The organism is Denitratisoma sp. DHT3 (assembly GCF_007833355.1).
GTDB lineage: Bacteria > Pseudomonadota > Gammaproteobacteria > Burkholderiales > Rhodocyclaceae > Denitratisoma.
In genome coordinates this window covers 911647-1142332 of sequence record NZ_CP020914.1, presented here as the reverse complement: position 1 = coordinate 1142332, position 230686 = coordinate 911647, and the positions used below count along the sequence as shown (strand labels likewise).

The following is a 230686-nucleotide window of genomic DNA, read 5'->3' as shown; positions in this document are numbered from 1 at the left end:
GCTCAGTCTTCAGCAGTCGATACAGATAGCCATCGTCGACCTCGTCGTTGGTGCTGAAGACGGTATACATAGGACTGACCAAACCGAAGTCGTACAGGTTCTGGTAACCGATGGACCCTTCCTCGATATGGTTGGTCGCATAAACGAAGCTTTCGCACGGTACGACCTTGTAGGTCGACAAGTCTTCGCTGAAGACACGCTTCTTGAAATACTGAAGGGAGTCGACGAGTCCTCCGTGTTTCGTGCAAGAAAGGACTGGATAGTCTGCGCCTGAGCTATGTTTGCCGCTGACTTCCTTGGCTACTGTGCCTATGCGGGGATATGACCAGTCGGCAGGGATTGGGCCATGAGGCGTGTTCTTCCAATCGGCACTGGTCTTGAATTTGCCGAGACGCTTGATACCTCGCAGGACCTGTTGGGCAAGAGTCTGCTTCTGCTTGCGGCTGTTGGCGAGCAGCTTTTCGGTTGCGGCGATGGCTTCGTCCCACGTCTGCATGACCTCAGCAATTCGTGTTTGAGTCCCTTGGTCGGGAACGATTACGCTCTGCTGGTCAATGTCGGACTTCTTGACGTGGACTAAGGTCGCTTTGAATCCGTGCGCGTTTGCCTCGATTCGATCCGTTACATGCCTCAGCGCCCAATAGAGCCATGCATTGTCTATACCTTCTTTGGCATGGACCCTGAAAATGTGCTGGTTCAGCACACCACGCGTTCCCCGCCAGATTGTCGGGCCAAAGGACACGCCTTTGCTACCAGCCCAGGCGAAGAGTAGTTGCCCCGGTTCAACTATCCATCGAGGTTCTGTCGGACCAGCGTAGAAGTCGAAGTTCTGGCCGCCGTTGAGGTTCTGAATCCGAATGATTGGGAGTCCTTCTGTACCCCAGTCGTCAGGACCGAATCCATGTCCATTCTGCATTTCGCAAATATCGGCGACTGTTTGTCGCTTCCAGCCTTCAGGCAGCATCCTTGCCCCCTTCCGGCTCACTGCCTGCTTGCCGCTCCAGTCCCTTGGTGTCCTCCGCATCCGCCAGCCGTGCCTCCTCGCTTTGAACTTGTAAGTAGGTCTTACAGCTTGCCTCGGCACTCATTGCTTGCGGTCTTTCTTGTCTTCAATTTGTTCGATCCGGCGCTCCAGTTGTTTGATGCTGGTTTCCGGCGTGGGCAGGTCTTCGGGCATGGTGCCGCCGAGTTCGGCGATGGTCTGCCGAACTTTCTTGCCGACTTCGAGGTGGGTGCGGTTGGCGGCGGCCTTGCCCTTGATGCCTTCGCGGCGGAGCTTGTCTTCGGCCTGGGTGGCGCGGAACAGGTTGGCCGCCAGCTCGGTGCTGCCCATGTGGTCGAGAATCTTCTGACTCTTCTTCAACTGCTTTCGGCCGTGGATGTCCTTGGCGCCCAGGCCGCCGTACAGGCCTTTGTAGCCGTGGTCCTGGAATACGGCGTAATCGAGCGGGGTGTCGACGCCCGCCTGTTTTGCCGCGGCGGCCAGGTCTTTGTTGTGCTGGGCCAGTTCGTCGCGCAGCAGCAGGCGTCGCTGGTCTTCCAGTTCCTGCAGCCGGGTTTGCGTGGCAAAGTAGGTTTGTCCCGCGGCGATGACGGGTTTGGCGGGGTCGCCGTTCTGGACGATCAGGTAGCAGGCGTATCGGGAGAGCCGGAAGTCGTTGATCGGTCGCATGGCACCGGAGCCGATTTCGACCATTTCGAGGACTTCCTCGAAATGGTCTCCGATGGCTTGCCCGCTGTTCTGGCAAGCCTCTCGCGCACGCTCGACGACGGGGAGGAAATGCCGGTATTCGGAGTAGTCGAGCACCTTCGCCAATTGGCGTGCGGACCAGAATTCGTTGCCCTCTGCATCGATCTGGCGCATGCCTTCAAAGGTGCGGTGGCTGCTGTTGGCCACGGCTTTGCTCTTGTCATTCATAGCCCAACTCCTTCAGATAACCGGACATCTTTTCTTCCAACGCGGCCAGCTCGGCCTTGAGCTTTTCGCGCTCGGCGCGCACCGCCATGAGGTCGATTTCCTCTTCTTCCTCGAAGGTGTCCACGTAGCGGGGGATGTTGAGGTTGTAGTCGTTCTCGGCGATTTCCGCGCGGCTGGCGAGGTGGGCGTATTTCTCCACGTCGGCGCGGGCGGCGCAGGTGGCGAGGATTTTTTCGATGTCCTGCTCGCGCAGCAGGTTCTGGTTTTTGCCGTCCTGGTATTCGCGGCTGGCGTCGATGAACAGCACCTTGTCGTCGGCCTTCTTCTTGCGGAAGACGAGGACGGCGGCGGGGATGCCGGTGCCGTAGAAGAGCTTTTCCGGCAAGCCGATGACGACGTCGAGCAGGTTTTCGTCGATGAGCTTCTGGCGGATCTTGCCTTCCGCCGCGCCGCGGAACAGCACGCCGTGGGGCACGACGACGGCCATGCGGCCGCTGCCGGGCTTCATGACTTCGATCATGTGTAGGATGAAGGCGTAGTCGCCCTTGGTGCGCGGCGGGATGCCGCGGCGGAAGCGCTTGTGCTTGTCGGCCTCGGCGCCTTCCTGGCCCCATTTTTCGAGGGAGAAGGGCGGATTGGCGACGACGATATCGAAGTGCTTGAGCAGGCCGGACTTATCGAGCAGCTTGGGGTTTCTCAGGGTGTCGCCCCATTCGATGATGTGGTTGTCCTCGCCGTGGAGGAACATGTTCATCTTGGCCAGGGCCCAGGTGCTGCCGATGGCCTCCTGGCCGTAGAGGGCGTACTTGCGGCCGCCGCCCTGGGCGCGGATGAGCTGGCCGCATTTCATGAGCAGGGAGCCGGAGCCGCAGGTGGGGTCGCAGATTTCGTCGCCTTCCTGGGGCGCCATCAGCCGGGCCATGAGGCGCGAGACTTCGGGCGGGGTGTAGAACTCGCCGGCCTTCTTGCCGCTGGTGGAGGCAAAGTTCTTGATGAGGAATTCGTAGGCGTTGCCGATGACGTCGAGGGCGCCGATGCGGCTGGGGCGCAGATCCAGCTCGGGCTTGGCGAAGTCTTCCAGTAGGTGGCGCAGGATGTCGTTCTTCTGGGCTTCGTCGCCGAGCTTGCTGGCGTTGAAGCTGATGTCCTGAAACACATCGCGCAGCTTGGCGATGTTGGCTTCCTCTATGGCGTGCAGGGCCTTGTCGATGCGTTCGCCGTTGCCGGGCTGGTGGCGGGCTTCGTGGAGGGCGTAAAAGTTGGCGGAAGGTGGCAGGACGAAGCGCTCGGTCTTGAGCAGTTCCTCGATGAGTCCGGGGTGGTCGCCGTGCTCCCGCTGGTAGCCCTCGTAGTGGTCTTGCCAGACGTCGGAGATGTACTTGAGGAAGAGCATGGTCAGGACGTAGTCCTTGTAGATGCTCGGGTCCACGGTGCCGCGGAAGGTGTCGCAGGCGTTCCAGACGGCGGCGTTGATGGCGTCTTGGTTGATCTGGTCGTTGGGCATGAGGGACTCGGTCAGCGGGTAGAGTGGTTGTGCAGTGCGAAGGCCAGTGCGTCGAGCTGGAGTTCGCGGTTGTGGATCAATGCTTGCAGCGTTTTCCGCTCTTCATGGGCGGCTTTGTCGAGGTCGGCGATGCGTTGCTGCTGCTCGATGGAGGGCACGGCAATGGGCAGCGCTTCCAATACGCCCCGGCGGATGCCGATCTGGTCCGAGCCTTCGGCATGCTTCGCGAAATAGCGCTGGGCGGGCTGCCGGTTCATCTGCCAGGCGAGGAAACCGGGAAGCAATGCGGACGATTTCACCCGCAACAGGAAAAAGTACTGGGAGCACACTGCGGGGACGGGAACCTCGTCGAGGCACAGGGCGTAGTTGTTCTGCCCGCGCGCGGCAAAGACGATGTCGCCCGGCCGCAGCCAGACGATGTTCTTGTAGGCGTCGAGCGACGTGCGCGTGAGTGCGGCCCAGTCCGCGATGCCTTCAGGGCTGGCGTCGCGGATCTGCAAGGCGTAGGCATTTCCCTGTGGGTCCGCGGGGATGCTGCCGCGGAACGGATGGCCGCCTTGGATATCGACGTAATCTGAGAGATAGGTATTCATCAATGCACCATTATTGTGGTGCACGGATATTATTTAGCAGGCTTCCCGATGTCAATTAATTTTTGCACCATTTATATGGTGTTTAATTCTTGTTTCTGGCTTTCCAGAAACAACGGCGCCCGGGTCACCCCGGACGCCGTCCCGTCAGTGCTTACTTTCGCGGACTGTCTTACGCCATCGCCTCATACAACGGCAGCGTCAGGAACTCCGGATACTCCGGCGCCAGACTCATCTTGTCGAAGATCACCGCCGCCTGGTCGTAGGTGGCAGTATCCTCGCCCTGGGCGCTGACGGTGGCCTTCACCTTGGCCAGTTCCTCGGCGATCATGGGGCGCACCATGTCGGCGGTGACCTTGCGGCCATCGTCGAGCACGCCCTTGGGGCTCACCACCCACTGCCACACCTGGGAGCGGCTGATCTCGGCGGTGGCGGCGTCTTCCATCAGGTTGTGGATGGGCACGCAGCCGTTGCCGGCGAGCCAGGCGCCCAGGTAGTGGATGCCGACGTTGATGTTGTTGCGCAGGCCCGTTTCGGTGATGGGGGCCTCGGGCTGGAAGTTGAGGAAATCCTGCGCGCCGAAGGTCTCGTCGCGCTGTTTCTCCCACTGGTTGGGGCGCTCGCCCAGCACCTTCTTGAATTCCTCCATGGCGATGGAGACCAGCCCGGGGTGGGCCACCCAGCCGCCGTCGAAGCCGTCGTTGGCGTCGCGGGTCTTGTCGCGGCGGATGCCAGCGAGCGCCTTTTCGTTGGCCTCGGGGTCGTTCTTGATCGGGATCAGCGCGCTCATGCCGCCCATGGCGGGGGCGCCGCGCTTGTGGCAGGCCTTCACCAGGGCCAGGGCGTAGGCGCGCATGAAGGGCACTTCCATGGTGATGGCGCTGCGTTGGGCGAGGCAGAAATCCTGGTTCTTCTTGAACTTCTTGATGCAGGAGAAGATGTAGTCCCAGCGGCCGGCGTTGAGGCCCGCGCTGTGCTCGCGCAGCTCATAGAGGATTTCCTCCATCTCGAAGGTGGCGAGGATGGTCTCGATCAGCACGGTGGCCTTGATGGTGCCGCGGGGCAGGCCGATGTGGTCCTGGGCCAGACAGAAGATGTCGTTCCACAGCCGGGCCTCCAGGTGGCTTTCCATCTTGGGCAGGTAGAAGAAGGGGCCGGCGCTACCGTTACTCCGGGCGATCTGCTCTTTGGCGTTGTGGAAGAAGAACAGGGCGAAGTCGAAGATGCCGCCGGAGACGCGCTGGCCGTCCACGGTGACGTGCTTTTCGTCCAGGTGCCAGCCGCGGGGGCGCACCTGCAGGGTGGCGATGGTGTCGTTGAGCCGGTAGGTCTTGCCGGCCTCGTTGGTATGGCTGATCTGGCGCCGCACGGCGTCGTAGAGGTTGATCTGGCCCTGGATCTGGTTGTCCCACTTCGGGCTGTTGGAATCCTCGAAGTCGGTCATGTAGCTGTCGGCGCCGGAGTTGAAGGCGTTGATGATCATCTTGCGTTCGACCGGGCCGGTGATCTCGACGCGGCGGCATTCCAGGGCCTTCGGCAGCGGCGCCACCTTCCAGTCGCCATCGCGCACGGCTTGGGTCTCGGGCAGGAAGTCGGGCATCTCGCCGGCGTCGATGCGGGCCTGGCGCTCGATGCGCTTCTTCAGCAGTTCCTGGCGGCGCGGCTCGCAGGCGCGGTGCAGCTTGACGACCAGCGCCAGGGCCTCGGTGGTGAGGATGCGCTCATAGCCGGGCTGGAGCGGCGCGTTGATCTGCATGCCGGCGGGCAGGGCGAGAGTGGGCGTGGTGGTCATGGCGGTGTCCTTGGATGTCAGGAGGAATGGGGATGATGGTCGAAGTTTATTGCTTCTCAATAGGTATGATAAGAGGTGTATTTATCAAATCATCTTGTACCTGAGGTATGGAATGGATCGCCTGACCCAGATCGAAGCCTTCGTCGCCACCGCCGGCCGTGGCAGCCTGACCGCCGCCGCCCAGGCGGAAGGGGTGACGCCCGCCGTCATCGGCCGCCGCATCGATGCCCTGGAGCAGCGGCTGGGGGTGCGCCTGATGCTCCGCACCACCCGGCGCCTGAGCCTGACCCAGGAAGGGGCGGCCTATCTGGAGGAATGCCAGCGTCTGCTGAACGAACTGGCGAACGCCGAGGCGGCCGTGAGCCTGGGTGGGGTAAGGGCGCGGGGGCATCTGCGGATTTCGGCGCCCGCCGGTTTCGGCCGCCGCCATGTGGCGCCGCGGGTGGCGGAGTATCTCGACGCCAATCCGGAGGTGACCGTGGGGCTGGACCTGTCGGACCGCATCGTCGACCTGGTGAATGAGGGCATCGATTGCGCGGTGCGCGTCGGCGAACTGGTGGATTCGAGCCTGACCAGCGTCCGCCTGGGCGACATGCGGCGCATGGTGGTGGCGAGCCCCGCCTATCTGGCCCGCCACGGCGCGCCGGCCACGCCCGACGAGCTGGGCCGCCACGAATGCCTTTCCCTCGGTCAGCAGCGGGGCTGGAGCTTCGCCGAACCGAAGCAGAAGGGCTCGGTGCGGACGATCAAGGTGGCCGGCCGCCTGGAATGCAACGACGGCGCCGTGCTCCACGAATGGGCGCTGGCCGGTCGCGGCCTGGCCTGGCGCTCGCAGTGGGAGGTGGGGGAGGACCTGAAGGCCGGGCGGCTGGTGGCGGTGCTGGAGGAGTACGCGGCGCCGCCGCTGGGCATCTACGCCCTCTATCCCCAGCGCCGCCAGATGCCCCTGCGGCTGCGGCTGTTCATCGATCTGCTGCGCGAGACTTACCGCGCGCCGGGGTATTGGGAGCAGGGGTGATTCTTGAACCTTGAAAAAGTAGTTGACCACGGCGACACGGCGGGCACGGCGAAAACCCTCGATTTCCTGGCTTTTCTCATTTCACACCCTACTTCATCCATTGGGTGATTCATCAGAACGATAGAAGTCTTTGTGGTTTCGCCGTGTTGCCGTGCTCGCCGTGGTTTGAACTGAGGCTCGTCTGAAAATGGAGCTTTTCCGCCGGGCCGTCCCAAGGAAAAGCGGCACGCGCCGGAGGCGCAAACGGCACGGTCCTCCCACGAAGCGCCCCGTAACATCGAGCGCAGCGAGCTGTATCGACCCCCCCCGGAGGGGGGCGAAGGGGGGCGAGCCTATTTCAGGGGCACGGAGAGCACCCGGTCGCCGGCGAAGGCGCCGATGTAGAGGCGCTTGCCCATGGCCACGGCGACGGAAACGCCCCGCTGCAAGCTGCCGTCCTGCTCGAAGAGGCGGGTCGCTTGCATGGTTTCGGGGTCGATGGCGCTGGCGTGGGAGGCCGAGCGGCACGGGGCCGCGCTGTCGCATTGGCTGAGGGTGCGGTGGTCGAGGACGCCCGCGGTGAGCAGGCGCTTGCCGTCCCAGGAGAGATTGTCGGGGTTCGGGGTGGGGGCCGAACCGACGAGCCGATAGTTTTGCAGATCCACCTTGCGGACGGCGCCCTGGGGGCCCACCACGTTGTAGTAGGCGTACCGCCCCGCCGCATCCACCTGGACGCCGTTGGGCAGCGGCCCATCGGAGCCGGGGAGCTTCTGGTAGCCGAAACTTGCGGACCACGTCCAGACGAAGCCGGTGTTCTCGCCCCTGGCCACATTGTCCATGGCCTGGGCCGCCTGTTCAGGCGTGCTGGCGTCGATCATGTTGCTGGCGATGAAGCCGCCTCCGGGGCGGGCCGCCACGTCGTTCATGGTGCTGCCCCGGGGGGCGACGGCGCAGCCGCGCCAGGTCAGGCGCTGGCCGTCGAGCTCGAAGAATTCCACGGCTTCGCGGCCGCCGTGGTTGACGACCAGGAGTTGCAGGCGGCCGTCGCCGCGGCGGGACAGGTGGATGCCATGGGGGGAGAGGGCGTCGCCGATTTCCCCGGGGCAGGCCGGGTCGCCCCAGCCGGGCGTCGGCTTTGCCTTGGCCTGACCGGCGGATTTGCCGGGGTAGAGGTCGCGCACCTTGCCGGTCCGGGTGTCGAGCAGGGAGAGCTTGCCCGACTTGAAGAGGAAGCCCTGGGGAGTGGGCGTCAGATTCATCTGGCTCACCAGCAGGTGGCGTCCGTCCGCCAGGGGCTCCAGATCCTCGGGTTGGCGGAATCCACAGTAGGGGCGCACCTCTCCTTGCGCTTCGCAGGAGGGCGTTGCCAGGGCGGCGGTAGGGGCCATGAAGCCAGCGGCCAGAACCGCAAGGGCAGCAGTTTTCATCGTGTTTGTCTCCGGGGTCGGGGGGGGATATCGCCTCTCACCTGCAAGGGTACCGTATGCGTACCCGGATGGATTGATTTTATTGTTGATGCAGAGGCAACAATATTTTGTTTAATTTTTGCGGCCGGAATGAAGACTCAGTCGGCATCTGATGTTTCATTTCGGCGTTTATTTTGGCTTAATTGATTGTATCTATTTTGGATACAATCAACCTCCGTCGGGGGGAGGGTGATCAGCGCGCCGCGATGAGTTCCAGCAGCGCTTCGCCGTAGCGCGCGGCCTTGGCTTCGCCGATGCCGGGAACCTCGTGCAGATCGGCCAGCGTGGCGGGCCGCTGCTGGGCCAGTTCGCGCAGGCTGCGGTCGTGGAGGATCACGTAGGCCGGGACGCCCTGGCGCTTGGCCTCTTCGGCGCGCCATGTCCGCAGGGTCTCGAACAGGGCCAGATCGCCGATGTCCAGTTCGCTCTTCTCCTCGCTGCGGCTGAAGCGGGGTGGGCGGCCGGAGGTGAGCTTGCGCGGCCGCCGCAGCATCAGGGTGGTCTCGCCCTTCAGCACGGCGCGGGCGGCCGCGGTGAGGGTGATGGCGCCGAAGCGCTGGGCGTCGGCCTGGAGAATGCCGGCCACCAGCAGTTGCCGGATCACGGCGCGCCAGGTGGCCTCGTCCAGGTCCTGGCCGACGCCGAAGGTGGGCAGCAGGTCATGGCGGTATTCGTCGATCTTGGGGTTGCGCTTGCCGCGCAGCACGTCCATCAGATGGCCGCTGCCGAAGCGCTGCCCGGTGCGCAGCGCGGCGGACAGCAGCTTTTGCGCGGCGACGGTGCCGTCCCAGAGCTGGGGCGGGCTCGCGCAGGTGTCGCAGTTGTTGCATGCGCCGGTGGTCTCGCCGAAGTATTGCAGCAGCAGGGTGCGGCGGCAGCCGGCGGCTTCGCAGTAGGCGAGCATGGCGTCGAGCTTCTGCCGCTCGATGCGCTTTTGCTCTTCGCCGGCGGCGGACTCGTCGATGCGGTTGCGGTGGATCACCACGTCGTTCAGGCCGTAGGTCATCCAGGCCTCGGCGGGCTCGCCGTCGCGGCCGGCGCGGCCGGTCTCCTGGTAGTAGGCTTCCAGGCTCTTGGGCAGGTCCAGGTGGGCGACGAAGCGCACGTCGGGCTTGTCGATGCCCATGCCGAAGGCGATGGTGGCCACCATCACGACGCCTTCGTCGCGGACGAAGCGCTGCTGATGGACGCGCCGCGTCTCGGCGTCCAGGCCGGCGTGGTAGGGCAGGGCGTTGAATCCCTGTTCGCGCAGCCAGGCGGCGGTTTCGTCGACCTTCTTGCGCGACAGGCAATACACGATGCCGGCGGCGTTGCGGTGGGCGGCGAGGAAACCGAGCAGCTGCTTTTTTGGGGTGTCCCGCTCCACCACGGTATAGCGGATGTTGGGCCGGTCGAAGCTGGAAACGAACTTCTTCGCCTCCTCCAGGCCGAGCCGATGGACGATCTCGTTGCGGGTGGGCTCGTCCGCGGTGGCCGTCAGGGCGATCCGGGGAATCTCGGGGTAGCGCTCGTGGAGCACCGAGAGCTGGATGTACTCGGGGCGGAAATCGTGGCCCCATTGGGAAACGCAGTGCGCCTCGTCGATGGCGAACAGCGCCAGGCCGCGCTGTTCGTGGAGCTGGTCGAGCAGGCCCAGGAAGCGGTCGCTGAGCAGGCGCTCGGGGGCCACGTAGAGCAGGTCCAGTTGCCCGGTCATCAGGCGCCGCTCGGTGTCCACCGCCGCCTCGAAGTCCTGGCTGGAATTGAGGAAGGCGGCCTTGACCCCGGATTGCAGCAGGGCATCCACCTGGTCCTGCATCAGCGCGATCAGCGGCGAGACGACGATGCCGCAGCCGGGCCGCAGCAGCGCCGGCAACTGGTAGCACAGCGACTTGCCGCCGCCGGTGGGCATCAGCACCAGGGCGTCGCCGCCGTTGGCCACGTGATCCACGATGGCGGCCTGCTCGCCGCGGAAGCTGTTGTAGCCGAAGACGCTGTGCAGCAGCTGGCGAGGGTCTTTCATCCGGCGGGAAGGGGGTGAAGTCGGCAACCCGACGCATCGCACGCCAGATAGTCGCCGCTGTCATACCAGTCGCCCAGCACCCAGCGCTCGCAGGTCCGGCCATCGACGATGTGTTCGTGGCGCGCGGGGCGGTGGGTGTGGCCGTGGATCAGGCGCCGGCAGCCGGATTCGCGCAGCGCCTGGGCCACGGCCGCCGGATGGGCGTCCATCAGGGCCATCGGCTTGCGCTGCTTTTCGGCTTCGCTGTGGCGGCGCAGGGCTTCGATCTCGGCCTTGCGAGCGGCCAGCGGCCGCGCCAGGAACTCCCGGCGCCAGGCGTCGCTGCGGATCGTGGCGCGGAACTCCAGATAGCCATGGTCGTCGGTGCACAGGGTGTCGCCGTGCATCAGCAGGGTCGGCGTGCCGCCGATGTCGCGCACGCTGCCGTCCGCCAGCAGGGCCAGGCCGGCGGCGGCGGCAAACGCCGGCCCCACCAGGAAGTCGCGGTTGCCGGGAATGAAGCCGAGGAAGGTGCCGTGCCGCGAAAGGCGATTCAGGGCGGCGCAGATGGAAGCGTTGAAGGGGTCGGCGATATCGTCGTCGCCGGCCCAGTACTCGAACAGATCACCCAGGATGTAGACGGCGCCGGCCCGGGTGGCCGGGCCGGCGAGAAAGTCGAGAAAGCGCTCCGTCGCCGCGGGCCGCGATGGACAGAGGTGCAGGTCGGAGATGAAGAGGTCCAATGGAACGTCGAGGGAGGAGCGCCGAGGGGCCGAGGAAATCCGGCGGGTCCGGTCAGACCACCTCGGTCCGCTCGATCACCACGTCCTCCTTCGGAACGTCCTGGTGGAAGCCGGCATTGCCGGTATTCACCGACTTGATCGCGTCCACCACGTCCATGCCATCCACCACCTTGGCGAACACGCAGTAGCCCCAGCCGTTGCCGTTGGGGGCCTTGAAGTCGAGGAATTCGTTGTCCACCACGTTGATGAAGAACTGGGCGGTGGCGGAGTGGGGGTCGGAGGTCCGCGCCATGGCCAGGGTGCCGCGCTTGTTCTTGAGACCGTTGGCGGCTTCGTTCTCGATCGGATCGCGGGTGGGCTTTTCCTTCAGGCCCGGGCCATAGCCGCCGCCCTGGATCATGAAGCCGTCGATCACGCGATGGAACAGGGTGCCGTCGTAATGGCCGGCCCCCACGTAGTCGAGGAAGTTCTGGGCGGTCTTGGGGGCGTTCTCGGTGTCGAGTTCGATGGTGATGACGCCGTGGTTGGTGTGGAGCTTGATCATTTGGATTCCTTTGCGGACAAGACGGTGATGGATTCGATGACGACCGGTGTGAGCGGCACGTTCTGATGCATGCCGGCGTTTCCGGTGGGTACCTGGGCGATTTTCTGGATGACGTCCATGCCGCTCACGACCTTGCCGAACACCGCATAGCCCCAGCCGTCGAAGGAGGGGTAGTCGAGGTTGCGGTTGTCGGCCAGATTGATGAAAAACTGCGCGGCGGCGGAGTGCGGGTCCTGGGTGCGGGCCATGGCCAGCGTGCCGGCCTCGTTCCTGAGCCCGGCACTCATCGCACGCTGGGCCTCGTTCCTGATCGGCGCCCGGGTCTTTTTCTCCTTCATGCCGGGCACAAAGCCGCCGCCCTGGATCATGAAGCCGTTGATCACCCGGTGGAAGATCGTGCCGTTGTAGAAGCCGTCCTTGCTGTACTTCAGGAAATTCTCCACGGTCCTGGGCGCCTTGTCGCCGTAGAGTTCGGCGACGACGGTGCCCTGGCTGGTCTTGATTTCCACCTGGGTGGCGGTGGTCTGGGCGGCCTGGGCGGCGAGGCCGAGCAGCAGACCGGCGCAGAGGGTGAAGAGTTGGGCGGACAGCCGGGCAAACAGTTTTCTCATGGCATTCCTTGGCGGATGTGGCGGGTGGGATCAGGCCGCGCCTTCGTAGAGGATTTTCCAGGTGCCGTCTTCCTTGATCCAGTACTGGCGCTTCTTCATCACGTTCGACAGGTTGCTGCTCTTGTAGTCCTGTTCGAAAGTGACCACGACGTATTCTTCCTTGCCCGGATTGCGGAACATGCTGATGTTCTGGGTGGCGACCTTGATCCACTCCTTGCCGGCATTGACCTTGCGCTTCTGCTCCACCCACTGGGCGAGGTTCTGGCTGTCGGCCGCGAAACGCCTGGAATAGTGGCTGGCGTAGCGGTCGATGTTGCGGCTTTCCCAGTCCTGTCGCCAGGTGTCGATCATCGACAGCAGCGAGCTGCGTTCGGCCTGCCAGTCGTCGAGCGACAGCCATTCGATGCTGTTGCTGATGATGACCGGGGTGAGGCCGATCTGCAGCTTCTTGGCGAGGGCGTCGAGATCCTGGTTGGCCAGCACCACGCAGCCGTCCGAGGCCTTGGGCGGGCGGGAGAAGGTGTTGGAGGGGGTGCCGTGCAGCCAGATGCCGTGGCCGTTGCGGCCCATCCGACGATCCCACTCATTGGGGTAATTGATCGGATAGGCGCCGCTGCCGTAAAAGTCTCCCAGCCGCGCCGTGGGCAGGCTGGAGGTGACGTGATAGACGCCGATCGGCGTGCGCTTGTCGCCTTCCTTGAGTTTTTCGCTGCCCAGCTTGCCATGGGTGATGTAGTAGTCGGCGACGAAGCGGGGCGTGCCTTTCTCGTTCTGGTAGAGATAGAGCCGCGACTTCTGCGTATCCACCACCACTGCGAACTTCTGGTCCGCCTCCATCTGCAACAGATAGCGCGGCACGTAGTTGGCCGGCGGCTTGGTCTTGTAGGCCTTGAGCCGGGCGATGGCTTCCGCGCGCAAGTCCTCGACCTTGTCCTGCGCCGAGCGCCCGCCTTCGCCGAACCGGGTCAGGGTGCGCGTGCGCGCCAGCAACAGGTCGCCCTTGATCAGATGCGCGAGCCGGAAATTGGGGTAGGCCTTGATCAGAGCGTTCACGTTCTGCGCGGCGTGCTCGAAATTGCCCGCTTCGATGGAGTCGAAAATGCTCGCCAGCATCGGCTCGGGGCCCGAGTCGGAGTAGCGCGCCGGCGTGGAAGCGAGGGCGGCGCCGGCCGCCGTCAGCGCCAGCGCGGCGAGAATCCGCCGGAGAAGAATCATGGAACGCATCAGTTGCCTATGCGCTCTTGCTGGATCTGCCACCTGCCATCCCGCTTGACCAGATGCAGCACCTTGTTGCTGGAGCTCTTGAGCGTGGCGGACTTGTAGTGCTGGCGGAACTTGGCGACCGCCTGGTCCGGGCCGTTGGCGGTGATCTTCAGGTCGTCGACGGCGACCTCGATGTTGCCGGGTTTCTTGATGCGCAGATTGCGCTCCTTCTCCCACGCGGCGCGGGTGGCGCCGCCCGGCACCGCGAAGTCTTTGGCGTAGACGGCCAGATAGGCCTTCACGTCCTTCTTCGACCAGGCCTTGGCCCAGCCATTGACGAGCCGTCCGACCTCGCCCGAGGGATCGCCGGCGTTCGCCTTCGGTTCAACCGCCTTGGCCGGCGCAGGCGCAGGGGCCGCCGGAGCGGGCTGGCCGGGATGCGGCGCCGTGGCCGCCGCCACCACGACCGGCTTGGGCGGCACCACCGCCTTGGCCGGTTCGACGGCTTTGGGGGCGGGCGCCGCGGGGGCCGCCGGTGTTTTGGGCGCCGCCGCCAGAGCCGGGGGCGCAGCGACCGCCGGGGGCACGCCGGTCCTGATGCTTCCGCCCATCAGGTCGCGGATCATCGCCAGCTTGGTCTGCGCCGTCGAATTGGACGAGTCCAGCTGCAGGGCCTTGTCGTAGGCCTGGCTCGCCATCCGGGCGTAGATGTCGCCCAGGTTCTCGTGCGCCGTGGCGTAGGAGGGGTGGGTCCGGATCGCGGTTTCCAGGGCCTGCTTCGCCTTGTCGTACTGTTTCTGCTGGGCGTAGATGACGGCCAGGTTGTTGTAGGGCTCCGGCAGTTGCGGGTAGTCCTCGGTCAGCCGCGAGAAGATGGCGATCGCATCATTGCTGCGCCCCATCTCGGTGAGGATCACCCCGCGCAGAAAGCGGCCCTGGGGATCCTTCGGCTTCGCGGCCAGGAACTTGTCCACCTGCTCCAGCGCCTGGGCATGTTGATTCTGCTTCAGCAGTTTCGACGCATCCTGCAGGGGGTCCGCGCGGACGGGAAGACTGAGCAGCGTAAGGGCAAAAAGGCCAGCGGCGAGCGAGATGGGCGAGAAGGGGCTGCGAGCGGTCATGTTATACTTTTTGCCGTACTGCGAGAGGGTGGAATCGACTCGTGATTCTAACAAGAAGCAAGTACTCATTCCATCAAAGCGGGTCGTTTTCCAATCCGGGAAATACGGCTTTGTTCGGCGTTTATCTCTGTTTTTCTCATGTTGAAGCTTTACAACACGCTTGCTCGCGATAAGCAGGATTTCGTGCCCATCGAGTCCGGCAAGGTCCGCATGTACGTGTGCGGCATGACGGTCTACGATTACTGCCACCTGGGCCATGCGCGGGTAATGGTCGTGTTCGACATGGTGGCGCGCTGGCTGCGCGCCAGCGGCTATCAGGTGACCTACGTCCGCAACATCACCGACATCGATGACAAGATCATCCGGCGGGCGGGCGAGAACGGCGAGAGCATCCGGACCCTGACCGATCGCTTCATCGCCTGCATGAACGAGGATGCGGCCGCCCTCGGCGTGTTGCGGCCCGATCATGAGCCCCGCGCCACGGAATACGTGCCGCAGATGCTGCGGATGATCGGCCGACTGGAACAGAACGGCCTGGCCTACCGTTCCGAGAATGACGACGTCTGCTATCACGTGCGCGGGTTCGACGGCTACGGCAAGCTCTCGGGCAAGTCCCTGGACGACCTGCGGGCCGGCGAACGCGTCGAAGTGGCCGACTGCAAGCGCGACCCGCTCGACTTCGTGCTCTGGAAACATGCCAAAGCCGGGGAGCCGGCCGAGGCCAAGTGGGTCTCGCCCTGGGGGGAGGGGCGTCCCGGCTGGCACATCGAATGCTCGGCGATGAGTTCCGACCTTCTGGGATCGCATTTCGACATTCACGGCGGCGGCCAGGATCTCCAGTTTCCGCACCATGAGAACGAGATCGCCCAGTCGGAAGGGGCGCATGGCCATACCTTCGTGAACTACTGGATGCACAACGGCTTCGTGCGCGTCGACGACGAGAAGATGTCCAAGTCGCTGGGCAACTTTTTCACCATCCGCGACGTGTTGAAGCGGTACGATGCCGAGGTGGTGCGGTTTTTCGTCCTGCGCGCCCACTACCGCAGCCCCTTGAATTACTCCGACGTCCATCTGGACGATGCTCGCAGCGCCCTGACGCGCCTCTATACCGCGCTGAGAGGCCATGACGGTCCGGCCGCGGTGGATTGGGACGAGGTTCACGCTCGCCGTTTCCGCGAGGCGATGGACGATGATTTCGGCACGCCCGAGGCGGTCGCGGTGTTGTTCGACCTGGCGGCCGAGTCGAATCGAAGCGGCGACCCGGCATTCGCGCGCCAACTGAAGGGCCTGGGCGCGGTGCTGGGGCTGTTGCAGCGGGATGCGGTGGAATTTCTGCAGGCGACGCCGGCCCATGACGGCTTGTCCAACGAACAGATCGAACAGCGCATCGCTGACCGCGCGGCGGCCAAGCAGGCGCGGGACTTCGCCTTGTCGGACCGCATCCGCGACGAACTGAAGGCGGCCGGCGTCGTCCTGGAGGACTCCCCCGGGGGGACGGTCTGGCGCCGGTCCTGAAGGGGAAGCGACATGATCACGCCCCGCGAGAAAGTCATCATCAAGCAGGCGGTCACCCCGCAGCGCAAGGGGCGCAGCGATTGCCAGTCCTGCGACCTGCGGGGCGTCATGGTCTGTTCCGACGTGACGGTGGAACAACTGGCCGATTTCCATACCTGGATCGACGATTTCATCGTGCCGCCCGGAGGCGCGCTGTTCCAGGCGGGGACGCCGGCCGACGGGATTTATTGCATCCGCTCCGGGACCGTCAAGTTGATCAAGTTCTCCAGCACCGGCACCCCCCGCATCGTGCGCATCGTCAAGCGCTGGGACGTGGCGGGCATGGAGTCGGTGTTCTCCCCGGTCTTTGAGAATACGGCGGTGGCGGTGAGCGAGGTGGCGGTATGCCGCATCCCGGTGGAAAACTTTCGCCGCATGGTGGAGCAGAATCCGGCACTGCAACGCCGCTTGCTGGGAATGTCGCAGCAGGCGCTGCGCGAGGCGGAGACCTGGCTCTCCGAACTGGCCGGCGGCAGCGCCGTGGCCAAGGAGCGCATGGCCCGGCTGCTGCTGCAATTGCGCGACGGCAATACCGACCGCATCCACCGTTTCGGCCTGGAGGACATCGGTGCGATGCTGGGCATCTCGATCGAGACCGCGAGCCGGATTCTTTCCGACTTCACCCGCCAGGGCGTGCTGATCAAGCGCGCTGTCGGCTTGGCGCGCCGCTATTACCAGGCCGACATCGCCGCGCTGGAGCGGATCGCCGGCGCGACCGAGGACACGGCACCGACCCGGCCGGCATAATTCCGGTTCCCGGTACCGCCACGGAGCAATCCCAAGCGCATCGGCGTTCTTTCTAGCCGGCGAAGAAATCCCGCACCCGATCCATCCAGCCCTTGGCGCGCGGATTGTGGCGTTCGGCGTGCTCCTGGCTGATGTCCTCGAATTCCCGCAGCAGTTCCTTTTGGCGCTCGGTCAGGCTGACCGGGGTCTCCACCGCGACGTGGCAGAGCAGATCGCCGTGGCTGCTGGAGCGGATGCCCTTGATGCCCTTGCCGCGCAGGCGGAACACCCGGCCGGACTGCGTTTCGGCGGGAATCTTGAGGCGCGCGACGCCCTCCAGGGTGGGAATCTCGATCTCGCCGCCCAGCGCCGCCGTGGCGAAGCTGATGGGCATCTCGCAGTGGAGGTCGTCGTGATCCCGCTGGAATACCTGATGAGGCTTGAGGTGGATCTGCACGTAGAGGTCGCCCGGCGGGCCGCCATTGACGCCCGGTTCGCCTTCGCCGGAGAGGCGGATGCGGTCGCCTTCGTCGATGCCGGCCGGCACTTTGACCGAGAGCGTCTTGTGCTGCTTGATCCGGCCCGAGCCCTGGCAATTGGGGCAGGGCGTCGGAATGTAGCGGCCGGTGCCGTGGCACTTGGGGCAGGTCTGCTGAATCGAGAAGAAACCCTGCTGCATCCGCACCTGGCCGTGGCCGCCGCAGGTGGGGCAGGTCTTGGATTCGGTGCCTTTCTTGGCGCCGCTGCCCGCGCAGGGCTCGCACTCCGCCATGGTGGGAATCCGGATCCGGGTTTCGGCGCCCCGCGCCGCCTCGTCCAGGGTGATCTCCAGGTTGTAGCGCAGGTCGGCGCCCCGATAGACGTTGGAGCGGCCGCCGCCGCGGGCGTTGCTGAAAATGTCGCCGAAGATGTCGGAGAAGGCGTCGGCGAAGCCGCCCATCCCGGCACCGCCGAAGCCCGCGCCGCCGGCCGACGGGTCGACGCCGGCATGGCCGAACTGGTCGTAGGCCGAGCGCTTCTTGGCGTCGGAGAGGATCTCGTAGGCTTCCTTCGCTTCCTTGAAGTGCTCCTCGGCCTTGGGGTTGTCCGGATTGCGGTCCGGATGGTGCTTCATGGCCAGCTTGCGGTAGGCCTTCTTGATCTCGTCGTCGGCCGCATCCCGATTGACGCCGAGCACCTCGTAATAGTCGCGTTTTGCCATGGTTGTTCAGTTCTGCGTTGGAGTGCAAAGGCCGAGTCGAGTGGGCGCAGGGCGCCCGCTGCGACTCGGCCAGTCAAAGCGGCACGGAAGGCCCGCCTCAACCCTTTTTGTCGTTTACCTCGGTGAACTCCGCATCCACGACGTCGCCCTCGTCCTTCTTGGCCTCGCCGCCGCCATCCGCCTTGCCGGCGCCGGCAGCGCCGGCCGCCTGCTGCGCGTCGGCATAGATCTTCTCGCCCAGCTTCTGGCTGGTCTGGGCCAGGGCTTCCGACTTGGCCTCGATCGCGGCCAAGTCGTTGCCCTTGATCGCTTCCTCGGCTTCCTTGATCGCGGCCTCGATCCCGGTCTTCTCCTCGGCGTCGATCTTGTCGCCGTGCTCGGCCAGCGCCTTCTTCACGGAATGGATCAGGCCGTCGCACTGGTTGCGGGCATCGACCAGCTCATGGGCCTTCTTGTCCTCCTCGGCATGCGCCTCGGCGTCCTGCACCATGCGCTGGATCTCGTCTTCGGAAAGGCCGGAGTTGGCCTTGATGGTGATCTTGTTTTCCTTGCCCGTGCCCTTGTCCTTGGCCGACACGTGCAGGATGCCGTTGGCGTCGATGTCGAACATCACCTCGATCTGCGGCATGCCGCGCGGCGCCGGCGGGATGTCGGAGAGGTTGAACTGGCCCAGGCTCTTGTTGCCGCCGGCCATTTCCCGCTCGCCCTGAAGCACGTGGATGGTCACCGCGCTCTGGTTGTCGTCGGCGGTGGAGAACACCTGGCTGGCCTTGGTCGGGATGGTGGTGTTCTTCTGGATCAGCTTGGTCATCACGCCGCCCAGGGTCTCGATACCCAGGCTGAGCGGGGTCACGTCGAGCAGCAGCACGTCCTTCACTTCGCCCTGCAGCACGCCGCCCTGGATCGAGGCGCCGATGGCGACGGCCTCGTCCGGGTTCACGTCCTTGCGCGGATCCTTGCCGAAGAACTCCTTCACCTTGTCCTGCACCTTGGGCATGCGGGTCATGCCGCCGACCAGGATCACGTCGCCGATGTCCGAGACCTTGACGCCGGCATCCTTGATGGCGATGCGGCAGGGCTCGATGGTGCGCTCGATCAGGTCTTCCACCAGCGACTCGAGCTTGGCGCGGGTGAGCTTCATGGTCAGGTGCTTGGGACCGGAGGCGTCGGCCGTGATGTAGGGCAGGTTGATCTCGGTCTGCTGGCTGGAGGACAGCTCGATCTTGGCCTTCTCGGCGGCTTCCTTGAGGCGCTGCAGCGCCAGCACGTCGTTCTTGAGGTCGACGCCCTGTTCCTTCTTGAATTCGGTGACGATGTGATCGATCAGGCGCTGGTCGAAGTCCTCGCCGCCGAGGAAGGTGTCGCCGTTGGTCGACAGCACCTCGAACTGGTGCTCGCCGTCGATCTCGGCGATGTCGATGATGGAGATGTCGAAGGTGCCGCCGCCGAGGTCGAACACCGCGATCTTGCGGTCGCCTTCCTGCTTGTCGAGGCCGAAGGAGATCGCGGCCGCGGTCGGCTCGTTGATGATGCGCTTGACTTCCAGCCCGGCGATGCGGCCGGCGTCCTTGGTGGCCTGGCGCTGGCTGTCGTTGAAGTAGGCCGGCACGGTGATCACGGCTTCGGTGACTTCCTCGCCCAGGTAGTCCTCGGCGGTTTTCTTCATCTTGCGCAGCACCTCGGCCGAGACCTGCGGCGGCGCCATCTTCTTGTCGCGGGCTTCGACCCAGGCATCGCCGTTGTCGGCCTTGACGATCTTGAAGGGCATCAGGTCGATGTCCTTCTGCACTTCCTTCTCCTCGAAGCGGCGGCCGATCAGGCGCTTTACCGCGTACAGGGTGTTCTTGGCATTGGTCACGGCCTGGCGCTTGGCCGACGCGCCGCAGAGAATCTCACCGTCTTCCGTGTAGGCGACGACGGATGGGGTGGTGCGCGCGCCCTCGGAGTTTTCGATGACCTTGGGCTTGCCGCCTTCCATGATGGCGACGCAGCTGTTGGTGGTGCCCAGGTCGATGCCGATGATCTTGCCCATTTCAGATTCCTTTCAAGCTTTAAATGAGGAGCGCGGAAGACAGGCGACGCCTGCCGGGTGCCCTGCATCCTGTTGTGACGATTGACTGTTTCGTAAATAGGGGTGGGGGGCCGGATTTCAACCCATGGCCTTGGAAACCACCACCAGGGCGGGACGAATCACCCGCTCGTGGAGTTGGTAGCCTTTTTGCAGCACGTTGATGACCCGATTGGGCTCGCCTTCGGCCTCGACCTGGCTGATGGCCTGGTGCTTGTGCGGATCGAACTTCTGCTCCAGCGGGTTGATTTCCGCCAGGTTGGATTTCTCGAAAGCCGCTGCCAGTTGGCGCAAGGTCAATTCGACGCCTGAGCGCAGCGATTCGACGCTCTGGTTTTCGTTGGCCAGGGCCGCTTCCAGGCTGTCCTTCACCGCCAGCAGCTCTCCGGCGAATTTTTCCGCCGCAAACTTGCTGGCCTTGGCGACGTCCTCCTGGGCGCGCCGCCGCATGTTCTCGGTTTCCGCCTTGGCGCGCAGCCAGGCGTCGTGATGTTCCGCCGCCTTCAGTTCAGCCGCCTTGAGCATGTCTTCCAGGCTGGGCGTCGTATCGGGCTGCAGGCCTTCCGCGGATGGTTCTTCGGGCAGGGGCGAGGGGGAGTCGGGAGTATCGGACATGATGTTCAACGAGATTGACGATTCAGACATCGAAGCTAACTGGGGGTGGTGAATCCGAATTCAAGGGGTTGGTGGCAATTCTTTTGAGGCTGCCGGAAACGACAACGGACCCATGCTGGGTCCGTTGCGCGCCGGAGGCGTGGAAATCTTTCAAAGATTGCATCCGCCTCCGCTTTGGCGGCGTGGCGCCTCACACGGTCAGGTCGATTTCCTGCATGAACCCCGCCTTGCCGGTTTCGCTGAGATAGAGGCCGCTGGCTGTCACGGCGCCCAGGTCCTGATTGCCTGCGCCGCGCAACTCGAAGGGGCTCCGCGTCTGCCCCAGGTAGAGCGCCCCGACGCCCTTTTGCGCCAGGGATTCCAGCGTGCCGCCGCCGTTGCGATCGGGCGTCCAGAGACTGAGCTGCTTGAAGACCGCATCATTTTCGTCGATCCAGCCATTGCCATCGTCATCGTAGCGGGCCAGTTCGGCAAAGCCGGAGTTGCTGGCGGGGCCGAACAGTTCCAGGCCGTTGTCGATCTGGCCATTGTTGTTCCGGTCCAATGCCAGATAGGCGTTTCCTTCCGCCAACAGGGCGACGTTCTCCTGTTGGCCATCGCCGTTGAGATCGAACCGCACGCGCTGGTTGCTGAGCTGGGCACCCGTACCGGAAAAATTCAGGACCAGGGGGTCGGTGCGGCGGGCACTGCCGGTACGCAGGCTGATGTCCAGTTGCTCGGCGTAATGGCGGCTCATGGTCAGGTCCAGCCGAAAACTGATGGAGCGGCCATCTGCGGTATTGATGACGCCTTCGGTGCTCAGATCGAGCTGTTCCGTTTCCTCCCTGCGGACATGGTGTTCGAAGGCCAGTCCCGGGCCGGTCGCGGTGGGGAACGGCGCCGCGGAGGCCTGTGTCGACTGGTCGGCCGTTGCCGCCTGGCTTCCGGCATCGGCGGCCGGCTCCGCCATGGAGAAGATGCGGACCGGCTTGCCGGTGATGAATTCGACCATCAGCCTGATCAGGCTGAGCGTGGGGTCGCTGTCCGTCTGGTCATTCCGGGTCTCCTGGGTTTCCGCGGTCTGGGTCGCCATGACGCGGCCATTGCTGGAAATATGGGCTCGGCTCCCGCTCGCATCGGCAACCGGCCGTGAAGCGCCGGAGGTGATTTCCAGGGATGTGCGGACCGATTCGGTCCGTTGGTAATGGTGTTGGGCGGACAGGGATACTGTCCCGCTGGCGATTTTCATGGGAATACCCTCACGGAAGGACTTTGTAGGGTCAACGACCTGCAGCGGCCAAGCTTGAGGGGCTAATTCGCAGTGATCTTGCGCCTTGTTTAGGCTAATTTCTTTTAATCAGCACCTTACGGAAAGGTCTGAATCGGAATTCTTAAAAGGCTTCGCCTGTTGGCTCCGGGCTCTTAGTCCTGGGCGCCCAACGCCTGGGCGAGGGCGTGGGTGGCGCCGTCCTCCTGCTCGGGCAGGTCCTGCCAGTGTCCCAGGTGCTGGCGGACCAGGCTGGAAAGGGCGGCGATCCAGTCGGGACGCTCGTTGAGGCAGGGGATGTAGTGGAAATCCCGGCCGCCGGCCGCCAGAAAGGCGGCTTTGCATTCCATGGCGACTTCTTCGAGGGTTTCCAGGCAGTCCGCGACGAAGCCGGGACAGATCACATCCACCCGCTTTACGCCTTCCCGGGCCAGGCGCTCCAGCGTCGGCTGAGTGTAGGGCTGCAGCCAGCGGGCGCGGCCGAAGCGCGACTGGAACGTGACGGCGTATTGCTCGGCGTTCAGTCCCAGCGCCTGGGCCAGCAGACGGCCGGTCTTCTGGCATTCGCAGTGATAAGGGTCGCCCAGGTCCAGGCTGCGCCGGGGCGTGCCGTGGAAGCTGATGACCAGTTTCTCCGCGCGTCCGTTGCCTTGCCAGTGTTCCCGTACTGCGCCGGCCAGGGCGGCGATGTAGCCCGGGTGGTCGTGGAAATGGCGTACCCAGCGCAGTTCCGGCAGATTGCGGCTGGCTTGCATCCATTGCGCCGCACAGTCCATCACGCTGGCGGTGGTGGAAGCGGCGTACTGGGGGTAGAGCGGGACGATCAGGATGCGCCGAGCGCCCTCGGCCTTGAGGCGGCTCAGGGCCGCCGGAACGGACGGCTGGCCGTAGCGCATGGCCCAGGCCACCTTCAGTCCGGCGTGGCCCTGCTGGCCGAGCAGACCCTGCAACAGTTTGGCCTGCCGTTCGGTATGGACCTGGAGCGGCGACCCTTCCTTGAGCCAGATCTGGGCGTATTTCCGCGCCGACCCGGACGGACGGGTGTTGAGGATGATGCCGTGGAGAATGGGCCACCAGGCCCAGCGCGGGATCTCCACCACGCGCGGGTCCGCCAGGAACTCCTTGAGGTAGCGCCGCAGCGCCGGCGCGGTCGGCGCCTCGGGGGTACCCAGGTTGACCAGCAACACCGCGGTGCGGGCCGGGCCGCCGTGCCGGTGGGGCGGTTCGGGAAGGAAGCGGGGCATCGATGGTGTGTTTTAGCGTGAAACAGCAAATTGGAACGGTAAGTCAGACATCCGAGCGCAGCGAGCAAACGTAATCACCTCCCCCGGAGAGGGGGAGGTTGGGAGGGGGCGGGCCTTTATGCCGGCGCCCGTTTCATCCTCCGTGGGTGGGGTCTGCACCATGGGCGTTAGGGCGCAGATAGGGCGGAGGAAAGCAGCCTGGCGGTGATGTCCACGATCGGAATCACCCGTTCGTAGGCCATCCGGGTCGGGCCGATGACGCCGATGGTGCCCACCACCTGGCCTTCCACTTCGTAGGGTGCCGCCACCACGCTGCACTCGTCCAGGGGCGCCAGTCCCGACTCGCCGCCGATGAAGACCTGCACGCCCTCGGCGCGGTTGGAGAGCTCGAGCAACTGGAACAGGGAGGTCCGCTGCTCCAGCAGATCGAAGAGCTGGCGCAGGCGGGCCATGTTGGAGGAGAAATCCTCCACGTCCAGCAGGTTGCGTTCGCCCGAGATCACATACTGCGGGGCCGAGGTGTCGGCCGCCACCTCGGTGCTGGCGTCCAGCGCGGCGCTCATCAATTCGGTCATGTCGCTGCGCAGCACCCGCAATTCCTCGCGCAGCCGGGTGCGGATCTGATCGAAGTCGAGGCCGATGCAATTCTGGTTCAGGTAGTTGGCGGCCTCCACCAGTTCTTCCGGCGTGTAATTGCGCTGGGTGAACAGGATGCGGTTCTGCACCTCGCCGTTGGCGGTGACGATGATCAGGAGGATCCGGGTCTCCGACAGCTTGAGGAACTCGATCTGGCGGATGTGGGGCTGCTGCCGGCGCGGGGCCACCACCACGCCGGCGAAGTGGGTCAGGTTGGACAGCAGCTGGGAAGCCTGGCTGATGACCCGCTGCGGCTGGCTGGGCTGGATCGCGCCCTGCAATTCGGACAGCTCCTGCCGGGCCAGGGGCTGCACCGTGAGCAGGGTGTCGACGAACAGGCGATAGCCCAGCGCGGTCGGAACGCGGCCGGCGGAAGTGTGGGGACTGGCGATCAGCCCCAGTTCTTCCAGGTCCGACATCACGTTGCGGATGGTGGCCGGAGACAGCTCCAGACCGGAATACTTGGACAGTGCGCGCGAACCGATCGGCTGGCCTTCCGCGATATAGCGTTCGACCAGGGTTTTCAGCAGGGTTTTGGCGCGGGCATCGAGCATGGCTCCCATTCTAGCGAAATGGGGGCCCGGGAAAATATGGTTAAATCGGCTACATGAGCGAGTTTTTTACCAAACCGGTCCGTACCGTCGCCCTGATCGGCAAATACCGCAGCCCCGAGGTCGCCGGATCGGTACAGGATCTGGCCGATGGCCTGAGGGATGCCGGCGTCGAGGTGCTGATCGAGGATGGCACCGCGATGGCCGTGGATTCCCACGGTTATGCGGTGGTGGATTATGAAACGATGGGAATGCGGGCCGACGTCGCCGTGGTGATCGGCGGCGACGGCACCATGCTCAACGCCGCCCGCCGCCTGGCGGAATACGACGTGCCCCTGGTGGGGGTCAATCAGGGGCGCCTGGGTTTCATGACCGATCTGGCGCGCCAGGACCTGCGGGTCGGCATCGGGCAGTTGCTGGCCGGGAAATTCGCCGTGGAGCGGCGCTTTCTGCTCGACGTGGCGGTGGTGCGCGACGGCGTTTCCCAGTGCAACGCCCTGGCTCTCAACGACGTGGTGGTCAACAAGGGCGACATCGGCCGCATGATCGAACTGGAAGTGAAGGTGGATGGAGAGTTTCTCTACGTCCTGCGCGCCGACGGCATGATCGTCGCCACGCCCACCGGTTCCACCGCCTATGCCCTTTCCGCCAACGGCCCGATCCTGCATCCGGCGGTGGCGGGCATCGCGGTGGTGCCGCTGTGTCCCCACGCCTTGTCCTATCGCCCCATCACCATTCCGGACCGCAGCGTGGTGGAACTGGTGCTGGTGCCGCCCCACGAGGCCAGGGTGCATTTCGACGGGCAGGCCCGGTTCGATGCCCTCGCCGGGGATTGCGTGCGCATTGGCCGCTCCACGCATTGCGTGAGCCTGCTGCATCCTCCGACGTACAGCTACTTCGCCATGCTGCGCGAAAAGCTGCATTGGAGCGCCGCGCCCAAACACGCCTAGCATCCGGGAATTGCTGCCGGACGGGCTGCCTGGATAGCCGATAAAGGACATCAAACCATGTTGCGGCGATTGTCGATTCGCGATTTCGTCATTGTCGATGGCCTCGAACTCGAATTTCAGGAGGGTTTTGGCGCGCTCACCGGGGAAACCGGCGCCGGCAAGTCGATCCTGATCGATGCCCTGTCCCTGGCGCTGGGCGAACGGGCCGACGGCACGGCGGTGCGGATGGGGCGGGACAAGGCGGAGGTGGTCGCCGAGTTCGACGTCGCGCCGGATAGTCCCCTGGCCCAATGGCTGGCTGCGAACGACTTCGAAGGCGCAGACGGCATCTGCCTGATGCGGCGGGTGGTGGATGCGGGCGGTCGTTCCCGCGCCTACATCAACGGCACGCCGACGACCCTGGCGCAGTTGAAGGCCGCCGCCGACCTGCTGGCCGACATTCACGGCCAACATGCCCATCAGTCTCTGTTGCGTGCGGATGCCCAGCGGCAACTGCTCGATGCCCATGCGGGGCTGGAAGGACTGACCAAGGAGGTGGCCGAGTCCTGGCGCGCCTGGCAGCGTTTGCGGGAGGCCCGGGAACGGGCCGAGCAGGACGCCGCGGCCGGCAACCGGGAGCGGGAAACCCTGGAATGGCAGGTCAGGGAGCTGGAGAATCTGGGCTTCGAGTCCTCGCAATGGCAGGACGACAATCAGGAGCACAGCCGCCTGACCCATGCCGCCAGCCTGATGGAGGCGGCCGACAGCGCGGTGGAGATCCTGGACGCGGGGGAGGTGGCGGCGACCATGCTGGTCGATCAGGTCCTGGCGCGTTTGCGGGATCTGGCGGAAGTGGATCGGGCCTTGCAGGAACCCCTGGAACTGATCGAGGGCGCCCGCATCCAGCTGTCCGAGGCGGCCCATACGCTGTCCCGCTATCGTCAGCGTCTGGAGCTGGACCCGGGGCGGCTGGCCGAGCTGGAGCAGCGCATCCAGGCCGTGACCGGCCTGGCCCGCAAGCATCGGGTGAGTCCCGACGAGTTGTCGGAATTACTGGAGCGGCTCTCCGTCCGCCTGGAGGAACTGCGCCTGACGGCGGACCCGGCGGCGCTGGCAGAGCATGAAGCCGTGGCCCGGCAGGCCTTCATGGTCCTCGCCGAGCGCTTGAGCCAGGGGCGCAAGGCGGCGGCTGAGCGGCTATCGCGTCAGGTGACGGACGCCATGCAGGAACTGGCCATGGCGGGCGGACGCTTCGAGATCGCCTTGCCGGCGGTGGCCGAAGGGGCTGGTTACGGCCTGGAGAACGTGGAGTTCCGCGTTGCCGCCAACGGCGGCCAGCCGCCGCGGCCGCTGGCGAAGGTGGCTTCGGGCGGTGAATTGTCGCGCATCGGCCTGGCGATCCAGGTGATCGCCAGTCAGGCCGGCGAGGTGCCGACGCTGATTTTCGACGAGGTGGATGTGGGCATCGGCGGCGGCGTCGCCGAAATCGTCGGGCGATTGCTGAAGCAGCTCGGCAGCCATCGCCAGGTCCTGTGCGTGACGCACCTGCCCCAGGTGGCGGCCCAGGCCCACTGGCAATGGTCGATCGCCAAGGAGACGCGGGCGGACCAGACCTTGAGCCGCGTGACGCCCCTGGACGGGGAGGGGCGCGTCGAGGAGATCGCGCGGATGCTGGGCGGGGTCACGATCACCGGCACTACGCGCCAGCACGCCAGGGAATTGCTGGGTCTCTGATCCAGCCGTACCGCTATTTGGCCGTAACCTCGGGACAGGAAGGCGGACAGTTGCCCTGGGCGTCCAGATGGCTGCACTCGTCCTTGATCGGGCACTGCCGGCGGTGCTCGCAATCGGGTCGCAGGCAATCCACGTAGAGGTAGAGGGCGTGTTCGCGGACCTTGAAGCCGCGTTGCTCGGCGATCTTGTTCTGGCGCCGTTCGATTTCGGCATCGAAGAACTCCTCGACTTTGCCGCATTGCATGCAGACCAGGTGATCGTGGTGCTTGCCCTCGTTGAGCTCGAAAACCGCCTTGCCCGACTCGAAGAAGTGGCGCTGGATCAGGCCCGCCTGCTCGAACTGGGTGAGCACCCGATAAACCGTGGCCAGGCCCACGTCGATGTTTTCCGCCAGCAGATACCGGTACACCTCGTCCGCGGTCAGATGGCGTGCGTCGGACTTCTGGAACAGCTCCAGAATCCGCAGCCGGGGGAACGTGGCCTTCAGGCCGATGTTCTTCAGATTTTCAGAGTTGGACATGGGCGGAGAGAGGGAATCGACAGGCCTATGATATAGTTTTCCGACTCTCCGGAAAACTTCCCCAAACCATTTCCATGTCCTTCCCCAGGCAAGCCGTATTGTTGCTGCCGCTGCTGTTGGCGGCTTGTTCAAGTACGTCCGAGGTCAAGGTGACCGACTATCTGACGCCCTACCGCATCGACATCCGGCAGGGCAATTTCGTCAGCCAGGAAATGGCGGCCCAGCTCAAGCCCGGAATCACCAAGGAACAGGTGCGCTACCTGCTCGGCACGCCGCTGATCGCGGACCCCTTTCATGCCGATCGCTGGGATTACGTATATCGTTTCCAGACTGGCAAGGGCGAGGATTTCCAGCAGCGCCAGTTGAGCGTCTTCTTCCAGGAAGGCAAGCTGCTGCGCGTCGGCGGCGACGTGGCGGGCCAGGAGCCGGGGCAGGTCGAGGCGCAACCGGCGAGTCCGGCTGCGCGGGTCATCGATATCGCGGCCGACCCCAATGCGGTGAAGGATGCCGCGAAGGAGGATGCCAAGTCCTCCAAGCGTTGGTATTGGCCTTTCTGACGATTGAATTCCAGATTTATGAGCAAGATCCGTTTCGCTATTGCAGGCAGTGCCGGCCGCATGGGCCGCACCCTGATCGAGGCTGTCTCCGAGGCCGGGGATGCCGTTCTGGCCGCCGCGCTGGAACACCCGGCGAGCCCTTTCCTGGGCAAGGACGCCGGTGAGTTGATCGGTGCGCCGTGCGGCGTCGCGATCACGGCCGACGTGGAGAGCGCGCTGCGGGGCGCCGATTGCCTGATCGACTTCACGCGTCCGGAAGGAACGCTGGCCCACATGGAGGTCTGTCGGCGGCTGGGGGTGCATATGGTGATCGGCACCACCGGTTTCTCGGCCGAGCAGAAGGCTCAGATCGAGGCGGCGGCCCGGGAGGTACCGATCGTATTCGCGCCGAACATGGCGGTCGGGGTGAATGCGGTCTTCAAGCTCCTGGACGTGGCGGCCCGGATTCTCGATCAAGGCTATGACGTGGAAGTGATCGAGGCCCATCATCGGCACAAGGTCGATGCGCCCTCGGGCACCGCGTTGCGCATGGGCGAGATCGTCGCCCAGGCCCTGGGGCGGAATCTCGACGAGTGCGCCGTCTATGGGCGCGAAGGCCATACCGGCGAGCGGCCGGCGACCCAGATCGGCTTTGCCACGATTCGGGGCGGAGACGTGGTCGGCGACCACACGGTGCTGTTCGCCGGCACCGGCGAGCGCATCGAGATCACCCACAAGTCGGCGAGCCGCATGTCCTATGCGCTGGGGTCGATGCGGGCCGCCCGCTTCATGCGCGGCCGTTCCGCCGGCTTGTTCGACATGCAGGACGTGCTCGGCCTGCGCTGATCCGGTGCGGGAGCGGCGTCTTGCCGCTTGTTTGATGTCGAACGGGAGGGCGCGCGGGCAAGGCGGAGGCGGCCCCGGCGATTGCCGCCGGGCTGGAAACCGGGCCTGCCTCAGCGTATAATCGGCGGGTTTGCGGAAACGGTCCCTGAATACCTGCGCCGTTTCCGATTTCGATTGCCGACGCTATTCTCAGGAGCCCGACCGTGCCACAGTTTCCGCCTGCCATTCTTGTGCTTGCCGACGGGACGGTTTTCAGGGGGAAGGGCATCGGAGCGGCAGGCTCCAGCGTCGGCGAGGTGGTGTTCAACACTTCCTTGACCGGCTACCAGGAGATTCTGACCGATCCCTCCTACTGCCGTCAGATCGTCACCCTGACCTATCCCCATATCGGCAATTACGGCATCAATCGCGAGGATTGCGAGGCGTCCCGAATCCACGCCGCCGGCCTGGTGATTCGCGACCTGCCCCTCTTGGTCTCCAACTTCCGCAGCGAGCAGTCCCTCGACGCCTATCTGAAGGCCGAAGGGGTGGTGGCCATCGCCGACATCGACACCCGCAAGCTGACCCGCATCCTGCGCGAGAAGGGCGCCCAGGCTGGCTGTCTGGTGACAGGTGACGCCCCCGATGTCGACGCGGCCCTGGCCCAGGCGCGCGCCTTTCCCGGCCTGGCCGGTATGGATCTGGCCAAGGTGGTCAGCGCCAAGACCGCCTATCCCTGGACCGAGGCCGAGTGGCGCCTGGGGCAGGGATATCGCACCCAGGGCGAGCCCCGCCTTCACGTCGTCGCCTACGATTTCGGCGTCAAGCGCAACATCCTGCGGATGCTCGCGGAACGGGGCTGCAAGCTGACAGTGGTCCCGGCGCAGACGTCCGCCACCGAGGTGCTGGCGCTCGATCCCGATGGCGTTTTCCTCTCCAACGGCCCGGGCGATCCGGAGCCTTGCGATTACGCGATCGATGCAATCCGCACCTTCCTCGATAAGAAGCTGCCCACCTTCGGCATCTGCCTCGGTCACCAGTTGATGGGCCTGGCGGCGGGCGGCAAGACCCTGAAAATGAAGTTCGGCCACCACGGCGCCAACCATCCGGTCAAGGACCTCGATAGCGGCCAGGTGCTGATCACCAGCCAGAACCATGGCTTCGCCGTCGATCCGGCCACGTTGCCGGCCAATGTGCGGACGACCCACGTCTCCCTGTTCGACGGCAGCCTGCAGGGCATGGCCTGGAGCGACCGGCCCGCCTTCTGCTTCCAGGGCCACCCCGAAGCCAGCCCCGGTCCCCACGACGTGTCCTACCTGTTCGACCGCTTTATCGGGATGATGGAAAAACAATAATGGCCCCCCACGCTCGCAAACCCGGCTCGCTGCCCCCCACAGGGGGGCGTACGTCTCCTTGGAGCGGTCCCGCGGAGACATCGAATGCCTAAAAGAAACGACATCCACAGCATCCTCATCATCGGTGCCGGCCCGATCATCATCGGACAGGCCTGCGAGTTCGACTACTCCGGCGCCCAGGCCTGCAAGGCGCTGCGCGAGGAGGGCTACAAGGTCATCCTGGTCAACTCCAACCCCGCCACGATCATGACCGATCCGGGCACCGCGGACGTCACCTACATCGAGCCGATCACCTGGCAGGCGGTGGAGAACATCATCGCCAAGGAGCGGCCCGACGCCATCCTGCCGACGATGGGCGGGCAGACGGCGCTGAACTGCGCGCTGGACCTGGCCCGGCACGGCGTGCTGGAAAAATACGGCGTGGAGATGATCGGCGCTTCCAAGGAAGCCATCGACAAGGCCGAGGACCGCGAGAAGTTCAAGCAGGCGATGACCCGGATCGGCCTCGGCTCCGCCCGTTCCGCCATCGCCCACAGCATGGAGGAGGCCCAGCAGGTCCAGGCCGGCATCGGCTTTCCCGCCATCATCCGGCCTTCGTTCACCATGGGCGGTTCCGGCGGCGGCATCGCCTACAACCAGGAGGAATTCGCCGAGATCTGCAAGCGCGGTCTCGAAGCCAGCCCCACCAGCGAACTCTTGATCGAGGAGTCGCTGCTCGGCTGGAAAGAGTACGAAATGGAAGTGGTGCGGGACCACAAGGACAACTGCATCATCATCTGCTCCATCGAGAACCTGGACCCGATGGGGGTGCACACCGGCGACTCGATCACCGTTGCGCCGGCCCAGACCCTGACCGACAAGGAATACCAGATCATGCGCAACGCATCCATTGCGGTGCTGCGCGAGATCGGCGTCGATACCGGCGGCTCCAACGTGCAGTTCGCGATCAATCCCGACGACGGCCGGATGATCGTGATCGAGATGAATCCGCGCGTATCGCGCTCCTCGGCCCTGGCCTCCAAGGCCACCGGCTTCCCCATCGCCAAGGTCGCGGCCAAGCTGGCGGTGGGCTTCACCCTGGACGAACTGAAGAACGACATCACCGGCGGCGCCACGCCGGCCTCCTTCGAGCCTTCGATCGACTACGTGGTGACCAAGGTTCCCCGTTTTGCCTTCGAGAAGTTCCCCCAGGCCAACGACCGGCTGACCACCCAGATGAAATCCGTGGGCGAGGTGATGGCCATCGGCCGCACCTTCCAGGAATCGCTGCAGAAGGCGCTGCGCGGACTGGAGGTCGGCGTCTACGGGCTGGACGAAATCGAGGCGTCGCGGGAAGAGATCGACCACGAACTGGCCAACCCCGGCGCCCAGCGCATCTGGTATCTGGGGCAGGCTTTCCGCGAGGGCTACTCGCTGCAGGACGCGTTCAATCTGACCAGGATCGACCCCTGGTTCCTGGTGCAGATCGAGGACATCGTCAATACCGAGGCCTGGATCCGGGCGCAGCTGCTGAGCACGCTGGATGCCGACGCCTTGCGCGGATTGAAGCGCAAGGGTTTCTCCGATCGCCGCATCGCCAACCTGATCGGCGGTTCCGAAACCGAGGTGCGCAAGCATCGCCAGGCGCTGGGCGTGCGGCCGGTGTTCAAGCGGGTGGACACCTGCGCCGCCGAGTTCGCCACGTCCACCGCCTACATGTACTCGACCTACGAGGAGGAGTGCGAGGCGCGGCCCACCGACAAGAAGAAGATCATGGTGCTGGGCGGCGGCCCCAACCGCATCGGCCAGGGCATCGAGTTCGACTATTGCTGCGTCCATGCGGCGCTGGCGATGCGGGAAGACGGCTACGAGACCATCATGGTCAACTGCAACCCGGAGACCGTATCCACCGACTACGACACCTCCGACCGCCTCTACTTCGAGCCGCTGACCCTGGAGGACATCCTGGAGATCGTCGAGGTCGAGAAGCCGGCCGGCGTGATCGTCCAGTTCGGTGGCCAGACGCCATTGAAGCGCGCCCGCGACCTGGAGGCCAACGGCGTGCCCATCATCGGCACCAGCCCCGACATGATCGACGCCGCCGAGGACCGGGAACGCTTCCAGAAGCTGCTCCACGACCTGGGCCTGAAGCAGCCGCCCAACCGCACCGCGCGCACCCCGGAGCAGGCCATCGCCCTGGCCGCCGAGATCGGCTATCCGCTGGTGGTGCGGCCCAGCTACGTGCTGGGCGGCCGGGCGATGGAGATCGTCCATGAGCAGAAGGACCTGGAGCGCTACATGCGCGAGGCGGTGCGGGTCTCCAACGATTCCCCGGTGCTGCTGGACCGCTTCCTCAACGACGCTACCGAAGTCGACGTCGATGCATTGTGCGACGGCCGGCAGGTGATCATCGGCGGCATCATGGAGCACATCGAGCAGGCCGGCGTGCATTCCGGCGACTCGGCGTGCTCCCTGCCGCCGTTCACCCTGTCCCGTGAAATCCAGGACGAGCTGCGGCGCCAGACCGAAATGATGGCCAAGGGCCTCAACGTGGTGGGCCTGATGAACGTGCAATTCGCCATCCAGGGACAGGGCGGGGACGCGGTGGTGTATGTGCTGGAAGTGAACCCGCGCGCCTCGCGCACCGTGCCCTTCGTGTCCAAGGCCACCAGCCTGCCGCTGGCCAAGATCGCCGCGCGCTGCATGGCGGGCCGGACGCTGGCCGACCAGGGCGTGACCAAGGAAGTGATTCCGCCCTACTACTCGGTGAAGGAGGCGGTGTTCCCCTTCTCCAAATTCCCCGGGGTGGACACCATCCTCGGTCCGGAAATGAAGTCCACCGGCGAGGTGATGGGCGTCGGCCGCAGTTTCGGCGAGGCCTTCGTCAAGTCGCAACTGGCGTCCGGCACCCGCCTGCCCAAGTCCGGCAAGGTCTTCATCAGCGTCAAGCCCGCCGACAAGCCCAAGGCCGTCGAAGTGGCCCGCGAACTCCACGCGCTGGGTTTCACCCTGGTCGCCACCCGCGGCACCGCCGCCGCCATCGAGGCGGCCGGCATCCCGGTGTCGGCGGTCTACAAGGTTACCGAGGGCCGACCCCATATCGTCGACATGATCAAGAACAACGAAATCGCCCTGATCGTGAATACCGTGGACGAGAAGCGCACGGCCATTGCCGATTCCCGCTCCATCCGCACTTCCGCCCTGGCCCAGAAGGTCACCTTGTTCACCACCGTCGAGGGCGCCCGGGCGGCCTGCGCCGGGATGCGCCATTCCGGCCTGGAAACCTATGCGCTGCAGAGCCTCCATGGGGAGCTGTCGGCATGAGCAAGTTTCCCATCACCCTGCGTGGCGCCGAACTGCTGAGGGAGGAACTCCATCGTCTGAAGACGGTGGATCGCCCCAGCGTGATCGCCGCCATCGCCGAGGCCCGCTCCCATGGCGATCTGTCGGAGAACGCCGAGTACGAGGCCGCCAAGGAGCGCCAGGGATTCATCGAGGGCCGCATCGCCGAGGTCGAGGGCAAGCTGTCCAACGCCCAGATCATCGATCCCGCCTCCCTGGACGCCGACGGTCGCGTGGTGTTCGGCGCGACGGTGGAACTGGAGGACGTCGATGCCGGCAAGACCGTCACTTACCAGATCGTCGGTGACGACGAGGCCGATCTGAAGATCGGCAAGATTTCCCTCAACTCCCCGGTCGCCCGCGCCCTGATCGGCAAGTTCGCCGGCGACGTGGCGGAGGTCCAGGCGCCCGGCGGCATCCGCGAATACGAGATCCTCGATGTCCGCTACGAGTAGCCGTCGCGAACGCAATGAACGGGGCGATTGAAGTGGCGAGAAGCGCCGCCGCTTGACCCCCACCCGGTCAGGAGATTCCGCACTGTGAACAAGCTTGCCGAAAGCCTCTACGCTCTGGCGATCGCCGTTTGGGTCGGCGGCCTCGTCGCGATCGGCTATCTCGCCGCGCCGGTATTGTTCGCCCAGCTGTCGGATCGCACCCTGGCGGGCAACCTCGCCGGGACGATGTTTTCCGCCGTCGCCTGGGTCGGCCTCGGCGCCGGCGCCTATCTGCTGCTCTATCTTCTGGTGCGGCGCGGCTGGCGGGCCTTCAAGTCCAGCGTGCTCTGGATCGTGCTGGCCATGGCGGCGCTGACGGTGGCCGGCCATTTCGGCATCCAGCCCATCCTGGCGCAGTTGAAGGCGGACGCCTTGCCGCGCGCCGTGATGGAAAGCGCCCTGCGCGACCGCTTCGCCACCTGGCACGGCGTTTCCAGCGGACTCTATCTGGTGCAGACCCTGCTGGGGCTGTGGCTGGTGATCTGGCAGGAGCGGGGCAAACGGTAGAGTGGGTAGCGTGGGAGCGCGTGGCGCGCCCCGGTCAGCGGACGGAGCGGCGGCGGCGTTCGAGGGCGGCGGCGGCCTGCTTCTTGGTGCGAGGCTGCGGAGCCTTGCGACCGGCCGGCCTGGCCGCGGCCTTGTCCTCGGCCGGTTTTTCCCGCCAGAGCACGAGGATGTTGCCGATGTGCTGCACCGGTGCGCACTCCAGGGCGGCACAGATTTCGGCGAAGAGGGCTTCCCGGTCTTCGCGTTCGATGCCGTGGAGCTTGACCTTGATCAGTTCATGGGCCTTCAGGGCGGCATTGATCTCGTTCAGAACGGCCGGCGTCAGACCGTGCTGTCCAACGCTGGCGACGGGATTCAGATGATGGGCGGCGGCACGGAGTGCCTTGCGCTGTTCGGTAGTCAGTTCGATCATGGCGCGTATTTTCGCATGTAAGCAGGGCCCAAGTCAGTGACAATCAGAAGCAAACGGTCGAAAAAGAGCAGCCACTACATGAACCAGCACGTTCATGACCCCTATGTGCTCAGGTCCAAGCAGGAAGGCTGGCGTTCCCGCGCGGTGTTCAAGCTGATGGAAATCGACGAAAAGGACCGCTTGCTGAAGCCCGGCATGACCGTGGTCGACCTGGGTTCGACGCCCGGCAGCTGGAGCGAATACGCGGTGCGCCGAATCCAGCCGGGCGGGCGCCTGATCGCGCTGGATCTGTTGCCGATGGAGCCGATTGCCGGCGTCACCTTCATCCAGGGGGATTTCCGCGAGGAAGAGGTCTTCCATCGGCTCACCGATGCGCTCGAAGGGCGAACGGTGGATCTTGTTTTATCCGACATGGCCCCCAACCTGTCGGGCATTGCGGTGTCCGATCAGGCCCGGGCGCTGCATCTGGTGGAACTGACCCTGGAATTCTGTCAGCAACACCTGAAACCCGGTGGTGACATGCTGGTCAAAGTATTTCAAGGTAGCGGCTACATCGAACTGCGGGACAGCGTCGCCAGAACGTTCGAACGCATCCTGGTGCGCAAGCCCGCGGCATCCCGCGACCGGAGTACGGAAACCTATCTGCTGGCGCGCTCCAGGCGTTTGCAGGCCCCGTGAATAGAGCCTAGAATTGTGTCCATATGGGCCGAAAAGTGAGGCAATCCCTTGAATAACATGTTTAAAAGCTTGGCGATCTGGCTGGTGATCGGCATCGTGCTGATGACCGTCTTCAACCAGTTCAACGCGCGCCAGGTATCCCAGTCCGCGATCGACTATTCCCAGTTCCTTGACGAAGTCCGGCAGGGGATGATCACCAAGGTCTTGATCCAGGGGCGCACCCTGGAAGCCACCACCACCGATGGCAAGAAGATCATTTCCTATGCGCCGGCCGATCTCTGGCTGGTGTCCGACCTGCTGAAATACGACGTCAAGGTCGTGGCCAAGCCGGAAGAGGAACAGTCCTTCCTGATGAGCCTGTTCGTGTCCTGGTTCCCGATGCTGCTCCTGATCGGCGTCTGGGTGTTCTTCATGCGGCAGATGCAGGGCGGCGGCAAGGGCGGCGCCTTTTCCTTCGGCAAGAGCCGCGCCCGGATCATGGACGAAGCCAGCAACACCGTCACCTTCGCCGACGTCGCCGGCTGCGACGAGGCCAAGGAGGACGTGTCGGAACTGGTGGATTTCCTCCGCGATCCCTCCAAGTTCCAGAAGCTGGGCGGCCGCATTCCGCGCGGTGTGCTGATGGTGGGTTCGCCGGGCACCGGCAAGACCCTGCTCGCCAAGGCGATCGCCGGCGAGGCCAAGGTGCCGTTCTTCAGCATCTCCGGCTCCGACTTCGTCGAGATGTTCGTCGGCGTCGGCGCGGCCCGCGTGCGCGACATGTTCGAGCAGGCCAAGAAATCCGCGCCCTGCATCATCTTCATCGACGAGATCGACGCCGTCGGGCGCCAGCGCGGCGCCGGCCTGGGCGGCGGCAACGACGAGCGGGAACAGACCCTCAACCAGCTGCTGGTGGAAATGGACGGCTTCGAAGGCTCGGCGGGCGTGATCGTGATCGCCGCCACCAACCGCCCGGACGTGCTGGACCCGGCGCTGCTGCGCCCCGGCCGTTTCGACCGCCAGGTGGTCGTGCCCTTGCCGGACATCCGCGGGCGCGAGCAGATTCTCAAGGTGCATATGCGCAAGGTGCCGGTGGCGCCCGACGTCGATGCCTCCGTCCTGGCCCGCGGCTGCCCCGGCTTCGCCGGCGCCGACCTGGCCAACCTGGTGAACGAGGCCGCGCTGTTCGCCGCCCGGTCCAACAAGCGGGTGGTGGACATGGAGGATTTCGAGCGCGCCAAGGACAAGATCATGATGGGCGCAGAGCGTCGTTCCATGGTGATGCCCGAGGAAGAGCGCAGGAACACCGCCTATCACGAGTCCGGCCATGCGCTGGTGGCCAAGCTGCTGCCCAAGACCGATCCGGTGCACAAGGTCACCATCATTCCGCGCGGCCGCGCCCTGGGCGTGACCATGCAGTTGCCCACCGAGGATCGCTACAGCCAGGACCGCGACCGGCTGCTCAACACCATCGCGGTGCTGTTCGGCGGCCGCATTGCCGAGGAAATCTTCATGCACCAGATGACCACCGGCGCCTCCAACGACTTCCAGCGCGCCACCGACCTGGCCCGGCGCATGGTGACCCAGTGGGGCATGTCGGACAACCTCGGTCCCATGGTCTATGGGGAGGAGGAGGGCGAGATTTTCCTCGGCCGTTCCGTGACGACCCACAAGAACATGTCCGAGGCTTCTCTGCAAAAGGTCGATGCCGAGATTCGCCGCATTCTCGATGAGCAGTACGCATTGGCCCGCAAACTGCTCGAGGACAACCGCGACAAGGTGGAAGCCATGACCGCAGCCCTGCTGGAATTGGAAACCATCGACGCCGACCAGATCACCGACATCATGGAAGGGCGCCCGCCGCGGCCACCCAAACCCAGCAGCGCCCCCGCGCCGTCGTCGCCCGACAAGCCTTCCGGTACCGCGCCCAACGCGGCGGCACCGGCCTGAACCGGAACATACCTTCCCCAGGGCCGCCAGCGCGGCCCTTCTTGTTTCAACGCGAGATATCTCATTGAAACGGCAAGTCAAACATACGAGTCTTCATTGAAGCCTCTTCTTCTCGACCTCGGCTTGGCCGGCCCGGACCCATGGACGACATTCTGCATTGCGGCCGCTATCGGCTCAGCCTGAAACGCCCGCTGGTGATGGGCATCGTCAATCTCACCGACGATTCCTTTTCCGGCGACGGCTGCGGCGACGATGCGGCGCGCGCCATCGCCCATGGCCACCGCTTGCTGGAGGAGGGGGCCGATCTGCTCGACATCGGCGGCGAATCCACCCGGCCGGGCGCCATGCCGGTCTCGGCGCAACAGGAGATGGACCGGGTCCTGCCCGTGCTGGAGGGCCTGCTGGCGTGCGGCGCGCCGCTTTCGGTGGATACCGCCAAGACCGAAGTGATGCGGGCCGCCCTGGCGGCGGGCGCCGACATGGTCAACGACATCGGCGCCCTCACCGCGCCGGGAGCGCTGGAGGCGGTGGCCGCCAGTCCGGCCGGCGTCTGCCTGATGCACATGCAGGGCGAGCCCCGCACCATGCAGCAGTCGCCCCGCTATGGCGACGTGGTGGCGGAGGTGGCGGCATACCTGGCCGGCCGGGTGGCCGCCGCCGAAGCCGCGGGCATTGCGCGCGAGCGCATCGTGGTGGACCCGGGCTTCGGCTTCGGCAAGACCCTGGACCACAATCTGGCCCTGCTGCGCCACCTGGACGCGTTGCGGGTTTCCGGCCTGCCGCTCTTGGCCGGCCTGTCGCGCAAATCCATGCTCGGCCTGCTCACCGGCCGGCCGGCGCCGGAACGGGTCTTCGCCAGCGTCGCGGCGGCCCTGCTGGCGGCCGAGCGCGGCGCCGCCATCCTGCGGGTCCATGACGTGGCGGCGACCCGCGACGCCCTGACTGTATTGACCGCATTGGAGGAAACAAGCGAATGAGTCGGAAATATTTCGGCACCGATGGTGTGCGCGGCGAAGTGGGGCAGGCGCCCATCACGCCCGATTTCGTGATGCGACTGGGTTACGCCGCCGGCACCACCCTGGTGGCGCGGGAGCACCTGCCGCCGGGCGAACATCCCGCCGTGCTGATCGGCAAGGACACCCGAATCTCCGGCTACATGCTGGAAGCCGCGCTGGAGGCGGGTTTCGCCGCCGCCGGCGTGGACGTCTGCCTGGTGGGGCCGATGCCGACGCCGGCGGTGGCCTACCTGACGCGGGCGCTGCGGCTCCAGGCCGGCGTCGTCATCTCCGCTTCCCACAATCCCTATCACGACAACGGCATCAAGTTCTTCTCGGCCCAGGGCACCAAGCTGCCCGATGCCGTGGAACTGGAGATCGAGAAGCGGCTGGAGCAGCCGATGGGCTGCATGGCTTCGGCGCAACTGGGCAAGGCGCGCCGCATCGACGACGCCGCCGGGCGCTACATCGAATTCTGCAAGAGCACCTTCCCCACCGAACTGGATCTGCGCGGCCTGAAGATCGCCGTCGACAGCGCCCACGGCGCCGCGTATCAGATCGCTCCCAGCGTGTTCCATGAGTTGGGCGCCGAAGTGGTCAGGGTCGGCGTGTCGCCCAACGGCCTCAACATCAACGACGGCGTCGGCGCCACCGCGCCCGAGTCGCTGCGCCGGGCCGTGCTCGAATCCGGCGCCGACCTCGGCATCTCGCTGGACGGCGACGGCGACCGGCTGGTGATGGCCGACGCCCAGGGCCGGCTCTACGATGGCGACCAACTGCTCTACGTGATCGCCCGGTACCGCGCAACGCAGGGCGGCATGGTCGGCGTGTCCGGCCTGGTCGGCACGCTGATGAGCAACCTCGGCTTCGAGCACGCCCTGGGGCGCCTCGGCGTTCCCTTCGCCCGGGCCAAGGTGGGCGACCGCTACGTGCTGGAACTGATGCGGGAGCGCAACTGGCTGCTGGGCGGCGAGAATTCCGGCCACATCATCTGCCTCGACAAGCACAGCACCGGCGACGGCATCATCTCCGCCCTGCAGGTGCTGGCCGCCCTGCGCGGCGCAGGCGAGACGCTGGATCAGGCTTGCGCCGACCTGGCCATGTACCCGCAGAAACTGATCAATGTGCGACTGCCGGCCGGTTTCGACTGGCAGGCCGACCCCGGCATCCAGGCCGCCAAGGGCGCGGCGGAACGCGCCCTCGACGGCCAGGGCCGGGTGCTGCTGCGGCCCTCGGGGACCGAGCCGCTGCTCAGGGTGATGGTGGAAGGAAGGGATACCGGCATGGTATCCACCCAGGCGGAAGCGATCGCCGCCGCGGTGCGGACGGCGGTGGCCTAGCCGATCCTCGGCCGCTCCTTTACAGCGACTGTCATGAGGCCAATGGCCTTCGATATATCCCGGTAGGAGCCATGGGACAGGGCATCAACAATCTGGCAGATATCCTGTTGCAGGAGGCCGGAATGTCGATACCGGACGAGAATCTCGACAACGAGGGTTTTGTCCGGCTTTATCGGGCCGCCATCGACCGGCTTTGCGCGCGAGCCGCTGCGATGGACGGCAAAGGGGCTGCTGCTGCCAGAGACTTGGCCATGCTTTGCCGCAGCCTGCTGAGTTGTCCCAATCTTGAGAGTGCGATCCATTGCGCGGCGGAGTTCAGTGCCATGCTCCATCCCCGCATCGGCGTCCTTGGCCTGCGGGTAGAGGGGACCCATGCAGTCTTCCTGATGGATACGCAGCGGCGCCGGCCGGATCGTTGTTCCTGCCTGGTGGACGTCACCGGCCTGCTGGGCTTCGTGCAATTGTTCGGTTGGTTGATCGGCGAGCGACTGCGGCTGCGCTTGGTGGCATTGGGATATCCTCACCGGGAGGACGTCATGCCTTTCCTGGGCCTATTCGAAGTGCCGGTGTACATGGGAGCCCCGGTTTATCGCCTGGAATTCGACGCGCAGCAACTCACCCGGCCGGTCATGCGTCGTCCCGAGGAGCTGTTGGACTTCACCTCCACTTTTCCCTACAACATCGTCGGCCCCCGCGTCCATGCGCTGCCCTTGCGTTTCCGCGTACGGGCTTTCATGGATGCGGCGTTGGCACGGGGGAAACCGATGCCGGAACTCGGGGCGCTGGTGGTGCTGATCGATGGCAGCGAAAGCACGCTGCGCCGCAGGTTGCGGGAGGAAGGGACGAATTACAAGGCATTGCGCGATCTATGCCTGCGGGAAGCCGCCGAGCGCTACCTGGCCCATGGGACCTGGACCGTGGATCAGATCGTCGAGCGCCTCGGATTCAGTGACAGCCTCGCTCTGCGTCGCGCCTTCCGGCGCTGGACCGGCATGACACCGACTCAGTATCGGAAATCGGTGACAGGATAGTTTGCGCGGATTTGACCGCCCGGATATGGGTGGCTGACCGGCCCGGTATTCATGCCTGAGGTATGGGCCGAAATACGATGGAGGCAGCCAATGCCATAGGAGATGCCCCCATGAACGCCTATCCGTTTCCCATTGAAGCGCCCCGCGAAATGATCATGCCTGCGGCGACCCAACTGGGCTTTCTCTCGATCTTCGGCGCGATTTTCGGCATCCTGTTGCTGCTTTCCGTGTGGCAGGCTGCCACACGGCGGGAACCCCTGCTGCTGTTCCTGCTCATCGGCGGTTGCGCAATGGCCATGCTGGAACCCATCTGCAATGTGCTGGCCGGGGCCTACCATCCCGAGATCGGCCAGATCACAGCCTTCGAGTCCATCAGCCGTAAAATGCCCTGGCATATCGTCGTTCTCTACGCGGACTACTACGCCCTGTTCGGTCTGGCCTTCATGCGCTACCGGGAGTTGGGCATGACCCGGCGCGGGTTCTGGCGGGTTTTCTGGATCACGGCGGTGCTGGCCTTCATGCTGGAAGTCATCCCGGTCCATTACACCGGCCTTTGGGCGTACTTTGGTCCCCAGCCCTTCAACATCGGCGGGCTGCCCCTGTGGTGGTACGTGGTCAATCCCACCTGCCTGATCGGCGGCTGCGCCTTTACTGCCTTGGCTACCCAGGGCATGGCGGGCTGGAGGCGTTGGCCGGTGGCGATCTTGTTGCCCGCCTCCGGCATCGGGTTTTTCATGGGCAGCGCCGCGCCGGTCATCATGGCGTTGAACTCAGGCTCCAGCAATACCGAACTGGGTGGACTGATCACCATCGGTTTCGCCCTTTGCCTCATGGCTGCCGTCGCCCGCTTGTTGTTTCCTGAAACCGAGAAAGTGCCGGCCCCTGTTTCCCATCAGGTCCGCGGCATGCTTTGGTGGGGCACCCTGCTCGGTCTGAGCTGAACTCAGGGTACCCAGCGCCGTGCCCCATGGGCACGGCGTCGGGCTCTCCCGCCGTGGCGATGCCGGAGGCCAGGCAGAGCGTCAGGCAAGTGACTTGGCCAGAGCGTTTGATGCGGCGGTTCATGCCGGGCCCCTCTGTCCAGGGATGGTCAGAAATCCACCCTGACCAGACGCGGCATGGCGTAGCTGCCGTCGATCAACGGTGAAGTGGGGCCATAGAAACGCGGCGCCAGCCGGAAGCCTCCGGACTTGGGAATGGGCAGCCAGTTCTTCGCCTGGTCCGGCTGTGTCGGGCGCTCGCTTTGCAGATAGAAGGTCACCTTGCCATCTTCCACGTGGAAGGCGCCGGCTTGCAGCAGATAGCTGGTGACGCTGTAGCGATCGATGGGGTTGTCGACGAAGTAGCCATAGTCGTCGTAGACGGGGAGCTCCCAGAATTCGGTGACCGGCGGCAAATCCTTCAGGTCCAGGGTGAGCGTGTAGCGATGGGCGCCGTCGAGCTTGCGTCCCTTGGCATCCGTCAGTCCGAAGCCGATGGTGTGGGACTCGAAGGGGACGGGACTGCCCCAGGCGATCTCGGCGGCGCCCGAGCGCAAGACGTAGTCGTTCTCATCGTAGAACAGGCTGGTCTGGAGCTTCCAGCCATTCATCTCCAGCAGGGACGTCTCGAAAGCCTTCAACGCTTCGCGGCGCGCCTCGAAAAAGCCTTCCTCCACGGCGCGTATCTGTTCCTTGGTGAGTCCAGCCGGGTCGAATCGATGGCCTTCGCGCAAGCCGATTCCGGACAGGCGTTGCAGGGTCGCAAGCTCCTTGGCCGAGTCCTTGCGCTTGGTCATGGACGGGTCGTTGATCACCAGGCTGACCAGTTGCAGATAGTCCAGCGGCGTCATGTTCTTGGTCAGGTCGCTGATCCGGTCCATGCGGGGAAAGCTGGGATAGTCGCCCCGGACCATGGGTTGCGACTCCTCGGCGAGGGGCTGGCGGCCGTTCTTTTCCCAGAGGCTGAGGGGCATGATGGACAGCCCCTTGACCAGCGCCACCGCCCGGGCGACTTCCTTGTCGTCCCTGGCGTCGAGCAGCCCCAGTCGGCTCACCATGTTCACCATGTTGGAGGGGGCACGGATGATCTGGGGGCCTTTGAAGCCCGGCGGGAAGCGGCCCTTCCAGTCGGGTCCGACGATCAGGTACTGCTGGGGCTGATTGCCCGTGAAGGGGCTGCCTATGAAAAAGTACCAGTGGGCGTACTGATCCGCCGACTGGATGCTCCAGTAGCGCCCCTCGGGCATTTGGGGCGTGGTGATCACGATACTTTCCTGACGCAGGTCGAAGAAGCCACCGGCATAGATCGTCGATGCGTTGGGCGTGGTGGCGTAACGGTCCCTGGCCGTCAGAAGATGCGGGCTAGTCAGCACCCGATTGATGCCGCGATAGGCCGGCGCCTGTTCCATCATGGTGAACACATGCCTCAATTCGTAAAAGCCGACTTGCTGCATGCCCCAGAAGAAGGCTTCCTTGGATCGCTGCTTGATGGCCTCATGATCCAGTTTTCCGTCGATCTGGGGCGGGTTGCCGGCCGCCGAGGAGAGCCCCAGGCTGCCGGCCAGCAGGGCCATGCTCAGGAGAAGATGTCGTAGTGCGGTGGCAAGGCGAGGGATCAAGCATCGAGAAAGCATCGGGCGGATTCCTAGACGGTAAAGAAAAAACCCCGACCACCTGCGCAGGTGATGATCGGGGAGGAGAGACGGCGTTATGTTTCAGTAACGGTAGATCAGGTCGATGCCATAGGTTCTGGGTTCGCCCCAGATTCCGGTCATGCCGGCGAAGAATCCGCCATTGGAGCCGAAGGCCAGATACTTCTTGTCGGCCAGGTTCTTGCCCCACAGGGCCACGGTCAGACTTCCATTGTTGCCGGGACCCACGACAATATTGGACAGGGCGATGCGGCCGTTCACCAGGCTGTAGGAAGGCGTGGTGGCGTAGGACGGGTCGATGATGCTTACCAGAGCCCCTGTGGCGCTGAAGCTGTCGGCGATAGTCGTGGATTGCTTGCCGAAATAGGAATAGTCCAGGTGGGCCGACAGCTTGCCGGGACCGACGCGACCGAACTCATAGTCGGCATTCAGTGAATAGGAGTCTTTGGGTACGACAATATGATAGTAAGGCGTGACGTCGACCCCGTTGGAGACTACCTGATCAAAGCGCTGGGACAGGTGCGTCCAGTTCAATCCCAGCCGTAGCGCATTGCTCACTGCAGCGGCGACTTCGAGTTCCCATCCCTGGTAAGTGGCCTTGCCCGCATTCAGAACGTCGTAGCAGGAGGGGCAGGGAGGGCTGGTGGCGTTGGGGTTGGCCACCGAAATCTGTAGATCGTCGAATTTGCTGCGGAATGCGGCGAAGTTGATCCGCAGACGCCGATCCATCAGATCGCTTTTGAAGCCCAACTCGGTGGACGTGACGTTCTCCGGTGCGAAGCCGTTGCTGAAGGCGGCGGTGGTGGAGGATCGGATCTGGGTACCTCCTGCCTTGTAGCCCTTGACCACCTTGCCATAGACCATCAGTCCTTCGCTCCAGTGGTATTGCAGCGTCAGACTCGGTGTCGTCTTGGAGAAGTCCCGGTCCACGACGCCGTTGATCCGAGCCGCCTGGGCCGGCGGGACGAAAGTCTGGGCACCCGTCGACGCATTGTAGGTCCAGGTGGCGCCATTGCCCTGGTAAAGGCTGGCGTAACGGGAGTCACGGGTGTAGCGGATGCCGGGGATGATTTCGAGCTTGCGGCTCAGGATGTCGGGCGTCCATGAGAACTGGGAGAAGGCCGCCCATGAGCTGTTGTGAGCACGTGCCACGCGCACCCCGTTCAGACCTCCCAGCCAGTTGTTGCCGCCGTCGAAACTGGCGGCATAGCTATTGCCCAGGGTAATGTGGTTGTCGGCCTTTTCATCGAAATAGTAGAGGCCGGCCGTATATTTGAAATAGTCGCTGGGACGGCCGATGAACTGGATTTCCTGGGATACGGCCCGGTCGCCGGTGATGTCCATGGGGGCGCCAAAGCTGGCCTGGGGACCCATCTGGATGCCGACGCCACCGAAAACCGCGGTGGGGGAGACGATATAGGTGTTGGCGTAGGCATCGCGCAGTTCCCGTACCCCGGTGAGCGAGCGCAAGGTCAGGGTGTTGCTGGCTTCCCACTCCACCAGCAGGGTGTGCCCCTCGTTGACGACAGAGTTTTTCGAAGGCATGGAAATGCGGGCGGGATCGGGCGTCTGGACCGTCGTCATGCGTTCCTGGCTGCAGTTGCCAGGCTGTAGTGCCGTCGCCATGGCTGGCACGCTTCGGGCACCCGTCGTCGGATTGATGTTGCTGCCCACGGCGGTCAGACACTGGCTGGGCATGTTGCTGTAATCGGTCTTGGCCCAGTCGTAGCTGTAGTCGACGGTGACGACGTTGGACGGCTTCCAGCGCAGATCCAGACGCCACCCCTCGGCTTCCCGTGCGCCGAAATTCTCGCCGCCCCGGCTGCTCTTCAGCCAGCCGTCGTAGCTGCTGTTCAGATAGGCGATCTTCGCCGCGAAATTCTCGGACAGGGGAATATTGACGTTGGTCTTGGACAGTACCCGCCCGTAGTTGCCCACCGTGATCTGCTGATTGAAACCAAAGTCCATGTACGGCTTGGCCGTGATCAGGTTGATCGCGCCCGAGGTGGCGTTGCGGCCGTAGAGCGTACCCTGGGGGCCCTTCAGCACCTCGATGCGCTCCAGTTCCGCGACCGACATGTTGAGGCCGTTGCCCCGTGGGATGTAAATACCATTCACGTGAACCGCGGCCGGGTTGTCCTGAGTGATTTCCACGGCATTGCCATTGATGCCGCGCAAGGATGGCATCAGGTTCTCCTGGGCGGTGGGAAATGCCTTGAAGGCCAGGCCGGGGACCAGGGCGCGGACATCGGACAGGCTGGTAATGGACGCCCGCTCCAGGGTGCGGGCGTCGAAGGCTTGGATCGAGATGGGCACATCCTGGGCCGATTCGCTGATCTTTTGCGCCGTGACGATCAATTCCTCCAGCTGGGGCTGGCTGAATGCTGCCAGGCGGGGCTCGTTCGTCCCCGCGCTTTTTTTTGTTGGGCAGCGCATTTACGGTGTCTTTGGTACTGGGGCTGATCACCAGGGTTTTGCCGGTGATCTTGTAGTTCAGCCCAGATCCGCCGAGGAGAATTTTCAAGGCGGATTGGAGCGAATGAGTGCCACTGAGCGCTTGCGAGCGGAGGTTCTTCACATCGCCCGCGGCGACAGCCAATTGCAGTCCCGCCTGACGGGAGAAGGCGACCAAGGCCGAGGCCATGTCCTGGCCCGGGATATCGTAAGACATGACCGACGCTTCGGTCTGGTCAGCCACTGCCTGGGCTGAGTCAAGCGCGACTGCGGATAGCAGCGCAGTCATCAAGACCGACACCAACCGTTTTTTTGCAACCAGTTTTGGGGGACGGCCAATCTTCCCGATCCTGTTCATCGAAGCTCCTCCACATGGGTCTTATATACGTTCGTTTCATGCATGAGACTGGAACCGGGCCTGGCAGGGAATCGCCGAGTCTCGCTTCACGGCATGCGGGTATATAACGAACGGCAGAGTCGATTTGGGAATGCGTGCGCGACTATTCCTGCTCGCGTAGGTCATGAAACGGACCTTGCCGGATCAGGAGTGCTCCGCGACCGCTTTCCCTCGGCTGCGCCTGGAGGCTGGAACGGCTCTCAAATGGATGGCCTGCTCGGAGGCGATGATCTGGATCGGAATGGTCTGATGCAGCGCCTGGACCCATTCCAGAATGCCATCCGAGGTAACCGTACCCGTGACATGGACCTGTTTGAGTCTTTCGTGGTCGATGTAGATCGGCCTGGCCGCATAGCGGTTGAGATCGGACACCACCGAGCCCAGGGATCGATCGATGAAGGAAAAGCTGCCGGTGCGCCAGGAACCGATTCGATCGGGGTTGACCTGCCTTACGGGTCCCAGCCCGGTCACCGTGGAATACGACTCCTCGCTGCCCCGCTGCAGAAACACGGATTCCGAATGCGGCGTATCCATCCTGACCTGGACCACGCCTTCCACCACGCCGACGGTTACGCCGTCATTGCCGCGATTGACGTTGAAGGCCGTGCCGACGGCCTTCATCACCCCGCCAGCGGAATACACCATAAAAGGGCGGCGGTTGTCCTTTGCCACCGTAAACATCGCTTCCCCCTCCGTCAGGCTGAGAAAGCGGCCATCGCGGCGGAACTCGACCGAGAGCCGGGTGCCGCCTCCGATCTCCACCACGGAGCCGTCCTGAAGGCGTACCGTCCGGTGTTCGCCGACCCGGGTCGCGTATTTTTCCTTGACGGGCAACTGTTGCCAGAAAAGCAGGGGCAGGATGATCGCCGCCAGGAGGGAGGCCGCGATGGCGCCATGGCGCCATCCCCGGCGGCCCCGGCTGGTCTGAACCGTATCCTGGGGGAACGGCGCCACATTCGAGGAGGCGCCATGCTGCGGCCCGTGCCAAGCCTGTTCGACGTGGTCGAAGGCGGCACGGTGGGCCGGGGACTGGTCGATCCAGGCCATCGCCCGGTCGATCTCCTCCATGCCCACGTCGGCTTCCTGTAGACGCAGGAACCAGCGGGAAGCCTCGGTATGAATGGAATTCCGATGAATGATTTTCAGCCCTCCCGCTCAGCCAGTTGTCGTGCGCAATGGGCCAGGGCGCGCAGGACATATTTGCGGACCATGCTTTCGGTCAGGTTCATTTTCTCGGCGATTTCACCGTACTCCATTTCATCGATCTTGTAGTTGATGAAGGCCATCTGACACTTGCCGGGGAGATCTGCGATCAACTGGCCGATACGGCCCAGTTCCTGTCTGGCGATCGCGATGCGTTCCGGTGAGGCCGTTTCATCCTCGACGATGGACAGGCGCTCCTGGGCGGCCTCGGAATGGTCCAGGAGGGACCGTTTCTGCTCCTTGAATCGATCGATGGTGATGTTCTTCGCTGTCGTGAATAGCAGAGAACGGAGATCCTGGTCGAACAGTTGGGTCCGGCGCTGATACAAGCGCATGATGGCGTCCTGGGCCACATCCTGTGCATCGTGCTCCGAGCCGAGGCGGCTTTTCAGGAAACGGATCAGCGCATTCTGGTTCGTCCGGAAGACCTCGCGCAGCCGTTCCCCGATTTCATCATCCGCCGGGCCGACACCCGTACGAATCGGAAACGGCAACACCACCGCGCCGTTGCCGGAAGACGGTGGTGAGGTCGGACTATTTCGCACGATGGACTTCGCCATGACCGGGTAAACGAGCGGCAGATCGATTTTGGGAATCGAAGCTGCCGTCTTTGCCGCAGGCGGTTTCCTGTCGCAAGGAGCCGGGCTGGCGACTATCTGCTCTGGGGCAGGGCAGTGGAGGCGCCGTCCCGCCGGCGGTTCAATTGCCCATGCGCTCGAGCAGTCTGCTGAAGTCCCAGAATGCCCGCAGCGACAGGATCTTGCCCGCGCTGTCCACCTTGTAGATGGTGACCATGGGCGTCTCGTTGACCGTGCCGTCGGGCCCCGTCGTGCGGCCCACCCAGACGTTGGCGCACTCGTCGCCGCAGGGATAGGAGGCGTGGATGGTGAAATCGAAATCGCCGCCTTTGGAAATAATGTTGTCGTAGAAGCCGGCGATCGCCGCCTTGCCCCGATGGCCCTGTCCGGACGGATCGAACGGCGAGGGACCGACCGGGTCCTGGACCACGCCGTCCTCGGCGAACAGGGCCAGCCAATCGTCGCGCCTTTTTTCCTTCACCATCTGCGGCGAGACGAAGCTGGCGAGCTGGGCGGGGGTTTTTGCGGTTTGCATATGAGTCCTCCTGTAATGGTTTTAATCTGAAAACATTAAAGAGTAGATCACGATCCCAGGCGTCGATGCAACCTTCCGGCAAGTCCCGTGGGTGGCAAGTCCTGTGGTGACGTGCGCATGTCCGTGCCTGCGGCTTCATCATGCCGATGCCGATCCGCCGGATTCGGGCACGAGTCGCCGGAGTCGTGCAGAATGCCGCCTTTATCCAGTCTGGCGCCGTTTCCATGAGCATTGCCGCTGTCGTCTCGTTCGTTCTGGGCCTGTTGGCCGGGGCCGTTTCGGTGTTCCTCCTGCTGCGCGGCCGCATCGCCGAGGCCCGGGAGCGCGGGCGCCTGGAGCTTGAGCCGGAGCGGGCGGCCCTGGCGGAGCGGGTCGCGGCCCGCGAACAGGAGCTGCGCGAAGCCCGCGGCGGTTTCGAGCGGCAGGTGGGCGAACTGCGCGGCGAGGCCGACAAGCACGCGCGGGAGGCCGCCGCCCTGCGCGAGCGGGCTGCGGCGCTGCACGCGGACCTGGAAAAGGAAAGGGCGGTGGCCGCCGAGAAGCTCGCGCTGCTCGAAGAGGCCCGCCAATCGCTGTCCCAGGCTTTCCAGGCCCTCTCGGCGGAGGCTCTGCAACGCAACAACCAGTCCTTCCTGGAACTGGCCAAGGCCAGCCTGCAAAGCTTCCAGGAGGGCGCCAAGGGCGACCTGGAAAAGCGCCAGCAGGCCATCGGCGAACTGATCGCGCCGGTGCGCCAGAGCCTGGAGAAGTTCGAGCTGCGCGTGCAGGACGTGGAAAAGGCCCGGGTCGGCGCCTACGAGGCGCTGACCGTGCAGGTGAAGTCGCTGCTCGACAGCCAGGGGGAACTGCGCCAGCAGACCGCCAATCTGGTGAAGGCCCTGCGCGCGCCGCACACGCGCGGCCGCTGGGGCGAACTGCAATTGAAGCGCGTGGTGGAAATGGCTGGCATGCTGGATCACTGCGATTTTTACGAACAGGCCAGCACCGACACCGAGGAGGGCCGGCTGCGTCCCGACATGGTGGTGCGCCTGCCCGGCGGCAAGAACATCGTGGTCGATGCCAAGGCGCCGCTGGCGGGCTATCTGGAGGCGCTCGAAGCCGGCGACGAAAACCAGCGCCGGCACAAGATCGCCGACCACGCGCGGCACGTGCGCGACCACCTGACCAAGCTGGGGCGCAAGTCCTACTGGGAGCAGTTCCAGCCCTCGCCGGATTTCGTCGTGCTGTTCCTGCCCGGCGAGACCTTCTATTCCGCCGCCCTGGAGGCCGATCCGTCGCTGATCGAGTACGGCGTCGAGCAGAAGGTGATCCTCGCCACGCCCACCACCCTGATCGCCCTGCTGCGCGCCGTGGCCTACGGCTGGAAGCAGGAGGCACTGGCCGACAACGCCCAGCAGATCAGCGCCCTGGGCAAGGAACTCTACGACCGCATCGCCGTGCTGGCCGACCACTGGGGCGACGTCGGGCGCCATCTGGGCAATGCGGTGGGCGCCTACAACAAGGCCGCCTCCTCGCTGGAGTCGCGCGTGCTGATCAGCGCCCGCCGTTTCCGTGATCTGAAGGCGGTGGCCGACGACCGGGAAATCCGCGAGACCCGGCAACTGGATTCCGTGCCGCGCAGCCTCCAGTCGCCCGAGTCCTGAGCGTCGGCCGTCGCGCACAGGCTCGCGTGCTGAGCCAGTAGCGCCGGCATCATGGCGCCTCCCTTTCAGGAGACCGTCATGAATGCTCGTTCCTTCGATGTGGATATCGCCGTTTTCTACGGCGTGACCGCCATCTGTACCGTGCTGGTGCTTGTGCTCTGACCGCTCATGCAAACGAATTTCCATCCCCGGAACATGAAATGCGCGGAGGGCGGGAAGTCCCGCCCCCTCCCATCCTCCCCCTCTCCGGGGGCGGCGATTGCACCGGCGCGCCGTGTCCGGACGTTTGCCCCGCCGTTTCAGCGGGCGATTCCGCGATAATCGGCCTCATGTTCACCCTGTTCCACGGCAACCGCCAGGAGCTCCTGGCCCGGCTTCTGGCGGAGCGGCTCAAGGCCGCGCCGGCCGGCTTGTTCGAAGCCGAGGCCGTGGTGGTGCAGAGCGGGCCGATGGCGCGTTGGCTGCAACTGTTCCTGGCCGAGGAACTGGGCATCGCCGCCCAGTTGCGCTTTCCCTTTCCCGCCGGCTACCTGTGGGAATTGTTCGCCGCCGTGCTGGACGACGTGCCGCGCAGTTCGCCGTTCGCCGCCGGCCCCCTGCATTGGCGCCTGCTGCGCCTGCTCGGCCAGCCGCGCGAGGAGGCGCTGTTCGCGCCGCTGCGCCATTACCTAACCGCTCATGGAAGCCAATGCTCCACCTCGACGCATGAAACACGCGGAAGGCAGGAAGGCCCGCCCCCTCCCGACCTCCCCCTCTCCGGGGGAGGCGATCGCATTAGCTCGCTGCGCTCGGATGTTTGTCCTGCCGTTTCAATGGGCGATTTCACGCTGAATCGGCGCGACAGCCTGGCGCTGCGCCTGGGCGCGGTGTTCGAGGACTACCTGGCCTACCGTCCGGACTGGCTCGCCGCCTGGAGCGAGGGCCGCCTGCTCGGCCTGGGGCCGCACGAAGCCTGGCAGGCCGCGCTGTGGCGGGAGCTGCGGGCCGGCATCGCCGGCCTGCCGGCGGCGCATCCGCGCGACGCCTTTCTCGCCGTCCTGGCGCGGGAGCCGCGTCTCGCCGAGCGCCTGCCGCGCCGCATCGGCCTGTTCGGCCTGGGCAATCTGCCGCCGCCGTACTTCGAGGTCTTCCGCGAACTCGGGCGTTACCTGGACGTGAGCCTGTATCTGCTCAACCCCTGCCGGCTGCATTGGGGCGACGTGGTGGCGCGCCGCGTCGCGGCGCGCCATGCGGCCCAATCCATCGGCTCCGTCGGTGGTTTCGCCGATCCCGCCGATGCGGGGATGGCGGATTCGCTGGCCGTCGGCAATCCGCTGCTCGGTTCCCTGGGCACCCTCTCGCGGCAGTTCTTCGACATGGCCGCCGCCGGGGCCGACGCCGAGATCGACGTCTTCGTCGAGCCTGGGCGGGAGGACCTGCTGGCGCGGCTCCAGGCCGACCTGCTGGACCTGGTGGAACGGGGCGGGAGCACCGCCGCGGCGCCGCCCGTGGCGCTGGCGGCGAACGACGATGGCGATACGCTGCAAATCCATGTCTGCCACGGCCCGATGCGGGAAGTGGAAGTGCTGCACGACCGGCTGCTGGCGCTGTTCGAGGCCGATCCCGGCTTGCGTCCCGGCGACGTGCTGGTGCTCACGCCGGACATCGACGCCTATGCGCCGCTGGTGGAGGCGGTGTTCGCCCCGGTCGCGGGCGCGGCGCTGCCCGCCATTCCCTTCACCGTCGCCGACCGGCCGCCGGCCGCGCGGGCCGCTTTGCCGCGGGCGTTCGCCGCCTTGCTCGATCTGGCGTCCGGCCGCCTGGAGGCCGAGGAGGTGCTGGCCTTCCTGGAACAGCCGCCGGTGGCCCGGCGCCTCGGCTTCGACTCGCGGCGCCTGGAGCGGGCGCGCGACTGGGTGCGGGCCGCCGCGATCCGCTGGGGCGTGGATGGCGCCTGGCGCGCGGCCCAGGGGGCGGCCGAGGGCGGCATGCTGCCGGCGCGCGAGGAGCATGGCTGGCGGGCCGGACTGGAGCGCCTGCTGCTCGGCATGGCGATGCCGGGGGAGGCGGAGTCCGGGCTGTTTCTCGGCCGCCTGCCGGCGGCGGAGATCGAGGGCGGCGCGGCGGGCGACCTGGGCCGTCTGATCGATTTCGCCGAAAGCCTGTTCGCGGCCCACGCGGCGCTGAACCAGGCGCGTCCCGTGGCGGCCTGGGCCGAAGTGCTCGCGGGGCTGCTGGAACGCCTGTTCGACAGCGGCGAGGACGTCGCCGACCAGCGCGCCGCCCAGGCCCTGCGCGCCGCGTTGCAGCGGGTGGCGGCCGACGCGGCCCAGGCCGGCTGCGTCGACGCCGTGCCGCTGGCCTGCCTGCGCCAGGCCCTGGAGGCCGCCCAGGCCGAGGCGGCGCCCGGCTGGACCTTCCTCGGCGGCGGCGTCACCTTCGCCGCCCTGCGTCCCTATCGCGCCGTGCCGGTGCGGGTGCTGTGCCTGCTGGGCATGAACGACGGCGCCTTTCCGCGCAATCCGGCGCGGCCCGGCTTCGACCTCGTCGCCCGCCATCCGCGGCCCGGCGACCGCGCGCCGCGCGAGGAGGACCGCCACGCCTTCCTCGAAGCGCTGCTCTCGGCCCGCGACCGGCTCCACATCAGCTACGTCGGCCGCAGCAGCCGCGACAACAGCGAACTGCCGCCCTCGCCGCTGGTCAGCGAACTGCTCGACGTGCTGGCGCGCGGCTACCGCCGCGAGTCCGCCGCTGGCGGCGCTCCGGACGGCCATGCCGTCGCGGCGTCCGTCATCGTGGAGCACCCCTTGCAGCCCTTCAGCCGGCGCTACTTCGACGGCAGCGGCCCGGCCAGCTATCAGGCCGACTATGCCGCCGCCAGCCGCGCCGCGGCCGGGCGGGGCGGCGGGGGCGCCCGGCAGGCGCGGCCCTTCCTGGCCGAGCCGCTGCCGGTCGTGGATGACGGCGCGAATGATGACGCGGATAAGGATGCGCTCGACCTGGAGGCGCTGATCCGCTTCCTGCAAAACCCGGCCCGCCATCTGCTGCGCCAGCGCCTGGGCATCCATCTGGAACAGAGCGAAGGGCTGATCGAGAACGCGGAACCCTTCGTGCTCGACCCTCTGGCCCGCTACGGCCTCGATGCCCGCATCGTCGAGGGCCGCTGCGCCGGCGAGTCCGCGGAAACCGTGATGGCCCGGGCGCATGCGCGGGGCGAACTGCCGCACGGCGCCGTCGGCCAGGCCGCGTTCCGCCGCCGCTGGCAGGCGCTGGCGCCGTTCGTCGAAAGCCTGGCCCGGGAACTGGCCGCAGAATCGGCCACAGAGCCGGCCGCCGCCGGCATCCCCTCCGGCGAGCCGGCCCGGTTCGAACCGGTCGCGATTGTCCTCGACCTGTCCCTGGCCGGACTGCGCCTGGGCGGACAACTGTCCATTCCGGGGCCGGCCGGCCTGCTCGACTGGCGGCCCGGCAAGACGCGGGCCAAGGACCTGCTGGCCCTCTGGGTGCGCCACCTGGCGCTGAACCTGGCGGCGCCCGCCGGCATCCGCCCGGTCAGCCGGCTGCTGTGCCTCGACGCCAGCCATCGGCTGGGGCCGGTGGCCGACGCCGGCGCCTGCCTGACGGCATTGCTGGCCCTGTGGCGGCGCGGCCAGCGTGAACTGCTGCCCTTCTTCCCGGCCACGGCGCTCGACTGCGTCCGACAGAAGGGCGGCTGGCGTAATACCTGGGACAGCGATTTCGCCGGCGCCCGGCCCGAGAAGGACGACCCCTATTTCGACCTCGCCTTCGCCGGCACCGACCCGCTGGGCGAGGAATTCGAGGCGCTGGCGCGGCAGGTGTTCGTCCCCTTGCTCGCCGCCTTGGAGGAGGCGTAAAAATCATGATGATCGAATTGTTTCCATATTGGATACAATCAAAGGCGTTCTCTGGAGCGGGAAAAATGAGTGCCGGATGTATACTGATGTCTATTCATCTTGATTTTTCAGATCAGGATGATTGTTGCTGATTTGGATACAATGATGCGCGCGCTGGAAGCGCAATCCGTGCCCCTGGCGGGCGTGCAGGCGATCGAGGCCAGCGCCGGCACCGGCAAGACCTGGAGCATCGCCGCGCTGTATCTGCGCCTGGTGCTGGAAGCCGGGCTGCCGGTGGAGCGGGTCCTGGTGGTGACCTACACCAACGCCGCCACGGCGGAACTGCGCAGCCGCATCCGCGCCCGCCTGGCGGAAGCGCGGGAGGTTTTCCAGGCCCGGCTGGATGAGCCGGTGGCGGCGGCAGCCGACCCGACCCCCGCCCCGACCCCCGACCCGACCCCCGACCCGGTACTGGCGGCACTGCTCGCGGCCCTCGATCCCCGCCTCGCGGTTGCCCGGCTGACCCTGGCGATCGAGAGCTTCGATCTGGCGGCGATCCACACCATCCACGGCTTCTGTCAGCGGGCGCTGGCGGAGCGGGCGTTCGAGAGCGGCCAGCCGTTCGAGGCCGAGCTGTCGGCCGACGACACCGCCCTGCTGCGGCAGGGCGCGCAGGACCTGTGGCGCCGCGAACTGGACGCCGCCGACCCGGCCTGGGCCGGCTGGCTGGCCGAGCGCCTGGCCGGTCCCGAGGCGCTGCTGGCGGCCCTGCGTCCCCACCTGGGCAAACCCTACCTGCAACGCCTGGCGCCGCCGCCCTGGGACCGCACCGCGGAGGATGCCTTGGCCGCGATCCTCGACGACGTGCGCGGCCAGTGGCGCGCGCGCGCGCCGGCGGTGCTGGCGATGCTGCGCCAATGGCCGGGGCTCAGCCAGAGCAGCTACAAACCGGCCCGGATCGACAAGGCCGCGGAGGCCGTCGGCGCCTGGCTGGAGCAGACGGACACCCAGGGTGGCGACGGCAATGGGGGCGGCGGGGCGCCGAAGAAGGAGATCGCGCTGTTCACACCGGCCAAGCTGGAGGCCGGCACCACCAAGAAGGCCATGCAGGAGACCGGGCCGCCGCAAGACCCGCTGTTCGCGGCCCTGGAAACCCTGCTCGACCGGCTCGACGCGGCGGACGAGGCGCGGCAGCGGCGTCTCGGGCAGTGGCTGCACGACGCCCTGGCCGCGGCCGACGCCGCCCTGGCCGAGCGCAAGGCGCGCAGGGGCCTGCTCTCCTTCGACGACCTGCTGCTGCGCCTGCACCAGGGCCTGACCGGGGAAGGCGGCGACGCGCTCGCCGCCGCCCTGGCCGAACGCTACCAGGCCGCCCTGATCGACGAATTCCAGGACACGGACCCGATCCAGTTCGCCATCTTCCAGCGGGTGTTCGGTGCCGGCGGCCGCCCGTTGTTCTTCGTCGGCGACCCCAAGCAGGCGATCTACAGTTTCCGCGGCGCCGATCTCCAGGCCTACCTGGAGGCCCGCGCCGCCGCCGGCGAGCCGTGGGTGCTGGGCACCAACCGGCGCTCGGTGCCGCCCCTGGTGGATGCGGTGAATGCCGTCTTCGCCCGCCGCGCCGCGCCCTTCATCGATTCCCGCCTCGCCTTCCAGGCGGTGGCCGCCGCGCCCAGCCCGCCCCCGCCCCTGGTCATCGACGGGGAGGAGCCCGGACATTGCGCGCCGTTCCTGATCTGGCGCCTGACGCGGGAGGAGGGGCAGAAATCGATTCCCAAGGGCCACGCCACGGCACGCATCCTGCGCGCCGTGGCGGCCGACATCGCCCGCCTGCTGGCGCTGGGCGCGGCGGGCCGGGCGCGGCTCGGGGAGGGGAGCGGTGCGCGGCCGCTGTGCGGCGGCGACATCGCGGTGCTGGTGCGCGGCCACCACCAGGGCCGGCAGATGCGCGAGGCGCTGGCCGCGTTGAACGTCGCCAGCGTGCGCTACGGCCAGGACAGCGTGTTCCACAGCCGCGAGGCGCTGGAAGTGGAGCGCCTGCTGCTGGCGGTGGCGGAACCGGGCCGGGAAGGCCTGGTGCGGGCCGCGCTGGCCACCGATCTGCTGGGGCTGCGCGGCGCCGAACTCGACGCGCTGGCCCGCGACCCGGCGCGCTGGCAGGCCCGGCTGGACCGCTTCCAGGAATGGCACGGACTGTGCCGCGACCAGGGCTTCATCCGCATGTGGCGCGCGCTGCTGGTGGAGGAGGGCGTGGCGGCGCGGCTGCTGGCCCATCCCGACGGCGAGCGGCGCATGACCAATCTGCAACATCTGTCCGAACTGCTGCAGCAACTGTCCCATCATCATGGCGGCAGTGTCGGGCAGGACGCGGCGGCGCTGGCCAAGCGCATCGCCGACGAGCGGGACGGCGCCGGCGCGGGCCTGGACGGGGAGGCCAGACAACTGCGCCTGGAGAGCGACGAGCAGGTGGTGAAGATCGTCACCGTCCATGCCTCGAAGGGCCTGGAATATCCCATCGTCTATTGCCCCTTCCTCTGGGATGCCGGCGGCCGGCGCGAGGATGACGGGCCGTTGCGGTTCCATGACCCGGCCGACGGCCATCGGGCCAAGCTGGATTTCGGCTCGCCCCGGCGCGACATCCACGCGCGCCAGGCGGCGCAGGAACGGCGCGAGGAATTGCTGCGCCTGGCCTACGTGGCGCTGACCCGGGCCAAGCATCGCTGCGTGCTGGCCTGGGGCCCCATGACGGATGCCGGGGATTCGGCCCCGGCCTGGCTGTTCCACGGCGCCGAGCCGGCGGATTTCACCGGCCTGGACGATGCCGCGCTCGGCGCCGACCTGGAGGCATTGGCGGCGGACTGCCCGGCGATCGCGGTGGTGCCGCTGCCCGACGCCGACGGGACGCCCCTGGCGCCGCCGGCAACGGAGGCATTGGGAGCATCGGCGGGGCCGACGCTGGCGGCGAGGGTTTTCCATGGCCGCGTTGCCGCGTCCTGGCGCACCCACAGCTTCAGCGGCTGGCTGGCGACGGCGGATGCGGAACTGCCGGACCACGACGCCACGGTCCGGACGCCGTCGCTCGCCGATGAGGAGAAGGAGGCGGAGTCCGCGCCGGCGCATGTCGACGATCTGTTCGCCGATCTGCTGCCGCTGGCGAGTCCGGCCGCGTCCGCCGCGTCCGCCGTGTCCACCGCGTCCGATGCGCTGGCGGCCGGCGCCGGCGAGTTCCCGCGCGGCGCCGAGGCCGGCTCGGCGCTGCATGCGCTGCTCGAACGCGGCCGCTTCGATGCGTTCGATGCCGACGCCGTGGCCGACACCCTGCAAGCCTTCGGTTTCGGCGCCGAATGGACGCCGGCCGCCGCGTCCCTGGTGCGCAACACGCTGGCCGCCGACCTGGACGGCCACGGGCTGCGCCTGGCGGACCTGGACCCGGCGCGGACCCTGCGCGAAATGGAATTCCTGTTTCCGGTGGCGTCCCCCGACATCGCCCGCCTGGCGCGGGCCATCGGCCCCGGCCAGGGCGCCGACGGCCGCCTCGCGGAGCGGGTGGCCGAACTCGCGCCGGCCCAGGCGGCGGGCTTCCTCAAAGGCTACATCGACCTGGTGTGCGAGCACCGGGGGCGGCTGTATCTGCTCGATTACAAGTCCAACTGGCTGGGCGCGCGCGCCGCCGACTACGGCGCCGAGGCCCTGGCCCGGGCGATGGCGGCCGAGAACTACGATCTCCAGGCGCTGCTCTACACCGTGGCGCTGCACCGGTTGCAGCGCCTGCGCCGCGCCGGCTACGACTATGCGCGGCACATGGGCGGCGCCCTGTACCTGTTCCTGCGCGGCATCGAACCCGGCGTCGGCGCCAGCGGCGTGTTCGCCTGGCGTCCCGACGCTGGCCTGGTGGCCCGGGTCGACGCCTGCCTGACGCGCCGGCAGAGGTTTTTCGAATGAACGCCTCGACCGTGTCCGCGCCGCGCCGCGAACTGGCGCGTCTGGAAACCCTGTGCCGGCAGGGCGCCCTGGAGCCCGTCGGCTTCCACTTCGCCCGCGCCGTGGCGGCCTGGGGCCGGGAGAGGGGCATGGCGGGCGGCGGGGAGGATGAGGATGCGGCGCTGGCGGTCCTCGCCGCCGCGCTGCTGTGCCATCTGGCCGGCGCCGGCCATGTCTGCGTCGACCTGGCGCTGCTGGCGGGGCGGCCGCTGCCCTTCGATCCGGCCCGCCTGGCGCCCGCCCTGGAACCCTGGCGCCGCGCCCTGGCGGCCCATCCCGCTTGCGGCAAGGCTGCGGCGGTGAGTGCGCCGCCTAGCCGAATCAGGGAAACACTGACTAAGTCCGTTCGCACTGAGCCTGTCGAAGTGCGTCCCTTTGTCAATCAGGGGCTTCGACAGGCTCAGCCCGAACGGAATCCACTTGGGCAGACTTTCCTTGGGGGGGGCGCGCACGTCGTGGACCGCCCCATGGTGCTCGATGGCCATCGCCTCTATCTGGCGCGGCACTGGCACCACGAGCTGCGGGTGGCGGCCGATCTGGCGGCGCGCATGCGCCATGCGCCGGCCGTCGACGCCGCCGTGCTGGAAGCCGGTCTCGCCCGCATCTTCGGCGATGCCGAGGCCAGCCGGGGCCAGCGCGAGGCGGCGGCCCAGGCCACGCGCAGCGCCGTGACGGTGATCTCCGGCGGCCCCGGCACCGGCAAGACCACGACGCTGGCGGCGCTGCTGGCGCTGATCGTCGAGCAATGGCCGGATGGGGCGGCAGGGGGGACTGCCGGTGGTGCGGCGCCGCGCATTCAACTGGCGGCGCCGACCGGCAAGGCGGCGGCGCGGATGCAGGAGGCGGTGCGCCAGGCCCGCGCCCGCCTGCCGCTGGCGCCGGCCGTGGCGGCGGCGATTCCCGAGCGGGCCGGCACGCTGCATCGCCTGCTGGGGCTGCGCCCCGACGGCGGCAGCCGCCATCACGCCGGTCATCCGCTGCCGCTGGACGTGCTGGTGGTGGACGAGGCGTCGATGGTCGATCTGACCCTGATGCAGCGTCTGCTCGCCGCCTTGCCGCCCGGCGCGCGCCTGGTGCTGCTGGGCGACCGCGACCAGCTCGCCTCGGTGGAGGCGGGCGCGGTGTTCGCCGATCTGTGCCTGAGCGCCGCCGCCGGCGGTGTGCTGGCGCCCGGTTTCGCCCAGTTGAGCCACAGCTTCCGCTTCGGCGACGAGGCTGGTATCGGCCGTCTGGCCCGTTGTCTGCGCGACGGCGATGGCGCCGGTGCCGTCGCGCTGCTGCAAGCGGCGGATCGGGAAAGCGTGGCGGAGGAACTGCAATGGCAATCCGCGCCCGACCCGGCCGGCGTCGTCGCGGCAGCCCTGGCGGGTTACGAACCCTACCTGGAAGCGGTGCGCGCCGGTGCATCGGCGCAGGAACTGCACCGGCGCTTCGCCGCCTTCCGCCTGCTCGCCGCCCATCGCCGCGGCCCCTGGGGCGTGGAGCGGTTCAATGCCGCCATCGAACGGGCGCTGGCGCAAACGCAAAGTCTGGGCCACGGCGCGCGCCAGCCCTGGTACGCCGGTCGGCCGGTGATGGTCGCGGCCAACGACTACGCCCTGGGCCTGTTCAACGGCGACATCGGCATCGCCGCGCCGGACCCGCAAAGCGGCGAACTGAGGGTCTGGTTCGAAGGGGAAGCGGGTGACCTGCGCGCCGTGGCGCCGCAGCGCCTGCCGGCCTGCGATCCCGCCTGGGCATTGACGGTGCACAAGAGCCAGGGCTCCGAGTTCGACGCCGTGCTGCTGGCCCTGCCCGACCAGCCCTCGCCCCTGGTGACCCGCGAACTGGTCTATACCGCGGTGACGCGGGCCAAACGCTCGGTGCGGCTGTGGGCCGGCGAAGCGGCCCTGCGCGAGGCCTGCCGCAAGCGCATCGAGCGTTATTCGGGGTTGGCGGGAAAAATCTGAGGAATGTAGGTTCGCCCCCCTTCGCCCCCCTCCGGGGGGTTCTCATTTGCTCGCTGCGCTCGAAGTTACGGGGAACGCTGTGGCGGCACCGATGCGTTGCGGCTTCGCCGCGTGCCGCTTTTCCTTGCGGCGGCGCGGCGGAAAAGCTTTTTCGGTATTCCATCTCTTCGCCATCCTCCGGAGCGGCGTGGCGGAAACCAGCCCCCTCACCCCGACCTCGCTCCGCGCCCCACGGTCGGCTGTGGCGGCGCGGAGCACGCTCCACGAAACCCCGCCTCCGCCCCACGCGGGGAGAGGGAGAGTTCTTGCGACGGTCGGTGCAGCAGGTTCCCTCTCCCCTCGTGGGCTACCGTATGCACACAAGTTCGTACTCCCCCTTGAAGGGGAGAGAGCCGGCAGCACAATCCCCCCTTCAAGCCACCGTACCCGCTATCGAAGGGCCTGGCGCTGGTCTTGCAGGAAGGGCCTGTCGATATGTTGGGCCAACTCTTCGAGGGTGGTCTGAGGTAATCCCTGGGCGGCAAAGTGGGGCTGCCAGCCCTGGACCACCCGGGCGACCTGGCGGGCTTCGGTCAGGGCGTCTTGGGGCGTGAGCCAATACTGGATCGCCGCAGAAAGCGCATTCTCGATGGTCGATTCCGCTCCCCGCTCCCCGACCACCAGCGACTGGCAGCCCAGGGACTGCCCGATGGGCAGGACGTCGAAGGCCGGCGCCAGGACGTACTGCTGGTCCTCCCGGACCAGGATCACATGGTTCTTCTCGTGGTCGTCGGTGTTGTCGATGAGGATGTTGAATACCAGGCGCCGGAACAGCTCCCGCATCTGCTTCCGGTGCAGTTCGACGGGGCCGCGCCGCCGCAGGAGCAAGGCCAGGTTGGGGTAGGAGAGTTCGGCGCCGGCGGCCCGCAGGGCGACATTGGCCGAGAGTGCGTGCAGTCGCCGGCCGGCGACACGGTCGAATCGGCGGATGGCCAGGGCAATTCCGGTCTTGAAGGGGATGGGCCGGGTCTCGGCAACGGTAATGCCGGCTTGGGCCGCGAGGGTCATCGCCGCATGTTCCATCAGGGGTTCGGCGGGGCGGTCTTCCTCGGCGAATTTAAGCACCCACTCCTCGCCGTTCAGTTGGAACAGCGCCTTGGGGCGGGCGCCTCCCATGGTGACCCCGGGGACGATCAGGCGCTTCTGGCGCGCATCGACCGGCTCCTGGGCCAACACCCGGCGCACCACCTCGTGGACTGCATCGACATCCGCAATCTTGGGCAAGGGGCCGATCTCCCGGGGCTGATAGACCGCTTCGGACCGGGATACCCCCAGGGCACCGAAACGATCATCACCAGCGTAATAGAGGTACTCCAGGAGGGAGAGCCGGGGCGGACGGTCGAGGAGGCGGATGACCCGTTCCCCCCACCGGTCGGGGCGGGCGTCATCCACCGCGCCGGCGGCCGTATCCTTTTCCTGGGGGAGGTGCTCCAGGTCGGTGAGCGGCAGATCCTCACTCAGTGGGAAGCCGGCCTTGATCCAGGACTCGGCGTACTTGAGCGAAACCCCGCGCCGGCTCATGACGAGGTTCAGCTCGCCCACGAGGGTCGGGACGCCGGGGTTGCCGAGAAACCAGAGATAGGACGTGTCCGAGGGGGCGGCGCGCAAATTCAGTCCTCCTTTTTCCTGGCGAGCCGCGCCATCCCGGAAGCCCGTGCACGGGCGACACGCAGCCGGCTGGCCTGTCGAACGTCGGCCTCGATCGCCCGCATATCCTTGGCTGGGTCGGCAAGTTCGGCGAGCCCGTCCGACAGTCCGAGCAGCCAGAGCGCCGAGGCGTATACCCCCATGCTCACCGAGGGGTCGCCCTTCTCCAGGCGGATGAGCGTCGGCACCGAAACGCCTAAACGGGCGGCCCATTGGCGCTGGGACTCCTTGCGCCGCAGGCGGGCCAACGCCAGGTGCTCGCCCAGCGTCTGCAGTGCGGCAAGCGCTTGGGGCGGGACCGACGAGAGGGCGATGGAGGATTTTGACATTACATAAAATTTATCATGATAGGTAATTCTGGTAAACGTTATATTAGTTCAAGCCTCCTTGGTGACTAAGGTAGCAAATCAACCATGCCCCGGCGCTCCCCCCTTCAAGGGGGAGTACAAACTTGTGTGCATACGGTAGTCCCTCGTGGGAGAGGGACAGGGTGAGGGGGGCTGCTACTTCTGTTCCAGCCCCACGGCGGCCCGCGCCAGGCGGTCGGCTTCCTGGTTGCGGTGGCGCGGAACCCAGCGCAGTTCGCAGTCGATGAACTCCGGCAGCAGCGCTTGCACCGCTTCGATCAATGGCACCAGGCGGGCCACGCGGGTGGTCTGTTGCCCCAGCACGTGGCGCACGGCGAAGTCGCTGTCGCTGATCGCCAGCAGCCGGCGGGCACCGGCGTCGCGGGCGAGTTCCAGGCCGGCGTGGAGGGCGCGCAGTTCCGCTTCGTTGTTGCAGCCGACGCGGTTCGTGGCGCGGGAGTGGGTCCGTATTTCCGCGTCGGGCGAGACCAGCAGGATGCCGAGGCCGATGTGTCCCGGATTGGGCAGGGCGGTGCCGTCCACCCAGAGCTGCCAGAGCGGCGGAGCGTCCATCGTCGGCGGCGCCGCTTCAGAGCGACAGCACGCCACCGCCGCAGGTGCTGGATTTTTCCAGCCGGGTCAGGGTGGGCAGCAGGTTGAGGCCGGTGGCCGTCTTCAGCGCCTGGGCAGAGGCGCGCAGTTCTTCCAGGGACTGGCGCACCGGTTCGCCGCGGGCGGCGAAGGCGATGATGTTGCCGCTGTCGCAGGAGGGAAAGGCCAGCGCGCGCTGGTCGAACGCTTCCCTCAGCAGCGCCAGGCTGGTCTGGTAGCTCTTGCGGTGATTGAGCAGGTTGCACACCAGGAGTCCCCGTTCCGAGAGCCTGGCGCGGCAGTTGAGATAGAAGGGCAGGGTGTCGAGGACGCCGGCGCGGGCGCGGGCGTCGAAGCCGTCGACCAGGATCAGGTCGAAGGGACGGCCGTCCTTCATCACATAGTCGGCGCCGTCGCCGACCACGATGCGCAGGCGCTCGTCCTCCGCCGGCAGCTTGAAATGCTGCCGGGCCACGGCCACTACGGCGGGTGCGATCTCCACCACGGTGAGTTTCGCACTCGGTCGTTGACGATGGAGAAATTTGGTCAGCGAGGCCGCGCCCAGGCCGATCAGCAGCACCCGCTTCGGCCAGCCGGGCCATTCCGATTCCGGCCGCAGCAGCAGGCAGGCCATCATCTCCCGGGTGTATTCCAGTTCCAGGGACCAGGGACGGGCGACGCGCATCGCGCCCTGCACCCAGTCGGAGCCGAAATGCAGGTAGCGGACCCCGGCTTCCTCGCTGATTTCGATGTTCATCAGTGCAGCGTCGGCGGCGGGAACAGCAGGTCCAGCACGTCCGGGCCGAAGCGGTATTCGTGGTTGCCGATTTCGTCGTGGATGTGGATCTCGCCGCGTTCGGCCAGGATCGAGCGCAATTCCTCACGGCCCAGTGCGCGCAGCATGTCCAGCACCTTGGCCTCGTCGCGCGGGCTGTGGTAGCTCACCGGACCCGGCGCGAACAGGCGGATCGTCTCCTCGGGAAAGAGGCGTCCCAGCAGGGTTTCCGCCGGCAGGGCGAGTTCCTCGGGGCGCACCGTGGCCGCCAGTTGCTGCACCCGGTTCCAGCCGTCGGGGTCACACTGGTCAGTCTCGGGCAGCTTTTGCAGGAACAGGCCGCAGGCATTCTCGCCGTCGGCGGCAAGCCAGAGCCGCGCCGGCGTCTGCTCGGACTGGGCCAGGTAGTGCTCGAAAATGGCGGCCAGGGTTTCGCCTTCCAGCGGCACGTAGCTCTGGTAGGGCTGTTGCGCCGCTCCGGTTGCATGGGTTTGCAGGCTCAGCACCAGTTGGCCGTCGCCCAGCAGATGGGGCACCGGCATCGGCGCGAGGTCGGCCGGCGCCCGCGCCGCGCCGCGCAGGCGCAGTCGTTCGTCGCAATCCACCACCAGCAGGCTCACCGCGCCATGGCCCTGGACCTGGAAGGTGAGTCGTCCCGGCGTTTTCAGATTGCTGCCGATGATGGCGCTGACCGCCGCCAGTTCCCCCAGCAGTTCCCGCACCACCGGCGCATAGCCGCGCCCGGCCGTCATCGCGCGCCAGGCCGGCCCCAACCGCACCAGGGCGCCGCGGATGTCGAGGTCCTCGAACAGGAAACGGTGGATGGTGTCCATGGCTGCGCCCTCTGTGACTGACCGAGGTTTTAAGGTTTATTTCACGAAGTCGGCGAACAGGGCGGGGTCGAAACCCACCAGCAATTGGCTGTCGGTTTCCACCACCGGGCGCTTGATCAGGCTGGGGTGTTCCAGCATCAGCGCCACCGCCTCGCTCTGGGTGGCGATGTCCTGCTGCTCGGGGCTGAGCTTGCGCCATGTGGTGCCCTTGGTGTTCACCAGCGTTTTCCAGCCCACCGCCTGGCACCACGCCACCAGCCGTTCGCGCGGCACGCCCAGTTTCTTGTAGTCGTGGAACGCGTGGGGGATGCCTCGTTCCTCGCACCAGTCGAGGGCTTTCTTCATGGTGCTGCAATTCTTGATGCCGTAGAGGGTGACGCTCATCTCAATCTCGTTTCGGTTTTTCAAATGCGGCGGCCATTGTACCGGCCGGTGCAGCTTTACGACGCGATGCGGGGTGTGATCTGCAGGGGATCGCAGGGTAAAAGGCGTCCATTCCATTTGCTCCGTGGGTCGGGGCGACCATGAGCTGAATCCGGGAAAGGTCAGCAACATCAAGGTGGCACCGGAGATCACATTCTGTTCGGCGGCGAAGGCAACGACAATCTCTACGGGAATGAGCGGGTGGTGCTGACTGATGCCTACAACGCCGGAGAAGGGAACGGCGGCCCGGCCGCGAAGGACGAACTGCTGGACGGCGGGGCGGAAAGCGACCTCTTGTATGGAGGTTCGGGGGAGACCTCCATCAACTGGCCTCATGGATTTTTTCTCAGGAAAACCGCATGGGAAACTCGATGGAGACAGTGGGGCCACTGAGTGGAACGGCCATTCATAATCACATATTGCTTTCGTCATATTGACGAAGATGGGGTCCTCTCCCTATGCTGCTCATGAGTATGCAAAGGGGATGTGATGCTGAATGCAAAACACTTAACGATGTAGCAGGAGATTGCAGCATGAAACCTATTTTTAAGTTTTTTGTACTCCTGCCGGTAATTGCCGGCTGTGCCACGTCCTCGCAGATGGCGGTGGATACCGAAGTGAGGCGCCTGTGTGCGATCGACGGTGGGATCAGGGTGTATGAGACGGTGAAGTTGTCAGCAGACAAATTCAATCAATGGGGACAGGTCAACTTCTATCGGCCTACGCAGGGCGAGAACGCGCTGGGGCCAAGCTACCTTTTAAAACACGAAAGACGATTGCTCATCAAGAGCCAGAGTGAACCATCCCATGAGCTAACTATGGTGCGAGAGCACTTCACCGTAGTGCGCAAGGCTGACAAAAAGGTGCTTGGGGAAACGGTCTTGTATGGGCGTGGGGGGGGGGGATATTTCGGGGCCATGGCATCCATCCAGCTTTAGTTGCCCTCCAGTCTCTGAATCAGATGGAGAAGCACTGTTAAGGAAGATATTTGTCAATTTCTAGTAGATGAGAGGGCGGCTACATGAATACTGAAATCCTATTCCTGCAATCCGAGTTGGCCTTGGCTGCCTATGCGAATGAGCTACTACCAGGCCGCCCAAGCACGAGTGCTTTGGAGGATCAAGGCAAAGGCATGTCCTCCGCCCAAGCCGCACAATTTGCCGAATCCTGGTGGGTTATTGACCAATACACCGACCCATCCTCTGGGCTTTCCGCAACGATCTTCCAGCAGCAGGGCACCAACGGAAACCCCATTGGTTCCAAATACCTCGCCATCCGCGGCACCGAGCCTTCGGCCAACGACCTGACGGCGGACGGCCTCTTGGCCCTCGGACTGCCGGCCTCGCTCAACCCCCAATTTATTGCACTCAAGGAACACCTGGATCTTGTCTGGCTCGCCGACGGCGGTGCGCTGTACGGCGAAACCTTCAGCGTTGCCGGGCACAGCCTGGGTGGCTATCTTGCAGCCGCCGTGAAGCAGGCATACGGCAGCAGCGTCAGCGATGCCTACCTCTACAACGCACCCGGCGTGTTCGGGCCGATCGGCAACCTTCTGAGCATCTTCGGCCTGAGCGGTACGCCTGCCGCCAACATCTGGAACATTCGGGGAAGCGATGGCATCTCCGTGATCGCCGGCCTGGGGAACAGCCTTGGCACAAAGCTCGAAGTGCTCACCGAATCCGCACTCGACAGCCACAGCATTCTCCTGTTGACCGATGCCCTCGCCATCCAGGGCCTCTATGCCAAGCTGGCCCCGAGCCTCACGCAAGACCAGCTCAACCGATTACTGGATGCCTCGGGTGCCACCTCGAACCGCACCTTGGAAGATGCCCTGGATGCCCTGCGCACAACCCTGCTTGGCCCCGATATACCGCCGACGGCCACGGAGGATCGCCAAACCCTCTACGCCAACCTGCAAACCCTCCAAGACAGCGCCGCCTACAGCAACCTGATCGGTGGTGCGGGCAACGACATTTTCTGGAGGATCACAGCATGAAAGCCAAAACCTTCATTGCCAAATCATTGCTTTTGGCCCTTGTGGCATGCAGTAGCACGCCCTCCAAATCGGAGTTGGATGCCGAGGTCAGACGCCTGTGTGCGATCGATGGCGGGATCAAAGTATATGAGACGGTGATGCTATCTGCAGATAAGTTTGATTCACATGGAAACGTGAGAGCCCCATCAAGAGACCGCATGCAGTCTGATGATGAGTATTTCAGAGAATGGAGTGTCACTTACATAAGAAAAGGAAATCCAGAGCTATCAAGAGACCACTTCAAAATTTTTCGTCGTAGTGATGGGAAGCTGCTTGGCGAGGCTATTTATTACGGCAGGGGCGGTGGGGATTTACCCGGGCCTTGGCATGAGTCTTCATTTAGATGCCCAGATATATCCAAAAAAAAAGGACTTGAATCATTCATCTTTATTCATCAGGAGCTGCAATGAACACCATTACGGATTATCTGAATCAATCTGAGTTGGCCTTTGCAGCCTATTCTTATTTCTCGTTGAACTTGGATGAAACACAATATTTATTGGCATTACGCGACTCTGGTCGTGGACTTTCCACAGCGCAAGCAGCCCATTTCGCTGACACCTACACCGTCATCCAGCAACACAACGACCTCGATAACGGGCTATCCGTCACGGTATTCAAGGATGCTGAAGGGCAGCGGTACCTGGCGATCCGAGGGTCGGACGATGGATACGATCTAGCAACGGACTTGGTCAGCATTGCCCTGCTGGGCAGCACGAAATACCAATCGCAATATGCCTCGTTGAAGGCGAAGGTTGATGAGTGGATCGACGATGGCACCTTGCCATCGTCGTTTACTGTGACGGGCCACAGCCTGGGCGGATTTCTTGCGGCGGGCATCGCTGCGGACTATTCCAGCAAAGTATCCCACGCCTATCTCTACAACGCCCCAGGCCTTGGGGGAATTGCCGCGACGCTCCTCGTGCCATTCGATGCCCTGCGTGATGCCCTGGGGATCGGGGCGACCACACTGAATCCAGGGAAGGTCAGCAACATCAAGGCGGAAACGGGCGCAAGCCCGATTGCGGGGCTGGGGAAGCAAGTTGCGCCTGAGATTTCAATCGCCATCGAGGACCAGACCGCGAGTGACGTCGATAGTCCCCCCGCAGCCCGCAACCATAGCCAGCAAGTCCTGACCGATGCGCTGGCCCTCTATGCTGTGTATGCCAAGCTGGCCCCGGGCCTTGATACGGAAACGTTCAGCGCCTTGCTCAAGAGTTTCACACACAGCAATCACCTGAGCCTGGAAACAGGGCTGGAACAGTTGAGCAATCTATTGCTGAACAGAACGGAAGCCATCCCATCGGATCGCAACGACTTTTATACACACCTCTATAGCCTCCAAGACAGTGTCGCCTACAGCAACCTGATCGGTGATGCGGGCAACGACATTTTCTGGAGGATCACAGCATGAAAGCCAAAACCCTCATTGCCACATCGGCGTTTCTGACCCTTGTGGCATGCAGTAGCACGCCCTCCAAATCGGAGTTGGATGCCGAGGTTAGGCGCCTGTGTGCGATCGACGGCGGGGTCAAGGTGTATGAGACGGTGGGGTTGCCTGCTAGCGAGTTCAACCAATGGGGGCAGGTCAAAATGTATCAAGAGCGCGTCGAGAACAAGGCGGCCTACCAGCACGACGCCAAACGGACAGTTATGGAATTCTTTGTCGGAGCGACATATGTCGTGAAGACGGAGATTTTTTATCTACGTACTGGTAGTCCGTCGTTACATCGATACAAGGTGGAGGTCATTCGCCGTCTTGATCGCAAGCTGCTTGGTGAGTCGACAGGATATTCCAGGGGTGGTGGTGATCTTCCTGGTCCTTGGCAGCCTTCATCTTTCTCTTGTTCCCAGGAGTATGGCGATATCCCCTTGCTTACCAGAATCTTTTTCAAGGAGTAGGAAATGACTTCTTCACTTGCCTATTTTGCACAGTCAGAGCTAGCCTTGGCTGCTTATGCGAACCTGACTTCAGGTGTGCCAAATCGGGCTGAGCTGGAAAAAGATTCAGTCGGTATGTCTCCGATCCAGTCCGACCAGTTTTCCAAAAAATGGAACGTTATTTGTTGCATCCCGTGTGATCATATCCCGCTTCGTAGCTGGCCACTCTTTCGAGCAAGAGAAGTGATGCGTGGTCTGATTGAAACCTTGAAAGCGAAGCAAGCGACATGAGTGAAGTCCACGCCCAAGCCCGAACGACCCCTCGAACGCGAACAGAGATCAAGCAGTCATCCGCATCGCTGGCTGAGTTGGCAGAACGCTACAACATCAGCGTAGCGACCGCGCGTAAGTGGAAGCGGCGCGATAGTCCGGAGGATTTATCGCACCGCCCGCACAAGCTCTGTACCACGCTGACGCCTGCGCAAGAGGCGATTGTCGTGGCGTTACGGCGCCTGACGCTGCTGCCGTTAGATGACCTGGTGGCTGTGGTGCGCGAATTCATCAATCCGGAAGTCTCGCGCTCGGGACTGGATCGCTGCTTGCGCCGCCATGGCGTGGCCAACCTGCGCCAACAACAAGCCGAGGCACTGGCCGATGCAGGCGAAATCCAGCCCTCTGTCAAAACCTTCAAGGATTACGAGCCAGGCTTCCTGCACATGGATATCAAGTACTTACCGCAGATGCCCGACGAAAAAGAGCGGCGCTACCTGTTTGTGGCTATCGATCGCGCCACACGCTGGGTGTTCATGCATATCTATGCCGATCAAAGCGAGCGTAGCAGCGTGGATTTTTTGAACCGCCTGGAACGCGCCGCACCGATGAAGATCGTCAAACTGCTCACGGACAACGGCAGCCAGTTTACCGACCGCTTCACAAGCAAAAAGCGTGAGCCCACAGGACGCCACGTCTTTGATGTACGCTGCGCGGCGCTGAACATCGAGCACCGCCTGTGCCCGCCACGCCACCCGCAGACCAACGGGATGGTCGAGCGTTTCAATGGCCGAATCAGTGAGGTGGTGAGCCAGACCCGATTTGCTTCAGCCGCTGAGTTGGAGACGACGCTTGCGCGCTATGTAAAAACCTACAACCAGCAGATTCCGCAGCGCGCACTCAACCATCGTTCTCCCATTCAGGCGCTCAAGGAATGGCAGCAGAAAAAACCAGAATTGTTCAAAAAACGTGTTTATAACCAGGCGGGACTAGACAGTTATTGACCAATACACCGACCCATCCTCAGGTCTTTCTGCAACGATCTTCCAGCAGCGGGATGCCAACGGAAACCCCATTGGTTCCAAATACCTCGCCATCCGCGGCACCGAGCCTTCGGCCAACGACCTGACGGCGGACGGCCTCTTGGCCCTCGGACTGCCGGCCTCGCTCAACCCCCAATTTATTGTACTCAAGGAACACCTGGATCTTGTCTGGCTCGCCGACGGCGGTGCGCTGTACGGCGAAACCTTCAGCGTTGCCGGGCACAGCCTGGGTGGCTATCTTGCAGCCGCCGTGAAGCAGGCATACGGCAGCAGCGTCAGCGATGCCTACCTCTACAACGCACCCGGCGTGTTCGGGCCGATCGGCAACCTTCTGAGCATCTTCGGCCTGAGCGGTACGCCTGCCGCCAACATCTGGAACATTCGGGGAAGCGATGGCATCTCCGTGATCGCCGGCCTGGGGAACAGCCTTGGCACAAAGCTCGAAGTGCTCACCGAATCCGCACTCGACAGCCACAGCATTCTCCTGTTGATCGATGCCCTCGCCATCCAGGGCCTCTATGCCAAGCTGGCCCCGAGCCTCACGCAAGACCAGCTCAACCGATTACTGGATGCCTCGGGTGCCACCTCGAACCGCACCTTGGAAGATGCCCTGGATGCCCTGCGCACAACCCTGCTTGGCCCCGATATACCGCCGACGGCCACGGAGGATCGCCAAACCCTCTACGCCAACCTGCAAACCCTCCAAGACAGCGCCGCCTACAGCAACCTGATCGGTGGTGCGGGCAACGACATTTTCTGGAGGATCACAGCATGAAAGCCAAAACCTTCATTGCCAAATCATTGCTTTTGGCCCTTGTGGCATGCAGTAGCACGCCCTCCAAATCGGAGTTGGATGCCGAGGTCAGACGCCTGTGTGCGATCGATGGCGGGATCAAGGTGTATGAGACGGTGGGGTTGCCAGCCGACAAGTTCAACGAGTATGGGCAGATCAATTTCTATCGCGCTACTCAAGGAGAAAACGCACTTGGCCCGGAATACAGCTTTGTGGAAGAAATAAGGTATTACCAGAGCGGTAACCCCGAGTTGTGGCGATCTCTTTACCGAGTGATACGACGCTCTGATGGCAAGACCTTGGGTGAGTCCATTGGCTATTCGCGCCGAGGTGGTGATGCACTCGGACCGTGGCATGAGTCCTCATACGGATGTTCACAAGAATATGGCGACACCCTGCTGCTCAAAAGAATTTTCCTGAAGTGACACTGAGAAAAGGAATATGTCATGTCGAATGCGCAAGATTATCTTTCCTTCGCTGAACTCGCTCTGGCCTCCTATTCGGAAGAGCTTCTTGTAGGGCGTCCGGACAGTGATAAGTTAAAAAAAGCAGGCCTCTCGACCCCACAAACCAAGGTTTTTTCTGACACCTACACCGTCATCCAGCAATACAACGACCTTGATAACGGGCTATCCGTCACGGTATTCAAGGATGCTGAAGGGCAGCGGTACCTGGCGATCCGAGGGTCGGACGATGGATATGATCTAGCAACGGACTTGGTCAGCATTGCCCTGCTGGGCAGCACGAAATACCAATCGCAATATGCCTCGTTGAAGGCGAAGGTTGATGAGTGGATCGACGATGGCACCTTGCCATCGTCGTTTACTGTGACGGGCCACAGCCTGGGCGGATTTCTTGCGGCGGGCATCGCTGCGGACTATTCCAGCAAAGTATCCCACGCCTATCTCTACAACGCCCCAGGCCTGGGAGGCATTGCCGCGACGCTCCTCGCGCCATTCGATGCCCTGCGTGATGCCCTGGGGATTGGGGCGACCACACTGAATCCAGGGAAGGTCAGCAACATCAAGGCGGAAACGGGCGCAAGCCCGATTGCGGGGCTGGGGAAGCAAGTTGCGCCTGAGATTTCAATCGCCATCGAGGACCAGACCGCGAGTGACGTCGATAGTCCCCCCGCAGCCCGCAACCATAGCCAGCAAGTCCTGACCGATGCGCTGGCCCTCTATGCTGTGTATGCCAAGCTGGCCCCGGGCCTTGATACGGAAACGTTCAGCGCCTTGCTCAAGAGTTTCACACACAGCAATCACTTGAGCCTGGAAACAGGGCTGGAACAGTTGAGCAATCTATTGCTGAACAGAACGGAAGCCATCCCATCGGATCGCAACGACTTTTATACACACCTCTATAGCCTCCAAGACAGTGTCGCCTACAGCAGTCTGATCGGTGGTACGGGCAACGGCATTTCCTGGAGGATCACAGCATGAAAGCCAAAACCCTATTTGCCACATCGGCGTTTCTGACCCTTGTGGCATGCAGCAGCACGCCCTCCAAATCGGAATTGGATGCCGAGGTTAGGCGCCTGTGTGCGATCGACGGCGGGATCAAGGTTTATGAGACGGTGAGATTGCCGGCGGAGAGATTTGATAAGTACGGGAACGTCAGAATTCCATCAAAGGCTACCGCCAAGCCGACAGATGAGTATTTTTATGATAGTGAAGATATCTATTTGGTATCAGGTGATCCACACATGATCAAGATGATCACCAAGATGATTAGGCGCTCTGATGGGAAGCGGATGGGGGACGCAATTAGGTATGGCCGTGGAGGTGGAGATATTCCTGGCCCTTGGTATCCATCGTCATTTACTTGCCCAGAAATATCGAAAGATGCCCCGAGTCTTGAATCGTCGATATTCATCAAGGGAGAAGAAAAATGACCACAACCACTCAGGAATATTTCGAGCAATCAGAGTTGGCTCTTGCTGCTTATGCGAAAAATTTATTTCCCGGAATCTCTGGTGAAGCGTTTCGTACCGCCCTTAAAGACAGCGGAGATGGCATGTCCTCCGTCCAAGCCGCACAATTTGCCGAATCCTGGTGGGTTATTGACCAATACACCGACCCATCCTCAGGTCTTTCTGCAACGATCTTCCAGCAGCGGGATGCCAACGGAAACCCCATTGGTTCCAAATACCTCGCCATCCGCGGCACCGAGCCTTCGGCCAACGACCTGACGGCGGACGGCCTCTTGGCCCTCGGACTGCCGGCCTCGCTCAACCCCCAATTTATTGCACTCAAGGAGCATCTGGATCTTGTCTGGCTCGCCGACGGCGGTGCGCTGTACGGCGAAACCTTCAGCGTTGCCGGGCACAGCCTGGGTGGCTATCTTGCAGCCGCCGTGAAGCAGGCATACGGCAGCAGCGTCAGCGATGCCTACCTCTACAACGCACCCGGCGTGTTCGGGCCGATCGGCAACCTTCTGAGCATCTTCGGCCTGAGCGGTACGCCTGCCGCCAACATCTGGAACATTCGGGGAAGCGATGGCATCTCCGTGATCGCCGGCCTGGGGAACAGCCTTGGCACAAAGCTCGAAGTGCTCACCGAATCCGCACTCGACAGCCACAGCATTCTCCTGTTGATCGATGCCCTCGCCATCCAGGGCCTCTATGCCAAGCTGGCCCCGAGCCTCACGCAAGACCAGCTCAACCGATTACTGGATGCCTCGGGTGCCACCTCGAACCGCACCTTGGAAGATGCCCTGGATGCCCTGCGCACAACCCTGCTTGGCCCCGATATACCGCCGACGGCCACGAAGGATCGCCAAACCCTCTACGCCAACCTGCAAACCCTCCAAGACAGTGTCGCCTACAGCAACCTGATCGGCAACGCTCGGATCACGCTGCTCTCCGGCCTGGGTGCCGAGGCACTGGAGCAGATGGCCCAGCGTGAAGATGCCCAGGGCGTGGCGACCCGGTATGCCCTGAAATCCCTGAACGCCTTTGTGCTGGAAGGGGCGGACTACGGCGCCGCCAACGCCGAAGGGGAACTGGAACTGTACGACGCGGCCAGCCACCCGAACGGAATGGGAGAACAGTACCTTGCCGACCGGATTGCCTTTCTACAACGGAAGCTCTGGTTCAGCGTCGAAGACAAGGCCCCCGAGAATCCCGGCTACGCCTACAACGGCGCGGACCCTGAGTATCTCAAGGAATCCGCCTACTACGAAGACGCCGCCAGCGGCTACAAGATCGCCCAAGGCTTTACCCCGGACAGCCCCTTTGCCAACGTCCACCGCTACTACTTTGGCGATGCACAAGACAACGCCTATACCGGTGGTGGCGTTGAAGACCACCTCTACGGCGGCATCGGAGACGACACCCTGGAAGGCGGCGGCGGTGCGGATTGGCTGGTTGGCGGCACTGGCGCCGACACCCTGCGAGGGGGCGCAGGGGAAGACACGCTGATTGGGGGGCAAGGGAGCGACACCCTTGAAGGAGGAGAAGGAGAAGACACCTACCTCATCAATCGGGGAGACGGCAGAGACACCATCGTCGATAGCGGTCGGAACCGGATCGTGGTGGATGGGAAGCGGTTCGAAGGCACCTTCGTCAAGAACGAAGAGACCGGCAAATACGAATTCGTGCTGGACAACGGAAAGACCCTGGAATTCCACTCCCCCGGCGTACTGACGCTGGACGCCCAGACCCAGCTCGTGTTCCATAACCAGACCAGCGCCGAAGCCTTCGCCGATGGCGACTTCGGGTTCCAGCTCTACGCCACGCCCCAAGGGGCCACGCCCGAGAAGACCATCGAAGGCGACGTTGCCGTCAGCCATAGCGACGGCTACCTGAGCCGAGCCGACTACGAAGCGCACAACTACCCCGAAGACTGGCGCATCGAGACCCGTACGGCCCGCTACAACCATGACGAAAACGGCACCCCCACCGATATTGTCGGGTACGACATCCGCTACTACCGGGTAGACGAACAAGGCAACCCCCAGGGTAGCCCCGGTGGCGAGGTGGGGGACGACCTCCTGGATGGAGGTTCGGGGGAAACCTCCATCAACTGGCCTCATGGATTTTTTCTCAGGAAAACCGCATGGGAAACTCGATGGAGACAGTGGGGCCACTGAGTGGAACGGCCATTCATAATCACATATTGCTTTCGTCATATTGATGAAGGTGGGGTCCTATCCCTATGCTGCCCCATGTATATGCAAAGGGGATTCTTTTGTATTTCGTTGGACATTAGTCCTGACGAGGTGGCGATATTTTGAATAAGACAAGAAGCGATCAGGCGTGGAGTGAAAAAGCATGAAACGGAAGGAGCGTGTGATGACACGGGTGGTCAATTTTTTGATGATCTTGATCTTATAGGCAAGTGGCAATGTGTGTGCAGAACTGTTCGGTTTCGGCATCGGCCGCTCCCCAAAGCAGGATCGCTACGAGCTGACAGGCGGAAGGCAACTCAAGGCGGATGAAGCCGCTGTTAACGATCCCTACGGAAGGACAATTGCATGAAATCCGAAAATTCAAACTGGGGTAAGCATCTCGTCATGGCAACGCTATTGATCGCAGGAGGCAGCATGAACACAACAGCGGGGTGGTTCGGAATCGGTGGCACGAGTTGGAAGGAAGAAGTGCTATTGCACGATGGAAGCAAGATTGTTGTGAAGCGATCACAAACGTATGGCGGGAGACATGAAATTGGTCAATCACCTCCTGTCAAGGAACACACCATTATTTTTGATCCTCCTGGTTCGAATAAGAAACTTCAATGGACGAGTGAATACAGCGAAGAAATTGGTCGCACGAACTTCAACCTGCTTGCGTTACATGTTCTTGACGGAGCGCCATATCTGGTGGCCGAACCGAACCTTTGCCTTTCCTATAACAAATGGGGACGGCCAAATCCGCCCTATGTCATCTTCAAACACAACGGAGAAGCATGGCAGCGTATTCAATTAAGTGAACTACCTGAGATATTCAAAACGATCAATCTAATCGTAAACAATGGACGCGAAGAAGACATCGAAAGGGCTGCACAGAAGTCGGGATATGTCTTGGCAGAGAGCGTACAGAAACTCAATAGCGGCCTCCGTCAGCCCGAATACAGAAGCATCCTGAGGGAGCCAATCAAGCTGAACAGTGAAGAAGGGTCGTTGGTGGATTGCGCAGTCCTGGTTCGATATAAGGGCGCCTGGGTTGGATCGGGGGACTCTGTTGGCAAAAGAATGATGGATCTAAAAGGCAATTGATCGATAACGGCATTACCGATCAAGGTTAGGAGAACGACAATGGCGACTCAGTTTGAAATCGATTGCGCTGTCATGGCGGGGGCATCGTATATATCCAATCGCGCCACAATCAATCAGTTCCCGGTCCCCCAAGGGTGGATACGGATACCGGATGTTTACTCAAGGGACGACACATCAGGTTTTGAAGCTGACGCATTTAAGAGCACGACTGATCCCAAGAAAATCGTCATCTCCTTTGCTGGTACCAACTTTACACAATTGAGTGACTGGACTTCCGCAAATGTTCCTCTCGCTTTTGGCTATGGCGCAGACCAACTGCGGCGAGCCGTCGATTATTACCTTGCAATCAAAGCATCAAGCCCGGAGGATGCGGAAATCAGCTTCACCGGCCATAGTCTGGGAGGAGGACTTGCCGCTCTGATGGGTGTGTTCTTCAACCGGCAGGCAATCACCTTCGATCAGGCGCCCTTCGCCAAATCGGCGGAATCCAGCCTTCTGCATCCGGACGTTGCGGCCGATCTCAAGCAGTATCTGCTCGACAAGTCCTTGACTGGGGATTCTCAGGTGGCACGCGATGCCATGGTCTCCAGCCTGAGCAACTTCCTGACGTTGCGCGAGACCGATGGCGGCATACCCAATGCCAGCCTGGTCAGCAACATCCGAGTCGATGGCGAAGTTCTAGGGGCTTTGCCGTTGAGCACTATTGGTACAACGGCTCCATCGCTGACCCATGGTGATTACTTTCACCCTGTCGATCTGCACTCCCAAACTTTGTTGACTGCCTTCGTGGAAAGCGATGCCTTTCGGCAGATGACCAGTCGGCTGCCGGAACTGCTGGGGATGATTTTTGATGAGGGCTTATTTGAACGTGATACGGACAAGGGAGACCCCAACCTCCTCGAGCACCTGATCCGTCACGAAGTCGGTGGAGTCGCTGGGATTCTTCTGGGTGGCGATGCCATGCTCGACCGCTTCACCGCTGACCTGGACAAAATCGTCACTTCCAATGGCGGCACGGGCGGCTACCGTGATCTGGTCAAAGCCATGGTCGCCTTCGCCATGGAGCGCTACTACAATGAAACCGCCAATACCCCTAAGCAGCAACAGGAACTTTTCACCGCCGTCACCGGCGGCCTGCAATTCGATACCGCTGAAATTGCTGGCGACATCCAGCAAGCCAAAGGCTACACCCAATACTTCTCCAGCTACCTGGACAGCCTCTCCCTGTTCGGCGTTGACGTTAGCCTTATTCGCCAAAAGATCGCCGACCTCCAGGACTGGAGCATCGCCATCGGAACGGATGATATGACCGCTGCCGACATCCACAATCGCGGCGCCTTCATGCTTGGCAACAACGGCGCCGACACTTTGACCGGCGGAACGGCGAATGACCTGCTGGAAGGCGGCACTGGCGCCGACACCCTGCGAGGGGGCGCAGGGGAAGACACGCTGATTGGGGGGCAAGGGAGCGACACCCTTGAAGGAGGAGAAGGAGAAGACATCCGCTACTACCGGGTAGACGAACAAGGCAACCCCCAAGGCAGCCCCGGTGGCGAGACGGGGGACGACCTCCTGGATGGAGGTTCGGGGAAAACCTCCATCAACTGGCCTCATGGATTTTTTCTCAGGAAAACCGCATGGGAAGCTCGATGGAGACAGTAGGGCCACTGAGTGGAACAGCCATTCATAATCACATATTGCTTTCGTCATATTGACGAAGGTGGGGTCCTCTACCTATGCTGCCCCATGTCTATGCAAAGGGGATTCTTTTGTATTTCGTTGGGCATTAGTTGTCTAGTCCCGCCTGGTTATAAACACGTTTTTTGAACAATTCTGGTTTTTTCTGCTGCCATTCCTTGAGCGCCTGAATGGGAGAACGATGGTTGAGTGCGCGCTGCGGAATCTGCTGGTTGTAGGTTTTTACATAGCGCGCAAGCGTCGTCTCCAACTCAGCGGCTGAAGCAAATCGGGTCTGGCTCACCACCTCACTGATTCGGCCATTGAAACGCTCGACCATCCCGTTGGTCTGCGGGTGGCGTGGCGGGCACAGGCGGTGCTCGATGTTCAGCGCCGCGCAGCGTACATCAAAGACGTGGCGTCCTGTGGGCTCACGCTTTTTGCTTGTGAAGCGGTCGGTAAACTGGCTGCCGTTGTCCGTGAGCAGTTTGACGATCTTCATCGGTGCGGCGCGTTCCAGGCGGTTCAAAAAATCCACGCTGCTACGCTCGCTTTGATCGGCATAGATATGCATGAACACCCAGCGTGTGGCGCGATCGATAGCCACAAACAGGTAGCGCCGCTCTTTTTCGTCGGGCATCTGCGGTAAGTACTTGATATCCATGTGCAGGAAGCCTGGCTCGTAATCCTTGAAGGTTTTGACAGAGGGCTGGATTTCGCCTGCATCGGCCAGTGCCTCGGCTTGTTGTTGGCGCAGGTTGGCCACGCCATGGCGGCGCAAGCAGCGATCCAGTCCCGAGCGCGAGACTTCCGGATTGATGAATTCGCGCACCACAGCCACCAGGTCATCTAACGGCAGCAGCGTCAGGCGCCGTAACGCCACGACAATCGCCTCTTGCGCAGGCGTCAGCGTGGTACAGAGCTTGTGCGGGCGGTGCGATAAATCCTCCGGACTATCGCGCCGCTTCCACTTACGCGCGGTCGCTACGCTGATGTTGTAGCGTTCTGCCAACTCAGCCAGCGATGCGGATGACTGCTTGATCTCTGTTCGCGTTCGAGGGGTCGTTCGGGCTTGGGCGTGGACTTCACTCATGTCGCTTGCTTCGCTTTCAAGGTTTCAATCAGACCACGCATCACTTCTCTTGCTCGAAAGAGTGGCCAGCTACGAAGCGGGATATGATCACACGGGATGCAACAATTAGTCCTGACGAGGTGGCGATATTTTGAATAAGACAAGAAGCGAGTGAGAAAGCATGAAACGGAAGGAGCGTGTGATGACACGGGTGGTCAATTTTTTGATGGTCTTGATCCTAGGGGCAAGCGTTAATGCAAGTGCGGGGCTGTTCGGTTTAGGGGGGGCAAGTTGGAAGGAAGAGACGCTACAGCCCGATGGAACAAGGATAGTTGTAGAACGGAACGTGATGAGGAAAGGTCGTCACGAGATCGGACAGAGACCACCGATTGGCAATCAGAGACTGATATTTGTTATACCAAAAACGATGGAAAGAGTCGTATGGGAAGACTCTTATGACGAAGCGATTGGCAGTGCCAATTTTAACGCAATGCTTGTTGGTGTTGAGCAAAGTAATGCTTATGTGCTGACTTCTCCGGCAGGGTGTTTGTCCTATAACAAATGGGGCCGACCTAATCCTCCCTATGTAATTTTCAAATACCAGGATAGGGAATGGCGCCGGATACAGATACAGGAACTCCCTTCTGGGTTTGGCAAGCCAAATCTCATCATTTCCTCCCCGGATGTTGAAGCAGAAAGAAATGTGGGAAGTCTGATTTCTGTAGCCCAGGTGGAAAAAGCAAATCGCGGATTTCGCCAACCCGAATACCAAAGCATTGTGAGGGATGTTCAGAAGAATGCTTGGAGCAATTGCGGTGAGATGGTTTATGACGGCAAGGGTGGATGGATCGGGATTGGGTGGTTCCGGGATCAGCCATCCAAAGAAGCCTGTCTGAAGTACTGTGAATTTCAAAAGATGCAAAGACAGAATTGCCCATGCGAGGGAATCTTTGAGGGGAGGGAATAACTTATGACCATCGAAATCGAATACGCCTTGATGGCAGGTGCCTCCTATATTTCTACACGGGATGAAATCAACAGGCTTCCCGCACCAAATGGATGGACAGAGAATGTTGAAAAGAGGCAGGCGCTGAAGAGTGGTTTCGAGGCGACCTATTTCACCAAGGGTAGTGAGATTGTCATTTCTTTTGCGGGTACCGACCCATCCGACATATTGGGGGATATCGCGGCAGACCTCGCGTTAGCGGCTGGCATTTTGTCCGACCAGCTCAAGCAGGCGGCAGACTACTACCTACAAATCAAGGCGACGGCACCATCTGGCACAAACATTAGCTTCACTGGTCATAGCCTTGGAGGTGGCTTGGCTTCGCTGATGGCGGTCATGTTCGGAGAAAAAGCTTATACCTTTGATCAAGCGCCATTCCTACAGTCGGCCCGGGCGTTTGCTTCAACGGACTACTTTGGCAACCCTGTTGCGAATTCTGTTGCACAAGGTTTACGCACTTATCTAGAAGATCATGTATCCAATGCGCAGTTGGCCAAACTGGATGCCTACATTGCCGCAGCTGATCCCGGAAATTCAGCACCTAATCCCGCTGATACTCTGGTTGTGCGTAGCACACAAGTAACCAATATCAATACAGAAGGGGAGTTTCTTTCTTCTTGGTTTCTTGTGCCCTCATCGAACCGAATCGGGTCATCGGAAAACATTCCCAACAGCAATGATGGTGTATCGGGGATCGATCTTCACTCCCAATCACTGCTGACTATTTTTCTACAAAGCGTCGCGACAGCGAAAACAGTTGGAGGCGAGAAACAATCCTTGAATCAGGTTAGCTTCAAGCTGCCTGATTTGTTGAAGATGATTTTCGACAGTAAGTTGTTTGCGTATCCGATTGATATAAATAACATGCGATACGAAAACCTTCTTGAACACTTGGTTAAGCATGAGTCTGGTGTACGCGATACGGCAACCGGTAGCACTACCTTGCCATCAGACGCGATGGTGACGCGCTTTACTGCAGACTTGTGGAAGCTGGCCCAAGATGGCGGGTTGACGCTGAATGACGGGAATCCTGGCAATGCCGACCTGCATGAGCTGAGCCAGACCCTGATCGCCTTTGCGATGCAGAAATACTATACGGAGCAGACTGGCCAGCCTGGTGTCGGTGAAGAGCTATTCGAAAGAATTAGCGGTGGCCTCAAATTCGATATCGAAGCCATTGCTCCGAGCCTGGAAGAGGCCAAAGGCTACAACCTCTACTTCAAGAACTACTTGAAACAGGTCGGTCTGTATGACGAAAACACGAGTGCGCTAATCCAGTCGCTGTTGCCCTCATTACCTGACTGGTTCGTACAATCCGGTACGGAAGGCATGGCCGTCTCCGCTGGGGAAAGAGCTGCCTTCATGCTGGGTGGTATGGATGCCGATACCCTTACCGGTGGTGGTGGGAACGACCTACTGGTCGGGCAGTCCGACGCCGACACCCTGCGAGGGGGCGCAGGGGAAGACATGCTGATTGGGGGGCAAGGGAGCGACACCCTTGAAGGAGGAGAAGGAGAAGACACCTACCTCATCAATCGGGGAGACGGCAGAGACACCATCGTCGATAGCGGTCGGAACCGGATCGTGGTGGATGGGAAGCGGTTCGAAGGCACCTTCGTCAAGAACGAAGAGACCGGCAAATACGAATTCGTGCTGGACAGCGGCAAGACCCTGGAATTCCACTCCCCCGGCGTACTGACGCTGGACGCCCAGACCCAGCTCGTGTTCCATAACCAGACCAGCGCCGAAGCCTTCGCCGATGGCGACTTCGGGTTCCAGCTCTACGCCACGCCCCAAGGGGCCACGCCCGAGAAGACCATCGAAGGCGACGTTGCCGTCAGCCATAGCGACGGCTACCTGAGCCGAGCCGACTACGAAGCGCACAACTACCCCGAAGACTGGCGCATCGAGACCCGTACGGCCCGCTACAACCATGACGAAAACGGTACCCCCACCGACATTGTCGGGTACGACATCCGCTACTACCGGGTAGACGAACAAGGCAACCCCCAGGGTAGCCCCGGTGGCGAGGCGGGCAAGAACGAAACCTTGAACGGCTCGGCCGGGAACGACCTGATCCAAGGGCAGGGCGGAGACGACCGGCTCCTGGGCAAGGCAGGCGCAGACCGGCTGGAAGGCGGGACGGGAGACGACATTCTGTTCGGCGGCGAAGGCAACGACAACCTGTTGGGCCAGGGCGGGCAAGACATTCTCCATGGCGAAGAAGGAGACGACAGCCTCTACGGGAACGAGCGGGTGGTGCTGACCGATGCCTACAACGCCGGAGAAGGGAACGGCGGCACGGCCGCGAAGGGCGAACTGCTGGACGGCGGCGCGGGCCGTGACGTGCTCCTGGGTGGCGAAGCGAAGGACCTGCTGGCGGGCGGCGCGGGGAGCGACCTCTTGTATGGCGGGCAGGGGAACGACCTTCTGCTGGGGGACGGCTCCTTCCCGGATGCAGGGCGGGATTGGGACTTCGAGCAGAAGGCCGTGAGATTCGAGATCAATTCATCAGCCCAGTTTACCCAGACGCCGGAGGAGCAGCAGGGCAACGATTCGCTCTACGGCGGCGCGGGCAACGATGGATTGTTCGGCTATGCCGGGGACGACATCCTGGATGGCGGCTCGGGAGACGATGTGCTTTGGGGCGGTATGGGCGCGGATAGCCTGGCTGGCGGCGCGGGGGCGGATTTTGCCTCGGGCGGGAGCGGTAGCGACAGGATTGAAGGAGGCACCGGGAACGACCAGTTGTTCGGGGACGGCAGCAAGGGGTTTGTGGTGACCCACGATCTGCCGGATTCGCCGCCGGAGGGCACGCCGATCATGTATGCCGAGCCCGAGCAGCATGGCAACGATGTGATCGACGGCGGCGACGGCGATGACACGGTGGTGGGCGATGGCGGCAGCGACAGGCTCTACGGCGGCCAGGGGAACGACCGCCTGGTGGGCGATTACGACAAGCTCGACCCGCAGTTCCATGGCGACGATTGGTTGGAGGGCGGTGCGGGTAACGACATCCTCGAAGGCGATGGCGGCAACGATACGCTTTATGGTGGGGCGGGCGATGATCAACTGTTCGGGGATGCCGACTCTGTAATCGCGGCCTACCACGGGAACGACGTGCTCGACGGCCAGGAGGGGAACGATTACCTGAGGGGCTATGGCGGGAACGACACCTTGCTCGGGGGCGCGGGTAACGACCAGATGCAGGGTGAGGCGGGGGCCGATACGCTGGACGGCGGGGAAGGCGACGATGTGCTGTCGGGTGGCGAAGGGGCCGATACCTTGCAGGGGGGCGCGGGCAACGACCAGATGCAAGGCGACGAAGGTGCGGATACTTTGCTCGGCGGTGCGGGAGACGACATCCTGCTGGGCGGCGAGGGCGACGATGTGCTGGAAGGGGGCGCGGGCGTCGATTTGATGATGGGAGGGGGCGGGAACGATCTTTACCTGATCCGAGCGGGGGATGCGCGGATGGGTGCGGGCGGCATGGTGGAGGGCATCGAGGATAGCGGTGGCAGCGATACCTTGCGCTGGGAGGGGGTGCAGTCCAGCGGGGTCCGCCTGGAGATGGATGGCTCCGGCGAGTATTTGCTGGTGGTGGCCGAGAGCGGATGGGTCGGTATCAAGAATGGCGTCCAGGGGGCGATAGAGCGTATCGAATTCGACGATGGGATGTTCGATATCGGCACCCTGATGGGGCGCAGTTTTCCCGCGCCGCTGACGCAAACAACGGCGGTGCCGGGCGCCAGCCTGTTCGGGGGGCAGGGGGCCGACCGATTGACCGGCACCGGGGGCAACAGCACCTTTGCCGGGGGACAGGGGGACGATACCCTGGTCGCGGCGGGAAACGACAACCTGATCCGCTATGCCGCCGGGGATGGTCGGGATCAGTTGACAACTGGCGGCAGCGGCAATGTCCTGCGCCTTTCCGGCGTATCGGCGGACGATCTCAAGCTGGGCATCGAGGGCGGCGCGCTCGTCCTGCAAACCGGCGCGGATGCCAATGATGCGCTGGTCTTCGCCAGCTTCAATCCAAATAACGTACTGGGTCAGCCGCCGTTCGAGCGTATCGAGTTCGACGATCCTTCGACAGGACAGCCGGAAACATTGACCTACGCGGAACTGATGGCGAAGGGCTTTGACATCACCGGCACAAACAGCAACGACCTCCTGGCCGGCACCAATGTCGATGACCGTATCGGCGGCGGTGCGGGCAGCGATGTGCTCGCGGGTGGCGCGGGGAACGACACTTACTACTTCAACCCCGGCGACGGAACGGATGTGATCCAGGACACGGCCGGCCTCAACACGGTGGTGTTCGGCCCTTCGTCAAGCTCAGGACAGGCGCTTACGGCGGCGAATATGACCGTATCGCAAAGTTTGGCCGAGGACGGCCAGCGCTATCTCGATATCGACTTCGGCGGCGACCGGCTCTCTGTCATGCAAGGCGAGCTGAACCGGGTGCAAGTGTTTGCCTTCGCCGACGGCACCACGCTGACCACGGCCGATCTACTGGCGACGATGCCGGCGGCGAACCTGCTGGGCGACGGCGCCGACAACTCCCTGCATGGTCATGCCGGCGGCGACGTGCTCGATGGCCGGGGCGGCAGCGACACCCTCGACGGCGGGGCGGGAGACGACACGCTCAGCGGCGGCCTTGGCGCGGATACGCTGCTGGGCGGAGACGGCGCGGACCTGCTGGACGGCGGGGCCGGCGACGATGAATTGACGGGTGGCGCGGGCTTTGACACCTACCGCTTCGGCCCCGGCATGGCGCACGACACGGTGATCGAGGCGGCTGGAGAGGTGTCGCAACTGGAATTGCTGCTGGGGGCTGCGCCTTCGGCCATGCAGTCGACGCGGGAGGGCGACGATCTGCTGCTTTTGCTGCGCTCCGGCGCCGATACGCTGCGCATCGCAAGCTACTATGCCGATGCCGCGGCGGGCACGAACTGGACGGTGCGCGGCGCCGACGGCGCGGTGCGGACGATGGATGAATTCCTGGGACTGGTGGGTGGCAATGCCGCCAGCGTCGGCCAGTTCGTCGAGCAGTTCAAGGCGCAATGGCAGTCGGAGTGGGCGGCTTACTATGCGGAGCAGGGCTACACCATCGGCAGCGACGGTGTGGCCCGACGCACCGAAACCAGCGTGTGGCAAAGCGGCAGCACGACAGTCTTCAACACGGAAGACACCACGCGCAGCGCTCGGCTGTCTGAATACACCACCAGTGATGCCAGGGACATTCTGCATACCTATTATGGGTTTGGCGACAACGAGATCGACATTCCCGCATCGATGCAACCGGAGGAAGGTTCATTCGACTATCAATCGAGCACGACATTTACCGGCACTCAGGTGCGCCAGGCAGATTACGGTTTCCGTCTCGGCATCGGCGCGCCATCGGCGACACAACCATATTTCATCGCGAACAACGGCACATCGACCGGCTATCGCCTCGACAGCGGAGCCACCACCTCAATGGTCAAGAACCCGGATGGCAGCATCAAGGGCTATTGGGTATACCCTGCCGGCGGCACGACGCCACCGGCACAGCCAGGGCAGTTCACCGCCACGGCTCGGTACGAAACCGTGAAACTCAGCGAAGTGCGCATCGGCACCATTGCCTATCTGCAAGGCGGCGACGACGAGTTTTATGCCAGCAACACGGACGGCGGGATGGGCAATGACATCTTGATGGTCGATTCCGGTGACTATTTCGATGGACCGCCCCTGCCGATATTCCTGTACGGAAACGACGGCAACGATTTGTTGATGGTGGGCGGCGAGGGCAGCAATAGTGAGTTTACCGGCGAGACGACCTATATCGGCGGCAGGGGGCGAGATACCCTGATCGGGACACACGGCCGAAATTTGTTTTTCCTGCTGGAAGAGGATTCGGTGGATACCATCCTGGACGACAGTTCATGGATGGAGAACACATTTCACGATGAGGTTCGCTTCGGTCCCGGCGTCGATGCCGATTCGCTGCGTGCGCTGAAAAGCGACAACGGCCGTGATGAAAATAGGGAGTTCATGCTGCTGCTCACCCCCGACGGCACGGGGGCGCGCTTCCAGATCGCGGGCGAATTCAGCGAGGCGGGAACCGGCATCGAATACGTGTCCTTCGCCGACGGAACGCGATTAACCGTCGATCAGTTGAAGGCGCGGCTGGACGACAGCCAGATCGTGGCCGGATCGTCCTGGAATGATTTTTTGCTGTCGGGGGCCGGTGCCGACGATCTTGACGGTGACCAAGGGAATGATGTGCTGGCGGCCGGGGCAGGCAACGACATTTATCGCTTCGGGCGTGGCGGCGGGCAGGACGTGATCGATCAATCCACGGCCGGCCTGGGCGATGTGGATGTGTTGCGCTTTGCCAGCGATGTGCTGCCCAGCGATGTGATCATCTTCCGCGACGAGCACGACTTGTATATGGAGATCGCCGATACCGGCGACCTGATGATCCTCAAGTCCTGGTACGACGCGGGAACCGTGCGCCTGTCGGCGGTCGAGTTCGGCGACGGCACGGCCTGGACGACGGCGGATCTGGATGGCGAAAACATTCTGACGCGTGCCATCGACGCCGAGGTTTCCGAATTCGTCGGCACGGCGGGCGATGACGAGTTACGCGGCCTGTCGACACGTGAGCCATGGAATCATCAATTTTCTGGGGATTTCCGGGATGAATTCGATATCCATCTGTTCGGCGAGGCAGGCGACGATACGCTCTACGCGGGCAATGGCGCCTATACGCTGACCGGCGGAGCGGGCAGCGATACCTATGTCTTCGGCCGGGGGGATGGATGGAGCCGCGTCGATCAGCAGGGTGCGGATGAGGGAGGCACCGACATTGTCCGTATGGGATACGAAGTCGCGCCCGCCGATGTCTCGGTGACGCAGCAAGACTTCGATCTGGTGCTGATGATCGACGATACCGACGACCGTCTGATTGTGAAGGACTGGTGGAACCCTGGTGCCTTGCGCGTCAAGAGTGTCCATTTTGCCGATGGCACGGTGTGGGACGAGGCGGCGCTGGCCGCACTGACGCCCAACCCGCTCATCATGGGAACAGCAGGGGCGGACGTGATTTCGGGCACGGCCGGGGCGGACGAAATTCATGGGCTGGCTGGCAATGATGCCTTGGCAGGTGGTGCGGGAAATGATGTGCTCAAGGGCGGGCATGGCAACGACGAGGTGGTGGGGGGAGCGGGTTTCGATCGTTATGTCTTTGCGCCAGGCGATGGATGGGATGTGGTGGACCAGTCGGGTGCGTTGCCGGACGACGGGGATGTATTACTGTTCGGCGCGGGGATCGCGCCGACCGATATCGGATTCCACAGGGAAGGAGACGATCTGCGCTTGTCCGTGGGCGAAGGTAACGATGGTGTCGTGCTTAAGGATTGGTGGAATCCGGCTGTTGAGCGTATTGCCGGGATTGAGTTCGATGACGGTAATTCGTGGTCTCAAGGGCGGTTGGATGAACTGGCTTGCACGATTGTCGGGACGGATTTCGATGATGCCCTGGTCGGAACGGACAGCGACGATGTGCTGATGGGGCTGGACGGGGAAGACCTGTTGTCGGGCCTGGCCGGCAACGATCGCTTGATCGGCGGCCCGTTGAACGATGTGATGGATGGCGGTCTTGGCGCCGATATCTATCGATTCAACCCCGGTGATGGCAATGATCTGCTTCTGGAGTTCGATGACGGTAGCACCGATATCATCGAGTTCGGCGGCAGCATTACCGCGGCCGATCTTGAGATTGAAGAAGCCGGCGATGGGCTCGTGATTCACTATGGGGCGGAGGATTCAATTGCCGTAATCAGTTATGACGGGAGCGAAAAATTCCATGTCGGGTTCTCCGATGGCAAAACGGTACCCTTGTCGAAACTGATCAATCATGCACCTGAGGCGATATCGGCTTTCGATGAACTCGGCCTGACCGAGGACGTTTCCTTCAGCATGTCTGTGCCCAATGACGTGTTCTCCGACCTGGATAAGGGGGACAGGCTGACTCTGTCGGTCACCCGCTCTGACGGATCGGGCTTGCCATCATGGCTCGGCTTCGATCCAGATTCAGGCATCCTGTCAGGCACGCCGACTGCCGCCGCCGCAGGGTGGCTGCCTTTGTCGGTGACTGCCACCGATCGCTATGGATTGTCGGCGGTGGTTGATTTGAATCTGGCCATCGGCCGCCATCTGGTCGGCTCCGCCTACGGTGATACCCTGACGGGAACTTTCTATGACGACAGGATTGATGGGCGTGGTGGCAACGATAATCTCAATGGCGGAGATGGTGACGACATCATTATTGGCGGTGCTGGTTATGACACGCTCTCGGGTGATGATGGCGACGATGTTTTCCTGATATCGGGCAGTAGTGTTGAGTACGACAGCGTGAATGGAGGCGATGGGTTTGATCAGATTTTGGGAAGTGAAGGGGACGATGTATTCCGCTTCTATCAGTTTACCGGCGAGAAGACGGTGGAGCGAATCGAGGGTGGAGCCGGCATCAATGTAATTGCCGGCTCAAATTACGGCGATACGCTGGATTTCAGTGGTACGGAGTTGAGCAATATTGCCCGGATCGACGGCGGTGCCGGAAACGATACGATCACGGGCAGTTTCGGTGACGACATCATTATCGGCGGTGCGGGTTACGACACGCTCGCGGGCGATGATGGTGACGATGTTTTCCAGATTACCGGCAGCAATGCCGAATACGACAGCGTGAATGGCGGGGCCGGCTATGACCGGGTGCTGGGTGGCGCGGGGGACGATGTGTTCCGCTTCTATCAATTCACCGGCGAGAAGACGGTGGAGCGAATCGAAGGCGGAGCCGGCACCAACGTGATTGCCGGGTCTAGCTATGGCGATACGCTGGATTTCAGCGAGACGGAGTTGATCGGTATCGCCTTGATTGATGGCGGTGCCGGGAACGATACGATCACGGGCAGCGCTGGTGATGACATCATTATCGGCGGTGCGGGTTACGACACGCTTGCGGGTGGCGCCGGCGACGATGTTTTCCAGATCACGGGCAGCAACGCCGAATACGACAGCGTGAATGGCGGGGCCGGCTATGACCGGGTGCTGGGTGGCGCGGGGGACGATGTGTTCCGCTTCTATCAATTCACCGGCGAGAAGACGGTGGAGAAGATCGACGGCGGAGCGGGCGTGAATGTGATCGCCGGGTCAAGCTATGGCGACACGCTGGATTTCAGCGAGTCGGAGTTGATCGGCATTGCACAGATCGATGGGGGAGCTGGCAACGATAGTATGGCCGGCAGTTCCGGCGACGATTTCATCCATGGTGGGGTAGGGGACGATACGCTCTACAGTGGTTTGGGCCACGACTTCTTGTTTGGAAACGAAGGCAATGACAGGCTTTACGGCCAAGGGGGCACGAGTTTACTGGCCGGTGGCAGTGGCAACGATACATTGAGCGGTAGCAGCGCCAATGAAATGTTGGTGGGAGGGATTGGCAACGACATTCTTTCCACCGGTGCCGGTGCCGATGTACTGGTTTTCAATGCGGGCGACGGACAGGATATGGTGACCGGCGATGGGGTATGCGACAACACGGTCTCGCTTGGCGGCGGAATCCGGTACGAGGATCTGGCACTTTCCAAGTCGGGAAACAATCTGATTCTTGAAATGGGTGGATCTGATCAGATCGTTCTCAAGGACTGGTATGCAGGGAAGCAGAGCGTGGCAAACCTGCAGGTGATTGCCGACGCGATGGTAGGCTTCGATGCGGCTGGCAGTGACGTCTTGAGAAACCACAAGGTTGTGGATTTCAATTTCCGTACCGTGGTGGATGCCTTTGATGCTGCCCGTTCCACCCAGCCAACACTGGCCCATTGGCATATGGCGGATTCCTTGGGGCTCGCCTATGCGAGCGCCGGCAATACGAGCGCAATCGGGGGCGATTTGGCCTATCAGTACGGCCGCTATGGAAGCTTCTCGAACATCGACACCGCTGACGGCCGTGCTGTGCTCGGTGACAGTGCTTTCGGTATTGCAGCCCAAGGGCTACGGGAGGTGCAGGGTATGTCAGATGTTTTTTTCATGCTGGGATAGCGCCGGGCAGATGATCGGATTCGCACCCGGGACGTGTCTTGCCCCGGGGGATGCGGTTGTGTTTCTCCAGGCGGCGCTCATCGCTTCAGGGCCCGCGCCAGGGCGTCGGCCATGGCGTTGCCCTTGGGTGCTTCCTGGCGCGGTGCGTTGCGAGGCCGGTCGTGGCGCGGGCCGCTATGGCCGGCGTTGCCGCCACTCGTGCCGCCCTTGGGCACTTCGTCCGTCAGGCGCATGGTCAGGGCGATGCGTTTGCGCGCCACGTCCACTTCCAGCACCTTGACCTTCACCACGTCGCCGGCCTTGACCACGGTGTGTGGGTCCTTGACGAACTTGGCGGACAAGGCCGAGACATGGACCAGGCCGTCCTGGTGCACGCCGATGTCCACGAAGGCGCCGAAGTTGGTGACGTTGGTGACCACGCCTTCCAGTTGCATGCCCGGTTGCAGGTCCTTCAGATCCTCGATGCCTTCCTTGAAGGATGCGGTCTTGAACTCCGGGCGCGGGTCGCGGCCGGGTTTTTCCAGTTCCTTGAGAATGTCCTGCACGGTGGGCAGGCCGAACTGCTCGTCGGTGTATTTGGCGGGATTGAGCGCCTTCACCGCGCGGCTGTCGCCGATCACTTCCTTCACGCTCTTCTGGATGTCGGCCAGGATGCGCTCCACCACCGGGTAGGCTTCCGGGTGCACGGCCGAGGCGTCGAGCGGGTCGTCGCCGTTCATGATGCGCAGGAAGCCGGCCGCCTGCTCGAAGGTCTTTTCGCCGAGGCGCGGCACTTCCTTCAACTGCTTGCGGCTCTTGAAGGCGCCGTGCTGGTCGCGGTAGGCGACGATGTTGGCGGCCAGGGTGGTGTTCAGCCCGGAGATGCGGGTCAGGAGCGGCGCCGAGGCGGTGTTCACATCGACGCCGACCGAGTTCACGCAGTCCTCCACCACCGCATCCAGGGCACGCGCCAGCTTGGCCTGGTTCACGTCGTGCTGGTACTGGCCGACGCCGATCGACTTGGGATCGATCTTGACCAGCTCCGCCAGCGGGTCCTGCAGGCGGCGGGCGATGGAGACGGCGCCGCGCAGCGACACGTCCAGTTCGGGGAATTCCCTGGCCGCCAGTTCGGAGGCGGAATACACCGAGGCGCCGGCCTCGGAGACCACCACTTTGGTGATGCCCAGCTCAGGCAGGCCCTTGATCAGGTCGGCCGCGAGCTTGTCGGTTTCGCGGCTGGCGGTGCCGTTGCCGATGGCGATCAGGTCCACGTGGTGTTTCCTGCACAGCACCGCCAGCGTGGCCAGCGACCCCTGCCAGTCGCGGCGCGGTTCGTGGGGATAGATGGTGGCGGTGTCGAGCACCTTGCCGGTCTTGTCCACCACGGCGATCTTGCAACCGGTGCGGATGCCGGGGTCCAGGCCGAGGGTGGCGCGCGGGCCGGCGGGAGCGGCCAGCAGCAGGTCGTGCAGGTTGCGGCCGAAAACGCGGATCGCCTCTTCCTCGGCGCGCTCCCGCAACTGGTTCATCAGTTCCAGTTCCAGGTGCAGGGAGAGCTTCACCATCCAGGCCCAGCGCGCGGTTTCCAGCAGCCAGCGGTCGGCGGCGCGGCCCTGGTCCTTGAGACCGAAATGGCCCGCCACCATGGCTTCGCAGGGGGAACCGCGCGGCGGGTCCTCCAGTTCCGGCTCGGTCTTCAGCGCCAGGCGCAGCACGCCCTCGTTGCGGCCGCGGAGCAGCGCCAGGGCGCGGTGGGAGGGCATGTCCCGGATGGCTTCCTTGAACTCGAACCAGTCGCGGAACTTGGCGCCCTCCGTCTCCTTGCCTTCCACCACGGCGGAAACCAGGAGGCCATAGTCGTTCAGATGGACGCGCAGCTTTTCCAGCAGGGCGGCATCTTCGGCGAAGCGCTCCATCAGGATCTGGCGCGCGCCGTCGAGCGCGGCCTTGACGTCGGGCACGTGCTGTTCCGGCGGCTCGGCGGCGGTATTCACGTACTTGGCCGCCTCTTCCTCGGGCGACAGCGTCGGGTCCGCCAGCAGGGCGTCGGCCAGGGGCTCCAACCCCGCTTCCCGGGCGATCTGGGCCTTGGTGCGGCGCTTGGGCTTGTAGGGCAGGTAGAGGTCTTCCAGGCGCTGCTTGGTTTCCGCGTTTTCCAGTTCGAGCCGCAGTTCCGGCGTCAGCTTGCCTTGCTCTTCCACGCTGGCGATGATCGCGCCGCGCCGTTCCTCCAGTTCCCGCAGATAACCCAGGCGCTCTTCCAGATTGCGCAGTTGGGTATCGTCCAGGCCGTCGGTGACTTCCTTGCGGTAACGGGCGATGAAAGGCACGGTGGCGCCTTCGTCGAGCAACTGGACGGCGGCGAAAACCTGCTGGGGGCGAACGCCGAGCTCCTCGGCGATGCGGTGTTCGATGGGGGGCAGCATGAATGATTCGCGATGGGGCTGAAAAAAGAGGCGCGAACTATGCACCAAGGCGCCGCCAAAGGCAACGCGGGCAGGATGGTCTCGTGAAGCTCGACTCCCGCCCCCCGAGGCGGGGGCCGCGCCGCATCCGCTGGCATAATGGCGTCCCTGCCCCGACGTGGGGTTTGCCCTCTTTCGAAAATGATCGAACTTCTGCTCAACCCCGGAACCTGGATCGCCTTCCTGACCCTGACCGCGCTGGAACTGGTTCTCGGCATCGACAACATCATCTTCATCTCCATCCTGGTGGACAAGCTGCCCCGGGCGCAGCAGGAATTCGCCCGGCGCATCGGCCTGTTCCTGGCGATGTTCATGCGCATCGGACTGCTGCTGCTGCTGTCCTGGATCGTCGGCCTCACCGAGCCGGTGCTGACCGTGCTGGAGCACGGCATCTCCGGCCGCGATCTGATCCTGATCAGCGGCGGTCTGTTCCTGATCTGGAAGAGCACCGGCGAGGTGCACCAACTGCTGGAGGGCGAGGAAGGCGAAGCCTCGCGCAAGGTGGCGTCGACCCTGATGGCCGTGATCGTGCAGATCGTGATCATCGACCTGGTGTTCTCGCTCGACTCGATCATCACCGCGGTGGGCATGGTGAATGAAGTGACCGTGATGATCGCCGCCGTCATCGCCTCGGTGGGCCTGATGATGCTGTTCGCCCCCGCCATCGGCCGCTTCGTTTCCGGCCACCCCACCATCAAGATGCTGGCGCTGTCCTTCCTCGTCGTCGTCGGCGTGGTGCTGATCGCCGACGGCTTCGGCCACCACGTGCCGAAGGGCTACATCTACTTCGCGATGGCCTTCTCGGTCTGCGTCGAAATGCTCAACATCCGGATACGCAAGAAGGCGGCGGCGCCGGTCGACCTGCACGAGCCCTACGTCCGGGAAACGGAATGAGCGCCGCGCGGCGGCCAGTTGCCGCCACCCCCGCCCACGGGACGGGGATTGGGAGGAAGGCTCCCCAATGAGCGCGCCGGTCGCGATCGTCGTCGGCGGCACCGGCGGCGTCGGCTCCCTGGTCGTCCTGGGCCTGGCCAGGGCCGGCCACGACATCGCACTGGTGTTCCACCAGGCCGCCGCCAAGGCCGAAGCGCTGCGGGCCGAGGTGGAAACCCTCGGCCGCCGCTGCCTCGCGCTCCAGGCCGATGCCAGCGACCCGGCCGCGGTGGACGCCCTGGTCGGGCAGATCCGAGCCGAATTCGGCCGCATCGACGTGCTGGTGAACACCCAGGGCTGCACCGGCGCGCTGCGCCCGATCCAGGAGATTTCCCTGCCCGACCTGCGCCGCACCGTCGATGTGGAACTGATGAGCGTGCTCTATTGCTGCCGCGCCGTGCTGCCGCAGATGATCGGCCAGGAGCGCGGCCGCATCGTCACCATCGGTTCAGATGCCGGCAAGGTCGGCTCCAGCGCCGAAGCCGCCTCCGCCGCCGCGCGGGGCGGCGTGATCGCGCTGTCCAAGGGCCTGGCGCGGGAAGTCGCGCGCCACGGCGTGACGGTGAACGTGGTCTGCCCCGGCCCCATCGCCACGGAACTGTTCGCCGAGAACGCCGGCACCGGCAACCTGAGCGACAAGCTCAGCGCCGCGATGGTCAGGGCCACGCCGATGAAGCGCCTGGCCCGCCCCGAGGAAGTGGCCGACCTCGTGCTCTACCTCGCCACCGGCAGCGGCGCCGCCTTCGTCACCGGCCAGGCGCTCAGCATCAACGGCGGCTTGAACATGTGCTGATTGACGTCGCCTGGCGTCATCAACTGGCACCGACCCCCGCCGCGGCCTAGGATGAAATACCTCTGACGAGGGGGAGATTTCCCATGGGCGTGGAAAACAAACCGCCGGAATTGCAGAAAGTCACCTGCGAGGAGTGTCGGAAGGAGATTCCGAACTCGGCCGCCATGGTATCGGAGGTGGTTGATTACGTTGCATATTTCTGCGGCCTCGACTGCTACCAGGAATGGAGGCAGCGCCGTCCCGACGAAGCGGCCGCGGCCCCTACGCCAAGGACCAAGAAGTAGCCGGCGCGGGGATGGCCGGTCGCGCCAGGCGACATGCCGGTCCAGCGCCGGAAGGCCCGCGAAAAGCAGGTCGGCTCGTTGAACCCCAGCCGTTCCGCGATGGTCTCGACCAACAGCCGCGACGATTCGAGGTAGCTGCGGGCCGGGCACACTGACCTCAGCGCCGAATCAAATAGCGGATGGTCGGTCCATCCTGCTGGATTTCGAGAACCTCGTAGCCGTGATTACGAGCATCCAGCGGAATATTGTTGATTGATTGCGGGCAGTCGGAAATCACCTCCAGGATCTCGCCAGGCTTCAGTGTTGGCAGCACCTCCAGGGTGGCAATGGCCGGATAGGGGCAAGGTTCCCCCAGCATGTCCAGACGATAGTCTGGTATCGCGATCGCGTCGCTCATACGGTCTCCTGAGCCAATTCAGCGCTGGCCGCGGCCTTGGCGACAAAGAAGCGTTTTTCCCACCACAGCACCGCCAGCATCGCCAATGCCAGCATCAGGTAGGTAACGATCAAGCCCCCCTGCGGACCGAACACGGTAAGCAGATTGATTTTTTCGTAGTTCGTGGCGACAGTTGGTGCAATGCTGTCCCACCAGGCGGCAAGCACGGTCGCGCCGATGATGTTCCCCAACCCCACCCACCAGTAATGCACCTGCCCTTCAACAGCGCGGTACATCCAGCCGGTTTCACAGCCTCCGGCCAACACGATGCCGAAACCAAACAACAGACCGCCGATGATGGCATTCGGTCCGGCCCAGAGTATTTTCGGCGCGACCCCCAGTTGGACATAACTGTAAATACCGATCGCACTGACGGCCATCCCGATGATGATTGCCTTGGCCATCTGCGTTCGTCCCGTCAGCCACAAGTCACGGAAGGCCGAAGTGAAGCACACTTGCGCCCGTTCGATGATCAGGCCGAAAGCCAGGCCAAACAAGGCGGCCAGACCGAGCTTCGGTGCTTCAAAACTTTTTCCGACAGCCCACAAGACAAAACCGACAAAGACCAGGATGCCGAGACGAAACCGCCTGGAGGCCCGGCCGGTATCGTGACTGAGTGGCAGCGCGGAAGAAACCTTCTGCAGGGTCACCGGAACGCGAAACAACGGCAGCATGACAAAACGCGCGCCGAACCAAGTGCCGGCGGCTGTCGCCAAGGCAAAAAACCAGGCATGCAAGGAAAACTGGGGAATGCCGGTGAAGAAAGCGGCCAGATTGCATCCCATCGCCAGGCGTGCGCCAAAACCGGCAATCAGTCCGCCGGTCACTGCCTGGAGGATGCGGATGCGATGCTGCGGCAGACGCAACTTGATGTTGTTGGCCCAGAGCGCGGCAGACAGGCAACCGGCAAACATGCCGATGATCATCACTCCATCTATCCGGTCCAGCGGCGTGCCGTTCAGACCGATGATCTTGAAATAGCCCCACGATTCCGGATGGTAGCCAGCCATCTGCAGCAGATGACCGCCCCAGCGAGTGAATTCGCCGGTAACGGCCCAAAAGGTTCCGGTGATACCGAAGTAGTAAGCAGACAGCACTCCAGCCGCAATCACCGCCGGCACCGGCGACCAGAAACGAACCATGTACATCTGTTTAAACGTCTGCCAGCTCATGATCGGGAAATCCTCCTTATTGCCCACATTGACCTTATCAGAATGTGATGACTTTGTCGGCGGCCAGCGTCCATTCCGCAAGCTCGGGCAGTGTGCCGATGCCGACGCCGGGAATCAGCGGCAACTCGGCGAGGCCGCGCGCCAGCGCGCAAGTACGACATAACTTGATCGACACGCCCGATCCGACCAGTTGCTCGACCATCGCCTGCAGGCCGTTGCCAGTGCCGTCTACCTGATTCGGCAAACCGAGTACCGATGCATCGGACATCAGAAACAAACGCACCTCGGGAGGTGCCTCCTCTTTGCCGGCCAATGCTGTGGCCAGGCGCAGTGCGGAGAGGCAACGCTCGCTGCCATAGGGAGGAGCATGGACAATGATCAGAATTTTTTGCATGGCATTCATACCTCAATGAAATTTGACCGAGGAGCAATGGACGTCAGTCATTGCCGAAAAGAGAAGGCCAGGGTTCCCGGGATTCATGTTTGCGGAACTCCCGCGGGGACATGCCCGTCCAGCGTCGAAAGGCGCGGGTAAAGCTGGTGGGTTCGCTGAACCCCAGCTGTTCGGCAATCGCCTCGACGGAAAGCCGGGAAGACTCAAGATAACTCCGGGCGAGCCCGGCCCGCACATCATCCACGATGCCCTTGTAGGACATCCCGCGCTCCTCCAGACGCCGGCGCAGGGTGCGGGGACTGACGCCCAGCCTGACGGCACATTCCTCCGGGGAAAGCAGGCGGTCGGAAAACATCAGCATCTGGGTGCGGATGTTGCGGACCCATTCATCTTCGCCGCCGCCATCGGCATTGATCAGCTTCTCGCACTGAGCACGATAAATCCGGGCCGCATTGCTGCTGGCCATGGGCAGGCGCGTGCCGAGAAAGGCGGCGTCGAAACGCACCTGCGTCCGGGGCGCATCGAACACCACCGGGCAGGTGAAGTACTGGCGGTAGGACTCGCCATGGGCCGGACGCGGAAAACCGCAGCGGATTTCCCGCAGCGGCAGCGGCCGGCCGGTCACCCAGCGGGTCACGGACAGGATGCTGCCCAGCATGTCCTCCACCGCGAACAGCACCAGATCGTCGGGAGCCACCGCCGCCTCGACCTCCAGCACGGCCTCGTCGCCTTCGGTGCGCAGGGAAAGAAAGACCAGGCGGCCACTGAAGCGGCCCGGAACCTTCTGGTATTGGCACCCCATCAGGATGGCCTCACGCAGGGTCTCGGAACACAGCATGGCGAAGCCCAGGCTGTCGAAGGTGGAGATGGGCCGATTGCTTCCCAGGGCCAGACCGAGGGCGGGATCGCGGCTCAGTCGCCGGGCGTTGCGCAGCAGGCGGATATGCTGTGCATCCGAAATGCCGCCCGGTTCCGAAAGATCACGATTTTCAAGGCCGGTGCCCTTCAGCAACGCTGCCCGGGCAATCCCGCAGGACGTCATGAACTCGGCCATCCAGGCCACATAACTCATCGAAACCATCGCGACTCCGCCCCCCGCCATTGGCGCTCCTTCACCAGCCCGGCAGGTTAATCGGCTTTGCGCCCCGGGTGAAGCCATCTCCGCCATTCCAGTCAGCCCTTATCCGGGCGTCGGAGGCATCAACAATCCCGCACCGAAAGCGTAAGGAGTGCTGCTCGCCAGCAGACAGGGTTCATGGAAGGGCCCCGACTTCAGCATCCGGTCCAGGCCGATCAGCAGATCCGCCGAGCCCACGTGTCCGGTCTCGGGCCCGGTCAGCAGAAAGCGTTCGATGGGAATGCCGATCACCTGGGCGATCAGGTGCAGGAACAGGGCGGCCGTCTGGTTGATGATCACCCGGTCGGGCGCAACGCCGAAGCGCCTTTTCATGGCTTCCAGGCTGCTCGAATAACCGTAGGCATAGCGTTCGCGGATATCGGCCCGGGAGGTGCCCATGAACAGTCGCTCGGCGGGATTGGCCCCCGCCGGGGCCACCGGATGGCGGGTGCCGCCGTACTTGACCAGCACCGTGCCGTTCAGGTCGCTCTGGGTGGTGAATTCCACGCCGTGGAAGATCGCCTTGGCGGCATGAGAGGTTCCCAGAGACACCACGGCGGCGCTGGCGCCGTCGCCGTGGGCCCAGAGTCCCATGCTCGCCACGGAGCCATGATCCACGGTGTAGGACCAGCGTTCCGCCGTGACGATCGCCGCCACACCGCCGCCGTGGAGCGCCAGCCAGCCCTGGGCCATGTCCAGGGCGGACAGGGCGCCGAGGCAGCCGATGGTCATGTCCAGTCCCAGGCAGTGGCCCTGGGCGCCGCAGGCCTGCATGATTTCCGTGGCCACGGAAAAGGACGGCAGATAGTCCCGGGAGATGCCGGCGAAGAGCACCAGCCGGAGTTCCTCGGGCGCCACCCCGGCATCCGCCAGGGCCGCCTTGAGGGCCGCGGCCCCCATGGTGCCGGGGTGGTCGTCCGCCAGGGCATGGCAGACGTTGGGCCAGCCCTGGTAGTTGCTCACATCGGCCCCCGCGGCGGCGGCCACTTCGCACACAGGGTGTGCGGGCGGCAGGTAAATGCCGGTGCCGAGGATCGACAGGGTCGTTTCCGTACTCATGGCGCTTCATCCTTCAATAAACGCTCCACGGCGTCGGCGATCTGGCTCGCCCGCTGCCGCAGTACTTCTTCCGGGACCATCTGGGTCGGATGATCGATCACGATGGCGGGGAGCGGCCGGTCCGCCGGCTGGTAGGCCATGCACCGGTTCACCTGGTCCCCGAAAGGTTCAGTCAGAATCGCGAAACCGGCGACACCGGCCCGCTGCAAAGCAATGGCGTCAAGCGAACTGCCCGACGAACAACTCCCTCAATCGGAGACTCCGCACAAGACGAGCCCCGGCTCCTGGGACAGGGAGGCCAGCAGGACCGCCGGCATGGGCGTGCCGGCGTCATTCTTCTGCAGAATCTCCTCGCGCACCTCGATGCCCCGCTGCCGCAGAATCTGCTGGGTGAAGCGCAGGATCGCCAGGGAGTTGGGCTTCTTGTGGTCAAGCAGGGTGACGCGGGGCACCTTCGGCTTGAGGGTGATCCTGATGGGATCGGACTCGGGCCGGGGGATGGGGTTCACCAGCACCTCGCAGCTCACCTCGCCGCAGCTCATCAGTTGTTTGGCCGGCAGTTTCTCCGTCATGGACTTGCTCATTGATCACCTCCGTAAAAAATCCCGATTTCAAATACCTTCGATCTGCTTGCAGACGACATTCTGGCTGCCCGCCCAACGCGGGATGACGGCCGAGAAGCGGCCGCCGGCGGCACCGCATTCGATGAAGGTCAACTGGTCGATTGTCTTCAGCGGCGTGCGCATCGCGCCGAACTCCACCTCCGCATACTCCAGGGGCGGAATGGCGATCCGCCCCACCTTCACCAGATCATCCGTCTGGCGCCGGGCATTCTCGTAGAGGTATTGCCGCGCCTGTTCCCGCGTGAACTCCGGCTTCACCAGTGCCATGTGGTCCGGCGCAATCACCACCAGATAGCCCGAAGAGCGGTAGTACCAGGCGGTCTGCCCATAATGCAGCATGCAGTCGCCGATGGTGTCCAGAATCGCCGCCCCGCTCCGGGCATAGTGGTTGTTGCAGGAGTTCGGTCCTTCGCTGGCCATGATCGATACGGCGGAAACCTCGGCGGGCAGACCAAACTGGGTGTGGTACGGCCCCCAGGCCGTTTCGGGATGCTCGGCGATGCAGAAGGACAGCCGGCCGGGATGCCCCACGGTACCGTGGGATTGCAGCACGCCGCCGCCCTTGCCGCAGAACAGCCGCATCATCTGGGCGAAACGCCCCACGGTGGCGTTGATCCGGCTGTTGGCGCCCAACGCGTTGGCTTCATGCTCGAAGCCCAGGGCCGCCACCACCGGACCGCTGACGATGACCAGCACGCTGGCCCCGCCGGTGGTCACTTCAACGCCGCTGACGTTGAACCGGGGGTCCAGGATGGCCAGGGCCAGAGCCCGCAGCACCGGCGCGTACTCGGTCTTGCAGCCGGCCATCACCGCCGTGGCCGCCACCTGCTCGGCGCGGACCTTGATGCTCTGGTCGGGTATCTCCCCCACCACGTCGCCGGCCTGCCAGCCCAGGGCCTCCAGCATGGGATCCACCAGGCTGCCATAGGGCGGAATCACCGGCAGACCGTCGGTCCAGCCGCTCTCCATGCACTTCTCGATGTCGTCCAGTACGCCGTGGCTCACCACTGATCTCCTTTCATCGCTACACCACCTTTAACCCACAGCTTTCCCGCCGGGCCGCCCCAAGGAAAAGCGGCACGCGCCGGAGGCGCAAGCGGCACACTGCTGCCACAACGCTCCCCGTAGTTTCGAGCGCAGCGAACCGCAGCGAACCCCCCGGAGGGGGGAGAAGGGGGGCGAACCTTGTTGGCGGAAGAGGTAGGAGTCGAACCCACCAAGCGCTGAGCCAGCACTTCTCTGGTTTTGAAGACCAGGTGCCCCACCGGGGACATCGCTCTTCCTGCGTCGTTCACGTCAAAATCCTTTGCGGCAATGCCGCGTCCCTGACCCGGCGGCCGTTGCCCTGGCGCTGGGTGAAGTGAATGCTGTCGAAATACTCCAGGATCTCGATGGTCAGATCGCGCCCCAGATCGAGATGGGTCTTGGCCTCGATCACCGAGAAGCTGTCCTGGCGGACGGCGAGCCGATTGATCTCGGCGGCCAGGCCCAGCAGCACGTCCGGCAGGGCCACCCGCTTGGGGCTGATCCGGCGCAGGTTGCCCGCCTGCAGCGCGGTGGCGATGACGGTCGCCTGCACTTTCTGCCCCAGCTTGAGTTCCCGCTCGATCTCGGACAACAGCGGAATCCGGAAGCCGCCCTGGGCCAGGAAGGCCCGCAGGCGCTGCCAGGCATCCTGGATCAGGGGCGAAACCGCGGGCCGGTGCGTCGCGCACTTGATCAGCCCGCCCGTCCGCAGCAGACGCTTTTCCCGGATCAGGCCATCCAGCACGGCGGCCAGCAACGGCGCGGGAACGGAAGCGTCCCTCCGCAGCAGCAGGGTTTCCTGCGGGATGCCGGTCTCCATCGGCCGGCTCGAATGCCACGCCTCGACCGCCCGCTGCAACGCTTCCCGAAGGGTGTCCCAGCGGCGTGTTTCCAGCAGCCAGTCGCCGGTGTCCGCCTGCACACGGACGATGCCCGCCAGGCCAGGGCTTCCCAGCAATGCCTCGGCCTCCGCCGCTTGCAGATTGAAAGACAGCGCGAAGTCGCGGAAATCGACGACCTGCCGCTCCTCGACCAGCAGCCGGCGCAGGATCGCGGCCGGATCATCCAGGGTCATGGCCCGCAGGTAGCGCAGGCGCGAGTCCTGGCGCTTGCGCCATTGCGGCGCGTTGGGGGCCAGCACCGTGCCGCCGCCGAGGATCGCGCTTTCGCTGTCGTCCTGGATCAGGAAGCGGTCGCCCCAGCAGACCTGCAGCGGTTCCTTGAGGATGAACTGCACCAGGCGGGTGTCGCCTTCGACAGCGCCGCCGTGCCCCGCCACCGTGTCATCGAGGAAATACGCCCGCGCCTGCAAGCGCCTGGCGCCGAGATGGAGCTTCACCGGCTGCAGATGCTTCAGGGCAAAGGGCGCATCGGCCAGCAAGCGCAGGCGCGCGTCGAAGCGCAGGCCGGGCGCCACGCAGCGGGGATCGGACAGCACGTCGCCGCGCTGGATGTCCTCGCGGGCGACGTCGCCGACCAGGTTCAGCGCGCAACGCTGCCCGGCGCAGCCCGTCGGCGACGGCCGGTCCTGGGCATGGATGCCGCGCACCCGCACCTTGGTGCCGGCCATCGGGGATTTGGCCGTCAGCAGCCGCAAGGTGTCGCCGACCGCCACGCGCCCGGCGGTGGCGGTCCCCGTCACGATCAGCCCGGCGCCTTTCAGCACGAAGGCGCGATCCACCGACAGGCGGAAGTATCCGCCGGCGGCACGCGTCCGAAGCGCCGCCGCCCGACTGTCGAGACCGGCCCGCAGCGCCGCGATGCCGACCCCCGTGGCGTTGGAAACCGGGAAGACTTCGCAGCCGGGCTGCAACCGCAACACCTCGTCGCGCACGGCCGCCACCCGCGCCGTCGCCGCGCGGTCGATCTTGGTGATGACGGCGATGCGCTCGCGAACCCCGAGCAGTTCCATGACCTGCACATGCTCCCGGGTCTGCGGCATCACGCCGTCGTTGGCGTCCACCACCAGCATGCCGAGATCGACGCCGCGGATGCCGGAAATCATGGCGTTGATGAAGCGCCGATGCCCCGGTACGTCGATGAAACCGACGGAATGACCGGCATCCGTCTCCCGGTAGGCGAAGCCCAGTTCGATGGACATGCCGCGGCGCCGCTCCTCCTCCAGGCGATCGGTATTGACGCCGGTCAATTGCCTGACCAGGGAGGTCTTGCCGTGGTCCACATGACCGGCCGTGGCGATGATCATTGCAGCCGCTCCCGCAGCGGGGCCAGTTGCCGGACGAAGACATCCTCCGTCTCCAGGCAGCGCAGATCGAGCAGCAGCCTGCCGTTGGAGATGCGCCCCAGCACCGGCACCGGCAAGTGGCGCAGCGCCTCGGCAAGCTGGCGCAGTTCGCCGTCGCCGCCCTGCGCGGGCGTGATTTCGAGGGCGGCGCTGGGAACGGTTTCGACCGGCAGCGCGCCGCTGCCGATCTGGCTGCGGCAGGGCACGGCCGCCACCTGGAAACGGGGCGCCAGCGCGCTTGCGACTTGCGGCAGCAGGCGTTGCGCCTGGGCCTCGATGTCCGCCAGCGGCCGCGTCAGCAGGCGCAGGGTCGGCAGCTTCTCGCACAGCGTCGCCGGGTTGCGGTACAGCTTCAGCACCTCGGCCAGGGCCGCCAGGGTCATCTTGTCCAGACGCAGCGCCCGCTTCAGCGGATTCTTGCGGATGCGCTCGATCAGCGCCCGGTGCCCGGCGATGATGCCGCACTGCGGCCCGCCCAGCAGCTTGTCGCCGCTGAAGGTGACGACGTCCGCCCCCTCGGCCACGGTCGCGGCGACGGTGGGTTCGTCGGGCAGGCCCAGCGCGGTGAAATCCACCAGGCTGCCGCTGCCCATGTCCACCACGAACGGCAGGCCGCGCTCGCGCGCCAGGGCGGCCAATGCCTTGGCGTCGACCGCGTGGGTGAAGCCCTCGATCCGGTAATTGCTGGTGTGCACCCTCATCAGCAAAGCGGTGCGCTCGCCGATCGCGGCGGCGTAATCCTTCAGGTGGGTGCGGTTGGTGGTGCCGATTTCCACCAGGCGGCAGCCGGAGCGGGCCATGATTTCCGGCACGCGGAAGGAGCCGCCGATCTCCACCAGTTCGCCGCGCGAGGTCGGCACCTCGCCGCCCAGGGCGAGGGTATTCAGCACCAGGAACACGGCCGCCGCATTGTTGTTGACCACCGTCGCCGCTTCCGTGCCCGCCAGTTCGCAGATCAGCGCCTCGACGTGGCTGTCGCGCTCCCCGCGCTCCCCGGCATCGAGATCGAACTCCAGCGTGGATGGCGACGTCGCCACGGCGGCCATCGCCGCCACCGCCTCGGCAGGCAGCAACGCCCGGCCCAGGTTGGTGTGCAGCACCGTCCCGGTCAGATTCAGCACCGGCCGCAGGGTCGGCTGATCTCCCGCCAGCAAGGCATCCTCCGCCCTGCGCCGGATCGCGTCGGCGGAAATCTCCGCCGCCAGGCCCTGATCCAGCTGATGCCGAATCCCGGCCAGGGCGTCGCGCACGGCCCGGCTCGCCTGATCGTGCCCCCAGCGTTCGACGGCGGCGGCCATGCGTTGCAGCAGCGCATCCACCGAGGGCAGCGCGCGCCTGGAATCCATCGCCGGCTTGTTGTCGTTCATGGCTAATACCCGGCGCCGACGTCCACGATGCCGTCGAGCGGCCGGCCCTGGGCATGGGCGTCCAGGTTTTTCAGGAAAGCGGCCAGCATCCGCTCGACGACCGCCGGCCCGCTCCAGGAGATGTGCGGGCTGACGCGCACCCGGGGATGGGCGTAGAGCCAATGTCCGGCCGGCAGGGGCTCGGGCTCGACCACGTCGAGCGAGGCCAGCGCGATGTGGCCGCTGTCGAGCAAAGGCTTCATTGCGTCCTGGTCGATCAGGCTCGCCCTGGCGACATTCACCAGATGCACCCCGGGCTTGGTCCTGGCCAGCGTGTCGGCATCCAACAGCCCCCGGCTCTGCGCCGTGGCCGGCAGGGCCAGCACCAGATGGTCGGCTTCCCGCAGCACGGCATCGAGGCTGTCCGCCAGTTCGACGCCGGCCATCGGACTCGGCCGGTGATTGCGCACCTTGGCGATGATCCGCATGTCGAAGGCCAGGGCACGCCTGGCGATTTCCCCGCCGATACTGCCCAGCCCCAGCAAGCCCAGCGTCTTTCCCTCGAGGCTGCCGAGGCTGGCGAGAAACCACTCGGCGGGCGGCGCCGTCACCCAGCGGTGGGGCAGTTGCTTTTCGAAACCCAGCATCATCGCCAGCACCCACTCCGCGATGGGCACGGCGGACGCGCCGCGCGAGCAGGTGATCAGCCGGTTGCCGGCCAACTCGAAGGGAAAGGAATCGGCGCCGGTGCCGAAGATATGGACCCAGCGCAGGCCCCGGCAGTTCACGAGCAACTCGGGCAGCGCCGCTTTGCCCTGCAGCGGCGTCAACAACGCTTCGGCCTCGCACTCCCCCGTCGGCGACGGCCTGACGATTTCGAGCGCGGGGTCTTGCCGCAGCAATGCCTGCTCGATCTCGGGGGCTTCGAAATTCAGCGCCAGTCGCATGTCCCGCTCCGTTCTCAATCGCGACGATATCCGTCCGGTCTCGCCGGCACGGCTTCGCACACTTGTTCGTTTCGCAGGATGAATCTTGGAATGGCGCGCTGTGCAAAAACAGAGCGCAAGCGGCCAAGACTTGGCATTTTCGGTCAAGATGAACTTCAGACTACCAACCGGCTCCTTCCCTTTCAAGGGGAGGGCGTCGTACGATCGGACCGGTCTTCCCTGCGGGGAGGAAGCCGAGCCCGGACCGGCGCCGGGCGGCCTATTGCCTATTCTTCCGCCGTGGCGATGTCGGCAGAATCCTGGCGGATCTGTTCCAGTTGCTCGTCGGAGAGATTGAGCAGGCGCTGGCAGGACGCGCCCAGTTTTTCCCACTCGCGGGTCAGGCTCAATCCCGTGTGGTGCTGGAGCAGATGTTCCGCCAGTTGGGCATAGGCGATCAGGCCCTTGGAAAGCAGCGGAATCTCGGCGTTTTCTTCCAGGCTGGCCGCGCTGTGGTGGTGGCGGATCGCCAGGCACAACTCTTCCGGCAGCCACCAGCTCTGTGCCAGCAGGCAGCCGATCATCGCATGGTTGGTGGGCAGGCTGTCATCCTCGACCGCCGTGAAATCGCGCTCCCGCGCCCGATTGGCCTCGGCCAGGATGGCCGGGTAGCGGCCGATGCGCTGGAGCAGGATCGGGATGCCGCAATCGCGGAACAGGCCGAAGGTGTAGGCGTCCTCGGAGGGAACCCAGACGCCTCCCGGATTGCGCTGGGCCAGCCAGCCCGAGAGCCGGGCGATGCGGGCCGAGGCGTCCCAGAAGCGGACCATGTTCTGGCTGGCCGGGAACAGCTGGCGCAGCACCAGTCCGGCGATGGCCTGGCTCGAGATCCTCAGGCCCAGGATCATCAGGGCTTCCCTGACCGAGCGGACCTTGCGCCGGATGCCGAAATAGGGCGAATTGGCAGTCTTGATCAGCCCCGCGGAAAGACTCACGTCCGTGTTGATGGCGGCGCTGATGCGCAGGAAGTCGGGATCCTCATTGCGCATCTCGGTGCCGATCCGCTCCAGAATGGCCGGGCGCGGAGGAATGTCGAGGTTGCGGAAGGAACTCTCCAGCAGGGTGTCGAGCCGTTCGTGGTCGTGCGGAGCCGGAGTCGGGGACATGTTCATTTTTTGTTCTGCAACCAGCCCTGCAGGGCATCTTCGTCCATCGGGCGGGCATGGTGATAGCCCTGCATGGCGTCCACCCCGGCTTCCGCCAGGACGTCGTGCTGCCCCTGATTTTCCACGCCTTCCGCCACCACGGTCATGCCCAGTTCGCGGCCCAGTTGGGTCATGGCCTTGACCACCGCCAGGGCCCGTCGATCCTCGGGCAGCACCTTGACGAAGGCACGGTCGAGCTTGAGCTTGGTGGCGGGAATGTCCTTCAGGTTGGCCAGGCAGGAGTAGCCGGTGCCGAAATCGTCGATCGCCAGGCCGACGCCGCATTCCCGCGCTTCCCGCAGATTCCGCTGCACCGAGTCGGAAACGTCCATGAACAGGGACTCCGTCAATTCCAGTTCGATCAGATCCGGATCCACGTCGGCGCAGAGCATGGCGCCGTGGAGCGCCTGGGAAAACTTCGGCGCCAGCAACTGGGCGCGGGAAACATTGATCGCCACCTTGGTGGAGAACCCCTGGCCCTGCAATTGACGGGCATAGCGGGCACCCTGCAGCAGGCTCCACTCGCCCAGGCGGATGATCAGGCCGGTCTTTTCCGCCACCGGAATGAACTTGATGGGCGGAATCTGCTCGCCATCGACATGGCAGCGCATCAGCGCCTCCACGGCCTCGATGCGGCCGTCCAGCCCCAGGATGGGCTGGTAGAAGAGCCGCAATCCCCCCGTTTCCAGCGCCGTATGCAGCTTGTTTTCAATATCCAGTTCCTCCCGCGCCAGCATGATACCCAGCCGCCCCGGCACCGGCTCGTCGCCGGAAAAAACGAAGCGGTTTCCACCCTGGCGCTTGGCGGCGATCATCGCCTGATCGGAGCGTTCGAGGAAGGCGAGGGGGTCCTCGTCCGCATCCAGCAGGGCGACGCCGACGCTGGCCGACGGATGCAGCTGGATCTCCCCCACTTGCAACGGCGACTCGATGGTTTCCAGCAGCTCCCGCGCCAGATACTCGGCATGGCGCCGATCCACCCGCGGCGCCAGACAGACGAACTCGTCGCCGCCCATGCGGGCCAGTTCGGCGCGGCCGCAAAGCCGCTCCTTGAGTCGATCGACGATCTGGAGGATCACGCTGTCGCCACCCAGGTGACCGAAGGATTCGTTGATCTGGCGGAAACGATCCAGATCGATCCACAACGCCGCCAGTGGCTGGCGACTCTCCATTGCCCCGCTGGCAAGCTTGGTTACCAGCTCCAGGCACCCGTACCGGTCGAGAATACCGGTGCTCGGATCACTACGAGTCAGGGTCATGCGTTTCAAAAAGGAAATCTCGAGAGAAGCTGCGAGGTTATTACTTTCGTTCGCTACGCAGTTTATCTCAGCGCTTGATGGCGTGGGGTAGTTACGTGGGGTAGTTACGTGGGGTGTTAACCACGGCGATACGGCGGGCACGACGAAAATCCTCCTGTAGTACAAACAGCGGTCTCAGGGGGTACGCAGGCCGGGTCAATGCGGCGGCGGTGTGCCGAATTTCCTGTGCCAGTCCACCGCCAGTTGGGTGGCCGCGTCCTTGCGGCCCAGGTCGGTGAACAATTCCATCGCTTCGAAATAAGCGGGTCGCGTCTCGTCCGGCGACGCGGCCAGGCGTACCCTTTTCGACCTCCCGCCCCGCCGCCCATCAGGCCGCGGGGTTTTTGTCGCCACCGCATGGGCCAGCAGTTTCGCAGGTCGGGCCGGCAACGCTCATTGCATGGGACCCATTCGCTCAATTTGACCACCTCTTGACCAGCTGCTTTGCATGGTGTCCAGTAATGGCGCGATAAACGTGGTGAGGCAAGGGGTTCGGCATGGGGACGAAATCGCTCACTGCTTGACAGGCGAGCGGCATTTCCAGTCGTGTCGGGTTACGGCGCAAAAAGCGCGCCCAACGCTGATCAAGTCCGTTCGCAGACGATGGGGGACACCCTGAGCTAACCCGGAACGGGCGAACGGATGGCGCTCAAGCGTTGCCTTGACCGGCTTGCGTGCCGTCGGCCGGAGGCGGCGTGGGCGGTGCGGGGTCCCTGGCGGCGATGGCCATCACCACGCGGATCAGCATCGGCGTCAGCGCCGGCGAGCCGAGCAGGTCGGGGCGTTCCTCCACCACGGTGGCCAGCATGTTGCGCACGCCGCGCACGATCATGAAGGCGGCCAGCTCGCGGTCGGCCTCGGTCGCTTCCTCGGGGTGGTCGGCCAGCACCTTGCCCATCGCGGCGGTCAGGTGCTGGAAGTTCGGCGCCCCGTCCCAGGCCGGGGTCTCGGTCGGGCTGCCCAGTTGCAGATAGCGGGCGAAGCGCTGATGGAAATCGGTGCCCAGTCCCAGCAGTTTGCGCTCGACGGCCACCGTGCGCTCATACAGCGCCGCGATGAACTCGCGCAGGGGCTGGTGGTAGAGGTTGAACAACTGGTGCCGCGCATCGCTGGCCTCCTCGTTCGTGATGCGGTAGGCCAGCTGCATCAGGATCGCGTCCCGATTGGGAAAATACTGGTACAGGGTGCCCACCGCCACGCCGGCACGCTCCGCCACCCGCCGCGTGGTGACGGCCTCGACGCCCTGCTTTTCGAGGATGCTGCGGGCCGCGTCGATGATGGTCGTCATCGTGAATTCGCTGCGCTTCTGGATCGGCTGCTTGCGCGGCGCGGGCGGCGGCTTGACGGTGGTGGTCGCGGTTTTGCGGGCGGTCTTCGACATGTGGCGACAGGCGGGCGATGCCGCCTCGGCGCGGCGGCATCGTAGAGGAGGGGATGGCGCGCATTATGCGCCGAAAAGCGGTTCCTCCAGCCGATTGTTCATTTTTGTGCAGTGCGATGAATGTCAGCAATGAAGCGGCCAAGCGCCCGATGCATGCCCATGGTTCAGGTTTAGGCTCATATTGTGGGGCGGGCGCGGCCGGTCAATTATCGTGTACGGGTTCCAATCCGTCGTCCGTGGGTTTCATCCATGTGTCTCATCCGTGTGTTTCCAGGGCGGCGCGGTTCATCGTTTTTCAACTCATTTGAAAAAGGGCAGTCATGACTGACGTATACATCTACGACCACGTTCGCACGCCGCGGGGCAAGGGCAAGGCGGACGGGGGCCTGCACGAGATCACGCCGGTGCAACTGGCGGCGCAGATGCTGGAGGCGCTGCGCGACCGCAACTCCCTGGACACGGCCCTGGTGGAAGACGTGTTCCTCGGCTGCGTGGTGCCGGTGGGCGAGCAGGGCGGCAACATCGCCCGCATCGCCGCGCTGGTGGCGGGCTACGACCAGGGCGTGCCCGGCGTGCAGGTGAACCGCTTCTGCGGCTCGGGTCTGGAGGCGGTGAACTTCGCCGCGGCCAAGGTGGGCGCGGGCCAGATCGACCTGGCCGTCGGCGGCGGCGTCGAAAGCATGTCGCGGGTGCCGATGGGGGCCGACGGCGGCGCCATGGCGCTGGACCCGCAGGTGGCGTTCAAGATGTATTTCGTGATGCAGGGCGTCAGCGCCGACCTGCTGTCCACCCGCTGCGGCTTCACCCGCGAGCAGTGCGACGCCTACGCGGTGGAGAGCCAGAAGCGCGCGGCGGCGGCCTGGGCCAACGGCTACTTCGATAAATCCGTGGTGCCGGTGAAGGACATCCTGGGCCTGCCGGTGCTGGACAGGGACGAGACCGTCCGCCCCGACGTGACCCTGGAATCCCTGGGTGCGATGAAACCCGCCTTCGTGGACCTGGGCGAGAAATTCGGTTTCGACGGCGTCGCGCTGCAGAAATATCCGGAACTGGAGAGCATCATCCACATGCACCACGCCGGCAACAGCTCGGGCATCGTCGATGGCGCCTCCGCCGTGCTGGTGGGCAACAAGGAGATCGGCCAGCGCCTGGGCCTGAAGCCGCGGGCGCGGATCCGCTCGATCGCCACCGTGGGCTCGGAGCCGACCCTGATGCTGGACGCGCCGAGCTTCGCCGCGCAGAAGGCGCTGAAGAAGGCGGGGATGGGCGTGGCCGACATCGGCCTGTGGGAACTGAACGAAGCGTTCGCCTCGGTGGTGCTGTGCCTGATGGAGCGGCTGAACGTGCCGCACGACAGGATCAACGTCAATGGCGGGGCGATCGCCATGGGCCATCCGCTGGGGGCCACCGGCGGCATGATCCTGGGCACCCTGCTCGACGAGATGGAGCGGCGCCAGGTGGGCACGGGTCTGGTGACCCTGTGCGAAGCGGCGGGCATGGGCACCGCCACCATCATCGAGCTGGTCTGAGCCGTCCCGGAAACAATTCAAGGAAATAGCCATGAGTGAAGTCATCCACGTTTCCGTCGACGCCGACGGCATCGCCACCCTGTTGTTCGATCGCAAGGACAACAACATGAACGTCATGGACATGAAGTTCATGAACGAACTGGAAGCCGCCGTGCAGCAGGTGGCCACCGATACCGCCATCAAGGGCGCGATCATCACCTCCGGCAAACCGGTGTTCGCCGCCGGCGCCGACCTGAACGAAATGGAAGCCGCCCTGGACCGCAGCCAGGACATGCCCCTGGCCGAGCGGGTGAAGCAGAACGCCTCGCTGTCGACACTGCTGCGCCGCCTGGAGACCTGCGGCAAGCCCGTCGTCTGTGCGGTCAATGGCACTGCCATGGGCGGCGGCACCGAACTGGCGCTGGCCTGCCATTACCGCGTGGTGGCCGACAGCAAGGGCATCATGCTGGGCCTGCCGGAAGTGCAGGTGGGCCTGCTGCCGGGCGGCGGCGGTACCCAGCGGGTGCCGCGCCTGATCGGGGTGCAGGCCTCGGCGCCGGTGCTGCTGGAAGGCCAGGCGCTCTCCGCCGAGAAGGCGCTGAAGATGGGCCTGATCCACAAGGTGGTGCCCGCGGTCGAACTGCTGGCCGAGGCCAAGCGCTGGATTCTCGAGGAGGGCGACCCGGTGCAGCCCTGGGACAAGAAAGGCTTCAAGGTGCCGGGCGGCGCCGGCGCCCTGTCCCCGGCGGTGGGCCAGATGATGATGGTCAGCAACGCGATGACCCAGGCCAAGACCTTCCACAACATGCCGGCACCCCTGGCCATCCTCTCCTGCATGTTCGAGGGGCCGTTCCTGCCGATGGACAAGGCCCTGCAGGTGGAGGCCAAGTACTTCACCCAGCTCAACCAGGACCCCGTCTCGCGCAACATGATCCGCACCCTGTTCATCAACAAGGGCAAGGCGGACAAGCTGATGCACCGGCCGGAGGGGATTCCCAAGACCGCGTACAAGAAGATCGGCGTGGTCGGCGCCGGCCTGATGGGCGCGGGCATCGCCTTCACCTGCGCCAAGCTGGGCGTCGAGGTGGTGCTGATCGACCGCGACCAGGCCGCCGCCGACAAGGGCAAGGACTACAGCGCCAAGCGCCTCGGCCGCGACCTGGAGAAGGGCCGCACCACCCAGGAGAAGATGGATGCGGTGCTGGCCCGGATCCATCCGACCACCGACTACGCGGCGCTGGCCGGCGTGGAGATGGTCGTCGAGGCGGTGTTCGAGGACCGTGGCGTCAAGGCCGACGTCACCAGGAAGCTGGAAGCGGTGCTGCCGCCGCAGGCGGTGATCGCCTCCAACACCTCGGCGCTGCCGATCACCGAACTGGCCGAGGCCGGCCAGCGGCCGCAGAACTTCATCGGCCTGCACTTCTTCTCGCCGGTGGAGCGCATGCCCCTGGTGGAGGTGATCCGCGGCAAGCAGACCTCCGACGAGACCCTGGCGCGGGCGCTGGATTTCGTCGCCCTGATGAAGAAGACGCCGATCGTGGTGAATGACAACCCCGGCTTCTTCACCACCCGCTTCATCGGCGCCTACATTTCCGAGAGCGTCGGCATGGTGGCCGAGGGCGTGAATCCCGCGTTGATCGAGAACGCCGCCAAGATGGCCGGCATTCCGGTGGGACCGCTCACCGTCTCCGACGAGATCGGCCTCGACGTGGCCTACCACGCCGGCATGCAGACCCAGCGCGACCAGGGCGATGCCTTCAAGGCCACGCCGGTGTTCCGCGTGGTGGAGAAGCTGGTGGGCGAACTCGGCCGCCACGGCCGCAAGAACGGCAAGGGCTATTTCGAATACGCCGCCGACGGCAGCAAGAAACTGTGGTCCGGCCTGGCCGAGATCTGGCCGCGCCTGCCCCAGCAGCCGAGCGTGGACGAGGTGAAGGCGCGGATGTTCTACGCCCAGTTGGTGGATGCCGCGAAGTGCATCGCCGACGGGGTGCTGCTCGATCCGGCCGACGGCGACGTGGGCGCGATCCTCGGGGTGGGCTTCCCTCCCTACCTGGGCGGCCCCTTCTCGATGATGGACACGCTGGGGCTGCCCAAGGTGGTGGCCGAGTGCGACCGCCTGGCGGCGACCTACGGCGAGCAGTTCGCGCCGCCGCAGTTGCTGCGCGACATGGCGAAGAATGGCCAGACCTTCTACGGCAAGAACCGCATCGTCCCGCCGGCGGCGAAACGGGGCTGAGCAGAGGTCTGGGAAATACGGCCGGAGGGCGGTTTCTCCGGCCGGTTTTGTTTTGAGCGAGAGTTCCCGGAATGGATACCTTCGATTACATCGTCGTCGGCGCCGGTTCGGCCGGCTGCGTGCTGGCCAGCCGGCTGACCGAGGACCCCTCGGTCAGGGTGCTGCTGCTGGAGGCCGGCGGCGACGACAAGGACTACCTGCTCCAGGTGCCGGCCGGCTGGGGCAGGATCATGCTCGATCCCAAATACGCCTGGGTGCATCGGACGACGCCCCAGGCCGCGATGGAACGGCGTTCGCTTGTCATTCCGCGCGGCAAGGTGATGGGCGGCTGCTCCTCCATCAACGGCCTGATCTACGTGCGCGGCCAGCACCAGGATTACGACGACTGGACGGCGGCCGGGGCGACCGGCTGGAGCTGGAGGGAAGTGCTGCCTTATTTCATCCGCTCCGAGGACTGGTCGGGCACACCCAGCGCCTATCGCGGCCAGGGTGGGCCCTTGCAGGTGTCCGAGCTGTTCGAGCGCACCGGTTTCGGCGAGGCGGTGCTCCAGGCCTCGGTGCAAGCCGGCATTCCCTTCAACGAGGACTTCAACGGCGCGTCCCAGGAAGGCATCGGCTGGGTGCAGATGACGGGCCGCGATCATCGCCGCTGCTCGGTGTCCTACGGTTATTTGCGCGAGGCGAAGAAGCGTCCCAACCTGCGCATCGAAACCAGGGCCTTGGCCAACCGTCTGTTGTGGGAGGGCAAGGCCGTCGTCGGTGTCGAGTATCGGCAGCAGGGGCAGCTGCGCCAGGCCCGCGCTAACCGCGAAGTCCTGGTGGCGGCCGGCGCCATCCGCTCGCCCCAGTTGCTGATGCTCTCCGGCATCGGTCCCGGCGCGCAACTGCAGCAGCACGGCATCCCGGTGGTGGCGGACCGCGCCGGGGTCGGCGCCAATCTCCAGGATCACCTGGTGTTCCCCATGGGCTGGCGCTTCAAGCCCGGCGGCCCCAGTCATAACGCGAACCTGAGAGGCTGGCGGCTGGTGCGCGAGGTGCTGCGCTTCCTGATCTGGAAGAAGGGAGCGATGAACATGTCCTCCGGCGAGGTGATGATGTTCCTCAAGAGCGATCCGACGCTGAGCCGACCCGACGTCCAGGTGCATTGCCTGCCGGTGAGCGGCGGCGTGGAGGCCAAGATTCCCCACGAGGCGCCGGGCATGACGCTGGCGCCCTGCGGCTTGCATCCCCAATCGCGCGGCAGCGTCAGCCTGGCCTCCGCCGACCCCGCGGCCATGATGAACGTGGACCCCAATTACCTGGCCGTGGCCGACGACTGGCGCATCCTGCGGGCCTCGATCGACATCCTGCGGCGGGTCGCCCAGGCGCCGGCGCTGGCGCCGCTGATCGAGTGCGAGATTTCTCCCGGCGCGGATGCCACCACGGACGAGGCGATCCGGGCGCAGGTGATCCGCAGCTCCTCCACCGGACATCATCCGGTGGGCACCTGTCGCATGGGTTCGGACGCGGACTCGGTGGTGGACCCGGAACTGAAGGTGAGGGGGGTGACGGGCCTGCGCGTGATCGACGCCTCGGTGATGCCGCGCCTGCCCTCGGGCAACACCAACGCGCCGACGGTCATGATCGCCGAGCGGGCCGCCGACCTGATCCGCGGCAAGACGCCGTTGATCGCCCAGTGAACTTCTAACGATAACCAGAGGAACCTATCGTGAACTTCGATTTTTCCGACGACCAGCGGCTGTTGCAGGCGGAAGTGGGCAAGATGCTGGCCCAGACCTGCACCTCCGCCGAAGTGCGCAAGGTGCTGGACGGCCAGGCCGCCTATGCCGAGGTGGTCTGGCGCAACCTGATCGACATGGGCGCCGCCGCGGCGGCGATTCCCGAAGCCTACGGCGGCGCCGGCCTGGGCTACCTGGAACTGTGCCTGGTGGCCGAGGAGGCCGGGCGCACCCTGGCTCCCGTGCCGCTGTCGTCCTCCTTCTACCTCGCCGCCGAGGCCATCCTCCACGGCGGCGGCGAAGCCCAGAAGCGGCAATGGCTGCCGCGCATCGCGTCCGGCGAGGTGATCGCCACCGCCGCCCTGGGCGGCCGCGAGACCTATCTGGCGACGCCGGCCCTGAGCTTCGACGGCAAGACCGTCAGCGGCAAAGTGTCCGCCGTGCCCGACGGCATGGTGGCCGGCGTGGCGGTGCTGAGGGCGGGCGACGACCTGCTGCTGGTGAATCTGGCCGAGGCCGGCGTCGGCCGCAAGCCGCTGCCTTCCCTGGACCCGACCCGGCCCTACGCCGAACTGAGCTTCGCCAATACCCCGGTCGAGAAGCTGGCCGGCGGCAAGGGTGGGGCGGCGGTGGCGGCGCGGGTGCACAACGGCGCCGCCGTGCTGCTGGCTTTCGAGCAGGTGGGGGGCGCCGCCCGCATCCTGGAGATCAGCCGCGACTACGCGCTGGAGCGCAAGGCCTTCGGCCGCCAGATCGGCAGTTTCCAGGCGCTGAAGCACAAGATGGCGGAGATCTACACCGCCAACGAACTGGCGCGGGTGCATGCCTACTACGGCGCCTGGGCGCTGTCGTCGGAGGCGCCGGAACTGGCGCTGGCGGCCGGCGCGGCGCGGGTGGCGGCGACCACCGCGTTCAACCGGGCGGCGGAGGAGGGCATCGAGATCCACGGCGGCATCGGTTACACCTGGGAAGTCGACTGCCACCTGTACCTGCGCCGCGCCCGCTATCTGGCGCAGTTGATCGGCAGCGAGCACGGCTGGCGCGCGCAGCTGGCGGATGAACTGGTGAAGGAGACTGTGTAATGGATTTCAGAGACACCCCCGAAGAAGCGGCGTTCCGCGCCCAGGTGCGGGCCTGGCTGGAGGCCAACGGCCAGCGGCGCCAGCGTCCCGACGAAGTGTTCGGCGAAGGCCTGGACGATGCCGCCAGGCTGGCGGCGGCCAAGGACTGGCAGGCCAGGAAGGCGGCGGCGGGCTACGCCGCCATCACCTGGCCCAAGGCGGCCGGCGGCATGGGCGGCACGCCGATGCAGCAGGTGATCTACACGCAGGAGGAAGCGGCCTATCTGGTGCCGGCATTCGTGTTTTCCGTCAGCATGGGCATGTGCATCCCCACGGTGGCGAACTGGGCGATCCCGGAACTCAAGGCGCGCTACGTGTCCAAGGGCATTTCGGGCGAGGAAATCTGGTGCCAGCTGTTCTCCGAGCCGGCGGCCGGTTCGGATACCGGCGGCATCCGCACCCGCGCCGAGAAGCAGGGCGACGAGTGGGTGATCAACGGCCAGAAGGTCTGGACCTCCGGCGCTCATTATTGTGACTACGGCATCCTGTTGACGCGCAGCGACTGGGACAAGCCCAAGCAGGAGGGCCTGACCATGTTCATCGTGGATATGAAGGCGCCCGGCGTGGAGGTCCGTCCCATCCACCAGATGTCCGGCGATCGGGAATTCAACGAGGTGTTCTTCACCGACGTGCGCATTCCCGACAGCCATCGCCTGGGTCCTGAGTGCGGCGGCTGGAAGGTGATGCTGAGCATGCTGATGCACGAACGCCTGTCCGTCGGCGGCAACCTGCCCACCGACCTTTACAGGCATCTGGTCGATCTGGCGAAGAAGTGCCGCTGGAACGGCAAACCGGCGCTGGATGATGATCGGGTCAAGGCCCGCATCGCCGATGCCTACCTGAGCCAGAAGGGGGTGGAGCTGGTGATCTCGCGCGGACTGACGGCGCTGTCCAAGGGCCGCGAGCCGGGACCGGAAATGTCCATCACCAAGCTGGTCGGCGCCCGTGCGATGCAGGAAATTGCCAGCTTCGCGATGGAACTGGCCGGACCGGAAGGCGTGCTGAGCCATCACGCGCTGGGCGAGGATTGGTACTACATGCAGCGCCTGTGGCTGTCTGCGCCGGGTGCGCGACTGGCCGGCGGCACCGACGAGGTGCTGAAGAACGTGGTTGCCGAGCGGGTGCTGGGCCTGCCCGGCGAGATCCGCACCGACCGCAAGGTGCCGTTCCGCGATCTGGAACGCTGAACCGACGACAAAACCGGAGACATGACGATGAACGTTACCGAAGCCGTATTGAGCCGGGCCTCCGCCCGCGCCTATCTGGACAAACCGGTGGATCACGCGCTGTTGCGGACCATCCTGGCGACTGCGTTGCGCGCGCCTTCCGGCGGCAACGTCCAGCCCTGGCACATCCACGTGCTGACCGACGAGGCCAGGAAGAACTTCACCCAGCGCATCATGACCAGCTTCGCCGAGACGCCGATGGGGGAGTCGCCCAATCCCGGGATGTATCCCGAGCCGTTGCCCGACCCCTTCAAGGAGCGGCGCGCGGTCTGCGGAACGATGCTCTACGACGCGCTGGCGATTCCCAAGGAGGACAAGAAGGGCCGCATCGCCCAGGCACTGAAGAACTACGAGTTCTTCGGCGCGCCGGTGGGACTGATCTTCACCGTGCCCTCCATCATGCTGGAGAGCCAGGCCATCGACATCGGCATCCTGATGCAGACCATCATGCTGCTGGCCCGCGATCACGGCCTCGACACCTGCCCCCAGGTGATCTGGCGCATGTGGCCGCAGACCATCCGCAGCGCCTTGAACATCGACGACTCGCACCACGTGATGGGCGGCATGTGCCTGGGTTATGCCGACACGGCCTCGCCGGTGGCGAACCTGGGCATTCCGCGGGCCGCGCTCGAAGACATCGTGACCTTCCACGACGCTTGATCGGGAGAAGATGCAAATGACGGCAAAGCCTCTGGACGGCGTCAAGGTTCTGGACTTCACCCAACTCCTGCCCGGTCCGATGTGTACCCTGCACCTGGCCGACATGGGGGCGGACGTGCTCAAGATCGAACCGACCGGTACCGGCGAGCCCGCGCGTGGTCCGGCGGGCACGCCGATTTCCCATTTCTTCCTGGCAGTGAATCGCAACAAGCGTTCTCTCTCCATCAATCTGCGGGCCGAAGGCGCACGCGAGATCATGCTGCAACTGGCGCGCGACGCCGACGTGCTGGTGGAGGGCTTCCGTCCCGGCGTCATGGCCCGCCTGGGGCTGGGCTACGAGGATGTGAAGGCGGTGAACCCGAAGCTCGTCTACTGCGCCATCACCGGCTACGGCCAGGATGGTCCGCTGGTGGAGCTGGGCGGCCATGACATCAACTACCAGTGCTATGCCGGCATCCTGGAGCAGAGCAGCGGCGCCGGCGTGGCGCCGCATCCGGGCAACTTCCCGATCGCCGATCTGGCGGGCGGGGCGCTGTCGTCGGCGATGACCATCCTCGCCGCGCTGTTCGACGCCCAGCGTTCCGGCAAGGGGCGCCTCCTCGACGTGTCGATGACCGACTGCGCGATGGCCAACAACATGCAGCCCGTCGCCGCCATGCACACCTACGGCCGGCCGATTCCGCCGGGGATGGATACCCTGACCGGCGGCCTGCCCTGCTACGGCACCTACGAGACGGCGGACGGACGCTACCTCGCCGTGGGCGCGCTGGAGCCCAAGTTCTGGAAGGCGTTCTGCGAAACCATCGGCCAGCCCGAATTGATCAAGGCCGGCTGGGCCTCGGGCGAGGACGGCGTCGCGGTGCGCGGCCGGATCGCCGCCATCGTCAAGTCGAAACCGCTGGCGGAGTGGGATCAGGTCTTCGCCGGGGTGGACGCCTGCGTCAGTCCCGTGCTGCGGATCGACGAGGTGCTGCAGCACCCGCTGACCCGGGCCCGCCGGATGGTGGCCCAGGTCGCCGCGGCGGACGGCCGCGGTTACCCCTATTTCGCCTTTCCCGTGAAAATGACCGACTACCAGTTCAGCATCGACCGCTCGCCACCCGCGCTGGGCGAGCACAACGAGGAAGTCCTGCGCAAACTGGGCTATGGTGACGCTGCCCTGGCCAAATTCCGGGCCGACGGTTTGATCTGACGCGGACCAGACCCGAGGGGGCTGGTCCGCCGTACCGCCATCGACCTTGCAGCAATCCAATCAGCAGACGGAGACATCATGAGCACTCGCCGCACCTATAACCTCGCAGACCTTTTCGACATCGTCGCGGAGGCCGTTCCCGATCGCGAAGCGGTCGTGATCGGCGACAAACGCATCAGCTATCGCCAACTGGCCGAACGTATCGACCGCTTGGCGGTCTGGCTCCATGGCCAGGGCATCGGCGCGGGCGACACCGTCGGTCTGCAGCTGTACAACACCGAGGAATACCTCGAAGCCTTCATGGCGGCGTGCAAGGTCAAGGCGATGCCGGTGAACATCAATTACCGCTATGTCGCCGAGGAGTTGCGCTACATCTATGACAACGCCAGGCTCAAGGCGCTGTTCTACAGCCCCGAGCTGGAAGCCGGTGTGCAGGAGGCCCTGGATGCCGCTCCCGACCTGAAGGCGATCGTGCGCCAGGGCATCGGCCAGCCCGCGATCGCCCGGGCCGTGGCCTACGATGCCGCGCTGGCGGCGGCCCAGGGCAGCGTGGCCGACATCGCGCGCAGCGACGACGACATCTCCCTGCTCTACACCGGCGGCACCACCGGCATGCCCAAGGGCGTGATGTGGCCCCACAAGGCGCTGTTCTTCAGCGCCCTGGGCGGCGGCGGCGCCTTCAATCCGGCCGCGGGGCCGGTGAAGGCGCCGGAAGAGCTGGCGGAGCGTGCGCAGCAGGGATTCGCGATGCGCGTCATGCCCGTCGCGCCGCTGATGCACGGCGCCGCGCTGTGGGCGACCCTGATCTCCCTGTTCTCCGGCCACACCATCGTCTTGAACGAGCAACATCATTTCGATGCCGAGCACATCCTCGACCTGATGACGCGCGAGAAGATCGGTTCCATCTCCATCGTCGGCGACGCCATGGCGATGCCGATCCTGGAGGCGCTGCGGGCGAGTCCGGGGCGCTGGGATCTTTCCAGCATGTTCGCCTTCGGCAGCGGCGGCGCCTTGTTCTCCGCGCACATCAAGGAAGCCCTGAAGGAATTCCTGCCACCCCATGCGATTTTCACCGACGGCGTCGGCTCTTCCGAGGGCGGGCAGTTCGGCCTGGGCAGCAAGCCTTCCGGCGACGGCATGATCAAGCTGGCGCCGCGGCCCGACCTGACGGTGGTGGTCGATGCCGTGCGCCTCGCCAAGCCTGGCGAAATGGGCATCCTGTCCCGCGCGGGCCTGGTGCCGGTGGGCTATTTCGGCGATCCCAGGAAGTCTGCGGAAACCTTCGTCGCCATCGACGGTGTGCGCTATGCGATCACCGGCGATCAGGCGCGGCTGGAGGAGGATGGTTCCATCGTGGTCTTCGGACGCGGTTCCAACTGCATCAATACCGGCGGCGAGAAAGTCTTCGTCGAGGAAGTGGAAGAGGCGCTGCGTCGCCATGCCGCGGTCGCCGATGCCCTCGTGGTGGGCCTGCCCGACCCGCGCTGGGGCAGCAAGGTGGTGGCCGTGGTGGCGTTGAAGCCGGGTACTTCGACGAGTCCGGACGAGCTGCGCGCGCATAGCCGCGAGCATCTGGCCGGCTACAAGGTGCCGAAGGAGGTGGTGTTCGTCGATGCGATGCGGCGTTCCCCCTCCGGCAAGGCCGATTACCGCTGGGCCAAGAGCGCCGCGGAGACGGCGCTCAACGCCTGATCGCGAAGGCTCCGCGGCGATCGCGGGATGCGGCGGCGGAAATGATTGATTCGGATGTTGACGCTGATGAAACAGTCGCTATAATGCCGCTCCTGTTCTGCGGGAGTAGCTCAGTTGGTAGAGCGCAACCTTGCCAAGGTTGAGGTCGCGAGTTCGAGACTCGTCTCCCGCTCCAAATCGAAAGGGGAAAGCGTTGCTTTCCCCTTTTTCACGTTCCGGTCCGTCGCAACAGTAGGGTGCTTGTATATCCTGATGTCATTATTGATCGAGTGGCGCGAGGCTTGCGGATTTTGAGTCGAAAAATGATGCCGGATATTTTTTCGCTGTTATAATGCCGCTCCTGTTTTGCGGGAGTAGCTCAGTTGGTAGAGCGCAACCTTGCCAAGGTTGAGGTCGCGAGTTCGAGACTCGTCTCCCGCTCCAAATTTCAGGAAATTCCAGGTAGAAGCCTCGGTCTCCATTCTGACGAATGGCCTGTGGCACAAGGATTTCGGCGCGGTCGCATAGTGGTTGTGCAGCGGATTGCAAATCCGTCTACGTCGGTTCGATTCCGGCCCGCGCCTCCAGTGAAATCGAGAAAACCCGCCCAGCCTCCGGCTCGGCGGGTTTTGTTTTTGTTGTTTTCGCGCGCGTCCGGCGCGCGCTTTCCCCGCACGCTTTCCCCTGTCCCGATTGTCACCGGCGTCACCGGCATGGTTTCATTCCGGCGGCGCGGAAGCCGTCCATGCTCTCCGTGCCGTCCGACAATCTTTGCCGACCAACCCCCGCGATGAACGATTCCCGTCCCGCCTTCACCAAACAGCCCTCCTGGGGCTGGATCGCCCTGTTGGGGACGCTGACCGCGGTCGGGCCGCTGTCGATCGACATGTACCTGCCCAGCTTCATCCAGATCGAGCGCTCCCTGAAGGGCGCGCCGGGCAGCGTGGAGTTCACCCTGGCCAGTTTCTTCATCGGCCTGACGCTGGGACAACTGTTCTACGGCCCCGCGAGCGACCGTTTCGGCCGCAAGCCGCCGCTCTATTTCGGCTTCGCCCTGTATGCCGCCGCCTCGCTGGGCTGCGCACTCGCCGACAGCGTCGCGGCCCTGGCCCTGTTCCGCTTTCTGCAGGGCCTGGGCGGCTGCGTCGGCATCATCATTCCCAGCGCCATCGTGCGCGACCGCTGCGGCGCCCAGGAATCGGCGCGGGTGTTCTCGCTCCTGCTGCTGATCATGGGCGTGGCGCCGATCCTGGCCCCGCTGCTCGGCGGATGGCTGCTGATCCTCTGGGACTGGCGCGCCATTTTCGCGCTGCTGTTCCTCTTCGGTGCGGCGTGCCTGGCGATCGTCGGCTTTGGCCTGGAGGAGACGCATCCCGGCGACGCGGCGTCGCTCAGGCTGATGAACGTGCTCGGCAACTACGGCGCGCTGCTGGCCAACCGCCATTTTCTCGGCCACGCGCTGGCCGGCGCCTGGGCGATTTCCGGCATGTTCGCCTACATCGCCGGCTCCCCCTTCGTGCTGATCGATCTCTACGGCGTTTCGCCGCAGCACTACGGCCTCTTCTTCGGCGCCAATGCCTTCGGCCTGATCGCCTTCAGCCAGTTGAACGCCCGCCTGCTGAAGCGTCTGCCGGCCGCGACCCTGCTGCGCCGGGCGCTCTGGGTTCCGCCCGCCGTGGGGCTTGCGCTCGTGGCGCTGGCCGTCGGCGGCGGGATTTCGCTGCCCTGGTTCGCGGCAGGGTTCTTCTGCTTCGTCTCCAGCCTGGGGTGGATCACCCCCAACGCCACGGCTCTGGCGCTGGAGGACCACGGCCGCATGGCCGGCACCGCGGCGGCCCTGGCGAGCGCCATGCGCTTCCTCTTCGCCACGATCGCCGGCGCCCTGGTCGGACTGCTGCACGACGGCAGCGGCCGTCCCCTGGCCATCGTCATGGCGCTGTGCGGCGTCGGCGCTTGGGCCAGTCACCGCCTGCTGGTGCGCCAGCAATCCCGGCAATCCGCGCGGCCTTCCTGAGCGCCGCCCAGCCGCCCGCCAAAGGCCGCGAATCCGCTCTGCGCGGGCGGCACGATCGCTTTGCTTCGGCGATCAATCCGAATCGCGTCACCAATCAAGAATTCGAAAAGGTCCGGGCATAAGCTGCCTGGGCCCGAAGTCACCGGCGCGGCCGCTCGCAGCGGACGGCGCCGGGACCGGGCCGAACACTGGCTGATCGCGTGGAAAGACAGACCGGAGCGGAACCGCGGGTTCCCGTTGCGGACATCGTCCTCGCGGCAAACGATCTCACTCCATGACAGGATGATGACCATTAAACCGATCAACAGAATATGCGTGGCCGGCGCGGGCGCCATCGGCAGCCTGTTCGCGGCGCACCTCGACAGCGTCGCCGCTTGCACCGTGCTGACGCGCCGCCAGGAGCACGCGGACCAATTGAACGCCCAGGGCCTGCGCGTCAGCGGCAAGACCAACCGCCTGGCCAGAGTGCTGGCCTCGACCAATCCGGCCGACCTGGGCGACGTGGACCTCGTCATCATCGCCACCAAGGCGAGCGCGGTCGAGGAGACGGCGAAGAGCATGGCCGGGCATTTCCCCAACGCCCTGGTGATGACCGTGCAGAACGGTCTGGGCTGCGAGGAGGTGGTGGCCCGCCACGGCGCCTGGCCGATCATTTCCGCGGTCACCTTCATGAGCGGCAACCGCCATTCCGACGTCCACGTCGAATACGAACTCGACACGGCCACCTGGATGGGGCCCTGGGCCCAGCGCAACGCCAGCTACGAGCAGGTGCAGCAGGTCGCCGCCCTGATCGAGGCCGCCGGCCTCAAGGCGCGGGCCTTTCCGGACCTGCTGCCGGCCCAGTGGTCGAAGCTGATTTTCAACGCGACGGTCAACAGCGTCGCCGCCGTCAGCGACCTGCCGCATGTCCGGGCCTTCGCCAAGCGGGACGATCTCCAGGACCTCGGGCATCTGGTCTTCGCCATGATGGACGAGGGCAAGCGCGTGGCGGCGGCCAAGGGCATCGTCCTGTTCGAAGACCCGTGGGAGATGAACGTCGAGGCCACCAGCCACGGCCAGACCGGCAACGAGGACTACGCCCACGCGCCGTCGATGCTGGAGGACATCCGCGCGCGGCGTCTCACCGAGATCGACTGGATCACCGGCGCCATCGTGCGCGCCGCCCGCGAGGTCGGCGTTCCGGTGCCGATCAACGAAACCTTGTATCGGCTGGTGAAGGCGCGCGAAGCCAGCTGGAAGATCAACAAGCACAACCACTGAACAGGGGGAACCCATGAAAGTTTGCATCATCGGCTGCGGAGCGATCGGCAGCCTCTTCGGCGCCCACCTGGCGCGGCTCGACGACGTCGAGGTGTGGGCCTACGACCCCAACCAGGCCCATGTGGACGCCATCAACCAGAACGGCCTGCGCCTCACCGGACTCTCGGATTTCGCCGCGCCGGTGCGGGCCCGTTCCAATCCCAAGGAAATCCCCGAGTGCGACTTCGGCATCATCGCCGCCAAGACGCTCCACACGCGGCCGGCCATCGAGGCGACGGCCCACATCTTCCGCGACGGCGCGGTGTGCTCGGTGCAGAACGGCGTCGGCAACGAGGAGATCCTCGCCGAGTACGTGCCCCGCGTCATCATGGGGACGACCTTTCCCGCCGGCCACATCGTCGCGCCCGGCGTGGTGAACCAGGACACCGGCGGCAAGACCTGGATCGGCCCCTTCGCGCCGAGGCCGGCCACCATGGCCGAAGTGGAGCGGCTGGCCGACGCCATCAACCGCGGCGGCATGACCTGCCTGCCGATGGAGGACGCGCGGGGCGCCTTGTGGACCAAGCTGATCTTCAATTCCGCCTCCAACGCCATGGGCGCGCTGACGCGCCTGCCCCACGGCATCGCCTGCGAGCAGGTCTGGCCCGTGATGCACGGGCTGGCGCAGGAGGGCATCGCGGTGGCCGAGGCGCTCGGCGTCACCCTCGACGGCGACCCGGTCGCTTTGCTGGAGTATGGCAAGCAGGTGGCCTACCGGCACAAGCCGAGCATGCTGCAGGACGTGCTGGCCCAGCGCGCCACCGAGATCGACGCCCTCAACGGCGGCATCGCCCGGATCGGCAAGGAGATCGGCGTACCCACCCCATTGAACGACGCCATGGCCGTGATGATCAAGGGCCTGGAATTTTCCTGGACACTGAAGGATTGAGACCGAGCATGGACAACTACATCAACCCCTTCGCCCCCAGCCGGGCGGAAATCGAGCGCCGCTACACCAACGTCCGCAAGGCGATGCAGCAGGCCGGGCTCGACTACCTCATCGTCAGCGGCAGCGAGTACACCGGTTTCGAAGGCGCAGTGCGCTACATGTGCGGCTTCCATATCCTCCACCGCTATGCCTACGTCGTCGTGCCGCTGGCCGGCGACCCCGTCGCCGTCTTCCCGCGCGAGGCCACCTGGGTCGGCGACCACGGCGCGACCTTCGTCGAGCGGCGCGAATTCCCGGCCCATTGCGGCGAGTGGATGGCCGACTTCCTCAAGGGCAAGGGCGCCAGGAAGGTCGGCGTCTACGGCCTGGAATACGTGATGAACGTGCGCGACTACGCCGCCCTGCTGAAGGCCGGCCTGGAGCTGGCGGATTTCGACACCCCCTTCGACTACGCCCGCGCCCAGAAGAGCGAGGAGGAATTGGCCTCGGTGCGCCATTCCATGGAGATCAACAAGGCCGGCGTGCTGGCCGTGCTCAACGCCTATCGCGACGGCATGACCGAGGCGGCGCTGATGGGCGTCGCCGAGGAACTGTTCGCTACCGCCTGCACCGCGCGCAAGACCATGGACATGATGTGCTCCGGTCCCGACGGTTCGATCCGGCCGCAGATGGTGTTCCCGACCGGGCGCGCCCTGCGCGACAGCGACGCCATGGTGTATGGCCTGGAGATCGCCGGCGAGGGCGGCCACTGGGTCGAGTTCTCGCGGGTGCTGGCGCCTCGCGGCGTCGATGCCGTGACCCGGGAGATGTTCACCGCCTATCAGGAGTTCCACGAACTGGCGAAGTTGCACATGAAGGCCGGCGCCACCGCCGAGGAGGTCCATCGCGCCTGCTCCAAGCCGCTGCTCGATCGCGGCTATCGCCTGGGCCACGTCTCCGGCCACTCCATCGGCATGACCATGATCGAGATGCCGCGCATCGGCGAAGGCTACGATTTCGTGCTGCCGGAGAACATGGTGTGCTCCATGCATCCCCACATCATGACCGAGGACCGGACCCACTCGCTGTATTTCCAGGAGACCTACCGGGTCGGGCGCGACGGCGGCGAGCCGCTGTCGGGCGTGCCGATCAAGGTGTACCACGGCGGCGAAACCTCGTTCTGAGGTTCATGATGCAGGAAATGCGTTCTGCATCATGAGGCTCGCCCCCCTTCGCCCCCCTCCGGGGGGTTCGATACGGCTCGCTGCGCTCGATGTCACGGGGAACGCTGTGGATGCACCGATAGTTTGCGGCTTTGCCGCGTGCCGCTTTTCCTTGGGGCGGCCCGGCGGCAAAGCTGGTTTTTCACGCTAGCGGAGGGAGTGACCGTGCAATCTTCTTCAGTCAAAGCGCTGGCCGGCATGGACAGTCCAAAAAGTGGGGAAGTGAGGCGCGGCGTCGATCCCCTGCGTCGACGCATCGTGGTCCAGTTGCCGCTGCTGGCGGGTGTGCTGGCTTCGGGCATGGCGCGGGCCGCGCCGCGCCAGCACCGGCTGCAACCTGCGCTGGCCGCGACGCTGGGCGCCTGGATGGAGGCGCTGGTGCCCGGCGCCCGCCAGGCCGGCGGCGCGGATTTCGTCGCCGCGCAATTGGCCCGGCCGCGCGACCGGGCCTGCCTGACGTTGCGCTATCTCGACTGGCCCGGACCCTACCGGGCCTTCTACGAACAGGGGATCGCCGCGCTCGACGCAATGGCGGCGGCCCGCCATGCGCGGCCCTTCGCCGATCTCGACGCCGCCCGGCGCGATGCGCTGGCCGCGGATGTCGCCAGCGGCCGGGCATCGGACTGGAGCGGGCCTCCCGCCGGCCTGTTCTATTTCGTCACCCGCGCCGACGCGGTGGATGTCGTGTATGGGACGGTCTCCGGATTCGCCCGGCTGGGAGTCCCCTATCGTCCCCACGTCGCTCCGCCCCTGGCCTGGCCGACGGCGGCCTGATCGAAAGGCAAGCGGATGACTTCCAGAAATCAACTCCCGGCCAGGTCGGTGGATGCCGTGATCGTCGGCGCGGGACAGGTCGGCAGCCTGCTGGCGGCGCGCCTGGCGGCGGCCGGCAAACGTGTCGTGGTCTTCGAGGCCGGGCCGGAGCGCAGGGCCGGAGGTCTGGTCAGTTCGCAGATCTGGGCGCGGCAACTGAAGGGAACGCCGGGCTGCGCCGAATCGGTCGGAAGCCATGCGCTGGGGGTGAACTTCAATACCGGCCAGGGCGGCGGCGGCTCCGCGTTGCACCACTATGCCTGCTGGTTCCGTCTGCATCCCGAGGATTTCGCGATGCGCAGCCGCCATGGCGTCGCCGCCGACTGGCCGCTCGACTACGAGGCGCTGCGGCCCGCCTATGACCGGGTTCAGTCCGATGTCGGCATTTCCGGCGATGCGGCGGCCGAAGTCTGGCGCCCGGCGGGAGCGCCGTATCCGATGCCGCCGCTGCCGGTCTTCCGCCAGGGCGAGCTGATCGCGGCCGGATTCGCGGCCAAGGGGCTGCGGGTCGCGCCGCTGCCGCTGGCCATCAATTCGATTCCCTACAAGGGGCGCCCGGCCTGCATCTATGACGGCTGGTGCGATGCGGGATGCCCGACCGGCGCCCTGGCGAATCCGCTCGTCACCTATCTGCGCGAAGCCCGCACCCTGGGCGCCCGGATCGAGTTCGAGGCGCGCGTCGTGCGCGTGCGCACCAATGCGGACGGGACGCGGGCGACCGGCGTCGATGTGGCATTGCGGGACGGCCGCGTGGTGTTCCAGGAAGCGGCGCTGGTGATCATTGCCGGGTTCGCCGTCGAAACGCCGCGCCTGTTGCTGGCGTCGGCGAATGGCGCGCACGGGCGCGGGCTGGCGAATTCCAGCGGGCAACTGGGCAAGCGTCTGCACACGCACGCGGCCTGCACGATCTTCGGCCGCTTTCCCGAGCCGACGGACAATCACCTGGGCGTCAACGGCGGGCAACTGGTATGCCAGGACCGCTACGGCAAGGACCAGGGCCATGGCTTCCTGGGCGGCTATCAATGGCTGATCGGCCATGCCTTGCGGCCGAACGACTTGCTGGGCATCGCCGGCGGCCGTCCGGATTTGCATGGCGCGGCGCTGACGCGCTTCATGCGCGACGACGCGGCGCATGTCGGTTCCATGACGATGGTCGGGGAAAGTTTTCCGCTCGAGGAGAACGCCGTTTCGCTCAGCGAGACGACCGATCGTTTCGGGGTTCCGCTGGCGCGCCTGACCCACCGTTTCGACGAGAACGCCGTGAAGCTCCACGCCCATGCCTCGGCCGAGGGGCAGGATCTGCTCCGCGCCGGCGGGGCGTCGGCGACGTGGCAGGGGCCGCTGGTCGGAATGCACCTGCTCGGCGGCGCCCGCATGGGCAAGGACCCGGCGCATGCCGTCGCCGACGAATTCGGCATCACGCACGACGTGCGCAATCTGATGATCGCCGGGCCCAGCCTGTTCCCCAGCGGCGGCGCGGTCAATCCGACCTTCACCGCCAGCGCCCTGGCGCATCGGGCCGCCGAACACGTCGTCGGGCGCTGGTCCGACCTGTTCGGTTGATGAGCAGGGAAAGCGCATGAAGCTCAACGCCCTCCCTTCGAAGGGAGGGCCGGGATGGGGGGCCGCCATCCGTGAGCGCGGCGTGCCCGGCCCCAACCACGAAGGTTGTCGAAAACCGCTTGACCGAGGAGGAGGATAAAACGATGGAAGCAAGAGTCCGCCAATGGATGACGCGGGTCGCGGTGATTGCCATGGCCATGGCCGCCGTCGCCGCCATCGACGGTCCGGCCATGCGTTATGGGGTGACCGGCGCGGTGGCCCTGATGCTTGCCGTGGCGTACTGGTTCGAGTCCACGCGGGAGATGCGTGGCGAGGTGATGTTGCGGAACTGGATCGCGCCCGCCGACGGCAGCCCGCCCGATCCGGACAGGATTCCGCCGACCCGTTTCAGGAGCTTGGCTGAAACACTGGGCAGCAGTTTCAGGAGCCAGGCTTCCGTGATTCGCGGAGCCGACAAGTCGGCGCTGTCCATGACGAACACCAATGCGACGCTCATTTCGGCATTCACGAAAGTCGTGACCCAGACCGAGAACCAGAGCGTCTCCGTCACCGAAATCGTCGGCTCGGTGGACCATCTCTCCGAGAGCGTCGCCGAGGTGGCCTCGTCGGCGACGGTTTCCCTGGACGAGGCCCGCGCCACGCATGACCTATCCACGCGCGGCGAGACGATGGTGCGCGAGGCGACCGCCGGCATCAACGACGTGGCGCAGGCGGTGGATGACCTGGGGCAGCACTTCAAGGAGGTCGTCGCCAAGTCCCAGGAAATCGGGGGCATTGTTCGCATCATCCAGGAGATCGCCGGACAGACCAACCTGCTGGCGCTGAACGCCGCCATCGAGGCCGCCCGCGCCGGCGAGCAGGGGCGGGGATTCGCCGTGGTGGCCGACGAGGTCCGCAAACTGGCCGAGCGCACGAGCCAGGCGACGGTCGAGATCAGCCAGATGATCGCGGGGATTTCCGACAGTACCGGAACGGCGAACGTGTACCTGGGACAGGCGACCGACCGTGTCCGGGTCAGCTCGTCGCGGGCCCAGGAGGCCGGGACCGTGCTGAACGAGATCATCGACCGCTCCCAGCGCACCCTGGACGCCGCTTCCCGTCTGGCTTCGGCCGCCGAAACCCAGGCGACGCTGGGCACCAACATCGTCGATGGGGTGGACCGCGTCAAATCGATCGCCGAACTGACCGGGCAGGCAGTCAAGGACTGCAACGACAAGGTGCGGCAGCTTCAGCAACAGATCGTCGACCTGAAGCATCGGGTTTCCGAGATCAACATCGTGCGCCTCGATCTCGATGTGATTCTCGATGCGCTCGAAGAAATCCGCGCCAACAACATCCTGATCCAGAACTCGGCCACGACCGAACAGGCGCAACGCTCCATCGACCGTGTCCGCCAGTTGGATCGTGGCATGGACGTGGCGCTTCATCGCTTCAACGCCACTCCCGCCGGAAAGACCGACCTGGCCGGCAGGTTCTCCAGGTGCCTGGCGAACTACCGGCGGATTCGCGACGAAATACTGGCCGACGCCTTGCAAGGCGACTTCGTCCGGGTCAGGGAAAGCATTCCCGCGCGGCTGCGTCCCGTCTATGAGGAGCTTCGCGCCTTGTTGGACCAGATGCGCCGGCAGGCGGGACTCGAATGATTTGAAGATCGTCGAATCTTGAAAAAATCGTCAACCACGGCGGGTACGGCGAAATCACAAGGACTTCCATCGTCCTGATGAATCACCCAATGGGTGAAGCGAGAGGTTAAGCGAGGGGTAAAGTGGGAAAAACCAGGAAATCGATGGTTTCGCCGTGCCCGCCGTGTCGCCATGGTTTTCAGGTTCATTGTTTTCCCTGTGTCCTCGCTTTGGGATATTGCGCTGCGCAAGAAAAGCCCGGCAGTGAGCGGATAGTCGATGGGGTCTGCGGCTAACGGGTTTGGCGCGGTTCAGTTAACTTTCGTTTCAGTAAAAAAATATTTCAGGAGGAATGCTGAAGTGGGCAGGCGCGCTATGGAACGCCGCCCGGACAGGCGCGATGCGCCGCATGCCGGGCGATGCGGAAGTCGGAGGGAACGGCGCATGAAGGCCGTCGCGGTAGTCGCGGCGGCGTTGGCGCTGTTCGGTTGCAGCCATGAAGCGGACATGTCGGCGGTGAACGCCGAGGCGCGGAAGCCGGTCAAGCGTTACGACGTCATCCAGTCCCTGGCGGCGAATTCCAAGGTACTGGTGGCCGGCACCCAGAGCGGCGCCGTGCTGGTGTCGCGGGACGAGGGCAAGAGCTGGTCGCGCCAGGCGCTCGGCCCCGTGTCCTTGACCGGGATGGCGGTCTGCCCCGACCACAGCTTCGTCGCCATCGATTTCAACCACCGGATCTGGTCCGGCGATGCAGAGGGAGGCGGCTGGCAGTCCCATCCGCTGGAGAAACCACGGGTGCCGCTGGCCATCGCCTGCGACGCGCTCGGCCGCTGGCACGTCGCCGGATCGGGGGCGAAGATCGCCCGCAGCGCCGATCGCGGCGCGAGCTGGCAACTGACCGACCTGGACGAGGACGCCCAGATCACCACCTTGCAGATGATCGACGCCGACCACGGCGTCGCGATGGGCGAGTTCGGGCTCATCGCCAGGACCGAGGACGGTGGCGTCTCCTGGAAGCAGGGGACGCGGCTGGCCGGCGAGTTCTATCCCTACGCGATGGTGTTCGTCGACCTCAAGGAGGGCTATGCCAGCGGGCTGGCCGGCACGGTGCTGCGCACGCGGGACGGCGGAGCGAACTGGAGCCGGATCGAGAATGCCGCCCAGGCGCCGCTGTACCGGCTGTTCCTGCATGACGGCAGGCCGTACGGCGTCGGCGCCGGCGGCGTCCTGGCGCGGCTCGAAGGGGATGCCTTCCGCGCCGTCGCCTATCCGGATGCCGTGCCCGTGTTCCTCGGCGGCGGCGCCTCCATCCCGGGGCAGCCCGCCGTCGCCATCGGCGGGCCGGGCGGTCTGGTGCGTGTCGTCGGCACCCACGTCAATTGAAGGAAAGCAACATGGTTCGCCGCATGCACGCCATCCGCCACCAAGTCACCCACGCCCTGCATCGCGGCGAGGAGTGGCTGTTCGCCAACCCGAAGATCGTTCTCGGCTGCATCTTCGCGGTCACCCTGCTGTTCGCCCTGTGCCTGCCGAAGTTGCGGGTGTATTCCGATTTCGCCGATCTCCTGCCGCAAAACCACCGCTACATCCAGACCTACAACCGCATCAAGGAAAACTTCGGCGGCGCCAACATGATCATCGTCGCGGTGGAGGTGGAGCAGGGCACCATCTTCAACGACGAGACGCTGAAGCTGATCCACGAGGTCACCCAGGGCGTGGACGATCTGCCCGGGGTCAACCACAACCTGGTGTCCAGCCTCACCCACCGCACCGCGCGCAAGGTGTATCTGTCGGAGGAAGGCTCCTTCATGTCCGAGCCCTACTACGACCCCAGCAAGGGCCGGCGCAGCGTCGCCGAGCTGGAGCAGATGAAAAAGGACGTGGTGGCCAGCCCGACCATGTACGGCCTGCTGGTGTCGCCGGACATGCGGGCGGGGCTGATCAAGGCCCAGCTCAACGAGTCGGGCATCGACTACGCCAAGACCTTCGACGCGCTGCAGAAGGTGCGCCAGGCCGCGTCCCGGCCCGGCCACCGCATCCACGTCACCGGCAATCCGGTGCTGACGGGCTGGGTCTATACCTACACCGGCCAGATCGTCCAGATCCTCGGCTATACCGCGGTGCTGATCGCCGTGCTGCTGATCGTCTACTTCCGTCGCTTCTACGGCGTCGCCCTGCCGCTGCTCGGCATCGGGCTGTCGTCCACCTGGGGCCTGGGCTTCATGGCGCTGCTGGGCATCAACCTGGAGCCGCTGTCGCTGCCGATCCCCTTCCTCATCGCCGCCCGCGCCACCTCCCACGGCGTGCAGCTGGTGGCGCGCTACTACGAGGAGTTCGCGAAGACCCGCAACGGCAAGCAGGCGGCGCGCAACGCCCTGGATGCGCTGTTCCGTCCCGGGTCGCTGGCCATTATCGTCGATGCGATCGGCATCGCCGTGCTGGTGCTCGGCGCCGCGCCCTTCAACCACAAGCTGGGTGTTTCCGCCGGTTTCTGGGGCTTCTCGGTGATCTTCACCGTCCATTTCATGGTGCCGCTGGCGCTGACCGTGCTGCCGCAACCGAAGGCCCACGAGAACAAGAACCAGGGCATGCGCAATTTCCTCGGCCAGGCGATGGCCAAGACCGGCGGCACTACCGGCGGCGCCCGCACCATCCTGATCCTGGCCGCGCTGGGGGCGCTGGGCGGCAGCTACTTCATCAGCCGCGTGCAGATGGGCGAGTCGGAGCCGGGCAGCCCGCTGCTGCACCGAAACCACGATTTCAACCGCTCGACCAAGGCCATCAACACCCTGTTTCCCGGTTCCGAGGAACTGCACATCGTCGCCCGCACCGACGACAAAGGCGGCATCAAGAAGCCCGAGGTGATGGCGGCGATCGAGCGCTTCCAGGCCCACATGCTGGAGGATCCGAGCGTCGGCGGCACCAAGGCCATCCCCGGCGTGGTGCGCGTGGTCAATCGCCTCACCCACAACGACGACCCGCGCTGGATGCAGATTCCCGACAACGCCGAGGAAGTGGGCGGGCTGATGTTCGCCTACATGGCCTCGAGCCCGATTCCCGGCGCCCTGAAGGAGTTCATCAATCCCGACGAGAACGAAGCCGACATGGTCTTCTACTACAAGGACCATCAGGCCGAGACCATCGCCCGCGTGGTGAAGGTGGCCGAGGCGGGCATCCAGAAGATCCAGGCCGAGGTGCCGGGCCTGCACATCGAACTGGGCGGCGGCATCATCGGCGTCACCGCCGCCGGCAACCAGGCGCTGCACACCGACCACATGATCATCATCCCGGCGGTGATGGTGCTGGCCTTCCTGCTGGTGATGGCCTACTACCAGTCGGTCCATGCCGGCTGGCTGATGGTGCTGCCGATGCTGTTCGCCACCCTGATGACCTATGCCTACATGGGTGCGGCGAACATCGGCATCAACGTCAATACGGTGCCGGTGATCGCCGTCGGCGTCGGCGTCGGCATCGACTACGCGGTGTATTTCATGGACCGCATCCGCGAGGAGATGGCCATCACGCGCAACATCCACAAGGCCGTGGTGAATGCGGTCGCCACCACCGGCTACGCCGTCTTCTTCACCGCCGCGATGCTGATCGCCGGGGTGGTGATGTGGATCTTCCTTTCCGATCTGCGCTTCCAGTCCGACGCGGCGGTGCTGCTGTCGTTCATGCTGGTCGTGAATGCCATCGCCGCGATGCTGATCGTGCCGGCGTGGTGCGTCGTGTTCCGACCCCATTTCGTCGTCGCCACCCACTACGACGCGGACGGCGTGCTGGAGGAGGACGAGGAGGGACCGGCGAATCCGGTCCAGGCCAAGGCCTAGGCCTGGAAGGGGAGGACGAAAGCGGTATGGCGGTATAGCGGTATTCGGGCCATTCGGATCATCCGAATCATTTGGGGCTGCATTTCAGTTGAATGAAACAACCACCTGGAGGAGGTAGGTATGAAGAAAGAAAGCAGACTGCGGCATCGCCGCATCGTCGGTGCCATGGCGCTTGCCCTGGCGGCCATGGGGAGCGCGACGGCCCATGCCCGGCAGGCGGATGCGACGGAGGCCGAGGCCGATCCTTGGAAAGTGGATGTCTATTACGAAAACGACACGCGCTATCGCGGCAAGGACAAGACCGGCGAACGCGTCGGCCTGTCCAAGTTCCGCAACACGATCCAGGTCGAGGCCGACAAGAAGCTGGGCGACGGCTGGACCTTCCACGGCGTGTTCCGCGGCACCTATGACGGCGTCTACCGGCTGAACAAGGACCAGTTCGGCGAGAGCGCCGGCAGCCGGAGCGCCGCCGACGTGCGTCTGCAGAACACCGCCGGACCGGCGGCGGAGTCGGTTGGCCTGTTCGGGCCGGCCGGCAGCAATCCGCTGACCAGCCACTACGGAGCGACCGTTCCCTACGGCGGCGGCGTCGGCTACACGGTGGTCGATGCCATCCAGGCCGGCGCGGGCCTGCCGAATCTCGGCGGGCCGGGAGGCGGGCCCGGCGTCAACAAGTTCGTCGATCCGAACTACGGCAACCTCAACGCGCTGCCCGCCAGCTACGGCTCCGGCGCCGGCCTGCGGGTGCTCGGCGATTCCTGGCACAGCAACAACCTCGGCGGCATCTCCTTCGCCGTGCCGGTGCGGCCTTGCGACGTCGATAGCCGCGGCTGCGCGGACTTCGGCGGCTACGGCGACAAGAAGCAAAGCGAGCTGGAGTCGCCGGAGTTCAACGACCGGCTCGACTTCCTGCGCGAGATGTACGTCAAGAAGACCTTCACCCTGGCCGACGGCACCGACTTCTTCGTCAAGCTCGGCAAGCAGCAGGTGGTGTGGGGGCGGACCGACCTGTTCCGCGTGCTGGACGTGATCAACCCGGTGGACTACTCGCGCAACAGCATCTACGACGAGCTCCAGGACATCCGCATCCCGATGTGGATCGCCCAGGGCGAGTGGCGCATGGGCGGTTCCGAGTCCATGCAGGAGCGCAACCTCTCCGTGGTCTGGAACTTCGACCAGTTCCGCGCCAACAACCTCGGTCAGTGCGGCACCGCCAACGTCGCGCTCGACGCCGGCTGCTTCTTCCGCGGCATGAAGAACCTGTGGGACAACGGCGGCACCGTCGCCAACTTCGCGTCCTTCGTGCCGCCGGGTACGCCGGGCAATCTGGCAGGCCCCTGGTTCGCGACCAACTTCGGCTCGCACCAGATCGGTATCCGCAACGTCCATCTGCCGGAATGGAGCCTGTCCAACACCCAGATCGGCGCCAAGTTCGAAGGCGTGACCCCGAACGGCCTGTCGTTCTCGCTGAATGCCCTGCACTATCGTTCCCAGCTGCCCTCGCTGCGGGCGATCAACTCGGCGGCGGTCAATCCCTTCACCGGCGCCAACGGCAACTCCTCGCCGTTCTCCGGCCCGGCGCAGGGAGTCCCGACCACCAATCTGATCGCCTTCGACATGTATTTCCCGAAGGTGAATCTGCTCGGCGGCTCGATGGACTTCCAGTCCGAGACCCTGGGCGCCGCCTTCCGGCTCGAGGGCGCGATGACCTGGGGCGAGGAGTTCGCCAACACGGCGCGCTCGGAGCTGTATTCGCGCAACAAGGTGTGGCGCTCGGTGATCGGCATCGACCGGCCGACCTTCATCCCCTTCATCAGCACTTCGCGCACGACGCTGATCTCGGCGCAGCTCTTCTATCAGCACATCTTCGATCATGAGGAGTACAACATGCCGGGCGGCAAGGTCGGCATGCCGGACTGGAAGGACAACGTGATCGGCACCCTGTTGATCAAGGGCTTCGTCATGAACGACCGGGTCAGCCCGCAACTGATCCTCGCCCGCGACTTCAAGGCCCGCGCCTGGGTCGCCTCGCCGCAGGTGGAATGGAGCTTCACCGACGACCTCAAGGTCACCGTGGGCGCCAACGTCAAGGGCCGCAACGACGACGCCGACCAGCGCTGGAGCTGGGACGACTGCCGCTCCTGCAACCCCTACGCGCCCTACACGACTTATGCGGGACAGTCCCTCAGCCCCGGCTCCGCCGGCCTGGCCGGCCTGGAACCGCTGGGCCGCTTCCGCGCCGGCCCCATCGGCGCCGCCTGGAAGCAGAACGAGATCTACGTCACCGTCCGTTATCAATTCTGATTCAGGAGACAAGACAACATGAAACGCACATGCATCGCGCTGGCCATCGCCTCGACGGCCGCCTCGTCCTTCGCCGCGACGGAGGCGGATGTCCAGAACAGCTTCCTGCCCTACAAGGGCGGGTTCCCCACCGTGGCCGGGCTGGCGCCGGGCGTGGTCATCAACAAGGCCAACGTCGAGCAGTTCAAGAGCGCCTTCGATCCGGGGCTGTTCGACATGGTCAAGGATGGCTGGATGGACATCAAGGTCGGCAAGAGCAGCGACTTCCCCCAGCCCAAGCCCTACATCGAGGCCACCCGCAAGAATCTCAACAAGGCCAAGCTCGGGCCGAAGAACGGCGACATCGAAGGCTACGCCGCCGGCCGGCCCTTCCCCGAGGAGCCCAAGGAAAGCGACCCCCGCGCCGGCGAGAAACTGGCCTGGAACTTCAAGTACGGCGTGAACTACGGCGACTCGGGTGCGATCTATCCGTTCTACTGGCGCTACCGCAACGCCGCCAGCGGCCAGATCGAGCGCACCATCAAGTTCGAGTTCCACTTCCTCAACTTCATGCATCGCACCGAGCAGGCGCCGGTTCCCGACATCACCCCCAATCCGTCGAAGATCTATCGCGGCACCTACGCCAAGGTGTATGAGCCCCAGGACCTGAAGAACACCCAGCTCCTGATCCAGCGCTTCGACGACGACCAGAAGCTCGACGACGCCTACCTCTACCTGGGCTTCCAGCGCCGGGTGCGGCGCCTGGCGACCGGTCAGACCACCGACTCCTTCCTCGGCTCGGACATGATGATCGAGGACTTCGAGGGCTACAACGGCCGCGTCTCCGACATGAGCTGGGCCTACAAGGGCACCCGGAACATTCTCGTCCCGTTCTTCAACCACGACGAGCAGAAGCTGACGGACGAGTACAAGGAAGCGGACGGCTACAAGTTCGTCGACTTCCACGGCAAGGGCAACTGCATGCCCAACGTCACCTACCAGCTGCGCAAGACCTATGTGCTGGAGGCGACGCCGGTGAATCCCAACCATCCGATGAGCAAGAAGGTGCTCTACCTGGATGCGCAGACCATGTACCCGGGCCGCGTGGTGATCTACGACCGCAAGGGCCAGTTGTGGAAGAACTTCACCATCGGCAAGTCCCATCCCGATCACCATCTGCCGAAGAACAAGGGCAGCGACGTTTCCCTGGACGATTCCTTCTCCCAGGTGGACATGCAGTCCATGCATTGCACCACCGGTCAGTTCAAGGTGCATATCGACGCCAAGCTGAATCCGCCGAACCTGTTCAGCGTGCAGAACATGCGCGGCGGCGACTGATGCGCCGCGTTCCACCTGAGAATCGGGAGCAGTCATGGCTTTGACCAAATTGAGAGCGTTCCACGCCCCCGCCAGTGTGGCGGAGGCGCTGGCACTCCTGTCGCGGGACGAGGAAACCCTGATCCTGTCGGGCGGGACCTTTCTCCACGGGCTGGAGGCGCGGGGTCTGCTGAGCGACGTGGAGGCCCTGGTGGATCTGCGGAAGGTCGGGCTCGGCACCATCCAGGCCGGGTCCGACGGGCTGGAGATCGGCGCGACGACGACCTTCGCCCAGCTCCGGCGGCACGAGGCGGTGCAATCGTCCTCCTGGCTCTCGGCCCTGGCCGATGCCCTGGAGTACCCGCCGGCGCAGATCCGCAACACGGCCACGGTGGGTGGCTGCGTCGCCGCCTCCTGTCCCTTCTTCGACATCCCCACCGCGCTGGTGGCGCTGGACGGCGTGGTGACGGCCAAGGGTGGCGAGGGCGAGCGGCGGATTCCGCTGCCGGAATTCTTCGTCGGCCTGTTCGCCTCCGCTCTGGAGCCCGGCGAATTCGTGACCGGGGTTTCCCTGCCGCGGCCGGAGGGACGGACGGTGGGCGCCTTCATCAAGCTGGAAGGCAACGCCAACGACCTGGCCATCGTCAACGCCGCCGCGCGCCTGACGGTGGACGGCGCGGGCGTCTGCACCGAGGCCCGCGTGGCGCTGGGCGGCGGCGTCGCCGATTCGGTGGTGCGCAGCCCGGCGGCGGAGAATCTGCTGACGGGGCGCCGGCTGGACGGGGAGACGCTGCGGGCGGCCGCCGACGCGGTGGTCGGCGACATCGATCCGATGTCCGACCATCGCGCCTCGGCCGACTACCGCCGCGCGATGGCGAAGGTGATCACCCGTCGGACCCTGGAACGGGCCGTGGCGCGCTTGCAATGAAAGGGGCACAACCGTGAAACAGATGCTCAATCTCGAAGTGAATGGCGAGTCCCACCAGATCGCCGTGGAGCAGGACGCGACCCTGCTCAAGGTGCTGCGCGACGAACTCGGCCTCAACGGACCCAAGCGCGGCTGCGACAGCGGCGGCTGCGGCTGCTGCACCGTCCATGTCGACGGCAAGGCGGTGTATTCCTGCATGTGCTACGCCCTGTCCCACGACGGCGCCAGCATCACCACCGCCGAGGGCCTGTCCTCCGGCGCCGAGCTGCATCCGTTGCAGTCGGCCTTCATCGAGGCGGGCGCGGTCCAGTGCGGCTACTGCACCTGCGGGATGATGATGTCGGCCAAGCAGCTGCTCGACGAATGTCCGCATCCGGATGAGGAGCAGATCCGCCAGGGCATTTCCGGCAACCTCTGCCGCTGCACCGGCTACGCCAAGATCGTCGACGCGGTGAAGCTGGCGTCGGAACGTTGAACGTTGATTGATCGGCCGGATGCGTCGCCCGCTGGCGCCGCGCCCGGCATGAGTTCTTGAGGGCGACACTATGAGCAAGATGAACGTCGTCGGGCATAGCGTGGAGCGGCCCGACGCCTACGACAAGGTGACCGGGGGCAAGGGCTACCCGGTCAATGTGCGACTGCCGGGAATGCTGCACGCCAAGATGCTGCGCAGTCCCTACGCCCACGCGCGGATCGTCTCCATCGACGCCTCGCGCGCCGAGAGGCTGCCCGGCGTCAAGGCGGTGCTGCTGCCGCAGGACGTGCCGCAGGTCAAGTTCTGCCCGGTGTTCTTCGTGCCGGTGCAGGCGCCCAGCATGGTTCTCGATTTCGACGTGATGAACGGCGAGATCGTGCGCTACGTCGGCCAGCCGGTGGCGGCGGTGGCGGCGACCTCGGCCGAGATCGCCGAGGCCGCGCTGGAATTGATCGATGTGGAGTACGAGGAACTGCCCGCCATCTTCGATCCCGAGGAAGCGATGAAGGACGGCGCGCCGCAGCTGCACGCCGAGGCGCCGAACAACATCGCCAAGAATCCCTCCTTCGCCTACGGCGACCTGGAGCAGGGCTTCGCCGAGGCGGACTACGTGTTCGAGGGCGTCTACGAGACCCAGCGGGTGCACACCTGCTACATGGAGCCCCGGGTCTGCGTGGTGGAGATGGACCGCCAGGACAACGTCACCATCCACGTCACCACCCAGCACCTGTTCGGCACCCGCGAGAAGCTGGCCTTCGCCCTGCGGCTGCCGGAGAGCAAGGTCAAGGTGATCAAGTCGCCCTACATCGGCGGCGGTTTCGGCGGCAAGCTCGAACTCACCTCGATGGAGCCGGTGGCGGCGCTGCTCAGCAAGAAGACCGGCGGCCGCCCGGTGCGGCTGGAGCAGACCCGCCACGAGGACTTCATCACCACCACCCGCAACCCGATCAAGGTGTACCTGAAGACCGGGGTCAAGAAGGACGGCACCTTCACCGCGCGCTACGCCAAGAGCATCCTCGACTGCGGCGCCCACGCCACCCACGGTTCCGAGGTGATCATGGTGCACGGCGCCTTCGGCCTGTTCTTCAACTACCACGCGCCCCACCAGAGATGGGAGGGGTACACGGTCTACACCAACAACATGATCGGCGGCGGTTATCGCGGCTACGGCGCGCCCCAGGGCAGCTTCGCGGTGGAGTCGCAGATCGACGAGATCTGCCACAAGCTCGGTCTCGATCCGATCGAGATGCGGCTGAAGAACGCCCGCAAGAAAGGCGAGCCCCATCCCTTCAACCCGGCGTTCACCCTGGAGACCTACGGCCTCGACGAGTGCCTGCGCCAGGGCGCCGAGAAGATCGGCTGGCCGGAGCGCAAGTCGGCGCTGCGGAGCGAGGGCGAGGGCAGCAAGCGCCGCGGCATCGGCCTGGCGGTGCATCCGGTCTGGGTCAGCGGCTGCATGGGCTTTCCGGACATCTACGAGCACTCCGGCGCGATCGTCAAGCTCAACCGCGACGGCACCGCCGACCTCGCCTCGGCTTCGATGGACATCGGCTCCGGCCAGATCACCACCCTGTGCCAGATCGCCGCCGAGGAACTGGGGCTGCCGGCGGGGGCGGTGCGCATGAGCAGCGGCGTCGATTCGGACACGGTTCCGTTCGACGCGCCCACCCACGCCAGCCGGGTCACCTATTCCTCGGGCAACGCCGTCAAGGCCGCCGCCGCGGCGGCGAAGAAGCGCCTGTTCGAGGTGGCGGCGCTGATGCTGGAAGCCAGCCCGGACGATCTGGAATCCGCCAACGGCCGCGTCGGCGTCAAGGGCGCGCCGGGCCGCTCGCTCTCCATCGCCGAGGTCGCGCAGCGGGCCGAGTCGCCCTTCGTGCAGATGACCGCGGAAGGCCCGAAGCCGACGACGATCGAGGAGAAGGGCACCATCATCGGCGTCGCCAGCCTGTCGCCCAAGTCCAATCCGACGCCCTGCGCCGCGCAGTTCGTCGAGGTGGAGGTGGACATCGAGACCGGCGAGGTCAAGGTGCTGCACGCCGTGTATGCCCACGACATCGGCCGGGCGATCAACCCGAAGGCCGCCGAGGGCCAGGTGGAAGGCGGGTTCCAGCAGGGCATGGGCTATGCGCTGATGGAGCAGATCCAGTTCGACGCGGAGACCGGCGCCTGCCTGACTTCCGACTTCCTCGACTACAAGATTCCGACCGCGCTGGAAATGCCGCGCCGGATGGACAGCATCTTCGTCGAGACCGACGAGCCCACCGGCCCGTTCGGCGCCAAGAGCCTGGGCGAATGCTGCGTGATCACGCCGGCGCCGGCGATCGCCAACGCGATCCACGACGCCATCGGCGTGCGCTTCACGCAACTGCCGATCACGCCGGAAAAGATCCTGGCCGGGCTGGGCAAGCTCTGACTGAGGTTCGCCCCCCTCCGGGGGGAGGGGGCGACACGGCGCGCTGCGCTCGATTGGAGATGCGTCGAGCTGCGGTGGGTTGCGGCGGGCGCCGCGGGCCGCTTTTGCTCGGGACGGTCCGGCGGAAAAGCACATACTGGTTCCTCCTCCGGGACATGTTCCTGGCAGTTGCTGTCGACATGGGCGAACGGTGTCCGTATCGGATCGGCGTTGCCTCGAAATTGGGCGCGGACCAGTTGGGCTTGATGGAAAAGGAGAATTCCCGCCAGCCCCCCTGATTGTCCACAGAATCTGGGGATAACTTTGTTGCGAAAAGCGGCTCGCGGCGCCCGCCGCATCCCCTCGGCGCCGCCACGCCCCCGGGGGGCGAAGGGAGCGGCCTTTCCGGTCAGCGTTCCGGATCGGCGGTTTTCACGCCATCGACGATGGCGAGGGAGAGTCGCGACAGGATCAGGGAAAGGCGCGGCGACGCGAGCAGTTCCGGGCGCTCGGAGACCATGGAGCGCAGCATCGCCGGTATGCCGCGCGCCAGCAGATAGGCCGCCAGCTTCAGATCCGTTTCGCAGATCTCGTCGCCATGCAGTTCGAGGTTCTTTTGGCTGTCGAGCAGCAGCGTCTCGACATCCAGGATTTCCCCCGCATTGATCTTGCCCACCCGCTGCACGACCTGATAATGCTGCACGTAGCGCCGATAGAAATCGCCGCCGAAAGCCAGCATGCGGCGTTCGGTTTCGACGATGCGGTTGCTGACCAGGAGCAGATGCTCGTGGATCGGCAGCTTGCGGATCTCGTTGAAATACTGCTGCATCGCCGCGGATTCGCGGATCACTTCTTCCTCGGCAAGGCGCGCCAGGATGGCATCGCGGTTGGGGAAGTACTGATACAGGGAGCCGACCGCGACGCCGGAGCGTTCCGCCACCCGGCGCGTGGTGACCGCCTCGACGCCCTCGCTGTAGAGGATCTGCCGGGCCGCCTCGACGATGTAGCCCACCGTCGCCTGGGAGCGCTGCTGACGCGGAGTCTTGCGGGGCTTGGGCAGGGTGCCGGGCGAGTGGGGCATCTGGGTGGGCTTGCGCATCGATCCTTCAGGGAGAGATGCCGGCCTCGGGAAGCAGGCCGGCTGGCGGAACATCGGTCATGATACTGCGCTGCCTCAAGGGGCGGGCGGATAGTCGATGTAGCCTTTTCCTCCCAGAGTATACAGGGTGTTGGGATCGAACCTGGCGAGCGGCAGACCCTCGCGGAAACGACGCACCAGATCCGGATTCGAAATGTAGAGGCGGCCGTAGGCCACCGCGTCGGCCTGGCCGTCGGCCAGGGCCTGGCGGCCCTTCTCCAGGTCGAAGCTCTCGTTGATGATCAGGTTGTTCCTGAACAGGGGGCGGGCCAGCGCCTGGCAGTCGATGCCCAGCTGAGGCATCTGGATCGCATGCAGGTAGGAGAGCCCCATGTTGGCCGTGGCGGCCAGCAGGGCGCCGAAGGTTTCGGCGGGATTGTCGTCCTTCACGTCGTTGAAGGGATTGCCCGGGCAGATGCGGTAGCCGACCTTGCCGGCGCCGATGGCGCCGGCAAGGGCTTCCAGGGTTTCCACCACGAACCGGATGCGGTTCAGGACGCTGCCGCCGTAGGCGTCGGTGCGCTGGTTGCTGCTGGAGTGGAGGAACTGGGCGGGCAGGTAGCCGCTGGCGCAATGCAGTTCCACGCCGTCGAAACCGGCCGCCATGGCACAGCGCGCGGAGTGCGCGTACTCGGCGATGACGCCGGGAATCTCGCGGGTTTCCAGGGCGCGGGGCATTTCCGTGGCCACCATGCCGGCGCTGTCGGTATACAGCTGGACGTTGGCGCGAATCGCGGAGGGGGCCACGGTCTCGGCGTCGGCGTCCTTGTTGGGACGTGCCGCCACCCGGCCCACGTGCATCAGCTGGGCGACGATCTTGCCGCCTTCGGCATGGACCGCGTCGGTCACCTTGCGCCAGCCGGCCACCTGCGCGTCGGTGAACAGCCCCGGCGTGCGGCAGTAGCCCTTGCCGGTCTTGCTGGGATGCACCCCCTCGGTGATGATCAGGCCCGCCGTGGCGCGCTGACGGTAGTACTCCACCATCTGGTCGTTGGGCATGTCGCCCTCGCTGGCGCGGCTGCGCGTCATCGGCGCCATCACCACGCGGTTGGACAGGGCGATGTCGCCGAGTTGCAGGGGGTCGAACAGGGTCACGCTCATGAATGATTTCCTTCCGTTACCATGAAAGTCGCATGGCGGCTTCCGAAAGCGCCCCTCGCCCACGTGTGGGAGAGGGGATGGGGGTGAGGGCAGCCACCGCTGCCGGTCGTTCAACTGAAATCGGCGGCGCCGGTGTTGAGTTCGCAGGTCTTGCCGCCGTCCACCGTCAGGGTGGTGCCGGTGATGTAGGAGGCCTCGTCGGCGGCCAGGAACAGGATCGCCGCGGCGAGTTCCTCGGGTTTGCCGATGCGGCGCAGGGGCACCGCGCGAGCGGAGGCCTTGACCGCGTTCTCGTCGGGCATGACTGCCGCCGTGGGCGGCGTCATGACGATGCCGGGGATCACCACATTGACCCGGATGTTGTCGGCCGCGCCTTCCAGCGCCGCCACCTGGGAAAAGCTGATCATGCCGGCCTTGGCCGCGCCGTAGGCGCTCATGCCCGGCGAGCCCAGCAGGCCGCAGACGGAAGAGATGTTGACGATGGCGCCGCCGCCCTGTTTCTTCATCTGCGGCAGCACCGCGCGGGTGCCGAAATAGACGCTGGAGAGCGAACCCTGCAGGCAGGCGTTCCAGTCGGCGGTATTGCTGCCCTCGATCATCGCCCAGACCACGGTGGCGGCGTTGTTGATCAGGATGTCGAGCCGGCCGTGGCGCTTCACGGTTTCGGCGACGGCGGCATTGACGGCCGCCTCGTCGGAAACGTCGGCGATCACCCAGTCGGCCTGGCCGCCCTGGGCGCGGATTGCGGCCACCACTTCCTCCAGCGGCTGCTGGCGGCGGCCGCAGATCATGGCCATGCCGCCCTCGGCGGCCAGGCGCTTGGCGGTGGCGGCGCCGATGCCGCTGGAACCGCCGGTGATCAGGGCGACCTTGTTGGCGAAACGTTGGGTCATGTTCGTTCTCCCGTTCAAATCAGATAGCTGCCGCCGTTGGCGGCCAAGGTCTGGCCGGTGAAGGCCGAGCCCTCGCCGGAGGCGAGGAACGACACGGTTGCGGCGATTTCCTCGGGCTCGCAGAGGCGGCCGATCAGGGTGCCGTTGATCATGGCCTGGATCCAGTCGTCGCCGATGCCGCCGAGGATCGGGGTATTGGTCGGTCCGGGGCAGATGGCATTGACCCGGATGCCGCGTGTGGCGAGTTCCCGGGCCAGGCTCTTGGTCAGGCCCAGCAGCGCGGATTTCGATGCGGCGTAGTGCAGGGCGCCTTCGCCGGAGAGGGCCGAGGTGCTGGCGATATTGACGATGGAGCCCTGGGTGCCGGTCTTGGCCATCAGGCGCACCGCCTCGCGGCAGAAATAGAAGGTGCCTCCCAGATTGACCTTCATCACGCCCCAGAAGCCGTCATCCTCCATGTCGGTGATCAGGTCGGCATGGACCGTGGGCGTCTCGCCGCGCTTCATCTGTTCGGCGCGCTCCGCCATGCGTCCCAGTTGCGCGGCAAAGCCGTCGCCCGGCGCGCTGCCGATGCCGGCGTTGTTGACCAGGATGTCGATGCGGCCGTAGCGCTGCTCCACCTGGGCCATCACCTTCGCCACCGCCGCGCTGTCGGCGACGTTGCAGGCCAGCGCGAGGCAGTCGTTCCGGCTGTTGACGGTGTCGATGGTGTCCTCCGCCGCGGCCTGGTTGAGGTCCACCGCCACCACGGCGGCGCCTTCCTGGGCCAGGCGGCGGGCCGTGGCCCGCCCGATGCCGGAACCGGCGCCGGTGACCAGTGCGATCCTGTTTGCAAGTTTCATGGCTTCTCCTCGAATGTTCGATGGCTGATGGGCGGGATCGGGATTCGGCCCGGAAAATCCGTGGCCGGCGCTGTCGTTGCGCGTTGTGGTCGCGCTTTCCGAGAGGTTGCACATTAACCCGATCCAGCCTTCCCAGGCAATTATAACTTGGGACGCACGGCTGAAATAAGTCGACCTGCCAGCATCGGCGGCGGCGGTTGCCTGCAGTGCGGTTGCCAGATCAAAAACGCCCCGCCACCTTGCGATGGCGGGGCGTTCCGATGGGCATCGGATCTATGCGGCGGGGATCAGCCGCAGGTGCCGACGGCGCCGCAGGCGGTGCAGAAGTCGCAGCCGTCCTTGCGGATCACCGTCATGTTGCCGCACTCGCCGCAGAGGGAACCCTGCTGAATCTTGACGCCGCCCTTGTCGGGCGCCGCTCCCGGGGTTTCCAGGATGCCCATCTCCCGGGTGGGGAAGCCGTTCTCGTCCAGGATGCCGAGCATGGAGTAGCGGTGAATGATCAGCCGGGCGATGTAGGCCACGGTGGAGGGCCAGTTCTGCTGCTTCTGCTGGCCGGGCACGCGGGCCATGAAGTCGCCCAGGGGCTCCGGATAGTCGATCAGCTTCCTGAGCTTCATGCCGATCCAGGCCGGGTCCATCACCCGCATGTCCAGCGACAGCAGCTTGGTCAGGCCGTCCAGCGCGCGCGGATAGTTGCCCGAGAGCCAGACCGAGTAGGGGCGGGTGACGCCGTCGGGCAGGGTGATTTCCTTCAGGCCGAGGACGAACTCCTCGCCGGAGGCCGGGTTGGAGATGTCCACCGTCCAGGACAGGGTGCCGTCGGTGCCGGTCTTCGGTTCCTCGCGGCTGAACATGGCGTCCAGCACCGGCGTCGGGTTGTCGCCGTCGAGGGCGTCCAGGCGCTCGCAGCGGTAGCGCACTACGCGGGCGAAGGCCGCCACCACGCCGGGCATCAACTGGTGCTCGCCGTTGGGCGGGAAGGGCATCTCGAAGCTTTCCTCGCCCACGGTTCTGGCCAGGGCGTCGAGCTTGAGCTTGAGGAAGGCGGTGTCGTTGGCGCGCATGTCCATCGACAGGGTCTTGGCCACCGCGCCCAGGCCGCGCGGCTGCTCGGAGCCATTGACCCAGACTTCGAAGGGCACGCCGCGGCCGGTCTCGCTCTCGGTCTGGCCGACGAAGAGGGCGAAGGCGCCATTGGGGGTGTTGATCATGTAGGACCAGGCGGTGTTGCCGTCCGGCAGGCTGGGACGGCCCGGCCAGCGCAGGCTGGCCAGCACCGGCGCCGGCAGGGCGCCGATGGACATGCGCCGGTTGGCGCTGTCGATGGTGACGTCCTGGGGCTGCTTCTGGGTGCTGGATTCCACCGAGAGCACCGAGCCCAGCACGGCGTTGGGCCGGTAGGTGGCCAGGCCCTTCAGCCCCGCCTTCCAGGCGGTCATGTAGAGATCCTCGAATTCCGCGTAGGGGTAGTCCTCGGGGACGTTCACCGTCTTGGAGATGGAGGTGTCGATGTAGGGCGCCACCGCCGCCACCATGTCCTTGTGGGCCTGGGCGGAGATTTCCAGCGCGGTGACGAAATAGTCGGGCAGATTGCCGGTGTCGCCGCCCATGTGCTTGTAGAGGCGCCAGGCGTAGTCCTCCACCGCGTATTCCTTGTGGGTGCCGTCGGCCATGCGCTTCTTGCGGGTGTAGGTCCAGGAGAAGGGCGGCTCGATGCCGTTGGAGGCATTGTCGGCGAAGGCCAGGGAAATGGTGCCGGTGGGGGCGATCGACAGCAGATGGGAGTTGCGCAGGCCGTGCTTGCGGATCTTGTCCTTCACCTCCTGGGGCAGGCGGGAGGCGAAGTTGCCGCCGGACAGATACAGGTCGGCGTTGAACAGCGGGAAGGGGCCGCGTTCCTTGGCCAGTTCGACGGACGCCAGATAGGCCTGGTCGCGCATGAACTCGGAAACCCGCGTGGCCATGGCCCGCGCCTCGACGCTGTCGTACTTCAGGCGCAGCATGATCAGCGCATCGCCCAGGCCGGTGAAGCCCAGGCCGATGCGGCGCTTGTTGCGCGCCTCGTTCTGCTGCTGCTCCAGGGGCCAGTGGGTGGTGTCGAGCACGTTGTCCAGCATGCGCACCGAGGTCTGGATGACCTGGGCGAAGCCGGCGAAATTGAAGCTGGCCTGCTCGGTGAAGGGCGCCTCGACGAACAGGGTCAGGTTGATGGAACCCAGGCAGCAGCAGCCGTAGGGCGGCAGGGGCTGCTCGGCGCAGGGGTTGGTGGCCTCGATGGTCTCGCAGTAGTAGAGGTTGTTGTCCCGGTTCATGCGGTCCAGGAACAGGATGCCCGGTTCGGCATGATCGTAGGTGGAACGCATGATCTGGTCCCACAGGTCGCGGGCCCGCACCTTGCGGTAGACCCACAGGCCGTCCTCGCGCTGGTAGGCGCCTTCGGCCTTGACGTCGCCGGTGGGCTCGGCGCGGTGCGCCAGCTCCGCGTAGCCGTCGCTCTCCACGGCCTGCATGAAGGCGTCGGTGACGCCGACGGAAATGTTGAAATTGGTCAGGTCGCCCTGGTCCTTGGCGTGGATGAAGGCCTCGATGTCCGGGTGGTCGCAGCGCAGCACGCCCATCTGGGCGCCGCGCCGGGCGCCGGCGGACTCCACGGTCTCGCAGGAGCGGTCGAACACGCGCATGAAGGAAATGGGGCCGGAGGCGCGCGACTGGGTGCCCTTGACCAGGGCGCCCACCGGCCGGATGGAGGAGAAGTCGTAGCCGACGCCGCCGCCCCGGCGCATGGTCTCGGCGGCCTGGGCCAGGGCGGTGTAGATGCCGGGACGGCCATCGACGGTCTCGCCCACCGAGTCGCCGACCGGCTGCACGAAACAGTTGATCAGGGTGGCGCGCAGGTCGGTGCCGGCGGCGGAGTTGATGCGGCCGGCGGGCACGAAGCCGTGCTCCTGGGCGTCGAGGAAGCGGGCTTCCCAATGGGCGCGCTTCTCGTCCGTTTCGTTGGCGGCCAGTGCGCGGGCGACCCGGGCGCGGACTTCATGCACGTCGCGCTCATTGCCTTTTGCATATTTCTCCAGCAGAACCTCGCCCGAGATTTCCTGGGGCAGAGGCAGGCCAAGTTGGCCGATGTATTGCTGGGGTTCCTCGGTGCCGTGGAGTTCTGTTGTCATTTTTTGATCCGAAGAAAAAGTTGATCCGATACAGCCGACGGAACAGGATAGTCACGTCTTTCCGGGATTCAAAGTGAAATATTTCGCTTGTAGTAAAAACAAGGGTTTGCGCTGGTTTGCACTATATCTGGTGCGTCGTTGGTACGGTACGCACTAGATATAGTAGGTGCGGGGGCCGTTCAGAAGCTCGGGAAAAGCCGGTTTTTCGCCCCGCTGATCGTCGTCTCGGCATCGCGAATTCGGGCATGGAACATGACGACGGAAATAAGTCGCTGATTCAAAAAGCGTGTCTCTCTCCGGCGACGGGTGTGGGGCCGGCGATCATGGTCGCGGTGTGCCGGGCGATCATCCATTCCTCGTTGGTGGGCAACACCAGCACCGGGGTGGCGGCTCCGGTGGGGGAGATGCAACGGGCGTCGGTGGCATTGGCTGTCGGGTCCAGTTCGATGCCCAGCCAGGCGAGGTCGGCACAGACCTGCTGGCGCACCGGCGCCGCGTGCTCGCCGATGCCGGCGGTGAACACCAGGGCGTCCAGTCCGCCCAGGGCGGCCGCAAGCGACCCGATCTCGCGCACGATGCGGTAGCAGAACAATTCCACCGCTTCGCGGGCCGTCGGCGCCGCGGAGGCCAGAAGGGTGCGCATGTCCTGGGAAATGCCGGAGACGCCCAGCAGTCCGGATTCCTTGTACAACAGGCGGGTCAGGGCCGCGGCGTCCATGCCCTGGTACTCCATCAGGTACAGCAGGACGCCCGGATCGATGCTGCCGGTGCGGGTACCCATCATCAGACCCTCGAGGGCGGTGAATCCCATCGTGGTGGCGACGCTCCGGCCTTCCCGCAGGGCGCACAGCGAGGCGCCGTTGCCCAGATGGGCGACGATCACCCGGCCGCCGGCCCTGGCGCCCAGATGGCGGGGCAGCGTGGCGGCGATGTATTCATAGGACAGGCCGTGGAAGCCGTAGCGGCGCACGCCCAGGTCGGTGATGCGGCGCGGCAGGGCGTAGCGCGTGGCGACCGGCGCCTGGGTGGCGTGGAAGGCGGTGTCGAAGCATCCGACGTGGGGAACGTCGGGCAGGCAGGCGCGCAGGGCCGCGACGCCCTCCAGGTTGTGCGGCTGGTGCAGCGGCGCCAGGGAGATGAAGCTTTGCAGCACGGCGATGTTCTCGTCGTCCAGCAGCAGGGGGCGGGAATAGCGGTCGGCGCCATGCACCACCCGGTGACCGACGCCCACGATGCGCCAGCCGGCTTCGTGGCCGCGCAGCCATTCCATCAGGAATTCGAAGGCGGCATGGTGCTGGGCGTCGGCATCGCCGCGCAGCGGAACATCCACGTCGTCCAGGACCTGGCCGCTCCCGTCCCGGGCCTTGATGTGGGGGCGGGTGCCGATGCCGTCGATCTGGCCCGTCATTTCGGCCTGTTCCGGCAGCGGATCGCGCAGGGCGTAAAGGGAGAACTTGATCGAGGAGGAGCCGGCGTTGAGGGTGAGGATCGCGTCGTTCATTGGAAGCACGGGGAGTGGCAGGCCGGGCCGTCAGTTCTTGGCGGCGCGGCGGGCATGCGCCATCACCACGGCGATGGCGGTGGAGATGGTGCGGGTGCGGGCGCTGTCGGCGCGGCTGGTCAGCACGATGGGCACCCGGGCGCCCAGCACGATGCCGGCGGCCAGGGCGTCGGCCAGGTATTCGAGCTGCTTGGCCAGCATGTTGCCGGATTCGATGTCGGGCACCAGCAGGATGTCGGCCTGCCCGGCCACTGGCGACTGGATGCCCTTGGTCTTGGCCGCCACCAGGGAGATCGCATTGTCGAAGGCCAGCGGGCCGTCGAGGACGCCGCCGGTGATCTGCCCCCGGTCCGCCATCTTGCACAAGGCGGCGGCGTCCAGCGTGGCGCGCATTTTCGGATTCACCGTCTCCACCGCCGCCAGGATCGCCACCCGGGGCTGGTCGATCTTGAGCATCCGCGCCAGGTCGATGGCGTTCTGGCAGATATCCACCTTGTCTTCCAGCGTCGGTTCGATATTCACCGCGGCGTCGGTGATCAGGAGGGGACGGGGATAGGTGGGCACGTCCATCAGGAACACATGGCTCACCCGCCGTGCGGTGCGCAGGCCGGTTTCCTTGTCCACCACCGCGGCCATCAACTCGTCGGTGTGCAGGGAGCCTTTCATCAGGGCCGCGGCCTTGCCCTGGCGCGCCAGGGCGACGGCGGTTTCCGCGGAGGCATGGCTGTGGGGGGTGGGGACGAGCTGGCAGCCCTTGAGGTCGGCGCCCATCTGCTCGGCCAGGGCGCGGATCTTTTCCTCCGGTCCCACCAGCAACGGCTCGATCAGTCCTTCATCGCGCGCCAGAAGCGCGCCACCCAGCGACTCCTTGTCGCAGGGATGGACCACGGCCATCGGAATCGCGCTCAGGCCGGTGGTCATGGTGAGCAGATGTTCGTAGCGGGACTTCTTGGTCGCGGTGAGTTTCAGGTCCGGCAGCCGCATCTTGGGGCGCCGCACCTTTTCGATCGGCGCTTTCACTTCGGCGGTGCCGTGGATCACCCGGGCGCCGTCCTGGTTGTGGCAGACGCAGTCGAAAATGATGTGATGGTTGTGATCGAACTTGCGCTGGCAGGTGACCGTCACCGTGACCGTGTCGTTCACCCGCACCGGCCGCGAGAAATGGATCGACTGGTCGATGAAGATCACTCCCGGCCCCGGCAATTGGGTGCCGAGGGTGGTGGTGATCAGCACGCCCGGCCACATGCCGTGGGCGACGACCTCGCGGAAGGCGAAGGACTTGGCGTATTCCGGATCGAGGTGGGTGGGGCTGATGTCGCCGGAGATCACGGCGAACATCTGGATGTCCTCGGTGGTCAGCACGCGGGAGAGCGAGGCCGTGTCGCCCACCTGGATTTCGTCATAGGTCTTGTTTTCGATGTATTCGTCGATGTCCAGCATGGTGTTCGTCTTTTATTGAAGAAGGATTTCGATGCGTTGGGCCGGCTGCGCGTGGCGCCGTCTCAGAACAATTCGATGCGGCTGGTCTTGGCCGGTTTCAGCAGGCTCTGTTCGTATTCCTTTTCGGCTTTCACGATGGCGGCCACATCCGGCCGGGTGATCGGGGTACGGCGGCAATAGGCATCGCCGCTGCTCGGCACGCAGATCACCTTGCGCGACCAGGCGCCGCCGAAATCCGAGGCCAGCAGCGGAATGCCTTCCCGTTCCAGCCACTCCTTGGCGAACTGGGCGTTGCGATCGCCGATCGCCATCTGGATCGAGTTCACAATGTTGCCGCCGCCGAAGGCCTTGGCCACCAGGCGCCGCTTTTGGGCGCCCTTGTCCAACAGGGCATTGACCAGAACCTCCATCGCATAGTCGCCGTTGAGGATCACGTCGATATCCGCATTGGCGGAGCGGCTGATGCTGGGCAGCAGGAAATGATTCATGCCTCCCAGGCGCAGCTTGGGATCGTAGAGGCAGACCGCCACGCAGGAGCCGAGCAGGGTCGTGATGGGACGGTCGGCTTCGACCGACCAGCCGCCAGGGTTGATGTGCAGCGCGAGGCGCTCGAGATCCCTGGGCGAAAGCGATGAATAGTCGGGTGGCGTCACAACAGCGGATTTTCCTTACCGTGAAAGAACGTGATGCGACGCCAGGTCGAGCTTCGGGCGCAACGGTCAGCAGTCCGCATGATTCCGCTCCAGCCAGCCGGCAGTCCAGGCCAGGGCGCTTTCCAGGTGATGCCGGGCCGCCGTGGAGAGGGGCTGGCCCAGTTCGAAATCCTCGCCCCGGATGGCCAGCAGGCAGGCGGTCGGAGGCGAAACGTCCTCCAGATCGCAATACACCTGCAATATGGCTTGAGGCGACATCGCGTGGGAAGTGAAGCTGCCGTCCCGGGCCGGAACGATGGTTTCCACGGTGAACGGCGGCGCGGCGCTCAGGCTGGCATCGACGAACAGCACTCGGCGGCGCCCCTGCAAATCCAGCGCATGTTCCACCTGGAGCTGGAAATCGGTCAGGCAATCCACCGGCCCCCACTCGGGATGGCGCTGGACCAGCGTCTCGACGGCCTCGACGAAGCGCGGACCGAGGGCGTCGTCGCCGCGGCTGGGATTGCCCCAGCCGAAAATCAGCGTGGGGGCAGTCAACCCGGCAACCGTAGCGTCATGAGCGGGAAACGGCACCGCCGGCATCCTTTCGCAGACGGTCCAGCAAGTCCCCCTCGTGGTTTTCCAGGCGGACTTCCAGGGGCATCCGCCCCAGGGCGTGGGTGGCGCAGGACAGGCAGGGGTCGAAGGCGCGGATGGCGACCTCGATATGGTTCAACAGCCCCTCGGTGAGTTCGCGGCCGTCCAGGTACTTCTTCGCCACCTCGCGCACCGCCGTGTTCATCGCCTGGTTGTTGTGGGTGGTGGAGACGATCAGGTTGGCCATGGTCACCAGATCGTTGTCCTCCACCCGGTAATGATGGAACAGGGTGCCGCGGGGCGCCTCGATCACCCCGACGCCTTCCTTGCGCCGCTCGCCGCCGCGGAGCAGGTCGCCGCTTTCCAGGTCGTCGTCGCCGAGCAGATCCTTGATGGTCTCCGCGGCGAACAGCATTTCGATCATCCGCGCCCAGTGGTAGCCCAGGGTGGCGTGCAGCGGCCCGGCGCCGGCATGGGCGGCCAGCTCCCGCCGCTCGGCTTCGGCGAAGGGCGTGGGGATGCTGTCGCAGTTCTGCACCCGGGCCAGGGGCCCCACCTTGTACCAGCCGTCCTCGGGACCGAGCTGCTGCAGGAAGGGGAACTTCATGTAGCTCCAGGGCTTCACCTCCTCGGCGATCACCTGGTCGTAACGCTGGTAATCGACCTGGTCGAAGATGATCTTCCCGTCCGCGTCCCGTGCGCGCAGGGCGCCGTGATACAAATCCATGGCGCCGTCCGGCGCCACCAGGCTCATGAAGTTGGAGCGAAAGGCGCCGAAGCCGTCGTAGAGGGCCGGGTTCTGCCGATGCAGCTGCTTGATGATGGCGACGGCCTCGCGGCTCCAGGCCACCATCTGGTAGACATCGGCGCGCAGGGCGTCCCGCTCGGCGCGGGTCAGGGCCTTGTTCATCCCGCCGGGGACGGCGCCGGTGCCGTGGACCCGCTTGCCGGCGGTCATGCGGATCACCTCCTGGCCGTACTTGCGCAGCAGCACGCCCTTTTTGGCGATGTCCGGGTATTGCGCGGCCACGCCGACGATGTTGCGCTTGCCCACTTCGGAATCGAAGCCGAACAACAGGTCCGGCGAGGACAGGTGGAAGAAGTGCAGGGCGTGGGACTGGAGGATCTGGCCGTAATGCATCAGCCGGCGCAGTTTCTCCGCCGCCGGCGTCAGGCGTTCCGCGCCCAGCACCACGTCCAGCGCCTTGGATGCCGCCAGGTGGTGGGAGACCGGGCAGATGCCGCACAGGCGCTGCACCATCACCGGCACCTCCCAATAGGGCCGCCCCTGGATGAAGCGTTCGAACCCGCGGAACTCGACGATGTGCAGCCGCACCTGGTGCACCTTGTCGTTTTCGTCGAGCAGGATCGTCACCTTGCCGTGGCCCTCCACCCGGGAGACCGGGTCGATGGCGACTCGCCTCAGGTTCTTACCGGCGGTGTCGGCGGTTTCGAGTTCGTGGGTCATGGAAGTAAACCTTTTTGCCACAGAGGACGCAGAGCACACAGAGAAAAGGCGCGACAAACTCGAACTGGGTTTTCCCTGTGTCCTCTGTGACCCATGGTTTTGTCAGTCGTAATGCAGCAGACCATGCCCCATCACCGGGGTGCGGCCGGCCAGCAGATCGGTGAGGAATTCCCAGATCGCGTCGCCGGAGGGCGGGCAGCCCGGGAGGAAGTAGTCGATCTTCACCACTTCGTGGATCGGATGCACCTTGTTCAGCGGCAGGGGCAGCTCCGGGTCGCTGGGGATGGCGCTGCCGGGCGCCAGCCCAGGGCTGGTGTGATAAACCTCCGCGAGAATGTCCCGCAGGTCCAGGTGGTTGCGCTGCGCCGGCAGGCCACCGTTGATGGCGCAGGCGCCGACGGCGACCAGGATCTTGCAGTTCCTGCGGAACTCCCGCAGCACATGGACGTTTTCCGCATTGCAGACACCGCCCTCGATCAGGCCCAGGTCGCAGGGGCCGCAATGCTTGATGTCGGTCAGCGGGGAACGATCGAACTCCACCAGCTCCAGCAGCGCCATCAGGCGTTCGTCGATGTCGAGGAAGGACATGTGGCAACCGAAGCAGCCGGCAAGCGAGGTGGTGGCGACGCGCAGTTTTTTCTTCGGCGCATCCATCAGATATCCTCCTCGACCTGGGCGCTGATGGGGCGGACATCGAACCGGCGTTGGCCGATCGGCGTGGCGAAACCCACCCGCTTCTTCAGGATGACGCCGACCGGACAGATGCTGGCCGCCCGGTCATGCACCGAAAAATCGGTATCCGCCAGGCGCCCCGATTCGCTGTTGACGATCAGATGGGAAGCGGTGCCCCGTCCGGAAAGGGCGAAGACGTTCTTGCCGTCCACGTCGCGACTGGCCCGCGTGCATAGCTCGCACATGATGCAGCGGTTGAAATCGAGCAGCACGTCGGGATGGGAGGCATCCACCGGCCGATCGGGATAGAAATGGTCGAAATGCGGCGACATCATGCCCAGCTCGTAGGCGGTCGCCTGGAGGACGCAGTCGCCGCTTTTCTCGCAGGATGGGCAGAAGTGGTTGCCTTCGACGAACAGCATCTGCAGCAGGGTGCGGCGCTTGTCGTCCAGCTCCGGACCGCGGTTCTCCACGACCTGTCCGGCGCGCGCCTCGACGGTGCAGGCCGCGCCCATGCGGCCGTCGACCTTGACGGTGCATAGCTTGCAGGAGCCATGGGCCGCGAAGTCCGGATGCCAGCACAGATGGGGAATGTACTTGCCGGCGGCACGGGCCGCCTGGATGATGGTCTGGCCCGGCGTGAAGGGGATTTCCTCGTCGTCGAGAATGAAGACGGGCAGGGCGGGAGAGTCGCTCATGCTTCGGCCTCCTGGTTCAGATGGGCGCCCGGATCGTCGCGGCCGGTCATCTGCCGGGCGTGGGACAGGGCGTGGTCCAGGTCGAAGCCCGGCTCATATTCCAGGGATCGCAGGCGTCGCTCGAAGGCCGGCTTGAATTTGGTCAGGGTGTCGAACAGGGCGCTGCTGGCGCTGTTGCCCAGACCGCAATGGCTGGTGCCCTGCATCAGGCGGTGCAGCTTGAACATCTCGTCGATGTCGTAGGGGGAACCCTGGCCATCGGCGATCTTCCGCATCAGCCGCTTGTTGATCGCCGTGCCGACCCGGCACGGCGTGCAGAAACCGCAGGACTCGTGGGCGAAGAAGTCGACGAAATTCCGCGCCACGTCGAACATGTCGCGGCTGTGGTCGAAGACCATGAAGGAGCCGGCGGTGGGGATGTCCTCGAAGGCGATGCGGCGGGAGAGCTCGTTGCCGGCGAGGCAGACGCCGGCCGCGCCGGAAACCTGCACCGCCTGCGGATCGTTCGCGCCGCAGTCGGCCAGCACCTGGGCGACGCTGACGCCGAAGGGATACTCGTAAATGCCGGGCCGCGCCACGTCGCCGGAAATCGACAGCAGCTTGGTGCCCGTCGACTTCGCCGTGCCGATGGCGGCGAACCACTCGCCGCCGTGGGCGGCAACCAGGCAGGCGGCGGCCAGGGTTTCCACGTTGTTGACCGCTGTCGGCTGCCCGAGGTAGCCCCGGACCACGGGGAAGGGGGGGCGGATCCGGGGTTTGCCCGGCTTGCCTTCGAGCGACTCGATCAAGGCCGATTCCTCGCCGCAGACGTAGGCGCCGGCCCCCAGGTGGATTTCGATCTCGAAAGCGAAGCGGGTGCCGAGAATGTTCTCGCCCAGCAGGCCGTCGCGCCGTCGCCGCGCCAGGACCGCCTCCAGATCGTCCTTCAGATAGCGGTATTCGCCGCGCAGATATAGCAGGCCGCTGGCCGCGCCGATGGCGTGGCCGGCGATGGTCATGCCTTCGAACACCAGGTCGGCGTGGCGGGTCAGCAGCACCCGATCCTTGAAGGTGCCGGGTTCCCCTTCGTCGGCATTGCAGACGACGTAACGCCGGTCGCCCGGCGCCTGACGGCAGGCTTCCCATTTGGCGGCGGTGCCGAAGCCGGCGCCGCCGCGCCCGCGCAGGTTGGCGCGCTTGACTTCGGCGATCATCGCCTCCGCCCCCCGCGCCAGGGCGGCGGACAGCGCTTCGCCGGGCACCAGATCGTGGCCGAGCAGGACGTCGCGGCGACGGATGTTGTCCTCGATGCGGAACCATTCCTGGGGCCAGTCGGCCAGGGGAACCCGGTTCCGGATCAGGCTGGCGATCTTGTCCACCCGCTCCGGCGTCGCCCCGGGCATGGCCCGGTAGTTGACCAGGAGCGCCGGCCCCTGGTCGCACAGGCCGGTGCAGGACGTGGTGTCGACGCTGACCAGACCGTCCTCGGAGACCCGGCCCGGTTCCAGCCAGAGCTTTTGACACAGGGTCTGCATCAAGTCCTGGCTGCCCAGCATCCGGTCGGTGATGTTGTCGCTCCAGAGAACGCGGTACCGGCCCATGGGACGGGTGTGGAAAAAGCTGTAGAAACCGGCGGTGCTCTCCACGTTCGCGCGGGGCCAGCCGACGGCCTCGGCGATCCGGGTCAGGGCCTCGGGGGGAAGCCAGCCGAGCTGATCCTGGACATCCCACAGTATCTGCACCAGCCGCGTGCCGTCCCGGCGATGACGGTCGATGATCGGCATCAGGCATGTATCGAGCGGGTTGGTCACATCAATCTCCTGGATCCGCGTTTCGATGCCAAGAATACACTTTGGTCAAGGATTCAGATTGCCCCGCATGGATCGGATGGCCGCTCATGCGCCATAGCCGATGATCTCGTCGGGGATGCGGTGCAATGGCACCACCTTGTCCACGGCGCCGGCCTTGATCGCTTCCTTGGGCATGCCGAACACCACGCAGGTCGACTCGTCCTCGGCGATGGTGGGGGCGCCGGCGTCGTGCATTTCCTTCAGCCCGCGCGCGCCGTCGTCTCCCATGCCCGTCATGATGATGCCCAGCGCATTCTTGCCGGCCACCTGCGCCGTCGAGCGGAACAGCACGTCCACCGAAGGCTTGTGCCGATTGACCAGCGGACCGTCGGCGACCTCCACTTGGTATTGGGCGCCGCTGCGCTTCAACATCATGTGGCGGCCGCCGGGCGCGATCAGCGCCCGGCCCGGGATCACCCGGTCGCCGTTCCTGGCTTCCCGCACTTCGATCTTGCACAGGCTGTCCAGACGCTGGGCGAACATGGCGGTGAACTTTTCCGGCATGTGCTGCACGATCACGATGCCGGGGCAGACCGCCGGCAAGCGGGTGAGCACCGCCTCCAGGGCCTGGGTGCCGCCGGTGGACGTGCCGATGGCGATCACCCGGTCCGTGGTCTGGCTCATGGCTGTCGACGATGCGGCCCTGGCCGCCAGGACCGCATCCGCGGTCAGCTTGGGGGGCGGCGGCGCGCTGCCCGGCGCATTGCGGACAGTGCCCAGGCGCCTGACGTTGGCCTGGGCGGCGGCCTTGATGGCGGCCACCATGTCGGCGGAGGAATCCGTCAGGAACTGCTTGAGGCCCATCTTGGGTTTGGTGATGATGGTGACGGCGCCGGCGGCCATGGCCTCGATGGTGGTCTGCGCTCCCTTTTCCGTCAGGGTCGAGCAGATCACGACCGGCGTGGGGTGCTCGGCCATGATCTTCTTGAGGAAGGTGATGCCATCCATGCGCGGCATTTCAATGTCCAGCACGATCACGTCGGGCCAGGCACGCTTCATGGTTTCCAGGGCGAAAATCGGGTCGGCCGCCGCGCCCAGGACCTCGATTTCGGGATACTTGGCGAGTATCTCGCGCGCGGCCTGGCGCACCACGGCGGAGTCATCCACCACCATTACCTTGATCTTCGTGTTCATGGCTTGCGATAAATCGTTGGGTGTACCGCCCGCACCTCGTCATTGATGCCGTTCAGGGTTTCGGAATGGCCGACGATGAAACATCCGCCCGGGCGCAGTTTCTGGATGAGCCGTCCAACCACCCGCCGCTTGGTCTCCTGATCGAAGTAGATCATCACATTGCGCAGGAAGATGACCTCGAAAGGGCCGAGTTCGGGCAGTTGATTATTGAGATTGACCTGTAGAAAGCGGGTATGGTCGCGCAGCCGCTTGTCGATGAGGAAGGTGCCTTCCTGCTCCCGCACGCCTTTCAGGCAGTATTTGCGCAGGTATTCCGGCGGCAGGCCGCGCGTGCGGTCCAGGACGTAATGGCCCGCCTCGGCGGTTTTCAGCACCGAGAGATTGATGTCGGAGCCGGTGACGGTCCAGTTCCCGTCGATGCCCAGCACGTCCGCCAGCACCATGCAGATGGTATAGATTTCCTCGCCCGTGCTGGCCGCGGCGCTCCAGACATTGAAGGGCCGGCCCGCGGGGTGCGCGGCGGCGACGTTCCTGAGGAAGTCGAAGTGCTTGCCCTCGCGGAAAAAATAGGTCTCGTTGGTGGTCAGCAGATCCACCATGAGCTGAAGCTCCTGGTCGGCCGTACCGCTCGTGACAAGGCGGTAGTACTGGCCATAACTGGAGAAGTTGTAATGGCGCAGGCGCTTGGAAAGGCGTCCTACCAGCAGGATCTTCTTGGCGTCGGACATGCTGATGCCCGCGATCTTGTAGATCAGTTTCTGGAACTGGGCGAATTCGGCGTCGGTGATTTCTGGTGAATTGAGCACGGCGGAATCGGGTAGTCGCTATCGGGGAGGTGCCGGCCGGTGCTTTCCGGGCCGGCACGGCGTGTTACTGGCAATATTTTTTCATCCGGCTCAGCATCGACACCACGGCCGTCGACACTTTCCGATAGTCGGTTTCCATGATGCGCTGGGCTTCGGACAGGTCGCCGCGCTGGATGGTGCGGATGATTTGCGCGGCGCATTTGTGAAACTGGACGTGATCCTGGCGGAGCTGCTGGTACATGGATTCCGAACTCAGTTTGGCGCCGTCGCCGTAGATCCATTGGCCGAGGCCGCAGACGTTGGCCTTTTCCACCACCGCGGGGTCGGGGCATTTGCCGGGATCGCTCATGCACTGGCGCAGCCGGGTTTTCCACTGGGTATGGGCATCGATCGCCTTGTCCAGCACCTCGGGGGTGATCGCCAGGTGGACTGCCGGCGCGTCGGTCGCGGCGTGCCGCGGTTCGGGGTTGCCTTGAATCACCGAGAACTGACGGGGGCGGGCGGCCATTGGGGCATGTGGAGCATGGTAAGCACCGCTGGACATGCCCGCCGCAGCCGTTCCTCCGGTTTTGCCGTCGACGGAGAAGAAGCCCATCAATTGCTGGAGCTGAGAGGCCTGTCCGCCCATTTCCTCGGCGGTGGCGGCGAGTTCCTCGGAAGCGGAGGCGTTCTGCTGGGTGGCCTTGTTGAGCTGGCCCATGGCGCCGTTGATCTGGCCGACGCCGGAGGACTGTTCCTGGGAGGCGGAGGCGATCTCCTGGACGAGATCGGAAGTCTTCTTGATGGAAGGGACCATCTCGTCGAGCAGAGTACCGGCCTTTTCCGCCATCTTGACGGAGGAGCCGGCGAGTTCGCCGATTTCCTGGGCGGCGACCTGGGAGCGCTCGGCGAGTTTCCTGACCTCGGCGGCGACCACGGCGAAGCCCTTGCCGTGCTCGCCGGCGCGGGCGGCCTCGATCGCGGCGTTGAGCGCCAGGAGGTTGGTCTGATAGGCGATGTCGTCGATGATGCCGATCTTGCCGGCGATCTGCTTCATCGCCTCGACGGTCTCCTTCACGGCCTCGCCGCCCTCCTGGGCCTCGACGGCGGACTTGGAGGCCATGTCGTCGGTGATCTTGGCGTTTTCGGTGTTCTGGTTGATGGACGCGGTCATCTGCTCCACGGAGGCGGTGGTTTCCTCGACCGATGCGGCCTGCTCGGAAGACGACTGGGAGAGGCTCTGGGCGGTGGCCGAGACCTGTCCGGCGGCGTTGTTGAGGGCATCGGCGGCGGTGTTGATCTGGGAGATGGTGTCCGAGAGCTTGGCGATGGTGTTGTTGATGGCCAGCTTGAGGGTGTCGAAATCGCCCTGGTAGGCGCGGGTGATGGTCTGGGTCATGTCACCCTGTTCCATGGCGCCCATGACGCGCTGGACGTCGTTGATGGGGCCGATGACGGCGTCGAGGGTGTCATTGACGCCGGCGACGATCTTGCGATAGTCGCCCTGATGGCGTGAGGCGTCGGCGCGGGTTTCGAGCTTGCCGGCGACGGCGGCGGCGGAGAGGGTGTTGGCGTCGGCGACGAGGGCGTTGACGGCGTCGATGGCCTGGTTGAGGTTGTTCTTGATGGTGTTGAAGTCGCCGTTGTAGGTATCGGTGATCCTGGGCGGGATGTTGCCGCTGGCGATGCGGTCGACGTAGTCCGCGGCAACGTTCAGCGGGCCGATCACCGCGTCGAGGGTGTCGTTGAAGCCCTGGACGATTTTTCGATAGTCGCCCTGATGGCGCGATGCGTCGGCGCGTTGGGTGAGTTGGCCGTGGATGGCGGCCTCTTCGAGATTGCGGGTGTCCTCGATCAAGGCAGAAATCCGGAAATGGATGTCGGCCACCGCTTGTTCCAGCTTGCCGATTTCGTCCTCGCGGGTCACGGTGGGCGTCTTGCCCAGATCGCCGGTCGCGATGCGATGGGCGTTTTCGGTGGCGCCCTGGACGGCGCGCAGGGTACGCGTCAGCAGCAGCACGAAGACCGCGGTAAGGGCGCCCACGAGCAGGGAGGAGAATATCGAGAGGAACAGGCCTTGCCGGGCGCTGTGCTGGAGCGCGTCGGTGCGGGTGGTGATGTCCGCCGCGATGGCGTCTTCCATCGCCTTCATGGCGTCGATTTTTTCGGTGATGGTGGCGAACCATGCCGCAGGCTGGATGCCGAAATTGCCTTCCGCCGACTTTTCCAGGATTTGTTTGCGCATGGCGGCCGTGTCGCGGCTGGCCTGGCTGTCCAGCAGCCTGTCGAGCGCCGCGTTCTGCGCTTCAGTGGCGACGATGCGGAATTGCGCCAAATAATTCTCCTGACTGGTCAGAATGCCGATCAGGCGGCGCAGCAGGGGCAGGTCGAGCGGCTTGTCGGCGGCGAGCGCGGCATTGCTGGTCGCACGCTCTCTTCCTGCCTGTTCCTTGGCGCCGAGGAACATGGTGTAGGTGGAAAACGCCCGCATCATTTCGGCGTCGGAGAGCGTAGGGGAAATACCCGTCACGGCGCGCAGATAGGCATCGATGGCGCCGGTGAAAAATGCGAACGAATCCGGACCGGCCAGGCTCAAACGGCTGATTTCCTGGCGCTTGCCGTCGATGGTGGCGAGTGCGGTATTGGCTTTGCGGATTTCGTCGGCAATGGCGGCAGGCAAGTCCGGTGCGAGCCGGGGAAATTTCTCGGTCAGGGCCTTGCGCTGAAGATCCGTGTCCTGGCGCTGCTTGTCGAGTTCGGCGCGGAATTTCCCGCCCTGGGAGCCGATGAAGCCGGCGGAGATGCCCCGCTCCTTCTGCAATTCATGGATGAGCGCGCTGCTGCCGACGGCAATCTCGCTCAATGCGGAGATTTGGCCACCTTCCTGCAATCGAGCGGTTTCACCGCGCAAGTCGACGAATAGATACCACGCTATCCCAAGCGCCAGGGCAGAGAACAAAAGCAGCAGCCGTACGCGTATCGAACTCAGTGCCATCTTGTTTTTCCTGTTGTGGGTTAGCGTGAAGAACGAGCTTTTCCGCCGGGCCGCCCCAAGGGAGAGCGGCACGCGGCGTCAGCCGCAACCCCTCGGCGCCATCACGAAGCTCCCAAAACATCCGAGCGCAGCGAGCTGCATCGCCTCCCGGTCAGGCGGCTTCGGCGGCGGCCTCCGTGCCGTGCTCCTTCAAGGTGGCGAGTTGGGCGATCTCGTCGATGGAGAGCACCCGTTGGATATTGAGGATGATCACGAACTTGCCGGCGATCTTTCCCATGCCATCGATGAAATCGGCCCTGATGTTGGCGCCAAAGGCGGGTGGGGGCTCGATGTCGGCGCTGGAAACCTCCAGCACTTCCGAGACCGCGTCGACCACGACGCCGACGTCGTGGCGGTCCTCGGCGGAGTTTCCGCTCCCCGTCAATTCGATGATCACGATGCAGGTGCGGCGGGATACCGCCGTCTGCTGCCCGCCGAAGCGGGCGGCCAGATCGATGACCGGCACCACGCTGCCCCGCAGATTGATCACGCCGCGGATGAACGCCGGCATCATCGGGATTTCGGTCAACTGACCGTACTCGATGATTTCCTTGACGTTGAGGATACCCACCGCGTACATCTCGCCCGAGAGGAGAAAGGTCAGGTATTGCTGAACCGCTTCCTGGGCGGCGGAGACCTTGGCCACCGCTGTCGATTGGGTCGTCTTCAATTGTCCCATGGCTCGATCTCCGGATCAGAAGCGTTCGAAGTCTTGCTCGGAGAGGGCGGGCGCCGCAACTGCTTTCAGTGCGCCGTGCCGGGGCGTGGAGGGAGTCGCGGCGGTCCTGGGCGACTTGAAGGCGCTTGCCGTTCCTCCGGTTTTGCCGTCGACGGAGAAGAAGCCCATCAATTGCTGGAGCTGAGAGGCCTGTCCGCCCATTTCCTCGGCGGTGGCGGCGAGTTCCTCGGAAGCGGAGGCGTTCTGCTGGGTGGCCTTGTTGAGCTGGCCCATGGCGCCGTTGATCTGGCCGACGCCGGAGGACTGTTCCTGGGAGGCGGAGGCGATCTCCTGGACGAGATCGGAAGTCTTCTTGATGGAAGGGACCATCTCGTCGAGCAGAGTACCGGCCTTTTCCGCCATCTTGACGGAGGAGCCGGCGAGTTCGCCGATTTCCTGGGCGGCGACCTGGGAGCGCTCGGCGAGTTTCCTGACCTCGGCGGCGACCACGGCGAAGCCCTTGCCGTGCTCGCCGGCGCGGGCGGCCTCGATCGCGGCGTTGAGCGCCAGGAGGTTGGTCTGATAGGCGATGTCGTCGATGATGCCGATCTTGCCGGCGATCTGCTTCATCGCCTCGACGGTCTCCTTCACGGCCTCGCCGCCCTCCTGGGCCTCGACGGCGGACTTGGAGGCCATGTCGTCGGTGATCTTGGCGTTTTCGGTGTTCTGGTTGATGGACGCGGTCATCTGCTCCACGGAGGCGGTGGTTTCCTCGACCGATGCGGCCTGCTCGGAAGACGACTGGGAGAGGCTCTGGGCGGTGGCCGAGACCTGTCCGGCGGCGTTGTTGAGGGCATCGGCGGCGGTGTTGATCTGGGAGATGGTGTCCGAGAGCTTGGCGATGGTGTTGTTGATGGCCAGCTTGAGGGTGTCGAAATCGCCCTGGTAGGCGCGGGTGATGGTCTGGGTCATGTCACCCTGTTCCATGGCGCCCATGACGCGCTGGACGTCGTTGATGGGGCCGATGACGGCGTCGAGGGTGTCATTGACGCCGGCGACGATCTTGCGATAGTCGCCCTGATGGCGTGAGGCGTCGGCGCGGGTTTCGAGCTTGCCGGCGACGGCGGCGGCGGAGAGGGTGTTGGCGTCGGCGACGAGGGCGTTGACGGCGTCGATGGCCTGGTTGAGGTTGTTCTTGATGGTGTTGAAGTCGCCGTTGTAGGTATCGGTGATCCTGGGCGGGATGTTGCCGCTGGCGATGCGGTCGACGTAGTCCGCGGCAACGTTCAGCGGGCCGATCACCGCGTCGAGGGTGTGATTGACGCCCTCGACGATCTTGCGGAAATCGCCTTGATGCTGCGTGGCATCGGCACGGGTGGAGAGCTTGCCCTCGACGGCGGCGTTGGCCAACAGGTCGGCGTCGGCGATCATTTTTTGTACCGCGACTTGCAGGGAACGAATGGCATCGGCCAGCGTACCGACCTCGTCCTTGCTATTGACGTCGATCCTGAAGTTGAAATCGCCGCGCGCCATCTTGCCGGCGCCGTCCACCAGCTTCCTGGTGGGGCCGGTGATGCTGCGGGTGATGATGAAACCCAGCGCCACGGCGAGCGCGACGGCGACCACGGCCAGGGCGGTCAGCAGCTTCGTCGCCGCGGAAGCGGTGACTTCCGCGCTCTTGCCCGATTCGGCCATCAATTCGCTTTGGAAGGCGATCAGATCGTTGATGGCCTTCATGTATTCGTTCTGCTGCTTGCGCACCGAACCCAGCATGAATTCGGCGGCCTCGTCCTTTTTCCCGGCATGGACCAGTTCAACGAACTTCTCCTGCATCGGCACGTAGGCGGCTCGGGCATCGGCCATGGCCTTGAGCAGCTCCTTGCCCTTGGGGGTGTTGATCGTGGCGGTCAGTTTCTCCAGACGTTCGCCGATGATCCTGCGTTGTTCGACGATGCGCTCCAATTCCCTTCGCGAGTCGTCAGGCGACTTGACCAGCAGAGAGTTGCGCATCGACCGGGCGATCACGTTGAGCGCATCGGTCATGTCGTTGGCCTGGACGGTCTTGGGGAACTTGTCGCCGACGAGATCCGCGATTTCCACATTGAGGGCTGAAATACGGGTGATGCTGATCACCGAGACGATGATCAGCAGGGCTAGGGTGATGGCAAAGGCGATCGCCAGCCGGACACCGATTTTGAGATTGTTCAACATGGTGTTGTCTCCTGGTGCAGGAACGGTGGTAAATAGAAAGGGTGAGAAGCCGTCAGTTGGCGGCTTCGACGAGGTGGGTGCCCTGGGTGTTCTGTGCCCGTTGCTCCTCGAGGCGGGCGCAGCGGCTGACCAGGGCATGAACGTCGAGGATCAGCGCGACCTCGCCGCTGCCCAGGATGGTGGAGCCGCCGATGCCGCGCACATTGCGGAAAATGGTGCCCAGGGGCTTGATCACGGTCTGGAATTCGCCGAGCAGGTGGTCGACCACGATGCCGGCCTTCTGTCCCAGGTATTGCACCACGACCACGTTCTCCCGTCCGGGTCTGGCGCCGTCGATCTCGAACATCTCCCTGAGCCGGACGAAGGGCAGCACTTCGCCGCGCAGATTCAGGTAGTCCCGGTCGGCGGTGGCGTCCTGCAGTTCGATGCATTCGACCACCATGTCCAGCGGAATCACGTAGGACGACTTGCCGACGCTGGTCAGGAATCCGTCGATGATGGCCAGCGTCAGCGGCAGCCGGATGGTGAAGCAGGACCCCGCGCCGAGCTCGGTCTTGACTTCGACCGTGCCGCGCAGGGCCTGGATGTTCTTGCGGACCACGTCCATGCCGACGCCGCGGCCGGAAAGGTTGCTGACCTTGTCGGCCGTGGAAAAGCCGGCTTCGAAGATCAGGTTGATGATCTCCTGGTCGGACAGGAGCTGGCCGGATTGAATCAGGCCCTTCTCGATGGCCTTGGCCTGGATCTTGTCCTTGTCCAGGCCGCCGCCGTCGTCGACGACCTGGATCACGATGCTGCCCGAATCATGGTAGGCATTGAGCTCGACCCGCCCCCGCGCCGGTTTGCCGCGGGCGAGGCGCACTTCCGCCGGTTCGATGCCATGGTCCATCGCATTGCGCACCAGATGCATCAAGGGGTCGCCGATCTTTTCCACCACCGACTTGTCGAGCTCCGTCTCGGCGCCGGAGATCGTCAATTCGATGTCCTTGGCGATCTCCTTGGAGACGTCACGGACGACCCGGTGAAAGCGGTTGAAGGTCTCGCCGATCTGCACCATGCGCAGTTGCAGCGCGGAATCGCGGATGTTCTCCACCAGGCGGGACAGGATGGACGTGGTTTCCACCAGATTGCTCTGCCCGCTCTTCTGGGCGATCAGATTCGCCGAGGCGCCGGCAATGACCAGTTCGCCCACCAGATCGATGAGCTGGTCGAGTTTGTCGGCCTGGACCCGGATCAGCCGGGAATCCGCCGCCTTGCGTTCCGCCACCTGTTTTTGCTTGGCGGCCGCGGCTTCGACGATTTCGGGCTGCACCACCTGTTGCTTGACCAGGATTTCGCCCAGGGGAGGGGAGGGCGGCTGTTCCTCGCCGGTCTCCTTGGCCAGCCCTTGGGCGAGGGTCTCCGACGCCACTTGGCGGCGCAGCCCCTCATCGAGTTCCTCCTGGGTCAGAGCGCCGCTCTTGACCAGGATTTCGCCCAGTCGCAAGGGTTCCTCGGGCAGGCTCTCGATCAATTGCAGATAATCGGCGACCCGGCTGTTGGGCGGGAGAATGTGCAGGTCGCATTCGTCGCGAACGAATTCGAAAACACGCTCGATCGACGCCTTGTCGGCATGGCTGCGAAAACCGATCTCGAATCCCAGGTAGCAGGATTCGGGGTCCATGTCCTCCGCCGCGGGGATTGCGTTGGGCAGGGTGACGATATTGGCGATTTCGCCCAGGGACAGCAGATAGCGCAGGAAGGCCAGCGGGTCCATGCCGTTTTTCAGCACGTTGCGCCCGAAGCGTACCGAAATGTGCCAGCAGTCGGAGGTGGCGCCGACGTCACCGTCGCGCTCCACCGTGGCGGTCGCTTCCTGCAGGCCGCCGCTTCGATCGGCGGATCCGCCGTTCAGGAAAACTTTCAGATCGTCCGCCAGGCTCTGTCCCGCGGTTTCCAGTTGCGGGTCCGGCTCGAGTTGCCCCTGATCCACCCGGCTCAGCAGCGCGCCCAGATGGTCGCAGCCGCGCAGCAATGCGGTGATCAGTGCGCTGCCGACGCAGATGTCGTTGTTGCGCAACTGGTCGAGGATGTTTTCCAGGATATGGGTGAAACGTTCGATCTGGGTCAGTTCCACCACGCCGGAGGCGCCCTTGATGGTGTGGGCGGCGCGAAAAATGGCGTTGATGGTCTCCGCGTCGGATTCGCCCTGCTCCATGCGCAGCAGGCCGGCTTCCAGTTCCGTGAGTTGTTCCCGCGCTTCCTGGGCGAAGACGCTATAGAGCTCATCCATGTTCTTGCTCCCTGTCCCGGGCCGGAATGACGAGAGGATCGCCGAAGAAGGCGGCCAGGTTGTAGAACTCGATGACTTCCTGTACCGCCGGACTGTGGGCGACGATGCGCAAGGTTTTTTCCTGGCGCAGGCTCTCCTGCTTGACCAGCATCAGCAACTGCACGCCGGCCGTGTCGATCTCGTTGACGTGGGAGAGGTCGAGTTCCAGCAATTGTCCGGAGTGCAGCGTATCGATCAGGCGGCGCTTGATCTCTTCGGCGTCATAGATGAGCAATGTGCCGTCGATGGTCAGGCGGGCGCCGCCCTCGGCGATGTTCTGGGTGGCAAACTCGATCAAGGTGGCGGCTCCCTAAAAAAGTTCTACCTTCGGGCCGGATCCGTCATCCTTTGCGTCGGCCTGGTTGAGTACCTGATGGTGGCTCTTGCGCTGAGATGACATTACGTACTTGCTGTAGATCTGATCCAGGTGCTGGGACAGCGGCTTGAGTTCGAAGGCCGGATCCTCGAAGCGATGCAGGCGCTCGGCAAGCAGGGTGGTGTGGCCGTCCAGGCGGCTCAGGGCGTCGATCACCTGCTCGATCTGCTGGCGCGTGACGTCCTGGAACTGCACGCTCGCGACCGCATTGAGGAACATTTCCTCCAGTTGTTTGCTGCTGTCGCGGATCTTCACCAGCACGTCGGCTTCGTGGGCCATCACTTCCTGATAACTGCGGCCCAATTCGTCGAGCTGGGCCGCAAAGCTTTGCAGGGCGTTCTTCTCGGCTTCGATGTGCTCGGTGGACAGCTTGTCCTGGAACTGGCTCTGGATGGATTGCGAGACGGCCAGAATGCCCTGGTTGATCTGGTTCACCGCCTTGTCGGACTCCGTGGACAGCTTGCGGACTTCATCGGCCACCACGGCGAAGCCACGCCCGGCTTCGCCGGCCCGGGCCGCTTCGATGGCGGCGTTGAGCGCCAGCAGGTTGGTCTGGGCGGAGATGTTGCGGATCAGCTCCACCAGCGAGGTGAGGGAACGCGCCTCATCCACCACCAGGGCGATGCGCCGCTGATCTTCTTCCGAGGCGGTAATCCGCTCCTGGATGTATCTTTCCAGGGTGCCGATCATGTCCTTCTTGCGCTCGATGCGGGCTTCGGATTCCGCCAGCAGTTCGGTGGATTCGTTCTGGGTCGTATTGACGAAAGTGGAAAGCCCGGTCACCACTTCGTCGATGGTCTGCAGCCGGGAAGTGATGTCGTAGGCGGCTTTCTCGGTTTCATCGATGATCATGTTCAACTGGCCGCGCACCACGTCATTGAAGGTGCCAACCTGATTCAATTCCTTCGCAACCTGCTCGGCCGCGAGGATGTAGGTCCGGTTCTGCGCCTTTTCTGCTTTCTCCTTGTCGCTCAGGCCATAGACCGCATCCCGGAAGAGCGCCATCGAGACCAGCCTGTGTCCTAGAAAACCGGCCGTGATCAGAATGAAACTGCCCACCGCGTCGCCAGTCGGATTCTCCAAGCCAATGCTCGGCAGAAAGCTGCCATGAAACCAGTCGTTGAGGAAATAGACGCTGAGGGCGGCGCTCAGCGCGACCAGGAAGAGCGTTGCGCTGGCGCGGCGGATCAGCTGGGCGTTGTCCATGACGGAATGATTTCTGGCGGATTAGCGTGAAAGAACGCAAAAACGGAGTGTGTGGTGACTTCGAGCGCAGCGAGCCAATGCCGCCACCTCCCCCGGCGAGGGGGAGGCCGGGAGGGGGAGGGCCTCCTTGCTCTTCGCGTATTTCATGCGCCGGGGCGGAAAGTTGGCTTCCATGAGCGTTAGCGCACGACGAGCTTGATGGTGTTCAGCAATTCGTCCGCGGTGGCGGGTTTGACCAGCCAGCCCGATGCGCCGGCAGCCTTGGCTTCCATGCGCTTGGATTGCTGGGATTCCGTGGTGAGGAACAGGATGGGCATGAACTTGTAGCCGGGCAGGGTGCGCACTTCCTTGATGAAGTCGATGCCGTTCATGCCGGGCATGTTCAGATCCGTGATCAACAGATCGACCTTGGCGCCGGCCTTGAACTTGGCCAGTCCCTCGGCGGCGTTCGAGGCTTTCTCGACCCCGTAACCCGCCTTGCTGAGGATGTTGGAAACGGAAAGAAGAATGGTGGCGGAGTCATCCACCAGCATGATGGTTTTCATATTCCTCCCGTGCCGGAATGATTCTGGCAGGATGTTTTCACGAGTTTGATAACGGGTCGCGGCCGGATTGCGCGGTTCAGTTTATGTCGTCCGTACTATCGAATGATGATGCCGCGATAAATGGTAACAACTTGTGTGGCGATGATAGCGTGGAAAATCAATGAAAGACCATTATGGGTTCCAGGGTTCGCGGTACGTCATCGATTTTTTCACAATCGGTTTCATGGTGGGGAACTGTGCGCCGCGGGGGGAGGGCGTCCATTCAGCGCAAGTAATATGTGGTAACAAAGCGGCGTTTACCTGCAATCCGGCAAGCTGAAGGATGCGGCACAATCCCGTCCAATTGCTTCGCTCCCGGAGTCTCCATGTCATCCTGCCTCGTTCGTTGCTGCCTGTTGGCCCTGGTCTGCGCCTGCGGACTGGGCGCCGGATCGGCCGGGGCCGGCCTGTCCCCCGAGCAAAGGGAGCAAATGCGCAGCCAGATCCGCGATTACCGGCGGAGTCTGCCGCCGGAAGAGCGCCAGCAGCGGCGGGAGGCGATGCGCGAGCATTGGGAGAAGATGTCGCCCGAAGAGCGGCAGCGGCTGCGGGAGCGCATCCAGGCGCACCATCGGCAGCGGGACGAGCGGCATCGCGACGCCCAGCAATAGCCGGTTTTCGGCGGCGGCGTTCAGGTCGTCAGCGGACTGTTCCGTGTCTCCGGCAGAAAACGCAGCCCCACCAGGGCGGCCAGCAACAGCAGGACCGTCGGATAGGCCAGGCCCAGCATCGGATCGCCGCTGCGGCTGCCGATCAGCGTGACCATGAAGGGCGAGAGCCCGCCGATCCAGCCGGCGGCCAGGTTGTGGGGCAGGGCCACGGCGGAGTAGCGGGTGCGGGCGGGGAACAGTTCCGCCAGCGTGGCGGTCTGCGGACCGGTGATCAGCGCCAGGGCGACCACCGGAACCAGCAGCAGGATCACCATCAGGGCCGGGCTGGCGGCGAACTGACGCAGGCCCCAGAACACCGGCAGCATCGCGAGGGCACCCAGCCACAGTCCGGCCAGCAGCACGGGGCGCCGTCCGATCCGGTCCGACAGTCCGCCGGCCAGCAAAGTCAGGGGAAACAGGGCGAGGGTGGCGGCCAGGGTCAGGTGTCCGGCCCGGGCCGGTTCCATGTTGACCACGGTCTTCAGGAACACCGGCACATAGACCTGGGAGCAGAAGAACAGCAGCGAGCCGCCGGCGGAAATGCAACAGAACAGCAGGGCCATGCGGCCCAGGGTGCGGCGGTCGCGCAGACATTCGCGCAGCGGGGCCTTGGCGAGGCCATGGTTTTCCCTGAGTCGTGCGAAGACCGGCGACTCGTGCAGGGCCATGCGGCTTTTCATCGAGATCGCCAGCAGCAGCGCCGACACCAGGAATGGCACCCGCCAGCCCCACTCCATGAACTCCTCCGGCGCAAGCCAGGACTGGAGCAGCACCACCTGGGCGGTGGATGCCATCACGCCCAGCGGTCCCATCAACTGCAACACGCTGGTGTAGAGGCCGCGCCGCGCGGCCGGCGCATGCTCGGTCAGATACACCGTGGCGCCGCCGATCTCGCCGCCCATCGCCAAGCCCTGCAGGATGCGCAGCGCCAGCAGCAGCAGGGGCGCCCACAGACCGACCTGGGCGTAGGTGGGCAGCAGGCCGACGGCGAACGTGGTGACGCCCATCAGGGCGATGGTGGCGATGAATACCGCACGCCGGCCATGGCGGTCGCCCAGGGAACCGAACAGGGCCGCGCCCAGCGGCCGCACCACCATGCCGATACCGAAGGTGGCGAGACTGGCCAAAAGGCCGGTGACCGGATTCTCGGCGAGAAAGAAGAGGGTGCCGAAATACGTGGCCAGGCTGGCGAAGGTGAGAAAATCGTACCATTCGAGAAAAGTGCCGAAGCAGGCCGCCAGCGCCACCTGGCGATAGCGGGGCTGAACGTTCTGAGCATTCTGGATATCCATGCCGACATTATCAGCCAGAGGCGGCCGGCGGCCGGTAAAATCGCGCCGTGAATCTGATCGCGATTGAAACTTCGACCCGTCTCCTGTCCGTCGCCCTCTGGCGCGACGGCGCCTTGCTGGAGCGTCGCCAGGACCGCCCCAACGGCGGTTCGGACCTGATCCTGCCCTGGGTCGGCGAGATCCTGGCCGAGGCCGGCATCACCCTCAAACATCTGGACGGCATCGCCTTCGGCGCCGGTCCCGGCGGCTTCACCGGCCTGCGCCTGGCCTGCGCCGTGGCCCAGGGGCTGGCCTATGGCGCCGACCTGCCGGTGGCGCCGGTCTGCACCCTCGAGGCACTGGCCCTGGAAAGCGGCGGGGAGCGGGTCTATGCCTGCCTCGATGCGCGGATGAACGAGGTCTACGGCGCCGCCTACGAAATGGTGGCGGGCTTTCCCCGTGAGATTCTGGCGCCTGCCGTTGCGCCGCCCGATGCCGTGCTCCTGCCCGAGGGAGACGGCTGGCAGGGGTGCGGCGACGGCTTCGCCGCCTACCCGGATGCCCTGGCCGCGCGGCTGGGGCCGCGCATCGCCGCGTGGCGGCAGGACGTGCTGCCCACCGCCGCCGCCGTGGCCCGGCTGGCCGCGCCGCGCCTGGTGCGATGCGACGGCATCCCGGCGGCCCGCGCGGTGCCGCTCTACGTGCGCGACAAGGTGGCCCTGACCACCGCCGAACGCCTGGCCCGCGGCGGGGTGCGCTGATGAGCGCCGTGCCGCATTCCTCTGCCGACCTGGATTTCGCGCCGATGACGAGCGCCGACCTGGGTGCCGTGGTGGCGGCGGAGGCCGGCATTTACGAGTTTCCCTGGAGCCACGGCAATTTCGCCGATTCCCTGATCTCCGGGCATCGCGCCTGGGTGGCGTGCCGCCGGGACCGACTGGCGGGCTATGGCGTGATGATGATGGTCCTCGACGAAGCCCATCTGCTCAACATCAGCGTGGTGCCCGAACTTCAGGGGCGCGGCCTGGGCAGCCGGCTGCTGGAGCACTTTTTCGCCGATGCCCGCGCCCATGGCGGCAGCCGCATGTTGCTGGAAGTGCGTCCCAGCAATGCCGCCGGCCTGCGCCTGTACGCCCGTCACGGCTTCGCCGAGATCGGCCGGCGGCGCGATTACTACCCGGCGCGGCACGGCCGCGAGGAAGCCGTCGTCATGGAGCGGGCGCTGTGAGCCGCGACTCTCGGCGCGATGCGCTGCTGTGCGAAATGGGGCTGGGACCGCTATGGAAGCTGCGGCGGCCGGCGGCCGGGCCTGAAGCCGCCGCCGCGTCGCCGGAACCGGCGGCGACGCCCGTCGTTGCGCAGGCATCCGCCGCTCCGGTGGAGGACTCGGGAACCGCCGATCGCGCCGGCGCCATCGCCGCGATGGACTGGCCGGAACTGGAGGAGAACATCCGCGCCTGCCGCGCTTGTGGCCTGTGCCGGGAGCGCAAGCAGGCGGTGCCCGGCGTCGGCGACCGTCGGGCCGACTGGCTCTTCGTCGGCGAGGGGCCGGGTGCCGAGGAGGATCAGCGCGGCGAGCCCTTCGTCGGCCAGGCCGGCAAGCTGCTCGATGCGATGCTCGCGGCCATCGAGCTGAAGCGGGGCGAGAACGTCTATATCGCCAATACCGTGAAGTGCCGGCCGCCCAACAACCGCACCCCGGAACCAGAGGAGACGGCCGCCTGCTGGCCTTTCCTGGAGCGGCAGATCGATCTGCTGCGACCCAGGCTGATCGTCGCCCTGGGGCGGCCGGCGGCGCAGACCCTGCTGCAGACCGAGGTGAAGATCGGCGCCGCGCGGGGCCGGTTGTTCGCATATCGGGGTACCCCCGTCATCGTCACTTATCATCCCGCCTACCTGTTGCGCAATCTGACCGACAAGGCGAAGGCCTGGGAGGACTTGCTGTTTGCCCGCCGCACCATGGCGGACCAGTGAACCATCTTCCCGGCGACCGCCGTCTGGAACGCCATCCCGGTGTTTCGCATGCAACGGCAAGAGGAGGGGTTCATGTTCTACGGGTGGCGTATCGTGGCCGTCGCCATGCTGGCGCTGGGCTTGAGCAACGGTGTGTCCAGCTATTCCTTTGGGCTGCTGGTGTTGCCCATCGGCACCGAGTTCGGCGCTTCGCGGATGGAAATGATGTGGGCGCTGACCGCAAGCTCACTGGTCTCGGTGTTGATTTCGCCGACGGTGGGCAGCCTGATGGACAAGAGTTCGGCCCGGCGGTTGTTCGCCATTGGGGCGTTGTTCCTGGGCGGTGCATTGGTTCTCATCTCCCTCAGTCGCAATGTCTGGGAGTTTGTCCTCGTCTTCGGCTGCGTGCTGTCGGTAGCCAGCACTCTGCTCGGACCGCTTGGGACCAATACCCTTGTGGCGCGCTGGTTTTCAAAGAACCGGGGGCGGGCCATGGGGGTCGCGGCCATGGGGACTTCGCTGGGCGGTCTGCTGGTGCCGCTCCTGATGCAGAACCTGATCGACGCGTTTGGTTGGCGCATGGCCTGCCTCTGGCTGGCGGGTATTGCGCTGCTGATCCTGTTGCCGCCGATCCTGCTGTTGGTCAGGAACCGTCCGGCCGACCTGGGGCTGTTGCCGGATGGCGCTCCGGAGGCGCTTCATGGATCGGGGGCGGCCGCGGCGCCTGCCAGCGCCGAGTTGCCCAATCTGCTCACCGATGGTCCTTTCTGGCGAATTTCCCTTGCTGTCGGCATCCTGATGGCGGCTTTCACTGCGGTGTTGGCGAATCTGGTGCCCTACGCCGTGGGGCATGGAGTGGCGCCGAAGCAGGCTGCATTCTTGGTGTCGGCGATCTCCGTCGCGGGGGTCAGCGGCAAGCTGCTGTTCAGCATTTTCGCCGACCGGGTCAACCTGAAATTCGCGATTCTCGGCGCCCTGCTGATGGTGGGGCTGCCCCTGCTGGTGCTCATCGAGTTTCACGATTTCTGGGTGATGGTGCTCGCCGCGGTTTCCGTGGGCCTGGCTTCCGGCGCCTTCCTGCCGGCTTGGGGGGCGATTCTGGCGCGCATCTACGGTCCGCTGGTTTTCGGGCGGGTGATGGGGCGGATGCAGCCTGTCGCCATCATCATGGTGATGCTGACGATGCCCATGGTTGGCTACCTGTTCGACCTGACCGGAAGTTATTCCACGGCTTTCCTGGTCATCGCCGGCGCCGTCGCGGTTGCCGTGGTCGGTTTCCTGCCCTTGCAGGTCAAGGACAGGACATGATTTTCCTTGCTGAATCCTGACCCTTTCCGACACCGAATAGGCCAGTTCCGATCGTTGGCTCAAAGCGGCGCAACGATGGCGCTTGGTTAAAATCGGGAGGGGGTTTTTCCGGGCAGGGCTTGGCCGCTGCCCCGGATTGCATTTTGAATCGAATCAGATGATTAGGAGGCTTCCAGGATGTTGAACAAGCAACTTACCGCCGCCGAGGTGGTCGCCCGACTGCGTGATGGCATGACCATCGGCATCGGCGGTTGGGGTCCCCGGCGCAAGCCGATGGCCATCGTGCGCGAGATCCTGCGCTCCAATCTGAAGGACCTGACCATCGTCGCCTACGGCGGCCCCGAAGTGGGCATGCTGTGCGCCGCGGGCAAAGTGAAGAAGCTGATCTTCGGTTTCGCCACGATGGACGCGATTCCCCTGGAGCCCTACTACCGCAAGGCCCGCGAGGCCGGCCTGCTGGAACTGATGGAGCTGGACGAGGGCATGTTCGAATGGGGCCTGCGCGCCGCCGGCATGCGCCTGCCCTTCCTGCCCACCCGTTGCGGCCTGGCCACCGACGTAGTGAAGTACAACCCGGAACTGAAGACCATCCAGTCCCCCTACGCCGACGGCGAGGTGCTGCTGGCGATGCCCGCCCTGAAGCTGGACGTGGCCCTGGTGCATGTGAATGCGGCCGACAGGCTGGGCAACACCCTGATCACCAGCCCCGATCCCTTCTTCGACAACCTCTTCGCCCGCGCCGCCGACGCCTGCTACGTCAGTGCCGAGCGGGTGGAGGAGAAGTTCGCCCTGACCGGCGACCAGGCCCGCTTCAACACCTTCGAGCGCTATCTGGTCACTGGCGTGGTGCATGCCCCGGGCGGCGCCCATCCCACCTCCTGCGGCCCCGAATACGGCTGGGATCTGGGCCACCTGAAGAAATACAACGCCAGCGCGGCGGAAGAGGGCGGCTGGGAAGCCTACACGAAGGAATTCGTCGCCTGCACCGAGGCCGAGTACCAGGCCAGGAACGGTGGCCTGGAGGCCATCGGCAAGCTGCCCATGCCCATTTTCTGACGGCCGGATGTGGAGAACGATATGAGCCAAAACACTGAATTCACCCTAGCCGAACTGATGATCGTCGCCGCTTCCGAAGCCTGGCGCGACAACGGCGAAGTCCTGGCCTCCGGCATCGGCGTCATCCCCCGCCTGGGCGCGAGCCTGGCCAAGCTGACCCACAGCCCGGAACTGCTGATGACCGACAGCGAGGCCTACCTGGTCTCCGAGCCCATTCCCCTGGGCCCCCGCGGCGACTACGTGCCCAAGTTCGAGGGCTACATGGGTTTCGACCGGGTCTTCGAATGCGTCTGGGGCGGCAAGCGCCACGCGATGATCGGCCCGACCCAGATCGACCGCTGGGGCCAGACCAACCTGTCCTGCGTCGGCGGCGACTACAGCAAGCCCAAGTCCGCCATCCTCGGCGTGCGCGGCCTGCCCGGCAACAGCATCAACCACATCAACTCCTTCTTCGTGCCCGCCCACAACAGCCGCACCTTCGTCGCCGGCGAGGTGGACATGGTCTCCGGCGTCGGCTTCAAGGACGAGCGCTGGGAGAAGGGCGTGCGCCGCGATCTGATGGACATCCGCCGCATCGTCACCAACCTCTGCGTGCTGGATTTCGAAGGCCCCGCCCGCGCCTGCCGCGTGCGTTCCCTGCACCCCGGTGTGAGCTTCGAGGAAGTCCAGGAGAGCACCGGCTTCCCGCTGCTGAAGGCGGACAACCTGGGCGAGACCGTCCATCCCACCGCCGAGCAGCTGGAGATCATCCGCCGCCTCGACCCCCACAACGCGCGGGGCGCCCAGCTGAAGGGCAACCCGCCGGGGATCCGCGCCGCGGCCTGATGCGTCGCCGCGCCGGTGTTCCGGCGCGGCGTTTTTTCATGCGGGGCAGGAGGGCGCACCGAACCGCCGCAGCCCATTTTCCAGGGGACAGTCATGACCCAGCAATTCCACAGCACCATCCATGAAGACGGCGTCGCCGAGGTCGTCATCGACCGGCCGCCGGTCAACGCCCTCAACTCCGCCGGCTGGCACGGCCTGGCCGCCGAAATCGCGGCCCTGGGAGAGAAACCCGAGGTGCGCGTGATCGTCATCCGCGGCGAGGGCCGCGGTTTCTGCGCCGGCGTCGACATCAAGGAACTCAACGCCGACCAGAGCCTGATCATCTCGGTCAATGCCGGCAACTACGCCACCTTCAAGGCCGTCCATCTCAACAAGGTGCCGGTGATCGCGGCCGTGCACGGCTTCGTCCTGGGCGGCGGCATCGGCATCTGCGGCGCCGCAGACATCGTGGTGGCCTCCGAATGCGCGAGCTTCGGCCTGCCCGAGGTGGACCGCGGCGCCATGGGCGGCGCCGCCCACCTCTCCCGCATGTTCGGCACCCAGAAGGTACGCTACCTGTTCTTCACCGGCGAGATGATCTCCGCCACCGAAGCCCACCGCCTGAACGCCATCGAGCGCGTGGTGCCCAAGGAGCAATTGCGCGACACCGCGATGGACATCGCCCGCAAGATCGCCGCCAAGAGCCCGGCCATGATCCGCATCGCCAAGGAAGCCCTGAACGGCATCGAGGACGGCAACCTGGAAGACAAGTACCGCTGGGAGCAGGGCTTCACCCTCCAGGCCTACATGAGCAAGGATTCCGCCGAGACCCGCAAGGCCTTCGTCGAGAAGCGCGACGCCAAGTTCTGATCGAGGACACCATGGAACTCAAATACACCCCTGAACAGGAAGCCTTCCGCCAGGAAGTGCGGGCCTGGATGAAGGCAAACGTGCCCAAGGAGCCGCTCCAGGACTTCGATACCGAGGAGGGCTTCAAGCAGCACCGGGCCTGGGAAGCCAAGCTCAACGAGGGCGGCTGGGGCATGGTCACCTGGCCCAGGGAGCTGGGCGGCCGCGGCTGCAACCTGATCGAATGGCTGATCTTCGAGGAAGAGTACTGGGGCGCCGGCGCGCCGCTGCGGGTCAACCAGAACGGCATCTTCCTGCTCGGCCCGACCCTGATGGAATACGGCACCGAAGAGCAGAAGAAGCGCTTCCTGCCGCGCATGGCCTCCTGCGCCGACATGTGGGCCCAGGCCTGGTCCGAGCCGGGCGCCGGCTCCGACATGGCGGCGATCCGCACCAAGGCCGTGCGCCAGGGCGACCACTACGTGATCAACGGCCAGAAGACCTGGTCCACCCGCGCCCGCTGGGCCGACTGGGCCTTCGGCATCTTCCGCACCGACCCCGATTCCGAACGTCACCACGGCCTGTCCTACATCCTGCTGCCGCTGAACCTGCCGGGCATCACCATCCGCCCGATCCGCCAGTTGAACGGCCTGGCCGGCTTCGCCGAAATCTTCTTCGACGACGTCAAGGTGCCGGTGGAAAACCTGCTGGGCACGGAAGGGGGCGGCTGGAACGTGGCCATGGCCACCGCCGGCTTCGAGCGCGGCCTGATGCTGCGTTCCCCGGCCCGCTACCAGGAGACCGCGCGCCGCCTGGTGCAGCTGTATCTGGCCAACCGTGAGGAGGCCGACCGCGATCCCTCGATCCGTGAGGCCGTGCTCAAGGCCTGGATGGACGCCGAGGCCTACACCCTGTCCACCTACCGCACCGCCAGCAAGCTGGTGAACGGTGCCAAGATCGGCCCCGAGTCCTCTACCAACAAGATCTTCTGGTCGGAACTGGACATCCAGATGCACGACACCGCCATGCGCATCCTCGGCCCCCGCGCCGAGCTGCTGCCCGAGGCGCCGGACGCCGGCGACGTGGGCACCTGGCTCGACGGTTTCCTGTTCTCCCAGGCCGGCACCATCTACGCCGGCAGCAACGAGATCCAGCGCAACATCATCGCCGAGCGCATGCTCGGCATGCCGCGCTGATCGGAGGTTCCCATGGATTTCACTTTCAGCGAAGACCAAATCGCCTTCCGCGAGGCCATGCACAGCTTCTTTGCCAAGGAGCTGCCCCTGGAGGCCATCCGCAAGAACTGGGAAACCGAAGCCGGCCACGCCCCCGAGCTCCAGGCCAGGATCGCCGAGCAGGGCCTGTTCGGCCTCTCGGTGCCCGAGGACTTCGGCGGTCTGGGCCTCTCCGACGTGGACTGGGTGCAGATGACCCAGGAACTCGGTTATTCGGCCCTGCCCGACTACGTGGTGGATACCGCCTATGTGGCCGTCGGCCTGTTGAACGCGCTGCCCGCCGGCCATGCCCTGGCGGCTGAATGGCTGCCGCGCATCGCCGAAGGCGGCGCCCGCGTGGCCGTCGGCCATCCCAGCCAGAAGCTGGTGGCCGATGCCGACAGCGCCGACCTGTTGCTGCTTTCCCATCAGGGCGAACTGCACGCCGTGGCCGGCAGCGCGGTGAAGACTGTGCTCAACCCCAGCATCGACCTGTCGCGCCGCCCGTGCCGCGTGGAATGGACGCCCGGCGCCGAGACCCGCGTGCTCGACGCCGCCGCCGCCGCGCCGCTGTGGGAAGACGCCCTGAACCGCGGCGCCCTGGCGGCCGCCGGCCAGATCATGGGCCAGATCCTGCGCATGCTGGACATCTCCGTGGCCTACACCAGCGAACGCAAGCAGTTCGGCAAGCCCATCGGCAGCTTCCAGGCGGTCAAGCACCATCTGGCCACCGTGGCGGTCAAGGCCGAGTTCGCCAAGCCCGTGCTGGAGCGGGCCGCCCAGGCCATGGCCAGCGGCGATCCCGCACGCGGCGTCCATGTCTCCCACGCCAAGCTGGCCTGCGGCGATGCCGGCTGGCTGGCCGCCCGCAGCGGCATCCAGGTCCATGGCGGCATGGGCTACACCTGGGAAGTCGATCTGCAGATATTCATGAAGCGCGCCTGGGTGCTGGACGCGGCCTGGGGCGACCGGGCCTTCCACAAGAACCGCGTGGCCGCCCATGTACTTTCCGCCAACGCCCTCCTGGGCGCCGGCAAGACCTTTATTTGAGAAGGAACAGCAATGGCTGAAGCTTACATCGTTGATGCCCTGCGCTCCCCCACGGGCAAGCGCAAGGGTTCCCTGGCCACCGTCCATGGCGCCGACCTCGGCGCCCATGTGATCAAGGCCATCGTCGAGCGCAACGCCATTCCCGCCGAGGATTACGACGACGTGATCTTCGGCTGCGTGGACACCATCGGCGCCCTGGCCGGCGACATCGCCCGCACTTCCTGGCTGGCCGCCGGCATGCCGATGTGCGTGCCCGGCACCACCGTGGACCGCCAGTGCGGCTCCTCCCAGCAGGCTGTGCACTTCGCCGCCCAGGCGGTGATGAGCGGCACCCAGGACGTGATCCTGGCCGGCGGCGTGCAGACCATGACCAGCATTCCCATCTCCTCGGCGATGCTGGCCGGCCAGCCCCTGGGCTTCACCACGCCCTTCGCCGAGAGCAAGGGTTGGCAGGCCCGCTTCGGCGACGCGCCGGTGAACCAGTTCTACGCCGCCCAGCGCATCGCCGACAAGTGGGGCATTTCCCGCGAGGACATGGAAGTCTTCGCCAAGGAAAGCCACGACCGGGCGCTTGCCGCCATCGCCGCGGGCCGCTTCGACCGCGAAGTCGTGCCCTACGGCGACTTCAAGATGGACGAGACCGCCCGCGCCTCGACCCTGGAGAAGATGGCGACCCTGGCGCCGGTGGATCCCACTTATCCTGCCATCACCGCCGCCGTTTCCAGTTCCACCTGTGACGCTTCCGCCGCCGTGCTGGTGGTGTCCGAGGCCGCGCTGAAGCGCTACAACTTGAAGCCCCGGGCTCGCATCCATCACATCAGCGTGCGCGCCGACGATCCGATCTGGCACCTGACCGCGCCGATCCCCGCCACCGAGTACGCATTGAAGCGCGCCGGCATGAAGCTCGCCGACATCGACCGGGTGGAAATCAACGAAGCCTTCGCTTCCGTGGTCATGGCCTGGTTGAAGGAGACCGGCTACGACTACGCCAGGACCAACGTCAATGGCGGCGCCATCGCCCTGGGCCATCCCCTGGGCGCCTCCGGCGCCAAGCTGATGACCACGCTGCTCCACGAACTGGAGCGCACCGGCGGCCGCTACGGCCTGCAGACCATGTGCGAAGGCGGCGGTCAGGCCAACGTGACGATCATTGAACGCCTCGGCTAATCGAACATTCAAGGAAAGGAATCTCAACATGGGACTTTGTGACAACCGCACCGTCATCATCACCGGCGCCGGCGGCGGCCTCGGCCGCGCCTACGCCATCGCCCTGGCCCAGGCCGGCGCCAACGTGGTGGTCAACGACATCCGCCTCGACGCCGCCCAGGAAGTGGTGAACGACATCGTCAAGGCCGGCGGCAAGGCCATCGCCAACAACGACGACATCACCACCATCGCCACCGCCCAGAAGATCGTCGACGCCGCCATTGCCGCCTACGGCAACGTGGACGCCGTGGTGAACAACGCCGGCATCCTGCGCGACCGCATGTTCGTCTCCCTCTCCGAGGACGACTGGGACGCCGTGATGCGCGTGCATCTGAAGGGTCATTTTTGCCTGTCCAACATCCTCGGCAAGTACTGGCGCGACCAGACCAAGGCCGGCAAGGCCGTGGATGCCCGCATCATCAACACCAGCTCCGGTGCTGGCCTGCAAGGCTCCATCGGCCAGTCCAACTACTCCGCCGCCAAGGGCGGCGTGGCCACCCTGACCCTGGTGCAGTCCGCGGAGCTGAAGCGCTACGGCGTCACCGCCAACGCCCTGGCCCCCGCCGCCCGCACCGCGATGACCGAGCAGGGCATGCCCGACATGGTGAAGAAGCCCACCGACGGCAGCTTCGACTTCTACGATCCGATGAACGTGGCCGCCCTGATCGTCTATCTGGTGAGTTCCTCCTCCAAGCACGTGAACGGCCAGGTCTTCGAGATCGAAGGCGACCGCGTCTCCGTCTGCGACGGCTGGAAGACCGGCCCCGAGAAGAAGAAGGGCGGTGCCGGCTACACCGCCGAGGAGATCGGCGGCGTGATCGACGAGCTGATCAAGCAGTCGGCTCCCCCGAAGAAGGTCTGGGGTAGCTGAGTCACCATTGCCCGCCATGGCGGGCAGCAGAGCGCCGTTCCGGGTTCGGGACGGCTTCTTCTTGCGTAGACTTTATTCAAAGAGACGATCATGAAAAACGCTCCTTCCTACGTTCCGGGCCACGGCCTCCTGAAGGGCAAGACCGCCCTGGTCACCGCCGCCGCCGGTGCCGGCATCGGCTTTTCCGCCGCCAAGCGCTGCGCCGAGGAGGGCGTGCGCGCCCTGATGATTTCCGACATCCACGAGCGCCGCCTGGGCGAGGCGGTGGAGAAGCTGAAGGCCGAAACCGGGCTTCAGGAAGTCTATGGCATGCTCTGCGACGTGACCAAGGAAGATCAGGTTCAGGCGTTGATCGCGGCCGCCGAAGAGAAGCTGGGCGGCGTGGACATCCTGATCAACAATGCCGGCCTGGGTGGCCAGAAGCGCATTGTCGACATGACCGACGACGAGTGGTTCAAGGTGATCGACGTGTCCCTGAACAGCGTGTTCCGCATGACCCGCGCCATCCTCAAGGTGATGCAGCCCCGGGGCCATGGCGTGATCGTGAACAACGCCTCGGTGCTGGGCTGGCGCGCCCAGAAGGAACAGGCCCACTACGCTGCCGCCAAGGCCGGGGTGATGGCCCTGACCCGCTGCGCCGCCCTGGAAGCGGCCGAATTCGGCGTGCGCATCAATGCCGTGTCGCCTTCCATCGCGCTGCACGAGTTCCTCAAGAAGGCTTCCTCCGAGGAGCTGCTGGACAAGCTCTCCAGCACCGAAGCCTTCGGCCGCGCCGCCGAGCCCTGGGAAGTGGCCAACACCATGATCTTCCTGGCCAGCGACTATTCCTCCTACATGACGGGTGAAGTGGTCTCCGTCAGTTCCCAGCGGGCGTGAGGCTCGCCCCCCTTCGCCCCCCTCCGGGGGGTTCGATGCGGCTCGCTTCGCTCGATGTTTGGGGGAGGCTGCGTTTTTACAACTTGCCACTTGCGGCTGGCGCCGCGTGCCGCTTTCTCTTGGGGCGGCCCGGCGAGAAAGCTACATTTTTGCATTAAGGAGGCCTCATGGCTGTCGTCTTCAATTCCAACCAGTCCGTGATCGACCTGCAGGGCAAGGAGCTGGGTACCAGCGACTGGCTCGCCATCGAGCAGGACCGCATCAATCAGTTCGCCGACGCCACGGGCGACCATCAGTGGATTCACGTGGACCCTGTCAAAGCCAAGGACGGCCCTTTCGGCGCCTGCATCGCCCATGGCTATCTGACGCTCTCCCTGGTCAATTACTTCATGCCCCAGGTGATCGCCCTGGAGAACATGAAAATGGGCGTGAACTACGGTTGCGAGAAAATCCGTTTTCCCAATACCGTGAAGGTGGGTTCCCGCGTGCGCGGCCGCTGCGAGCTGATCAAGGCCGAGCCGGCCGGCGAGGGCGTCCAGGCCACGATCCGCGTCACCGTGGAGATCGAGGGCCAGGAGCGTCCCGCCTGCGTCGCCGACACCATCAGCCGTTATTTCTTCAACTGAATTCCGCCTCTGGAAAGGAACGATCATGAAAGAAGCCGTCATCGTCAGCACCGCCCGTACCGGCATCGGCAAAGCCTACCGCGGCGCCTTCAACGATACCGAAGCCCCCGTGATGGGCGGCCATGTGGTCAAGGCCGCCGTCGAGCGCGCCAAGCTCAACCCCGCCGAGGTGGATGACGTGATCATCGGCGTGTCGGCCCAGCAGGGTACTCAGGGCTACACCCTGGGCCGCCTGTCGGTGTACACCGCCGGCCTGCCCGACACCGTGCCCGGCATGGCCCTGGACCGCATGTGCGCCTCGGGCCTGGTGGCCATCGCCGACGCCGCCAAGAGCATCATGGCCAACGAGCGCGACATCATCGTCGCCGGCGGCCTGGAGTCCATCTCCCTGGTGCAGAACAAGTTCAAGAACGCCCATCGCACGCCCTCCAAGGCCGTGCTGGCGGCCTATCCCACCGCCTATGCGCCGATGATCGAGACCGCCGAGATCGTTTCCCAGCGCTACAACATCTCCCGCGCCGCGCAGGACGAGTACGCCCTGCAAAGCCAGCAGCGCACCGCGGAAGCCCAGGCCAAGGGCGTCTTCAACGACGAGATCGTGCCGATCACCGTCGAGAAGCAGCTTTTCGACAAGGAAGGCAACCCCACCACCAAGGAAACCGTGACCCTCACCAAGGACGAGGGCAACCGCGCCGACACGACGCTGGAGAGCCTGGCCGGCCTGAAGCCCGTTTATAAGAACGGCCAGTGGGTCAAGGAAGGCCAGTTCATCACCGCCGGCAACGCCTCCCAGCTGTCCGACGGCGCCTCCGCCTCGGTGCTGATGAGCCGCGAGATGGCCAAGGAGCGTGGCCTCGAGCCCCTGGGCGTGTATCGCGGTCTGGCGCTGGCCGGCTGCAAGGCCGAGGAAATGGGGATCGGTCCTGTCTTCGCGATCCCGAAACTCCTGGTCCGCCACAACCTCAAGGTGTCGGACATCGGCCTCTGGGAAATCAACGAAGCTTTCGCCTGCCAGGTGGTGTACTGCCGCGACCAGCTGGGCATCCCCAACGACCGCCTGAACGTCAACGGCGGCGCCATCGCCATCGGCCATCCCTTCGGCATGTCCGGCGCCCGTCTGGTGGGCACCGCGCTGCTGGAAGCGCGCCGTCGCGGCGAGCGCTATGTGGTCGTCTCGATGTGCATCGGCGGCGGCATGGGGGCTGCCGGTTTGTTCGAAATCGTCTAAGCTCTCGTTCTTAGTGACGGAGCGTTCAGTAATAATCCACACGGGGCCGCGTCAATGACGGCCCCGTGTTTTTCATGAAAAAACATACCCATGAGGACGGAGGACGGATGATGCCAACATCGGCGGAAATGAAGGCTGTGATGACCAAGTATGCGTCGCTGGTGAGCGCGGGCGATGCCGAGGCCGTGGTGGCGCTCTATGCCGACAACGCCACCATCGAGGACCCGGTGGGCTCTCCCGCCCAGAGTGGACGCGAGGCCATCGCCAAGTTCTACCAGGGCGCCTGCGCCTCGGGCGTGAAGATCAACGTGCTGTCCGGGCCCTATGGCTCCTTCGGCAACAGCGCCGCGATGGTGGCGGAAGTGCTGGTCGAGGTGCCGGGGTTGGGGCCGAGCCGCATCGAACTGGTCGAGGTCATGGAGTTCGACGCCCAGGGCAAGATCAGCGCCATGCGCGCCTACTGGGGCCAAGAGGACATGAAGCCCGTCTGACGGGTGGTTCAACAACGATCGAAGGGGAAGACGATGAGCGAGAACGCGGAATTCGATGTAGTGGTGGTGGGCTCCGGCGGTGGCGCGCTGCTGTCGGCGGTGCGTTGCCACGATCTGGGCATGAAGGTGCTGGTGATCGAGAAGAGCGACAAGTACGGCGGCACGTCCGCCACTTCCGGCGGCGTGCTGTGGATTCCCATGAACGGCCAGGTGGAGGACAGCTACGAGAGCGCCTACACCTATCTCAAGGCGGCGGTGGGCGATACCTCCACCGACGGCAAGATCCGCGCCTTCCTCGACAGCGGCGGGGAGATGATCCGCTACGTCAACGAGAAGACCTCGGTGCGCTACAAGGTCTGCCCGGAATACCCCGACTACTACCAGGAAATGCCCGAGGCCAGGCCCGGCGGCCGCTCCATGGAGCCGGTGCCCTTCAACGCCGCCCTGTTGGGCGACGAGCTTCAGAATCTGCGCGAGTCCCATATCGGCGTGGCCTTGAACGGCGTCGGCATGACGGCGCCGGAGGCCAACACCCTGGCCACCAAGGGGCCGGGCTGGGTCTGGCTCACCATCAAGACCATGGGCCGCTATTACCTCGACTACCCCTGGCGTCTGAAGACCAAGCGCGACCGTCGCCTGTGCCTGGGCAATGCGCTGATCGCTTCCTTGCGTCATTCGATGCTGGTGCGCGACATGCCCCTGTGGCTGAACTGTCCGCTGGAGTCGCTGGTGGTGGAGAACGGCCGGGTCGCCGGCGTGGTGGCCAGGAAGGACGGCAAGCCGCTGACGATCCGGGCGCGCAAGGGCGTGATCCTGGCGGCCGGCGGCTTCGAGCGCAATCAGGAAATGCGCGACAAATATCTGCCCCAGCCCAGCCGCCAGGAGTGGTCGTCCGCGCCCAAGGACAACAACACTGGCGACACCATCCGCGCCGCCGAGGCCATCGGCGCCAGGCTGGACAATATGGATCAGGTCTGGGGCACGCCCTCGACACCCAATCCCAGGGCGCCCCAGGGCCAGCAGCCGATCTTCTCGGAGCGGGGCCTGGGCGGCTTCGTCGCGGTCAACAAGCAGGGCAGGCGCTTCGTCAACGAGGCGATCTCCTACGACCGCTTCCAGTCCGCCATGTACGAGGACCATCGCAAGAGCGGCGGCTGCATCCCCGCCTGGTTCGTGTTCGACAGCAACTACCGCAAGAATTCGCCCATGGGTCCGGTCCTGCCGAGCATCGTGATGCCCGACGGCAAGGTTCCCCGGGAGTGGTTCGGCGACTTCTTCTTCAAGGCCGACACTGTCGAGGGCCTGGCCCGCCAGATCGGCGTCGATGCCGCCGGGCTGGCCGAAACCCTGAGTAAGCACAACGAGTACGCCCGCACCGGTGTGGACCTGGAGTTCAACCGGGGCTCCAACCCCCACGACCGCTATTGGTCCAACAAGGCCGTGAAGCCCAACCCCTGCCTGATCCCGATCGAGAAGGGGCCGTTCTACGCCCTCAAGGTCTGGCCCAGCGACACGGGCACCAAGGGCGGGCCGGCCATCACCGACGATGCCCAGGTGATCAACACGGCGGGCGAGCCGATTCCAGGCCTCTACTGCATCGGCAACAACTCCGCCGCCGCGCTGGGCCGCGCCTATGCCGGCGCCGGCGGCACGATCGGCCCCGGCATGGTTTTCGGCTTCCGCGCCGCCAACCATCTGGCCAAGAACTGAACGTCGCCTCGACACCGGAACCACACAAGGAACCCTATGCTGCCCAAGACCCTGACCATTCCCCACACGATGGCGGAGTCCGCCGCCCGCTGGCCGGAGGCCATCGCCATCGAGGAGGGGGAGCGCAAGATCAGCTACCGCGACCTGGACGCCCTGCGGCTCCAGGCCGCCCGGGCCCTGATGGCCCTGGGCGTGGGCGTCGGCGACCGGGTGGCGATCTGGGCGCCCAACCAGTGGGAATGGATCGTCGCCGCCCTCGGCCTGCAGACGGCTGGCGCCGTGCTGGTGCCCATCAACACCCGCATGAAGGGCATGGAAGCGGCCGACATCCTGAAGCGCAGCGGCGCCAGGGTGATGTTCATCGCCGGCGATTTCCTGGGCAGCTACTATCCCGACATGTTGCAGGGCCAGGACGTGGGCGGGCTGGCCCATACCTTCGTGCTGCGCGCCGCCAAGGCCGGCGACAAGGGCTGGGACGATTTCATGGCGCTGGCGGGGCGGGTCTCCGAGGCCGACGCCCTGGCACGGATGGAGACGGTGAAGCCCGATTCCCTCTCCGACCTGATGTTCACCTCCGGCACCACCGGCCGCTCCAAGGGCGTGATGTCGGTGCACAGCGCCGTGGTCCAGGCCTTCGACGCCTGGTCCAGCGTGGTGACTCTGGGGCCGGGCGACCGCTATCTGGTGATCAACCCCTTCTTCCATTCCTTCGGCTACAAGGCCGGCTGGTTCTCGGCCCTGCTGCGCGGCGCGACCATCTTGCCCTGCGCGGTGTTCGACGCCGAGACCGTGCTGAAGCTGATCAACGACGAGCGCATCAGCTTCCTGCCCGGCCCGCCCACCCTGTACCTGACGATGCTGGCCTCGCCCAGGCTGAAGGACTACGACATCTCCAGCCTGCGGGTCGCCGTGACCGGCGCCGCCACCATTCCGCCGGTGCTGATCCAGCGCATGCGCGACGAGCTGGGCTTCAAGGTGGTGGTGACCGCCTACGGCCTGACCGAGTGCGGCGGCTGCGCCACCGTCTGCGATCCCGGCGAGGATGCGGAAACCATCGCCACCACCAGTGGCCGGGTGATCCCCGGCATCGAGCTGCGCTGCGTGGACGAGGCCGGCAACCCGGTGCCTGCGGGCACGGCCGGTGAGATCGTGATCCGCGGCTATTGCGTGATGAAGGGCTACATGGACGACGAGGAGGGCACCCGCGAGGCGATCGACGCCGAGGGCTGGCTGCATACCGGCGACGTCGGCATCCTCGACGCGCGGGGCAACCTGCGCATCACCGACCGCCTGAAGGACATGTTCATCGTCGGCGGCTTCAACTGCTATCCGGCCGAGGTGGAAAAGCTGCTCAGCGTCCATCCCGCGATTGCCCAGGTGGCCGTGGTGGGCGTGCCCGACGAGCGCATGGGCGAGGTGGGCTGCGCCTTCGTGATCCTGAAGGACGGCGCCGCGTTGGACGAAAAGGGGCTGATCGGCTGGGCTCGGGAGAACATGTCCAACTACAAGGTGCCGCGCTATGCGCGCTTCGAGAAGACGTTCCCCACCAACGCCTCGGGCAAGGTGCTGAAGCGGGAACTGCGGGATGCCTTCAAGCCCTGACGCGCAATTTCCGGGATTGAGCAAAACGGGCCGGCGGATCGTTCCGCCGGCCCGTTTTGCTTGACGGGGCCCATTGCGAATGGGCGGACGGGCGGAGTGCTCGCGCGACAACTCCCCTGTTAGACTTGAGTCCATGTCAGATCGCTCATTCCCGAGCCGCCGAGCTTCGTTTTTTCGCCTGCTGCTGCCCGGGGTGATACTCGTCTTTGGAATGGCGCTGACCTACGTGCTGCATGACCAGGTTTGGAAGTCGGTCCGGCAGACGGTTCGCGGCGAGTTCGAGTTCCGGGTCAATGAGATCGTCGAGAACATCGAGCGGCGGTTGCACAACTACGAGCAGGTGCTGAGCGGAGCGGTCGGCCTGTTCGCCGCGTCGCAGTCGGTGGAGCGTGCCGGGTTCGCCGAATACGTTCGCACCCTGAGGCTCGAAGGCAAGTACCCCGGCATTCAGGGCGTGGGGTTTTCACGTCTGATCCCGGCGCCGCAGAAGGCGAGTCACGTCGCCGCGATACGGGCTGAAGGATTTCCAGGCTACGACATTCGTCCCGGCGGCCAGCGGGACGTGTATACCTCCATCGTTTACCTGGAACCGTTCAATTGGCGCAATCAGCGCGCCTTCGGTTTCGACATGTATTCCGAGCCGGTGCGGCGCAAGGCGATGGCCCAGGCGCGGGATGAGGAAATGACCACGATTTCCGGCAAGGTGCGGCTGTTGCAGGAAACCGATCAGAGCCCTCAGGCCGGATTTCTGATGTATCTGCCGGTCTTCCGTTTCAACGCGCCCCACGGCACGCCGGATGAGCGCCGTACGAATCTGGTGGGCTGGGTCTATGCGCCTTTTCGCATGAACGACCTGATGGCGGGAATACTTGGGAAGCATTTCGGCGAAATCAATGCCTCCCTGGATCTCGAAATCTACGATGGGAACGAGACCGGAAAAAGCCAACTGATGTTCGATTCGAACGATCAGGCGGCTCCTCGGGATGCCGCATTCCACACCCTGCGGACCATCGATCTTTTTGACCATCGGTGGACGGTCTCGATCCGCTCGCTTCCCGTGTTCGACGCCCAGTTGCGGAGCAGCGAGGCGGATATCTGTCTAGTCCCGCCTGGTTATAAACACGTTTTTTGAACAATTCTGGTTTTTTCTGCTGCCATTCCTTGAGCGCCTGAATGGGAGAACGATGGTTGAGTGCGCGCTGCGGAATCTGCTGGTTGTAGGTTTTTACATAGCGCGCAAGCGTCGTCTCCAACTCAGCGGCTGAAGCAAATCGGGTCTGGCTCACCACCTCACTGATTCGGCCATTGAAACGCTCGACCATCCCGTTGGTCTGCGGGTGGCGTGGCGGGCACAGGCGGTGCTCGATGTTCAGCGCCGCGCAGCGTACATCAAAGACGTGGCGTCCTGTGGGCTCACGCTTTTTGCTTGTGAAGCGGTCGGTAAACTGGCTGCCGTTGTCCGTGAGCAGTTTGACGATCTTCATCGGTGCGGCGCGTTCCAGGCGGTTCAAAAAATCCACGCTGCTACGCTCGCTTTGATCGGCATAGATATGCATGAACACCCAGCGTGTGGCGCGATCGATAGCCACAAACAGGTAGCGCCGCTCTTTTTCGTCGGGCATCTGCGGTAAGTACTTGATATCCATGTGCAGGAAGCCTGGCTCGTAATCCTTGAAGGTTTTGACAGAGGGCTGGATTTCGCCTGCATCGGCCAGTGCCTCGGCTTGTTGTTGGCGCAGGTTGGCCACGCCATGGCGGCGCAAGCAGCGATCCAGTCCCGAGCGCGAGACTTCCGGATTGATGAATTCGCGCACCACAGCCACCAGGTCATCTAACGGCAGCAGCGTCAGGCGCCGTAACGCCACGACAATCGCCTCTTGCGCAGGCGTCAGCGTGGTACAGAGCTTGTGCGGGCGGTGCGATAAATCCTCCGGACTATCGCGCCGCTTCCACTTACGCGCGGTCGCTACGCTGATGTTGTAGCGTTCTGCCAACTCAGCCAGCGATGCGGATGACTGCTTGATCTCTGTTCGCGTTCGAGGGGTCGTTCGGGCTTGGGCGTGGACTTCACTCATGTCGCTTGCTTCGCTTTCAAGGTTTCAATCAGACCACGCATCACTTCTCTTGCTCGAAAGAGTGGCCAGCTACGAAGCGGGATATGATCACACGGGATGCAACAGATATCGTCGCTGTTGCCGGCGGTGCGGGCAGCGTGCTGTTGGCCCTGGTGGTCTGGCTGCTGGTCACCGGCCGGAGTCGCGCGCAGGCCCTGGCGGAGCGCATGACCGACGAATTGCGGCAGAGCGAGAACAACAAGAATGCGCTGTTCGAGAACATGAGCAGCGGCGTGGCGGTGTTCAGCGTCACGGTGGATGGCGAATTCGTTTTGACCGCGCTCAACCGTGCGGCGGAAAGAATGGACCGGATTCAGCGCGCCGAGACGCTGGGCAAGCGGATCGAGGAGGTCTTCCCAGGCATCGCCGCCTTCGGCCTGCTCGATGTGCTGCGGCGCGTCTGGCAGTCGGGCGTGGCGGAAGACCACCCGGCCGCCTTGTATTTCGACGAGCGCGTTTCGGGTTGGCGGGAGACCTTCGTCTACAAGCTTCCCGACGGCAGCGTCGTGTCGATGTACAACGACGTGAGCGCGCGCAAGCAGGCGGAGCTGGAACAGAGCAAGCTCAATCGAGCCCTGCGGCTGCTCAGCGACTGCAACATGGCGTTGGTGCACGCGGAGGACGAGTACAAGCTGCTGGCGGGGATCTGCCGCCTGTGCGTGGAACGGGCAGGCTATCTGATGGCCTGGGTCGGCTACGCCGAATACGACCCGGCCAGGCGCGTGCAGCCGATCGCCCAGTCCGGCTACGAGGATGGCTATCTCGAAAAGATCGACATCTGCTGGGCGGACACGGAACGCGGCCGGGGACCGACGGGAACGGCGATCCGGCTTGGCAAGACGGTCGTCAATCAGGACGTGCTGACCAATCCCACGCTCGCGCCATGGCGCGAGGCGGCAGTCCAGCGTGGCTATCGATCCAGCATCGCCTTGCCGCTCGTCGGCGATTCGGGGGGGGATCCGAGGACGTTGGGCGCGCTGACCATTTATTCACGCGATGTCGATGCGTTCAATCCTGAAGAAGTCCGGCTGCTCGAGGAAATGGCCAACGACCTTGCCTATGGCATCGTGACGCTGCGCACGCGCGCCGAGCATGCCGCGGCGAAGGAAAGGGTGGCGTTCCTCGCGCACTTCGACCCGCTGACCCACCTCCCCAACCGCCTGTTGCTGCGAGACCGCTTCGAGCAGGCGGCGCTGCTTGCCGCCAGCGAGAAGTCGATGGTCGCGATGTTCTATCTCGACCTGGACAACTTCAAGCAGATCAACGACAGCCTCGGGCACGATACCGGCGACAAGGTGCTGGTCACGGCGGTCGAGCGGCTGCACCGCTGCGTTCCGGCGACCAGCACGATCAGCCGCCTGAGCGGGGACGAATTCGTCATCCTGCTCACGGGCATGCGGGATTCGGCGAAGATCGCCAATATGGCCGACGCCCTGTGCGAGGCTTTCGTCGAGTCGGTCGCCATCGATGGCAACCCGATGAATGTGACCTTTTCCATTGGCATCAGCGTGTTCCCGAACGACGGCAGCGATTTCGATACTTTGCTCAGACGGGCGGACACGGCGGTTCACAACGCCAAGGAGTGCGGTCGCAACACCTACCGGTTTTTCACCCACGAAATGAATGCGGACGCTCTGGACCGGGTGCGGCTGACCAGCGGCCTGCTGGATGCGGTCCGGAACCGGGAGTTCATCCTCCACTACCAGCCCCAGATCGATATCGGCACTGGCCGGATCGTCGGCGCCGAGGCCCTGGTGCGCTGGCAGCACCCGGTCGATGGGTTGATTCCGCCGGCGAAGTTCATCCCTCTGGCCGAGCAGAACGGCTACATCATCCAGATCGGCGAATGGGTGCTCAATGAGGCTTGCCGTCAGGCCAAGGCCTGGCTGGATAGCCGACAGGCGCCGCTGGTGGTCGCGGTGAATCTCTCGGCCTTGCAGTTCAAACGCGGCAACGTGCTGGAAATGGTGTCCTTGGCCCTGGATCGATCGGGCCTGCCCGCAAGATGCCTGGAACTGGAATTGACCGAGTCGATCCTGCTGCAGGACGTGGATGCGACCATGAGCACCCTGCGTGGCCTGAAGAGGCTTGGCGTCAAGCTTTCGATCGACGATTTCGGCACGGGCTATTCCAGCCTTTCCTATCTCAAGCAGTTGGCGGTCGACAAGCTCAAGATCGACCGGTCTTTCGTGCGCGACATGTTGACCCATGCCGATGGCGCGTCCATCGTCAAGGCCATCATCCAGCTGGGACATACGCTGCAACTGACCGTCATCGCCGAAGGCGTGGAGACCGAGGCGCAACTGGCCTTTCTTGGCGGCTCCGGTTGCGACGAGGCGCAAGGATATTTGTTCAGCCGCCCCGTTCCTGTCGGTCAGTTCGTCCAGTTGCTCGAGAAGGCAGGGAGCGCGTCGTCCTGAGAAGGACGGGCGGTGCCTTGCGGGGCGGCGGCGGACGGGTCCGAATGCCCCGGCTGTTCAGGTACATTGATCCTCGTACTGGAACATCTGGATATTTCCGCTGCCCGTTTCCCTGGCTCGACACAGGGCGCTATCGGCGTTGCGGATGAGCTCCATTTCGTCGACTCCGTGCTCCGGGTAGATGGCGATGCCGATGTTGGCGGAAATGCGCAGGCGGTGGCCGGCAACCGTCATGGGCCGCCCCAGCGCCTGCCGGATCTTTTCCGCGACGGCGGATGCGTTGCGGCTTTCCTCGATGGTGCGCAACAGCACAGCGAATTCGTCGCCGCCCATGCGCGCCGCCGTATCCGAGTCGCGGATGCACTCCGTGATTCGTCTGGCCATTTCCTTCAAGACCGAGTCCGCGACGGCATGGCCCAACGGAGCATCGCCGTCCTTGAGCTGGTCGAGACCGAGATCGAGGTATAACAAACCGAGCTGGTAGTGGTCGCGCTTGGCGCTGGCCAGGGCCTGCTTGAATCGATCCGCGAACAGGCTCCGGTTGGCCAGTCCGGTCAGTTCGTCATGCCGGGCCATGTGTTTGGTCCGTTCCTCGACCCGCTTGCGTGCGGTGATGTCGTAGATCGTGCCGACGCTCGCCGATTCGCCAGACAGGGTGATCCTCTCCACCGTCAGTTCCACCCAGCGGATTCCGCCGTGCCTGGCGAGCATCCTGAATTCATGGCGGGGCGCGACTTGCCCGCCGCGCGACCGCGCCGCGGCGTATTCCATCACCATGGCACGATGCTCGGGATGGATCAGGTCCTGGAAATCCATCGCCAGCATTTCTGCTTCGGCATGGCCGGAGAGGGCGACCAGTGCCGGGTTGACCATGGCGAACCTGTTTCCGCGCAGGACATACACGCCGGCCGCGGTGGTATCGATGAGCGCGCGCAAGGCGGTTTCGCTTTCGCTCAGGGTGGTCTGGCGGGTTTGCAAGGTGTCGATACTGCGTTCCAGGCGTCGTTTGACGCGATGGAAATGGATCGCCAGGATGCCGATGATGGCCATCAGCGCCAGGACGGCGAACAGGTACCAGCGGAGCTTCGTCGAATCGGCCTTGGGCGCTGGATCGTAGAGAAAGCCTGTGAGAGGCGGATCGCGCGGCAACATGCCGAGGTTGGCGTAGGTGTTGGCGATGCGATGCCAGCGGTCCGGATTCATATAGCCGACCTCGACCAGTCCGGCATCGATCAAGGGAAGCATCTGCCTGGATTCGAAGCGATAGAAATCCAGATCGTGCTGTCCGCGGTATTGGCTCTGAATCAAGCGGGCGATTTCCTCGGGATGATCCAGCGCGTACTTCCAGCCCCGCAGGCTGGCCTCGCGAAAGGCCCTGACACGGTCGGGGTGCTGTTCGATCTGCCGTGCCGAGGTGAACAGATTGTCGCCGTAGAAGTCGATGCCCGCGGAGCGGGGGGTGAATATCTGATAGGAAAGACCGGCCTTGTCCAGATAGTACACCTCGTTCGTGGCATAAGCGGAGATGGCGTCCGCGTGACCGTCGATCAGGTCCTGGGGATTGAAGCTGTGCTGGAGCTGGGTGATTCCGTCGAGAGGAATGCCCTCCTGCTTGAGATAGGCCAGCAATTCGGATGATTGGGGATCGATCATCACCTGCTTGCCGATGATGTCGCGCAGCGACTGGTCGGCATAGCGTTTCCTGGCGATCATCACCAGCGGCGAGTGCTGGAAGATCACGGCCAGGACCACTACGGGGCGACCTGCCGCGCGCGCCCGCAGCAGGTCGCTGGTGCCGACGCCGAAGTCCGCTTCCCCGCTCAGCACCTGATCGATGGCATTGACGCCGGGCATGGCCTCCTCGATGCGCACATCGAGGCCGGCTTCGCGGTAATAGCCTTTTTCCAGTGCGGCGTAGTAGCCGGCGAACTGGAAGGAATGGGACCACTTGAGCTGCAGCGTGACCAGTGTGCCGGCGAAGGCCGGAGCGCCGAGCGTCAGCAGCAGGATGATGGAGACGATCCTGCCGATCATGGTGGCGCCGGCCGACGGAGTTGCACCGTGACCACGGCGATCGGGCTCATGGGGCGCGATGCGCGCTACGGGACCGAATGGCGAGAACATGCATGGGTATCCTGTTCGTGAGAAAAGGGCGGTCGCTGAAGCGAGAGATGGCGACGATCTCCAGAATCATTAATGTGAAATTCAGAATCGAAACGGCGGGTCGGACATCCGAGCGTGGCGGACTTTGCTATCCGCGCCCATCATGGGGCCGGTGTCACGGGTGCTCGAACAATCCAGTTTGGATATTAAAACCAAATGAGGTTTTAAGGTTTATCGATCGACGGCGACCGCGCTGCGCCTGCGTCGAAATCTCATCCAGCCTCGTTAACGCGGCGGGGTGGGTGCCGGGTCGGTCAGATCGAAGTCGATTGCGAGGTCGATGATGAAGGGCTGTCCGCGCAGCGTCTCGGGCACGGGGGTGTGGTCGATGGCCTGGCGCAGCATTTCCTGGGCTGCCTGGTCGAGCGCCGGATGGCCGCTGCTGACGCGCAAGATCAGGTCTCGCGGAATGCCGCCCGCGACCATCGCCAGGCGCAGGGTTACGCGTCCTTGCCAGCCGGCCTCGCGCGCCTGGGGCGGGTAGACACGGAAACGGGATGCCGCGCGGCCAAGCGCGAAGTGGTACTGGCGCAGCCCGGCGGGGTCGATGGCCGAGGTATCTGGCGCCAATGGCTGCGCCGCGGTTGGCAGTCGATCCTCTGCGGGCATCGCTGCACGCGCGGTTTCTGGTGCATCGATGGATCGTTCTCGGGTCTGTCGCCCATCCAGTATTCGGGGTTTGGGTGCGGTCGCGTGGCTCAAGTTTCGCGTATCCGCCGGAGCCGTCGTTGGCGCTGGTCGCAGGGAAGCGCGCAGGCCGCCGCTGGTGATTGGCGGCATGTCGGTTGGCACGGACCAGAAGGCCAGGCCGTGAGCGGCCAGGGAGATCGCCAGCGCTCGGGCGAGGGAGCGATCGATCCGGACGAGCGGGGTGTGCATGAAAAAGGGGAGCGGCAGCGCTCCCCTGGCCATGACCCGAACGGAGTCGCCTGGGATGGCCTCAGCCCAGGAAAGCCTGGCCGCCGTCGAGCGCGATGCTCTGGCCGTTGACGTAGCGGCAGTCGTCCGTGCAGAGGGCGGCGACGAAGCGGCCGATGTCACCCTCGCATTCGCCGACGCGGCGCATCGGGATGGTGTTGAAGTAGGCCGCCGCTTCCTCGGGCCGGGCGGCGGCCCAGCCCTTGAGACCTTCGGATTCGGCCAGGGGCAGGATCACGTTGGTGCGGATGCCGTCGACGGCCCATTCGCAGGCGGCGGCGCGGGTCAGCTGGCGGATCGCCTCCTTGGTGGCGCCGTAGCAGCCGTAGCCGGTGGAGTCCCAGCGGCGGCCGGCGGCGCTGGCCAGGTTGATGATGTTGCCGTCGCCCTTCAGATAGGGATAGCACAGCTTCATCAGGCGGAAGGTGGCCTGGGGGCCGGATTCCCAGCCGGCTTCAAAAGCCTCGTCGGTCACTTGATGCAGCTTGCCGTTGGGGACTTCCTGGGCATTGTTGACCAGGATCTGCAGGCCGCCGAAGCGGGCGACCACGGCATCGACGCATTTCTGCAGGGATTCCTGGCTCTTCACGTCGCACTCGATGGCCAGCGCCTCGCCGCCGCGGGACTCGATCTCGCGGCAGGCGTCCTCCACTTTGGACAGGGTGCGGCCCGAGACGGCGACCTTGGCGCCTTCCGCCGCCAATGCCAGAGCGATGCCCCGACCAACGCCCTGACCGCCGCCGGTCACCAATGCCACCTTGCCTGCCAGACGCTTCATGTTTGTTTCTCCTCGATCGCGGTTGTTCGCCAGGCGCCGGTCGGCACTGGCGGGGTGGATGGGCGAATTTTAATGGCTCCGTTACCGCCGCAGATTCCTTTTGCCCAAATGCGATCAATGCCGGATCGATGTTCATGACATATTCCGGCGCCGGATCGATCAACCCGTCTCGATATGGAGGCGGCTCAGGCGTATCGTCTTGATGCGCCATCTCCCGTCCAGGCGCACATAGGTTTCATGGTAGTGACCGTAGCCGTGCAGAACCTTGAACGGGAGCGGGCTGCCTTCGGGAATCCAGAGCTTGTCCTCCATGGCCCAGACGCCGGTCGCGGTCGTCTCCGAAGTGATCTCGATCTCCGGCATGTGACCGTGGTGCACGGTGACCATATTCTGCAGCGTGGGCGCCAGCTTGGCCACGTAGGCGGCGGCACCTTCGGTCAGGAGGCTTTCGTCGCGCATGGGCGGGGAGTCGCGGAAATCGGCGATCAGGTCGGGGGCGAAAACCGCCTCCAGTCCGGCCCAGTCCTTGCTGTCCATGGCGCGGAAGTAGCGGGCCTTGAGGGCCTGGATTGCGGCGATGGCGGTCAGCTTTTCGATATCGGTCATGAGGTGCTCCGTCGGCTGGGTCGGTTCAGGCTGCGCGTTCGTTCGGAACGTTGAAATAGGTTTGGTTTGGCTGGCTTAGGGCATGTAGGCGCCGCCACTGACGCTGATCAACTGGCCGGTGATGTAGCTGGAACGTTCCGAGGCGAGGAACAGGGCCAGATGGGCGATGTCTTCGGGTCGGCCCAGGCGCGGGATGGGCAATCCGCTCATGTTGAACAGGGTGCCTTCCTCCCGGGCTTTTTCCATGTCCTCCGGCTTACCCAACTGCTCGAAGCCAAAGCGGTTCCAGAAACTGCCGTCGCCCACATTTTCGGACTTGTGGGGCACGATCCAGCCGGGGCAGATGTTGTTCACCCGTACCCCCTGCTTGGCCCATTCCCAGGCCAAGGCCTTGGACAGGCTGTTCACGAAGCCCTTGGTGGCGCCGTAATGGGCCACGCCGGCCGCCGCTTCGCCAAGCAGTGAGGAGTTGGATGAGATGTTGACGATGCTGCCCTGTCCCCGGGCCAGCATTTCCCGGCCGACCGCCTGGCAGCAGTTGACCACACCGTCGATGTTGAGGGCGATTTCCCAGCGTCGTGCCTCGTCGTCGAGTTCGGCGAAGGCGGACGGATGGGCCACGCCGCCGGCGTTGTTGACCAGGGCATCCACGGGGCCGTACTGGCGCTGGGTCTCGGCGATCATGGCATCCACGCTGGCTCGTTGGGTCACGTCGGTGGCCAGCGCCAGCACCCGGCCGGGCAGGCCTTGCGCCGCCGCCTGCTGGGCGAGCTTTTCTCCAGTGGCGGCGTCCCGCGAGGCACTTACGACATTGCAGCCTTCCCGGGCGAATTCCAGTACCAGCCCCTGGCCGATACCGCCGCTGCCGCCGGTGATGATGACGGTCTTGCCTTTGAGTCCGAGGTCCATGCGATGTCTCCTTATTCGATGTGGGGGGAGGCGAGCCGGGCGTGGATGGCACCATCGACCGGGATCACCACCCCATTGATATAGGCCGCCGCATCACTGGCGAGGAACAGGGCCGTTTGGGCGATGTCCTCTCCGGTGCCCAGGCGGCCACTGGGAATCTGACGGCCGTAGCGGGCCGGACCGTCGGGAAAGGTTTCCAGCCAGGCGCGCAGGCCCGGGGTGTCCATCGCACCGGGGGAAAGCGTGTTGGCCCGGATGCCGCGCCCGCCGAATTCCGTCGCCACGCTTTTCATCAGGCTGATGACGCCGGCCTTGGCCGCGCCATAGACCGCCAAGCCATCGACGGCATTGAGGCCGGCACCGGAGGTGGTGGACAGGATGCAGCCGTGCCCCTGGGCCAGCATCACCGGCAGGGCGGCGTGGATGCCGTAGTACACCGAGTCCAGGTTGAGGGCGATGATGCGCCGGTAGTCCTCGATGCGCTGGGTTTCGGTGGGGGTGGGAAAGGCGCCGCCGGCGTTGTTGAACATCACGTCCAGTCGGCCGAATTCTTCGACTGCCCGATCCACCAGCGCTTGCACCTGGGTCGGATCGGTGACGTCGGCCACCTGGGCGACTACACGGCCGCCGGCTGCGGCGACGGCCAGATCGAGTCGGGCACGGTCGATGTCGGCCGCGATCACGGTGCAGCCCTCGGCGGCGAAAGCCTTGAGGCAGGCCAGGCCGATGCCGCTGGCGGCTCCGGTGAGAACGATGACGCGGTCTTGCAGGTCAAGGTGCATGGGTAGATCTCCCTCCGGAATCAGACTTCCTCCGGCACGTTGTGGAAGTGCTGGTAGCGGGCGAAGATCCGCCGCTCGTGCGCGATCTGTTGCTCTTCGCCGACGCGATAGACGTTCTGGCCGAACTTGCCCTGGGGTTTGTGGGCCAGGTAGTCGGCTACCGCCTGCCGGGCCTGGTCCGGGAAGGGCAGGTCCAGCTTGCGGTAGAGCCCGGCCAGCGCCTCCTCGGGCGAGCGCATCAGGTCGGCGAAGAGGAAGTCGTGGATCTGGGCGCGCGGAATTTCACCGGTCTCGATCTGGTCGATCACCCGGTTCAGGCTGAAGGCGTAGGCCTCCGGCGTCATCAGGCGCTCGAAGGAGGTAGCGTCGAAGGGCTTGTCGCTGCGCATCCAGTACAGGGTGCCCAGCAGATGGGTGACCGAGGCCCGCGCCTTGATCGGATCGCGGTGGGCATAGACCACCCGGGCATCGGGGAAGACCTTGAACAGCACCGGCAGGCTCTCGATGTGCGAGGGGGATTTCAATAGCCAGTGGCGCCGCGGATTCTTCCATTGAAGGAGCTTCAGCATCCGCTTGTAGTAGGCGTAGGGCACGGTGAGGTCGGCCTGCATCAGCCACTGGTAATAGCTGGGAACCTGGAAGAGGCCGGTGAGGTTGTCGGTGATGAAGGTGCAGTTCATCGCCACCTTGCATTCGTTGGGAATGGTGGCGCCCAGTTCGTGCATGGCGAGAAAGGAAGGGGCCACCCGGTGCCACTGGGTCAGCAGATGCTGGGCGCGGGCGATGCGCGGGTCGCTCTTGTAGGTGGCGGCTTCCGGCGGCGGGCAGGGGAACATGATCTCCCAGTTCGTCGGCGCGCCGAACTGGCTGTCGGCCGAAAGCAGTTCGAACAGGATGGAGGTGCCGGAGCGTGCCTGGCCGACGATGAACACCGGCGCATCCACCACCTCGTCCTCGATCTCGGGGTGGCGCCGGTAGGCTTCCTCGATTTCCAGCCGCTCCTGGAGCCAGATCAGGAGATCGCTGCGGGTCATCAGGCGGCCGAAGAGATTCAGTTCGGCCTCATCGTTGATGGCCTTGACCAGGATCTCGAAGGGTTCCCGCCAGTCGTCGCGGCCGAAATCGGACAGGCCTGTGTTGGCCATCGCGGTGTCGATCAGCTCCTGGGGCTGCAGCGGCACCAGGCTGGCGATGTCCATGCCCCGGCCTTCCTCGTTGACTTGCGCCAGCCACTCGGGGCGGGGCGGGGGCGTCCAGTCCATCGGATTGTTCATGCTCACCGGGTTTCTCCCCTCAGAGGTTGCCGAAACGATTGATCACGCCGCGCCGTCGCTCCATCAGCTGTTCGTGGCGTCCCTTGGGCGTGATGCGCTTCACATGGGCCGGCAGATGCTTGAACAGTTGCGTCGTCTTGACCTGGACGGCCTCCGGCGCCGGATAGCTGTCGGCCAGCATCCAGCGGTAGCAGACATAGCCCTCGGCGTAGCCGGAGGCGTCGAGCCAGTTGGGCAGGCCCGGATCGTCGTGGGAGATCACCACGATCAGTTCGCCGTCCTCCTCCAGTTGGGCGTAATGGCAGTTGGTGTTGGACAGCCGGTAGCGGTAGTCCATGCTGGTCCACCAGAAGTTACCGAACTCCACCGCCCAGTACTGGCAGTGGGGTGGTCGCACGCGGATGATCAGCGACTCGTCGCGGGGCAGCGACCAGTAGGCGACCATCGGCTCACCGCCCGGTGTGGCGTCGATGGCGCGGTCGGCCAGTTGCTTGTAGGAGCGGAAGGTGTTGGGGATGGCCTTCCACATGTTGATCATGTAGATCCAGAATTCGATCGATTCGTTGACCCATTTCGCCGAGGCCAGCAGTTGGCGCGCGAGCTTGTCCGGCGCGGGCGGCGGGGGAGGGGCCATGTCGCCGGTGAGGCGGTCGATGCGGGCCTTCATCGGACGTTCGTTTTCCCAGTCGGCGAAGAACTGGCGGAAAGTGACACGGAAGGTATCCGGCGTGGTGCGCAGCCAGTTGCCGGGATGAGGATCGGGGCTGACGATCAACTCGAAGTTGCCATCCGCATCCACCTCGAGATCGTCGGCGAACAGCGTATGGGCAACCTTGCCGCCCCACGGCGTCTGGCCCTTTTCCACCGAGGTCACGGCGAAATAGCGGGCGCTGCCGCGGTTGCCGCTGATCCGGTAGGTATCGGTGCCGTTGATGGTGGCGCCCACATAGACCGCGTCGGTGTTGTCGCCGCCTTGCTTGCGCACCGGGTCGAAGTAGTGAATCAATTCCGGATAGCGCGGGTCGACGTAGTCGTGCTGGAAGTTCAGCGCCAGGGAGATGTTGCGCGCCAGCACCTCGAAACCGGCGGTGCGGTCATTGACATGGGGCGGCACCGTGGGACCGAAGGGGATGTCTGCCGCCCGCTTCAGTTCGTCGCAGAAATCCGCCCAGGCTTGGCGCAGAACTTTTTCATGATCGGCATCGCTCATGATTCATCCTCTCTTTAGCGTGAAACAGCGAATTGAAACGGCAGGCCGAATTGTCGAGCGTAGCGAGCCAGCATCGTCACCTCCCCCGGAGAGGGGGAGGTCGGGAGGGGGTGGGTCTTCCTGCCTTTTGCGTATTTCATGGACCGGCGTGGAAAATCGGCTTCCATGAGCGTTCGGTCAAGCCTGTTTCTTAAGGTCTCGCACCACATCGGCCCAATGGCCCGGGTCCGGATAGCGATTGTGGGTGATGCTGACGCTGTCGGCGATGCCGTCCAGGCGGGCGCGCAGCTTGCCGGCGATTTCGTGGCGTTCGCCGACGACGGCAATCTCGTTGAGGATGTCGTCGCCGATCAGGTCGGTCATGTCGTCCCAGCGGCCTTCCTTGGAGAGCCGGTTCAGCTCCTTGTGCACGTCTTCCCAGCCGTGGCAGGCCAGGGTCGGCAAATAGGCTGGAGTGGAGCCGTAGAAGGCCAGTTGCTTTCGGGCCGCGAGTTTCGAGGCTGCCATGGTCTCTTCGGTATCGGCGGTGACCACAAGGGTTGCGCTCATTACTTCGATGTCGCTGCGCTGGCGGCCGGACTCGGCCAGACCCTGTTCCAACGCCGGGAGGGTGTTTTCCAGCAGGGAGCGGCGGGTATTGAAGGGGTGGGAGATGAAGCCGTCGGCGGCCACGCCGGCCACGGCGGTCATTTTGGGGCCGAAGCCACCGGTGAAGATCGGCGGCGGGCCGTAAGGATTGGGGCCGGGGTTGAAGGCCGGGATCATGATGGTGTGGGTGTAAAACCGGCCCCTGAAGTCGAGCGGTGCCTTGCCTTCCCAGCAATTCCAGATCGCCTTGATGGCCAGCACGATCTCCCGCATCCGTTCCGCCGGGTGGGACCAGGTGCTGCTGAAGCGTTTCTCGATGTGGGGCTTGACCTGGGAGCCCAGGCCCAGCACGAAGCGCCCACCGCTGATCGACTGCATGTCGTAGCCCAGATTGGCCAGGTTCATCGGGTTGCGGGCGAAGGCGATGGCGATGGCCGTGCCCAGGCGCAGGGTGGTGGTGTGCTCGGCGGCGACGGCCGCGGCGAGGAAGGGGTCGTGCTTGGCCTCGAAGGAGAAGCCGCCATCGTAGCCGATGTCCTCCAGCTCCTTGTAGATGGTGCGGGCCTTGCGGGGATCTTCCAGGGGGGCGGTGGTGTAGATTTTCATGTCGCGGGTCCAGTCTTTACAGGGGGCTAGAAGTTTTTCGGCAAGCCGAGCTTGCGCGTGGCGATAATGTTGCGCTGAATTTCGGAGGTGCCGCCGCCGATGGTTTCAAGGACCGTCAGCACGTAGCTGCCGGGTGCGCGCCCCCCGATCGGTGCGTCTTCGCATTCGGCAGTCAATTGATTGCCGGGGCCGACGATATCCATGGTGGCGTCGGCCAGGCGTCGCGAAAATTCGGTGGCGTAGAGTTTGTAGTGCGATGCTTCCGCCGTCGGCGTCTTGGTCGCATTGAGCGCGGCATCGACAAAGCGTATTCCCAGTACGCGCGCCACTTCGCATTCGGTGGCAAGTTGCGCGATCTTCTGGCGGATCACCGGGTCGTCCTTGAGCGGCCGTCCGTCCCGGCTTCCCGTCTTGACGTGATCGCAGATCAGTTCGGTCCTTCCTCGTATCGGAGAGAAGGTGAACATGCCGAACCGCTCGATATCCAGGGCTTCGGCGATGTACTGAAATCCCTTGTTGAGCTCGCCCACCCGGTAGTCGTCGTGGACGAAGACGTTGTCGAAGAAGACGGCATTGGTGCGTTCACCGCCAATGGTGTACATCGGCTGGATGGTCAGGTCCGGATGCTGCATGGGCAAGAGGAACAGGGTGATGCCGTGATGCTTTGGCGCATCGGGGTCGGTCCGTGCGCCGAACCAGTACCAGTCGGCGAAATGGGCCGAGGTGGTAAATGTCTTCTGGCCATTCAGGATCCAGCCTTCGCCGCTGCGCTCGGCCTTCAGTCTCATGGCCGCTGAGTCCGATCCGGAAGACGGCTCCGTATAGCCGAGGGCAAACTCGATTTCCGCCTTGAGGATCTTCGGAAGAAATTCACGCTTCAGCTTGTCCGAACCGACCTTGATCAAGGTTTTTCCGACGACCCCGGTGCCTTTGCCCAACTGGGGAGCGCCGACCGAGGAAAGCTTTTCGTTCAGGAGGTATTCGTAAAAGCCTTGGCCATCCTGTCCGCCGTATTCGGCCGGCCAGGTGATCCCCAGCCAGCCGCGGGCGGCGAGCTTTTGCATGAATTTCCTGCGAGCCGGGGTATCGACCAGCTGTGCCAGGTTCTCCCGATGCAGATCCATGACTTCAGGATCATGGTTTTCATCCAGGAATCCGCCGACCTCGCGGAGGAATTTCTTTTCGTCTTCCGAGAATTCGAAGTCCATGGTGCGGCAAGTTTGAAAAGGTTGTCTGGTGGCTGACGCTTTCCGCGTGAGATACCGGAAAGCCAAGTTGATAAAGATTGTAGTTATTTCGCTGACCGTGGTCAATAAGATAAAGATAAGGCAACCGGGCGTCGATAAAGGACTGTCGAAACGGTAGGAGGGGAGGGCTAAATGCCGAGCTACACCAGGTTGCTCAGGGCAGGGGTACGGCGCTTGGGCGCTTGACGACTGATGGTCGGATGGCCGTCACCGGCAGCAGCGATAGAGGGTGTTGCAAGGTGGTCCGGCCTGGCGACGGGTTCGCATTGCCGCTCAAGCAAGGTGGGGCGTCATGAAGCGTTTGCCCCGGCCGGACTGAGGGGGAGGACGACTGACGCCACCAAGGCGGGTTCCCGCCTTGGTGGCGGTCTCCATGAGGGTGTTCAGGCAGGCACGCCGACGATCACGCTCGATGCCTTGAAGATCGCCAGGGCCGGCTTGCCGGTCGCCAGCCCCAGGGCCTGGCTGCTTTCGTTGGTGACGATGGCCGCCACCGCGCCGCCGCCGGGCAGCTCGATCACCACTTCGGTGTTCACCGCACCGGGCTGGAGGCGGGAGATAGTGCCGGCCAGGCGGTTCCGCGCCGAGAATTTGGCGTCGCTGTCGTCGGTGACGATGATGATCGACGACGCCTTGATCAGGGCGAAGGCTTCGTCGCCGACTGCGAGTTCGAGTCCGCCGGCGCTCTCGTGGGTGACGATGGCGATGAGTTTCTGCCCGCCCGCCACCTCCAGTTCGATTTCGTCATTCACGACGCCCTGCCGAATCTGGGTGACCTTGCCGAGAAACTGGTTGCGTGCGCTGGTTTTCATGTTCATTCTCCTGATCAGCAAAAAATCGTCGGTAATGCCCTCGGCCTGTCGGCTGAGCTGATCGACGAAACGACGATGTTCCCGCTCGATGATACGGAAATTGGCTACCAGTTGCTTGCCACGGTGCGTCAGTCGGGTGCCGCCGCCGCCCTTGCCGCCGGCCAGACGCTCCACCAGCGGCTCGCCTGCCAGGTTGTTCATCGTGTCGATGGCGTCCCAGGCTGCTTTATAGCTCATCTTCATGGCCTTCGCTGCTTGGGTGATCGAGCCGCATTCGGCGATCTGCGCCAGTAGTGTGACGCGGCCCGGTCCACCGAAGTTCTCCCCGCCCACGGTCATCCATACCGAGCCGCGCAGTTCGATGGATTGTTCGGTAGCTTTGTCTCGGGGTTTCATGGCGTCAATACTCGCTGGTTTTCGAAACTGTGAAGCATATCGGGAACTGATCACATTTGCCGCATCCTGGCGGCAACAGATCAGGTCGGCCTTGCGCCGCGCCCAGTTCGGCGAACAAAAAGCGCTTCCACTTCAGGTCGGCCGTGTTGCGGGCGAACAGCGTCGGGAAGTAGCATTCCAGCAGTGCGGCAACGTCGTCGCGGCCGTTCAGCCCCAAATCCTGCCAGAGATGGCGCTCACCCAGACTGGCAGCGGCGATGGCGCGGGCGAGCCCATCGGCATGGTTTGTATCCAGATTACGGTCACGATGGGCGAGCAGCAGCGCCGTCAGGTCGTGGAAGATCGGTGGCACAGCCCGTAGAAAAATAGCGTAACCCCATTCCGGCAGAAAGTCCAAGCGTCCCAGTTTTGGAAAACACTGCGCGAGCAGTCCCCACAACTTCTCCTGCGGTAATCCCAGGGTCCAGGCGAATAATGGCAGCTCTCCGTCCTGGGCGTGCTTTATGACCCCGGCGATCGCTCGGCGCAATAAATCCGGAGGAGGAGGCTGGCGATCCAGGTCGGCGATCGGATCGATAGCAGACATTTTCATCATAGTCTCACATGGCGAACTGAATGGGGACCAAAACCCAGGCTGCGACGCGTTGCTGGCCGCGCCGGGCCGGAACGAAGCGCCAGGATTCGACCGCCTCGCGCGCCGCCTGATCGAGGCGCTCGAAGCCCGAGGACGCCTGAATCTCGATCCGCTCGGCGCTGCCCTCGGCCGACACGAAGACCCGCAGCGTCACGTTCCCCTGTTCGCGGCGTCGGCGCGACATCGGCGGGTAGCGGGGCGGCGGATTTTCCAGGTAGTCGGCGCTGAATAGCGGCGGTACCAGCGCAGGTGCCGTCGCCCGAGGCAAAGCCGCCGCTGCCGGCGCTTCTGCCACTGGCACTGCGGGTGTTTCCTCGATGAACGCAATGGCGGGTGCTGTCTCCGTCTTCTGGATCGTGGCCGGCGCAACCGCCAATCGGGATGGTGGCCGCGCCTGAGCCGGCTTGTTCGATGATTCTGGTGCTGGCGGTGCGACGATCCCGACTTGCATGACTTCCGCCGGCGCATTCCGCACCGGTGGCGCCATGTTGAGCATGGCGCCGAGAATGGCCGCATGGGCGAGGCCGACGCCGATCAGCCGCAACGCCGCTTGACGCCGGTGCCGCGTCATTGCATGCCATAGGCGGGTTCAGGGTAGAGGAAGTGTTCCAGACCGGAAAACCAGGCATCCAGCACATCGAGCCGCGGTGGCAGCTCGATCGCGCCGCCGCCGGTGAAGTTCAGCCAGTGGGCCAGGTATTTCCCCTCCACCGTGGTCAGCAGCGGCACGCCTTCGCTCATCAGCGCCAGCATTTCGGCGGCGAACCCGCCTCCCGCCGCCTCCAGGGCGCCGAAGCGATTGGTGACGACGAGATCGGCCCCTTCGGCCAAGGCCCGGCGCAGGACTGCGCTGGCTTCAGCCACGCCGGCGGCGTCGACGCGGCAGGAGGTGGACCCGCTGCCCAGATCCTGGAACAGCGGGAAGCTGCGGCCCTCGTCGAGATCGACCAGCCGGGCCTGTTTGAGGCAGCAATGGTCGCCCAGCGGCGACCATGCACTGGCAGCCTCTGGCGCTTGTTGCAGGAGGCCGCGTACGCGCCAGCCCCGGGTGCGCAGGCCGTGCGCGAAAATCGCCAGCACGTCGTCGGCGATACCGTGACTGGTATGGATGACGGCGGCGATTGGGGGGAACAAGCTGGCGCTCATCGGGATGGCCTCCTTGTCGTTTGGTCAATCGGCAATCTTTTTCACTTCGATGCCTTGCAGCCACTTCACGTGGCGCGGGCCGGTACGGATATCCTTGGTCGACACCATGGCGATGCGACCCTGCTCATCGCCCAGGGGTAGACCGTTCTTTTCGAAGAAGACCAGCACGCCTTCGCCGATGGGTGAATTGAACACTTCGCTCCAGGAGAACACCACCTTGTAACCATCGCTGGCGCTGGCGATGATGGCGATCTTCTTGACGTCGTTGTGGCCGCGGGCGATCACTTTGGCCTTTTCCAGGATGTCGCGCAGCAGCACGCCCTTGAAGTTTTCCAGTTTGCCCCGGTCAGCGCCCGACTGACAGACCAGCGGCAGCTCGCCGACCTGCTGGGGCGGGAATTTCCGCAGATCCTCGACGCTCAGACTGAGCTTGTTTTCCACGGCGCCGGAGACGGCGATCTGCTCGGTGACGAAATACTTGGAGATGTCGGGGATTTCCTCGTGGATGCCGAGAATCCAGCGGGCCAGCTTGCGGGCATCCTGCGTGCTGACGTTGCCGTTGGGCGGCATGAAAGGCAGGCTGGCCTTGCCTTCCTTCTGCCAACCCAGGCCATCGGGGCCGGTGCCTTGGACAATGTGCTTGGCGAGCCGGCTTTCGGCATTTTTCTGGCCGGCGTATTTCTCCGCGACATCCTTGTAGGCTGGGCCATTGCCTTTTCCAGCGCCGCGATGGCAGGCCAGGCAGCCATTTTTCTGGGCGAGAACGGCTTCGTCGGCATTCGCGCTTGCCTGCCCCACGCCAAGCATGGCAAGGGTGGCGACGACGCCGGAAAGGTATTTCATTGGATTTCTGATTTTCATCATTGAATTCCTCGAATGGGGAAATATGGAGTCAGTCTCACGTTGGGCTTCTCTTGCGGAGTTCCGCTTCAGAACTGGTAGCGGGCATTGGCAAACCACATGCGGCCAGGTTGGGGGAAGCCGTCCTGGAACGCGTAATTCACATCGGTGGCGTTGTTGACGCCAACTTCCAGGGTCATGGCCTTCATCGGCCGATAGGCGACCTTCAGGTTCAGCGTGGTATGGTTTCCAAGTTCGACATAGTTGAAATCCCATTGATTGCTGGCATTTTCGACAAAGGCGACCACATCGATGGCATTGCTGGGCTGATACAGGGCATGCAACGTCAGTTTTCTCTTCGGCACATCGGTGATCTTGTTCTTTGGATTGCTGACATTCTTGGGATCGAGCCAAGTGAAATTGCCGCCCAATTCGAATTGCGACGACAACCGCGTGCTTAGGCCCAGTTCGATGCCGGGATATTTCACCTTGCCGATGTTCTGGTTTTGGTAAGTGGTGCCAGTCACCAATACTTCCTGGATCTTGTCTTCGACCTCGCTATAGAACAACGCGGCTTCCGCCTTGACGCCCTGCCATGGCGTGCCTTGATAACCGATCTCATAGTTCATGGCGCGTTCCGGTCGAAGGCCAGGATTCTCGATTCTCGTGCCGCTTTTGCTGGTACCCGTGTTGTAGCGGTCGATCAACGACGGCAGGCGGGTTTTCTTCGCCACGGTGGCGTACAAGCGCGCATTGGCAGACCAGTCGTAGAACAGTCCGGCCTGCGCATCGTTGGCCGTCTTGGCGTTCGGCAGGTTCAGCGTTCCCGGCGCGGCATCCGATTTCCAGATCCTGTCAGGCTTCAGTTCATGGTGGGCCGCGCCAACCGACAGCAGCAGATCGGGATGAATCTGATAATTGTTCTCGACCGCGAACGATGTGAGCGTGTCCTCCATCCGGTCGAACTTGGCTAGCGTGCCACTGTAATCGTTCTTGTCGTGACTGTCCTTCTTGTAGAAGGCGAACAGGCGCAGGGTGTTGTCCTTGATCCGCGTCGATTCCAGTTCGATCGAGCCGCCGTCGGTTTTGTCGTTGTAGATGCTGGGACCGGTACCATTGATCGTGGTGAACGTCCTGTCTTTGTACATATCGATGGCGTTGTCGAAGGTGTCGTGGTACAGCTTGATCTTGAGCGTTTCCTTGGCGCCGAGCGCGGTGCGCGTGTTCAGGTAGAAACTTTCTTTGTTCCAGTAGGGCCACTTCCAGAATTGCATGTTTCTGATGGTCGAGGTCGGTTGGCCCTTTTCGCCATCCTGCTTGATGTAGCTGAGGGCGTATTCATCAGTGGCATTGGGCGTCACACCGATCTTGAAGGAGATCTTCTGGTCTTTGCGGTAGGAATTGTTCCGATGGCCGCCATCCTCGTATTGGTTGGCGGTGAAATCGGAGGACATGCGGAAATAATCGCTTTCCAGATGCGCCGCGCCGCCCTGGATGTACCACAACCCCTGATTGCTACCGACGTTGACCTGAGCCCGGCGTTCGTTGCCTTCACCGACGCCGAGCATGACGTCGCCCTCGAAGGCCTTCACCGGCCTGCGCGTGACGAGGTTGATCACGCCGGACATCGCATTCGGGCCGTAGGCCATAGATGTGAAGCCCTTGGCTACCTGGATGGCCGCCAGATCTGCGGTGACGAAGCGATTCATATCCACTGCGCCGTCGTAGGGGATGTAAACCGGTATGCCGTCGATGTACAGGCCGGCTTTCGACGACTCGAAGCCTCGGATGGAAACCCGCCGCTCGTTTTTCTGACCATGGGAAATCGAGATGCCCGACAGCAGGTTCAACGCATCGGCGATATTGTCGCGGTTGTATTGCTGCATTTCTTTTTGCGTGACGAGCGATGCCACCTGGTCCTCGCCGATTTCCCCATCCTGAGAGGCCCCTGCGCGAACGACGACAGTCCCCAGCGTAAAGGCTTTCGCGCTGTCTTCGACAGTTTGCGCCCATGTGCTCGAACTGCCGCATACCGTAAGGATTGCGGCTGCGACCAGGGTTTTCTTGGTGCCCAGCCTATCGGGGTGCTTGATCGGTGATTTCATCTTCGTCTATCCTTTTATCGAAATAGTAACTTGTATATAACGGTTGGTAAAAAATCAGGCAGCGATTGGATCGGTTTCACATTCGTCCTCATTCTCGACAATCCGCCCGTCGTGCAGGCACAGCGCGTGGTCGCCGAAGGCAGCCACGTCTTCCGGGTCATGGGTGATCAGGATCATCGGTACCGCCAGGCGGTGTTGGAGTTCGTCCAGTTCGGTGCGCATCCGTGTGCGCAGAGCGGGGTCGAGGGCGGCAAAGGGTTCATCCAGCAGCAGGGCGCGCGGTTGGGCCACCAGTGCCCGCGCCAGGGCGGTGCGTTGGCGCTGGCCGCCGGAAAGCTCGTTCGGGTACTGGTGGGCGAGATGGCCCAGATGGAAGGCGTCGAGCCAATAATCCACGGCCTCGAGGCGGAGATCGGGATGGGGATTGAGGCAACCGCGGACCAGGCCGAAGCTGATGTTCTGGCGCACGGTGAGGTGTGGGAACAGGGCGTAGTCCTGGAACAGGTACGCCATCCTGCGCGCCTGCGGCGCCAGGTCGACGCGGGACGCGCTGTCGAACAGGGCGGTTCCGTCGATCCGGATGACGCCGTCGTCGGGGCGCTCCAGGCCGGCGACGGCCTGGAGCGTGAGGCTCTTGCCCGAGCCCGAAGGACCGAAGATGACCAGCCGCCGGTGACTGGAGCGTAGCCGCACGTCCAGGTGGAAGCGGCGATGGCCGGAGCGCAGCGTCTTGCGGATATCGATCTCGAGTTCCATCGCCTCAGCGTGCTAGTGGTCCGGACGGTTGCCGATCCGTCCCGGCGCCAGGCGCCCGGCGGCCAGCAGCACCGTCACGCAGACGACGGAAGTGACCAGCACCAGCATGTTCGCCAGATCGTCCTGTCCGGCCTGCACGGCCTCGTACACGGCGATCGACAGGGTTTGCGTCTTGCCGGGGATGCTGCCCGCGACCATCAGGGTGGCGCCGAATTCGCCCAGAGCGCGGGCAAAGGCAAGCAGCACGCCCGCCAGGATGCCGCGCCAGGCCAGGGGCAGGGTGACCCGGAAAAAGATGCCGATTTCCGAGATGCCCAGCACCCGGGCGGCCTGCTCCAGTTGGCCGTCCACCGACTCGAAGGCTGCTCGCGCCGGCTTGAAGACCAGGGGAAAGGCGATGATGGAGGCGGCGATCACCGCGCCCTGCCAGGTGAAGATCAGATGGATTCCGAAGCTGTCGTGCAGCCATTGGCCGAGCCAGCCGCGGCGTCCGATCAATACCAGCAGGTAATAGCCCAGCACGGTGGGCGGCATCACCATCGGCAGGGTCAGCAGCGAGTCCAGCAGATCCCGTCCGGGAAAGCTCAGGCGGGCCAGCATGAATCCGGTGCCCACCCCGAGCACGAGATTGATGGCGGTGGCCCAACCGGCAACTTTCAAGGAAAGGACAAAGGCTTGCCATGCGAGAGGGTCCATGCGCGCCGAGGTTATGCCGGTTGCGGATCAGGGCTTCTGGAAGCCGTATTTCGCCATCACGGCCTGGCCGTCAGGCGACAGCAGGAATGCGATGAAGCGTTCGGCTTCGGCGCCGTTGGCGCCGCTGGTGATCCGGGCGACGGGATAGCGGATGGCGATGTCGAGCGGCACCTGGAACGCCACTTTGACCTTGTCCTTCATCACGGCCGCATCGGTGGCGTAGACGAAGCCGGCATCCACTTCGCCGCGGGCGACGTAGTCCAGCGACTGGCGGACGTTCTGGGTACCGACCATCTTGGCTTCGACGGCGGGCCACAGGCGGGCGGCTTCCAGCGCGTGCTTGGTATAGCGCCCCACCGGCACGCTGGCCGGATTGCCGATCGCCACGCGCTGGACGCCGGGCTGGCCGAGGTCCTCGAGGCGCTTCATGGATGCCTTGCCGTCCGTCGGGACGATCAGCACCAGGGTGTTGCTCACGAAACTCTTGCGTGTGCCGGCGGCGACCAGATTCTGCTTCTCCGCCATGTCCATGGTCTCCTCGTCGGCGGAGGCGAACACATCCACCGGTGCACCCTTGGCCATCTGCTGCAACAGCGCGCCCGAGGCTCCGAAGTTCAGCAGGACCTTGGTGTCGGGATGCCGGGCTTCGTAGCTCTGGGCGATTTCCTTGAAGGCATTGGTGAGGCTGGCGGCGGCCGATACCGTCAGGTCGGCGGCATGGGAGGCGCCGACGGCAACGACGAGCGCGATGGTGGTCAGGTGCTTTGCAAAGTAGCGGCTCATGGGGATTTCCTTTCCTTTCTTTTGACGGGCGGAATATACAATTGTATATAGCGGAACGCAATGACTGGGAATGCGAAATGCGGTGACTGGAAATGCGGGTCGGCGCGGCGGCAAGGGTTTCCCCCGCGGCCTTCAGGCGGTCAGGGACTCGGCCAGCAGGCTCGTCAGCAGCGCGATGCGCGGGCGGCTGGTGTCGAAGGAGGACTGGGGATTGACCAGGAAGCCGAAGAAGCTCAGACGCAGGGTATCGGTCAGCTTGGCGGCATCGATCCCTTTCTTGAGGATGCCGGCCTGTTGCAGGTGGCGGATCTGCGCGGTCAACGCGGTGCCGAACGCGGTGTGATGGATGCCCAGGCTGGGCGAGCCGCCCAGTCGCACGATGGCCAGGTTGATCTGGCGCACCAGTTCCAGGTCGCCCACCGCCTGATGCTCCTCCAGCACGATCGCGGTCAGGCCGCCGAGGAAGGCTTTCGCATCGGCGACGTCGCCGAGTTCGTTCTCGATCCTGGCGGCCATGGCTTCGGAAATCCGCCGCTGCCGCTCCAGCAGAACGTGGTCCTTGGTGGGGAAATGGAAAAAGAACGTTCCCTTGGCGACGCCGGCCCGTTCGCAGATGTCGCTGACCCTGGACTGGTCCACGCCGACCCGGCGGAATTCCGCCAGCGCCGCTTCATAGACGCGGTTGAAGGTTTCCTGGCGTTGCAGATCGCGGCTGGTGGGCGGTTTCATGAGGCGCATTCGGAAGGCGGCGCAGTCTAGCGTGAATCCGTTCTGGCCGGCAATCGACCCGCGATTGCACCGCTGCCTCAGGAAAGATGCGCATCCTCCAGCAGCGGGGCGGGCGATTCGAGGCGATCCTTGAGGGCGGCGAGAAAGCGCGCGCCGCTGGCGCCGTCGACGATGCGGTGGTCCATGGACAGCACCGCCCGCATCACCGTGGCCACGGCCAGTTGCCCGTCGCGGACCCAGGGCCGCGCCTTGGCGGCGCCGACCGCCAGGATGGCGACCTGCGGGGCGTTGATGATGGCGTCGAATTCGTCGATGCCCTGGCCGCCCAGATTGGAAATGCTGAAGGAGCCGCCCTGGAGCTCCTCCATCCGCAGCTTGCCACGCCGCCCGCGTTCCGACAGTTCACGGATTTCCGCGCCGATCCGGCCGACGCTCTTGCGGTTCGCGCCGCGCACCACCGGGGTGAGCAGGCCGCCTTCCACCGCCAGCACCACCGCGATGTCGGCGTCTCGATGGGGCTGGATCATCCCGTCGGTGAACTCCGCGTTCAACTCCGGGACTTCCAGCAGGGCCTGGGCGCTGGCCTTGACGATGAAATCGTTGACTGTGATTGGCGTGGCCGACGTAGTGGAGGCATCGGCGTTGTACGCCCGGCGCAGCGCCAGCAGGGCATCCATCTCGATGTCCATGGCGGCGCGGAAGTGGGGGATGGCTTGATGGGCCTCGCTCATGCGCGCGGCGATGATCTTGCGCAGCGGCGACAGCGGATGGGGCTGGAGGTCGGAGCCCATGGCGCGGATTCAGTCCAGCAGCGCCCGGTAGTCCTCGCCGTCCTTGGCGATGATGGCGATGGTGCGCAGCACCTCCACCACCTCGCCTTCCGCGACCAGGATCTTCACCAGCCGGCCGCTGGCCGTGGCGGCGCGTTCCTCGATCGCCTTGGCGGTCTCGATTTCCACCAGGGGTTCGCCTTCGACGACCATCTCGCCCTCGGCCTTGAGCCATTTCAGGACGGACGCTTCGGTAATGCCCATGCCCAGCTTGGGCATGACGAATCGGTTTGCCATGTGCCTTTCCTACTTGATGATTTTCTTGACCGCCGCCACCACCTTGTCCTTGTTGGGATAGAGCGGGCGCTCCAGCTTGGGGCTGAAGGGAATATGGACGTCGGGCGTGGTGACCCGCTGGATGGGCGCCTTGAGCGCGTCGAAGGCTTCCTCGGCGACGATCGCGGCGATTTCCGCCGCCGCGCTGTTGGTGCGGTGGGCATAATCGACGATGACCAGGCGCCCGGTCTTGGCCACGGAGGCGAGGATGCTGTCGGTGTCGAGCGGCGCGAGGCTGCGCAGGTCGATGACTTCGGCCTCGATGCCTTCGCCGGCCAGCTGCTCAGCGGCGGGCAGGGTGTGGAGGATGCAGCCGGCGATGGAGACGATGGTGACGTCGCGGCCCTCGCGCTTCACCGCGGCCTTGCCCAGGGGAACCAGGAAGTCCGGATCGCTGGGGACGTCTTCCGATTTCATCCAGAGATCGTTGTCCTCGAACACCAGCACCGGATCGTCGTCGCGGATGGCCGCCTTCAGCATGCCTTTCATGTCCCGGGCGCCGGACGGGGCGATGATCTTCAGGCCCGGCACGTTCATGAACATGGGGTAGGGGCGGTCGGAATGCTGAGCGGCATTGGCCTGGTTGTGCCACATCGACATGCGGAAGACGATCGGCACCCGCGCCTGGCCGCCGGTCAGGTAGCGCACCTTGGCGGCCTGGTTGATGATCTGGTCGGAGGCCAGGTAGGCGAAGCTGGCGATGGTGAGGTCCACGATCGGCCGCAGGCCGGTCATGGCGGCGCCGACGCCCATGCCGGTGAAACCCAGTTCCGAGATCGGCGTGCTCCACAGGCGCTTGTTGTCCAGCTTGCCGAGGACGCCGGTGGCCGAGTAGAGCGCGATGTCCTCGCCCATCATGATGACGCTGGGGTCGCGCTCCATTTCCTCCTTCTGCGCTTCGAGGATGGCGCTCAAATAGCTCAGGCGCTGGCTGGTCATGACGATTGGCGCTCCGCACGGGGATAGTTGATCGGATTGCTGTACATGAACTCGTAGACCTCCGCCGGGTCGGGGTGGGGGCTGTTGCGGGCGAATTCCACGGCCTCGTCCACCTGGCGGCTCACGCTCTGCTCAAGGGCCGCCAGCTCCGCCTCGCCATGGCCGGCGGCCAGCAGCGCCTGGCGGTAGAGCGCCAGGGGATCGCGCTCCCGCTTGTAGCGGTCCACTTCCTCGCTGCTGCGGTAGATGGAGGGCAGGAACAGGCCGATCGCATGCTCGTCGAAGCGATAGGTCTTGGCTTCGATCAGCGTCGGTCCTTCGCCGCGCCGGGCCCGCGCCACGGCGGCGCCGGTGGCCGCATGGACCGCTTCGAGGTCCTGGCCGTCCACGATCACGCCGGGCATGCCGTAGCCGGCGGCGCGATGGGCGACATCCGGCTGGCCGTGACTGCTGCGCAAGGGGGTGGTGGCGGCGTAGAGATTGTTCTCGCAGAAATAGATCACCGGCAGTTTCCAGATGGCCGCCATGTTGAGGCTTTCGTGGAAGCTGCCTTCGTTGGTGGCGCCATCGCCGAAGAAGCACAGGCTCACCTGGTCCGTGCCGCGCACATGGGCGCTCAAGCCGGCGCCGGTGGCGATCGGGATGCCGCCGCCGACGATGGCGGACTCGCCGATGATGCCGACACTGCTGTCGGCCAGGTGCATGGAGCCGCCGCGGCCCTTGCAGATGCCGGTGGTCCTGCCCATCAGCTCCGCCATCAGGGGCGGCAGTTTCGCGCCCTTGCCGATGGGGTGGCCATGGGAGCGGTGGGTGCCGGTAATGTAGTCGGTGTCGCGCAACGCCATGCAGGCGCCGACGATGGCGGCCTCCTGGCCGATGCTGGAATGGACGGCGCCGGGAATCTCGCCGTTGTCGATCTGCCGGGCGGCCGCCTGTTCGAAGCTGCGGATGGAGAGCATGCGGCGGTAGGCTTCCCGTTGCTGGTCTTTGCTCAGTGTCATGAAGAACCCCAGGTCAAGGCGACGAATCGGGCCGCGGGACGGCTGGCGGCGCGCGAGGAATCGAAACTATGGGGCCGACCTGGCGAGGGGGAGGGGGCCTTGGCGAACGATTAACACCACAGCAGCGCTCACTCCACCGGCGACTGGCCTCAGCGGCTCAGCGATTCAGTGGCTCAGCCGGCCGGCGGGCAATGGGTCTTGCGCAGTTCGGTGGGGGCGCAGCCCACCCAGCGATGGAAGGCGCGGCGGAAGGACTTGCTGTCGCTGAAGCCGAGACGCTCCGAGATCTGGTCCACGCTCAGGCTGGGGTCGGCCAGGTAGCGCAGGGCGGTCGTCTTGACCGCCTGGTCGCGCAATTGGTCGTAACTGCAGCCTTCGCCGCGCAGGCGGCGCCGCAGCGTGGCCTCGGAAAGACCGAACATGGCGGCGACGGCGCCTGCGCGGGGCAGGGGGTCGCGGTGGGCCAGCGCCGCGTCGAGATAGAGCTGGATCTGCCGACGCAGCGGCGGCGCCTCCGGCATCGCCGTAAACAGTCGGCAGGGAAAACCGTCCAGGAACAGCGGGATGTCCTCCGCGCGGCGGATGACGGGACGGGAGAGCAGTTCGGCATCGAATTCGAAGCCGTAATAGCCGGCGCCGGCCGCAACCGGTGCATTGAACACGCGCAGCAGCGGCTCGGCCTTGGGCGACAGGGTGTGGGTCAGCATGACCCGGCTGGGGCTGAGCGGGGTGCCGATCAGCCAGGAGAACAGTTGGATGAAGTACAGCACGCCGACGGCAAGCACCAGGGCCGAGGCTTCGCTGTGGCGCAGCGTCGGGTGTCGGCTGCAGATGAACAATGCACTCCGGCCGCCGCGGCGGAAGCCGCATTCGTCGGACTGGGGACTGACCATGAGATAGAAATCCAGGACGTTCTGGATCGCCTCCTCAAGGGTGCGGCAGGTCACCAGTACCCGGCACAGCAGCACGCCGGCCTTGTCGAACACCGTCGTCAGTTCTCCGCGCCGGGCCGTCTTCTCCGCCAGCAGCCGGATCGCCTTCTGGAACTGCTGCTCGAATTGGGGCATGGTGGCGGCCGGCAGCAGGAGCGGCGCCGCTCCTGGCGGCAGATCCAGCTTGCCCAGCAGATAGGCCATCATGCCCTCCAGCACGTTGGGACCGGCTTTGCCCGTGGAGACTTGGCGCATGAAAGCTCCTTCAGTGCTCCGCCGGCGCCGCGCCCGGATTGGCCGGCCTCCGCATCGGGAAGCTATCCGGGAATGGTGCGCCGGATGCCGTGGCGGGTGGCGGTGGGTGCGGCATCAGGTTCGCCCATGTCGGTTTGGCGGAGGTATGAACATATTGATGATATTGTACATTTGTAAATCAAATGAGGATGGCGCAGTTGCCGCATGAAGGGGCTGTCGGGACGATCGGGCTGAGCGGCTGGGTAGTGCTTAATGTCCGATGAGGTGATGGGGGGCGGATGCCGGTGCCGCTAGCATTTCGGAGTCATCGCTCCGCGCACCGCGGGGAACCTGAAAATTGTCGTGGGGGAGGATTGGACATGCCTGACCTTGCTCGCCGCCGGCTGGGAAGCCAGGGGCCGCTGGCCTCGGCCATCGGCTTCGGTGCCGCCGTGCTGTCCCCCGGCTATTACGAACCTGTCGAGGACGCCGCCGCGATCGACGTCCTGCGCTATGCGCTGGATTGCGGCATCAATCTGATCGACACCTCCAATGTCTATGGCCTGGGCCACAACGAGACGCTGGTGGGGCGGGCGGTGGCCGGTCGGCGGGATCAGGTGCTGATCGCCTCGAAGTTCGGCTGGGTGGTGGACGGCTCGTCCGGCTCGGCGGTGCAGGTCAAGTACGACATGCCGGGCATCCGGGCCAACGGGCACCCTGCCTATGTCCATCAGTGCATCGACGAGAGCCTGCGCCGTCTTGATACGGATTATCTGGACCTCTACTACCAGCACTTCCCAGATCCGGCGGTGCCGGTGGAGGAGACCGTCGGCGCCATGGCCGATCTGGTGCGGCAGGGCAAGGTGCGCCATCTGGGGCTGTGCAATGTCGACGCGGCGACGCTGGAGCGGGCCCAGCGGGTGCATCCCATCGCCGCGGTGCAGAACGAATTCTCCCTCTGGGCGCGCCAGCCGGAGCGCGAACTGCTGCCCGCCGCGGAACGGCTGGGCGTGGCCCTGGTGACTTGGTGTCCGCTGGGATCGGGTTTCCTGGCCCAGGACTTCAGCGAGGTGCATGACTACCGCTGCGTCCAGGCGCGCTTCAAGGCCGGGAATCTCGCCGAGAACCGGCGTCGTTTCGAACCGCTGCGGCAGCTGGCAGGGGACCTCGGTATCTCCGAGGCTTGTCTCGCCCTGGCCTGGCTGCTGCATCGCGGGCCAGGCGTCGTGCCGATCCCCGGCATGACCCAGCGCCGGCATGTGGACGACAACCTGACGGCGACGACCCTGTCGCTCGACGCCGCCACGCTGGCCAGGATCGACGTGTTGGCGCCCCCCGGATTGGCCGTGGGCGATCTGTTGTTCTGAACGTAGGAAAACGAGGACATGGACTATCAGCCCAAACTGAATTCGCCGCACAGCGGCGTCGTCGTGACCGGCAGCGCTTCCGGACTGGGATTGGCTTCCGCCGAGGCGCTGGCCGCCGTCGGGCGTCCGGTGGCGCTATGGGACATCAACGGGGCCCGAGCCGTGGAGGCCGCCGCCACGCTGGCCGAGCGTTACGGTGTGGCGACCCTGGGCGTCGGCATCGACCTGCGCGACGCCGACGCCATCGCACCGGCCCTGGCGCAGAGCCGCGCCGCATTGCCCGACCTGGGCGGATTGGTGCATGCGGCCGGCGTCCTGGATACGGGTTCCCTGGACGGGATCACGCCGCAGAGCTGGGAGGACGGCATCAATGTGCATCTGCGGCCCCTGGCCCTGATCACCCAGGCCATGCTGCCGGACCTGCGCGCCCGGCCCGGTGGTGCCATCGTGGCCTTCTCCTCCATCAACGCCACCCTGGGCAACGGCGCCAACCCGGTCTATTCCGCCGCCAAGGGCGGGGTGCTCTCCCTGGTCCGCTCGCTGGCGGATCGGCTGGCCCTGGAGGGCATCCGCATCAATGCCATTTCGCCGGGTCAGATCTACACGCCGATGTTGCAGCCGGTGGTGGACGTGCTGACGCCGGCCTATTTCGAGCGCCGCATCCTGCTCGGCCGCATCGGCGTGCCGGCGGAAATCGGCCGGGCGGTGCGTTTCCTGATGTCCGACGAGGCCAGCTACATCACGGCGACGGAACTGGTGGTGGATGGCGGAAACATCTCGTCCCAGCGCTGATCGTCCTGTATCCAACCACTCATACGGAATCCCATCCATGACGGAACTCTCTTCGCAAGCTGTCGACACGCGCACTTCCAATCGCGACCTGAATCATATCCAGGAGCGGCTCACCGCCTGGCTGGGGCGGGCCCTGGGCGCGGGCGCCGATCCCGTGATCACCGAGCTGCGCAATCCGGGCAAGACCGGCATGTCCAGCGAGACGCTGCTGTTCGATCTGGAGTGGCGGCAGGATGGGAGCGTCCGCACGGGCAGCTACGTCGCCCGGCTGCCGCCGCCCGATGATGCCTTCCCCATCTTTTCGCAATACGATTTCGACCGGCAGGTCGGCGTGATGCGCCTGGTGCGCAAGTACAGCCAGGTCCCGGTGCCCGAGGTGCTCTGGTACGAGCCCGCCGCGGATGCCCTGGGCGTGCCTTTTTTCATCATGGAGATGGTCACCGGCGAAGCGGCCAGCGACAATCCGCCCTACGTCTTCGGCGGCTGGCTGCATGATGCCCGCCCCGAGGATCAGGCGCGGATGCAGGAGCAGACCATCGCCGCCATCGCCGGTGTGCATGGCATCCGCGCGCCGGCCGAGGAAACCGCCTTTCTCCTGGCGCCCCATCCCGGCGCCACGCCCTTGCGCCGCCACTTCGCCGGTGAGCGGGCCTATTACGATTGGGGCCGGAGTGGACGCCACTTCCCCCTGGTGGAAAAACTGTTCGCCTGGATCGAGGCGCACTGGCCGGAGGACGAAGGGGAGACCGTGATCTGCTGGGGCGATTCGCGGGTGGGCAACATGCTGTGGCGGGAATTCTCCCCCACGGCGGTGCTGGACTGGGAAATGGCCACGCTCGGCCCGCGCGAGCTCGACGTGGCCTGGACCATCCTGCTGCACAAGTACTTCCAGGGCATCGCCGCCCTGGTCGGTTTTCCGAGTGCGCCGATGCCGCATTTCATGCGGTATGCCGACGTGGTGGCGAGCTATGAGCGGGTCAGCGGACAGAAGCTGAAGAACATGGATTTCTATCTGGCTTATGGCCTGCTGCGCATGGCCTTGGTGGACATCCGCATCACCCAGCGCCGGATCAAGTTCGGCGAGGCGCAGGAACCGGGCGATCCCGACCTTTATCTGATGTGCCGTCCGCTGGTGGAGGCGGTGTTGGCAGGGAACGATCCCTGGAATTAATCTGGAAAGGAAGATATTTCATGATCACGAGTTTTGACGATTTCTGTATTCATCAGACGACCGCACCGGTGTGCGAGCCGGCGTCCAGCGACCGGAACTGCTACGACCGTTACTGGATGAACGGCATCGACGTGGGGGGGGCTTCATGTTCGAGTCCGGATTCGCCATCTATCCGAACCGCCATATCCAGGACGCGCATTTCAGCGTCGTCGTGGATGGGGTGCAGCACAGCTTCCATGGTTCCCGGCGGGCGCCCAAGGACCGGGCCCAGAGTTTCGTCGGGCCTTTCCGCATCGAGATACTCAAGCCGCTGCGCAGCTACCGCGTCACCCTGGCGCCCAACAGCACCGGCATCGAATGCGATCTCACCTTCATCGCCCGCACCGCCGCCGTCGAGGAACCCCAGAGCGTGATGCGTGACGATGGCCGCCTGATCATGCACACCAGCCGCTTCACTCAACTGGGCTGCTGGCAGGGGCACATCGTCGTCCATGGCCGGCGTATCGAGGTGAATGCGGCCACCACGCGCGGCGCACGCGACAAGTCCTGGGGCATCCGCCCCGTGGGCGAGCGGGAGACGGGCGCGCCCGGGCTGATGAACGGGGCGCCCAGCGTCTATTGGGTCTGGTCGCCCCTCGACTTCGGCGACATCTGCACCCAGTTCAACACCTATCAGGACCCCACCGGTCATACGACCCAGTTGCAGGCCTGCATCCTGCCCGCCTACGACGACATGGCGCGGATTCCCGATGGCGAGGAGCCGGGAGTCCGGGAAATGCATACCGCCAGCCACCGCATCCACTGGCAGCCGGGCACCCGGCGCAGCCGCGGCGCCACGTTGCAGTTCGTCGAGGCGGGAGGGGAATCCCACGAGATCACCCTGGAACCGGTCCTCGATTTCTACATGCTGGGCGTCGGCTACAACCATCCCGAATGGGGCCACGGCATGTGGAAGGGAGAGGACGTGGTCAGCTCCGAGACCTGGGAACTGGCCCAGGTCAATTCCCTCGACCCCCGGTTCATCCACGTCCACCAGCTGGTGCGCGCCACTTTCGGCGAGCGCCAGGGCTACGGTACGTTGGAGACCGTGGTCTTCGGCCGCCATGATCCTTCCGGCTTCAAGAGCCTGTTCGACGGCGCGCCCGAGAGCTGATCCACGCCGGGACCGCTGGCGGTCCCGGCACACGACATACGCAAACGACAGAACGAGGAGCGGAGCATGGACAAGTACGATGTCATCGTGATCGGCGCCGGCTACGGCGGTGCCAGCGTGGCAGCCCTGCTGGCGAAGGCCGGCAAGCGGGTGGCCCTGGTGGACAAGACGCCGAAGCCGGCCGGCAAGGTGCAGTGGTTGGATCGGCGCGGCTACAAGATCGAGGCCTTTGGTGCGGTCGGTATTCCGGCGCTGAATTCGCGGTTTCACGAACTGGTCGATACTCTGGGGGTCGCGGATCGGGTCGAATTCATCATCCCCGAAGGCAACTCGATGGCACAGTTGTTCTACAAGCCCCACGACGGCCCATGGCGCAAGATGGTCACGGGCCTGCGTCCGGAGCTCGGTCCGGAGGAAGTGGACAATCTGAAGCGGACCCTGGGGGTGGGCGACGCGGACCTGATGGCCATGGGCGCTGTATACGGCGCCGCCATGGCCGTCACCGACGATGAATTGTCCGCGCTGGACGATGTCAGCTTCGCCGACTGGCTGAAGCCCTTCAATCTGCCCAAGGTGATGGCGGACCATCTGGGCATGAGCATGAATGCGCTGTTCGTTGTTTCCACCGACAAGCTCGCGGCCTCGGAAGCGGTGTTCACCCTCAAGCAGATGATCATGGGCGGCGTCGGCCGCTATCAGAAGGGCGGTTTCGGCCGCGTCGCCGAAGTGTGCGCCGACTATGTGGTTGAAAACGGCGGCAGCTATCTTTCCCGGGAGACCGTGACGCAAATTCTGGTGGAAGACGGCCGCGTCGTCGGCGTGGAGACCAAGGCGGGCAAGCGGTTGTACGCCAAGGCCGTCATCTCCAATGCCGGCATCCAGCCCACGGTGCTGAAGCTGGCCGGCGCCGAGCACTTTCCGGAGGACTACGTGGCGCGGGTCAAGGCGCTGGAGCCCAGCCTATCCATCGCCGGCTGCCGCTACGTGCTGGACAAGCCGGTCTTCGAAGGCGCCTTCGTCAACATCTTCGGCGAAAGCGGCGCGATCGACGATGCCAACTGGGCGCGCATGACGCAGGGCGAATGGCCCGAGGTGCCGCCCATCGTGATCGACGTGGAGACCGCCTTCGATCCGGAGATGTCGCCTATTCCGGGGCATCAGATCGCCAACTTTCAGATCTTCGTTTCCGCCGACCCCAAGTCGCCGATGGCCGAGGAAGCCATCGCCCGGGCCGATCGGGTCATCAACGAACTCTACCCCGAGCTGCACAAGCACATCGTCCGCCGCGAGCCTTACGGTCCGCGCATGATCTCCAGCCTCAGCCGGGACTCCGTGCTGCCCGGCATGGGCGGCGAGGCTGTCGGCCTGGGCCAGATCGTCGGCCAGATCGGCCGCCACAAACCCAGTCCGCGCACGCCGCTGCCCGGCCTGTATCTGGTCGGCTGCGATGCCGGCGGGCGCGGCGCCGGCACCCACCAGGCCGTGGATTCGGGCTTCCACGTCGCCGCCATGGTGGCCGACGACTTGGCCTAGCGTCTACCAAAGGAGTCTCCCCGGCTTTGCCGGGGAGACAGCAGAAGTTTGACGTATCCGGGAGACCATCGGAGGATACTTTCAGACCTGCGCCACCAAGCACGCAATTCACTACCGCCGTATTGAAAGCCTGTCCTGCGGCATGCCTGCCGGGTCAGTGTGAGTTGAATCTATTCAGCCCCAAACCACCTACAAGCTACACTTACAGATCACTGCAGCTGATTCGGGGAGTGAGTCCGACGCAGCTCAGATTGACTGTTTGAGCAGCTTGAGGCGGATTTTCTCGATCGCCCGTGATGGGCTCAGTCCTTTGGGACATACCTCGGTGCAGTTCATGATCGAGCGGCAGCGGTAGAGGCGATAGACGTCGTCGAGGAACTCCAGGCGCTCGCGGGTGGCAGTGTCGCGGCTGTCGGCGATGAACCGATAGCCCTGCAGCAACCCCGCCGGGCCAATGAATTTGTCTGGGTTCCACCAATAGGAAGGACAGAAGCTGCTGCAGCAGGCGCACAGGATGCACTCCCACAGACCATCGAGTTCGGCGCGTTGCTCGGGCGACTGCAACCGTTCGCGCTCCGGTGCCGGCTGATGGTTGATGAGGTAGGGCTTGATGGCGTGGTAGTGCGCGAAGAATTGCGTCATGTCCACGATCAGATCGCGGATCACGGGAAGGCCGGGCAATGGACGCAATACCACCGGCTCCTTCAGGTCGGCGAGCGGCGTGATGCAGGCAAGGCCGTTGCGGCCGTTGATGTTCATGCCGTCCGAACCGCAGATTCCCTCCCGGCAGGACCGCCGGAAGGACAGGCTGTCGTCGATCTGTCGAATGTGCATCAAGGCATCCAATAACATCTTGTCGCCGTGCACCGGATCGATTTGGTAGTCCTGCATGTACGGCTTGCCACCACGCTCGGGGTCATATCGATAGATCGAAAAGCGCATGATGTGCCTATCCCGTTCCAGTCAGAATGACGATCACCCACAGTTCGAGGGCGATGAGGCCGAAGGCGCCTGATGCCATGAGCAGCGAGCGCAGCGCCAACGGCTTTGCGTAATCGAGCAGAACATCGCGCAGGCCGACCCAGGCGTGAAGGAAAAGCGCGGTGAAAAACATGAGGATTGCCACCTTGCCGGTTGGCTGAAGCATCAATGCGCGCCACGCCGTGAAGCTCATCGGCTCCTCGAAAACGATGAACGCCGTCAGTGTCAGCATGGACAGCAGCAGGTAGAGCGCCGTCAGGCGCTGGATGACCCATGGGCGCAGTCCGCCAAACAGCTTCATGACAGCCACCATCCTCCGGCCAGTGTCGCCGCCGCGACCGCGCTGGCCGACAGTACGAGCCACGCCGTCCTGCGTGCGATCGGCAGGCTCGAGCCGATGTCGATGTCCATCAGCAGATGGCGCACGCCCGCCAGAACGTGCAGCACCAGCGACCCGCACAGGATGAGCATGATGACGGTGCCAAGAGGGCTGCGCATCGCAGCCATCGTTTGCTGATAAATCCGCTCACTTTCGAGGCAGCGCTCGAAAAAGGCCACCAGGAAAGGCAGCGCCACGACCAGTAGGAGACCCGACAGGCGATGGCCGATCGAAACCACCGCGCCGATCGGAAATCGCAGCGCCAGCAGATTCAGAAACATGGGGCGTGCCGCCCGACGTGGTATTCCATGCATGTTCCTCTCCAGCATTCGAGTCAGCGGGCTACTTTCATTAGCGCGCCAGTTCCTCCAGGTGAGGCAGTAGTTCAGAGTGCCTTTGCACGTGGAAAATATAGCGCGGCACATCCCGGGTGGTCGCCTGCGCCATGAACGGTTCACCCCAGAAACTCAACAGAGCCTCGCAGCCGCCGCTCGACTGGCTGTCGGCAAGGATGTAGGAAATCGTCTTGTCCAGCTGGCGCCATTGCGGTTCGCGAACCTTTGCGTGTCCCGCACAGCTTGAAATCCTCGGCAGGATGACCTGCTGCCATAGCGCTTTCTGGCTTTCGTCGAGTACGAATTGGATCGACGAGACCATGGGATTTTCCACCGCCGGGCGCAGCAATGCGTCGAAGAGCGGCATTGGTCGATACATCGACAGGCAGAGATTGAACCAGATGGTTTCTCCGCTCATATGCTTCACGAATTTCTCATTTACGGTGCGCAGATGGCGCGGTCCCACCAGTACGACCTCGGGGAGTTCCAGCGCCGACTGTATCTTGCTGACCGCGTGAGCCGTGCGATCGACCTGTTCGGCGGTCACTTCGTTGTTCCTCGCGTGTCGCATGAAGTTGACGAACAGCAGCGCGATCAGGGCAAGCACGATGGGCAGGACCACATGCTGGTCCACGATGTGCAGCAGGTGCAGAATCAGCGCGACCACGGCCGCCGCAATTCCGGCAATCGCGTCCCACTCCAGGCTCAGAAGCCGCTGTAGTGAAATTTTTTGGTGACTGGAGGGGGGCATGGAAGCTTTTCCGGTCGAGATTGGATGCTCCTCATATTAAGTCACTGCATACGATAGGCAACGTTAAGAGCGGTTGATTCGTCATTTTTAACCCCCAAGCTGGGGTCGCTATTTCCCGACATTTTCTGCCACGCAAGGTTCGTTTTCCCAAGGGTACGGCACAGAGCCAGGTCTTCGGCGAAATTCTGTCAGTGTCTCCTTGGTTTCATCTTGATCCTTGCCATACCTGTAATTCATACCCAAAAACCAAATCAGAATATTTTGATTGTCTGCCTGAAATGACAATGCCACCCAGCACGCCTGCGATGGTCAAGGCAACCTCATCCGGACTACCGACCCGCTGGGCAACAGCACCGACCCGGCTGTTCTGCCAGGGAACGCCGGGACCGGGCGTCGTGTGCTGATGGCGTACCCCGATCAGGGCCAGCCACCAGCGAATATCCGGCCCGTGAATAGCGGGTCGTTATCCGTGCACAGGGCCTGGGGGATATCGTGCCGCCCCATGGTCAGAAAGACATGCGCCAAAAACGTCAGAGCATGCGATGGGGGCAGAGCCGCAGGGAACAAAGTTTGGAGCGGGTAGTTGGGGCTGTTTCGCGGGCGTTTCCAGGGCAGCGCCTTACCCGGGAATGAGTTGTTTCGTATGAAAACAAAAACCCGCAAAGCCTGTGGCAGTGCGGGTTTTCATTGATTCTGGCGGAGAGGGCGGGATTCGAACCCGCGTTGGGGTATTACCCCAAACACGCTTTCCAGGCGTGCGACTTAAACCGCTCATCCACCTCTCCGGAAAGAGCGGCGAATTCTAGCAGAAAATCTCAAGATTCCACGTGGCGCAGTGAAAGGTCGGTGGCGCGGACATCCTTGGTCAGGCTGCCGACGGAAATGCGGTCCACGCCGGTCTCGGCAATGGCGCGCACGGTCTCCAGACTGATGCCGCCGGAGGCTTCGAGCTGCGCGCGTCCGGCGGTGAGCCCGACTGCCAGGTGCATTTCCTGCAGGCTCATGTTGTCGAGCAGAATCATCTTGGCGCCGGCGTCGAGCGCTTCGGCCAATTGTTCCAGGTTTTCCACTTCGACCTGGATGAACACGTCGTTGCGGCCCAGGGCCCGAGCCTGTGCCAGGGCCGCAGTGATGCTGCCGGCGGCCATGATGTGATTTTCCTTGATCAGGATGCCGTCGTAGAGGCCGAGCCGGTGGTTGGTGCCGCCGCCGCAGTGCACCGCGTATTTCTGCGCCAGGCGCAGGCCGGGCAGGGTCTTGCGGGTGTCCACGATGCGGGCGCGGGTGCCGGCCACCGCCTCCACGTACTTGCGGGTGGCGGTGGCGGTTCCGGACAGCATCTGGATGAAGTTCAAGGCCGGCCGTTCCGCGGTGAGCAGGGCGCGAGTGTCGGCTTTGATTTCGCACAGGGACTGCCCGACGCTCAATTGCTCGCCGTCGTTTACATGCCAGGTGATTTGGGCGGCTGGATCCAGGCGCTGGAAACAGGCGTTGAACCACGCCCGCCCGCAGAGCACGGCCGACTCGCGGCTGATCACGATGCCCCTGGCGCGGCGGCCGTCGGGCGTGAGCAGCGCGGTCAAGTCACCGCCGCCGATGTCTTCGACCAGTGCAGCCAGCACGTTGCGTTCGACTTCCGCGGCAAGGGGGATGGAAAAATCCATGTTATGTTTTTGCTTCGAAAAGAGTGCGGGGATTCTAGCCCATGTTGGACTTGCTGCTTGTCACGCTCGGAGTGCTTCTGGTGCTGGCCATCCTCGGAACGGCGGCCTACTGGTACGTCAGGGACACCACCCAGAAACGGCACACCATCTTGCGCAACTACCCTTTGGTGGGACACCTGCGTTACGTCTTCGAGCGACTGGGGGAATACTTCCGCCAGTATTTTTTCCTCGGGGATCGCGAAGAGCGGCCTTTCAATCGGGCGACCCGGAGTTGGGTTTATCGGCTGGCCAAGAACGAGGGCGGGGTCATCGGTTTCGGCTCCACCTACGACAAGCGTCGGCCGGGTGCGCTGATTTTCGTCAACGCGCCATTCCCGGTACTTGACGAGGAACGTTTGCCGCCGCCGCCGTGCCGGATCGGCGAAGGCTATTGCAAGCAGCCTTTCGCGGGCGCTTCGCTGGTCAATATCAGCGGCATGAGTTTCGGCGCCATCTCCAGGCCTGCGGTGCAGGCGCTATCCCACGGTGCGGCTGAGGCCGGCTGCTGGTTCGACACGGGAGAGGGCGGCTTGTCGCCCTATCATCTGGAAGGCGGCTGCGATCTGATTTTTCAGATCGGCACCGCCAAGTACGGTGTCCGCGACGAACACGGGCGACTGTCGGAAAGCCGTCTGCGCGAACTGGCTGCCCACGAGCAGGTGCGGGCCTTCGAAATCAAGCTGTCCCAGGGCGCCAAGCCCGGCAAGGGCGGAGTGCTGCCTGCCGCCAAGGTAACGCCGGAAATCGCCCGCATCAGGGGCATTCCGCCGGGTATGGATTCGCTCTCGCCGAATCGCCATCCGGACATCGGCAATGTCGATCAGTTGCTGGACATGGTGTCGCGGGTCCGCGACGTGACCGGCAAGCCGGTTGGGGTCAAGACCGCCGTCGGCGGCCGCGAATTCATGCGCCTGTTGTGCGAGGCGGTGCTGCGTCGCGGCCTCGCCAGTGCGCCCGATTTCCTGGTCGTCGATGGCGGCGAGGGCGGTTCGGGCGCGGCGCCCCAGGCTCTGGCCGACCACATGGCGCTGTCCATCGACGAGGCGTTGCCGAGAGTGGTGGATGCCCTGCTGGCGTCGGGGCTGAAGGAACGCATCCGGGTGGTGGCGGCCGGTCAGTTGGTCACCTCGGCGCAGGCGGCCTGGGCCTTGGCCTGCGGCGCCGACTTCGTGAATACCGCGCGAGGCTTTCTCTTCGCACTCGGTTGCATCCAGGCTTTGCGCTGCCATACCAATACTTGTCCCACCGGAATCACCACCCATGATCCCAAATTGCAGCGCGGGCTGGTGGTGGAGGAGAAGGCCCTGCGGGTGGCGAACTACTGCCGCAACATGAACCATGAGATCGAGATGATCGCCCACAGTTGCGGTCTGCGCCACGGCAGAGAATTTCGCCGCGAACATGTGCGCATCGTCCAGGGACCGGGCCACAGTGAGGCGTTGAGCACCCTCTACCCCTATCCCCGCAATCCGCTGTTCGGTTGATTCTGCACGCACCATGCATTCAGCAGGCGCCGGGCGGCGTCGGCCAGTTCGCCGGCCGTCAGCCCGATGGGGCCCGCCTGGGCCGCCACCAGCATGTCGGCCGCCGCGCCGTGCAGATGCACGCCGCCCAGGGCGGCTTCGACGGCGGGCCAGCCCTGGGCCAGCAGGGCCGCGACGATCCCGGTCAGCACGTCGCCGCTGCCGGCCGAAGCCAGGCCCGGATTGCCGGTGGCGTTGATGAACCAATGGCTGTCCGGGCTGGCGATCACGCTGCCGCAGCCCTTGAGAACGACCACGGCGTTGAAGCGGCGCGCCAACTCCAGCGCCGCCGCGAGCCGGTCGGCCTGTACCGCGTCCACGCTGCCGTCCAGCAGGCGGGCGGCCTCCGCCGGGTGGGGCGTGAGCAGCGTCGGCGCATCGCGGCGCGCCAGGCGGCCGCCGAGCACCGGATGGCTCGCCAGCAGGTTGAGGCCGTCGGCGTCGAGCACCAGGGGCAGGGCAGTGGCGATCGTCTGGCGCAGCAACTCGGCGGCCTGCGCCGTCTGCCCGAGACCGGGGCCGACCGCCAGGACGGTGGCGAGGCCGAGCACTTCGTTGGCGGCGCGCAGCATCAGTTCCGGCTGCGCGTGATCCACCGCCAGCGCCTCCAGCATGCCGACATGGACGCGGCCGGCGCCCAGCTTCAAGGCGGCGCGGCCGGCCAGCAGGGCGGCGCCCGCCATGCCCGGCGCGCCGCCGAGGATACCGACGGAGCCGTGGCTGCCCTTGTGGCTGTTGCGGCGGCGGGGGCGCAGGTGGTCGGCGAAGAGGGCGCGCTCCACCAGCCGACCGCTCGTGGCTGCCGCCACGCCATTGCCCAGGTCTAGGCCCAGGTCGTTCAGGGTCAGCTCGCCGCAGCAGTCCGGGCCGTCCAGGGTCAGCAGTCCGGGTTTCAGCGCGATGAAGCTGAGCGTATGGCTGGCCCGCACGGCGCGGCCGAGAACGTGTCCAGTCTCGCTGTCCAGCCCGGAAGGGCAGTCCAGCGCCAGCACTGGGCCGCCGTAGCCGTTGATGCGCTCCACCCACTGGGCGTAATGCCCTTCCAGGGGGCGCGTCAGGCCGATGCCGAAGAGGCCGTCCACCACCAGGCCGTACCGTCCCTCGGGAACCTCGGAACATATCTCGCCGCCCGCGCGGCGCCAGGCTTGCATGGCCTGGCGGGCGTCGGCCGGCAGGCGCTCGGCGTCGGCGCTGGACGCCACCACCGGCGCCAGGCCCGCTTCGCGCAGCAGGCGGGCCACCACCAGCGCGTCGCCGCCGTTGTTGCCCGGACCGGCGAAGATCAGGGGCGGCCCCTCCAGGGCGGCCTGCAGGCGCAGGGCGAGTTGGGCGGCGGCGCGGCCCGCGCGCTCCATCAATGGCGGCTGGGCCTCGGCATGGCGGGCTTCGATGTCGCGGAGCGCGGCGGAACGCAAAATGGCGGTCATGGCGGCGGCGGGGAATGAGGGAGTGCTACATTATCGTGGCAATCCAGAGAGACGAATCATGAGCATGGAAGATCAGTTGCCCAACCTGGCAAGCCGCATCGCCGCGCTGCGGCGCGACCTGCACGCCCATCCGGAATTGGCCTTCGAGGAGCATCGTACGGCCAAAGTGGTGGCGGACCATCTGGAGCGGCTCGGCCTGGAGGTCTTCCGGGGACTCGCCGGCACCGGCGTGGTGGCCCGCCTGCGCGTCGGAACCAGCCCGCGCGCCATCGGCTTGCGGGCCGACATGGACTGCCTGCCGCTGCAGGAACTCAACGTCTTCCCCCATCATTCGAAGCAGCCGGGCAAGATGCACGCCTGCGGCCATGACGGCCATACCGCGATGCTGCTGGGTGCCGCGGAGGCCCTGAAGGACATGGCGGCGGTCGGCCATTTCGACGGCACGGTGTATTTCATCTTCCAGCCCGCCGAGGAGCACGACGGCGGCGGCCGGGTGATGGTCGAGGAGGGGCTGTTCGATCGCTTCCCGATGGACATGGTGTTCGGCCTGCACAACTGGCCGGGCATGGCGGCGGGCAGCTTCGGCGTCGTCGAGGGGCCGGTGATGGCCGGCGCCGATCGTTTCGAGATCGAGATCACCGGCCACGGCGGCCATGCGGCGATGCCCCACCAGACGGCGGACGTGGTGGTGGCGGGCAGCGCCCTGGTGCAGGTCTTGCAAACGCTGGTGTCGCGCAATACCGATCCGCTGGAGTCCGCCGTGGTGAGCGTCACGCGCTTCCACGCCGGCCATGCCGACAACGTGCTGCCGGAAACCGCACTGCTGGGCGGCACGGTTCGTACCTTGCGCCCGGAATGGCAGGATGCGATGGAAGAGGGCATGCGCCGGATCTGCAACGGCATCGAAACCACTCATCGGGTGCGGGTGTCCCTGCGCTTCGAGCGCGGCTATCCGCCCACGATCAACAGCGAAGCGCCGACGCTGCTGGCGCGCGAAGCGGCGCGGCGGGTGGCGGGGTCCGAACGGGTCTTCACCCACCTCAAGCCCAGCATGGGCGCGGAGGATTTTTCCTACCTGTCGCGGGTGGTGCCCGGCTGCTACGTCTGGCTCGGCAACGGGCCGGGCGAGGGCGGCTGCACGCTGCACAGCCCCCATTACGATTTCAACGACGACATCATCCCGACGGGCATCCGCTATTGGGCGAAGCTCGTGGAACGCGCCCTGGCGCCGGAGTGAGGGCGTCAATCGCCGTGAGCTCCGCTTTCGCACCGCTTCGCAGGAAGAAAATGGCTGGCGC

191 protein-coding genes, 5 tRNA genes and 2 pseudogenes (2 of these 198 running past the window's edge) are annotated in these 230686 nt (G+C 64.7%); 93 read left to right on the top strand and 105 right to left on the bottom strand.

Features of this window, described 5'->3' with window-relative positions; genetic code table 11:
• The 5 genes from B9N43_RS05120 to aceB form a co-directional block, all read right to left on the bottom strand.
• Positions 1 to 964, bottom strand: partial view of a restriction endonuclease subunit S gene (locus B9N43_RS05120; protein WP_145841250.1) — the 5' portion only. 269 nt of this gene lie to the left of the window's left edge; only the first 964 of its 1233 coding nucleotides appear in the window; the start codon lies at positions 962 to 964; the stop codon falls past the left edge of the window.
• A gap of 120 nt (positions 965 to 1084) precedes the next feature.
• Positions 1085 to 1918: a DNA damage-inducible protein D gene (dinD, locus tag B9N43_RS05115; RefSeq protein WP_145841249.1), complete on the bottom strand. Its 834-nt coding sequence runs from the start codon at positions 1916 to 1918 to the stop codon at positions 1085 to 1087.
• A complete protein-coding gene (locus tag B9N43_RS05110; protein WP_145841248.1) occupies positions 1911 to 3422 on the bottom strand; it encodes a type I restriction-modification system subunit M in 1512 nt (503 codons plus the stop codon). Before B9N43_RS05110 ends, dinD begins: the two co-directional genes overlap by 8 nt.
• Positions 3423 to 3433: 11 nt before the next feature.
• Entirely contained in the window at positions 3434 to 4015 is a 582-nt protein-coding gene (locus tag B9N43_RS05105; protein WP_145841247.1) for a restriction endonuclease subunit S, read from the bottom strand.
• A 169-nt stretch (positions 4016 to 4184) separates the two neighbouring features.
• On the bottom strand, positions 4185 to 5804 hold the full coding sequence (aceB, locus tag B9N43_RS05100) for a malate synthase A (protein ID WP_145841246.1): 1620 nt from the start codon (positions 5802 to 5804) through the stop codon (positions 4185 to 4187).
• A gap of 112 nt (positions 5805 to 5916) precedes the next feature.
• Here aceB and B9N43_RS05095 point away from each other — a divergent pair, with 112 nt between their 5' ends.
• The gene (locus B9N43_RS05095; RefSeq protein ID WP_145841245.1) at positions 5917 to 6822 is read left to right on the top strand and encodes a LysR family transcriptional regulator; all 906 of its coding nucleotides are present in this window, start codon (positions 5917 to 5919) and stop codon (positions 6820 to 6822) included.
• 332 nt (positions 6823 to 7154) lie between these two features.
• Here B9N43_RS05095 and B9N43_RS05090 read toward each other — a convergent pair whose 3' ends face one another.
• From B9N43_RS05090 to B9N43_RS05060, 7 genes are all read right to left on the bottom strand, one after another.
• The gene (locus B9N43_RS05090) at positions 7155 to 8228 is read right to left on the bottom strand and encodes a hypothetical protein (protein ID WP_145841244.1); all 1074 of its coding nucleotides are present in this window, start codon (positions 8226 to 8228) and stop codon (positions 7155 to 7157) included.
• Positions 8229 to 8460: 232 nt separating this feature from the next.
• Positions 8461 to 10269, bottom strand: coding sequence for a DNA helicase RecQ (gene recQ / locus B9N43_RS05085; protein WP_145841243.1), 1809 nt, complete (start codon positions 10267 to 10269; stop codon positions 8461 to 8463).
• A complete protein-coding gene (locus tag B9N43_RS05080; RefSeq protein WP_261379391.1) occupies positions 10266 to 10991 on the bottom strand; it encodes a UDP-2,3-diacylglucosamine diphosphatase in 726 nt (241 codons plus the stop codon). The genes recQ and B9N43_RS05080 overlap by 4 nt, the downstream gene beginning before the upstream one ends.
• 52 nt (positions 10992 to 11043) lie before the next feature.
• Positions 11044 to 11535: a peptidylprolyl isomerase gene (locus B9N43_RS05075; RefSeq protein ID WP_145841241.1), complete on the bottom strand. Its 492-nt coding sequence runs from the start codon at positions 11533 to 11535 to the stop codon at positions 11044 to 11046.
• Positions 11532 to 12146 carry a peptidylprolyl isomerase gene (locus B9N43_RS05070; protein ID WP_145841240.1) on the bottom strand — a complete coding sequence of 205 codons (615 nt, stop codon included), beginning with the start codon at positions 12144 to 12146 and terminating at the stop codon, positions 11532 to 11534. The genes B9N43_RS05075 and B9N43_RS05070 overlap by 4 nt, the downstream gene beginning before the upstream one ends.
• Positions 12147 to 12176: 30 nt before the next feature.
• Positions 12177 to 13370: a murein L,D-transpeptidase family protein gene (locus B9N43_RS05065; protein WP_222428809.1), complete on the bottom strand. Its 1194-nt coding sequence runs from the start codon at positions 13368 to 13370 to the stop codon at positions 12177 to 12179.
• Positions 13370 to 14470, bottom strand: coding sequence for a nuclear transport factor 2 family protein (locus tag B9N43_RS05060; protein WP_145841238.1), 1101 nt, complete (start codon positions 14468 to 14470; stop codon positions 13370 to 13372). The genes B9N43_RS05065 and B9N43_RS05060 overlap by 1 nt, the downstream gene beginning before the upstream one ends.
• A 138-nt stretch (positions 14471 to 14608) precedes the next feature.
• Between B9N43_RS05060 and cysS the strand changes: the two genes are divergently transcribed.
• Together cysS and B9N43_RS05050 are read left to right on the top strand one after the other, a co-directional pair.
• On the top strand, positions 14609 to 15985 hold the full coding sequence (cysS, locus tag B9N43_RS05055) for a cysteine--tRNA ligase (RefSeq protein WP_145841237.1): 1377 nt from the start codon (positions 14609 to 14611) through the stop codon (positions 15983 to 15985).
• A 12-nt stretch (positions 15986 to 15997) separates the two neighbouring features.
• Positions 15998 to 16771 carry a Crp/Fnr family transcriptional regulator gene (locus tag B9N43_RS05050; RefSeq protein WP_145841236.1) on the top strand — a complete coding sequence of 258 codons (774 nt, stop codon included), beginning with the start codon at positions 15998 to 16000 and terminating at the stop codon, positions 16769 to 16771.
• Between the two features lie 52 nt (positions 16772 to 16823).
• Here the strand turns inward: B9N43_RS05050 and dnaJ are convergent, their stop codons facing one another.
• The 6 genes from dnaJ to hrcA all read right to left on the bottom strand — a co-directional run bounded on the left by dnaJ (position 16824) and on the right by hrcA (position 24314).
• Positions 16824 to 17951, bottom strand: coding sequence for a molecular chaperone DnaJ (gene dnaJ / locus B9N43_RS05045; RefSeq protein ID WP_145841235.1), 1128 nt, complete (start codon positions 17949 to 17951; stop codon positions 16824 to 16826).
• A gap of 97 nt (positions 17952 to 18048) precedes the next feature.
• Positions 18049 to 19983 (bottom strand): molecular chaperone DnaK, encoded by a 1935-nt coding sequence (dnaK, locus tag B9N43_RS05040; protein WP_145841234.1) that lies wholly within the window; start codon positions 19981 to 19983, stop codon positions 18049 to 18051.
• A 117-nt stretch (positions 19984 to 20100) separates the two neighbouring features.
• Positions 20101 to 20634: a nucleotide exchange factor GrpE gene (gene grpE / locus B9N43_RS05035; RefSeq protein ID WP_145841233.1), complete on the bottom strand. Its 534-nt coding sequence runs from the start codon at positions 20632 to 20634 to the stop codon at positions 20101 to 20103.
• A gap of 190 nt (positions 20635 to 20824) precedes the next feature.
• The gene (locus tag B9N43_RS05030) at positions 20825 to 21862 is read right to left on the bottom strand and encodes a VCBS repeat-containing protein (RefSeq protein WP_145841232.1); all 1038 of its coding nucleotides are present in this window, start codon (positions 21860 to 21862) and stop codon (positions 20825 to 20827) included.
• A gap of 173 nt (positions 21863 to 22035) precedes the next feature.
• Positions 22036 to 23124 (bottom strand): ferrochelatase, encoded by a 1089-nt coding sequence (gene hemH, locus B9N43_RS05025; protein ID WP_145841231.1) that lies wholly within the window; start codon positions 23122 to 23124, stop codon positions 22036 to 22038.
• A 167-nt stretch (positions 23125 to 23291) separates the two neighbouring features.
• Positions 23292 to 24314, bottom strand: coding sequence for a heat-inducible transcriptional repressor HrcA (gene hrcA, locus B9N43_RS05020; protein WP_145841230.1), 1023 nt, complete (start codon positions 24312 to 24314; stop codon positions 23292 to 23294).
• Between the two features lie 53 nt (positions 24315 to 24367).
• On the opposite strand from hrcA, the gene B9N43_RS05015 reads away from it, so the two are divergent.
• Together B9N43_RS05015 and recN are read left to right on the top strand one after the other, a co-directional pair.
• Positions 24368 to 25261 carry an NAD kinase gene (locus B9N43_RS05015; RefSeq protein ID WP_145841229.1) on the top strand — a complete coding sequence of 298 codons (894 nt, stop codon included), beginning with the start codon at positions 24368 to 24370 and terminating at the stop codon, positions 25259 to 25261.
• Between the two features lie 57 nt (positions 25262 to 25318).
• The gene (recN, locus tag B9N43_RS05010) at positions 25319 to 26974 is read left to right on the top strand and encodes a DNA repair protein RecN (RefSeq protein ID WP_145841228.1); all 1656 of its coding nucleotides are present in this window, start codon (positions 25319 to 25321) and stop codon (positions 26972 to 26974) included.
• A 13-nt stretch (positions 26975 to 26987) separates the two neighbouring features.
• Here the strand turns inward: recN and fur are convergent, their stop codons facing one another.
• Positions 26988 to 27494 (bottom strand): ferric iron uptake transcriptional regulator, encoded by a 507-nt coding sequence (gene fur, locus B9N43_RS05005; RefSeq protein WP_145841227.1) that lies wholly within the window; start codon positions 27492 to 27494, stop codon positions 26988 to 26990.
• A 98-nt stretch (positions 27495 to 27592) separates the two neighbouring features.
• Between fur and B9N43_RS05000 the strand changes: the two genes are divergently transcribed.
• From B9N43_RS05000 to B9N43_RS04975, 6 genes are all read left to right on the top strand, one after another.
• The gene (locus B9N43_RS05000) at positions 27593 to 28051 is read left to right on the top strand and encodes an outer membrane protein assembly factor BamE (RefSeq protein ID WP_261379390.1); all 459 of its coding nucleotides are present in this window, start codon (positions 27593 to 27595) and stop codon (positions 28049 to 28051) included.
• An 18-nt stretch (positions 28052 to 28069) separates the two neighbouring features.
• Positions 28070 to 28876, top strand: a complete 807-nt coding sequence (gene dapB, locus B9N43_RS04995) for a 4-hydroxy-tetrahydrodipicolinate reductase (protein WP_145841225.1) — start codon at positions 28070 to 28072, stop codon at positions 28874 to 28876.
• A gap of 203 nt (positions 28877 to 29079) precedes the next feature.
• A complete protein-coding gene (carA, locus tag B9N43_RS04990; protein ID WP_145841224.1) occupies positions 29080 to 30210 on the top strand; it encodes a glutamine-hydrolyzing carbamoyl-phosphate synthase small subunit in 1131 nt (376 codons plus the stop codon).
• An 84-nt stretch (positions 30211 to 30294) separates the two neighbouring features.
• Positions 30295 to 33513: a carbamoyl-phosphate synthase large subunit gene (gene carB / locus B9N43_RS04985; RefSeq protein ID WP_145841223.1), complete on the top strand. Its 3219-nt coding sequence runs from the start codon at positions 30295 to 30297 to the stop codon at positions 33511 to 33513.
• The gene (gene greA / locus B9N43_RS04980; RefSeq protein WP_145841222.1) at positions 33510 to 33986 is read left to right on the top strand and encodes a transcription elongation factor GreA; all 477 of its coding nucleotides are present in this window, start codon (positions 33510 to 33512) and stop codon (positions 33984 to 33986) included. Before carB ends, greA begins: the two co-directional genes overlap by 4 nt.
• 84 nt (positions 33987 to 34070) lie before the next feature.
• Complete coding sequence (locus tag B9N43_RS04975) at positions 34071 to 34532, top strand: DUF4149 domain-containing protein (protein WP_145841221.1); 462 nt, start codon at positions 34071 to 34073, stop codon at positions 34530 to 34532.
• 34 nt (positions 34533 to 34566) lie between these two features.
• On the opposite strand, the gene yhbY is transcribed toward B9N43_RS04975, so the two are convergent.
• Positions 34567 to 34944, bottom strand: a complete 378-nt coding sequence (gene yhbY / locus B9N43_RS04970; protein WP_145841220.1) for a ribosome assembly RNA-binding protein YhbY — start codon at positions 34942 to 34944, stop codon at positions 34567 to 34569.
• A 78-nt stretch (positions 34945 to 35022) separates the two neighbouring features.
• Between yhbY and B9N43_RS04965 the strand changes: the two genes are divergently transcribed.
• The 6 genes from B9N43_RS04965 (at position 35023) to B9N43_RS04940 (ending at position 41858) form a co-directional block, all read left to right on the top strand.
• Positions 35023 to 35622 carry an RlmE family RNA methyltransferase gene (locus B9N43_RS04965; RefSeq protein ID WP_145841219.1) on the top strand — a complete coding sequence of 200 codons (600 nt, stop codon included), beginning with the start codon at positions 35023 to 35025 and terminating at the stop codon, positions 35620 to 35622.
• A 48-nt stretch (positions 35623 to 35670) separates the two neighbouring features.
• Positions 35671 to 37551 carry an ATP-dependent zinc metalloprotease FtsH gene (gene ftsH / locus B9N43_RS04960; RefSeq protein WP_145841218.1) on the top strand — a complete coding sequence of 627 codons (1881 nt, stop codon included), beginning with the start codon at positions 35671 to 35673 and terminating at the stop codon, positions 37549 to 37551.
• A 140-nt stretch (positions 37552 to 37691) separates the two neighbouring features.
• Complete coding sequence (folP, locus tag B9N43_RS04955) at positions 37692 to 38528, top strand: dihydropteroate synthase (protein WP_145841216.1); 837 nt, start codon at positions 37692 to 37694, stop codon at positions 38526 to 38528.
• A complete protein-coding gene (glmM, locus tag B9N43_RS04950) occupies positions 38525 to 39886 on the top strand; it encodes a phosphoglucosamine mutase (protein WP_145841215.1) in 1362 nt (453 codons plus the stop codon). The genes folP and glmM overlap by 4 nt, the downstream gene beginning before the upstream one ends.
• Before the next feature lie 71 nt (positions 39887 to 39957).
• A complete protein-coding gene (locus tag B9N43_RS04945; RefSeq protein WP_145841213.1) occupies positions 39958 to 40917 on the top strand; it encodes a helix-turn-helix domain-containing protein in 960 nt (319 codons plus the stop codon).
• A gap of 110 nt (positions 40918 to 41027) precedes the next feature.
• The gene (locus B9N43_RS04940; RefSeq protein ID WP_145841212.1) at positions 41028 to 41858 is read left to right on the top strand and encodes a hypothetical protein; all 831 of its coding nucleotides are present in this window, start codon (positions 41028 to 41030) and stop codon (positions 41856 to 41858) included.
• A gap of 149 nt (positions 41859 to 42007) precedes the next feature.
• On the opposite strand, the gene B9N43_RS04935 is transcribed toward B9N43_RS04940, so the two are convergent.
• The 6 genes and pseudogenes from B9N43_RS04935 to B9N43_RS04910 all read right to left on the bottom strand — a co-directional run bounded on the left by B9N43_RS04935 (position 42008) and on the right by B9N43_RS04910 (position 48716).
• A complete protein-coding gene (locus B9N43_RS04935) occupies positions 42008 to 43471 on the bottom strand; it encodes a DUF1254 domain-containing protein (RefSeq protein ID WP_222428808.1) in 1464 nt (487 codons plus the stop codon).
• A 141-nt stretch (positions 43472 to 43612) separates the two neighbouring features.
• Positions 43613 to 45985 carry a TonB-dependent receptor gene (locus tag B9N43_RS04930; RefSeq protein ID WP_145841209.1) on the bottom strand — a complete coding sequence of 791 codons (2373 nt, stop codon included), beginning with the start codon at positions 45983 to 45985 and terminating at the stop codon, positions 43613 to 43615.
• A 31-nt stretch (positions 45986 to 46016) separates the two neighbouring features.
• Positions 46017 to 46193, bottom strand: a pseudogene (locus B9N43_RS17735) (STN domain-containing protein); the annotation flags it as partial.
• A 351-nt stretch (positions 46194 to 46544) separates the two neighbouring features.
• Positions 46545 to 47522: a FecR family protein gene (locus B9N43_RS04920; RefSeq protein WP_261379437.1), complete on the bottom strand. Its 978-nt coding sequence runs from the start codon at positions 47520 to 47522 to the stop codon at positions 46545 to 46547.
• A gap of 20 nt (positions 47523 to 47542) precedes the next feature.
• The gene (locus tag B9N43_RS04915) at positions 47543 to 48163 is read right to left on the bottom strand and encodes an RNA polymerase sigma factor (RefSeq protein ID WP_145841206.1); all 621 of its coding nucleotides are present in this window, start codon (positions 48161 to 48163) and stop codon (positions 47543 to 47545) included.
• Between the two features lie 139 nt (positions 48164 to 48302).
• Positions 48303 to 48716, bottom strand: a complete 414-nt coding sequence (locus tag B9N43_RS04910; RefSeq protein ID WP_145841204.1) for a nuclear transport factor 2 family protein — start codon at positions 48714 to 48716, stop codon at positions 48303 to 48305.
• A gap of 224 nt (positions 48717 to 48940) precedes the next feature.
• Between B9N43_RS04910 and rmuC the strand changes: the two genes are divergently transcribed.
• The 4 genes from rmuC (at position 48941) to recD (ending at position 60122) form a co-directional block, all read left to right on the top strand.
• The gene (rmuC, locus tag B9N43_RS04905) at positions 48941 to 50359 is read left to right on the top strand and encodes a DNA recombination protein RmuC (RefSeq protein WP_145841203.1); all 1419 of its coding nucleotides are present in this window, start codon (positions 48941 to 48943) and stop codon (positions 50357 to 50359) included.
• Positions 50360 to 50688: 329 nt separating this feature from the next.
• A complete protein-coding gene (gene recC, locus B9N43_RS04900; RefSeq protein WP_186453987.1) occupies positions 50689 to 54213 on the top strand; it encodes an exodeoxyribonuclease V subunit gamma in 3525 nt (1174 codons plus the stop codon).
• A 144-nt stretch (positions 54214 to 54357) separates the two neighbouring features.
• Positions 54358 to 58134: an exodeoxyribonuclease V subunit beta gene (recB, locus tag B9N43_RS04895; RefSeq protein WP_186453986.1), complete on the top strand. Its 3777-nt coding sequence runs from the start codon at positions 54358 to 54360 to the stop codon at positions 58132 to 58134.
• A complete protein-coding gene (gene recD, locus B9N43_RS04890; protein WP_145841199.1) occupies positions 58131 to 60122 on the top strand; it encodes an exodeoxyribonuclease V subunit alpha in 1992 nt (663 codons plus the stop codon). Before recB ends, recD begins: the two co-directional genes overlap by 4 nt.
• Positions 60123 to 60551: 429 nt before the next feature.
• Here recD and B9N43_RS04885 read toward each other — a convergent pair whose 3' ends face one another.
• From B9N43_RS04885 to B9N43_RS04860, 6 genes are all read right to left on the bottom strand, one after another.
• Complete coding sequence (locus tag B9N43_RS04885; protein ID WP_222428807.1) at positions 60552 to 61769, bottom strand: type II toxin-antitoxin system HipA family toxin; 1218 nt, start codon at positions 61767 to 61769, stop codon at positions 60552 to 60554.
• A gap of 2 nt (positions 61770 to 61771) precedes the next feature.
• On the bottom strand, positions 61772 to 62137 hold the full coding sequence (locus B9N43_RS04880; RefSeq protein ID WP_145841197.1) for a helix-turn-helix domain-containing protein: 366 nt from the start codon (positions 62135 to 62137) through the stop codon (positions 61772 to 61774).
• Positions 62138 to 62311: 174 nt separating this feature from the next.
• Positions 62312 to 62728, bottom strand: a complete 417-nt coding sequence (locus B9N43_RS04875) for a ribonuclease HI family protein (RefSeq protein WP_145841196.1) — start codon at positions 62726 to 62728, stop codon at positions 62312 to 62314.
• 16 nt (positions 62729 to 62744) lie between these two features.
• On the bottom strand, positions 62745 to 63503 hold the full coding sequence (locus tag B9N43_RS04870; protein ID WP_145841195.1) for a fused MFS/spermidine synthase: 759 nt from the start codon (positions 63501 to 63503) through the stop codon (positions 62745 to 62747).
• Positions 63503 to 64354: an Hsp33 family molecular chaperone HslO gene (locus B9N43_RS04865; protein WP_145841193.1), complete on the bottom strand. Its 852-nt coding sequence runs from the start codon at positions 64352 to 64354 to the stop codon at positions 63503 to 63505. The genes B9N43_RS04870 and B9N43_RS04865 overlap by 1 nt, the downstream gene beginning before the upstream one ends.
• Positions 64355 to 64390: 36 nt before the next feature.
• The gene (locus tag B9N43_RS04860; RefSeq protein ID WP_145841192.1) at positions 64391 to 64738 is read right to left on the bottom strand and encodes an ArsC family reductase; all 348 of its coding nucleotides are present in this window, start codon (positions 64736 to 64738) and stop codon (positions 64391 to 64393) included.
• 572 nt (positions 64739 to 65310) lie between these two features.
• Between B9N43_RS04860 and B9N43_RS04855 the strand changes: the two genes are divergently transcribed.
• The 14 genes from B9N43_RS04855 (at position 65311) to B9N43_RS04790 (ending at position 77678) form a co-directional block, all read left to right on the top strand.
• Positions 65311 to 65715 (top strand): hypothetical protein, encoded by a 405-nt coding sequence (locus B9N43_RS04855; RefSeq protein ID WP_145841190.1) that lies wholly within the window; start codon positions 65311 to 65313, stop codon positions 65713 to 65715.
• Positions 65716 to 65798: 83 nt separating this feature from the next.
• Positions 65799 to 66773: a hypothetical protein gene (locus tag B9N43_RS04850; protein WP_145841189.1), complete on the top strand. Its 975-nt coding sequence runs from the start codon at positions 65799 to 65801 to the stop codon at positions 66771 to 66773.
• Complete coding sequence (locus B9N43_RS04845) at positions 66770 to 67222, top strand: hypothetical protein (protein ID WP_145841187.1); 453 nt, start codon at positions 66770 to 66772, stop codon at positions 67220 to 67222. The genes B9N43_RS04850 and B9N43_RS04845 overlap by 4 nt, the downstream gene beginning before the upstream one ends.
• Positions 67219 to 68226, top strand: a complete 1008-nt coding sequence (locus B9N43_RS04840; protein WP_145841186.1) for a lipase family protein — start codon at positions 67219 to 67221, stop codon at positions 68224 to 68226. The genes B9N43_RS04845 and B9N43_RS04840 overlap by 4 nt, the downstream gene beginning before the upstream one ends.
• Positions 68223 to 68714, top strand: a complete 492-nt coding sequence (locus B9N43_RS04835; RefSeq protein ID WP_145841185.1) for a hypothetical protein — start codon at positions 68223 to 68225, stop codon at positions 68712 to 68714. The genes B9N43_RS04840 and B9N43_RS04835 overlap by 4 nt, the downstream gene beginning before the upstream one ends.
• 3 nt (positions 68715 to 68717) lie before the next feature.
• On the top strand, positions 68718 to 68984 hold the full coding sequence (locus B9N43_RS04830; RefSeq protein WP_145841183.1) for a hypothetical protein: 267 nt from the start codon (positions 68718 to 68720) through the stop codon (positions 68982 to 68984).
• Entirely contained in the window at positions 68981 to 69967 is a 987-nt protein-coding gene (locus B9N43_RS04825; RefSeq protein WP_145841182.1) for an IS481 family transposase, read from the top strand. The genes B9N43_RS04830 and B9N43_RS04825 overlap by 4 nt, the downstream gene beginning before the upstream one ends.
• A 139-nt stretch (positions 69968 to 70106) precedes the next feature.
• Positions 70107 to 70781 carry a hypothetical protein gene (locus B9N43_RS04820; protein WP_145841181.1) on the top strand — a complete coding sequence of 225 codons (675 nt, stop codon included), beginning with the start codon at positions 70107 to 70109 and terminating at the stop codon, positions 70779 to 70781.
• Entirely contained in the window at positions 70778 to 71224 is a 447-nt protein-coding gene (locus tag B9N43_RS04815) for a hypothetical protein (RefSeq protein WP_145841179.1), read from the top strand. Before B9N43_RS04820 ends, B9N43_RS04815 begins: the two co-directional genes overlap by 4 nt.
• A 21-nt stretch (positions 71225 to 71245) precedes the next feature.
• Positions 71246 to 72241, top strand: coding sequence for a lipase family protein (locus B9N43_RS04810; protein WP_145841178.1), 996 nt, complete (start codon positions 71246 to 71248; stop codon positions 72239 to 72241).
• Positions 72238 to 72693, top strand: coding sequence for a hypothetical protein (locus B9N43_RS04805; RefSeq protein WP_145841177.1), 456 nt, complete (start codon positions 72238 to 72240; stop codon positions 72691 to 72693). The genes B9N43_RS04810 and B9N43_RS04805 overlap by 4 nt, the downstream gene beginning before the upstream one ends.
• Entirely contained in the window at positions 72690 to 74891 is a 2202-nt protein-coding gene (locus B9N43_RS04800) for a calcium-binding protein (RefSeq protein WP_145843448.1), read from the top strand. Before B9N43_RS04805 ends, B9N43_RS04800 begins: the two co-directional genes overlap by 4 nt.
• Before the next feature lie 384 nt (positions 74892 to 75275).
• Positions 75276 to 76016, top strand: coding sequence for a hypothetical protein (locus tag B9N43_RS04795; protein ID WP_145841176.1), 741 nt, complete (start codon positions 75276 to 75278; stop codon positions 76014 to 76016).
• A 39-nt stretch (positions 76017 to 76055) separates the two neighbouring features.
• The gene (locus B9N43_RS04790) at positions 76056 to 77678 is read left to right on the top strand and encodes a lipase family protein (RefSeq protein WP_145841175.1); all 1623 of its coding nucleotides are present in this window, start codon (positions 76056 to 76058) and stop codon (positions 77676 to 77678) included.
• Positions 77679 to 77802: 124 nt separating this feature from the next.
• Here the strand turns inward: B9N43_RS04790 and B9N43_RS04785 are convergent, their stop codons facing one another.
• Complete coding sequence (locus B9N43_RS04785) at positions 77803 to 78786, bottom strand: IS481 family transposase (protein ID WP_145841174.1); 984 nt, start codon at positions 78784 to 78786, stop codon at positions 77803 to 77805.
• A 160-nt stretch (positions 78787 to 78946) separates the two neighbouring features.
• Between B9N43_RS04785 and B9N43_RS04780 the strand changes: the two genes are divergently transcribed.
• Positions 78947 to 79732 carry a hypothetical protein gene (locus B9N43_RS04780; protein ID WP_186453985.1) on the top strand — a complete coding sequence of 262 codons (786 nt, stop codon included), beginning with the start codon at positions 78947 to 78949 and terminating at the stop codon, positions 79730 to 79732.
• A 3-nt stretch (positions 79733 to 79735) separates the two neighbouring features.
• Entirely contained in the window at positions 79736 to 89857 is a 10122-nt protein-coding gene (locus B9N43_RS17665) for a calcium-binding protein (protein WP_145841171.1), read from the top strand.
• Positions 89858 to 89934: 77 nt separating this feature from the next.
• On the opposite strand, the gene B9N43_RS04770 is transcribed toward B9N43_RS17665, so the two are convergent.
• The gene (locus B9N43_RS04770; protein WP_145841170.1) at positions 89935 to 92262 is read right to left on the bottom strand and encodes a Tex family protein; all 2328 of its coding nucleotides are present in this window, start codon (positions 92260 to 92262) and stop codon (positions 89935 to 89937) included.
• A gap of 180 nt (positions 92263 to 92442) precedes the next feature.
• Here B9N43_RS04770 and B9N43_RS04765 point away from each other — a divergent pair, with 180 nt between their 5' ends.
• The 3 genes from B9N43_RS04765 (at position 92443) to B9N43_RS04755 (ending at position 94311) form a co-directional block, all read left to right on the top strand.
• A complete protein-coding gene (locus B9N43_RS04765) occupies positions 92443 to 93195 on the top strand; it encodes a TerC family protein (protein WP_145841169.1) in 753 nt (250 codons plus the stop codon).
• A gap of 67 nt (positions 93196 to 93262) precedes the next feature.
• A complete protein-coding gene (locus B9N43_RS04760; protein WP_145841168.1) occupies positions 93263 to 94027 on the top strand; it encodes an SDR family NAD(P)-dependent oxidoreductase in 765 nt (254 codons plus the stop codon).
• 83 nt (positions 94028 to 94110) lie between these two features.
• Positions 94111 to 94311, top strand: a complete 201-nt coding sequence (locus B9N43_RS04755; protein ID WP_145841167.1) for a DUF3330 domain-containing protein — start codon at positions 94111 to 94113, stop codon at positions 94309 to 94311.
• Here the strand turns inward: B9N43_RS04755 and B9N43_RS17730 are convergent.
• The 15 genes from B9N43_RS17730 to B9N43_RS04685 form a co-directional block, all read right to left on the bottom strand.
• The gene (locus B9N43_RS17730) at positions 94242 to 94463 is read right to left on the bottom strand and encodes a helix-turn-helix domain-containing protein (RefSeq protein WP_409994725.1); all 222 of its coding nucleotides are present in this window, start codon (positions 94461 to 94463) and stop codon (positions 94242 to 94244) included. The two genes, B9N43_RS04755 and B9N43_RS17730, sit on opposite strands and share 70 nt — an antisense overlap.
• Before the next feature lie 5 nt (positions 94464 to 94468).
• On the bottom strand, positions 94469 to 94708 hold the full coding sequence (gene yedF, locus B9N43_RS04745) for a sulfurtransferase-like selenium metabolism protein YedF (protein WP_145841166.1): 240 nt from the start codon (positions 94706 to 94708) through the stop codon (positions 94469 to 94471).
• Complete coding sequence (gene yedE / locus B9N43_RS04740) at positions 94705 to 95919, bottom strand: selenium metabolism membrane protein YedE/FdhT (RefSeq protein ID WP_145841165.1); 1215 nt, start codon at positions 95917 to 95919, stop codon at positions 94705 to 94707. The genes yedF and yedE overlap by 4 nt, the downstream gene beginning before the upstream one ends.
• 37 nt (positions 95920 to 95956) lie before the next feature.
• A complete protein-coding gene (locus B9N43_RS04735) occupies positions 95957 to 96313 on the bottom strand; it encodes a DsrE/DsrF/TusD sulfur relay family protein (protein WP_145841163.1) in 357 nt (118 codons plus the stop codon).
• A gap of 43 nt (positions 96314 to 96356) precedes the next feature.
• Entirely contained in the window at positions 96357 to 97394 is a 1038-nt protein-coding gene (locus tag B9N43_RS04730) for an AraC family transcriptional regulator (RefSeq protein WP_186453984.1), read from the bottom strand.
• 99 nt (positions 97395 to 97493) lie between these two features.
• Positions 97494 to 98489 carry a 3-oxoacyl-[acyl-carrier-protein] synthase III C-terminal domain-containing protein gene (locus B9N43_RS04725; RefSeq protein WP_145841161.1) on the bottom strand — a complete coding sequence of 332 codons (996 nt, stop codon included), beginning with the start codon at positions 98487 to 98489 and terminating at the stop codon, positions 97494 to 97496.
• A complete protein-coding gene (locus B9N43_RS17660; RefSeq protein WP_315904558.1) occupies positions 98486 to 99073 on the bottom strand; it encodes a UGSC family (seleno)protein in 588 nt (195 codons plus the stop codon). The genes B9N43_RS04725 and B9N43_RS17660 overlap by 4 nt, the downstream gene beginning before the upstream one ends.
• A gap of 27 nt (positions 99074 to 99100) precedes the next feature.
• On the bottom strand, positions 99101 to 100117 hold the full coding sequence (locus tag B9N43_RS04715) for a hypothetical protein (RefSeq protein WP_145841159.1): 1017 nt from the start codon (positions 100115 to 100117) through the stop codon (positions 99101 to 99103).
• Positions 100118 to 100301: 184 nt separating this feature from the next.
• A tRNA-Sec gene (locus tag B9N43_RS17135) sits at positions 100302 to 100395 on the bottom strand.
• Positions 100396 to 100403: 8 nt separating this feature from the next.
• Positions 100404 to 102344, bottom strand: a complete 1941-nt coding sequence (gene selB / locus B9N43_RS04710) for a selenocysteine-specific translation elongation factor (RefSeq protein WP_145841158.1) — start codon at positions 102342 to 102344, stop codon at positions 100404 to 100406.
• Positions 102341 to 103750, bottom strand: a complete 1410-nt coding sequence (selA, locus tag B9N43_RS04705; RefSeq protein WP_261379389.1) for an L-seryl-tRNA(Sec) selenium transferase — start codon at positions 103748 to 103750, stop codon at positions 102341 to 102343. Before selA ends, selB begins: the two co-directional genes overlap by 4 nt.
• Positions 103751 to 103752: 2 nt before the next feature.
• Positions 103753 to 104676 carry an NAD(P)-dependent oxidoreductase gene (locus tag B9N43_RS04700; RefSeq protein ID WP_145841157.1) on the bottom strand — a complete coding sequence of 308 codons (924 nt, stop codon included), beginning with the start codon at positions 104674 to 104676 and terminating at the stop codon, positions 103753 to 103755.
• 266 nt (positions 104677 to 104942) lie between these two features.
• Positions 104943 to 105821 carry an HDOD domain-containing protein gene (locus B9N43_RS04695; protein WP_145841155.1) on the bottom strand — a complete coding sequence of 293 codons (879 nt, stop codon included), beginning with the start codon at positions 105819 to 105821 and terminating at the stop codon, positions 104943 to 104945.
• A 2-nt stretch (positions 105822 to 105823) separates the two neighbouring features.
• Positions 105824 to 107119, bottom strand: a complete 1296-nt coding sequence (locus tag B9N43_RS04690; protein WP_261379388.1) for a putative bifunctional diguanylate cyclase/phosphodiesterase — start codon at positions 107117 to 107119, stop codon at positions 105824 to 105826.
• 688 nt (positions 107120 to 107807) lie between these two features.
• A complete protein-coding gene (locus tag B9N43_RS04685; protein WP_145841154.1) occupies positions 107808 to 108539 on the bottom strand; it encodes a TetR/AcrR family transcriptional regulator in 732 nt (243 codons plus the stop codon).
• 320 nt (positions 108540 to 108859) lie between these two features.
• Between B9N43_RS04685 and B9N43_RS04680 the strand changes: the two genes are divergently transcribed.
• From B9N43_RS04680 to B9N43_RS04560, 25 genes are all read left to right on the top strand, one after another.
• Positions 108860 to 110068, top strand: a complete 1209-nt coding sequence (locus B9N43_RS04680; protein ID WP_145841153.1) for an acetyl-CoA C-acetyltransferase — start codon at positions 108860 to 108862, stop codon at positions 110066 to 110068.
• Between the two features lie 31 nt (positions 110069 to 110099).
• A complete protein-coding gene (locus B9N43_RS04675) occupies positions 110100 to 112286 on the top strand; it encodes a 3-hydroxyacyl-CoA dehydrogenase NAD-binding domain-containing protein (protein WP_145841152.1) in 2187 nt (728 codons plus the stop codon).
• Positions 112287 to 112357: 71 nt separating this feature from the next.
• Entirely contained in the window at positions 112358 to 113965 is a 1608-nt protein-coding gene (locus B9N43_RS04670; protein ID WP_145841151.1) for a GMC family oxidoreductase, read from the top strand.
• A 29-nt stretch (positions 113966 to 113994) separates the two neighbouring features.
• Positions 113995 to 115086, top strand: coding sequence for an acyl-CoA dehydrogenase family protein (locus B9N43_RS04665; protein ID WP_145841150.1), 1092 nt, complete (start codon positions 113995 to 113997; stop codon positions 115084 to 115086).
• Complete coding sequence (locus tag B9N43_RS04660; RefSeq protein WP_145841149.1) at positions 115086 to 116312, top strand: acyl-CoA dehydrogenase family protein; 1227 nt, start codon at positions 115086 to 115088, stop codon at positions 116310 to 116312. Before B9N43_RS04665 ends, B9N43_RS04660 begins: the two co-directional genes overlap by 1 nt.
• Before the next feature lie 27 nt (positions 116313 to 116339).
• Positions 116340 to 117011, top strand: coding sequence for a nitroreductase (locus B9N43_RS04655; RefSeq protein ID WP_186453982.1), 672 nt, complete (start codon positions 116340 to 116342; stop codon positions 117009 to 117011).
• Positions 117012 to 117027: 16 nt separating this feature from the next.
• Positions 117028 to 118203, top strand: a complete 1176-nt coding sequence (locus B9N43_RS04650) for a CaiB/BaiF CoA transferase family protein (RefSeq protein ID WP_145841146.1) — start codon at positions 117028 to 117030, stop codon at positions 118201 to 118203.
• A 78-nt stretch (positions 118204 to 118281) separates the two neighbouring features.
• Entirely contained in the window at positions 118282 to 119895 is a 1614-nt protein-coding gene (locus B9N43_RS04645; protein WP_145841145.1) for an AMP-binding protein, read from the top strand.
• A gap of 99 nt (positions 119896 to 119994) precedes the next feature.
• Positions 119995 to 120070 (top strand) — tRNA-Gly (locus B9N43_RS04640).
• A gap of 172 nt (positions 120071 to 120242) precedes the next feature.
• A tRNA-Gly gene (locus B9N43_RS04635) sits at positions 120243 to 120318 on the top strand.
• Between the two features lie 69 nt (positions 120319 to 120387).
• Positions 120388 to 120461: transfer RNA gene (locus B9N43_RS04630), tRNA-Cys, on the top strand.
• A 203-nt stretch (positions 120462 to 120664) separates the two neighbouring features.
• Positions 120665 to 121888, top strand: a complete 1224-nt coding sequence (locus tag B9N43_RS04625; RefSeq protein ID WP_222428805.1) for a Bcr/CflA family multidrug efflux MFS transporter — start codon at positions 120665 to 120667, stop codon at positions 121886 to 121888.
• A 282-nt stretch (positions 121889 to 122170) separates the two neighbouring features.
• Positions 122171 to 123148: a ketopantoate reductase family protein gene (locus B9N43_RS04620; RefSeq protein ID WP_145841143.1), complete on the top strand. Its 978-nt coding sequence runs from the start codon at positions 122171 to 122173 to the stop codon at positions 123146 to 123148.
• A 13-nt stretch (positions 123149 to 123161) separates the two neighbouring features.
• Positions 123162 to 124076 carry a ketopantoate reductase family protein gene (locus tag B9N43_RS04615; protein ID WP_145841142.1) on the top strand — a complete coding sequence of 305 codons (915 nt, stop codon included), beginning with the start codon at positions 123162 to 123164 and terminating at the stop codon, positions 124074 to 124076.
• Between the two features lie 8 nt (positions 124077 to 124084).
• Positions 124085 to 125239 (top strand): M24 family metallopeptidase, encoded by a 1155-nt coding sequence (locus B9N43_RS04610; RefSeq protein ID WP_145841141.1) that lies wholly within the window; start codon positions 124085 to 124087, stop codon positions 125237 to 125239.
• A 204-nt stretch (positions 125240 to 125443) separates the two neighbouring features.
• Positions 125444 to 126052, top strand: coding sequence for a gluconate 2-dehydrogenase subunit 3 family protein (locus B9N43_RS04605; RefSeq protein WP_222428804.1), 609 nt, complete (start codon positions 125444 to 125446; stop codon positions 126050 to 126052).
• A gap of 15 nt (positions 126053 to 126067) precedes the next feature.
• Positions 126068 to 127654, top strand: a complete 1587-nt coding sequence (locus B9N43_RS04600) for a GMC oxidoreductase (protein WP_145841140.1) — start codon at positions 126068 to 126070, stop codon at positions 127652 to 127654.
• Between the two features lie 143 nt (positions 127655 to 127797).
• Positions 127798 to 129297: a methyl-accepting chemotaxis protein gene (locus B9N43_RS04595; protein ID WP_145841138.1), complete on the top strand. Its 1500-nt coding sequence runs from the start codon at positions 127798 to 127800 to the stop codon at positions 129295 to 129297.
• A gap of 423 nt (positions 129298 to 129720) precedes the next feature.
• Positions 129721 to 130659 (top strand): WD40/YVTN/BNR-like repeat-containing protein, encoded by a 939-nt coding sequence (locus B9N43_RS04590; RefSeq protein WP_145841137.1) that lies wholly within the window; start codon positions 129721 to 129723, stop codon positions 130657 to 130659.
• A gap of 11 nt (positions 130660 to 130670) precedes the next feature.
• The gene (locus tag B9N43_RS04585) at positions 130671 to 133106 is read left to right on the top strand and encodes an efflux RND transporter permease subunit (protein ID WP_261379387.1); all 2436 of its coding nucleotides are present in this window, start codon (positions 130671 to 130673) and stop codon (positions 133104 to 133106) included.
• A gap of 120 nt (positions 133107 to 133226) precedes the next feature.
• Positions 133227 to 135410: a DUF1302 family protein gene (locus B9N43_RS04580; protein ID WP_145841136.1), complete on the top strand. Its 2184-nt coding sequence runs from the start codon at positions 133227 to 133229 to the stop codon at positions 135408 to 135410.
• An 18-nt stretch (positions 135411 to 135428) separates the two neighbouring features.
• Positions 135429 to 136727, top strand: a complete 1299-nt coding sequence (locus B9N43_RS04575; protein WP_145841135.1) for a DUF1329 domain-containing protein — start codon at positions 135429 to 135431, stop codon at positions 136725 to 136727.
• Positions 136728 to 136761: 34 nt separating this feature from the next.
• Positions 136762 to 137634, top strand: coding sequence for an FAD binding domain-containing protein (locus B9N43_RS04570; RefSeq protein ID WP_145841134.1), 873 nt, complete (start codon positions 136762 to 136764; stop codon positions 137632 to 137634).
• Positions 137635 to 137656: 22 nt separating this feature from the next.
• Positions 137657 to 138109 (top strand): (2Fe-2S)-binding protein, encoded by a 453-nt coding sequence (locus B9N43_RS04565; protein ID WP_145843442.1) that lies wholly within the window; start codon positions 137657 to 137659, stop codon positions 138107 to 138109.
• A 70-nt stretch (positions 138110 to 138179) separates the two neighbouring features.
• The gene (locus B9N43_RS04560) at positions 138180 to 140525 is read left to right on the top strand and encodes a xanthine dehydrogenase family protein molybdopterin-binding subunit (RefSeq protein WP_145841133.1); all 2346 of its coding nucleotides are present in this window, start codon (positions 138180 to 138182) and stop codon (positions 140523 to 140525) included.
• A 388-nt stretch (positions 140526 to 140913) separates the two neighbouring features.
• Here the strand turns inward: B9N43_RS04560 and B9N43_RS04555 are convergent, their stop codons facing one another.
• From B9N43_RS04555 to B9N43_RS04450, 22 genes are all read right to left on the bottom strand, one after another.
• Positions 140914 to 141603, bottom strand: coding sequence for a TetR/AcrR family transcriptional regulator (locus B9N43_RS04555; RefSeq protein WP_186453981.1), 690 nt, complete (start codon positions 141601 to 141603; stop codon positions 140914 to 140916).
• Between the two features lie 75 nt (positions 141604 to 141678).
• The gene (locus B9N43_RS04550) at positions 141679 to 142743 is read right to left on the bottom strand and encodes an alkene reductase (RefSeq protein ID WP_145841131.1); all 1065 of its coding nucleotides are present in this window, start codon (positions 142741 to 142743) and stop codon (positions 141679 to 141681) included.
• Between the two features lie 110 nt (positions 142744 to 142853).
• Positions 142854 to 143636 carry an SDR family NAD(P)-dependent oxidoreductase gene (locus B9N43_RS04545; RefSeq protein WP_145841129.1) on the bottom strand — a complete coding sequence of 261 codons (783 nt, stop codon included), beginning with the start codon at positions 143634 to 143636 and terminating at the stop codon, positions 142854 to 142856.
• A 14-nt stretch (positions 143637 to 143650) separates the two neighbouring features.
• Positions 143651 to 144478: an SDR family NAD(P)-dependent oxidoreductase gene (locus B9N43_RS04540; RefSeq protein WP_145841128.1), complete on the bottom strand. Its 828-nt coding sequence runs from the start codon at positions 144476 to 144478 to the stop codon at positions 143651 to 143653.
• A 287-nt stretch (positions 144479 to 144765) separates the two neighbouring features.
• Positions 144766 to 147648 carry an adenosylcobalamin-dependent ribonucleoside-diphosphate reductase gene (locus B9N43_RS04535; protein ID WP_145841127.1) on the bottom strand — a complete coding sequence of 961 codons (2883 nt, stop codon included), beginning with the start codon at positions 147646 to 147648 and terminating at the stop codon, positions 144766 to 144768.
• Positions 147649 to 147925: 277 nt separating this feature from the next.
• Positions 147926 to 149149, bottom strand: coding sequence for an acetate/propionate family kinase (locus B9N43_RS04530; RefSeq protein ID WP_145841126.1), 1224 nt, complete (start codon positions 149147 to 149149; stop codon positions 147926 to 147928).
• Between the two features lie 30 nt (positions 149150 to 149179).
• The gene (locus tag B9N43_RS04525) at positions 149180 to 150589 is read right to left on the bottom strand and encodes a bifunctional enoyl-CoA hydratase/phosphate acetyltransferase (RefSeq protein ID WP_145841125.1); all 1410 of its coding nucleotides are present in this window, start codon (positions 150587 to 150589) and stop codon (positions 149180 to 149182) included.
• Positions 150590 to 150651: 62 nt separating this feature from the next.
• Positions 150652 to 151242: a chemotaxis protein CheD gene (locus B9N43_RS04520; RefSeq protein WP_145841124.1), complete on the bottom strand. Its 591-nt coding sequence runs from the start codon at positions 151240 to 151242 to the stop codon at positions 150652 to 150654.
• 66 nt (positions 151243 to 151308) lie between these two features.
• The gene (locus B9N43_RS04515) at positions 151309 to 151779 is read right to left on the bottom strand and encodes a hydrogenase maturation protease (RefSeq protein ID WP_145841122.1); all 471 of its coding nucleotides are present in this window, start codon (positions 151777 to 151779) and stop codon (positions 151309 to 151311) included.
• A 16-nt stretch (positions 151780 to 151795) separates the two neighbouring features.
• Positions 151796 to 153286, bottom strand: a complete 1491-nt coding sequence (locus B9N43_RS04510) for a Ni/Fe hydrogenase subunit alpha (protein WP_145841121.1) — start codon at positions 153284 to 153286, stop codon at positions 151796 to 151798.
• Positions 153287 to 153388: 102 nt separating this feature from the next.
• Positions 153389 to 153940 carry an NADP oxidoreductase gene (locus B9N43_RS04505; protein ID WP_145841120.1) on the bottom strand — a complete coding sequence of 184 codons (552 nt, stop codon included), beginning with the start codon at positions 153938 to 153940 and terminating at the stop codon, positions 153389 to 153391.
• Complete coding sequence (locus tag B9N43_RS04500) at positions 153940 to 154656, bottom strand: 2Fe-2S iron-sulfur cluster-binding protein (protein WP_145841119.1); 717 nt, start codon at positions 154654 to 154656, stop codon at positions 153940 to 153942. The genes B9N43_RS04505 and B9N43_RS04500 overlap by 1 nt, the downstream gene beginning before the upstream one ends.
• The gene (locus B9N43_RS04495) at positions 154653 to 156446 is read right to left on the bottom strand and encodes an NAD(P)H-dependent oxidoreductase subunit E (protein ID WP_315904557.1); all 1794 of its coding nucleotides are present in this window, start codon (positions 156444 to 156446) and stop codon (positions 154653 to 154655) included. The genes B9N43_RS04500 and B9N43_RS04495 overlap by 4 nt, the downstream gene beginning before the upstream one ends.
• 84 nt (positions 156447 to 156530) lie before the next feature.
• Positions 156531 to 157619, bottom strand: coding sequence for a chemotaxis response regulator protein-glutamate methylesterase (locus B9N43_RS04490; protein ID WP_145841118.1), 1089 nt, complete (start codon positions 157617 to 157619; stop codon positions 156531 to 156533).
• On the bottom strand, positions 157616 to 158425 hold the full coding sequence (locus tag B9N43_RS04485; protein ID WP_145841117.1) for a CheR family methyltransferase: 810 nt from the start codon (positions 158423 to 158425) through the stop codon (positions 157616 to 157618). Before B9N43_RS04485 ends, B9N43_RS04490 begins: the two co-directional genes overlap by 4 nt.
• A 64-nt stretch (positions 158426 to 158489) precedes the next feature.
• Positions 158490 to 161399: a nitrate- and nitrite sensing domain-containing protein gene (locus B9N43_RS04480; RefSeq protein WP_186453979.1), complete on the bottom strand. Its 2910-nt coding sequence runs from the start codon at positions 161397 to 161399 to the stop codon at positions 158490 to 158492.
• A gap of 151 nt (positions 161400 to 161550) precedes the next feature.
• Positions 161551 to 162117, bottom strand: a complete 567-nt coding sequence (locus B9N43_RS04475) for a chemotaxis protein CheW (protein WP_145841116.1) — start codon at positions 162115 to 162117, stop codon at positions 161551 to 161553.
• A gap of 15 nt (positions 162118 to 162132) precedes the next feature.
• A complete protein-coding gene (locus tag B9N43_RS04470) occupies positions 162133 to 164307 on the bottom strand; it encodes a methyl-accepting chemotaxis protein (RefSeq protein ID WP_186453978.1) in 2175 nt (724 codons plus the stop codon).
• Between the two features lie 52 nt (positions 164308 to 164359).
• Positions 164360 to 166579, bottom strand: coding sequence for a chemotaxis protein CheA (locus tag B9N43_RS04465; RefSeq protein ID WP_145841115.1), 2220 nt, complete (start codon positions 166577 to 166579; stop codon positions 164360 to 164362).
• Complete coding sequence (locus B9N43_RS04460; protein WP_222428802.1) at positions 166572 to 166916, bottom strand: lipid asymmetry maintenance protein MlaB; 345 nt, start codon at positions 166914 to 166916, stop codon at positions 166572 to 166574. The genes B9N43_RS04465 and B9N43_RS04460 overlap by 8 nt, the downstream gene beginning before the upstream one ends.
• 12 nt (positions 166917 to 166928) lie before the next feature.
• On the bottom strand, positions 166929 to 168200 hold the full coding sequence (locus B9N43_RS04455; protein WP_145841114.1) for a methyl-accepting chemotaxis protein: 1272 nt from the start codon (positions 168198 to 168200) through the stop codon (positions 166929 to 166931).
• Between the two features lie 179 nt (positions 168201 to 168379).
• Positions 168380 to 168745 carry a response regulator gene (locus B9N43_RS04450; protein ID WP_145841113.1) on the bottom strand — a complete coding sequence of 122 codons (366 nt, stop codon included), beginning with the start codon at positions 168743 to 168745 and terminating at the stop codon, positions 168380 to 168382.
• Between the two features lie 365 nt (positions 168746 to 169110).
• On the opposite strand from B9N43_RS04450, the gene B9N43_RS04445 reads away from it, so the two are divergent.
• Positions 169111 to 169395: a DUF1104 domain-containing protein gene (locus B9N43_RS04445; protein ID WP_145841112.1), complete on the top strand. Its 285-nt coding sequence runs from the start codon at positions 169111 to 169113 to the stop codon at positions 169393 to 169395.
• A gap of 20 nt (positions 169396 to 169415) precedes the next feature.
• On the opposite strand, the gene B9N43_RS04440 is transcribed toward B9N43_RS04445, so the two are convergent.
• Positions 169416 to 170726, bottom strand: coding sequence for an MFS transporter (locus B9N43_RS04440; RefSeq protein ID WP_145841110.1), 1311 nt, complete (start codon positions 170724 to 170726; stop codon positions 169416 to 169418).
• Positions 170727 to 170773: 47 nt separating this feature from the next.
• Between B9N43_RS04440 and tsaB the strand changes: the two genes are divergently transcribed.
• The 18 genes from tsaB to B9N43_RS04350 all read left to right on the top strand — a co-directional run bounded on the left by tsaB (position 170774) and on the right by B9N43_RS04350 (position 188681).
• The gene (gene tsaB, locus B9N43_RS04435) at positions 170774 to 171466 is read left to right on the top strand and encodes a tRNA (adenosine(37)-N6)-threonylcarbamoyltransferase complex dimerization subunit type 1 TsaB (RefSeq protein WP_145841109.1); all 693 of its coding nucleotides are present in this window, start codon (positions 170774 to 170776) and stop codon (positions 171464 to 171466) included.
• On the top strand, positions 171466 to 171933 hold the full coding sequence (rimI, locus tag B9N43_RS04430; RefSeq protein WP_145841108.1) for a ribosomal protein S18-alanine N-acetyltransferase: 468 nt from the start codon (positions 171466 to 171468) through the stop codon (positions 171931 to 171933). The genes tsaB and rimI overlap by 1 nt, the downstream gene beginning before the upstream one ends.
• Before the next feature lie 35 nt (positions 171934 to 171968).
• Positions 171969 to 172679, top strand: coding sequence for a uracil-DNA glycosylase family protein (locus B9N43_RS04425; protein ID WP_145843438.1), 711 nt, complete (start codon positions 171969 to 171971; stop codon positions 172677 to 172679).
• 48 nt (positions 172680 to 172727) lie between these two features.
• The gene (locus B9N43_RS04420) at positions 172728 to 173966 is read left to right on the top strand and encodes an MFS transporter (protein WP_145841107.1); all 1239 of its coding nucleotides are present in this window, start codon (positions 172728 to 172730) and stop codon (positions 173964 to 173966) included.
• Positions 173967 to 174143: 177 nt separating this feature from the next.
• Positions 174144 to 175022: a CoA transferase subunit A gene (locus B9N43_RS04415; protein WP_222428801.1), complete on the top strand. Its 879-nt coding sequence runs from the start codon at positions 174144 to 174146 to the stop codon at positions 175020 to 175022.
• A gap of 21 nt (positions 175023 to 175043) precedes the next feature.
• On the top strand, positions 175044 to 175847 hold the full coding sequence (locus tag B9N43_RS04410; protein WP_145841106.1) for a CoA-transferase subunit beta: 804 nt from the start codon (positions 175044 to 175046) through the stop codon (positions 175845 to 175847).
• A gap of 93 nt (positions 175848 to 175940) precedes the next feature.
• The gene (locus B9N43_RS04405) at positions 175941 to 176696 is read left to right on the top strand and encodes an enoyl-CoA hydratase family protein (protein ID WP_145841104.1); all 756 of its coding nucleotides are present in this window, start codon (positions 175941 to 175943) and stop codon (positions 176694 to 176696) included.
• Between the two features lie 11 nt (positions 176697 to 176707).
• Positions 176708 to 177871: an acyl-CoA dehydrogenase gene (locus tag B9N43_RS04400; protein ID WP_145841103.1), complete on the top strand. Its 1164-nt coding sequence runs from the start codon at positions 176708 to 176710 to the stop codon at positions 177869 to 177871.
• 12 nt (positions 177872 to 177883) lie between these two features.
• Complete coding sequence (locus B9N43_RS04395; RefSeq protein ID WP_145841102.1) at positions 177884 to 178939, top strand: acyl-CoA dehydrogenase family protein; 1056 nt, start codon at positions 177884 to 177886, stop codon at positions 178937 to 178939.
• A 12-nt stretch (positions 178940 to 178951) separates the two neighbouring features.
• Positions 178952 to 180106: an acetyl-CoA C-acetyltransferase gene (locus B9N43_RS04390; RefSeq protein WP_145841101.1), complete on the top strand. Its 1155-nt coding sequence runs from the start codon at positions 178952 to 178954 to the stop codon at positions 180104 to 180106.
• 28 nt (positions 180107 to 180134) lie between these two features.
• A complete protein-coding gene (locus B9N43_RS04385; RefSeq protein ID WP_145841100.1) occupies positions 180135 to 181016 on the top strand; it encodes an SDR family oxidoreductase in 882 nt (293 codons plus the stop codon).
• A 90-nt stretch (positions 181017 to 181106) separates the two neighbouring features.
• Complete coding sequence (locus B9N43_RS04380; protein ID WP_145841099.1) at positions 181107 to 181892, top strand: SDR family oxidoreductase; 786 nt, start codon at positions 181107 to 181109, stop codon at positions 181890 to 181892.
• A 167-nt stretch (positions 181893 to 182059) separates the two neighbouring features.
• Positions 182060 to 182518: a MaoC family dehydratase gene (locus B9N43_RS04375; RefSeq protein ID WP_145841098.1), complete on the top strand. Its 459-nt coding sequence runs from the start codon at positions 182060 to 182062 to the stop codon at positions 182516 to 182518.
• 25 nt (positions 182519 to 182543) lie between these two features.
• Positions 182544 to 183746 carry an acetyl-CoA C-acyltransferase gene (locus tag B9N43_RS04370; RefSeq protein WP_145841097.1) on the top strand — a complete coding sequence of 401 codons (1203 nt, stop codon included), beginning with the start codon at positions 182544 to 182546 and terminating at the stop codon, positions 183744 to 183746.
• Between the two features lie 107 nt (positions 183747 to 183853).
• Positions 183854 to 184237: a nuclear transport factor 2 family protein gene (locus tag B9N43_RS04365; protein WP_222428800.1), complete on the top strand. Its 384-nt coding sequence runs from the start codon at positions 183854 to 183856 to the stop codon at positions 184235 to 184237.
• 33 nt (positions 184238 to 184270) lie between these two features.
• Positions 184271 to 185947, top strand: coding sequence for an FAD-binding protein (locus B9N43_RS04360; RefSeq protein WP_145841096.1), 1677 nt, complete (start codon positions 184271 to 184273; stop codon positions 185945 to 185947).
• 36 nt (positions 185948 to 185983) lie between these two features.
• The gene (locus tag B9N43_RS04355) at positions 185984 to 187549 is read left to right on the top strand and encodes a FadD3 family acyl-CoA ligase (RefSeq protein ID WP_145841095.1); all 1566 of its coding nucleotides are present in this window, start codon (positions 185984 to 185986) and stop codon (positions 187547 to 187549) included.
• A 79-nt stretch (positions 187550 to 187628) separates the two neighbouring features.
• On the top strand, positions 187629 to 188681 hold the full coding sequence (locus tag B9N43_RS04350) for a CHASE domain-containing protein (protein ID WP_145841093.1): 1053 nt from the start codon (positions 187629 to 187631) through the stop codon (positions 188679 to 188681).
• On the opposite strand, the pseudogene B9N43_RS04345 reads toward B9N43_RS04350, so the two are convergent.
• A pseudogene (locus tag B9N43_RS04345) lies at positions 188647 to 189624 on the bottom strand (IS481 family transposase); the annotation flags it as partial. The gene B9N43_RS04350 and the pseudogene B9N43_RS04345 overlap by 35 nt on opposite strands.
• Positions 189625 to 189707: 83 nt before the next feature.
• On the opposite strand from B9N43_RS04345, the gene B9N43_RS04340 reads away from it, so the two are divergent.
• Positions 189708 to 192083, top strand: a complete 2376-nt coding sequence (locus B9N43_RS04340) for a GGDEF domain-containing protein (protein WP_145841092.1) — start codon at positions 189708 to 189710, stop codon at positions 192081 to 192083.
• A gap of 57 nt (positions 192084 to 192140) precedes the next feature.
• Here B9N43_RS04340 and B9N43_RS04335 read toward each other — a convergent pair whose 3' ends face one another.
• The 25 genes from B9N43_RS04335 to B9N43_RS04215 all read right to left on the bottom strand — a co-directional run bounded on the left by B9N43_RS04335 (position 192141) and on the right by B9N43_RS04215 (position 216294).
• Positions 192141 to 194207: an ABC transporter substrate-binding protein gene (locus B9N43_RS04335; RefSeq protein WP_222428799.1), complete on the bottom strand. Its 2067-nt coding sequence runs from the start codon at positions 194205 to 194207 to the stop codon at positions 192141 to 192143.
• A 264-nt stretch (positions 194208 to 194471) separates the two neighbouring features.
• Entirely contained in the window at positions 194472 to 194816 is a 345-nt protein-coding gene (locus tag B9N43_RS17130; RefSeq protein ID WP_186453977.1) for an energy transducer TonB, read from the bottom strand.
• A 370-nt stretch (positions 194817 to 195186) separates the two neighbouring features.
• Positions 195187 to 195942 carry an SDR family NAD(P)-dependent oxidoreductase gene (locus B9N43_RS04325; protein WP_145841089.1) on the bottom strand — a complete coding sequence of 252 codons (756 nt, stop codon included), beginning with the start codon at positions 195940 to 195942 and terminating at the stop codon, positions 195187 to 195189.
• Between the two features lie 159 nt (positions 195943 to 196101).
• On the bottom strand, positions 196102 to 196548 hold the full coding sequence (locus B9N43_RS04320; protein ID WP_145841088.1) for a nuclear transport factor 2 family protein: 447 nt from the start codon (positions 196546 to 196548) through the stop codon (positions 196102 to 196104).
• A gap of 75 nt (positions 196549 to 196623) precedes the next feature.
• Positions 196624 to 197457: an SDR family NAD(P)-dependent oxidoreductase gene (locus B9N43_RS04315; RefSeq protein ID WP_145841087.1), complete on the bottom strand. Its 834-nt coding sequence runs from the start codon at positions 197455 to 197457 to the stop codon at positions 196624 to 196626.
• Between the two features lie 11 nt (positions 197458 to 197468).
• Entirely contained in the window at positions 197469 to 198239 is a 771-nt protein-coding gene (locus B9N43_RS04310) for an SDR family NAD(P)-dependent oxidoreductase (protein ID WP_145841085.1), read from the bottom strand.
• A gap of 20 nt (positions 198240 to 198259) precedes the next feature.
• On the bottom strand, positions 198260 to 199513 hold the full coding sequence (locus B9N43_RS04305; RefSeq protein WP_145843433.1) for a sulfotransferase family protein: 1254 nt from the start codon (positions 199511 to 199513) through the stop codon (positions 198260 to 198262).
• 19 nt (positions 199514 to 199532) lie between these two features.
• Positions 199533 to 200723, bottom strand: coding sequence for a DUF1214 domain-containing protein (locus B9N43_RS04300; RefSeq protein ID WP_145841084.1), 1191 nt, complete (start codon positions 200721 to 200723; stop codon positions 199533 to 199535).
• A gap of 177 nt (positions 200724 to 200900) precedes the next feature.
• Entirely contained in the window at positions 200901 to 201917 is a 1017-nt protein-coding gene (locus B9N43_RS04295; RefSeq protein WP_145841083.1) for a TIGR03617 family F420-dependent LLM class oxidoreductase, read from the bottom strand.
• 26 nt (positions 201918 to 201943) lie between these two features.
• Complete coding sequence (locus B9N43_RS04290; RefSeq protein WP_222428797.1) at positions 201944 to 203230, bottom strand: acyl-CoA dehydrogenase family protein; 1287 nt, start codon at positions 203228 to 203230, stop codon at positions 201944 to 201946.
• Between the two features lie 317 nt (positions 203231 to 203547).
• The gene (locus B9N43_RS04285; RefSeq protein ID WP_222428796.1) at positions 203548 to 204372 is read right to left on the bottom strand and encodes a TOBE domain-containing protein; all 825 of its coding nucleotides are present in this window, start codon (positions 204370 to 204372) and stop codon (positions 203548 to 203550) included.
• A 4-nt stretch (positions 204373 to 204376) separates the two neighbouring features.
• Entirely contained in the window at positions 204377 to 204958 is a 582-nt protein-coding gene (locus B9N43_RS04280) for a nitrogen fixation protein NifQ (protein ID WP_186453976.1), read from the bottom strand.
• A gap of 13 nt (positions 204959 to 204971) precedes the next feature.
• Complete coding sequence (locus B9N43_RS04275) at positions 204972 to 205577, bottom strand: energy transducer TonB (protein WP_145841081.1); 606 nt, start codon at positions 205575 to 205577, stop codon at positions 204972 to 204974.
• Positions 205574 to 206152 carry a DUF2478 domain-containing protein gene (locus tag B9N43_RS04270; protein ID WP_145841080.1) on the bottom strand — a complete coding sequence of 193 codons (579 nt, stop codon included), beginning with the start codon at positions 206150 to 206152 and terminating at the stop codon, positions 205574 to 205576. The genes B9N43_RS04275 and B9N43_RS04270 overlap by 4 nt, the downstream gene beginning before the upstream one ends.
• Positions 206153 to 206176: 24 nt before the next feature.
• A complete protein-coding gene (locus tag B9N43_RS04265) occupies positions 206177 to 206995 on the bottom strand; it encodes a molybdopterin-dependent oxidoreductase (RefSeq protein WP_222428795.1) in 819 nt (272 codons plus the stop codon).
• A gap of 86 nt (positions 206996 to 207081) precedes the next feature.
• Positions 207082 to 209097, bottom strand: coding sequence for a TonB-dependent receptor plug domain-containing protein (locus B9N43_RS04260; protein ID WP_145841079.1), 2016 nt, complete (start codon positions 209095 to 209097; stop codon positions 207082 to 207084).
• A gap of 54 nt (positions 209098 to 209151) precedes the next feature.
• Positions 209152 to 209853, bottom strand: coding sequence for a sulfate/molybdate ABC transporter ATP-binding protein (locus B9N43_RS04255; RefSeq protein ID WP_145841078.1), 702 nt, complete (start codon positions 209851 to 209853; stop codon positions 209152 to 209154).
• Between the two features lie 12 nt (positions 209854 to 209865).
• The gene (gene modB / locus B9N43_RS04250) at positions 209866 to 210513 is read right to left on the bottom strand and encodes a molybdate ABC transporter permease subunit (RefSeq protein ID WP_261379386.1); all 648 of its coding nucleotides are present in this window, start codon (positions 210511 to 210513) and stop codon (positions 209866 to 209868) included.
• 63 nt (positions 210514 to 210576) lie between these two features.
• Positions 210577 to 211332, bottom strand: a complete 756-nt coding sequence (gene modA / locus B9N43_RS04245; RefSeq protein WP_145841076.1) for a molybdate ABC transporter substrate-binding protein — start codon at positions 211330 to 211332, stop codon at positions 210577 to 210579.
• Positions 211333 to 211464: 132 nt separating this feature from the next.
• Positions 211465 to 212061 carry a TetR/AcrR family transcriptional regulator gene (locus tag B9N43_RS04240; RefSeq protein WP_186453975.1) on the bottom strand — a complete coding sequence of 199 codons (597 nt, stop codon included), beginning with the start codon at positions 212059 to 212061 and terminating at the stop codon, positions 211465 to 211467.
• A 77-nt stretch (positions 212062 to 212138) separates the two neighbouring features.
• On the bottom strand, positions 212139 to 212852 hold the full coding sequence (locus B9N43_RS04235) for a dihydrolipoamide acetyltransferase family protein (RefSeq protein WP_145841074.1): 714 nt from the start codon (positions 212850 to 212852) through the stop codon (positions 212139 to 212141).
• A 9-nt stretch (positions 212853 to 212861) separates the two neighbouring features.
• Entirely contained in the window at positions 212862 to 213128 is a 267-nt protein-coding gene (locus tag B9N43_RS04230) for a biotin/lipoyl-containing protein (RefSeq protein ID WP_145841073.1), read from the bottom strand.
• A gap of 9 nt (positions 213129 to 213137) precedes the next feature.
• On the bottom strand, positions 213138 to 214106 hold the full coding sequence (locus B9N43_RS04225) for an alpha-ketoacid dehydrogenase subunit beta (protein ID WP_145841072.1): 969 nt from the start codon (positions 214104 to 214106) through the stop codon (positions 213138 to 213140).
• Complete coding sequence (locus tag B9N43_RS04220; RefSeq protein ID WP_145841071.1) at positions 214103 to 215107, bottom strand: thiamine pyrophosphate-dependent dehydrogenase E1 component subunit alpha; 1005 nt, start codon at positions 215105 to 215107, stop codon at positions 214103 to 214105. The genes B9N43_RS04225 and B9N43_RS04220 overlap by 4 nt, the downstream gene beginning before the upstream one ends.
• 173 nt (positions 215108 to 215280) lie before the next feature.
• Positions 215281 to 216294, bottom strand: a complete 1014-nt coding sequence (locus B9N43_RS04215) for a helix-turn-helix domain-containing protein (RefSeq protein WP_145841070.1) — start codon at positions 216292 to 216294, stop codon at positions 215281 to 215283.
• Between the two features lie 359 nt (positions 216295 to 216653).
• Here B9N43_RS04215 and B9N43_RS04210 point away from each other — a divergent pair, with 359 nt between their 5' ends.
• From B9N43_RS04210 to B9N43_RS04190, 5 genes are all read left to right on the top strand, one after another.
• Positions 216654 to 217640 (top strand): aldo/keto reductase, encoded by a 987-nt coding sequence (locus B9N43_RS04210; protein WP_145841069.1) that lies wholly within the window; start codon positions 216654 to 216656, stop codon positions 217638 to 217640.
• A gap of 18 nt (positions 217641 to 217658) precedes the next feature.
• On the top strand, positions 217659 to 218432 hold the full coding sequence (locus tag B9N43_RS04205) for an SDR family NAD(P)-dependent oxidoreductase (protein ID WP_145841068.1): 774 nt from the start codon (positions 217659 to 217661) through the stop codon (positions 218430 to 218432).
• Positions 218433 to 218469: 37 nt separating this feature from the next.
• Positions 218470 to 219603: a phosphotransferase family protein gene (locus B9N43_RS04200; RefSeq protein WP_186453974.1), complete on the top strand. Its 1134-nt coding sequence runs from the start codon at positions 218470 to 218472 to the stop codon at positions 219601 to 219603.
• Between the two features lie 145 nt (positions 219604 to 219748).
• On the top strand, positions 219749 to 220756 hold the full coding sequence (locus B9N43_RS04195; protein WP_145841066.1) for a hypothetical protein: 1008 nt from the start codon (positions 219749 to 219751) through the stop codon (positions 220754 to 220756).
• Positions 220757 to 220822: 66 nt separating this feature from the next.
• A complete protein-coding gene (locus B9N43_RS04190) occupies positions 220823 to 222289 on the top strand; it encodes a phytoene desaturase family protein (RefSeq protein WP_145841065.1) in 1467 nt (488 codons plus the stop codon).
• A 246-nt stretch (positions 222290 to 222535) separates the two neighbouring features.
• Here the strand turns inward: B9N43_RS04190 and B9N43_RS04185 are convergent, their stop codons facing one another.
• From B9N43_RS04185 to nadC, 6 genes are all read right to left on the bottom strand, one after another.
• On the bottom strand, positions 222536 to 223231 hold the full coding sequence (locus B9N43_RS04185) for a succinate dehydrogenase iron-sulfur subunit (protein WP_145841064.1): 696 nt from the start codon (positions 223229 to 223231) through the stop codon (positions 222536 to 222538).
• Positions 223232 to 223238: 7 nt separating this feature from the next.
• Positions 223239 to 223571: a succinate dehydrogenase, hydrophobic membrane anchor protein gene (gene sdhD / locus B9N43_RS04180; protein WP_186453973.1), complete on the bottom strand. Its 333-nt coding sequence runs from the start codon at positions 223569 to 223571 to the stop codon at positions 223239 to 223241.
• Complete coding sequence (gene sdhC, locus B9N43_RS04175) at positions 223568 to 223963, bottom strand: succinate dehydrogenase, cytochrome b556 subunit (RefSeq protein ID WP_145841062.1); 396 nt, start codon at positions 223961 to 223963, stop codon at positions 223568 to 223570. Before sdhC ends, sdhD begins: the two co-directional genes overlap by 4 nt.
• A gap of 37 nt (positions 223964 to 224000) precedes the next feature.
• Positions 224001 to 224735, bottom strand: coding sequence for a hypothetical protein (locus B9N43_RS04170; protein ID WP_222428793.1), 735 nt, complete (start codon positions 224733 to 224735; stop codon positions 224001 to 224003).
• 694 nt (positions 224736 to 225429) lie between these two features.
• Positions 225430 to 225520, bottom strand: a tRNA-Ser gene (locus B9N43_RS04160).
• A gap of 30 nt (positions 225521 to 225550) precedes the next feature.
• Complete coding sequence (gene nadC, locus B9N43_RS04155) at positions 225551 to 226399, bottom strand: carboxylating nicotinate-nucleotide diphosphorylase (RefSeq protein WP_145841061.1); 849 nt, start codon at positions 226397 to 226399, stop codon at positions 225551 to 225553.
• Positions 226400 to 226440: 41 nt separating this feature from the next.
• Here nadC and B9N43_RS04150 point away from each other — a divergent pair, with 41 nt between their 5' ends.
• Positions 226441 to 227922: an FMN-binding glutamate synthase family protein gene (locus tag B9N43_RS04150; protein WP_145841060.1), complete on the top strand. Its 1482-nt coding sequence runs from the start codon at positions 226441 to 226443 to the stop codon at positions 227920 to 227922.
• Here B9N43_RS04150 and B9N43_RS04145 read toward each other — a convergent pair.
• Positions 227895 to 229388, bottom strand: a complete 1494-nt coding sequence (locus B9N43_RS04145; RefSeq protein ID WP_145841059.1) for an NAD(P)H-hydrate dehydratase — start codon at positions 229386 to 229388, stop codon at positions 227895 to 227897. The two genes, B9N43_RS04150 and B9N43_RS04145, sit on opposite strands and share 28 nt — an antisense overlap.
• Before the next feature lie 58 nt (positions 229389 to 229446).
• Between B9N43_RS04145 and B9N43_RS04140 the strand changes: the two genes are divergently transcribed.
• Positions 229447 to 230625, top strand: a complete 1179-nt coding sequence (locus B9N43_RS04140; protein WP_145841058.1) for a M20 aminoacylase family protein — start codon at positions 229447 to 229449, stop codon at positions 230623 to 230625.
• 50 nt (positions 230626 to 230675) lie between these two features.
• Positions 230676 to 230686 carry the 5' portion of a TetR/AcrR family transcriptional regulator gene (locus B9N43_RS04135; protein ID WP_145841057.1) on the top strand. 685 nt of this gene lie beyond the right edge of the window, so the window shows 11 of its 696 coding nt (coding positions 1-11); the start codon lies at positions 230676 to 230678; its stop codon lies beyond the right edge, outside the window.

What these genes read in the sequence shown, in the direction of transcription:
- dinD (WP_145841249.1), bottom strand. Translation starts at nt 1,918, where the DNA reads ATGAATGACAAGAGCAAAGCCGTGGCCAACAGCAGCCACCGCACCTTT.
- B9N43_RS05110 (WP_145841248.1), bottom strand. Translation starts at nt 3,422, where the DNA reads ATGCCCAACGACCAGATCAACCAAGACGCCATCAACGCCGCCGTCTGG.
- B9N43_RS05105 (WP_145841247.1), bottom strand. Translation starts at nt 4,015, where the DNA reads ATGAATACCTATCTCTCAGATTACGTCGATATCCAAGGCGGCCATCCG.
- aceB (WP_145841246.1), bottom strand. Translation starts at nt 5,804, where the DNA reads ATGACCACCACGCCCACTCTCGCCCTGCCCGCCGGCATGCAGATCAAC.
- B9N43_RS05095 (WP_145841245.1), top strand. Translation starts at nt 5,917, where the DNA reads ATGGATCGCCTGACCCAGATCGAAGCCTTCGTCGCCACCGCCGGCCGT.
- B9N43_RS05090 (WP_145841244.1), bottom strand. Translation starts at nt 8,228, where the DNA reads ATGAAAACTGCTGCCCTTGCGGTTCTGGCCGCTGGCTTCATGGCCCCT.
- recQ (WP_145841243.1), bottom strand. Translation starts at nt 10,269, where the DNA reads ATGAAAGACCCTCGCCAGCTGCTGCACAGCGTCTTCGGCTACAACAGC.
- B9N43_RS05075 (WP_145841241.1), bottom strand. Translation starts at nt 11,535, where the DNA reads ATGATCAAGCTCCACACCAACCACGGCGTCATCACCATCGAACTCGAC.
- B9N43_RS05070 (WP_145841240.1), bottom strand. Translation starts at nt 12,146, where the DNA reads ATGAGAAAACTGTTTGCCCGGCTGTCCGCCCAACTCTTCACCCTCTGC.
- B9N43_RS05065 (WP_222428809.1), bottom strand. Translation starts at nt 13,370, where the DNA reads ATGCGTTCCATGATTCTTCTCCGGCGGATTCTCGCCGCGCTGGCGCTG.
- B9N43_RS05060 (WP_145841238.1), bottom strand. Translation starts at nt 14,470, where the DNA reads ATGACCGCTCGCAGCCCCTTCTCGCCCATCTCGCTCGCCGCTGGCCTT.
- cysS (WP_145841237.1), top strand. Translation starts at nt 14,609, where the DNA reads ATGTTGAAGCTTTACAACACGCTTGCTCGCGATAAGCAGGATTTCGTG.
- B9N43_RS05050 (WP_145841236.1), top strand. Translation starts at nt 15,998, where the DNA reads ATGATCACGCCCCGCGAGAAAGTCATCATCAAGCAGGCGGTCACCCCG.
- dnaJ (WP_145841235.1), bottom strand. Translation starts at nt 17,951, where the DNA reads ATGGCAAAACGCGACTATTACGAGGTGCTCGGCGTCAATCGGGATGCG.
- dnaK (WP_145841234.1), bottom strand. Translation starts at nt 19,983, where the DNA reads ATGGGCAAGATCATCGGCATCGACCTGGGCACCACCAACAGCTGCGTC.
- grpE (WP_145841233.1), bottom strand. Translation starts at nt 20,634, where the DNA reads ATGTCCGATACTCCCGACTCCCCCTCGCCCCTGCCCGAAGAACCATCC.
- B9N43_RS05030 (WP_145841232.1), bottom strand. Translation starts at nt 21,862, where the DNA reads ATGAAAATCGCCAGCGGGACAGTATCCCTGTCCGCCCAACACCATTAC.
- hemH (WP_145841231.1), bottom strand. Translation starts at nt 23,124, where the DNA reads ATGCCCCGCTTCCTTCCCGAACCGCCCCACCGGCACGGCGGCCCGGCC.
- hrcA (WP_145841230.1), bottom strand. Translation starts at nt 24,314, where the DNA reads ATGCTCGATGCCCGCGCCAAAACCCTGCTGAAAACCCTGGTCGAACGC.
- B9N43_RS05015 (WP_145841229.1), top strand. Translation starts at nt 24,368, where the DNA reads ATGAGCGAGTTTTTTACCAAACCGGTCCGTACCGTCGCCCTGATCGGC.
- recN (WP_145841228.1), top strand. Translation starts at nt 25,319, where the DNA reads ATGTTGCGGCGATTGTCGATTCGCGATTTCGTCATTGTCGATGGCCTC.
- fur (WP_145841227.1), bottom strand. Translation starts at nt 27,494, where the DNA reads ATGTCCAACTCTGAAAATCTGAAGAACATCGGCCTGAAGGCCACGTTC.
- dapB (WP_145841225.1), top strand. Translation starts at nt 28,070, where the DNA reads ATGAGCAAGATCCGTTTCGCTATTGCAGGCAGTGCCGGCCGCATGGGC.
- carB (WP_145841223.1), top strand. Translation starts at nt 30,295, where the DNA reads ATGCCTAAAAGAAACGACATCCACAGCATCCTCATCATCGGTGCCGGC.
- greA (WP_145841222.1), top strand. Translation starts at nt 33,510, where the DNA reads ATGAGCAAGTTTCCCATCACCCTGCGTGGCGCCGAACTGCTGAGGGAG.
- yhbY (WP_145841220.1), bottom strand. Translation starts at nt 34,944, where the DNA reads ATGATCGAACTGACTACCGAACAGCGCAAGGCACTCCGTGCCGCCGCC.
- B9N43_RS04965 (WP_145841219.1), top strand. Translation starts at nt 35,023, where the DNA reads ATGAACCAGCACGTTCATGACCCCTATGTGCTCAGGTCCAAGCAGGAA.
- folP (WP_145841216.1), top strand. Translation starts at nt 37,692, where the DNA reads ATGGACGACATTCTGCATTGCGGCCGCTATCGGCTCAGCCTGAAACGC.
- glmM (WP_145841215.1), top strand. Translation starts at nt 38,525, where the DNA reads ATGAGTCGGAAATATTTCGGCACCGATGGTGTGCGCGGCGAAGTGGGG.
- B9N43_RS04945 (WP_145841213.1), top strand. Translation starts at nt 39,958, where the DNA reads ATGGGACAGGGCATCAACAATCTGGCAGATATCCTGTTGCAGGAGGCC.
- B9N43_RS04940 (WP_145841212.1), top strand. Translation starts at nt 41,028, where the DNA reads ATGAACGCCTATCCGTTTCCCATTGAAGCGCCCCGCGAAATGATCATG.
- B9N43_RS04935 (WP_222428808.1), bottom strand. Translation starts at nt 43,471, where the DNA reads ATGGCCCTGCTGGCCGGCAGCCTGGGGCTCTCCTCGGCGGCCGGCAAC.
- B9N43_RS04930 (WP_145841209.1), bottom strand. Translation starts at nt 45,985, where the DNA reads ATGCGCTGCCCAACAAAAAAAAGCGCGGGGACGAACGAGCCCCGCCTG.
- B9N43_RS04915 (WP_145841206.1), bottom strand. Translation starts at nt 48,163, where the DNA reads ATGGCGAAGTCCATCGTGCGAAATAGTCCGACCTCACCACCGTCTTCC.
- B9N43_RS04910 (WP_145841204.1), bottom strand. Translation starts at nt 48,716, where the DNA reads ATGCAAACCGCAAAAACCCCCGCCCAGCTCGCCAGCTTCGTCTCGCCG.
- rmuC (WP_145841203.1), top strand. Translation starts at nt 48,941, where the DNA reads ATGAGCATTGCCGCTGTCGTCTCGTTCGTTCTGGGCCTGTTGGCCGGG.
- recC (WP_186453987.1), top strand. Translation starts at nt 50,689, where the DNA reads ATGTTCACCCTGTTCCACGGCAACCGCCAGGAGCTCCTGGCCCGGCTT.
- recB (WP_186453986.1), top strand. Translation starts at nt 54,358, where the DNA reads ATGCGCGCGCTGGAAGCGCAATCCGTGCCCCTGGCGGGCGTGCAGGCG.
- recD (WP_145841199.1), top strand. Translation starts at nt 58,131, where the DNA reads ATGAACGCCTCGACCGTGTCCGCGCCGCGCCGCGAACTGGCGCGTCTG.
- B9N43_RS04880 (WP_145841197.1), bottom strand. Translation starts at nt 62,137, where the DNA reads ATGTCAAAATCCTCCATCGCCCTCTCGTCGGTCCCGCCCCAAGCGCTT.
- B9N43_RS04875 (WP_145841196.1), bottom strand. Translation starts at nt 62,728, where the DNA reads ATGGACGCTCCGCCGCTCTGGCAGCTCTGGGTGGACGGCACCGCCCTG.
- B9N43_RS04870 (WP_145841195.1), bottom strand. Translation starts at nt 63,503, where the DNA reads ATGAACATCGAAATCAGCGAGGAAGCCGGGGTCCGCTACCTGCATTTC.
- B9N43_RS04865 (WP_145841193.1), bottom strand. Translation starts at nt 64,354, where the DNA reads ATGGACACCATCCACCGTTTCCTGTTCGAGGACCTCGACATCCGCGGC.
- B9N43_RS04860 (WP_145841192.1), bottom strand. Translation starts at nt 64,738, where the DNA reads ATGAGCGTCACCCTCTACGGCATCAAGAATTGCAGCACCATGAAGAAA.
- B9N43_RS04855 (WP_145841190.1), top strand. Translation starts at nt 65,311, where the DNA reads ATGAAACCTATTTTTAAGTTTTTTGTACTCCTGCCGGTAATTGCCGGC.
- B9N43_RS04850 (WP_145841189.1), top strand. Translation starts at nt 65,799, where the DNA reads ATGAATACTGAAATCCTATTCCTGCAATCCGAGTTGGCCTTGGCTGCC.
- B9N43_RS04845 (WP_145841187.1), top strand. Translation starts at nt 66,770, where the DNA reads ATGAAAGCCAAAACCTTCATTGCCAAATCATTGCTTTTGGCCCTTGTG.
- B9N43_RS04840 (WP_145841186.1), top strand. Translation starts at nt 67,219, where the DNA reads ATGAACACCATTACGGATTATCTGAATCAATCTGAGTTGGCCTTTGCA.
- B9N43_RS04835 (WP_145841185.1), top strand. Translation starts at nt 68,223, where the DNA reads ATGAAAGCCAAAACCCTCATTGCCACATCGGCGTTTCTGACCCTTGTG.
- B9N43_RS04830 (WP_145841183.1), top strand. Translation starts at nt 68,718, where the DNA reads ATGACTTCTTCACTTGCCTATTTTGCACAGTCAGAGCTAGCCTTGGCT.
- B9N43_RS04825 (WP_145841182.1), top strand. Translation starts at nt 68,981, where the DNA reads ATGAGTGAAGTCCACGCCCAAGCCCGAACGACCCCTCGAACGCGAACA.
- B9N43_RS04815 (WP_145841179.1), top strand. Translation starts at nt 70,778, where the DNA reads ATGAAAGCCAAAACCTTCATTGCCAAATCATTGCTTTTGGCCCTTGTG.
- B9N43_RS04810 (WP_145841178.1), top strand. Translation starts at nt 71,246, where the DNA reads ATGTCGAATGCGCAAGATTATCTTTCCTTCGCTGAACTCGCTCTGGCC.
- B9N43_RS04805 (WP_145841177.1), top strand. Translation starts at nt 72,238, where the DNA reads ATGAAAGCCAAAACCCTATTTGCCACATCGGCGTTTCTGACCCTTGTG.
- B9N43_RS04800 (WP_145843448.1), top strand. Translation starts at nt 72,690, where the DNA reads ATGACCACAACCACTCAGGAATATTTCGAGCAATCAGAGTTGGCTCTT.
- B9N43_RS04795 (WP_145841176.1), top strand. Translation starts at nt 75,276, where the DNA reads ATGAAATCCGAAAATTCAAACTGGGGTAAGCATCTCGTCATGGCAACG.
- B9N43_RS04790 (WP_145841175.1), top strand. Translation starts at nt 76,056, where the DNA reads ATGGCGACTCAGTTTGAAATCGATTGCGCTGTCATGGCGGGGGCATCG.
- B9N43_RS04785 (WP_145841174.1), bottom strand. Translation starts at nt 78,786, where the DNA reads ATGAGTGAAGTCCACGCCCAAGCCCGAACGACCCCTCGAACGCGAACA.
- B9N43_RS04780 (WP_186453985.1), top strand. Translation starts at nt 78,947, where the DNA reads ATGAAACGGAAGGAGCGTGTGATGACACGGGTGGTCAATTTTTTGATG.
- B9N43_RS17665 (WP_145841171.1), top strand. Translation starts at nt 79,736, where the DNA reads ATGACCATCGAAATCGAATACGCCTTGATGGCAGGTGCCTCCTATATT.
- B9N43_RS04770 (WP_145841170.1), bottom strand. Translation starts at nt 92,262, where the DNA reads ATGCTGCCCCCCATCGAACACCGCATCGCCGAGGAGCTCGGCGTTCGC.
- B9N43_RS04765 (WP_145841169.1), top strand. Translation starts at nt 92,443, where the DNA reads ATGATCGAACTTCTGCTCAACCCCGGAACCTGGATCGCCTTCCTGACC.
- B9N43_RS04760 (WP_145841168.1), top strand. Translation starts at nt 93,263, where the DNA reads ATGAGCGCGCCGGTCGCGATCGTCGTCGGCGGCACCGGCGGCGTCGGC.
- B9N43_RS04755 (WP_145841167.1), top strand. Translation starts at nt 94,111, where the DNA reads ATGGGCGTGGAAAACAAACCGCCGGAATTGCAGAAAGTCACCTGCGAG.
- yedF (WP_145841166.1), bottom strand. Translation starts at nt 94,708, where the DNA reads ATGAGCGACGCGATCGCGATACCAGACTATCGTCTGGACATGCTGGGG.
- yedE (WP_145841165.1), bottom strand. Translation starts at nt 95,919, where the DNA reads ATGAGCTGGCAGACGTTTAAACAGATGTACATGGTTCGTTTCTGGTCG.
- B9N43_RS04735 (WP_145841163.1), bottom strand. Translation starts at nt 96,313, where the DNA reads ATGCAAAAAATTCTGATCATTGTCCATGCTCCTCCCTATGGCAGCGAG.
- B9N43_RS04730 (WP_186453984.1), bottom strand. Translation starts at nt 97,394, where the DNA reads ATGGTTTCGATGAGTTATGTGGCCTGGATGGCCGAGTTCATGACGTCC.
- B9N43_RS04725 (WP_145841161.1), bottom strand. Translation starts at nt 98,489, where the DNA reads ATGAGTACGGAAACGACCCTGTCGATCCTCGGCACCGGCATTTACCTG.
- selB (WP_145841158.1), bottom strand. Translation starts at nt 102,344, where the DNA reads ATGATCATCGCCACGGCCGGTCATGTGGACCACGGCAAGACCTCCCTG.
- selA (WP_261379389.1), bottom strand. Translation starts at nt 103,750, where the DNA reads ATGAACGACAACAAGCCGGCGATGGATTCCAGGCGCGCGCTGCCCTCG.
- B9N43_RS04700 (WP_145841157.1), bottom strand. Translation starts at nt 104,676, where the DNA reads ATGCGACTGGCGCTGAATTTCGAAGCCCCCGAGATCGAGCAGGCATTG.
- B9N43_RS04695 (WP_145841155.1), bottom strand. Translation starts at nt 105,821, where the DNA reads ATGTCCCCGACTCCGGCTCCGCACGACCACGAACGGCTCGACACCCTG.
- B9N43_RS04690 (WP_261379388.1), bottom strand. Translation starts at nt 107,119, where the DNA reads ATGACCCTGACTCGTAGTGATCCGAGCACCGGTATTCTCGACCGGTAC.
- B9N43_RS04685 (WP_145841154.1), bottom strand. Translation starts at nt 108,539, where the DNA reads ATGTCGAAGACCGCCCGCAAAACCGCGACCACCACCGTCAAGCCGCCG.
- B9N43_RS04680 (WP_145841153.1), top strand. Translation starts at nt 108,860, where the DNA reads ATGACTGACGTATACATCTACGACCACGTTCGCACGCCGCGGGGCAAG.
- B9N43_RS04675 (WP_145841152.1), top strand. Translation starts at nt 110,100, where the DNA reads ATGAGTGAAGTCATCCACGTTTCCGTCGACGCCGACGGCATCGCCACC.
- B9N43_RS04670 (WP_145841151.1), top strand. Translation starts at nt 112,358, where the DNA reads ATGGATACCTTCGATTACATCGTCGTCGGCGCCGGTTCGGCCGGCTGC.
- B9N43_RS04660 (WP_145841149.1), top strand. Translation starts at nt 115,086, where the DNA reads ATGGATTTCAGAGACACCCCCGAAGAAGCGGCGTTCCGCGCCCAGGTG.
- B9N43_RS04655 (WP_186453982.1), top strand. Translation starts at nt 116,340, where the DNA reads ATGAACGTTACCGAAGCCGTATTGAGCCGGGCCTCCGCCCGCGCCTAT.
- B9N43_RS04650 (WP_145841146.1), top strand. Translation starts at nt 117,028, where the DNA reads ATGACGGCAAAGCCTCTGGACGGCGTCAAGGTTCTGGACTTCACCCAA.
- B9N43_RS04645 (WP_145841145.1), top strand. Translation starts at nt 118,282, where the DNA reads ATGAGCACTCGCCGCACCTATAACCTCGCAGACCTTTTCGACATCGTC.
- B9N43_RS04625 (WP_222428805.1), top strand. Translation starts at nt 120,665, where the DNA reads ATGAACGATTCCCGTCCCGCCTTCACCAAACAGCCCTCCTGGGGCTGG.
- B9N43_RS04620 (WP_145841143.1), top strand. Translation starts at nt 122,171, where the DNA reads ATGATGACCATTAAACCGATCAACAGAATATGCGTGGCCGGCGCGGGC.
- B9N43_RS04615 (WP_145841142.1), top strand. Translation starts at nt 123,162, where the DNA reads ATGAAAGTTTGCATCATCGGCTGCGGAGCGATCGGCAGCCTCTTCGGC.
- B9N43_RS04610 (WP_145841141.1), top strand. Translation starts at nt 124,085, where the DNA reads ATGGACAACTACATCAACCCCTTCGCCCCCAGCCGGGCGGAAATCGAG.
- B9N43_RS04600 (WP_145841140.1), top strand. Translation starts at nt 126,068, where the DNA reads ATGACTTCCAGAAATCAACTCCCGGCCAGGTCGGTGGATGCCGTGATC.
- B9N43_RS04595 (WP_145841138.1), top strand. Translation starts at nt 127,798, where the DNA reads ATGGAAGCAAGAGTCCGCCAATGGATGACGCGGGTCGCGGTGATTGCC.
- B9N43_RS04590 (WP_145841137.1), top strand. Translation starts at nt 129,721, where the DNA reads ATGAAGGCCGTCGCGGTAGTCGCGGCGGCGTTGGCGCTGTTCGGTTGC.
- B9N43_RS04585 (WP_261379387.1), top strand. Translation starts at nt 130,671, where the DNA reads ATGGTTCGCCGCATGCACGCCATCCGCCACCAAGTCACCCACGCCCTG.
- B9N43_RS04580 (WP_145841136.1), top strand. Translation starts at nt 133,227, where the DNA reads ATGAAGAAAGAAAGCAGACTGCGGCATCGCCGCATCGTCGGTGCCATG.
- B9N43_RS04575 (WP_145841135.1), top strand. Translation starts at nt 135,429, where the DNA reads ATGAAACGCACATGCATCGCGCTGGCCATCGCCTCGACGGCCGCCTCG.
- B9N43_RS04570 (WP_145841134.1), top strand. Translation starts at nt 136,762, where the DNA reads ATGGCTTTGACCAAATTGAGAGCGTTCCACGCCCCCGCCAGTGTGGCG.
- B9N43_RS04565 (WP_145843442.1), top strand. Translation starts at nt 137,657, where the DNA reads ATGCTCAATCTCGAAGTGAATGGCGAGTCCCACCAGATCGCCGTGGAG.
- B9N43_RS04560 (WP_145841133.1), top strand. Translation starts at nt 138,180, where the DNA reads ATGAGCAAGATGAACGTCGTCGGGCATAGCGTGGAGCGGCCCGACGCC.
- B9N43_RS04555 (WP_186453981.1), bottom strand. Translation starts at nt 141,603, where the DNA reads ATGCGCAAGCCCACCCAGATGCCCCACTCGCCCGGCACCCTGCCCAAG.
- B9N43_RS04550 (WP_145841131.1), bottom strand. Translation starts at nt 142,743, where the DNA reads ATGAGCGTGACCCTGTTCGACCCCCTGCAACTCGGCGACATCGCCCTG.
- B9N43_RS04545 (WP_145841129.1), bottom strand. Translation starts at nt 143,636, where the DNA reads ATGACCCAACGTTTCGCCAACAAGGTCGCCCTGATCACCGGCGGTTCC.
- B9N43_RS04540 (WP_145841128.1), bottom strand. Translation starts at nt 144,478, where the DNA reads ATGAAACTTGCAAACAGGATCGCACTGGTCACCGGCGCCGGTTCCGGC.
- B9N43_RS04535 (WP_145841127.1), bottom strand. Translation starts at nt 147,648, where the DNA reads ATGACAACAGAACTCCACGGCACCGAGGAACCCCAGCAATACATCGGC.
- B9N43_RS04530 (WP_145841126.1), bottom strand. Translation starts at nt 149,149, where the DNA reads ATGAACGACGCGATCCTCACCCTCAACGCCGGCTCCTCCTCGATCAAG.
- B9N43_RS04525 (WP_145841125.1), bottom strand. Translation starts at nt 150,589, where the DNA reads ATGCTGGACATCGACGAATACATCGAAAACAAGACCTATGACGAAATC.
- B9N43_RS04510 (WP_145841121.1), bottom strand. Translation starts at nt 153,286, where the DNA reads ATGACCCACGAACTCGAAACCGCCGACACCGCCGGTAAGAACCTGAGG.
- B9N43_RS04505 (WP_145841120.1), bottom strand. Translation starts at nt 153,940, where the DNA reads ATGGATGCGCCGAAGAAAAAACTGCGCGTCGCCACCACCTCGCTTGCC.
- B9N43_RS04500 (WP_145841119.1), bottom strand. Translation starts at nt 154,656, where the DNA reads ATGAGCGACTCTCCCGCCCTGCCCGTCTTCATTCTCGACGACGAGGAA.
- B9N43_RS04490 (WP_145841118.1), bottom strand. Translation starts at nt 157,619, where the DNA reads ATGAACACGAAGATCAAGGTAATGGTGGTGGATGACTCCGCCGTGGTG.
- B9N43_RS04480 (WP_186453979.1), bottom strand. Translation starts at nt 161,399, where the DNA reads ATGGCACTGAGTTCGATACGCGTACGGCTGCTGCTTTTGTTCTCTGCC.
- B9N43_RS04475 (WP_145841116.1), bottom strand. Translation starts at nt 162,117, where the DNA reads ATGGGACAATTGAAGACGACCCAATCGACAGCGGTGGCCAAGGTCTCC.
- B9N43_RS04470 (WP_186453978.1), bottom strand. Translation starts at nt 164,307, where the DNA reads ATGTTGAACAATCTCAAAATCGGTGTCCGGCTGGCGATCGCCTTTGCC.
- B9N43_RS04465 (WP_145841115.1), bottom strand. Translation starts at nt 166,579, where the DNA reads ATGGATGAGCTCTATAGCGTCTTCGCCCAGGAAGCGCGGGAACAACTC.
- B9N43_RS04455 (WP_145841114.1), bottom strand. Translation starts at nt 168,200, where the DNA reads ATGGACAACGCCCAGCTGATCCGCCGCGCCAGCGCAACGCTCTTCCTG.
- B9N43_RS04450 (WP_145841113.1), bottom strand. Translation starts at nt 168,745, where the DNA reads ATGAAAACCATCATGCTGGTGGATGACTCCGCCACCATTCTTCTTTCC.
- B9N43_RS04445 (WP_145841112.1), top strand. Translation starts at nt 169,111, where the DNA reads ATGTCATCCTGCCTCGTTCGTTGCTGCCTGTTGGCCCTGGTCTGCGCC.
- B9N43_RS04440 (WP_145841110.1), bottom strand. Translation starts at nt 170,726, where the DNA reads ATGGATATCCAGAATGCTCAGAACGTTCAGCCCCGCTATCGCCAGGTG.
- rimI (WP_145841108.1), top strand. Translation starts at nt 171,466, where the DNA reads ATGAGCGCCGTGCCGCATTCCTCTGCCGACCTGGATTTCGCGCCGATG.
- B9N43_RS04425 (WP_145843438.1), top strand. Translation starts at nt 171,969, where the DNA reads ATGGGGCTGGGACCGCTATGGAAGCTGCGGCGGCCGGCGGCCGGGCCT.
- B9N43_RS04420 (WP_145841107.1), top strand. Translation starts at nt 172,728, where the DNA reads ATGCAACGGCAAGAGGAGGGGTTCATGTTCTACGGGTGGCGTATCGTG.
- B9N43_RS04415 (WP_222428801.1), top strand. Translation starts at nt 174,144, where the DNA reads ATGTTGAACAAGCAACTTACCGCCGCCGAGGTGGTCGCCCGACTGCGT.
- B9N43_RS04410 (WP_145841106.1), top strand. Translation starts at nt 175,044, where the DNA reads ATGAGCCAAAACACTGAATTCACCCTAGCCGAACTGATGATCGTCGCC.
- B9N43_RS04405 (WP_145841104.1), top strand. Translation starts at nt 175,941, where the DNA reads ATGACCCAGCAATTCCACAGCACCATCCATGAAGACGGCGTCGCCGAG.
- B9N43_RS04400 (WP_145841103.1), top strand. Translation starts at nt 176,708, where the DNA reads ATGGAACTCAAATACACCCCTGAACAGGAAGCCTTCCGCCAGGAAGTG.
- B9N43_RS04395 (WP_145841102.1), top strand. Translation starts at nt 177,884, where the DNA reads ATGGATTTCACTTTCAGCGAAGACCAAATCGCCTTCCGCGAGGCCATG.
- B9N43_RS04390 (WP_145841101.1), top strand. Translation starts at nt 178,952, where the DNA reads ATGGCTGAAGCTTACATCGTTGATGCCCTGCGCTCCCCCACGGGCAAG.
- B9N43_RS04385 (WP_145841100.1), top strand. Translation starts at nt 180,135, where the DNA reads ATGGGACTTTGTGACAACCGCACCGTCATCATCACCGGCGCCGGCGGC.
- B9N43_RS04380 (WP_145841099.1), top strand. Translation starts at nt 181,107, where the DNA reads ATGAAAAACGCTCCTTCCTACGTTCCGGGCCACGGCCTCCTGAAGGGC.
- B9N43_RS04375 (WP_145841098.1), top strand. Translation starts at nt 182,060, where the DNA reads ATGGCTGTCGTCTTCAATTCCAACCAGTCCGTGATCGACCTGCAGGGC.
- B9N43_RS04370 (WP_145841097.1), top strand. Translation starts at nt 182,544, where the DNA reads ATGAAAGAAGCCGTCATCGTCAGCACCGCCCGTACCGGCATCGGCAAA.
- B9N43_RS04365 (WP_222428800.1), top strand. Translation starts at nt 183,854, where the DNA reads ATGATGCCAACATCGGCGGAAATGAAGGCTGTGATGACCAAGTATGCG.
- B9N43_RS04360 (WP_145841096.1), top strand. Translation starts at nt 184,271, where the DNA reads ATGAGCGAGAACGCGGAATTCGATGTAGTGGTGGTGGGCTCCGGCGGT.
- B9N43_RS04355 (WP_145841095.1), top strand. Translation starts at nt 185,984, where the DNA reads ATGCTGCCCAAGACCCTGACCATTCCCCACACGATGGCGGAGTCCGCC.
- B9N43_RS04350 (WP_145841093.1), top strand. Translation starts at nt 187,629, where the DNA reads ATGGGCGGACGGGCGGAGTGCTCGCGCGACAACTCCCCTGTTAGACTT.
- B9N43_RS04340 (WP_145841092.1), top strand. Translation starts at nt 189,708, where the DNA reads ATGATCACACGGGATGCAACAGATATCGTCGCTGTTGCCGGCGGTGCG.
- B9N43_RS04335 (WP_222428799.1), bottom strand. Translation starts at nt 194,207, where the DNA reads ATGTTCTCGCCATTCGGTCCCGTAGCGCGCATCGCGCCCCATGAGCCC.
- B9N43_RS04325 (WP_145841089.1), bottom strand. Translation starts at nt 195,942, where the DNA reads ATGAAGCGTCTGGCAGGCAAGGTGGCATTGGTGACCGGCGGCGGTCAG.
- B9N43_RS04320 (WP_145841088.1), bottom strand. Translation starts at nt 196,548, where the DNA reads ATGACCGATATCGAAAAGCTGACCGCCATCGCCGCAATCCAGGCCCTC.
- B9N43_RS04315 (WP_145841087.1), bottom strand. Translation starts at nt 197,457, where the DNA reads ATGGACCTCGGACTCAAAGGCAAGACCGTCATCATCACCGGCGGCAGC.
- B9N43_RS04310 (WP_145841085.1), bottom strand. Translation starts at nt 198,239, where the DNA reads ATGCACCTTGACCTGCAAGACCGCGTCATCGTTCTCACCGGAGCCGCC.
- B9N43_RS04305 (WP_145843433.1), bottom strand. Translation starts at nt 199,513, where the DNA reads ATGAACAATCCGATGGACTGGACGCCCCCGCCCCGCCCCGAGTGGCTG.
- B9N43_RS04300 (WP_145841084.1), bottom strand. Translation starts at nt 200,723, where the DNA reads ATGAGCGATGCCGATCATGAAAAAGTTCTGCGCCAAGCCTGGGCGGAT.
- B9N43_RS04295 (WP_145841083.1), bottom strand. Translation starts at nt 201,917, where the DNA reads ATGAAAATCTACACCACCGCCCCCCTGGAAGATCCCCGCAAGGCCCGC.
- B9N43_RS04285 (WP_222428796.1), bottom strand. Translation starts at nt 204,372, where the DNA reads ATGAAACCCCGAGACAAAGCTACCGAACAATCCATCGAACTGCGCGGC.
- B9N43_RS04280 (WP_186453976.1), bottom strand. Translation starts at nt 204,958, where the DNA reads ATGTCTGCTATCGATCCGATCGCCGACCTGGATCGCCAGCCTCCTCCT.
- B9N43_RS04275 (WP_145841081.1), bottom strand. Translation starts at nt 205,577, where the DNA reads ATGACGCGGCACCGGCGTCAAGCGGCGTTGCGGCTGATCGGCGTCGGC.
- B9N43_RS04270 (WP_145841080.1), bottom strand. Translation starts at nt 206,152, where the DNA reads ATGAGCGCCAGCTTGTTCCCCCCAATCGCCGCCGTCATCCATACCAGT.
- B9N43_RS04265 (WP_222428795.1), bottom strand. Translation starts at nt 206,995, where the DNA reads ATGAAATACCTTTCCGGCGTCGTCGCCACCCTTGCCATGCTTGGCGTG.
- B9N43_RS04260 (WP_145841079.1), bottom strand. Translation starts at nt 209,097, where the DNA reads ATGAAATCACCGATCAAGCACCCCGATAGGCTGGGCACCAAGAAAACC.
- B9N43_RS04255 (WP_145841078.1), bottom strand. Translation starts at nt 209,853, where the DNA reads ATGGAACTCGAGATCGATATCCGCAAGACGCTGCGCTCCGGCCATCGC.
- modA (WP_145841076.1), bottom strand. Translation starts at nt 211,332, where the DNA reads ATGAGCCGCTACTTTGCAAAGCACCTGACCACCATCGCGCTCGTCGTT.
- B9N43_RS04240 (WP_186453975.1), bottom strand. Translation starts at nt 212,061, where the DNA reads ATGAAACCGCCCACCAGCCGCGATCTGCAACGCCAGGAAACCTTCAAC.
- B9N43_RS04235 (WP_145841074.1), bottom strand. Translation starts at nt 212,852, where the DNA reads ATGGGCTCCGACCTCCAGCCCCATCCGCTGTCGCCGCTGCGCAAGATC.
- B9N43_RS04230 (WP_145841073.1), bottom strand. Translation starts at nt 213,128, where the DNA reads ATGGCAAACCGATTCGTCATGCCCAAGCTGGGCATGGGCATTACCGAA.
- B9N43_RS04225 (WP_145841072.1), bottom strand. Translation starts at nt 214,106, where the DNA reads ATGACCAGCCAGCGCCTGAGCTATTTGAGCGCCATCCTCGAAGCGCAG.
- B9N43_RS04220 (WP_145841071.1), bottom strand. Translation starts at nt 215,107, where the DNA reads ATGACACTGAGCAAAGACCAGCAACGGGAAGCCTACCGCCGCATGCTC.
- B9N43_RS04215 (WP_145841070.1), bottom strand. Translation starts at nt 216,294, where the DNA reads ATGCGCCAAGTCTCCACGGGCAAAGCCGGTCCCAACGTGCTGGAGGGC.
- B9N43_RS04210 (WP_145841069.1), top strand. Translation starts at nt 216,654, where the DNA reads ATGCCTGACCTTGCTCGCCGCCGGCTGGGAAGCCAGGGGCCGCTGGCC.
- B9N43_RS04205 (WP_145841068.1), top strand. Translation starts at nt 217,659, where the DNA reads ATGGACTATCAGCCCAAACTGAATTCGCCGCACAGCGGCGTCGTCGTG.
- B9N43_RS04200 (WP_186453974.1), top strand. Translation starts at nt 218,470, where the DNA reads ATGACGGAACTCTCTTCGCAAGCTGTCGACACGCGCACTTCCAATCGC.
- B9N43_RS04195 (WP_145841066.1), top strand. Translation starts at nt 219,749, where the DNA reads ATGTTCGAGTCCGGATTCGCCATCTATCCGAACCGCCATATCCAGGAC.
- B9N43_RS04190 (WP_145841065.1), top strand. Translation starts at nt 220,823, where the DNA reads ATGGACAAGTACGATGTCATCGTGATCGGCGCCGGCTACGGCGGTGCC.
- B9N43_RS04185 (WP_145841064.1), bottom strand. Translation starts at nt 223,231, where the DNA reads ATGCGCTTTTCGATCTATCGATATGACCCCGAGCGTGGTGGCAAGCCG.
- sdhD (WP_186453973.1), bottom strand. Translation starts at nt 223,571, where the DNA reads ATGAAGCTGTTTGGCGGACTGCGCCCATGGGTCATCCAGCGCCTGACG.
- sdhC (WP_145841062.1), bottom strand. Translation starts at nt 223,963, where the DNA reads ATGCATGGAATACCACGTCGGGCGGCACGCCCCATGTTTCTGAATCTG.
- B9N43_RS04170 (WP_222428793.1), bottom strand. Translation starts at nt 224,735, where the DNA reads ATGCCCCCCTCCAGTCACCAAAAAATTTCACTACAGCGGCTTCTGAGC.
- nadC (WP_145841061.1), bottom strand. Translation starts at nt 226,399, where the DNA reads ATGGATTTTTCCATCCCCCTTGCCGCGGAAGTCGAACGCAACGTGCTG.
- B9N43_RS04150 (WP_145841060.1), top strand. Translation starts at nt 226,441, where the DNA reads ATGTTGGACTTGCTGCTTGTCACGCTCGGAGTGCTTCTGGTGCTGGCC.
- B9N43_RS04145 (WP_145841059.1), bottom strand. Translation starts at nt 229,388, where the DNA reads ATGACCGCCATTTTGCGTTCCGCCGCGCTCCGCGACATCGAAGCCCGC.
- B9N43_RS04140 (WP_145841058.1), top strand. Translation starts at nt 229,447, where the DNA reads ATGAGCATGGAAGATCAGTTGCCCAACCTGGCAAGCCGCATCGCCGCG.